Origin of the sequence: Bradyrhizobium sp. CCBAU 45394 (assembly GCF_028128655.1) — a bacterium.
GTDB lineage: Bacteria > Pseudomonadota > Alphaproteobacteria > Rhizobiales > Xanthobacteraceae > Bradyrhizobium > Bradyrhizobium diazoefficiens.
This window is the reverse complement of the sequence record NZ_LBIX01000164.1, coordinates 1-177,596: the sequence shown is the minus strand read 5'-3', so window position 1 is coordinate 177,596 and position 177,596 is coordinate 1. Positions and strand designations below refer to the sequence as shown.

Annotated in this window: 176 protein-coding genes, 2 tRNA genes and 2 pseudogenes; 118 read left to right on the top strand and 62 right to left on the bottom strand. The window is 64.4% G+C overall.

Translation table 11 applies throughout. From position 1 onward, the window contains the following. The first annotated feature begins 148 nt into the window (after positions 1-148). On the top strand, positions 149-589 hold the full coding sequence (locus tag WN73_RS22215; protein ID WP_011087921.1) for a DUF1489 family protein: 441 nt from the start codon (positions 149-151) through the stop codon (positions 587-589). 83 nt (positions 590-672) lie between these two features. Here the strand turns inward: WN73_RS22215 and panC are convergent, their stop codons facing one another. Continuing rightward, on the bottom strand, positions 673-1,524 hold the full coding sequence (gene panC, locus WN73_RS22210; RefSeq protein WP_161534641.1) for a pantoate--beta-alanine ligase: 852 nt from the start codon (positions 1,522-1,524) through the stop codon (positions 673-675). Positions 1,525-1,802: 278 nt separating this feature from the next. On the opposite strand from panC, the gene WN73_RS22205 reads away from it, so the two are divergent. The 3 genes from WN73_RS22205 (at position 1,803) to WN73_RS22195 (ending at position 4,799) form a co-directional block, all read left to right on the top strand. Then, the gene (locus WN73_RS22205) at positions 1,803-2,726 is read left to right on the top strand and encodes a division plane positioning ATPase MipZ (protein ID WP_060912532.1); all 924 of its coding nucleotides are present in this window, start codon (positions 1,803-1,805) and stop codon (positions 2,724-2,726) included. A 343-nt stretch (positions 2,727-3,069) separates the two neighbouring features. Then, the gene (locus tag WN73_RS22200; protein WP_271554763.1) at positions 3,070-3,930 is read left to right on the top strand and encodes an alpha/beta fold hydrolase; all 861 of its coding nucleotides are present in this window, start codon (positions 3,070-3,072) and stop codon (positions 3,928-3,930) included. A gap of 119 nt (positions 3,931-4,049) precedes the next feature. Further along, positions 4,050-4,799, top strand: coding sequence for a hypothetical protein (locus tag WN73_RS22195; protein WP_011087917.1), 750 nt, complete (start codon positions 4,050-4,052; stop codon positions 4,797-4,799). 4 nt (positions 4,800-4,803) lie between these two features. Here the strand turns inward: WN73_RS22195 and tehA are convergent, their stop codons facing one another. Continuing rightward, the gene (gene tehA, locus WN73_RS22190; protein WP_202633172.1) at positions 4,804-5,796 is read right to left on the bottom strand and encodes a dicarboxylate transporter/tellurite-resistance protein TehA; all 993 of its coding nucleotides are present in this window, start codon (positions 5,794-5,796) and stop codon (positions 4,804-4,806) included. 119 nt (positions 5,797-5,915) lie between these two features. Here tehA and WN73_RS22185 point away from each other — a divergent pair, with 119 nt between their 5' ends. Next, the gene (locus WN73_RS22185; RefSeq protein ID WP_011087915.1) at positions 5,916-6,641 is read left to right on the top strand and encodes a DnaJ domain-containing protein; all 726 of its coding nucleotides are present in this window, start codon (positions 5,916-5,918) and stop codon (positions 6,639-6,641) included. Between the two features lie 220 nt (positions 6,642-6,861). On the opposite strand, the gene WN73_RS22180 is transcribed toward WN73_RS22185, so the two are convergent. Then, entirely contained in the window at positions 6,862-8,697 is a 1,836-nt protein-coding gene (locus WN73_RS22180) for a D-alanyl-D-alanine carboxypeptidase (protein ID WP_271554762.1), read from the bottom strand. Between the two features lie 389 nt (positions 8,698-9,086). On the opposite strand from WN73_RS22180, the gene WN73_RS22175 reads away from it, so the two are divergent. From WN73_RS22175 to clpA, 4 genes are all read left to right on the top strand, one after another. Then, complete coding sequence (locus tag WN73_RS22175) at positions 9,087-9,425, top strand: phasin family protein (RefSeq protein ID WP_011087913.1); 339 nt, start codon at positions 9,087-9,089, stop codon at positions 9,423-9,425. A gap of 194 nt (positions 9,426-9,619) precedes the next feature. Next, positions 9,620-9,943, top strand: a complete 324-nt coding sequence (locus WN73_RS22170) for a hypothetical protein (protein ID WP_162603575.1) — start codon at positions 9,620-9,622, stop codon at positions 9,941-9,943. A 286-nt stretch (positions 9,944-10,229) separates the two neighbouring features. Beyond that, entirely contained in the window at positions 10,230-10,562 is a 333-nt protein-coding gene (gene clpS, locus WN73_RS22165; RefSeq protein WP_027548135.1) for an ATP-dependent Clp protease adapter ClpS, read from the top strand. A 289-nt stretch (positions 10,563-10,851) separates the two neighbouring features. Continuing rightward, positions 10,852-13,260 (top strand): ATP-dependent Clp protease ATP-binding subunit ClpA, encoded by a 2,409-nt coding sequence (gene clpA, locus WN73_RS22160; protein ID WP_011087911.1) that lies wholly within the window; start codon positions 10,852-10,854, stop codon positions 13,258-13,260. Positions 13,261-13,330: 70 nt separating this feature from the next. Here clpA and WN73_RS22155 read toward each other — a convergent pair whose 3' ends face one another. From WN73_RS22155 to WN73_RS22125, 7 genes are all read right to left on the bottom strand, one after another. Beyond that, positions 13,331-13,789 carry a PEGA domain-containing protein gene (locus WN73_RS22155; RefSeq protein WP_028171539.1) on the bottom strand — a complete coding sequence of 153 codons (459 nt, stop codon included), beginning with the start codon at positions 13,787-13,789 and terminating at the stop codon, positions 13,331-13,333. A 127-nt stretch (positions 13,790-13,916) separates the two neighbouring features. After that, positions 13,917-15,338, bottom strand: a complete 1,422-nt coding sequence (locus tag WN73_RS22150) for an MFS transporter (protein ID WP_028171540.1) — start codon at positions 15,336-15,338, stop codon at positions 13,917-13,919. A gap of 79 nt (positions 15,339-15,417) precedes the next feature. Further along, positions 15,418-15,756, bottom strand: a complete 339-nt coding sequence (locus WN73_RS22145; protein ID WP_028171541.1) for a c-type cytochrome — start codon at positions 15,754-15,756, stop codon at positions 15,418-15,420. A gap of 251 nt (positions 15,757-16,007) precedes the next feature. Continuing rightward, positions 16,008-17,033 (bottom strand): aldo/keto reductase, encoded by a 1,026-nt coding sequence (locus WN73_RS22140; RefSeq protein ID WP_028171542.1) that lies wholly within the window; start codon positions 17,031-17,033, stop codon positions 16,008-16,010. Positions 17,034-17,148: 115 nt separating this feature from the next. Next, positions 17,149-17,340 carry a hypothetical protein gene (locus tag WN73_RS22135; RefSeq protein WP_244660567.1) on the bottom strand — a complete coding sequence of 64 codons (192 nt, stop codon included), beginning with the start codon at positions 17,338-17,340 and terminating at the stop codon, positions 17,149-17,151. 151 nt (positions 17,341-17,491) lie between these two features. Continuing rightward, positions 17,492-18,130 (bottom strand): HAD family hydrolase, encoded by a 639-nt coding sequence (locus WN73_RS22130; RefSeq protein ID WP_028171544.1) that lies wholly within the window; start codon positions 18,128-18,130, stop codon positions 17,492-17,494. A gap of 70 nt (positions 18,131-18,200) precedes the next feature. Continuing rightward, positions 18,201-18,524 carry a hypothetical protein gene (locus WN73_RS22125; RefSeq protein WP_131234181.1) on the bottom strand — a complete coding sequence of 108 codons (324 nt, stop codon included), beginning with the start codon at positions 18,522-18,524 and terminating at the stop codon, positions 18,201-18,203. A gap of 190 nt (positions 18,525-18,714) precedes the next feature. Here WN73_RS22125 and WN73_RS22120 point away from each other — a divergent pair, with 190 nt between their 5' ends. The 8 genes from WN73_RS22120 to WN73_RS22085 all read left to right on the top strand — a co-directional run bounded on the left by WN73_RS22120 (position 18,715) and on the right by WN73_RS22085 (position 24,760). Beyond that, on the top strand, positions 18,715-18,882 hold the full coding sequence (locus WN73_RS22120) for a hypothetical protein (protein WP_231166499.1): 168 nt from the start codon (positions 18,715-18,717) through the stop codon (positions 18,880-18,882). 87 nt (positions 18,883-18,969) lie between these two features. After that, on the top strand, positions 18,970-19,218 hold the full coding sequence (locus WN73_RS22115; protein ID WP_028171546.1) for a hypothetical protein: 249 nt from the start codon (positions 18,970-18,972) through the stop codon (positions 19,216-19,218). Positions 19,219-19,293: 75 nt separating this feature from the next. After that, positions 19,294-19,665, top strand: coding sequence for a hypothetical protein (locus tag WN73_RS22110; RefSeq protein ID WP_039184670.1), 372 nt, complete (start codon positions 19,294-19,296; stop codon positions 19,663-19,665). Positions 19,666-19,675: 10 nt separating this feature from the next. Beyond that, positions 19,676-20,602 carry a class I mannose-6-phosphate isomerase gene (locus tag WN73_RS22105; protein ID WP_028171548.1) on the top strand — a complete coding sequence of 309 codons (927 nt, stop codon included), beginning with the start codon at positions 19,676-19,678 and terminating at the stop codon, positions 20,600-20,602. After that, positions 20,599-22,884 carry a glycosyltransferase family 4 protein gene (locus WN73_RS22100; protein ID WP_028171549.1) on the top strand — a complete coding sequence of 762 codons (2,286 nt, stop codon included), beginning with the start codon at positions 20,599-20,601 and terminating at the stop codon, positions 22,882-22,884. The genes WN73_RS22105 and WN73_RS22100 overlap by 4 nt, the downstream gene beginning before the upstream one ends. Positions 22,885-22,918: 34 nt before the next feature. Then, positions 22,919-24,217 carry a glycoside hydrolase family 130 protein gene (locus tag WN73_RS22095; protein ID WP_028171550.1) on the top strand — a complete coding sequence of 433 codons (1,299 nt, stop codon included), beginning with the start codon at positions 22,919-22,921 and terminating at the stop codon, positions 24,215-24,217. Between the two features lie 55 nt (positions 24,218-24,272). Then, positions 24,273-24,515, top strand: coding sequence for a hypothetical protein (locus WN73_RS22090; RefSeq protein ID WP_028171551.1), 243 nt, complete (start codon positions 24,273-24,275; stop codon positions 24,513-24,515). A gap of 44 nt (positions 24,516-24,559) precedes the next feature. Next, positions 24,560-24,760: a hypothetical protein gene (locus tag WN73_RS22085; RefSeq protein WP_011087899.1), complete on the top strand. Its 201-nt coding sequence runs from the start codon at positions 24,560-24,562 to the stop codon at positions 24,758-24,760. Between the two features lie 70 nt (positions 24,761-24,830). Here the strand turns inward: WN73_RS22085 and WN73_RS22080 are convergent, their stop codons facing one another. Continuing rightward, complete coding sequence (locus WN73_RS22080) at positions 24,831-25,847, bottom strand: TRAP transporter substrate-binding protein (protein WP_028171552.1); 1,017 nt, start codon at positions 25,845-25,847, stop codon at positions 24,831-24,833. A gap of 39 nt (positions 25,848-25,886) precedes the next feature. On the opposite strand from WN73_RS22080, the gene WN73_RS22075 reads away from it, so the two are divergent. The 4 genes from WN73_RS22075 to tsaA all read left to right on the top strand — a co-directional run bounded on the left by WN73_RS22075 (position 25,887) and on the right by tsaA (position 28,774). Next, positions 25,887-26,909, top strand: coding sequence for a lytic transglycosylase domain-containing protein (locus WN73_RS22075; RefSeq protein WP_231166498.1), 1,023 nt, complete (start codon positions 25,887-25,889; stop codon positions 26,907-26,909). A gap of 255 nt (positions 26,910-27,164) precedes the next feature. After that, positions 27,165-27,905, top strand: a complete 741-nt coding sequence (locus WN73_RS22070) for an AzlC family ABC transporter permease (RefSeq protein ID WP_060912523.1) — start codon at positions 27,165-27,167, stop codon at positions 27,903-27,905. Continuing rightward, on the top strand, positions 27,902-28,252 hold the full coding sequence (locus tag WN73_RS22065) for an AzlD domain-containing protein (RefSeq protein WP_028171555.1): 351 nt from the start codon (positions 27,902-27,904) through the stop codon (positions 28,250-28,252). Before WN73_RS22070 ends, WN73_RS22065 begins: the two co-directional genes overlap by 4 nt. 30 nt (positions 28,253-28,282) lie before the next feature. Continuing rightward, complete coding sequence (tsaA, locus tag WN73_RS22060) at positions 28,283-28,774, top strand: tRNA (N6-threonylcarbamoyladenosine(37)-N6)-methyltransferase TrmO (protein ID WP_271554756.1); 492 nt, start codon at positions 28,283-28,285, stop codon at positions 28,772-28,774. A gap of 122 nt (positions 28,775-28,896) precedes the next feature. On the opposite strand, the gene WN73_RS22055 is transcribed toward tsaA, so the two are convergent. The 4 genes from WN73_RS22055 to WN73_RS22040 form a co-directional block, all read right to left on the bottom strand. Beyond that, positions 28,897-29,325, bottom strand: coding sequence for an HIT domain-containing protein (locus WN73_RS22055; RefSeq protein WP_028171557.1), 429 nt, complete (start codon positions 29,323-29,325; stop codon positions 28,897-28,899). A gap of 60 nt (positions 29,326-29,385) precedes the next feature. Further along, complete coding sequence (locus WN73_RS22050; protein ID WP_028171558.1) at positions 29,386-30,642, bottom strand: GNAT family N-acetyltransferase; 1,257 nt, start codon at positions 30,640-30,642, stop codon at positions 29,386-29,388. 228 nt (positions 30,643-30,870) lie between these two features. Then, the gene (locus WN73_RS22045) at positions 30,871-31,617 is read right to left on the bottom strand and encodes a glycerophosphodiester phosphodiesterase (RefSeq protein WP_028171559.1); all 747 of its coding nucleotides are present in this window, start codon (positions 31,615-31,617) and stop codon (positions 30,871-30,873) included. A 5-nt stretch (positions 31,618-31,622) separates the two neighbouring features. After that, positions 31,623-32,090 carry a RidA family protein gene (locus WN73_RS22040; RefSeq protein ID WP_008130072.1) on the bottom strand — a complete coding sequence of 156 codons (468 nt, stop codon included), beginning with the start codon at positions 32,088-32,090 and terminating at the stop codon, positions 31,623-31,625. A gap of 247 nt (positions 32,091-32,337) precedes the next feature. Between WN73_RS22040 and WN73_RS22035 the strand changes: the two genes are divergently transcribed. The 3 genes from WN73_RS22035 (at position 32,338) to WN73_RS22025 (ending at position 34,440) form a co-directional block, all read left to right on the top strand. Further along, positions 32,338-33,183 carry a cell envelope integrity EipB family protein gene (locus WN73_RS22035; RefSeq protein WP_028171560.1) on the top strand — a complete coding sequence of 282 codons (846 nt, stop codon included), beginning with the start codon at positions 32,338-32,340 and terminating at the stop codon, positions 33,181-33,183. A gap of 294 nt (positions 33,184-33,477) precedes the next feature. Further along, positions 33,478-33,879: a RidA family protein gene (locus tag WN73_RS22030; protein ID WP_028171561.1), complete on the top strand. Its 402-nt coding sequence runs from the start codon at positions 33,478-33,480 to the stop codon at positions 33,877-33,879. Between the two features lie 12 nt (positions 33,880-33,891). Further along, positions 33,892-34,440, top strand: coding sequence for an NUDIX hydrolase (locus WN73_RS22025; RefSeq protein ID WP_333937980.1), 549 nt, complete (start codon positions 33,892-33,894; stop codon positions 34,438-34,440). On the opposite strand, the gene WN73_RS22020 is transcribed toward WN73_RS22025, so the two are convergent. Continuing rightward, positions 34,328-34,735, bottom strand: coding sequence for an ACT domain-containing protein (locus WN73_RS22020; RefSeq protein WP_271554752.1), 408 nt, complete (start codon positions 34,733-34,735; stop codon positions 34,328-34,330). The two genes, WN73_RS22025 and WN73_RS22020, sit on opposite strands and share 113 nt — an antisense overlap. 199 nt (positions 34,736-34,934) lie before the next feature. On the opposite strand from WN73_RS22020, the gene WN73_RS22015 reads away from it, so the two are divergent. After that, positions 34,935-35,090, top strand: a complete 156-nt coding sequence (locus tag WN73_RS22015; protein ID WP_165448163.1) for a hypothetical protein — start codon at positions 34,935-34,937, stop codon at positions 35,088-35,090. Positions 35,091-35,106: 16 nt separating this feature from the next. Here the strand turns inward: WN73_RS22015 and WN73_RS22010 are convergent, their stop codons facing one another. Together WN73_RS22010 and WN73_RS22005 are read right to left on the bottom strand one after the other, a co-directional pair. Then, on the bottom strand, positions 35,107-36,399 hold the full coding sequence (locus WN73_RS22010) for a DNA polymerase IV (protein WP_271554750.1): 1,293 nt from the start codon (positions 36,397-36,399) through the stop codon (positions 35,107-35,109). Continuing rightward, positions 36,396-36,707 carry a DUF3572 domain-containing protein gene (locus WN73_RS22005; protein WP_011087883.1) on the bottom strand — a complete coding sequence of 104 codons (312 nt, stop codon included), beginning with the start codon at positions 36,705-36,707 and terminating at the stop codon, positions 36,396-36,398. The genes WN73_RS22010 and WN73_RS22005 overlap by 4 nt, the downstream gene beginning before the upstream one ends. A 237-nt stretch (positions 36,708-36,944) precedes the next feature. On the opposite strand from WN73_RS22005, the gene WN73_RS22000 reads away from it, so the two are divergent. Then, entirely contained in the window at positions 36,945-37,310 is a 366-nt protein-coding gene (locus tag WN73_RS22000) for a response regulator (RefSeq protein WP_007603272.1), read from the top strand. A gap of 14 nt (positions 37,311-37,324) precedes the next feature. Further along, entirely contained in the window at positions 37,325-38,698 is a 1,374-nt protein-coding gene (locus WN73_RS21995; protein ID WP_028171565.1) for a PleD family two-component system response regulator, read from the top strand. 296 nt (positions 38,699-38,994) lie between these two features. On the opposite strand, the gene WN73_RS21990 is transcribed toward WN73_RS21995, so the two are convergent. After that, a complete protein-coding gene (locus WN73_RS21990; RefSeq protein WP_028171566.1) occupies positions 38,995-39,603 on the bottom strand; it encodes a TetR/AcrR family transcriptional regulator in 609 nt (202 codons plus the stop codon). 131 nt (positions 39,604-39,734) lie between these two features. On the opposite strand from WN73_RS21990, the gene WN73_RS21985 reads away from it, so the two are divergent. Next, the gene (locus WN73_RS21985) at positions 39,735-40,967 is read left to right on the top strand and encodes an MFS transporter (protein WP_011087880.1); all 1,233 of its coding nucleotides are present in this window, start codon (positions 39,735-39,737) and stop codon (positions 40,965-40,967) included. A gap of 111 nt (positions 40,968-41,078) precedes the next feature. Here the strand turns inward: WN73_RS21985 and WN73_RS21980 are convergent, their stop codons facing one another. Next, the gene (locus WN73_RS21980) at positions 41,079-42,026 is read right to left on the bottom strand and encodes a helix-turn-helix transcriptional regulator (protein ID WP_162603570.1); all 948 of its coding nucleotides are present in this window, start codon (positions 42,024-42,026) and stop codon (positions 41,079-41,081) included. Between the two features lie 223 nt (positions 42,027-42,249). Here WN73_RS21980 and WN73_RS21975 point away from each other — a divergent pair, with 223 nt between their 5' ends. After that, the gene (locus tag WN73_RS21975) at positions 42,250-45,102 is read left to right on the top strand and encodes an ATP-binding protein (protein ID WP_271554744.1); all 2,853 of its coding nucleotides are present in this window, start codon (positions 42,250-42,252) and stop codon (positions 45,100-45,102) included. Positions 45,103-46,221: 1,119 nt separating this feature from the next. Here the strand turns inward: WN73_RS21975 and rpmG are convergent. Together rpmG and WN73_RS21965 are read right to left on the bottom strand one after the other, a co-directional pair. Next, positions 46,222-46,389, bottom strand: a complete 168-nt coding sequence (gene rpmG, locus WN73_RS21970) for a 50S ribosomal protein L33 (RefSeq protein ID WP_007603295.1) — start codon at positions 46,387-46,389, stop codon at positions 46,222-46,224. Between the two features lie 124 nt (positions 46,390-46,513). Next, entirely contained in the window at positions 46,514-47,839 is a 1,326-nt protein-coding gene (locus WN73_RS21965; protein ID WP_182871890.1) for an LLM class flavin-dependent oxidoreductase, read from the bottom strand. Between the two features lie 293 nt (positions 47,840-48,132). On the opposite strand from WN73_RS21965, the gene WN73_RS21960 reads away from it, so the two are divergent. Continuing rightward, entirely contained in the window at positions 48,133-48,681 is a 549-nt protein-coding gene (locus WN73_RS21960; RefSeq protein ID WP_271554743.1) for a hypothetical protein, read from the top strand. A gap of 57 nt (positions 48,682-48,738) precedes the next feature. On the opposite strand, the gene WN73_RS21955 is transcribed toward WN73_RS21960, so the two are convergent. Genes WN73_RS21955 through topA form a run of 4 tightly spaced genes read right to left on the bottom strand, consistent with a single transcriptional unit; the run spans position 48,739 to position 55,063 of the window. After that, positions 48,739-49,491, bottom strand: a complete 753-nt coding sequence (locus WN73_RS21955; protein ID WP_028171572.1) for an NUDIX hydrolase — start codon at positions 49,489-49,491, stop codon at positions 48,739-48,741. A 31-nt stretch (positions 49,492-49,522) separates the two neighbouring features. Further along, positions 49,523-49,963 (bottom strand): DUF983 domain-containing protein, encoded by a 441-nt coding sequence (locus tag WN73_RS21950; RefSeq protein ID WP_271554742.1) that lies wholly within the window; start codon positions 49,961-49,963, stop codon positions 49,523-49,525. Then, positions 49,957-52,299, bottom strand: a complete 2,343-nt coding sequence (gene rnr, locus WN73_RS21945; RefSeq protein ID WP_271554741.1) for a ribonuclease R — start codon at positions 52,297-52,299, stop codon at positions 49,957-49,959. The genes WN73_RS21950 and rnr overlap by 7 nt, the downstream gene beginning before the upstream one ends. Before the next feature lie 7 nt (positions 52,300-52,306). Then, positions 52,307-55,063, bottom strand: coding sequence for a type I DNA topoisomerase (gene topA, locus WN73_RS21940; protein WP_028171575.1), 2,757 nt, complete (start codon positions 55,061-55,063; stop codon positions 52,307-52,309). 228 nt (positions 55,064-55,291) lie between these two features. On the opposite strand from topA, the gene WN73_RS21935 reads away from it, so the two are divergent. Continuing rightward, positions 55,292-55,531: a hypothetical protein gene (locus WN73_RS21935; RefSeq protein ID WP_028171576.1), complete on the top strand. Its 240-nt coding sequence runs from the start codon at positions 55,292-55,294 to the stop codon at positions 55,529-55,531. Between the two features lie 161 nt (positions 55,532-55,692). Here the strand turns inward: WN73_RS21935 and WN73_RS21930 are convergent, their stop codons facing one another. Then, entirely contained in the window at positions 55,693-56,163 is a 471-nt protein-coding gene (locus WN73_RS21930; protein ID WP_271554739.1) for a winged helix-turn-helix transcriptional regulator, read from the bottom strand. A gap of 121 nt (positions 56,164-56,284) precedes the next feature. Between WN73_RS21930 and WN73_RS21925 the strand changes: the two genes are divergently transcribed. After that, positions 56,285-57,058 (top strand): SDR family oxidoreductase, encoded by a 774-nt coding sequence (locus tag WN73_RS21925; RefSeq protein WP_271554738.1) that lies wholly within the window; start codon positions 56,285-56,287, stop codon positions 57,056-57,058. 176 nt (positions 57,059-57,234) lie between these two features. Then, complete coding sequence (locus tag WN73_RS21920) at positions 57,235-57,417, top strand: hypothetical protein (RefSeq protein ID WP_011087867.1); 183 nt, start codon at positions 57,235-57,237, stop codon at positions 57,415-57,417. Positions 57,418-57,478: 61 nt separating this feature from the next. Here WN73_RS21920 and WN73_RS21915 read toward each other — a convergent pair whose 3' ends face one another. Next, positions 57,479-58,087 (bottom strand): FMN-dependent NADH-azoreductase, encoded by a 609-nt coding sequence (locus tag WN73_RS21915; protein ID WP_271554737.1) that lies wholly within the window; start codon positions 58,085-58,087, stop codon positions 57,479-57,481. Positions 58,088-58,170: 83 nt separating this feature from the next. Here WN73_RS21915 and WN73_RS21910 point away from each other — a divergent pair, with 83 nt between their 5' ends. Further along, positions 58,171-58,593 carry a winged helix-turn-helix transcriptional regulator gene (locus tag WN73_RS21910; protein ID WP_011087865.1) on the top strand — a complete coding sequence of 141 codons (423 nt, stop codon included), beginning with the start codon at positions 58,171-58,173 and terminating at the stop codon, positions 58,591-58,593. Here the strand turns inward: WN73_RS21910 and dprA are convergent. Next, entirely contained in the window at positions 58,590-59,708 is a 1,119-nt protein-coding gene (gene dprA / locus WN73_RS21905) for a DNA-processing protein DprA (RefSeq protein WP_271554735.1), read from the bottom strand. The two genes, WN73_RS21910 and dprA, sit on opposite strands and share 4 nt — an antisense overlap. Before the next feature lie 115 nt (positions 59,709-59,823). Here dprA and WN73_RS21900 point away from each other — a divergent pair, with 115 nt between their 5' ends. After that, positions 59,824-61,068 (top strand): amidase, encoded by a 1,245-nt coding sequence (locus tag WN73_RS21900; RefSeq protein ID WP_271554733.1) that lies wholly within the window; start codon positions 59,824-59,826, stop codon positions 61,066-61,068. Here the strand turns inward: WN73_RS21900 and WN73_RS21895 are convergent. The 4 genes from WN73_RS21895 to WN73_RS21880 all read right to left on the bottom strand — a co-directional run bounded on the left by WN73_RS21895 (position 61,060) and on the right by WN73_RS21880 (position 65,439). Beyond that, positions 61,060-62,271: a patatin-like phospholipase family protein gene (locus WN73_RS21895; RefSeq protein ID WP_271554731.1), complete on the bottom strand. Its 1,212-nt coding sequence runs from the start codon at positions 62,269-62,271 to the stop codon at positions 61,060-61,062. The two genes, WN73_RS21900 and WN73_RS21895, sit on opposite strands and share 9 nt — an antisense overlap. Positions 62,272-62,483: 212 nt before the next feature. Further along, positions 62,484-63,080, bottom strand: a complete 597-nt coding sequence (plsY, locus tag WN73_RS21890; RefSeq protein WP_271554771.1) for a glycerol-3-phosphate 1-O-acyltransferase PlsY — start codon at positions 63,078-63,080, stop codon at positions 62,484-62,486. Positions 63,081-63,184: 104 nt separating this feature from the next. Continuing rightward, positions 63,185-64,486 (bottom strand): dihydroorotase, encoded by a 1,302-nt coding sequence (locus tag WN73_RS21885; protein ID WP_028171586.1) that lies wholly within the window; start codon positions 64,484-64,486, stop codon positions 63,185-63,187. A gap of 5 nt (positions 64,487-64,491) precedes the next feature. Next, on the bottom strand, positions 64,492-65,439 hold the full coding sequence (locus WN73_RS21880; RefSeq protein WP_271554730.1) for an aspartate carbamoyltransferase catalytic subunit: 948 nt from the start codon (positions 65,437-65,439) through the stop codon (positions 64,492-64,494). Positions 65,440-65,642: 203 nt separating this feature from the next. Between WN73_RS21880 and WN73_RS21875 the strand changes: the two genes are divergently transcribed. The 3 genes from WN73_RS21875 (at position 65,643) to WN73_RS21865 (ending at position 68,981) form a co-directional block, all read left to right on the top strand. Further along, on the top strand, positions 65,643-66,401 hold the full coding sequence (locus tag WN73_RS21875; RefSeq protein ID WP_039185230.1) for a M15 family metallopeptidase: 759 nt from the start codon (positions 65,643-65,645) through the stop codon (positions 66,399-66,401). A 20-nt stretch (positions 66,402-66,421) separates the two neighbouring features. Continuing rightward, positions 66,422-68,065 (top strand): acyl-CoA dehydrogenase family protein, encoded by a 1,644-nt coding sequence (locus WN73_RS21870; protein WP_271554727.1) that lies wholly within the window; start codon positions 66,422-66,424, stop codon positions 68,063-68,065. Positions 68,066-68,210: 145 nt separating this feature from the next. Beyond that, positions 68,211-68,981 (top strand): CPBP family intramembrane glutamic endopeptidase, encoded by a 771-nt coding sequence (locus WN73_RS21865; RefSeq protein ID WP_271554726.1) that lies wholly within the window; start codon positions 68,211-68,213, stop codon positions 68,979-68,981. A gap of 167 nt (positions 68,982-69,148) precedes the next feature. On the opposite strand, the gene WN73_RS21860 is transcribed toward WN73_RS21865, so the two are convergent. Continuing rightward, on the bottom strand, positions 69,149-70,072 hold the full coding sequence (locus tag WN73_RS21860; protein WP_028171590.1) for an AEC family transporter: 924 nt from the start codon (positions 70,070-70,072) through the stop codon (positions 69,149-69,151). A 5-nt stretch (positions 70,073-70,077) separates the two neighbouring features. Then, positions 70,078-70,563 carry a Holliday junction resolvase RuvX gene (gene ruvX / locus WN73_RS21855; RefSeq protein ID WP_028171591.1) on the bottom strand — a complete coding sequence of 162 codons (486 nt, stop codon included), beginning with the start codon at positions 70,561-70,563 and terminating at the stop codon, positions 70,078-70,080. A 46-nt stretch (positions 70,564-70,609) separates the two neighbouring features. Here ruvX and WN73_RS21850 point away from each other — a divergent pair, with 46 nt between their 5' ends. Then, on the top strand, positions 70,610-70,825 hold the full coding sequence (locus WN73_RS21850; protein ID WP_028171592.1) for a hypothetical protein: 216 nt from the start codon (positions 70,610-70,612) through the stop codon (positions 70,823-70,825). Here WN73_RS21850 and WN73_RS21845 read toward each other — a convergent pair. Next, a complete protein-coding gene (locus tag WN73_RS21845; RefSeq protein WP_028171593.1) occupies positions 70,812-71,702 on the bottom strand; it encodes a LysR family transcriptional regulator in 891 nt (296 codons plus the stop codon). The two genes, WN73_RS21850 and WN73_RS21845, sit on opposite strands and share 14 nt — an antisense overlap. Positions 71,703-71,799: 97 nt before the next feature. Here WN73_RS21845 and WN73_RS21840 point away from each other — a divergent pair, with 97 nt between their 5' ends. From WN73_RS21840 to WN73_RS21800, 9 genes are all read left to right on the top strand, one after another. Then, complete coding sequence (locus WN73_RS21840) at positions 71,800-72,780, top strand: NAD(P)H-dependent flavin oxidoreductase (protein WP_028171594.1); 981 nt, start codon at positions 71,800-71,802, stop codon at positions 72,778-72,780. 17 nt (positions 72,781-72,797) lie between these two features. Beyond that, complete coding sequence (locus WN73_RS21835) at positions 72,798-73,874, top strand: NAD(P)H-dependent flavin oxidoreductase (RefSeq protein ID WP_271554721.1); 1,077 nt, start codon at positions 72,798-72,800, stop codon at positions 73,872-73,874. Between the two features lie 77 nt (positions 73,875-73,951). Then, positions 73,952-74,239 carry an Asp-tRNA(Asn)/Glu-tRNA(Gln) amidotransferase subunit GatC gene (gene gatC, locus WN73_RS21830; RefSeq protein WP_011087850.1) on the top strand — a complete coding sequence of 96 codons (288 nt, stop codon included), beginning with the start codon at positions 73,952-73,954 and terminating at the stop codon, positions 74,237-74,239. Between the two features lie 18 nt (positions 74,240-74,257). Next, positions 74,258-74,470 (top strand): hypothetical protein, encoded by a 213-nt coding sequence (locus WN73_RS21825; RefSeq protein WP_027547180.1) that lies wholly within the window; start codon positions 74,258-74,260, stop codon positions 74,468-74,470. Beyond that, a complete protein-coding gene (gatA, locus tag WN73_RS21820) occupies positions 74,467-75,942 on the top strand; it encodes an Asp-tRNA(Asn)/Glu-tRNA(Gln) amidotransferase subunit GatA (protein WP_271554719.1) in 1,476 nt (491 codons plus the stop codon). The genes WN73_RS21825 and gatA overlap by 4 nt, the downstream gene beginning before the upstream one ends. Then, complete coding sequence (locus WN73_RS21815; protein ID WP_271554718.1) at positions 75,933-76,235, top strand: hypothetical protein; 303 nt, start codon at positions 75,933-75,935, stop codon at positions 76,233-76,235. The genes gatA and WN73_RS21815 overlap by 10 nt, the downstream gene beginning before the upstream one ends. Beyond that, positions 76,232-77,710, top strand: a complete 1,479-nt coding sequence (gene gatB, locus WN73_RS21810; RefSeq protein WP_271554717.1) for an Asp-tRNA(Asn)/Glu-tRNA(Gln) amidotransferase subunit GatB — start codon at positions 76,232-76,234, stop codon at positions 77,708-77,710. Before WN73_RS21815 ends, gatB begins: the two co-directional genes overlap by 4 nt. A gap of 1,562 nt (positions 77,711-79,272) precedes the next feature. Then, positions 79,273-79,539, top strand: a complete 267-nt coding sequence (locus WN73_RS21805) for a hypothetical protein (protein WP_028171599.1) — start codon at positions 79,273-79,275, stop codon at positions 79,537-79,539. Between the two features lie 196 nt (positions 79,540-79,735). After that, positions 79,736-79,945: a hypothetical protein gene (locus WN73_RS21800; protein WP_011087842.1), complete on the top strand. Its 210-nt coding sequence runs from the start codon at positions 79,736-79,738 to the stop codon at positions 79,943-79,945. A gap of 133 nt (positions 79,946-80,078) precedes the next feature. Here WN73_RS21800 and WN73_RS21795 read toward each other — a convergent pair. After that, a tRNA-Ser gene (locus WN73_RS21795) sits at positions 80,079-80,171 on the bottom strand. A 496-nt stretch (positions 80,172-80,667) separates the two neighbouring features. On the opposite strand from WN73_RS21795, the gene WN73_RS21790 reads away from it, so the two are divergent. From WN73_RS21790 to WN73_RS21775, 4 genes are all read left to right on the top strand, one after another. After that, entirely contained in the window at positions 80,668-83,283 is a 2,616-nt protein-coding gene (locus WN73_RS21790; protein ID WP_271554715.1) for an O-linked N-acetylglucosamine transferase family protein, read from the top strand. Between the two features lie 836 nt (positions 83,284-84,119). Continuing rightward, positions 84,120-85,727, top strand: a complete 1,608-nt coding sequence (locus tag WN73_RS21785; protein WP_271554713.1) for a porin — start codon at positions 84,120-84,122, stop codon at positions 85,725-85,727. 306 nt (positions 85,728-86,033) lie between these two features. Continuing rightward, a complete protein-coding gene (locus WN73_RS21780) occupies positions 86,034-87,026 on the top strand; it encodes a formylglycine-generating enzyme family protein (RefSeq protein WP_271554712.1) in 993 nt (330 codons plus the stop codon). 29 nt (positions 87,027-87,055) lie between these two features. Then, positions 87,056-88,738: an arylsulfatase gene (locus WN73_RS21775; RefSeq protein ID WP_271554770.1), complete on the top strand. Its 1,683-nt coding sequence runs from the start codon at positions 87,056-87,058 to the stop codon at positions 88,736-88,738. 17 nt (positions 88,739-88,755) lie between these two features. On the opposite strand, the gene WN73_RS21770 is transcribed toward WN73_RS21775, so the two are convergent. Further along, positions 88,756-91,167 carry a lytic transglycosylase domain-containing protein gene (locus WN73_RS21770; RefSeq protein WP_271554768.1) on the bottom strand — a complete coding sequence of 804 codons (2,412 nt, stop codon included), beginning with the start codon at positions 91,165-91,167 and terminating at the stop codon, positions 88,756-88,758. A gap of 281 nt (positions 91,168-91,448) precedes the next feature. Here WN73_RS21770 and dapA point away from each other — a divergent pair, with 281 nt between their 5' ends. The 4 genes from dapA to WN73_RS21750 are packed head-to-tail and all read left to right on the top strand — an operon-like array spanning position 91,449 to position 93,932. Continuing rightward, a complete protein-coding gene (gene dapA, locus WN73_RS21765; protein ID WP_271554710.1) occupies positions 91,449-92,339 on the top strand; it encodes a 4-hydroxy-tetrahydrodipicolinate synthase in 891 nt (296 codons plus the stop codon). Positions 92,340-92,396: 57 nt separating this feature from the next. Beyond that, entirely contained in the window at positions 92,397-92,813 is a 417-nt protein-coding gene (gene mscL, locus WN73_RS21760; RefSeq protein WP_271554767.1) for a large conductance mechanosensitive channel protein MscL, read from the top strand. Between the two features lie 59 nt (positions 92,814-92,872). Next, the gene (gene smpB, locus WN73_RS21755; protein WP_011087830.1) at positions 92,873-93,346 is read left to right on the top strand and encodes an SsrA-binding protein SmpB; all 474 of its coding nucleotides are present in this window, start codon (positions 92,873-92,875) and stop codon (positions 93,344-93,346) included. A 4-nt stretch (positions 93,347-93,350) separates the two neighbouring features. Continuing rightward, complete coding sequence (locus WN73_RS21750; protein ID WP_271554709.1) at positions 93,351-93,932, top strand: peroxiredoxin; 582 nt, start codon at positions 93,351-93,353, stop codon at positions 93,930-93,932. An 8-nt stretch (positions 93,933-93,940) separates the two neighbouring features. Here WN73_RS21750 and WN73_RS21745 read toward each other — a convergent pair whose 3' ends face one another. Together WN73_RS21745 and WN73_RS21740 are read right to left on the bottom strand one after the other, a co-directional pair. Next, positions 93,941-94,615: a uracil-DNA glycosylase gene (locus WN73_RS21745; RefSeq protein WP_028171606.1), complete on the bottom strand. Its 675-nt coding sequence runs from the start codon at positions 94,613-94,615 to the stop codon at positions 93,941-93,943. Then, positions 94,596-95,240, bottom strand: coding sequence for a LabA-like NYN domain-containing protein (locus WN73_RS21740; RefSeq protein WP_011087827.1), 645 nt, complete (start codon positions 95,238-95,240; stop codon positions 94,596-94,598). Before WN73_RS21740 ends, WN73_RS21745 begins: the two co-directional genes overlap by 20 nt. Before the next feature lie 326 nt (positions 95,241-95,566). Here WN73_RS21740 and rpoZ point away from each other — a divergent pair, with 326 nt between their 5' ends. The 15 genes from rpoZ to WN73_RS21665 all read left to right on the top strand — a co-directional run bounded on the left by rpoZ (position 95,567) and on the right by WN73_RS21665 (position 111,808). Next, on the top strand, positions 95,567-95,959 hold the full coding sequence (gene rpoZ, locus WN73_RS21735) for a DNA-directed RNA polymerase subunit omega (RefSeq protein WP_008133017.1): 393 nt from the start codon (positions 95,567-95,569) through the stop codon (positions 95,957-95,959). Between the two features lie 209 nt (positions 95,960-96,168). Further along, positions 96,169-98,457, top strand: coding sequence for a RelA/SpoT family protein (locus tag WN73_RS21730; RefSeq protein WP_060912485.1), 2,289 nt, complete (start codon positions 96,169-96,171; stop codon positions 98,455-98,457). Positions 98,458-98,501: 44 nt separating this feature from the next. Continuing rightward, positions 98,502-99,254 (top strand): pyridoxine 5'-phosphate synthase, encoded by a 753-nt coding sequence (locus WN73_RS21725; protein WP_060912484.1) that lies wholly within the window; start codon positions 98,502-98,504, stop codon positions 99,252-99,254. After that, complete coding sequence (gene acpS / locus WN73_RS21720; RefSeq protein WP_271554704.1) at positions 99,251-99,670, top strand: holo-ACP synthase; 420 nt, start codon at positions 99,251-99,253, stop codon at positions 99,668-99,670. Before WN73_RS21725 ends, acpS begins: the two co-directional genes overlap by 4 nt. A 249-nt stretch (positions 99,671-99,919) precedes the next feature. Next, a complete protein-coding gene (gene lepB, locus WN73_RS21715; RefSeq protein WP_060912483.1) occupies positions 99,920-100,684 on the top strand; it encodes a signal peptidase I in 765 nt (254 codons plus the stop codon). Further along, positions 100,681-101,496, top strand: a complete 816-nt coding sequence (gene rnc / locus WN73_RS21710) for a ribonuclease III (RefSeq protein ID WP_271554700.1) — start codon at positions 100,681-100,683, stop codon at positions 101,494-101,496. Before lepB ends, rnc begins: the two co-directional genes overlap by 4 nt. Continuing rightward, positions 101,486-102,412, top strand: coding sequence for a GTPase Era (gene era, locus WN73_RS21705; RefSeq protein WP_271554698.1), 927 nt, complete (start codon positions 101,486-101,488; stop codon positions 102,410-102,412). The genes rnc and era overlap by 11 nt, the downstream gene beginning before the upstream one ends. Before the next feature lie 21 nt (positions 102,413-102,433). Then, complete coding sequence (locus WN73_RS21700; RefSeq protein WP_011087820.1) at positions 102,434-102,814, top strand: hypothetical protein; 381 nt, start codon at positions 102,434-102,436, stop codon at positions 102,812-102,814. Positions 102,815-102,951: 137 nt separating this feature from the next. Further along, positions 102,952-103,704 (top strand): DNA repair protein RecO, encoded by a 753-nt coding sequence (recO, locus tag WN73_RS21695; protein WP_271554697.1) that lies wholly within the window; start codon positions 102,952-102,954, stop codon positions 103,702-103,704. Positions 103,705-103,804: 100 nt separating this feature from the next. Next, positions 103,805-104,089: a hypothetical protein gene (locus WN73_RS21690; protein ID WP_028171610.1), complete on the top strand. Its 285-nt coding sequence runs from the start codon at positions 103,805-103,807 to the stop codon at positions 104,087-104,089. A 60-nt stretch (positions 104,090-104,149) separates the two neighbouring features. Then, the gene (parC, locus tag WN73_RS21685) at positions 104,150-106,405 is read left to right on the top strand and encodes a DNA topoisomerase IV subunit A (RefSeq protein WP_011087818.1); all 2,256 of its coding nucleotides are present in this window, start codon (positions 104,150-104,152) and stop codon (positions 106,403-106,405) included. Between the two features lie 350 nt (positions 106,406-106,755). Continuing rightward, on the top strand, positions 106,756-108,306 hold the full coding sequence (locus tag WN73_RS21680) for an ABC transporter substrate-binding protein (RefSeq protein ID WP_271554696.1): 1,551 nt from the start codon (positions 106,756-106,758) through the stop codon (positions 108,304-108,306). A 4-nt stretch (positions 108,307-108,310) separates the two neighbouring features. Continuing rightward, positions 108,311-109,855 (top strand): GMC family oxidoreductase, encoded by a 1,545-nt coding sequence (locus WN73_RS21675; RefSeq protein WP_271554695.1) that lies wholly within the window; start codon positions 108,311-108,313, stop codon positions 109,853-109,855. Between the two features lie 990 nt (positions 109,856-110,845). Beyond that, complete coding sequence (locus WN73_RS21670) at positions 110,846-111,394, top strand: 2'-5' RNA ligase family protein (RefSeq protein ID WP_271554694.1); 549 nt, start codon at positions 110,846-110,848, stop codon at positions 111,392-111,394. Between the two features lie 156 nt (positions 111,395-111,550). Then, positions 111,551-111,808, top strand: a complete 258-nt coding sequence (locus WN73_RS21665) for a hypothetical protein (RefSeq protein WP_271554693.1) — start codon at positions 111,551-111,553, stop codon at positions 111,806-111,808. A gap of 128 nt (positions 111,809-111,936) precedes the next feature. On the opposite strand, the gene WN73_RS21660 is transcribed toward WN73_RS21665, so the two are convergent. Further along, complete coding sequence (locus WN73_RS21660; protein ID WP_049832399.1) at positions 111,937-112,758, bottom strand: alpha/beta fold hydrolase; 822 nt, start codon at positions 112,756-112,758, stop codon at positions 111,937-111,939. A 719-nt stretch (positions 112,759-113,477) separates the two neighbouring features. On the opposite strand from WN73_RS21660, the gene WN73_RS21655 reads away from it, so the two are divergent. From WN73_RS21655 to WN73_RS21640, 4 genes are all read left to right on the top strand, one after another. Continuing rightward, entirely contained in the window at positions 113,478-113,699 is a 222-nt protein-coding gene (locus tag WN73_RS21655) for a hypothetical protein (protein WP_271554691.1), read from the top strand. Further along, positions 113,696-114,337, top strand: a complete 642-nt coding sequence (locus WN73_RS21650; protein ID WP_271554690.1) for a hypothetical protein — start codon at positions 113,696-113,698, stop codon at positions 114,335-114,337. Before WN73_RS21655 ends, WN73_RS21650 begins: the two co-directional genes overlap by 4 nt. A gap of 154 nt (positions 114,338-114,491) precedes the next feature. Further along, complete coding sequence (locus WN73_RS21645) at positions 114,492-114,752, top strand: hypothetical protein (protein WP_271554688.1); 261 nt, start codon at positions 114,492-114,494, stop codon at positions 114,750-114,752. A 199-nt stretch (positions 114,753-114,951) separates the two neighbouring features. Beyond that, a complete protein-coding gene (locus WN73_RS21640; RefSeq protein ID WP_271554687.1) occupies positions 114,952-116,022 on the top strand; it encodes a c-type cytochrome in 1,071 nt (356 codons plus the stop codon). Positions 116,023-116,047: 25 nt separating this feature from the next. Here the strand turns inward: WN73_RS21640 and chrA are convergent, their stop codons facing one another. Together chrA and WN73_RS21630 are read right to left on the bottom strand one after the other, a co-directional pair. Further along, positions 116,048-117,433 carry a chromate efflux transporter gene (gene chrA / locus WN73_RS21635; protein ID WP_161534690.1) on the bottom strand — a complete coding sequence of 462 codons (1,386 nt, stop codon included), beginning with the start codon at positions 117,431-117,433 and terminating at the stop codon, positions 116,048-116,050. Beyond that, positions 117,433-118,251: a chromate resistance protein ChrB domain-containing protein gene (locus tag WN73_RS21630; protein WP_271554685.1), complete on the bottom strand. Its 819-nt coding sequence runs from the start codon at positions 118,249-118,251 to the stop codon at positions 117,433-117,435. Before WN73_RS21630 ends, chrA begins: the two co-directional genes overlap by 1 nt. A gap of 206 nt (positions 118,252-118,457) precedes the next feature. On the opposite strand from WN73_RS21630, the gene dmeF reads away from it, so the two are divergent. The 3 genes from dmeF to WN73_RS21615 all read left to right on the top strand — a co-directional run bounded on the left by dmeF (position 118,458) and on the right by WN73_RS21615 (position 120,742). Continuing rightward, positions 118,458-119,417: a CDF family Co(II)/Ni(II) efflux transporter DmeF gene (gene dmeF, locus WN73_RS21625; protein ID WP_028171620.1), complete on the top strand. Its 960-nt coding sequence runs from the start codon at positions 118,458-118,460 to the stop codon at positions 119,415-119,417. Between the two features lie 87 nt (positions 119,418-119,504). Further along, a complete protein-coding gene (locus WN73_RS21620) occupies positions 119,505-120,335 on the top strand; it encodes an N-acyl homoserine lactonase family protein (RefSeq protein ID WP_271554683.1) in 831 nt (276 codons plus the stop codon). A gap of 32 nt (positions 120,336-120,367) precedes the next feature. Continuing rightward, positions 120,368-120,742, top strand: coding sequence for an EamA family transporter (locus WN73_RS21615; RefSeq protein WP_080668050.1), 375 nt, complete (start codon positions 120,368-120,370; stop codon positions 120,740-120,742). On the opposite strand, the gene WN73_RS21610 is transcribed toward WN73_RS21615, so the two are convergent. Together WN73_RS21610 and WN73_RS21605 are read right to left on the bottom strand one after the other, a co-directional pair. Then, complete coding sequence (locus WN73_RS21610) at positions 120,739-120,930, bottom strand: hypothetical protein (RefSeq protein ID WP_028171621.1); 192 nt, start codon at positions 120,928-120,930, stop codon at positions 120,739-120,741. The genes WN73_RS21615 and WN73_RS21610 overlap by 4 nt on opposite strands. 31 nt (positions 120,931-120,961) lie before the next feature. After that, positions 120,962-122,119 (bottom strand): MFS transporter, encoded by a 1,158-nt coding sequence (locus WN73_RS21605; RefSeq protein ID WP_271554681.1) that lies wholly within the window; start codon positions 122,117-122,119, stop codon positions 120,962-120,964. A gap of 175 nt (positions 122,120-122,294) precedes the next feature. Between WN73_RS21605 and WN73_RS21600 the strand changes: the two genes are divergently transcribed. After that, positions 122,295-123,554, top strand: a complete 1,260-nt coding sequence (locus WN73_RS21600; protein WP_028171623.1) for an adenylate/guanylate cyclase domain-containing protein — start codon at positions 122,295-122,297, stop codon at positions 123,552-123,554. A gap of 83 nt (positions 123,555-123,637) precedes the next feature. Here WN73_RS21600 and WN73_RS21595 read toward each other — a convergent pair whose 3' ends face one another. Beyond that, on the bottom strand, positions 123,638-124,882 hold the full coding sequence (locus WN73_RS21595; RefSeq protein ID WP_028171624.1) for an MFS transporter: 1,245 nt from the start codon (positions 124,880-124,882) through the stop codon (positions 123,638-123,640). Between the two features lie 170 nt (positions 124,883-125,052). Here WN73_RS21595 and WN73_RS21590 point away from each other — a divergent pair, with 170 nt between their 5' ends. The 5 genes from WN73_RS21590 (at position 125,053) to WN73_RS21570 (ending at position 134,607) form a co-directional block, all read left to right on the top strand. Further along, positions 125,053-126,405, top strand: coding sequence for an Nramp family divalent metal transporter (locus tag WN73_RS21590; RefSeq protein ID WP_011087805.1), 1,353 nt, complete (start codon positions 125,053-125,055; stop codon positions 126,403-126,405). Between the two features lie 628 nt (positions 126,406-127,033). After that, positions 127,034-130,057 (top strand): ATP-binding protein, encoded by a 3,024-nt coding sequence (locus WN73_RS21585; RefSeq protein ID WP_231166496.1) that lies wholly within the window; start codon positions 127,034-127,036, stop codon positions 130,055-130,057. Further along, a complete protein-coding gene (locus WN73_RS21580) occupies positions 130,054-131,340 on the top strand; it encodes a hypothetical protein (protein WP_011087803.1) in 1,287 nt (428 codons plus the stop codon). The genes WN73_RS21585 and WN73_RS21580 overlap by 4 nt, the downstream gene beginning before the upstream one ends. A 19-nt stretch (positions 131,341-131,359) precedes the next feature. Further along, positions 131,360-133,171 carry a hypothetical protein gene (locus WN73_RS21575; RefSeq protein ID WP_028171626.1) on the top strand — a complete coding sequence of 604 codons (1,812 nt, stop codon included), beginning with the start codon at positions 131,360-131,362 and terminating at the stop codon, positions 133,169-133,171. Next, the gene (locus WN73_RS21570; protein ID WP_271554675.1) at positions 133,168-134,607 is read left to right on the top strand and encodes a Dyp-type peroxidase; all 1,440 of its coding nucleotides are present in this window, start codon (positions 133,168-133,170) and stop codon (positions 134,605-134,607) included. The genes WN73_RS21575 and WN73_RS21570 overlap by 4 nt, the downstream gene beginning before the upstream one ends. Before the next feature lie 20 nt (positions 134,608-134,627). Here the strand turns inward: WN73_RS21570 and WN73_RS21565 are convergent, their stop codons facing one another. The 3 genes from WN73_RS21565 to hemB all read right to left on the bottom strand — a co-directional run bounded on the left by WN73_RS21565 (position 134,628) and on the right by hemB (position 137,439). Continuing rightward, on the bottom strand, positions 134,628-135,404 hold the full coding sequence (locus WN73_RS21565; protein WP_011087800.1) for an arginyltransferase: 777 nt from the start codon (positions 135,402-135,404) through the stop codon (positions 134,628-134,630). Between the two features lie 119 nt (positions 135,405-135,523). Continuing rightward, positions 135,524-136,081: an RDD family protein gene (locus tag WN73_RS21560; RefSeq protein WP_060912472.1), complete on the bottom strand. Its 558-nt coding sequence runs from the start codon at positions 136,079-136,081 to the stop codon at positions 135,524-135,526. 296 nt (positions 136,082-136,377) lie between these two features. Then, the gene (gene hemB / locus WN73_RS21555) at positions 136,378-137,439 is read right to left on the bottom strand and encodes a porphobilinogen synthase (protein ID WP_028171629.1); all 1,062 of its coding nucleotides are present in this window, start codon (positions 137,437-137,439) and stop codon (positions 136,378-136,380) included. Positions 137,440-137,562: 123 nt separating this feature from the next. Here hemB and WN73_RS21550 point away from each other — a divergent pair, with 123 nt between their 5' ends. From WN73_RS21550 to WN73_RS21495, 12 genes are all read left to right on the top strand, one after another. After that, positions 137,563-138,066: a DUF6163 family protein gene (locus tag WN73_RS21550; protein WP_060912471.1), complete on the top strand. Its 504-nt coding sequence runs from the start codon at positions 137,563-137,565 to the stop codon at positions 138,064-138,066. A gap of 479 nt (positions 138,067-138,545) precedes the next feature. Next, positions 138,546-139,064, top strand: coding sequence for a transcriptional regulator LdtR (gene ldtR / locus WN73_RS21545; RefSeq protein ID WP_011087797.1), 519 nt, complete (start codon positions 138,546-138,548; stop codon positions 139,062-139,064). 194 nt (positions 139,065-139,258) lie between these two features. Beyond that, complete coding sequence (locus WN73_RS21540; protein ID WP_028171631.1) at positions 139,259-139,495, top strand: hypothetical protein; 237 nt, start codon at positions 139,259-139,261, stop codon at positions 139,493-139,495. 37 nt (positions 139,496-139,532) lie between these two features. After that, positions 139,533-139,754, top strand: coding sequence for a hypothetical protein (locus WN73_RS21535; protein ID WP_011087795.1), 222 nt, complete (start codon positions 139,533-139,535; stop codon positions 139,752-139,754). 266 nt (positions 139,755-140,020) lie between these two features. After that, a complete protein-coding gene (gene glyA / locus WN73_RS21530) occupies positions 140,021-141,319 on the top strand; it encodes a serine hydroxymethyltransferase (protein ID WP_110116252.1) in 1,299 nt (432 codons plus the stop codon). Positions 141,320-141,334: 15 nt separating this feature from the next. After that, positions 141,335-141,817, top strand: a complete 483-nt coding sequence (gene nrdR, locus WN73_RS21525; RefSeq protein WP_011087793.1) for a transcriptional regulator NrdR — start codon at positions 141,335-141,337, stop codon at positions 141,815-141,817. After that, positions 141,814-142,962, top strand: coding sequence for a bifunctional diaminohydroxyphosphoribosylaminopyrimidine deaminase/5-amino-6-(5-phosphoribosylamino)uracil reductase RibD (gene ribD, locus WN73_RS21520; RefSeq protein ID WP_011087792.1), 1,149 nt, complete (start codon positions 141,814-141,816; stop codon positions 142,960-142,962). Before nrdR ends, ribD begins: the two co-directional genes overlap by 4 nt. A gap of 1 nt (position 142,963) precedes the next feature. Then, entirely contained in the window at positions 142,964-143,572 is a 609-nt protein-coding gene (locus WN73_RS21515) for a riboflavin synthase (RefSeq protein WP_028171634.1), read from the top strand. Between the two features lie 152 nt (positions 143,573-143,724). Next, the gene (gene ribH, locus WN73_RS21510) at positions 143,725-144,216 is read left to right on the top strand and encodes a 6,7-dimethyl-8-ribityllumazine synthase (protein WP_011087790.1); all 492 of its coding nucleotides are present in this window, start codon (positions 143,725-143,727) and stop codon (positions 144,214-144,216) included. Positions 144,217-144,219: 3 nt separating this feature from the next. Next, positions 144,220-144,717 (top strand): transcription antitermination factor NusB, encoded by a 498-nt coding sequence (gene nusB, locus WN73_RS21505; protein WP_011087789.1) that lies wholly within the window; start codon positions 144,220-144,222, stop codon positions 144,715-144,717. Between the two features lie 157 nt (positions 144,718-144,874). After that, positions 144,875-145,873, top strand: coding sequence for a thiamine-phosphate kinase (gene thiL / locus WN73_RS21500; protein ID WP_271554665.1), 999 nt, complete (start codon positions 144,875-144,877; stop codon positions 145,871-145,873). Positions 145,874-146,151: 278 nt separating this feature from the next. Next, a complete protein-coding gene (locus WN73_RS21495; RefSeq protein ID WP_028171636.1) occupies positions 146,152-148,272 on the top strand; it encodes a sodium-translocating pyrophosphatase in 2,121 nt (706 codons plus the stop codon). A 276-nt stretch (positions 148,273-148,548) separates the two neighbouring features. Here WN73_RS21495 and WN73_RS21490 read toward each other — a convergent pair whose 3' ends face one another. Further along, complete coding sequence (locus tag WN73_RS21490) at positions 148,549-149,550, bottom strand: Bug family tripartite tricarboxylate transporter substrate binding protein (protein WP_011087786.1); 1,002 nt, start codon at positions 149,548-149,550, stop codon at positions 148,549-148,551. 117 nt (positions 149,551-149,667) lie between these two features. After that, a complete protein-coding gene (locus WN73_RS21485; RefSeq protein WP_028171637.1) occupies positions 149,668-150,153 on the bottom strand; it encodes an outer membrane protein assembly factor BamE in 486 nt (161 codons plus the stop codon). A 98-nt stretch (positions 150,154-150,251) separates the two neighbouring features. On the opposite strand from WN73_RS21485, the gene WN73_RS21480 reads away from it, so the two are divergent. The 9 genes from WN73_RS21480 (at position 150,252) to WN73_RS21440 (ending at position 156,421) form a co-directional block, all read left to right on the top strand. After that, positions 150,252-150,803, top strand: a complete 552-nt coding sequence (locus WN73_RS21480; protein ID WP_028171638.1) for a ubiquinol-cytochrome C chaperone family protein — start codon at positions 150,252-150,254, stop codon at positions 150,801-150,803. Further along, positions 150,800-151,363, top strand: coding sequence for a YceD family protein (locus WN73_RS21475; protein WP_271554663.1), 564 nt, complete (start codon positions 150,800-150,802; stop codon positions 151,361-151,363). Before WN73_RS21480 ends, WN73_RS21475 begins: the two co-directional genes overlap by 4 nt. Before the next feature lie 298 nt (positions 151,364-151,661). Then, positions 151,662-152,723, top strand: coding sequence for a phosphate acyltransferase PlsX (gene plsX, locus WN73_RS21470; RefSeq protein WP_011087782.1), 1,062 nt, complete (start codon positions 151,662-151,664; stop codon positions 152,721-152,723). Further along, positions 152,720-153,700 (top strand): beta-ketoacyl-ACP synthase III, encoded by a 981-nt coding sequence (locus WN73_RS21465; RefSeq protein ID WP_028171640.1) that lies wholly within the window; start codon positions 152,720-152,722, stop codon positions 153,698-153,700. The genes plsX and WN73_RS21465 overlap by 4 nt, the downstream gene beginning before the upstream one ends. Before the next feature lie 134 nt (positions 153,701-153,834). Beyond that, a complete protein-coding gene (locus WN73_RS21460; protein WP_028171641.1) occupies positions 153,835-154,176 on the top strand; it encodes an integration host factor subunit alpha in 342 nt (113 codons plus the stop codon). Between the two features lie 26 nt (positions 154,177-154,202). Next, positions 154,203-154,781 (top strand): MerR family transcriptional regulator, encoded by a 579-nt coding sequence (locus tag WN73_RS21455; RefSeq protein ID WP_028171642.1) that lies wholly within the window; start codon positions 154,203-154,205, stop codon positions 154,779-154,781. A gap of 126 nt (positions 154,782-154,907) precedes the next feature. Next, a tRNA-Pro gene (locus tag WN73_RS21450) sits at positions 154,908-154,985 on the top strand. A gap of 596 nt (positions 154,986-155,581) precedes the next feature. Beyond that, positions 155,582-155,824 carry a hypothetical protein gene (locus WN73_RS21445; protein WP_161534739.1) on the top strand — a complete coding sequence of 81 codons (243 nt, stop codon included), beginning with the start codon at positions 155,582-155,584 and terminating at the stop codon, positions 155,822-155,824. 195 nt (positions 155,825-156,019) lie between these two features. After that, positions 156,020-156,421: an EF-hand domain-containing protein gene (locus WN73_RS21440; RefSeq protein ID WP_271554659.1), complete on the top strand. Its 402-nt coding sequence runs from the start codon at positions 156,020-156,022 to the stop codon at positions 156,419-156,421. Between the two features lie 272 nt (positions 156,422-156,693). Here WN73_RS21440 and WN73_RS21435 read toward each other — a convergent pair. Beyond that, positions 156,694-156,777: pseudogene (locus WN73_RS21435) on the bottom strand (tyrosine-type recombinase/integrase); the annotation flags it as partial. Between the two features lie 262 nt (positions 156,778-157,039). Between WN73_RS21435 and WN73_RS21430 the strand changes: the two are divergent. The 3 genes from WN73_RS21430 to WN73_RS21420 all read left to right on the top strand — a co-directional run bounded on the left by WN73_RS21430 (position 157,040) and on the right by WN73_RS21420 (position 159,388). Continuing rightward, complete coding sequence (locus WN73_RS21430) at positions 157,040-157,459, top strand: CopG family transcriptional regulator (protein ID WP_271554658.1); 420 nt, start codon at positions 157,040-157,042, stop codon at positions 157,457-157,459. A gap of 3 nt (positions 157,460-157,462) precedes the next feature. Further along, complete coding sequence (locus WN73_RS21425) at positions 157,463-158,653, top strand: extracellular catalytic domain type 1 short-chain-length polyhydroxyalkanoate depolymerase (protein ID WP_271554657.1); 1,191 nt, start codon at positions 157,463-157,465, stop codon at positions 158,651-158,653. Between the two features lie 222 nt (positions 158,654-158,875). Beyond that, complete coding sequence (locus WN73_RS21420) at positions 158,876-159,388, top strand: phasin family protein (RefSeq protein WP_271554656.1); 513 nt, start codon at positions 158,876-158,878, stop codon at positions 159,386-159,388. Positions 159,389-159,628: 240 nt separating this feature from the next. Here the strand turns inward: WN73_RS21420 and WN73_RS44420 are convergent, their stop codons facing one another. From WN73_RS44420 to WN73_RS21405, 4 genes are all read right to left on the bottom strand, one after another. Then, complete coding sequence (locus tag WN73_RS44420; RefSeq protein ID WP_442870122.1) at positions 159,629-159,949, bottom strand: hypothetical protein; 321 nt, start codon at positions 159,947-159,949, stop codon at positions 159,629-159,631. A 148-nt stretch (positions 159,950-160,097) separates the two neighbouring features. Further along, positions 160,098-160,883, bottom strand: coding sequence for an outer membrane protein (locus WN73_RS21415; protein ID WP_028171648.1), 786 nt, complete (start codon positions 160,881-160,883; stop codon positions 160,098-160,100). 140 nt (positions 160,884-161,023) lie between these two features. Further along, a complete protein-coding gene (locus WN73_RS21410) occupies positions 161,024-161,434 on the bottom strand; it encodes an ATP-dependent DNA ligase (RefSeq protein WP_236842071.1) in 411 nt (136 codons plus the stop codon). Further along, positions 161,421-161,705 (bottom strand): hypothetical protein, encoded by a 285-nt coding sequence (locus WN73_RS21405; RefSeq protein WP_236842070.1) that lies wholly within the window; start codon positions 161,703-161,705, stop codon positions 161,421-161,423. Before WN73_RS21405 ends, WN73_RS21410 begins: the two co-directional genes overlap by 14 nt. On the opposite strand from WN73_RS21405, the gene WN73_RS21400 reads away from it, so the two are divergent. Next, positions 161,645-162,391, top strand: a complete 747-nt coding sequence (locus WN73_RS21400; RefSeq protein WP_060912462.1) for a class I SAM-dependent methyltransferase — start codon at positions 161,645-161,647, stop codon at positions 162,389-162,391. The two genes, WN73_RS21405 and WN73_RS21400, sit on opposite strands and share 61 nt — an antisense overlap. Positions 162,392-162,569: 178 nt before the next feature. Then, entirely contained in the window at positions 162,570-163,226 is a 657-nt protein-coding gene (locus WN73_RS21395; protein WP_271554655.1) for a phosphoribosylanthranilate isomerase, read from the top strand. Positions 163,227-164,398: 1,172 nt separating this feature from the next. On the opposite strand, the gene WN73_RS21390 is transcribed toward WN73_RS21395, so the two are convergent. Continuing rightward, positions 164,399-165,022: a TetR/AcrR family transcriptional regulator gene (locus tag WN73_RS21390; protein ID WP_271554654.1), complete on the bottom strand. Its 624-nt coding sequence runs from the start codon at positions 165,020-165,022 to the stop codon at positions 164,399-164,401. Between the two features lie 122 nt (positions 165,023-165,144). On the opposite strand from WN73_RS21390, the gene WN73_RS21385 reads away from it, so the two are divergent. Next, positions 165,145-166,119 (top strand): alpha/beta fold hydrolase, encoded by a 975-nt coding sequence (locus WN73_RS21385; protein ID WP_271554653.1) that lies wholly within the window; start codon positions 165,145-165,147, stop codon positions 166,117-166,119. A 131-nt stretch (positions 166,120-166,250) separates the two neighbouring features. Here the strand turns inward: WN73_RS21385 and WN73_RS21380 are convergent, their stop codons facing one another. After that, positions 166,251-166,490: a hypothetical protein gene (locus WN73_RS21380; RefSeq protein WP_027547402.1), complete on the bottom strand. Its 240-nt coding sequence runs from the start codon at positions 166,488-166,490 to the stop codon at positions 166,251-166,253. A 328-nt stretch (positions 166,491-166,818) separates the two neighbouring features. Between WN73_RS21380 and WN73_RS21375 the strand changes: the two are divergent. From WN73_RS21375 to WN73_RS21365, 3 genes and pseudogenes are all read left to right on the top strand, one after another. After that, a pseudogene (locus tag WN73_RS21375) lies at positions 166,819-167,169 on the top strand (dihydrodipicolinate synthase family protein); the annotation flags it as partial. 294 nt (positions 167,170-167,463) lie between these two features. Next, positions 167,464-168,435: an SDR family NAD(P)-dependent oxidoreductase gene (locus tag WN73_RS21370; RefSeq protein WP_028171656.1), complete on the top strand. Its 972-nt coding sequence runs from the start codon at positions 167,464-167,466 to the stop codon at positions 168,433-168,435. 272 nt (positions 168,436-168,707) lie between these two features. Continuing rightward, positions 168,708-169,823: an alpha/beta hydrolase family protein gene (locus WN73_RS21365; protein WP_028171657.1), complete on the top strand. Its 1,116-nt coding sequence runs from the start codon at positions 168,708-168,710 to the stop codon at positions 169,821-169,823. Positions 169,824-169,838: 15 nt separating this feature from the next. Here WN73_RS21365 and WN73_RS21360 read toward each other — a convergent pair whose 3' ends face one another. Further along, positions 169,839-170,345 (bottom strand): MarR family winged helix-turn-helix transcriptional regulator, encoded by a 507-nt coding sequence (locus WN73_RS21360; protein ID WP_028171658.1) that lies wholly within the window; start codon positions 170,343-170,345, stop codon positions 169,839-169,841. A gap of 407 nt (positions 170,346-170,752) precedes the next feature. On the opposite strand from WN73_RS21360, the gene WN73_RS21355 reads away from it, so the two are divergent. After that, the gene (locus tag WN73_RS21355) at positions 170,753-172,309 is read left to right on the top strand and encodes a porin (RefSeq protein WP_011087746.1); all 1,557 of its coding nucleotides are present in this window, start codon (positions 170,753-170,755) and stop codon (positions 172,307-172,309) included. Between the two features lie 264 nt (positions 172,310-172,573). On the opposite strand, the gene WN73_RS21350 is transcribed toward WN73_RS21355, so the two are convergent. The 3 genes from WN73_RS21350 to WN73_RS21340 all read right to left on the bottom strand — a co-directional run bounded on the left by WN73_RS21350 (position 172,574) and on the right by WN73_RS21340 (position 174,464). Then, positions 172,574-173,050: a GcrA family cell cycle regulator gene (locus tag WN73_RS21350; RefSeq protein WP_028171659.1), complete on the bottom strand. Its 477-nt coding sequence runs from the start codon at positions 173,048-173,050 to the stop codon at positions 172,574-172,576. A gap of 73 nt (positions 173,051-173,123) precedes the next feature. Continuing rightward, complete coding sequence (locus WN73_RS21345; protein WP_007603456.1) at positions 173,124-173,321, bottom strand: hypothetical protein; 198 nt, start codon at positions 173,319-173,321, stop codon at positions 173,124-173,126. Between the two features lie 201 nt (positions 173,322-173,522). Further along, a complete protein-coding gene (locus tag WN73_RS21340) occupies positions 173,523-174,464 on the bottom strand; it encodes an acetamidase/formamidase family protein (protein ID WP_028171660.1) in 942 nt (313 codons plus the stop codon). A gap of 131 nt (positions 174,465-174,595) precedes the next feature. Here WN73_RS21340 and WN73_RS21335 point away from each other — a divergent pair, with 131 nt between their 5' ends. Genes WN73_RS21335 through WN73_RS21325 form a run of 3 tightly spaced genes read left to right on the top strand, consistent with a single transcriptional unit; the run spans position 174,596 to position 177,430 of the window. Continuing rightward, positions 174,596-175,399 carry a YdcF family protein gene (locus tag WN73_RS21335; protein WP_028171661.1) on the top strand — a complete coding sequence of 268 codons (804 nt, stop codon included), beginning with the start codon at positions 174,596-174,598 and terminating at the stop codon, positions 175,397-175,399. Positions 175,400-175,459: 60 nt separating this feature from the next. Beyond that, a complete protein-coding gene (locus WN73_RS21330) occupies positions 175,460-176,242 on the top strand; it encodes a DUF169 domain-containing protein (RefSeq protein ID WP_271554650.1) in 783 nt (260 codons plus the stop codon). 9 nt (positions 176,243-176,251) lie between these two features. Continuing rightward, positions 176,252-177,430, top strand: a complete 1,179-nt coding sequence (locus WN73_RS21325; RefSeq protein WP_028171663.1) for a saccharopine dehydrogenase family protein — start codon at positions 176,252-176,254, stop codon at positions 177,428-177,430. Positions 177,431-177,596: the final 166 nt, after the last annotated feature.

Genomic DNA, 177,596 nt, shown 5'->3' with positions numbered 1-177,596 from the left:
GAAGAAGCCGCCGGCGCCGAAGGCTGCGCGCGCACCGGCAGCTGCACCGGTTCCGCTGGCACCGCCGCCGGCTGCTGCGGCTCCCGCGGCTGCGGATAACGAATAGTTCGGCTTTGAAAACCTGCGGCCGGCCCGCTAATGCTGGGGCATGCCACTCCATCTGATCAAGCTCGCCGTCGGCTGCGACTCCGTCAAGGAATTGAAGGAGTGGGTGGCCGAACGGATGCAGACCGCCAAGAAGAAGGGTCTGCCGCAACATCACATCCACATCACCCGAATGGTGCCCAAGCGCGACGCCGAGATCCTCTCGGGCGGGTCGCTCTATTGGGTCATCAAGGGCGAGATCGCCGCGCGCGAAAAGATCATCGGCATCGAGCCGTTCCGCGACAAGGACGGCATCGGGCGCTGCCGGATCGTGATGCAGCCGAAGGTGATCCCGGTCTCGCCGCGGCCGATGCGCCCGTTCCAGGGCTGGCGCTATCTCGCGGACGATTCCGTACCGCCCGATCTCGGCAAGTCCGCCGCCGGCACGATCGCGGCGATGCCGGAGCCGATGCGGCGCGAGCTGCGCGATCTCGGATTGCTCTGAGCATGATCCGGAAAAGTGTGTAGCGGTTTTCCGGAAAGATCATGCTCAAACAGTAACCTGAAGCGCGATGTCGTCATCGCGCTCTAGACCTCGATATTGTCGATCAGCCGGGTCGTGCCGAGCTTGGCTGCGACCAGGATCCGCAAGGGGCCGTCCTTGCGCGAGGTGACCTGTGCCAGCGTCTCGGCGTGGCGGGCCTCGAAATAGTCGAGCACGAAGCCGGCCGCCTTGATGGTCGCGGCGCCGCGCGCCATCGCCGACGCGATGGCCTCGCCGGCGCGAATGCGGCCGGCGCTGTCCTTCATGGCGCGGTAGAGCGTGGTCGCGGTCTGCCGCTCCTGCGGTGAGAGATAGACGTTGCGCGATGACATCGCGAGCCCGTCGCGCTCGCGCACGGTGCGGGAGCCGATCACCTTGACGCCGAGATCGAGGTCCCGCGCCATCTGCGTCACCACCCGCAGTTGCTGAAAGTCTTTCTCGCCGAAGATCGCAAAGTCCGGCCGGCATTGCGTGAACAGCTTGCCGACGACGATGGCGACGCCACCGAAAAAGTGGGGCCGGAAGCGATCCTCGAGGCCGGCCAGGGCCGGACCCTCCGGCACGATTCGGGTCGCAAAGCCCTCCGGATACATGGCCTCGACGCCCGGGTGCCAGACGATGTCGACGTCCTCGGCCGCGAGCTTGGCGATGTCGGCCTTCCAGGTTCGGGGATAGGCGCCGAAATCCTCGGTCGGGGCGAATTGAGTCGGGTTGACGAAGATCGAGACTACGACGCGGCTGGCGCGCCGCTTGGCGAGGCGCACCAGCGACACATGCCCGTCATGGAGCGCCCCCATGGTCGGGACCAGCGCGATCGTGGCCTTTCGCTTGCGAAGATTGTCGGCGGCGCGTCGGAGCGCAGGGACCGTGCGGGCGATCAGAGGGCTTCGTGACATCAGGACTCAGGGGGCTTGGGGATGGGTGGGGCGCGGCGTGCAGCCGGCTAACCTTAACAAGCAGCGATCGTGGACGCCATGCATCCGGATGCGGCACAGCATCCCGCGCAATGCCGCGCACGACGTCGCGACATTGTGGGCTGAATCACAGACGCGGGGCGGCGACGCAAATCATGATGAAGACTAACGCACTGTGATTTCGCTATCCTGTCACGCATTTCACTTGACCGCAGACGCGGCCAACTTGAAGATATTGCTTAGGGGTGTTGAGGATCACCATGCTTGTGCAGGCTAGCCAAGGCCAATCCGGCTCGGCGCACGTCGTTGTGCTGGGCAACGAGAAGGGCGGCTCCGGCAAATCGACCACTGCCTTGCACATCGCGGTCGCGCTCCTGAAGGCCGGTCAGCGCGTTGCCACCATCGACCTCGACTGCCGCCAGCAAAGCTTCACCCACTACATCAACAACCGCGCCGCCTGGGCCCGTCGCACCAAGCTCGATCTCGAGCTGCCGGTGCATCGCTGCATCAAGCTCGGCGAGACCATGCAGATTGCCGAGAACGAGAACTCCGAGTTCCAGCAGTTCATGGAGGCGGTCTCTGCGGTCGAGAGCAGTTTCGATTTCATCGTCATCGATACGCCCGGCACCGACAGCTACCTGATGCGGCTCGCCCATTCGATGGCCGACACGCTGGTCACGCCGATCAACGACAGCTTCCTCGATTTCGACGTGCTCGGCACCGTCGACCCCGCCAACTATGCGGTCACCGGCGAGAGCCACTATGCCGAGATGGTGCGGGATGTCAGGCGCAAGCGTCGCCAGCTCGACGGCTCGAGCACCGACTGGATCGTGGTGCGCAACCGCCTGTCCATGCTCGGCTCCCGCAACAAGCAGCTTGTCGCCGACGGCTTGAAGGATTTGTCGCTGCGGCTCGGCTTCCGCTACATCGACGGTTTCGCCGAGCGCGTCGTCTACCGCGAATTCTTCCCGCGCGGCCTCACTGCGCTCGACGAGATCGACGAGGCGACGCTCGGCATGCGGCCCAATCTCGGCCATCTCACCGCGCGGGAAGAGGTGACGAGCCTGCTCCGCCAGCTCAAGCTGCCGCTCGACGAGCGCGGCCGCCGCCGCGCGGCCAACCGCGCCGAGTGGTTCAGCCAGGTCGACAAGCCGCTCGAGGTCCACGACATCCTCGGCGCCTGATTTAGCGGTATATCGCTACTGCCAGCGGCCTGATAAGCCGGTCCCCCGCAGGAACTGAGCCCGCCCTCGGCCGTTTTCACTCTACGTTTACTGCGAAATTGAACCCAATCGAGACCGGTTGCATCGGATGGTGATCTGCACCCTGACGTAGCGTATGAGAGGAGGATGCCCAAGAAACGTGTGCGGCGCACAATGAAAGGGCTGCCAGTTCACAATATTTGGCCTTCCTGTCACGCGGCTGTGACATATATTAGCGAATAGGCGACCAGGGGCCGAAGAGCCCCGGAAGAACACGATTTTCAACAGGGATTCAGGCCGCAAGAGCCTGAGGCTGAGGACGAAAATGAAGCGTGGAATTGCCGTTCTGGTTTCGGTCAGTGCCCTCTGCGGCATCGCCTATTTCACGGCGAGCAAGTGGGCCATCAGGCACGAGACCGTCACCTTCTACGACGCTTCGCGCGACAACCGTCCCGTGCCCGTCGATATCGCGATCCGTCGCGACAAGGAAATGCAGGCCAATGCCGGCATGATCACGATGCCTGTCGCCGTGATCAACCATGGCAACACCGTCAAGAACACCGAGTACGGCTTCCTTGCCAACATTTTCGCTGCGCGCGGCTACCTCGTCGTGAGCCCGCAGCATGATTTGCCGACCGATCCTCCGATGGTGACCAAGCCCGGCGAGCTCTATGTCGGCCGGTTGCCGCAGATCCTGCGCGGCGTGGCCAATATCCACCTGGCGATGCAGGAGATGAAGAAGGTTCAGCCCAACGCCGACTACGAGAAGGTGACGATGGTCGGCCACTCCATGGGCGGCGACATCACGATGTACTTCGCCAAGCAGTATCCGGATGAGGTCAAGAAGGTCGTCACGCTGGACAATCTGCGCGTGCCGTTCGTGACCGCCGGCAAGTTCAAGATCCTGTCGTTCCGCTCCACCGATCCGCAGTTCAAGACCGATGCGGGGGTGATCCCGAGCGACGAGGAATGCGAGAAGGCCGGCATCCAGGTCGTGAAGACCGAATTCCAGCACAACGACATGCGCGACACCGGTCCGGATGTGGCCAAGAACTCGATCCAAGGCATGCTCGACAAATTCCTGAGCGCGACTGACAGCGAGGTAGGGCCGGTCGATACGCAATCGTCTCCACCCAAGATTCTCGAGCCCGGTCCGGTCGCTCTGATGGCGCCTGCCAAGAGCTGACGTTTCATCATAGTCAGAAACGACATTCAAAGCCTCCGCCGGCGCTCGCCCGCGGAGGCTTTGCACATTGACCGGGCTGCACGCGCTAACCACATTAGCCGTTCACGAAGGGCCAAGGCATGTCGGGCGAACCCATCAAACCGCGCGGCCGCGATGCCGTCTCGCCGCAAGCAGGCGGCGCGGTGCCGCAGGCCGGGACGTCGACCTCGGACGATATCGCCGCCTTTGTCGCCAAGGCGCGTGCGCTGTCACCGCATGCTCCCGGCGCGAAAGGCCGGCTGATCTTCGCGCTGGATGCGACGATGAGCCGGCAGCCGACCTGGGACATGGCCTGCGCGCTCCAGGCCGACATGTTTCGCGAGACCGCGGCGCTCGGCAGTCTCGACATCCGGCTGGTCTACTATCGCGGCTTCAACGAGTGCCGCGCCACGGGGTGGATCTCCGACAGCGCCAGGCTCGCGACGCTGATGAGCAAGATCGACTGCCGCGGCGGCGACACCCAGATCGGCAAGGTGCTGAGCGAGGCGCGGCGCGAGGCGGTCGCATCGGGCGTGCGGGCCGTGGTCTTCGTCGGCGATGCGATGGAGGAGAAGGTTGACGAGCTCTGCGCCAAGGCCGGCGAACTCGGCATGCTCAAGGTGCCTGTCTTCGTGTTCCAGGAAGGTCATGACCCGGTGGCCGAGCAGGCGTTTCGCGAGATCGCGCGCCTGACCGGCGGCGCTTGGTGCCGTTTCGATCCCGGCGCTGCGGCACAGCTGCGCGAGCTGTTGCGGGCGGCCGCGGCCTATGCCGCCGGCGGGCGCGAGGCGCTGCTGAAATTGGCCAAGAGCGCGAGCGGTGCGGCCCAGTTGATCGGCCAGATGAAGTAGCAGGTTACGCTGGCGCGGCTTGCGTTGGCGGCGGCGCTGCGACCGGCGGCAGCAGGCGTCCCTGCAGGATCAGGCGCAGCGTGCCCAGCCCGATCAATCCGACCACGATGTTGGCGGCTCCGAACAGCCATGGCGCGAGCAGCGCGATCGCACCGGTGTCGCCGTGGCCGGCCATGCGGATCGGTGCGATCGCAAGCGCGGTGGCGCCGAAGGTGAAGCCCCAATACGACACCGAGAACGGCTGCTCCATGATCCACGGCAGCAGGCGAAGCAGCAGCAGCGCCATCATCAGTCCGTAGCCGACGAGGACATGCGCGACCATGTCGGGCACGCCGCCATTGATCGCGAGATAGGCGACGGCACCGACCGCGGGCGGCGCCAGCTGGATGCCGAGCGTCGGCCGCAGTGCGACTGGAAGTGTCGCGACCGTGTAGAGCCGATGTAGCAGCACGGATTCAATTGCGAGCCAGGAAAACAGCGCGATGCCGAAGGCAAGCTGTCCCCAATCGGGGTAGCCGAGCACCGAAGAAACCGCCGCGGTGACGAAGCCGCCGGCAACGGTCGGCAGATACAGGACCGGTGTCGTCGCGGTGTGATCGCGATTGCCGCGCCACAACAACCCCGTCCGCCACAGCGCGAAGCCGAGCGTGAACGCCGCGCCAAGGCCGAACAGGATTTCGGCGGCAAGGTGCGAGTAGGGCTCCGCCGCGATCGCGATCAGCATGGTGGAGACGCCGGCGAGACCAATAAAGCAGCATTGTACCGGATGATGGGCTTCACTGAGCGACTCGGCGCGCGCGAGGATCCAGCGCAGGATGAAGAGAACGAGCAGCAGCGCCCAGACGATGGAGGCGAGCGCGAGCAGGATCTCGCCGACGATCGCCGGCAAATGCCAGACCTGATGCGCGGCGCGCCAGGCATTGCCGAGGCCGGCAAGGCCAAGCACGATGCCGAAGAAGGCGGCCGGCACGATCGGCGGCTTGAATCCGCTACGCATTGTCTCCCTCAATCGTCGCGCCGGACTATCGGGCAAGCCAGCGTTCCATGTCATCTGCCAATTGCCGACGGGCGAAAGGACGCCATGCTTTTTGACAACAGGGCGCCTATATTCCGCCCATGACCCTGATCGCTGGCGCTGTCGCCGTTATCACGCTGTATCTGCTGCTTCAGATGTTCCGCGCCGCCAACCCGGCGGTGCTGGCGCGCACCATCAAGTTCGGCGGCGGCGTGGTCGCGCTGGCGGTCGCAGCCTTCACGGGCTTGCGGGGCGAGCTGGCCGTCGCGATCCCGCTCGGGATTTTCGGCGCCGGGCTGCTCGGCTGGACGCCGTTGACGAACGCCGGCTTCGGCAATATCGGCGGGCTGTTCGGTGGCGGTGCCGCGCCCGCGCCCGGGCAGGCCTCGCGCGTGCGCTCGCAATTCCTCGACATGCGGCTCGACCACGATTCCGGCCGGCTCGGAGGCCAGATCGTTGCCGGGCCTCACGCCGGGCGCGATCTCGACGAGTTCGATCTCGCCGGCCTGCTGGCGATGGTCCCGGCGTTCGACGCCGAGAGCGTGGCCTTACTTGAAAGCTATCTGGACCGCAGGTTTCCCGCCTGGCGTCAGAACGCGCAGGGCGATGCGGCAGGGGGGCAGCGCCGCACGGCGGCGAGCGGCAAAATGACGACGGAGGAGGCCTATCAGATCCTTGGCTTGCAGCCGGGAGCGGGGCGCGACGACATCAGCCGGGCCCACAAGTCCCTGATGAAGAAACTCCATCCCGACCAGGGGGGCTCGACGTATCTCGCTGCCCGGGTAAACGAGGCCAAGGATACTCTGCTTCGCACGCATAACGGCTAACTCCGGCACTACGCTACAAACGCCCGTACCGCGTGATCTCCGTTGGCTCTGTCTGTCGTCGCCCCGATGCCCGCCATTTCGGCGTGGCCGATCTCTTGAGTAAAAATTTAACCGTAAAACGTTGACGAGAGGTTGTCGCGGAACCGACTTTGGCTGGCCGCATGCCGAAAACAAAAATGCCCGCGCAAGGCGCGGGCATTTTTCGGAACGGTGCGGGAGATCAGTTGCGGACGGTGATGCAGGAGATGTCGGCGCGCTTCAGGGCGCGGCAGACGGCTTCGGCCTGATCCCGCTCGAGCCCGGCGAAGCGGGCGCGGTAGAGCTTGCGATTGTCCTTGGCGACGACAGGCTCGGTGAACGGATCGGCCTTGCTGAGCAGGCCGCGGGCCGAGCTGCGCGCTGCGTCGATGCGCTGCTGGGCTTCGTTCTCGCTCTCGAGCGCGCCGACCTGGACGATCCAGCCGCTGTGCGTGACGACCGGCTTGGTGGTGGCGCTCATCTGGATCGGCTGCGGCGCCGGGTCGGCGGAGGCGAGCTTCGGAGCGGCCGGGGCGGGCGCGGCGGCGGTCGAAGCCGGCAGCACGCCGAGGACGCCGTTGCCGGTGCCGAAGCCGGCCGGCTGGCGCGGCAGCTCGGTGCGGGCGACTTCCGCCTTCGGCGCTTCCGGTTGGCTCTGGATCTCGGGCTTGTTGATCAGATCGGCCCGGGCGACGACGGCGCCGGAGGTTTCCGCGACGTCGGAGCGGGAGGCAACCGTGTTGGTAATCTGCGGCGCGACCTGCGACGGGGCGGCGGAGGCGACCTTCACGGTGCCGGCCTTGACCTGCACCGTCTTGACCCGGACCGGCTTCATCGGTTCGGACGAGCCCGGGATGATCGAGAGCGGCTGGCTGGAGATCACGCCATTGGTGAGCGGCGCGGGCTCGATCTTGGATTCAGTCGGCCGAGCTTCAGGCTTGGGCTGAGCGGGCGGCATTGCGGCGGTGGCGGCCGCAAGCGTGGACAGGCGCGAGGCGAGACGCGACGGGGCTGCTTCGGGAGCAGGGGCGGCCGCGGCCTGGACCTGCGGAGCGGTGCGGGCCGGGGTATCCGACGCATCGGCGACCTCGGCAGCGGCGTCAGCGCCGCTACGCTCGGTAACCGCGGCGACGGTGTGGCTGGTCGCGCCCTTCTCGAGGTTCTCCGCGAGGAGGTTGCGCATGATGGCGTCGCGCGAACCGCCGCTGCGGCCGCCCAGCACCACGCCGATCAGGTGGCGGTTGCCGCGGCGCATCGAGGTCACGAGGTTGAAGCCGGAGGCGCGGGTGTAGCCGGTCTTGATGCCGTCCACGCCCTCGACGCTGCCGAGCAGGTGGTTATGGTTCCGGATCGACTGGCCGCGCCAGTTGAACGTCGAGGTCGCGAAATAGCGGTAGTAGCGCGGGAAGCGCTCCTGGATGGCGCGGCCGAGCGTGGCCTGATCGCGCGCGGTCGTGACCTGCTCGTCGTTGGGAAGGCCGTTGGCGTTCCGGTAGACCGTCTTGGACATGCCGAGCGAACGCGCCTTGCGCGTCATCATCTGGGCGAAGTCGTCCTCGTCGCCGGCGATCGCTTCCGCGATCACCACGGCTGCGTCGTTGGCGGAGCGGGTGACGAGACCCTTGATCGCGTCCTCGACACGTATGGTCTGGCCGGCACGCAGGTTCAGCTTGGTCGGATCCTGATCGGCTGCGTGCTGCGACACCGGCATCTCGGTGTCGAGCTTCATCTTGCCGGACTCGAGACGCTCGAACAGCAGATAGAGCGTCATGATCTTGGTCAGCGAGGCCGGATGGCGGATCCCGTCGGGGCTCGTTGCCTGGAGCACGGAGCCGGAATTGCCGTCGACGATGATCGACGCGAATTTCGGGCTGGAGCTCTCGGACACGTCGCGCTGCACCCGGTGGTGCGCGTAGTGGCGGCGGTGACGCCGCGCCTCGGCGGCATCGGTGGTGAAGATGACCGCGGTGGTGACCGTAAGAAGCCCGAAAACCCCGACCCGCGCCAAGCGCGAGGAAGACAAGTTTTTACGAAGCATGAAACCCCGTCCCCGTTTCTGACTTGATCACCGGCCCGTGAGGCGAAATTGTGCCCAATGGACCCGGGATCATTACCTGCCCAGGCTGCCCCTCCGCTGGTGTTCGCCGCGGGGGACGTTGGACCTGAGCCGCTATTCTGGCTAAGGTGATGTTCTCAAACGGCTTTTGACCGCTTGCGGAAGCTGAACACGTCCAGGGAATCAAGGTAGGGGTCCGCGGTTTCCAAAAGCTTAAGGAACCCTTGCGGGAAACCCCGGGAATCTCTTCGGTTTGGATCTAGTTTTTGTGCGACGCACAAGATTCTTGACTTTTTTGTGCGTTGCACTAATTGTGGGCAGAGTCAGGGAGCCGGGGCTTCCCGACGCGAGCCAGGGAAAAGGATTCCGAAATGTTCAAGGTTGAAGACTTTCAGAGCTACGGGAAAGAGCAGTTCGAGCAGTGCGTCGCCTCCGCGACCTCGGTGCAGCACGGCCTCCAGGCAATCGCCAGCGCCTACGGCGACTACACCAAGAAGTCGTTCGAAGACACCAAGTCCTTCGTCGAGAAGCTTTCCGGCGTGAAGTCGCTGGACAAGGCGATGGAAGCGCAGACCGACTTCGCCCGTTCCGCCTACGAGACCTTCGTCGCGGAATCGCAGAAGATCGCCGGCCTCTACAGCGACCTCGCCAAGCAGGCGTTCAAGCCGGTCGAGACCATCGTGTCGAAGTTCACCCCGGCCGCCAACTAACTTTTCCCGGACATCCTGGAAGCAAGAAGCCCGGCTGAACCAGCCGGGCTTTTTTGTTGTCGCGACGGATCCGTCCCAGCGCGCGGTCGGGTCGCCGGCGTGACCAAGCAGAATTTGCCGGTGCTGCTCGCGCGATATTGCAGCACGCTTGGGGGCAGGGCGCTGCCGGTGTTCGCCTGCATGGTGTGGATCGGATGCTCACCCGCTCGATGCGCACAGCACGAATGAACAGCGCGTTGAATTGGGTCCGCGCCTTGCTGCTGATCTGCGAGGTGATGATGGTGCCGGACGCGTCGAGCGATGCGGCTGACACAGGGCAGGGCGGACGAAGCACGGCCGTCCTCGAAATTTGCGATTTTGCCCGATTTCGCGCCAAGCGATTGAACAGCAGGTACCGTAGAAGACCGGAGACGATCCCGCGCGAAACCGTCGTGGTCGCGTTAACGGCTAGGTTCCTGGTCAACCTGTTCTGGACCGGCGCGGCGGAAATTTTTGTCAAACCGGTCCGGATTGATTAACCTTGGTCAGGATCGCCCGGATCGGGAATCGGGCCCGCCATAGCCGGACTTTTGCGCGCTTGCGGCGAGGCGGGGGCAAGCCCATATTCCTGCAATCGATCTGGTTTGGACCGGACCGGTTGGAAGCGGCGATCCAATAACGCGGTGCGCCAGTGCGAAGCTCCGAAAGGCGGGGCCGCGCGGCGGGCCGTCATACGCTTCCGTGGGGAATTTGAACGCCTGAGCCATGTCGCAATTGACTTCCAGCCTTGACCTGTCTGCGGCCGCCGCCGCCCGCGCTCCCCGGATGAGCAACGACGAGAACCGTTCCGGCAGCCCGACGGGTCCGAACACCTCCGTCATCACCAAGGTCAAGCCGAAGACCAAGCGGCCGAACCTGTATCGCGTTCTGATCCTGAACGACGACTACACGCCGATGGAGTTCGTGGTCCACGTGCTGGAGAAGTTCTTCCAGAAGGACGTCGAGGCGGCGACCAAGATCATGCTGCACGTCCATCATCACGGTATCGGCGAGTGTGGCGTGTTCACCTACGAGATCGCCGAAACCAAGGTGACGCAGGTGATGGACTTCGCCCGCAAGCACCAGCATCCGCTGCAATGCGTGATGGAAAAGAAATAAGTCACCCCACGGCGCGTTCGTAGCCGGCTCTTGTGTATGTCGCAGTGTGATCGCCGCGTGATGCCTGCGCGCGATCTCCATCGCAGCCGGCAAAACTACGGAATTCTGCACCGGCGCCGATCCCGCCAAAATCGGAACGGGTTTTGCATCGAAAAATACCGCAGGCGGCTAGCTGCCGAGTCGCGGAACCGGTCTTTCGCCGCGGTCTTGTATAACTATATGTGACAAAGGTTGTTGTTGCCTGACCGGGCGAGGACGATCATGATGGTGGGGGCCATAGAGGACGCGAATGCCGACTTTTTCTCAAAGCCTTGAACAATCCCTGCATCGTGCGCTGGCGATCGCAAACGAGCGTCATCACCAATACGCGACGCTCGAGCATCTCTTGCTCTCCCTGATCGACGACTCCGATGCAGCCGCCGTCATGCGCGCCTGTAGCGTCGATCTCGACAAGCTCCGCACGAGCCTCGTCAACTATCTTGAGACCGAATTCGAGAACCTGGTGACGGATGGCGCCGACGATGCCAAGCCGACCGCCGGTTTCCAGCGCGTGATCCAGCGCGCGGTGATCCACGTGCAATCCTCCGGTCGCGAAGAGGTGACCGGTGCCAACGTGCTGATCGCGATCTTCGCCGAGCGCGAGAGCCACGCCGCGTACTTCCTGCAAGAGCAGGACATGACGCGCTACGACGCCGTCAACTACATCAGCCACGGCATCGCCAAGCGGCCGGGCGTCTCCGAGGCCCGCCCCGTGCGCGGCGTCGACGAGGAGACCGAGACCAAGGGCAGCGACGACGCCAAGAAGAAGGGCGAAGCGCTCGAGACCTATTGCGTCAACCTCAACAAGAAGGCGCGCGACGGCAAGATCGATCCGGTGATCGGACGCAATTCCGAGATCAACCGCGCGATCCAGGTGCTGTGCCGCCGGCAGAAGAACAACCCGCTGTTCGTGGGCGAAGCCGGCGTCGGCAAGACCGCGATCGCGGAGGGCCTCGCCAAGCGCATCGTCGACAGCGAGGTGCCCGAGGTGCTGGCGGCTGCCACCGTGTTTTCGCTGGACATGGGTACGCTGCTTGCGGGCACGCGCTATCGCGGCGACTTCGAGGAGCGCCTGAAGCAGGTGCTGAAGGAGCTCGAGGCGCATCCCAACGCCATCCTGTTCATCGACGAGATCCACACCGTGATCGGTGCGGGCGCGACGTCGGGCGGGGCGATGGATGCCTCGAACCTGCTCAAGCCGGCGCTTGCCTCGGGCACGATCCGTTGCATGGGCTCGACCACCTACAAGGAATACCGCCAGCACTTCGAGAAGGACCGCGCGCTGGTGCGGCGCTTCCAGAAGATCGACATCAACGAGCCGACGGTGGAGGACGCGATCGCGATCCTCAAGGGCCTCAAGCCGTATTTCGAGGACTACCACCGGCTGAAGTACACCAATGAGGCGATCGAGGCTGCGGTGCAGCTCTCCTCGCGCTACATCCACGACCGCAAGCTGCCCGACAAGGCGATCGACGTGATCGACGAATCCGGTGCGGCGCAGATGCTGGTCGCCGAGAACAAGCGCAAGAAGACCATCGGCATCAAGGAGATCGAAACCACGATCGCCTCGATGGCGCGGATCCCGCCCAAGAGCGTGTCGAAGGACGATGCCGAGGTGCTCAAGCATCTCGAGCAGACGCTGAAGCGCACCGTGTTCGGCCAGGACAAGGCGATCGAGTCGCTCGCCGCTTCGATCAAGCTGGCGCGTGCCGGCCTGCGCGAGCCGGAGAAGCCGATCGGCTGCTACCTGTTCTCCGGGCCCACCGGCGTCGGCAAGACCGAGGTCGCAAAGCAGCTCGCGGCGTCGCTCGGCGTCGAGCTGCTGCGCTTCGACATGTCCGAATACATGGAGCGGCACACCGTGTCGCGCCTGATCGGCGCGCCTCCCGGCTATGTCGGTTTCGACCAGGGCGGCCTGCTCACCGACGGCGTCGACCAGCATCCGCATTGCGTGGTGCTGCTCGACGAGATCGAGAAGGCACATCCCGACCTCTACAACGTGCTGCTCCAGATCATGGATCACGGCCGGCTCACCGACCACAACGGCAAGCAGGTCAATTTCCGCAACGTGATCCTGATCATGACCACGAATGCGGGTGCTTCGGATCTGGCCAAGCAGGCGTTTGGCTTCACCCGCTCGAAGCGGGAAGGCGACGACCACGAGGCGATCAACCGGCAGTTCGCGCCGGAATTCCGCAACCGCCTCGATGCCATCGTCTCGTTCAGCCATCTCAGCGTCGAGGTGATCGGCACGGTGGTCGAGAAGTTCGTGCTCCAGCTCGAGGCTCAGCTCGGCGACCGCGACGTCACCATCGAGCTGTCCGAGCCCGCCAAGGCCTGGCTGGTTCAGCACGGCTATGACGAGCAGATGGGCGCGCGGCCGATGGCCCGCGTGATCCAGGAGCACATCAAGAAGCCGCTGGCCGACGAGGTGCTGTTCGGCAAGCTCAAGAGCGGTGGCCACGTCCGCGTCGTCCTGGTCAAGGACGAGGCCGACGAGACCAAGGAGAAGATCGGCTTCGAGTTCGTCGAAGGCCCGGTCACGCCGAAGCAGGAAAAGTTGCCCGGCGCCCGCAAGCGCCCGCCGGGCAAGCCCAAGCCGGGCGGCCCCGGCGGCTCGAAGGGGCCGACCTCCAAGGGGCCGCTGGTCAAGGCTTGATCGGCGCGTGATGAAATCGAAAAGGCCGGCTGTTCAGCCGGCCTTTTTGTTTGTGTCGCAGTGCGGGGCTTTAAGTGCCGGTGTCAGGCGCGGGTGCCGCAGGCGGCCGCGGTTTCTTCGGCGCGGTTGGCCGTGCGCGGGCGGGAGCGGACGGCTGCATCGTGACGATGACCGGATTCGGCTTGTGATCGGTTGCCGCGCCCGTCGCGGCATCGACCCCCATGCCGACGACACCGCCCAGCAAGAGATTGCCGGCAAAGCCGGCGGCGCCGCCGGTCTGTATGTCGCGGCTGAGCGGGACGATCTGCGGCTCGTAGCCGTCCTTCTGGAAGGTGATGGAGATGTCGGCGTTCCGCTTGACGACCACGGAGCAGGGCGTCGTGCAGGTGGTCGGAACCTCCATTCCGCTGACGACGGCTTCAACGCCTGAAGGTGTCGATGAGATGCTGATATTCTCGGTCGTGCCGCGCGTGACAGACGCGCAGCCGCCCAGCATGACGCTGAGCGCCACAATTCCAATTGAACGCATGAAATGCCCCTTGTCCCGTCCGCAGTGAAGCGCAACCAGGGCGGGAGGGCAATACGTCATTGGTCCAGATAGTTAAGCCACGCACCGGTTGTGCGGAGAAGGGGGGCGAACCTGCGCGTGGGCCGGTCTATTCGCCGCGCAGGCGCTGGTCGTCCTGCACGCGGACTTGCTCGGCGCCGCGCGCGCCTGCGGGCGAGAGCCGCAGCATGCTCAGCACCGCGCCGCAGAGCGCAAATCCGACGCCAGCGAGGAGCGCGACTCGGGTTCCGTCAATTGGATAGAGGCCGAGGAACAGCGCCACCAGCGCCGCGCCCGTGGTCTGGCCGAGCAGCCGCGCCGTGCCCAGCATGCCGCTGGCGCCGCCGGCGCGCTCGCGCGGGGCGGCTGCGATCATGGTGCGGTTGTTGGGGGTCTGGAACAGGCCGAAGCCGGCGCCGGCCAGCGCCATCCGCCAGATCACGTCGAGCGGCGTTGGCGCGGCAGGCAGGAGGGCCAGCGCGCCGAGCCCGCAGGCGAACAGCGTGAGGCCGATGCCGCCGAGCAGGCCCGCCGGATAATGCTCGACCAGGCGGCCGGCGAGGGGGGCCGCGAAGGCGATCGCGATCGGCCACGGCGTGATCAAGAGGCCCATATGCACGGCGGAATAGCCGAAGCGGCTCTGGAGATAGAACGGGATCGCGACGAAGGCCAGCATCTGCCCGCAGAACGACGCGATCGAGGTCGCGATCGACAGTGCGAACACCGGGATGCGCAAGAGGTCGACCGGCAGCAGCGGCGAGGCCATGTGTGTCTCGCGGTAGATCAGCAGCGCACCGGCGACGAGAGCGATGGCGAACTGGACGAGGCAGGTGAGCGCGGCCTCGCCATGGCCGACGCTGTCGATCGCGGCAATGCCGACGCCGAAGGTGATCGCGGAGAGACCCGCGCTCTGCCAGTCGAAGGAATGGCTCGCGGGCTTGGTGTGCGGCAGGCTGCGCAGGCCGAGCACCAGCGTCACCGCGCCGAGCGGCACGTTGATGGCAAACAGCCAGGGCCAGCTTCCGACCGCGAGGATGCCGGCCGCGAGCGTCGGGCCGACCGCGGCCGAGCAAGCGACGACAAGAGCATTGAGCCCGATGCCGCGGCCGAGCAGACTGCGCGGATAGGTGAAGCGCACCAGCGCCGCGTTGACGCTCATGATGCCGGCCGCGCCAAAGCCCTGGACGATGCGTGCGACCGTCAGCAGCGGCAGCGTATGCGCCAGCGCGCAGAAGGCGGATGCGAGCGTGAACAGCACGAGCCCGACCAGATAGACGCGGCGATAGCCGACGATCTCGCCGAGCGAAGCCAGAGGCAGCAGCGAGATGGTGATCGCGAGCTGGTAGCCGTTGACGATCCAGATCGAGAAGGCCGGGCTCGCGTCGAGGTCGGCCGCGATCGTCGGCAGCGCGACGTTGGCGATGGCGCTGTCGACCACCGCCATGATGATGCCGAGCGCAATGGTCAGGATCGCCTGGTTGCGCTGGGGCTGCGGCAGGCCGTCGGCATGCACTGTTGGGGCGGACGACATGGTAATCGTGTTCGGTTGAGGCGCAGTTGCTCGTTCGCAACTTGATCCGACCCGGGATGGTTCCAGCCAAAGCCGATGGCTATTTCGGCTTCTGCGGCTCCTGAATCGCTCTGAGGTAGTTTACCACGGCCTCGGCGTCGTCGCGGCCGAATCGAAACGTCGGCATGAAGCGGTGAATGCTGCTGTAGCCGTCCTGAAGGCGCTGCATGAAATCGGGATCGTAGAGCTTGTTCTCGCCGAGGCGGCGAAACGGCGGCGCCACCTTGTTCGGGCTCGTGCCGGTCTTGCCGACCGCGTGGCACCGCGAGCACATCCGCTGCAACAGTGCTTCAGCGTGCCGCTGCTCGAAGTCCGTGGCTTGACTACCGGTGCTCCGTAGCACGGCAACGGCCAGCAGGGCCGGCGCGAACCTCTTCATCGAGCATTCCCCGTCATTCTCAGCGCGAGTTTGCCTTGCTCCAGACGTAGAGTGCGATCAAAACGATCGTTACCACTGTCGAGAAGATCAGAATGCGGCGATCCCAATCGATCCTCTCTCTCTCACCCTTTCTGAAAGTGAGGGCCGTAAACAGGGCCTTCATGGCAAATCGGCGCATCGGAAGCCTCGCGAGGGCCGTACGATGCCACGGCCGACGCGAGCGGGCTTGATGCAGCTCAAGCCCGGGCGCGCTACACCGCCGGCGGATTGCGGTCGGTGAAGGTCGTGCGCTGGTGCCAGTAGGGATAGGGCAGCGTCACCTTGCTCGCAGCATCGAGCTTTGCGATCTGGTCCTTGGTCAACGACCAGCCGACCGCGCCGAGATTTTCGCGCAGCTGCGTCTCGTTGCGCGCGCCGATGATCAGCGTCGAGACCGTCGGACGCTGGAGCAGCCAGTTCAGCGCAATCTGCGAGACGCTCTTTCCCGTCTCCCTGGCGACCTCGTCGATCGCGTCGACCACACGATAGACGTGCTCGTCCGGCACGGGCGGGCCGAAATCGGCAGTCTTGGGCAGGCGGCTGACCTCGGGCTTCGGCTGCCCCCGGCGGATCTTTCCAGTGAGGCGTCCCCATCCGAGCGGCGACCAGACCACGGCGCCGATCCCCTGGTCGAGGCCGAGCGGCATCAGCTCCCACTCATAGTCGCGGCCGATCAATGAATAGTAGGTCTGATTGGCGACGTAGCGCGGGAAGCCGTGCTTGTCGGAGACGGAGAGCGACTTCATCAGGTGCCAGCCTGAAAAGTTCGAAACGCCGACATAGCGGATCTTGCCGGCGCGCACGAGCACGTCGAGGGTGGCGAGCACCTCTTCAGGCGGGGTGAAGGCGTCGAAGCCATGGAGCTGGAACAGGTCGATGTAGTCGGTGCCGAGCCGGGCGAGCGAGCCGTCGATGGCCGCGAGCAGATGCTGCCGTGACGAGCCGATATCGTTGGGCCCGTCGCCGAAGCGGAACGTCGCCTTGGTCGAGACCAAAACCTTGTCGCGGCGGCCCTTGATGGCTTCGCCGAGAACACGCTCGGACTCGCCGAGCGAATAGACGTCGGCGGTGTCGAACATCGACACGCCGGCCTCGAGACAGATATCGAGAAGGCGGCGGGCTTCGCTCGCGTCCGTGGTGCCCCACGCAGCGAGGCGGCCGACGCCGCCGAAGGTGCCGGTTCCAAGACTCAGAGCGGGCACCATGAGGCCTGACCGGCCCAAGCGTCGGTATTCCATCGATATGCTCCTCGGCTGGCCGCTGGTTGATCGATGCGGCCTTGGCGCCGAAGTTAGCGCAAGCGAGCGCCTTGTCCTATCGCGCAGTCACATACCGGCCTTGCTCGGGAACGCTCTAGTCGTGCCGAAGCATGTCGTCGAACGCGGCATCGACGACGCGCGGGCCGACGGTTTCCACTGAAGCCTGCGTCTTGATTGCTGCTGCGACAGAGGGCGTGCAGGCGAGCTCAACGGTGCGCGCCTGCCGCGGCAGGAACGCAAGGCTCCAGCCCACCACGACCAGCGCCGCGAGCCGGATCGCGATCATGCCCAGCAACAGCTCGGATCCGCTTGTCGTGGCGTGAGTCCTCATGCGTGCCAGCCTGATGCAGGCTGCCAACCAAGACAATCTGGAATTGCCGAGCGCTGCCTTCGCTCAGGACGAAGGCTTGCGGTGATGGCGGACCGGGATGGGCGTCCTACGCCAGGCAATGGCCGAGCAAGTCCGGATGCGCGGCACAGATGTGATGCGCGCCGGCGTCCCGCAGCTCGGCCTCGCTGCCATAGCCATAGAGCACGCCGATCGCGGTCATGCCGTTGGTCCGGGCGCCGACCACGTCATGGCTGCGGTCGCCGATCATGATCGCACTGGTGGGATCGACCCTGGCTTCGTCGAGGGCGTAGCGGAGCAGGTCGCGCTTGTCGACGCGTGTGCCGTCGAGCTCGGAGCCGAACACGCGTTCGAAATAGGGCTTCAGGCCGAAATGATCGACGATGCGCGTGGCGTAGACCGCGGGCTTGCTGGTGGCGACGAACATGCGCGGTGTTGTCGCGGCCAGCGTCGCCAAGGTGTCCGTGATGCCGGCATAGGCCTCGTTTTCGAACAGGCCGATATCGGCAAAGCGCTCACGATAGAGCAGCAGCGCCCGGTCGGCGAGCTCGTCGGTGCCCGTCAGCTTTTTCAGGCTGGCATGCAGCGGAGGCCCGATGCACCAGGTCAGCTTGTCCTCGCTCGGCACCGCGAGGTTCAAGCGCTCAAGCGCGTATTGGATCGAGCGGGTGATCCCAGGCTTCGGGTTGGTCAGGGTGCCGTCGAGATCGAAATAGATTGTCATCATCAATGCGGAACCGGCGTGGAGACTGCCGCCCGTTGCTAATTGGATCGGGCCTCAAGTCAAGACCCTTGCATCATGCCGTCGTGCGCATTCGACGATCAGAATGCAGCGCGACCAAGCTGAATAATGCCTGGCGGCGCTGAGCTTGTTCCGGACAATGCAATCTCCCGGTATGCGTCGGTCGGCACAGGCTGCGGAGAGGTTCAGGAAGGCGGCGCTCGCGGACAGATTTGGCGAGGAAACCAGGAGCAATCTCGGATCCGGCGCCGTCAGCCGTCTTGTTGCCGCGGCATTTCAGACAATTCGAAATGGTTGGTCCGTCGAAATCGCGTTCGCTGATGTCGCGCCCCGTTATAAAGCTCGCTATTGGCGGGACGTAAGCGTAGAGTCGCGTCATCACCGCCCTTCCCACGGCTTCCATCGGTGACTGAGGGTCACGAGCGCTCCCGCCGAACGAGGAAGAGCGTGCATGCCTCGATTTCGTCTGGCCGACTGGATCGTGCCGCCAGTGATCGTCCCGATGTTTCTACTGCTTCTGGTGGCTGCGGCGGCTTTTCTGCGTGGATAGGACGCCACTGCAATATCTGGTGAGCGCGCGCGATCAAAGCGGCTACGTCAGCTTGGGTCGCACCACAACGGCTGCTGCTTTGAAGAAGGCGAGGGAGCTGTTGCAGGAAGGCTATCTCGACGTGCGGATATGCACACCGCAAGGCCGGATTCTGCTCTCCGATGAGTTCGACCAGTTCGAGGCATGAGGTGACGCCTGCGGTTCGTCACATGGCGCGCCTGGGTCCATCGCAAGAGAATGCCTCGTGTGAACGCCGCCCCGGAAAGGTATCTGGATGAAAACGCTCCTTGTCGTATTGACGCTCGGCGCATTCGCGCAAGGCGCTATCGCCGGTGAATCTGACTGCCGCGAGATCGAAAGCACGAGCGGACGGCTCGCCTGTTACGACGCCGCGTTTCCTCCAAAGGTGAAGAAGTCCATTGCCGTGGAAATCGACATATCTCGGGCCCCATACAAGGATCCATTCGTTGCGGAAGAGGCCCGAACCGCGGCGAAGCTGAAGAATATCTGTCGCGGTTGTTGAGGCTTGTAACCAGGCAGCGCGGGCGTGGCAGCGGGCTGACGGCGTGAACAAGCGCCATTAACGGGAGGATCTGTCATGTCACTTAAACAATTTGGCGTCGATGACGGGCCACATACCATGGACGGGCTGCGACTGAGCGCGCGGGATGGCGCTAAGCCGGTCGAGGCGTTCATTGGCCGCAAGGTGATGGATATCTGGGTCGCCTCGGTCGCGCATCGTGTCGGCAAACAAAGCCTGTTCCGTGGTCAGTACAATGCGCTCGGCAAACTGAATCTTGCGTCGATCGAGCGCATCGTCAGTGCAAAGTACCAGCTTGGAGTCACGCTCAACCGCCAACACCCGTTTGTCGAGGTTCTGGTCTCGGACATTGAGGAAAGTGGTGAGGCCCTTGATCTGAGCGAGCTCGTGCGCGAGCCGTTGCCGCCGGCATTCCATCGGCTGGCTTGAGCCGGACAGGATGACCATCGAGCATGCCGCCGTCGAGATCGCCCGCAAACCCTGGGGCCGCGTCGATCTGCGTCCCTGGAGCAGCATCGACGCTTCGGCTGATCCGGTCGGTGAGTTGCGGCTTGGGCGTATCGACAAGCGTGCGCCCAGCCCGGCGCTCCTGCTCAAGCTGCTGTTCACCAGCCAGCCCTTGTCGATCCAGGTTCACCCGAATGACGAATTCGCACACGCCATCGGCTTGCCGAACGGGAAGACGGAGGCGTGGTACATCCTGTCGGCGCCGCCGGGCGCGCGGGTTGCGCTGGGGTTGAAGCGGAAACTCACGCCGCAGGCATTGCGCGCGGCAATCAGGGACGGCTCGATTGCGGGCCATGTGCAATGGCGTCCTGCCGCGCCAGGCGACGTCATCTTCGTTCCCGGCGGCACGATCCACGCCATCGGCGCCAATATCGTGCTCGCCGAGATTCAGCAGCAGAGCGATACGACATTCCGTCTGTTCGATTTTGGCCGGCAGCGCGAGTTGCATGAGGACAGTGCCGTGGCCGCCTCCGATGCCTGGCCGCCGCCAACGCAATTGCCTCCGCGGCGTCTCACCGACGGTCGTACGGTTCTCGTCGCGAGCTCGCCTTTCGTGCTCGAGCGGATCGATCTTCAAGCCAATTCGCATTGGGAGCTCGATACCGATCGGGAAGCCTGGCTCCTCGTGATCGACGGGAAGGGGCGCATCGGACGGGCGAACGTGACCGTCGGAGAGGCCATCTTCATTGAGGCCGACAGCGCCGGTATCGACATTGGCCCGAGCGGGATGAGCATGCTGCTCGCCTATCCGGGACCGGATCCCATCGCATCCTTGCTGCAGGATTGTACGGGACTGACGAAAAATTCCACCGCCGCCCAGGCGCCGACATCAAGTGAAATCATCGAGGTACCGACATGACGCCGCTCCACCGTATCGCCGTCATCGGCAACTCGCTGCCTCGCCGATGCGGAATTGCAACCTTCACGACCGACTTGCACAAGGCGATCTCGATGTCGCGTGCGGATCTGGAGACCAGCATCGTGGCGATGACCGATCCCGGTCAGGCCTACGACTATCCTCCGGCGGTCGCTTTTCAGATCAAGGACGGCCATATCGACGACTACATGCGCGCCGCTGATTTCCTCAATGCCGGCCGGTTCGACATCGTGTGCCTCCAGCACGAATTCGGGATTTTCGGCGGCGAGGCCGGCGCCCATATCCTGGTGCTGTTGTCGCGCCTCACCATGCCGGTCGTGACGACGTTCCATACCGTGCTGGCGCGTCCGACGGCCAAGCAACGCGCCGTCGTGGAGCGTATCGTCGACGCGTCGTCGAAGGTCGTGGTGATGGCCAACAAGGGCCGGGAGCTGTTGCGTGACGTCTACCTGGTGCCGGACGACAAGATCGAGGTAATTGCGCACGGCATTCCCGATGTCGCATTCGTCGGGTCCGACGCAGCGAAAGCCAGACTCGGATTTGCGGGAAAGTCGGTCATTCTGACCTTCGGCCTGCTATCGCCCAACAAGGGCATCGAGGTCATGATCGACGCCATGCCGTCGATCATGAAGCGCTGCACGGACGCAGTCTACGTCGTGCTCGGCGCAACGCACCCGAATCTGGTTCGAGACCAGGGCGAGGCCTATCGCGAGGGCCTGATGGCGCGGGTGCGTGAACTTGGCATCCAGGATCACGTGGTGTTCCTCGATCGGTTCGTCGATCTGGCAACGTTGCTCGAATTCATTTCGATGTGCGACGTCTATGTCACGCCCTATCTCAACGAGGCCCAGATGACGTCGGGGACGCTAGCCTACAGCTTTGGGCTGGGGAAGCCGGTGGTCTCGACGCCGTACTGGCACGCCCGCGAGTTGCTCACTGAGGGATGCGGAGTCCTGGTGCCGTTCGGCGATGCCGCCGCGATCGGCGGCGAAATCGCAAACTTGCTCACCGACGACGTGCGACGGCAGGCGATGTCTCGGCGCGCCTATGCCGCGAGCCGAATGATGACGTGGGAATGCACGGCCGAGCGTTACATGTCGGTCTTCGAGACGGCACGGCACGGTCACCGGCCCAGGGTGTTTGCGCGCTCCGACATGGGCTTGCCGGGACTGCGTGGCCCCGCGCCGCCGGATATGCAGATCGGCCACTTCCTGTCGATGTGCGACGATGTCGGCCTGCTCCAGCATGCGGTGCATTCGGTGCCCGATCGCGCGCACGGCTATTGCGTCGACGACAATGCCAGAGCGTTGCTGCTGGCCTGCGCCCTCAACAATCCGGGCGAGCAACCGCTGTCGGAGGTCCTGACGGCCCGCTTTGCCGCCTTTGTGCAGCACGCGTGGAACCCCGACACGGGGCAGTTTCGCAACTTCATGGGCTTCAATCGCACCTGGCTTGAAGACAGGGGCTCCGAGGACAGTCACGGGCGGACCCTCTGGGCCTTGGGTGAGGCGGCGCGCACGGACGCGAGCCCGGCGCGGCGCCGGTGGGCTGCGGCCTTGTTCGCGCAGGCATTGTCGATCGCGGAGAGCTTTCGTTCGCCCCGCGCGTGGGCCTTCATGCTGCTGGGTTTGGACGCCTACTGCGCCGTGGCGCCGGACGATCTCCACGCCAGGGAAGTCCGGCATTCCCTTGCCGACAGGTTGATGTCCTGTCTGGCGTCGGTGGAGACGCCGGACTGGGTGTGGTTCGAGGAGGGGCTGGCCTATGACAACGCGCGATTGCCGCAGGCCCTGATGCTCGCGGGCATGGCGACGCAAACGCCTCAATATATCGATGCGGGATTGCGGTCGTTGCGCTGGCTCATGACGCAACAAACGACCGCGGCAGGTCAATTCCGGCCGGTCGGCACCTCTGGCTTCGGCGAGCAGCGGCAGCATCCCCGTGCCTTCGACCAGCAGCCGGTGGAAGCAACGGCGACGATTGCGGCCTGCCTCACGGCGTGGCGTGCGGATGGCGATGCCGAATGGAAGGCCATGGCAACGCGAGCCTTCGCCTGGTTTCTCGGCAGCAATGATCTCTCGGTGGCGCTGGTCGATCCGCTCACCGGCAGTTGCCGCGATGGCTTGCACCCCGATCGCGCCAACGAAAACCGCGGGGGCGAGTCGGTCGTTTGCTATCTCCTCGGCCTTGCCGAGATGCGTCAGCTTGCGCGCGTCAACGCGAGCCTGACAAGGCCGATCGCGTTGCGCGCCGTGGGCGCCTGAACTTCACCTTCCCACCTAGCGAGCCGAGGATACCGTGTCACAACCTTCCTTCCTGAACCGGCAGGGACTTCATCTGCGCCCCGATCCAGCGCGGGTCATCGTGCGGCCGTTCAAGCCGGCGACCGAACCGCGCGATCTCAATCCGACCGACAAGATGCGCGCAAATCATATCGTCGAGCGGGTTCTCGCACTTAATTCGGAAGCCGTTGCGGCCCAGCTCGCGGACGTCCTCGATAATTTCGAGGGCCGACATCGGAACCTCCTGGAGAGGTTCGAGGCCCGCGCCGACGATATGGAGGATGCTTTCGCAACGCATGGTATCTTCTCGAAAGCCCAGCGCCAGCTGATCGGCGCCTATTTTCTCAGCGAGTATTCGTTCGAGGCCTCAGCCTTGTTCAATCCGAGCATCGTACCGCACCCCGATCAATCCGGTAGCCCGGAGGGCGGCAAACGCTTCATCCTCAGTCTCCGGGCGATCGGCGAAGGGCATGTGTCGTCGCTGACGTTTCGAACCGGAACGATCGCGGCTGAGGGGAGCCTGACCGTCGATCCGACGGCTCGCCTTGCCTCGGTCCCGCGGATCAGCCATCGCGCATCCGGCCCGGACGGCGACCGGGTCGAGCTGACGTTCAGGCCCGAGGAAGATCTCAGCGAGCGTGTCATCTTTCCCGTGACCGAATCCCAATCGAACGGCATCGAGGATGCGCGCTTTGTCCAATTCAGCGACGGCGATCGGAAGACCTATTACGCGACCTACACGGCCTACAGCGGGCGGGCGATCCGGTCCGAATTGATCGAGACCAGCGATTTCATGTCGTTTCGACTGACGCCTTTGCGGGGCGCTGCGGCCCACAACAAGGGCATGGCGCTGTTCCCGCGCAAGATCGGCGGCAGCTATGCCATGATCGCGCGACAGGACAATGAGAACCTGTATCTGGTCTATTCGGACGACCTCTCCACATGGGAAGGCGGCCGGGCCCTTCTGAAACCGCAGTTTCCCTGGGAGTTCGTCCAGATCGGCAATTGTGGGTCGCCGATCGAACTCGACGAAGGCTGGCTGCTGCTGACGCATGGTGTCGGCCCTATCCGGAAATACTCGATCGGAGCGGCGCTGCTCGACAAGCACGATCCATCCAGGGTGCTGGCGCGTTCGAGCGAGCCGCTGTTGCGGCCTGAACCGTCCGAGCGCGAAGGGTATGTCCCCAACGTCGTCTATACCTGCGGCGCGATGAGGCACAATGACCAGATCATCCTGCCATATGCCGTGTCGGACACCTTCTCCAGTTTCGCAACGATCAGGATTTCCGCGCTCATGGATGCGATGCGACGCTGAGCGTTCGCAGTCGTTGACGTCACTTCCGTTTGCCAACAGGGTCAGAGGAGCCGTCATGGTTCGCCAAACAACCTACGTCGTGCAGGCGTTCAATGCCGGCAAGGGCGGGAATCTCAAGGCCGACTCTCCGATCGTCTGCAAATCGGAGAGCGGCGCGCTGCGAACGGCGGAGAGACTGGCCTTGAGCAAGCTCGGTGTCGTTGCGTTCTCGTCCAGCGGCGATGCCGAAATGGGTGACTATGACGATGAGCCGACGGTGTTTTTCCGGAAAGGCGAGATTCCGGCCGGCTTCGACTAAAGTCCCTGGTTGCGATCGAGAAGATACTTTTCAGAGGAGCCTACATGAGCGAGCGACTTGAAACCCTGAAGAAGGCCCGCGATCGCATGATCGAGGACAGAGACGCGCATGCGAAAGTGCTGGCCGCTCCCTTTGTGCGCGACACGGCCGAGCGGGCGCGCAACAAGTTCGTCGAGATTCAGGCGCTGATCGACGCCCTCGACCGCGCCATCAGCGGCGAAAGCCTGGTGCCCGTCAAGAACTGAGGCAGCGCAACGGGAAATCAGCCGACATCTCGTCGCAGGGGAGCGGTCGCATGCCGATGGCTGCGACCCCTTATTGCTGTCTCGCCCATTCGACGATCGCCGCCGCATCCGCGCCGGCCTGGGTCTCCCAGGTGGCGATCGTGTCCGTCGCGGCGTTGCGGAGTGCGGTGACGAGGGACGGCGGTGCGGGCTCGGCGATGTTGACGCCGTTGTCGCGCATGCGCGCATAATTCTCGGTCGTGCGATGGGCCAGCAGCGCGAACTGGCTCTGCTCGGTCTCGGCCGCAGCCGCCATCACCTCGCGCTGCATCGGCTCGGACAGCTCCGCGAACGCCTCGCTGCGGACGAAGGCGATCGAGACCGGCATCGCATAGTTGATGGCCGTGAAATGCGGCAGGAAGTCCCAGAGCTTGCGTCCCGCGCCGCCGTCGCCGGAGGTGAGGAACGCGTTCAGCTGGTGCTCCTTCAATCCGGCGAGCGCTTTGTCCATCGGCAGGAACTGCGCATTGGCCCCGGCCGCGCGCATCACCGCGCTGGAACTGGCGTCATAGGCCCGCAGGTTCAGCTTTGGCAGATCGTCGGCGCCTGCGAGCGCATGATCCGACCAGAGGCCCGTCGCCGGCCAGATCGTCAGATAGAGCAGCTTGAGACCGCGGGCGGCGAACGCCTTTTCGTAGAGTGGGCGTGCCCGCGCATTGGTGGCGCGAGCGACGTCGACCGATTGCACCAGGAAGGGCAGGGTAGAAAGGGCGAGCACCGGGTCGAGGCCGGACAGTGCGCCCGCAAAGGCATCGCCGCCGGCGATCCGGCCGTCCAGCGCCGCGCGCGGCATCTCGCCCGAATTGATCTTGAGCTCGTTGTCGAAGGCGTTGGCCACGGTCACGAAACCGTTGGTGCGCGCCGCGACGCGGTCGGCGAAAGTGGTGAGGCCGATCCCGGAAATGTTGCTTTGCGGATATTCCGTGGTCATCCGCCAGTTGACTTGCGCCATGGCCGGCGCGGCGGACAGGACCAGGGCGGCGAGGGCAAGGATCGCGCGGATCCGTTTGGCGGGGAAACGCATTGGGAGAAGCAGGTCAGGCAGCATATACTGGCAACTCGTCGAACCATGGCACGATGCCACAACATGGCGGATCATCTTCTCGCATGCCGCGCCGGCGTGCGCCACAGCGATGCTTGGGCAGTGTTGGCGCGAATTGCATCACTCGCCGTTGCCGTGCTGCTGACCTCTGCGACAGAGGTCGCGGCAGGGGACAGCTCGCCCGCGGGGACCGACGTCGCGGTGCCGAGCGTCGAGGAGCTGGCGACGCCGCCGCAGAAGCCAGCGGATGCGCGCGAGAGCGACACGCGGGAGTCCATCTGCCTGATCGTCGAGGCGGCCGCGCGGGACGCCAACCTGCCGCTGGAATTCTTCGCCCGCGTGATCTGGCAGGAGAGCCGATTCCAGGCCGATGCGGTGGGGCCCATGACGCGCAGCGGCGAGCATGCGCAGGGGATCGCACAGTTCATGCCGGGCACCGCGAGCGAGCGCGGGCTGCTTGACCCGTTCAACCCGGTTCAGGCCTTGCCGAAATCGGCCGAATTTTTGAACGAGCTGCGCAACCAGTTCGGCAATCTCGGGCTTGCGGCGGCCGCCTACAATGCGGGGCCGCGCCGCGTCCAGGAATGGCTGGCCGGTACCGGCCCGATGCCGGAGCAGACCCGCAATTACGTCTATGCCATCACCGGTGCGACGGTGGATGCCTGGGCGAAGGCCGGCGGTACCGGCAAGGGCCCGCCGAGCGCGCCGCCGACGAGCTGCCGCGATCTCATGGCCCTGTTGAAGCGCGCGCCGAATCCGTTCGTCGCCGAGCTCGAGCAGCATGTAGAGCTGGCCGCCGCGAAGATCTGGGGCGTGCAGCTCGCCGCCGGCTTCGACCGCAACAGGGCATTGGCGATGTATTCCCGCGCGGTCACGCGGCTGAGCGCGGTGATCGGCGAGCGCGACCCGAGCCTGCTGAGTTCGGTGATGCGCAGCCGCGGCACGCGCGCGTTCTACCAGGTGCGCATCGGCGCGGATACGCGCAGCGAGGCGGATGATCTCTGCAACCGCATCCGCAAGGCTGGCGGTGCCTGCTTCGTGCTGAAGAACCGCGGTGTGAGCGGGTAGGGCAACTCTCTCCCGCCGTCATTCCGGGGCGCGCCCCTTGGCGCGAACCCGGAATCCATTGTTCAACAATCTCTGCGGCCTGATGGATTCTCAGATGCGCAATTGCGCATCATAGCTCGCGACTTCGTCGCGCCCCGGAATGACGGCGGCGGGTGTTGGCCGTGCGCATGCCAGCTCCGCCGCGCGGTTCCTTGACGCGGACCGCCGCATTGCCCGTTATGCAGGCACGATTCCGTAACCCCAGCCGGCCGTCCCGTGGCGCTTCCTCCGCTCGATTCACCTCAATGGCAAAGTCCTTGGCGCGCCTTTGCGTGGGGGCTGCGCTCGATCACGCAGACGATCCTCACCATCGTGCTGTTCGTGACCTATCTCGGCATCGGCGCGCTCGCCCACGACACCCATTTCAGCCTGCTCTGGGCGCTCTGCTCGACGCTGTTCGTCTGGGCAGGCCCCGCGCAGATCATCCTGATCACGACGCTCGGCTCGGGCGCGACCGTCATCCAATCGGCGATCGCGGTGACGGTCAGTGCGATCCGCCTCTTTCCGATGGTGGTCTCGGTGCTGCCGCTGATGCGCACGCCGAAGACGAAACGGCGCGAGCTGGTCTTCGCCGCGCATCTCACCGCCGTGACGCTCTGGGTCGAATGCCACCGCTTCCTGCCGCAGGTGCCGCGCGAGCGGCGCATCGCCTTTGTCCACGGGCTCGGCTGTGGCCTGGTCTCGGTGTGCCTCACCGCCAACACGGTCGGCTATTTCCTCGCCGCCAACCTGACGCAGACGCTTGGCGCCGCGATCCTGCTGCTGACGCCGCTGTCCTTCCTGTTCTCGACCGCGCGCAACAGCCGCGAGGTCGCCGACGTGGTCGCGCTGGCGCTCGGGATTCTGCTCTATCCGCTGGCGGCGAAGATGAACTCCGGCCTCGACATCCTCGTCAGCGGCGTGGTGGCCGGGTCGATCGCCTACGGCGTGCATTGGTGGCGGGAGGTGCGCGCATGAGTTTCGCACAGCTCATCGGCGACTGGCATGCGCTCGCAGTCCTGTTCGTCGCCGGCGTCGTGCCCAACCAGATCTGGCGCATGCTGGGCCTGTGGTTCGGCGGCGGTATCGACGAGGGTTCCGAGCTGCTGGTCTGGGTGAGGGCGGTCGCCACCGCGATCCTGGCCGGCGTTATCGCCCAGATTGTGGTCGAGCCGCCGGGCGCATTGGCAAGCGTGTCCGATGTCCTGCGCTACGGCGCGGTCGGCGCCGGCCTCGTTGTCTTCCTGCTGACCCGCCGCTCGATCTTCGCGGGCGTTGTCACGGGCGAAGTCTTCATGCTGGCCGGCACGTGGTGGTTGGGCTAAAACCTTCGCGAACAGCAAGGAACTGGAAATATGGTTCGCGAAAACGAGCTCCGCGAGGGCGAGGTCGCCATCGAGCTGCCGCCCGCAGAGGATGCCGGCCTCGTCTTCATCGGCCGCATCCGCACGCCCTGGACGTCGCGGCGGGAGACGCCGCGGCAGGGGCGGCACGACGGCCCGATCTGCCGCCTCGAGATCTTCGAGCCGTTCGTGCCGGCCATCAAGGGCGTCGACTTCTACAGCAATCTCGAAGTGCTCTACTGGCTCGACAAGTCGCGCCGCGACATCATCCTGCAAAGCCCGAAGAACAACGAGAAGACCCGCGGCACGTTCTCGCTGCGCTCGCCGGTCAGGCCCAACCCGATCGGCACCTCGATCGTCAAGCTGGTCGGCATCGAGGGCAATGCCATTCTGGTGCGCGGGCTCGACTGCATCGACAACACGCCGCTGATCGACATCAAGCCCGACCGCTGCGAGTTCACGCCACTGGCCGCGCCGCAAGCCGGGGATTTCCAGACGGAGTAGTCGTCATTCCGGGGGCGATGCGAAGCGTCGAGCCCGGAATCCATCGGGCCGCAGAGATCGTCGTGAAATGGATTCCGGGCTCGCGCCAAGAGGCGCGCCCCGGAATGACGATGTGGAGAAAGTCAGCCCGCCTTCAGCGCCGCGATCAGCTTGGTCGCGTTCTCTTCCAGCACCTTGACGTCTTCCTTGCGGCTCGCGGGCGGCAGCATCGCCACCCCGTCGTGGCGCGGCAAGACGTGCATGTGCAGGTGAAACACCACCTGTCCGCCGGCCGGCTCGTTGAACTGTTGCACGGTGATGCCGTCGGCCTTGAACGCCTTCATCGCCGCGGCGGCGATCCTGTGCGCGCCGCGAGCGACATGGGCGTAGTCGTCGGGCTTGATGTCGAGGATGTTGCGGGCAGGGGCCGTCGGGATCACCAGCGTATGGCCCGGCACCCGCGGCATGATGTCGAGGAAGGCGAAGACGTGCTCGTCCTCATAGACCTTGTGGCAGGGAAACTCGCCGCGCAGGATCTTTGCGAAGATGTTGTTGGCGTCGTAGGCGGTCATGGCAGCTCCTCGGCGGCTCCTCGGAATTTTGCGCTTACTGTCACCAGCCGCATCGAACCGTCAAGGCGCCTCGTCGGCGCCTTTCCGGAACGGGCCGAGCTCGGCCAGCTCCCGTCCGGCCTCGGCGACATAGGCGCGCTCGCGCTTGAGGTAATCGTCGATGGCGCGGCGCAGGCCCGGATCGGCAATGAAGTGGGCGGAATGGGTCGTCTTCGGCAGGTAGCCGCGCGCGATCTTGTGCTCGCCTTGCGCGCCGGCCTCGACGTGTGTGAGGCCGCGGGTGATCGCGAAATCGATCGCCTGATAGTAGCAGACCTCGAAATGCAGGAACGGATGATGCTCGACCGCGCCCCAGTTGCGGCCGAACAGCGTGTCCGAGCCGATGAAGTTGATCGCGCCCGCGATCCAGCGGCCATTGCGGCGCGCCATCACCAGCAGCACGTCCTCGCTCATGGTCTCGCCGATCAGCGAGAAGAACTCGCGCGTCAGATACGGACGGCCCCATTTGCGCGAGCCGGTCTCCATGTAGAATTCGAAGAAGGCGTCCCAGGCCTCCTCGGTGATGTCTTTTCCGGTGAGCCAGTGGATGGTGATGCCGGACGCGAGCGCGTCGCGGCGTTCGCGCTTGATCGATTTGCGGTGGCGCGAGTTCAGGGTGGCGAGGAAGTCGTCGAAGCTCGCAAAACCCTCGTTGTGCCAGTGGAACTGCTGGTCGGTGCGCTGGAGGAAGCCGTGCCCGGCGAGCAGCTTCCACTCCGCCTCCCGCGCGAAGGTGACGTGCACAGAGGAGGCCTTGCTGACCCCGCACAGCGCCACCAGCCCGCTCGCCAATGCCTCCATGATGCGCTCGCGGTCGACACCGTCGCGGACCAGCAGCCGCGGCCCGGTCGCCGGGGTGAAGGGAACCGAGACCTGGAGCTTGGGATAGTAGCGCCCGCCGGCCCGCTCGTAGGCGTCAGCCCAGCCGCGGTCGAAGACGTATTCGCCCTGCGAATGCGATTTCAGATAGCAGGGCACGACGCCGGCAACGCGGCCGTCGATCTTGGCGACCAGATGCCGGGGTCCCCATCCTGTGCGGATCGTTGCCGAACCCGATTTCTCGACGGCGGAGAGAAACGCGTGCGAGACGAACGGGTTATAGGCAGGCTTTAAGAGACCGGCCGAATCGCCTGGAAGCCCGGATGAGGATCCCTTGCCATGCCCGTTGCAAGCCTTTTCGATAAGAGCCTTGCCGGGATTTGCGCAGGCGTCCCAATCTTCGGGCGACACTTCGCCAATAGACGGTACGGCCTCGAGCGTGATTTCGGTTGATGCCATCGTGCCCAAGATCGTGCATTGCAGCAGCGACTTCAAGAGGGCGGGAACTGAGGTGTAGATGCAAACGCGGTATCAGCGATTGTGCAAAGATCTATCCCGAGTCGTCCTGGCGATAGCCAGGACCCATACCCACAGAATTTGGTTTGGCGATGACTCGGAGTTGCAGCTTCGGGCCACGACTCCTCCCTGGGGTAATGGGTCCTGGCTTTCGCCAGGACGACCCTAGGGCTACGGCACGAACCCCTCGAAGATCATCTGGTCCGCGTATTGTCCGACTCGCGTCCGCTGCTCCGGCGTCCGCACGGTCCAGCCGAGCAGGGCGCAGCCGAACACATTGCGGGCGATCCAGGGGGCGGGTGCCGGGAGGTGGTCGACCTTGAAGGCGACGAAATGCGGCTGGGTCTGGAAGCCGTGGCGCAGGTACAGCATGCTGTCGCGCTGCGCCGCGGTCAGCTTGGCCCAGTACTCGTCCTCATAGCTCCGCTGCGCGACGATGCCGCGCGGGCGAGAGGGCAGCAGTTCGCGCAGCGCCAGCACCTGGTCGGGATCGAAGGACATGCCGACCGCGGGGCCCTGATAGGACGCCAGCACCTCGGCCATCCGCTTCACCAGCTTGCGGTCGCCGCCAAAATGGCTCTTCACCTCAATCACCAGCGGCACCCGGCCGCCAACCATGGCGCAGAGGTCGGACAGCGACATCATCCGCTCGTCCGTGTCCTTGAACCTGATCGCCCTCAGCTCCGCCGCGGTCCTCTCGATCACCTCGCCGGTGGCCTCGGTGAGGCGGCCGAGTGCATGGTCGTGATGGACCATGGCCTCGCCGTCGGCCGAGAGCTGGATGTCGACCTCGATCGAGAAATTGCCTGTGATCGCAGCCTGGACCGCGCCCGGCATGTTCTCGACGATTCCGCGGGAAATGTCGTGCAGGCCGCGATGGGCGACCGGCCGGGCTGTCAGCCAATCAGGGGCGCGCATTCGCGTCAGGCGACCTCGAACACACCCTCGACCTCCACCGCCGCATCCGCGGGCAGCGAGGCGACGCCGACGGTGGTGCGGGCATGGCGGCCCTTGTCACCGAAGGCGGCAACCATCAGGTCGGAGGCACCATTGAGCACCTTCGGCCCGTCGAGGAAGTCCGGCGCCGAGTTGATGAAGCCGCCGAGGCGTACCACGCGGACGACCTTGTCGAGATCACCCAAGGCCGCCTTGACCTGGGCCAGCAGGTTGACGGCGCAGCCGCGCGCGGCCGCGGCGCCTTCTTCGATCGAGACGCCGGCACCCAGCTTCCCCTTGGCGATCAGCTTGCCCGCGGGATCGAAGCAGACTTGGCCGGAGACGAACAGCAGATTGCCGGTGCGCACGAACGGCACGTAGTTGGCCACGGGGGTGGGCGCCTCGTGCAGCTTGATACCCTGTTCCGCCAGTTTCTGCTCGACCGTGCCCGCCATCTTCGACCTCGTTGTCCAAAAATCATCCACCCCGGGCGCGTCCCATCGGCGGCCGGGCGCGCCCTGTTTCGCCCATCGTGCCGCCACATGCAAGCAACCCCGGCGGGCTGCGTTTTGTTGAGGCAGGGCAGGAGGTTCAGGGCGAGGGCCGCAACTTTACGTGAAACGGCCTCAGTTGCGACGCAATGGAACGGTCATTAAAATGGGGAATCTGCGCTTCCCAAGGACGCATCTTCAAGGAACAGACATGATGCACCTTTTCCGGACTTCGCTCGGTGTGATGGCGCTCGCGGCGGCCGCTTGTGGCCCCGGCGGCGGGGCGCTGGCCGCCAACGGTCCGTTCCTCGCGCATCAGGCGCTCTATGACCTCAGCCTCGTCAAGTCGCGCTCCAATTCGGTCAACAGCGCGCGCGGCCGCATCCTCTACAATTTCACCGGAAGCTCCTGCGAGGGCTACACCTCCGAATTCCGCCAGGTCTCCGAGCTCGACAGCGGCGAGGGCAAGATCACGCTCAGCGACCTCCGCTCCAACTCCTGGGAGGACGCCGCGGGAAAAAGCTACCGCTTCAAGATCGAGACGCGGATGAACGAGGCCGACGCCGGACGGGTCGACGGATCGGCAGAGCGCGACGGCGATCACATCAACGTCAAGCTGAAGCTGCCGGCGCCGAAGAGCTTTACGCTCGACGGCAAGATCGTGTTCCCGACCGAGCAGATCCAGCGCATCATCGCCGCCGCCAAGGACGGCAAGTCGCTGCTCGAGCTGTCCGTCTATGACGGCTCCGACGACGGCCAGAAAGTCTACAACACGCTGACCGTGATCGGCCAGCCGATCCCCGCCGACCGTGCCTCCTCGACCGATCCGTCCACCACGGACGAGCACATGAAATCGCTCAAGCGCTGGCCCGTCACCGTCAGCTATTTCGACCGCGACGCCCAGCAGAAGGAGGGCGAGCAGACGCCGATCTATGCAATGGCATTCGAGCTCTATGAGAACGGCGTCTCGCGCCAGCTCGTGCTCGATTACAATGATTTCGTCATCTCGGGCGCGATGGGCAAGTTCGACGTCAAGGACAGTAAGCCCTGTAATTGAGCGTCGATCGTCATTCCGGGGCTCGCGAAGCGAGAACTATGGTGCGCAATTGCGCACCTGAGAATCTCGAGATTCCGGGTTCGGTCCTGCGGACCGCCCCGGAAGGACGGCGAGAGTTGTTTGTCGGCTCTCACTCCGTGTCGTCATTGCGAGCGCAGCGAAGCAATCCAGAATCTCTTAGAGGAACGATTCTGGATTGCTTCGTCGCAAGAGCTCCTCGCAATGACGGGCTGGCCCTCAGCTCCCTCTCCCGCTACGCTCTCTCCCAACCACAAACCTCCGGGAGCCAGCTCCATGCCCAAGCTCGACCATCTCCGCCCCAGCGGCCTGCACCACAATCCGGCCTATTCCCACGTCGTCACCGCCACGGGCGCGCGGACGATCTACATCTCGGGCCAGGTCTCGACCGACGAGGAGGGGCGGATCGTCGGCGAGGGCGATATCGCCGCGCAGACGACGCAGGTGATGCAGAATCTCGGCCTGGCGCTGAAAGCTGCCGGCGCGAGCTACGCCAACATCGTCAAGATCACGACCTTCGTGGTGAACTACAAGCCGGAGCTGCGCCCGATCATCGGCAAGGCCCGCTCCGCCTTCTTCGAAGGCATGGAGCCGCCGGCCTCCACCCTCGTCGGCGTCTCCGCGCTCGCCGCGCCGGAATGGCTGATCGAGATCGAGGCGGTGGCGGTCGCGGATTGAGGTGCGGACGGAATGACTTTGCAGAATTCCATTCGGATCGCTGCTGCCTTGATGAGCAGGAGCGATGGGCGCGTCCTGCTGGTCAGGAAGAAGGCTACCGAAAGCTTCATGCAGCCCGGAGGAAAGATCGAGACCGGCGAGCATCCGCAGGACGCACTGAGGCGCGAATTGTCGGAGGAGCTCGGGATCGATATCGATCCGAGCGAGATGACCTATGTCGGGCGATACACTGCGCCTGCCGCGAATGAGCCGGGCCGGCAGGTCGATGCGGAGGTTTTCCGCATCGTCATTGCGCATCCGGTCGCTCCGGGGAGCCGAGATCGAGGAGATTCTCTGGCTCGATCCGTCCACGCCCGGAGCTGTCAAACTCGCGCCTTTGACGCGGGACAACCTACTTCCGCTGTGTTCGTGAATCCCGTAGCCCGGATTGCGCTTCGCTCCACCCGGGCTACGAGTGCTTCGCTTTGGACATCTCCCGCAGAACGGCCATCGCCTCATCGGCCTGGTCGACAGCCACAAAGAGATGGTCGTGGTGGAAGGCCGAAACGGCATTCACGCTGATGCCGGCTTCGGCCAGTCGCGCCGTGATAGCCGCCAGAAAGCCCACCGCATCGAGTGCGGAGTGAACCGTCAGGGTGATCGGGCGCGATGCAAACGCGTAGCGTAAGCCTGATGCCTCGGCTTCTTCGCGTGGGATCACCAGCGTCGTTCCTTCCTGCTCGCGGAACGTCAGCAGTGGGTTGACCGCTGCGGGAATGGGCTCGTTGGGCGGGATCGTGCAAAACACGAAGGCGCCGGGCTGCATCTCCGGCTTCATGTTTTTCAACAGCACGCTGAGGTCGCGTTCGCCTATCACGGTGCCAGCTCCTGGGCGGGCGGGATCGTTTGAGCCCTTGCGAAGCTATCGGCGCCGGAAGCCGTTGGAGTCACGGTCAACATACCTTTGTATATCTCTTGCAATCCTTCTCATACGCTGACCTTACGCTGGTACAATTGAGCGACGGCGGGAGATTCTTACAATTTGAGTCCACTCGGGTCACTGCGAGGAAGCTCAAATGAACGTCATCATTCGAAAGCTCAACGGCCTGTGGCACCTCGTCGTCGGGTCTTGTCAGATCCGAACTCCGTTCCTGGAGACTCAGGATCGGCAGTTGGTCGTTCAGTATGCCCGGCGCGTCTATCCGGGTGCGCGGATCTTCGAACGCGACTGAATTGAGCAGGACAAGATCACTCCTGCTGTCCTGTTTCGGGACCATCATACGCGATGCCACGAATGACGGCGGAGTTGCCGAACTTCTTGCGCAGACTGTCCACCGCGCGCTCGGCGTGGGCGGCGCGGCGGTCGAGCATGTCGGTGTCGTCGGCGGGCGAGCCTTCGCGCAGCGCGCTGACGCCGGCGCCCATCAGGCGGAAGGCGGTGCCGTCGATTTCCTTGGCCAGCATCTCGCGGCAGATCGAAAAGATCTTTGCGGCGAGCTGCGTTGGCGCTGCGATCGACTGCGAGCGCGTGCGCTGGCGGAAGTCGGCGGTCTTCAGCTTCAGCGTGACGGTCGAGCCGGCAAGCTCGCTGCTCTTCAGCCGCGACGACGTCTTCTCGCAGAGGCGCCAGAGAATCTTCTCCAGCGTCGCGAAATCGCGGATGTCGGTCTCGAAGGTGGTTTCGCTGGAAATCGTCTTGGCGCCCCGATCGGGCTCGACGCGGCGGTCGTCGATGCCGCGGGCAAGCCGCCACAGCCGACGGCCGTCGCTCGGAAATTGCCGCATCATCTCGATCTCGTCGGCCTTCTGAAGGTCGGCGATGATGCGGAAGCCGCGTTGCACCAGGCGTTCCTGCGTCGCAGGACCGACGCCGAAGATGAAGCCGACCGGCCTCGAAGCCAGCATCAAACGCGCTTCCTCCTGATCGAGTGCGGCAAAGCCGCGCGGCTTGTCGAGGTCGGAGGCGATCTTGGCCAGGAACTTGTTGCAGGAGAGGCCGACCGAGACGCTGATGCCGATGTCGCGCTCGATATTGCGCGCAAACCGCGCCAGCACCTTGGCCGGGATCATGCCGTGGACCCGCTCGGTGCCGGAGAGATCGAGGAAGGCCTCGTCGATCGAGAGCGGCTCGACCAGCGGCGTCAGCGCCTGCATGGCCTGGCGTACCTCGCGGCCGACGCGGACGTATTTCGCCATGTCGGGACGGATCACGATCGCGTGCGGGCAGGCCTCCAGCGCCTTGAACATCGGCATCGCCGAGCGCACGCCATAGGTCCGCGCGATGTAGCAGGCGGCCGACACCACGCCGCGCTTGCCTCCGCCGATGATGACGGGCTTGTCGGCGATGTCAGGATTGTCGCGCTTCTCGACTGTCGCATAGAAGGCGTCGCAGTCGATATGGGCGATGGTCAGGCTCGAGAGCGCGCGGTGGCGGACGAGGCGAGGGGAACCGCAAGCCGAGCAGCGCCGCACGCCCATATCCAGATCGACCAGGCAATCCCGGCAGAAGCAGCGGGGCCCGGCCGGGTCGCAGACGGTCACGGCACGTCGCGCTCCCAGGTCCGGTCGCCGAGCGCGTCGCCCAGCACCTGCCGCGCCGCGGCAACGTTGGTCGGATGCAGCTCCGAGGCCGTGGCAAAGGCCTTCACGGTCGCGTCATCGCGCAGCACGAAATCGAGTACGCTGAGGAGGAAATTGGGGTCCGAGGCGGCGTTCCGAAGGGTCTCCGGGCCGACACCTGTCTCGGCCAGGAACAGACCCAGCCGCTCGGGCTCGCCCGCGACAAAGGACAATGCCTGAATCGCAACGATTTCAGCGACTTCGCGGGGGTTGTGAACAGGCTTTTTCAAGGGCCCAGTTTGCCTTTCCGTTAACTTTCAGTGTCTACTTTGGAATATGCCCGAGTCTCGCGCCTGAGTCTTGCGACGCCCGACAAGCAACTGGAAACCACATCGCAGAAAGTGGCCCCTCGGGTTTAACGAAACTAGAGCGAATCTGAGGCTAGTTTGAATCCAGTTTTCGAAGCGCCGGGGAGCGGCGCCTGAGGCGTCACATGTATCGGGCTTCGTGCCAATCAGGAGGACGGGATGGCTAAGACCGTCCTGATCGTGGAAGACAACGAGCTCAACATGAAGCTCTTCCGCGACCTGTTGGAGGCGCACGGTTACCAGACCACGGGCACCAGCAACGGCTACGAGGCGCTGGATCTCGTTCGAAAAATGCGGCCCGACCTCGTGCTGATGGATATCCAATTGCCGCAGGTCTCGGGCCTGGAGGTGACGCGCTGGATCAAGGACGATCCGGAGTTGCGCTCCATTCCCGTCGTCGCGGTCACGGCCTTCGCGATGAAGGGCGACGAAGAGCGCATCCGCGAGGGCGGCTGCGAAGCCTATTTGTCCAAGCCGATCTCGGTCGGCAAGTTCATTGAGACGGTCCGGCGTTTTATCGGATAGGAAGTGAGTTCAAAGTGTCCGCGCGTATCCTGGTTGTCGATGACGTTCCTGCCAACGTCAAACTCCTCGAGGCCCGGCTTTCCGCCGAATATTTCGACGTGATGACCGCCTCGAACGGCACCGAGGCGCTGGCGATCTCCCGCCGCGCCGAATGCGACATCATCCTGCTCGACGTGATGATGCCCGACATGGACGGCTTCGAGGTCTGCCGCCGCCTGAAGACCGATCCGGCGACGCACCACATCCCCGTCGTGATGGTGACGGCGCTCGACAGCCCGTCCGACCGCAACCGCGGGCTGGAAGCGGGCGCCGACGATTTCCTGACCAAACCCGTCTCCGACGTCGTGCTGATCGCGCGCGTGCGCTCGCTGACGCGGCTGAAGATGATGACCGACGAGCTGCGCATGCGCGCCATCACCTCGCTCGAGATCGGCATGCAGGCGCCGGAGCGCACTGCGGTCGCCGACACCGGCAAGGGCGGCCGCATCCTGCTGGTCGACGACCGCCAGTCCTCCTATGAGCGGCTGGCGAGCCTGCTCGCCGCCGAGCACACCGTCGATGTCGAGCCGAACCCGACCGAAGCGCTGTTCCACGCCGCCGAGGGCAATTACGACCTGCTGATCGTCTCGCTCGACCTCAACAATTTCGATGGCCTCAGGCTCTGCAGCCAGGCGCGCTCGCTGGAGCGCACGCGCCATGTGCCGATCCTGGCGATCGCGGACCCCGAGAACTCGACGCGGCTGCTCCGCGGCCTCGAGATCGGCGTCAACGACTATTTGCTGCGACCGATCGACAAGACCGAGCTGCTGGCGCGCGCCCGCACCCAGATCCGTCGCCGCCGCTACACCGATCATCTGCGCGACAACGTGCAGAATTCGATCGAGATGGCGATCACCGACGCGCTCACCGGCCTGCACAATCGCCGCTACATGGAGAGCCATCTGGCGACGCTGGCCGAGCAGGCCGCAACCCGCGGCAAGCCGCTGGCGCTGATGATCCTGGACATCGACTATTTCAAGTCGATCAACGACAATTACGGCCACGATGCCGGCGACGACGTGCTTCGCGAATTCGCGGTGCGCGTGCGCAAGTCGATCCGCGGCATTGACCTCGCCTGCCGCTATGGCGGCGAGGAGTTCGTCATCGTGATGCCGGAGACCGATCTCCACGTTGCCGGCATGGTCGCCGAGCGCCTGCGCCGCTCGATCGCGGGCGAGCCGTTCGCGATCCACAAGGGCACCAAGCGCATCGAGGTCACGATCTCGATCGGCCTCACAACGCTGGAGCAGAAGGGCGAGGCGGTCGCCGACGTCCTCAAGCGCGCCGATACCGCGCTGTACCGCGCCAAGCACGACGGCCGCAACCGGGTGGTGTCGCAGGCGGCGTGAGGGCGGCTCGCACAAAAGTCGCGAAAACAACCCCATGCACAGTAGCCGGCGCTAGTCGGATCAAGGGCTTACGCGGGTAGCAAGACGGCTTGCGCTGGCGATAGCGCCGTTTGGCTCGTCGGGCAAAACAGGGGCATTTTGTTAGGATCGCGGCGGTCCTACAAACTCCGCTGTCATTCCCCGCGAAGGCGGGGAATCCAGTACGCCGCGGCCTCTCGGTTCAATCACAACCGCCTCTGGAATACTGGATCACCCGCTTTCGCGGGTGATGACAGCGAGCGATACGGCGACAATGGTTAGTCTGGCGGGCGCTTGTGCCCCTTCGCGGGCTTCGCCGCACCATCCCCCACATCCACCCCCGCATTCCGCAACAACACCTTCGCCGCTTCCTTCGCGGCGCGCGCCATCGCGGGGTCGTCGCGGACGAGGTCCTGGGCGATGGAGCCGTCGACCAGCAGCACGAGCTGCGTTGCCAGCGCGTCCGCATTCGCAACGCCGAGTTCGTTGAGCCGCTCGCGAAACCAGACGCGGCGGCTTTCCTTGAAGGCGACCGCGATCTTCCTCACCGCGCGGTCCTTTGGGCCGAGCTCGGCCACCGCATTCACGAACGGGCAGCCGCGAAAATCCTTCGCCGCAAAACGGCGCTCCAGCGAATCGAAGGTGGCGAGGATCTGCTCGGCCGGCGGCTTGTCGGAGGGGCGCGGGGCTACGAAACGGCGCTCGAGGTAAGCCGCGATCAGCGCGTCCTTGGAGGGGAAGTGGTTGTACAGCGTGCGCTTGGAGATGCCGATCTCGGCCGCGATGGTGTCGACGCCGATGGCGCGAATGCCTTGCAGATAGAACAGCTTGTCGGCGGTCTCGAGGATCCGCTCCTTCATCGTCTGTGGGGTCGTCGGGGGAGCCATGCAGCAGCGCGCGTCCTGTTCGCTTGACAGCGTGCACCTTTTCATAGCCTAAGTACACAGGTCTGTGTAACCAAAATCAACTGATATTGCAGACGTCGGCGCTCGCGCCGCGCCCACGAGGGAGAAGAAAAATGCCCCTGTTGCAGGTCCTGCGGCCGACCTTGCCCATCCTGATCGGCGCCTCGATCATGCTGACGCTAAGCATGGGGTTGCGGCAGAGCCTCGGCATCTTCATGCAGCCGCTGACTCACGACATCCACATTTCGATCTCGGATTTCACGCTGGCGCTCGCCGTGCAGAACCTCGCCTGGGGCTTTCTCCAGCCGCTCGCCGGCGCGATGACGGTGCGCTACGGCTTCCGCCCGATCATGATCGTCGGCTCGCTGATGTACATCGCAGGCCTCATTCTGATGGCGACCGCGGGCGGGCTCGTCAGCATCATGATCGGCGCCGGCGTGCTGATCGGCACCTCGCTCGCCTGCACCGCGGCGGCGATCGCGATGTCGGTGGCCGCGCGCGCTGTGCCCGAGACCGTTCGGTCCACCGTGCTCGGCATCGTCTCCGGCGCGGGCTCGCTCGGCGCGCTGCTGTCCGCGCCGATCGGGCAGTTGCTCAACGAAGGCTTTGGCTGGCGCATCGGGCTCGCCGGCTTCGTCATCATGTCGGTGCTGATGATCCCTGCGGCCTGGTATGCGGGGCGTGTCGACAAGGTCCCGCTGCCGAAGCCGGCCGCCGACGATATCGGCGACGCCACGGCCGCATCGGTGGCGACGGCCGCGTTCGGCAACGCCTCCTTCGCGGTGATGACCTGCGCCTATCTCGTCTGCGGCATGCAGCTCGTGTTTCTCACGACGCACCTGCCGTCCTACCTCGCGATCTGCGGCCTCGATCCGATGCTGAGCGCGCAGACGCTCGGCATGATCGGCGGCTTCAACGTGCTGGGCTCGCTGTTCTTCGGCTGGGCCGGCCAGCGCTGGAATAAGCTCGCGCTGTTAGGGGGCATCTACATCCTGCGCTCGCTGGCGCTCGCCTGGTACTTCATGCTGCCGGCGACGTCGTTCTCGACGCTGCTGTTCGGCGCCATCATGGGCTTCCTGTGGATGGGTGTAGGGCCGCTGGTGGCAGGCGCGGTCGCCGAGATGTTCGGCCTGCGCTGGCAGGCGATGATCCAGGGCCTCGCCTTCATGAGCCACCAGATCGGCAGCTTCCTCGGCGCCTACGGCGGAGGGGTGCTCTACGACGCGCTCGGCTCCTACACCATGGCCTGGCGCATCGGCGTCGCGCTCGGTCTTGCCGGCGGCATCGTGCAGGTGGCGTTCGCGCTGATCCGGCCGTCGCAGCCGCCGGTGCTGCGGACGGCGTAGCCGGGGCGGGGACTCGTGAGCGGCGGTTTGGGGGGGGCGGATGTCGCAGGATCTCACGGAAATGAGCTGTAGCTGCGCAGCCGATTGCAGCGCCTGCAGGGCGATTGCTGCTTAACGGAGACGTCGCCGCCAGTCGCTCGGTGTCACGCCGGCGAGTTTTCTGAACGCCGCGGCAAAGGCGGTTTGGGAGGCGTACCCGAGCGCCGCTGCGATCGAGACGACCGAATCGTCAGTATCGCGCAGCATGTTCATGGCTTGCTCGAGTCGGTACTGGCGGAGCCAGGCATGCGGCGAGAGCCCTGTGCTTTCCTTGAAGGCACGACAGAAATGGAAGCGTGACAGGCCGGCATCCGAAGCAAGCATCGCGAGAGAGACATCGGAATCGCTCTCCGAGCGCAGGCGATCGATCGCGCGGCGGAGGGCTGTTGGCGACAGCCCGCCGATCAGTGCCTGGATCGCGGTAGGCGAACCGACGTGCGCGGCCAAGATGCGGGTGGCCAGGAGATCTGTCAGTTGATGTCTGAACAAGGCATCCAGGGCCGCATTGCCGTCCAGTGCATCCGCTGCACTCAGCAGCAGGCGGGATGTGATGGGATCGGGATGCCCCGTTCGCTCCATGAGGTCGCCAGGTGCAGCCGCGCGGGCTTCCCGGGCAACACGATCGAGCGTCGTGTGGGGGAGGTAGAGCTGAACGACATTGATGTCCCCGGCAATGTCCCATCGGGCGCTTGAGCCTGCCGGAATGATCGTCACCACGCCGGAACGGGCCGTTCCGATCGCGACCGACTTGCCGGCGCGCCGCTCAAGTCGCTGCACGCCGCACGGGTAAGTCATGACGACATGATTGGCCATGGGTTCAACGACGTCATGCAGGGCGCCATGTTTCCAATGGGCGATGGCGCCGCCCAACGGATCGGAGGCCATACGAATTGGCGCGGTCTTGAGGACCCGCGCCATCTCCACATCGGCCGGGCGGAGCTCGGGAACCGGAACGTCCCTCGGGTGCGCCCCCGGCGAGAACAGAGCCGCCAAGGGATCGTGCAAGATGGTTTTGTTCATGGGCTTGTGCTCGACATTGTCGTGCGCCGTCCTATCCGATGGCGAACAAGCTAGGCCCAACCGTCGCGAATGGCCCGTCATGCGTTGTGAAATGTTGTTAGGAGGCGTCAGTCCTTCGCCCTTGGTAGTGTGAGGACTGCACGGCAATTTCCCGACCGTTGGCCTGACGCGGGACCTTGGCCTAAAATGTGGTCCGGAGCATGGGCACAATGCGACGGTTCCAATGACGACGCACGGCAAGGAAGTCCTGTCGTTCGGGCCGTTTCGCCTGACTGCAAGCGAGCGGTTGCTCACCAAAGACGGAGTTCCCGTCGACCTGGGCGCACGCGCCTACGAAATTCTGACCGCTCTTGTCTCCACGCCGAATGAAGTCATCAGCAAGAAAGACCTTCTGTCGCTGGTCTGGCCCAACGTCACGGTCGAAGAGGGCAGCCTGCGTGGTCAAATGGCCAGCCTGCGCAAGATGCTCGGCGACGGAAAAGACGGCGCGCGATACATAACGACCGTGGCCGGTCGAGGCTACTGCTTCGTAGCGCCAGTCTCACGGTCGCTCGGGGAGCCCGAGGCGGCATCAGCTGCCGCTGAGAGCTTTCGAAACGCCAACCTGCCCGTCCGTCCCGCAGGATTGATCGACCGGGAAGATGATCTGCAAAGGGTCGCCGCCCAGCTGGAAGTGGCGCGCTTCGTCACGGTGGTCGGCCTCGGAGGCGTCGGCAAGACCACGCTCGCGACCGCGCTCGGGCACCACCTGATTGAGGCATTCGGGGGCGCGGTGCTGTTTGTCGATCTGAGCATGTTGAGCGATTCACGGCTGGTGACGAGTACCGTCGCATCCATGCTGGGACTATCGGTGCGATCGGACGACGCTACGCCGAACCTGATCGCCTATCTTCGGGACAAGCGGGTCCTGTTGATCCTCGACACCTGCGAACATCTGATCGAGTCGGTAGCGACCTTCGCGTCGTGCGTCTTCAGAGAGACCCCGCAAGTCCACATACTCGCGACCAGCAGAGAAGCGCTACAGGTTGATGGGGAGCAGATCTATCGACTGGAGCCGTTGGCATGCCCGCCAGACGACGCGATGCCAACGGCGGCAATTGCGCGATCGTTCCCAGCTACGCAGCTGTTCGTCGAACGCGCAGCGGCGAGCGGCGCCCGGTTGGATCTCGACGATGCAGACGCGCCAATCGTGGTCGGTATCTGCCGGAAGCTGGACGGCGTGGCATTGGCCATAGAGCTGGCAGCAAGGCGCGTCGAGGCCTATGGATTGCGCGATACGGCGGCTCTGCTCGACCAGCGCTTGACCTTGTTGTGGCTGGGTTCGCGCACCGCGCCGCCGCGTCATAAGACTTTGCAGGCAACGCTGGACTGGAGCTACCGGTTGCTTTCCAGCGTCGAGCGGCTGGTACTTCGCCGGCTGGCCGTGTTCGTCGGACATTTCACGCTGGACGCAATGCTCGCGGTGGTCACAAGCGTCAACGTCGACCAGACCGCCGTCCTTGGCGCGATCGACAGCCTCATTGCCAAGTCGATGGTTACGACCCGCCCGATCGGAGCCATGATGCGCTATCGGCTGCTTGATACGACGCGCACTTACATTCTCGGGACGGAAATCGCCGATCCGGAGGCTGCCGATCTGGCCGCGCGTCACGCAAACTACTTTCGGCGCTGGTCGGAGCAGGCGGGAAGGGAATGGGCAGCGTTGTCGAGCGGCGCTGAAAGGGAGGCGCACCTTGCCGACCTCAACAATGTCCGGGCGGCGTTGGAATGGTGTTTTGGCGAGGGCGGCGATCCCGAAATCGGGATCAAGCTGGCGGCAGCCGCAGCGCCTGTCCTTTTGGCGATGTCGCTGTTGTCCGAATGCTATCGCTGGTCGCAGCACGCAATCGTCGCGCTGGAAGGCAGGACCCGCGGCGAACCGGAGGAGATGCAGCTCCAGGCAAACCTCGGGGTTGCGTCAATGCACATGAACGGGCCGAGCGACGCAGCGCGTGCGGCGTTGGACCGAAGCCTCGCGATTGCGGAGGCAGGCGGCAACGTGCTCAGCCAAGTTGGAATTCTCGGCACGCTGTCGATGTTCTGCACGCGCGACGGCGAATTCAAGACTGCGCTGGATCATGCAAGGCGCGCGCGGACGGTTGCCGGGGCCGCCGAGGACCCTCACGCGATGGCCCTGGCCCAATCGGCCGTGGGCAGGGCGCTCCACTTCATCGGTGAGCACGGCAGCGCCCGGTCGGAGCTCGAGGCTGCGCTCCAGCATTGGTCGCACGCCCAGCGGGCCTATCTTGGGTTCGATGACCGTATCCTGGTTGGCCTCGGCCTTGCGCGGGGCCTATGGGTGCAGGGGCATCCCACCAAGGCCGCGGTCCGCGCGCGCGAGACAATCAAAGACGCGGAATCCAGCACCAATCCCGCATCGCTTGCTGTCGCTCTTGCCTGGGCTCCGGACGTATTCGTCTGGAACGGCGATCTCGCAAGCGCCGAAGCACATGCTGACCGCCTGGTGGCGCATGCCCGGTCCCATTCCCTGGGCCCCTATCTTCATGTTGGCTACGGGTACAAAGGCATCCTCGCGATCCGTCGTGGCGATGCAAGGGGCGGCGTCGACACACTTCGCGGTTGCCTGAAGCACTGCCACGCGATGCACTACGAGGTGCGCAACACGGAGTTCAACATTCTCCTGGCGCAAGGGCTCCTCGCAATCGAACAGGTCGGCGAAGCCATAAGATTGGTCGATGACACGATCAGCCGGGCCGAGGAGAATGGAGATCTCTTCTTCATGCCAGAAGCGTTGCGTGTCAGGGGACGCGCCGTCCTGGCTATGCCGACCCGGGTTGACGATGCGGAACGCTGGTTCAAGCAGTCGCTCGAATTGAGCCGTCGCCAAGGCGCGCACGCCTGGGAGTTACGCACCGCAATCGATCTGGCTGCGCTGTTGGCAGGTCGAGGGCAACCTGACGATGCCTGCGGGCTGTTAAGGCCCGTGTTCGAGCGATTCACGGAAGGCCTGGAGACGGCAGATCTGGCAGCTGCCGGCCGCCTGTTGGCGTCCCTGGTCGGCAGGACGAACTCGTGATGGAGATGGCCGTTGGCGCCGACTGCTGGCGCCAACGTTGGAATCGGACGGCTTCAACGTGGCGACCCGCGGCAAGCGCGGGCCGACATCCGCGGCTGAGTTCAAGCGGACGGGACTAGCGCGGACGCCCCGACCGCTTGAGTTCTGCGACCTTAAACCTGTTGCCGGCGGCCAGGCTGCTGCAGAACCAGTGGGCTCTGTTTCGATTCTCGCCCAGGAACACCTTCGTCTCGACGCAATTCTCGTAGGACGTATGGGTGATGGTGTCTCGGCACGTTGGCGAGAAAGGTCCATAATCTATGTTGCCACCCGACTCGCTACAGCCAATCCAGGGCTCCTTGCCGTGTGGGAAACTTGATGCACAGCCACCGTTGCAGCTGCTGGCGACTTTCTCCAGGCTGGCAATCCTCCCCATCACTGAACCCGGTGCATACGAAGGCGTCCGCGCGGTTGACGATGACGTTTGAACGGTTGACGCAGTCCGGCGCGATGATGCCCCGGTGTTTGCCGCCCGCTGCGGCGCAGGTGGCTTCGTCAATTGCTTCGGTGCATCGACCGTGACGGGGGGAAGTGTGGCGGCGGAGCCGGTCGGGATTTGCGACGCGGCGGGACCGCACACCAGGACGGTTGACAAGACAGCGACAGTTGAAGGCACGACAAGGCTTGATGACAATCTCATGACCATGTCCTTCCCAAATCCGGGACGGAAATGCCGTTCCGGTAAGTGCACGGTAACATACGTTCCGGATCGGGCAACCGAGGGTTGAACGGATGTCTGCCGGTGGCCCGCGGCCGAGATGGCAGCCATGCAGAACGCGGAATGCTCGCGCCGTCATTGCGAGCCACCGGCCGCGCAAAGCGCGGCGCGATGACAGGCTCCGCGAGGCAATCCAGGGTGCCTCTGCAGAACGACTGGATTGCTCCGCAATTTTGTCGCGAGTTCCTCGCAATGACGGCGTGGAGAAGGAGTAGCGCGTCAGCTTCAGTCTCGCGCTCCGGACCCAGCGCTACAGCGCCCGCGCGTTGCCGCGCGCCCGGGACACGACAGACAAAATAAAAACGGGGCCGTGAGGCCCCGTCAAAAGTCCGTTGCGTATCCCGCGATCTTACTTGATCTTCTTACTTGATCTTGGCTTCGCGGAATTCGACGTGCTTGCGCGCGACCGGGTCGTACTTCTTCTTGACCAGCTTGTCGGTCATGGTGCGCGAATTCTTCTTGGCGACGTAGTAGAAGCCGGTGTCGGCCGAGGACACGAGCTTGACCTTGATGGTGACCGCTTTGGCCATGTTCAGAACCTCAGAAATGAAGGGAATCTGGAGCCGGCCAAACGGCCCGCGTTGGCCGGCAACCTAGCCAGAAACCGCCTAATGTCAAGGTTTTACACCCCGAAAACCACCCAAATCGGGCCCATTACGCCTCGAAGAACCGGTTTTTCGGCCGCGGCAGGCCCAGATTCTCCCTCAAAGTGGCCCCTTCATACTCTTTGCGGAAAATCCCTCGCCGTTGGAGCTCCGGGACGACCTTGTCGACGAAATCGTCAAGGCCGGCCGGCAGGAACGGGAACATGATGTTGAAGCCGTCGGAGCCGCGCCCGACCAGCCATTCCTCCATCTGGTCGGCGATGGTCTTGGCGGTGCCGACAAAGGCCAGCCCGCCATAGCCGCCGACGCGCTGGGCGAGCTGGCGCACCGTGAGCTTTTCGCGGGCGGCGAGGTCCACCATGCGCTGGCGGCCGCTCTTGCTGGCGTTGGTCTCGGGGATCTCCGGCAGAGGCCCGTCCGGGTCGAAGCCCGACGCATCGGTGCCGAGGATGACGGAGAGCGAGGCGATGGCGCTGTCGTAATGCACGCGGCTGTCGAGCAGCGCGCGCTTCTCCTTGGCTTCATCGACGCTGTCGCCGACCACGACGAAGGCGCCGGGGAGGATCTTGAGATGTTCAGGGTCGCGGCCGACTTTCGCCATGCGGCCCTTGATGTCGGCGTAGAGTTTTTGCCCGTCGGCGAGGCTGCCGCCGCCGGTGAACACGGCCTCCGCCGTCTCGGCCGCAAGCTGCCTGCCGTCTTCGGAGGCGCCGGCCTGCACGATCACCGGCCAGCCCTGCACCGGGCGGGCGATGTTGAGGGGGCCGCGCACCTTCAGATATTTGCCGTTGTGGTCGAGCGTGTGCATCTTCGAGGGCTCGAAGAACAGCCCGCTCTCGACATCGCGCACGAAGGCATCGTCGGCGAAGGAATCCCACAGGCCGGTGACGACGTCGTAGAACTCGCGGGCGCGCTTGTAGCGCTCGGCGTGCTCCATGTGATCTTCGAGCCCGAAATTCAGCGCGGCGTCCGGGTTCGAGGTGGTGACGATGTTCCAGCCCGCGCGGCCGCCGCTGAGATGGTCCAGCGAGGCGAAGCGGCGCGCGACGTGATAGGGCTCGTCGAAGGTGGTCGAGCCCGTCGCGATCAGGCCGATCCGCTCGGTGACGGCCGAGAGCGCCGACAGCAGCGTGAACGGCTCGAACGACGTCACGGTGTGGCTGCGCTTGAGCGCGTTGATCGGCATGTTCAGCACGGCGAGGTGATCGGCCATGAAGAAGGCGTCGAACTTGCCGGCCTCGAGCTTCCTGATCAGCGTCTTGATGTGGCCGAAATTGAAATTGGCGTCCGGCCAGGCCCCCGGATAGCGCCAGGCGCCGGTGTGGATGCTGATCGGGCGCATGAACGCGCCAAGCTTGAGTTGTCGTTGTGCCATCGCCCCGTATCCGTTCTGGGTGTCGTTGGGGAAAGACATAGGCATGAGTGGGAACTCCGCCATTGGGGGAGGCGGGAAGAATTTTTCGTATTTCGCGATCCACTCAGCACAATCCCGTCATTCCGGGGCGCCGCGTCAGCGGCGAGCCCGGAATCCATCGGGCCGCAGCGACCGACGCGCGATGGATTCCGGGCTCGCGCCAAGGGGCGCGCCCCGGAATGACGAAGGAGCGCCCATCGAACCAATCCGCTGCTCGCTCCGACCAAAGCCATGACCTCGTGAGGAGACCATCAATGGCAGGCGCGATGACAGTGGATGGCGGCATGGTCCGTATCGACCGGCCGATGCCCTGGGTTGGCCGGCTGCTGTCGTTGCCGCTGCTGGCGGCCAGCGGTTATCTGCTGTGGAATGTCGCGCTCGGCCTGCGCCAGGATTTTTCCAGCTTCGGCCGGCTCGCCGATGACCTCGTGCCGGTGCTGGTGTTCACCGGCCTCGGGCTGCTCGTCGGCATCCCCGGCCTGATCCTGCTCACCTTCCGCTATTTCGTCGTGCTCAACGAGACGCTGCGCCAGATCGTCATCACCAGCCAGTTCGGCCCGCTGAACATTCGCAGGCATCGCAATCTCGCCGACTATCATTTCATCAGCATCACCGACGACTACGATGCGGATCTGACGACCTATGACGTCAATCTCTGCGGCAACAAGGGCACCGAGCCGATCAACCTGATGAGCTTCACCAGGCGCGAGGAGGCGGACAAGCTCGCGGGCGAGATCGGCCGCGTCCTCAAGCTGCCGGCGCGCGACTATGTCGGCACCGAGCCGGATAGCGACGACGCATGATAAGAATACTCGATCGGCTTAGCCCGGTTCACCACTCCCTACGGGAGAGGTGAGCAGTCAGCTCAAAATATCCTTCTGCATCTTGCCGCCGTAGAAATGGAAGAACGGCACCGGCGCGTCGTGGCGGAGCGGGCCGGTGGCAAGGCGCGTGTCGAGCTCGTTGAGCACGTTGCGCGTCATCGGATGCAGATCGGCGAGCGGCTTCGAGCCGAGTTCGACCCAGACCAGCTCGACCAGCTCCGCATCCGCATGGATCACGCCCTCGACGCGATGGGTGATCGCGGAGGCATCCGCGGTGAAGAAGCGCGTGTCGAACCGCTTGACGCGACCGGGCGGGGTGATGGCGCGCGCGATCAGGAACAGGCCTGAGGGGTCGGGCAGCAGGCCCGCATCCGCAAACGGCTTCCAGGCGCTGTCGAGCTTGGGCGCTTTCCCCTCGGCCTTGCGCCCGAGGCAGAGGCCAGTCTCCTCGCAGGCCTCGCGGATCGCGGCGATCGCCAGCGATTTTGCGCGTGAGGCCGGCGTCTTCGGGCTGCCCTTGGCGAGGTTGGCTTCCAGCTCGGAGGTGATGGGGGCCGCACACGGCACGCGGTAGTCGGCCTTGTCGACGCGGCCGCCTGGGAAGACGAATTTTCCGGGCATGAACACCACCTTGTCGTGGCGCTTGCCGACCAGGACTTTCGGAACGGCGCCGCCGCGATCGACCAGGATCAGTGTCGCCGCATCCTTCGGGCGGAAATAGGGATGATGGTCGGCTTCCTTGCCCTCGTGGATCTTTGCCTTCTCGGCTGCCTGCAACGTGTCCGTCATGTCCTCACCCAAACCGCTTCTTGCTTATTGCTTACACCGGCGGAATACCATCCGGAGGGTTGTCGTCAAAGCCGTGCATGCGCAGAGCCCATTGCAATCCGACCACGGCACCCTTGACCGGCTGGAGCAGCGCGAGCGAGACGAAGAACGTGAAGGGCAGATAGGCCGCGAAGCTGAGCCAGACCGGCGTCGTGTAGTTGGTCTCGATCCAGAGGATGCCGGGCACCACGATGTGGCCGACGATGACGATGACGAGATAGGCGGGCAAATCGTCGGCGCGATGCGGCGTGAAGTCGAGGCCGCACGCCGAGCAATGATCAGCGGTCTTCAGGAAGGCGCGGAACAGTTTTCCTTCGCCGCAACGCGGGCAGCGGCCGCGAAAGCCGCGCTTCATTGCCGTCCAGACATCGCGCTTCTCGACGAGGCCGGTCTCGCGCGTCCAGATTTTCGGGGCCGTGCTCATCGTCACCATGCCTTGCCCTTCTGGCCTTTGCCCTTGTTCTTCTTGCCCTTGCCGGGCTTCTTCGGCTTCGCCGGCTTGTGCTTCTTCGCCGGACTGCGTCCGGGATGCGCCTTGAACGAGGGGCGGCGTTGCCGACCGGATGCCCTGCGGCCCTGCGGCGCGGTCTCGCCGCTTGACGACAGCAACTCGAAGCGCAGCGCGCCCGCGATAGGAGCTGCTTCTATCAGACGGACGTCGACCACGTCACCCAGCTGATGCATGGCGCCGCTGCGCGTGCCGACGAGGGCATGGCGGCTCTCGTCATAGTTGAAATATTCCGTGCCAAGGGATCGGATCGGGATCAGGCCGTCGGCGCCGGTCTCGCTCAGCTTGACGAACAGGCCGGCGCGCGTGACGCCGGAAACGCGGCCCTGGAAGCTGGAGCCGATGCGGTCGGCGAGATGGTGCGCGATCAGGCGGTCCACGGTCTCGCGCTCCGCCTTCATCGCGCGCCGCTCGGTCACCGAGATGTGGGCTGCGACCTCGCCGAGCGTTTCCGGTGTCTCGGTGTCGGGCAGCGCACCTTCGCCAAGGCCGAGCGCGCGAACCAGCGCGCGGTGCACGACGAGGTCGGCATAGCGGCGGATCGGCGAGGTGAAATGCGCATAGCGGCGCAGGTTCAGGCCGAAATGACCGTAATTCTCGGCGGAATATTCGGCCTGCGCCTGGGCGCGGAGCACGACTTCGCTCACCAGCGGGAAGTGGTCGTGGCCCTCGAGCTGGGCCAGCACGCGGTTGAACAGGGCCGGGCGCAGCGCGCCTGATTTGGCGAAGGGAACGTCGAGCGTCTCCAGAAACTCCGCGAGCGCGTGAACCTTCTCCAGCGTCGGCTCGTCATGCACGCGGTAGATCAGCGGCAGCGACTTCTTCTCCAGCATCTCGGCCGCCGCGACGTTGGCGAGGATCATGAACTCCTCGATCAGCTTGTGCGCATCGAGACGCTCCGGAACGATGACGCGATCGACCGTGCCATCGCTCTTCAAGAGGATCTTGCGCTCGGGCAGATCGAGATTGAGCGGATCGCGCTCGTCTCTTGCGCGCTTGACGCAGGCATAGGCGGTGTAGAGCGGCCTCAGGATCGGATCGAGCAGGGGGCCGGTGGTGTCGTCAGGCCGGCCGTCGATCGCGGCCTGCGCCTGTGCGTAGTTCAGCTTCGCCGCCGAGCGCATCAGGATGCGGTGGAACGTATGCGAGCGCTTGCGGCCGTCGGGGCCGATCACCATGCGCACCGCCAGCGCGCCGCGCGGCTCGCCCGGCACCAGCGAGCAGAGATTGTTGGAGATGCGCTCCGGCAGCATCGGCACGACGCGGTCGGGGAAATAGACCGAATTGCCGCGGTCGAGCGCGTCGCGGTCGAGCGCGGTGCCCGGCCGCACGTAGAAGCTCACGTCGGCAATGGCGACGTTGACGATGAAACCGCCCTTGTTGTTGGGATCGTCGTCGGCCTGCGCATGCACCGCGTCGTCATGATCTTTCGCATCGGGCGGATCGATGGTGACGAGCGGGACGTCGCGCCAGTCCTCGCGCCCCTTCAGGTTCGCCGGCTCCGCTGCTTCGGCTTCACGCTCTGCCGCGGGGCGGAATTGCAGGGGAATGTCGTGGGCGTAGATCGCGATCAGGCTGATCGCCTTCTCCGACTTGACCGAGCCGAGCTTCTCCTTCACGCGGCCTGAGGCGAGGCCGAAGGCGCGTGAGCGGACGATGTCGACGCTGACGAGGTCGCCGTCCTGGGCGCCCTGCGTGTCGGCCGCGGCAATGTTCAGCTCGCGGTCGGCAGATTTCTTGTCGACGGGGACGAGCCGTCCGCCGCCTTCGGGAAGCTCGCGGAACACGCCGAGGATGCGGCTCTTGGCCTTGTCGAAGACCTTGATGATGTGGCCGCGATAGGCCGGGCCTTCGGTCTCGTCGATGCGCTCGACGCGCAGCAGGGCGCGGTCGCCGACGCCGGCGGCGGTGCCGGGCTTCGGCCGGCGCGGCATGACGATGAGGATTTTTGGCGGTTCGCCGCTTTCGACCTCGTCCCATTCGGTGGGGGAGGCGATCAGCTCGCCATCGGAGTCGCGGCCGGTGATGTCGGCGACCAGCGTCGACGGCAGGGTGTCCGGTTCCGAGACCTTGTGGCGCTTCTTCTTGATGGTCCCGTCGTCGGCGAGCTCGCGCAGCATGCGCTTGAGCTCGACGCGATCGGCGTTCTTCAGGCCGAACTCGCGCGCAATTTCGCGGGTGCCGACGTTTCCTTGATTTGCCTTGATGAAGGCGACGATGGCTTGCCTGTCGGGAAAGCCACGGTCATTCTTGCGTTTCACTTAACCTCTAATTCTTGCCGGCACTCTTCTTGGCCGGAGTGTTTGCAGGATTCTTGGTGGCGGCGGCCTTGGTCGGCGACGTCTTTGCAGTCGACGACACGGCGGCGCGCGCCTTGCTGGTGGATTCGGATTTGGCCGCGGCTTTCTTCGCGGCCGGTTTCTTGGGTTTGGGCGCGGCGTCATCGCCGCCGGCGGCCTTCGCCGCAGCCTTCTTGGCCTTGGCCGGCTTCGCCGCCTTCTTCGCCTTGGTCTTGCCGCCACCCTTGGCCGCGCGCTCGTCGATCAGCGCGATCGCCTGCGGCAGCGTGACGGTGTCCTTTTCGAACTCGGCCGGGATCGTCGCGTTGACGCCGCCGGCGGTGACATAGGCGCCGTAACGGCCGCTCTTCACGGTGACGGTGCCGAGCGTCGGATGATCGCCGATCGCCTTGCCGGGGTCGGCGCCGAAGCGGCGGCTCGGGCCCTTGGCGACCTTTTCCGCGATCAGCGTCACGGCGCGGTTGAGGCCGATGTCGAAGACCTCATCGCCGGCCTCGAGGCTGGCATAGGTCTTCTCGTGCTTCACGAACGGCCCGAAGCGGCCGAGGCCGGCGGTGATCGGCTGACCGGTCTCCGGATGCTTGCCGATTTCGCGCGGCAGCGACAGCAGTTTCAGCGCAAGCTCGAGCTCGACGTCGCCGGGCGAGGTGCCCTTCGGGATGCCCGCGCGCTTCGGCTTCTCGCCTTCCTCATAATCCTTCTGCTCGCCGAGCTGGATGTACGGGCCGAAGCGGCCAGCCTTGACCCAGACGTCGCGACCGGTGTCGGGATCCTGGCCGAGCGAACGGTCGGCCGTCGCCTCGCTGTCGGCGGCGAGCTGGCGGGTGTAGCGGCACTCCGGATAGTTCGAGCAACCGACGAAGGCGCCGAACTTGCCGGCCTTGAGATTGAGCCGGCCGTTGCCGCAGCTCGGGCACTGCCTGATGTCGCCGCCGTCGGCGCGGGGCGGATAGATGTGCTGTCCGAGCATGTCGTCGAGCACGTCCAGCACCTGCGCCACGCGCAAATCCTTGATCTCGTCGACGGCGCCGATGAAGCCGCTCCAGAAATCCTTCAGCACCTGCTGCCAGGAGATCTCGTTGTTGGAGATGCGGTCGAGCTGCTCTTCCAGGTTGGCGGTGAAGTCGTATTCGACGTAGCGGCTGAAGAAGCTTTCGAGGAACGCGACCACGACGCGGCCCTTGTCCTCGCCGTGCAGGCGCTTCTTCTCCAGCTTGACGTAGCCGCGGTCCTTCAGGACCTGGAGGATCGAGGCATAGGTCGAGGGCCGGCCGATGCCGAGCTCCTCCATGCGCTTGACCAGCGAGGCCTCGGAGAAGCGCGGCGGCGGCTCGGTGAAATGCTGGGTGACGGCGAGCGACTGCCGCTTCAGGCCGTCGCCGGCGCTCATCGCGGGCAGGCGGCGGGAATCCTCGTCTTCCTCGTCGTCGCGGCCTTCCTGGTAGAGCGCAAGGAAGCCGTCGAACTTGACGACCTGGCCGGTGGCGCGCAGCTCCAGCGTACGGCCGCCGGCCTTCGCCGTGATGTCGACGGTGGTGCGCTCGAGTTCGGCCGCTTCCATCTGGCTCGCGATGGTGCGCTTCCAGATCAGCTCGTAGAGCCGCGCCTGATCGGAATCGAGCTTGCGGCTCATGCTGTCCGGGCGGCGGGACATGTCGGTCGGGCGGATCGCTTCGTGAGCTTCCTGGGCGTTCTTGGCCTTGGCCTGGTACTGGCGCGGGGCCTCCGGCACGTAGGCGTTGCCGTAATCCTCGCCGATCACCTTGCGCGCCTGGGTGATCGCGGACGGATCGATCTGCACGCCGTCGGTACGCATATAAGTAATGAGTCCGGTGGTCTCGCCGCCGATATCGATGCCTTCATAGAGGCGCTGGGCGATGCGCATCGTGTGCGCCGGCGCAAAGCCGTATTTGCGGCTGGCTTCCTGCTGCAGCGTGGACGTGGTGAAGGGCGCCTGCGGATTGCGCCGGGCGGGCTTCGCATCGACCGCCGTGACCGCGTAGGCGGCGGCTTCCAGCGCCTTCTTGAAGTCTTCGGCTTCCGCGCCGGTGCCGATGTCGAGGCGCTGGATCTTCTTGCCGTCGGCGCCGACGAGACGCGCCTCGAACGCATCGCCGCGCGGGGTGAGCAGGGTCGCGACCAGCGACCAGTATTCGCGGGCGACGAACTTCTCGATCTCGAGCTCGCGGTCGCAGACGAGGCGCAGCGCCACCGACTGCACGCGGCCGGCCGAGCGGGCGCCCGGCAGCTTGCGCCACAGCACGGGGGAGAGGGTGAAGCCGACCAGATAGTCCAGCGCGCGGCGCGCCATATAGGCGTCGACCAGCGCGCCGTCGATCTGGCGCGGATGCTTCATCGCGTCGGTGACGGCCTGCTTGGTGATGGCGTTGAACACCACGCGCTCGATCTTCTGATCCTTGAGAGCGCGCTTTTCCTTCAACACCTCCAGCACGTGCCAGGAGATGGCCTCGCCCTCGCGATCAGGGTCGGTGGCGAGAATCAGGCGGTCGGCGTTCTTCAGAGACTTGGCGATATCGTTGAGCCGGCCGGCCGCCTTGGGGTCGACCTCCCAGATCATCTTGAAATTGGCGTCCGGATCGACGGAACCGTTCTTCGCCGGGAGGTCGCGGACATGGCCGAACGAGGCCAGAACCTCATAGGACGAGCCCAAATACTTGTTGATCGTCTTGGCTTTCGCCGGCGACTCCACAATGACGATATTCATGTAGTTCCAGTAACTTATGGGGAAATTCTAGGCCGAATTCGACGAGATTCGGGTCGGCCGTTTCGAACCGAACATGGGTGGTGAGGCCGTCGCTGTCAAATCGAGGGGTGTAGAAAGCCGCCGCGATGGGAAAAGTTTCATATCGAGAAAGTTGCAAAATACCACCTTGGAGTTGCGGTCGATGTGGGCGTAATGTTCCCGTGGGGCATGGATTCGGGGTGGGGTCTGGTGACTAGGCCAGGAAAGAAACGGGCGCGCGCCGCATCAGGCGCGCGGGAAGGCTCGCGCCACGAGGAACCGGGGGAAGGCGGGGCCGATGAGGCGGTTGCCTTCATCGCCGAGCAGGTGGCGGTGTTGCGCAAGCTCGCCGAGCGCCACAGGCTCGACGTTCTGCATTATCTCTTAGGCATGACGCAGCTGGAGGCCGACGAGCATCTGCGGCTGCGCACCAAGCGCAAGCTGTCGTGAGGTTCTCATGTCGTCCCGGCGAAGGCCGGGACCCATACCGCGAGGTCTATCGATCTGAGCGGGGGGCCAATTCCGAACCACGAGTCTTCGCCTAACCGCTCCCTGTGGTTATGGGTCCCGGCCTTCGCCGGGACGACCATGAGGAGAGATCGTACGCGATGTCATCCTGTTGCGCGCCGCCGCAGCGCCGGTCGCGGCTTCACTGTCGTATCCGCCTGGCTGAGCAGGCGCCCGTCCTCCGCGCGCAGCTCCAGCTTGCGCACCGGGCGGCCCTTCTCGCGATCGACCAGGATGGTCGCGATCTGCTCGGGGTGGTCGTCGAATTCCTCGCTCCATTGCCGGAGCGCGACCAGGATCGGGAAGGTGCCGCGGCCCTTCGGCGTCAGCACGTATTCAGAATAGGCGCTGCCGTCGGAGGCGGGGGCGGTCTCCAGAATGTCGTGATCGACCAGCGCGCGCAGCCGTACGGCCAGAATGTTCTTCGCCATGCCGAGCTTGCTCTGAAACTCGCCGAAGCGGCGCAGGCCGAACAGCGCCTCGCGGATAATCAAGAGCGACCACCAGTCGCCGATCGCCTCCAGCGAGCGTGCGATCGGGCAGGTATCGCCCTCGAAGCTGGTTCGTTTCACCATCGTCCTGGTCCTTTCGCGTTCGCCCGATTCCGGAGGCGATCACGCGCTTGTGTGGTTGCATCATAAAACCAAATGCCCTAGATGGCAACGTAGTTTCATTATGAAACCACTGGAGGCGAACGTGAGACTGAAGAACAAGACGGCATTGATTACGGGCGGCAACGGCGGCATCGGCCTTGCGACTGCAAAGCTGTTCGTGGCCGAGGGTGCCAAGGTGGTGATCACCGGGCGCAACAAGGAGACGCTGGCGGCTGCCGCGAAGGAGCTCGGCCCGAACTCGCTTGCGGTCGTCGCCGATGCCACCGACATCGCGGCCACCGAAGCTGCAATCAGGCAGGGCGCCGAGAAGTTCGGCAAGTTCGACATCGTGTTCGCCAATGCCGGCATTCCCGGCAGCACGCCGCTCGGTGCGGCGACGCTGGAGGTCTTTGAGAAGGTGATCAGCACGAACCTCACCGGCGTGTTCTTCACGGTTCAGTCGGCGCTGCCTCATCTGAACGACAACGCCTCGATCATCCTCAACGGCTCGGTGATCTCGGTGCTCGGCATTCCCGGCTATTCGGCTTACGGCGCGGCGAAGGCCGGCGTGCGGGCGATGGCGCGGATCATGGCCTCGGAGCTGTCGCCGCGCGGCATCCGCGTCAACGTCGTCGCGCCGGGCGCGATCCGCACGCCGATCTGGGGCGCTGCGATCGCAACGCCTGAAGCCGAGAAGGCGTTCGAGAAGCGGATCGCGCTGTCGACGCCGCTCGGCCGCATTGGTGAACCCGATCACATCTCGAAGACGGTGCTGTTCCTCGCCTCCGATGATTCCGCGCATATTCAAGGCCAGGAGATCTTCGTCGATGGCGGCGCAGTCGCCGCTCCGAGCGGTGCGCCGATCTATCGCGGCTGATCAAATCAAGTGCAAATTGAATCGGTCGGCGCGACGAGGTCGGTTGCGCCGACCGGTTCCCTCGTCCTGCGGGATGTATTTTCTGAACCTTGCGTGATGAGGTTGAACCTTGCCGCAAGCTGCCAAGACCCTTTTACGGGCAGGGGGTCATAAGACTCATTTTCAGGGAGCCCGTCATGCCAAAGGCAGCTCGTATTTTTTCGTCGATTTCAACACCGCGCATTTTCACCGAACGCTCCGCCATTCCCGCCAGACGCTCCGACAAATCGGAGCTCATCGGGGTGGCTGTTTTCTCCGGCATTGGCCTGTTCGTTTCGCTCGTGGCCGTCATCCTGGGCATGCAGGGCGCCTGGTTTTAGCCGGTGCGATCTGTCAGCCGCCGCCGGAATCCGGCAGCGGCTGTTGCGGTCGGCGTGAGCCTCACGCCGCCTGAAGGCTGGTGGCCGCCTGAAGTGCGCCGGCCAGCGCTTTCTCACGATGATCCGGCCCGACCTGGATGCCGTCAGCGGAGATGAACTCGGGATCGGTGATGCCGATGAAGCCGAACACCCAGCGCAGATAGGTTTCGAGATGCTCGCCAGCGGCAGTCGGCGTGTCCGCGCCGTAATAGCCGCCGCGTGAGATCGCCACGATCACGCGCTTTGCGCCGGCAAGGCCCTGAGGTCCATTGGCGCCGTATTGGAATGTCTTCCCCGCCACCAGGATGCGGTCGATCCAGGCCTTGAGCTGGCTCGGGATGGTGAAATTGTACATCGGCGCGCCGATCACGACCACGTCGGCAGCGAGGAACTCGTTCAGCACGGCCGCGCTCGCGGCAAGGTCGGGTCCAAGTTCCGCCGGCGCAGGCGCGCCTTGCGCGGCCGCCAGATGCGAGCCGGAGAGGTGGGCGAGCGGGGTCTGGGTCAGGTCGCGATAGACGACGTCGATCGAGGGCGTCGCCTGCCGGAGACGGTCGACGATGGCGGCGGAAACCTGCCGGCTGACGGAGTGGGGGCCGAGCACGCTGGAGTCGATATGGAGGAGTTTCATTGAGGTCACCCATGGTATAGATTTGTAACCCGCACTACATGAGTGACCATCGAAATCCCCGCAAGAACGCACTTTTTTGAGCCATGGACACATCTTTGAAACCTGCGCACATCGATCTGCCTGCTTCGCCAAGGCCGGATCAAAGGCCCGATCCCAACCATGCGGACTGCCGCGGGGTCGCCTCCGTGCTGTCCCGCGTCGGCGACAAATGGAGCGTGTTCGTCATCATGATGCTCGGCGACGGACCGAAGCGCTTCAACGAGCTGAAGCGCATGATCAACGGCATCTCGCAGCGGATGCTGACCTTGACGTTGCGCGGGCTGGAGCGCGACGGCCTCGTCACGCGCACGATCTTCCCGACCATTCCGCCGCGCGTGGACTATGAGCTGACCGATCTCGGCCGCGGCCTGTCGCGGCCCGTGGAGGCGCTCGGCAAGTGGGCGATGGAGCATCTGGCGCAGATCGAGGCCGCACGTACGCGGTTCGACAAGCGCGGCGAGAACTAAAGCAGCGACACCAATCCGCCGCCGTGGCGTTCGAGCCGGCCGGCGAGCTCGAGCTCCAGCAGCACGGTGCGCACGATTGCCGGCGAGGCGCCGGACATCCGCACGAGATCGTCGAGGCCGATCGGCACGGGGCCGAGCAGGCTGACGATCTGGTCGCGGTCGTGCGTCTGCGGATCGCTCTCGAACGGCTCGCTGTCGGGCTCGCGCGCCGGAATCATCGGCGGCCGCTCCATGATCGGTGCGACAGCATTGATGACGTCGGCAGCTTCGGTGACGAGCGTTGCGCCCTGCTTGATCAGATCGTTGGTGCCGGCGGCGCGCGGATCGAGCGGCGAGCCCGGCACCGCGAACACCTCGCGGCCCTGTTCGGCCGCCATGCGCGCGGTGATCAGCGAGCCCGAGCGGTGGGCGGCCTCCACCACGACCACGCCGAGCGAGGCGCCCGAGATCAGCCGGTTGCGGCGGGGGAAGTCGCGGGCGCGCGGCTCGTGGCCGAGCGGCATCTCGGAGATCGCCGCGCCCGCGTGATCGAGGATCGATCCGAGCAGGTCGCCGTGCTCGGGCGGATAGATGCAGTCATGGCCGCCGGCGAGCACGGCGATCGTGCCGCGCTCGACGCTGGCGCGATGCGCGGCCTGGTCGACGCCGCGGGCGAGCCCCGAGATGATGATGAAGCCGGCTTCGCCAAGCTCACGCGCGAGCTGACCAGCAAATTTCAGCCCAGCGCCGGAGGCATTGCGCGAGCCGACGATCGCGATCATCGGCCGCATCAAGGTTGTCGTGTCGCCGCGTACCGCGAGCAGCGGCGGGGCGTCGTCGAGCGTCGAAAGCCGCGCCGGATAGCCGTCCTCGCCGGGCGCGAGCCAGGCGATGCCGAATTTGCGGCTGGCGGCGAGCTCGGCCTTCGCCTCGTCCGCGCTACAGATGCGCCCCGACCGCGCCGCGCCGCCGCGGCGCGCCAGATCCGGCAGCCGCTCCAGGGCCGCACGCGCGCTGCCGAAATGATCGACCAACGAACGGAAGGTGCGCGGCCCGACATTGTCCGAGCGGATCAGCCGCAGGCGGTCGACCCGCTCGGCTTCGGTCAGCTCCACGCTGGGGTTGATGGCGTCCACGGCGTCTCCCTTGCAGGGACAGCATGGAACAACCTGAGGGCGTGGGCAACAGGGGCGTGCGCTTGCGCGACCTCGGCGCAATGCTAAAAGCGATCCCAATAAGAAGGGTTTTGCCATGATCTCACTCGCCGACCTCCAGCGCCGCATCGAAACGGGCGAGCTGTCGCCTGACACCGCCATTGCCCAGTCGCACGCGGCGATCGAGGCGCGGGAGAAGGAGGTCCATGCCTTCGTCCGCCACGACAAATCCGCGAAGGCGCAAGCCTCCGGCCCGCTGCGCGGCATCGCCGTCGGCATCAAGGACATCATCGACACGGCCAATATGCCGACCGAGATGGGCTCGCAGATCTATCGCGGCTGGCAGCCGCGTTCGGACGCGCCGGTTGTGATGATGCTGAAGCGGGCGGGGGCTACCATCATCGGCAAGACCACGACCACGGCGTTCGCCTCGCGCGATCCCACGGCGACGCTCAATCCGCACAATACCGGCCATACGCCGGGCGGCTCGTCCTCGGGCTCGGCGGCGGCGGTCGGTGCCGGCATGATCCCGCTGGCGCTTGGCACCCAGACCGGCGGCTCGGTGATCCGGCCCGCCGCTTATTGCGGGACGGCCGCGATCAAGCCGTCGTTCCGTATGCTGCCGACCGTCGGCGTGAAGTGCTATTCGTGGTCGCTCGACACGGTCGGCCTGTTCGGCGCGCGCGCGGAAGATCTCGCGCGCGGACTGCTCGCGATGACCGGCCGCAGCGAATTCTCCGGCATCGTCCCGGCCAAGGCGCCGCGCATCGGCGTGGTCAGGCAGGAGTTCGCCGGCGCTGTCGAGCCGGCGGCCGAGCAGGGCCTGCAAGCGGCGATCAAGGCGGCCGAGCGGGCCGGGGCCAGTGTTCAGGCCATCGATCTGCCCGAGGCGGTGCATGAGGCCTGGCGCATCCATCCCATCATCCAGGATTTCGAGGCGCACCGCGCGCTCGCCTGGGAGTTTTCCGAGCATCACGACGAGATCGCGCCGATGCTGCGCGCCAGCCTCGATGCGACAGTCGGGCTCACGCCGAAAGAATATGATGAGGCGCGCCGGATCGGCCGCCGTGGCCGCCGCGAGCTTGGCGAAGTGTTCGAGGGCGTCGACGTGCTCTTGACCTATTCGGCGCCGGGCACCGCGCCGGCCAAGGCGCTCGCGAGCACCGGCGACCCCCGCTACAACCGGCTCTGGACGCTGATGGGCAATCCTTGCGTCAACGTGCCGGTGCTGAAGGTCGGTGGCCTGCCGATCGGCGTGCAGGTGATCGCGCGTTTCGGCAACGACGCGCATGCGCTTGCGACGGCGTGGTTCCTGGAGGATGCGCTGGCGAAATCAGGCTAGCGCGGGTTCTGCGGAAGCGGTGCGCTGGTCGGATGCAGGCGGAGCTGCACTGATCGTTGCTCCTTGCCCGAGCCAGCGCTCGGCCGCCTCGCGGCCGCTCCGGTGCAACAGGCGGATGAAGCCGCGGCCGAGATCGGCCGAGCTACGCTGCGCCAGGCCTTCAACGGAGTCTTCCGCCGCGATCCTGGACAGCCGCAGCGAGGATGCGGCGTGCGATTGCGCCCATGCGATCGCCGCAACCTCGGCATTGAGCGCGGCGTTTGCGGTGATCTGGTCGAGCCGGCGGTCGATGGCGGCGAGCGTGATCGGCACGTAGCTGTCGCGGGACGGGGTGAGCTGGACCAGCAGCACGTCGGTCGCCGCCGTCTCCTGCGCCAGCTTCAGCAATGGCGGATTGCCGCCGAAGCCGCCGTCCCAATAGGCTTCGCCCTCGATCTCGACGGCGCAGTGGACCAAAGGCGGGCAGGTCGAGGCCAGCGCGACGTCGGTCGTGATGGCGTCGTTGCGAAAGATCTGCTGCTGCCCGTCGCGGATCCGCGTCGCCGCGATCAGGAGCTTTGGCGACTTCGCCGCGCGCAGCGCCGCGAAATTGATGTCGCGCGACAGCGCCTGCCGCAGCGGATCGAGATCGAACGGATCGAACTGGCCGGAGCGCAGCGTCGGCCCGAACGCGACCGAGCTTCCCACGGGCGAAAAGCCGCCGACCAGCATCAGCGAGCGGAACGAGGCCTCGTGCATCAGGCGGACCCAGAACCGGTTCAGCCGCGCGCGCGCCGCTTCGCGGCCGCCCTCGGCGAGGCCGCAAGCGAGCAGCAGCGCATTGACGGCGCCGGCGCTGGCGCCGCTGATGGTGTCGATCTCGATATCGGGCTCTTCCAGGAGCCGCTCCAGCACGCCCCAGGTGAAGGCGGCAAAGGTGCCGCCGCCCTGAAGCGCCAGCGAGAGTCTTCGCGGTGGCCATTGATCGGGGCGGACCTGATCGCGCACGACAGGTGCAGCCGCGGTCACGGCCTCGATGGGCGCGGCAATTTGTGCCACGGGGGCGGGCGCAGGTGGCGGTGCAACGGGAGCCGGCTCGGGGACAGGAGGCGGCGAGGGCGCATCGGACCAGATGTCCGTCATGGACAGCAGTCGGCTCGCCGCAGTGCGCGCAGCATCTTGCGGACCACCGTCGATATGCGCGCCGACAATCTTCTCGCTCATTCTGAGCAACCGCGTAACGCCTTTTGCGCTGTCAGGATGACAGGCATGGAACTCGTTCGCCACTCTGGCCACGATTGGCTTTCGAGTTGCGAACAGGATTTGGCGTATAATGCGGAAGGAGCGCGGCGGTATCCGTACTTTTTCCCGGCGTTGGATTTTGTTTTGACGCGCTTTCTTGACGCGAACCGGTATCCACTTCGCTCGAAAACGCTCTAGGCCTTCTCGCCGATCCGGCTTTCCTTGCCCGATTGCAGCCGCTTGATGTTCTCGCGATGCGCGTAGAACAGCAACAGCGTCAGCACGGCGAACAGCGCAGACAAAGCGAGGTGGCCGAACCACCACAGGAAGATTGGCGTGATGAACGACGCCACCAGCGCCGAGAGCGAGGAATAGCGGGTGGTGAAGGCGGTAGCCAACCAGAGCAGGCAGAACACCACCGCGGCCGGCCAGAACAGACCGAGCAGGATGCCGATATAGACCGCGACACCCTTGCCGCCCTTGAATTTGAGCCAGACCGGGAAGAGATGGCCGAGGAAGGCGCCGAGGCCCGCCACCATCGCGGCATTGGGGCCGGCGATGTAGCCGGCGATCACGACCGCCACGGTGCCCTTCAGCGCATCGAGCAAGAGGGTGCCCGCAGCAAGGCTCTTGCGTCCGGTGCGCAGCACGTTGGTGGCGCCGATGCTGCCGGAGCCGATCGAGCGGATATCTTGCGTGCCGGCGAGCCTGGTCAGGACCAGCCCGAACGGAATCGAGCCGAGGAGGTAGCCGATGACGAGCGCCACCGGCAAAAATGCTTCAAGACCCATGGCTGCAAATCCCTTGGCCGCATCGCCATGTTGAACTGCGACGCCACGCATGATCCTGTCCCGATCCGCTGTCGCCGTGCAGGGCGACACCCAAAACCGTCACCCTAGACATGCTCGAAGACCGTCCGTCCGCCGACAATGGTGCGCACCACGCGGCCTGTAAAGCGGGCTTCGTCGAACGGGGTGTTCTTGCAGGGCGATTTGAGCTCGGCGGGATCGACCACCCAGGGGACGTCGGGGTCGATCACGATCACATCCGCCGGGCTACCGGCGCGCAGGGTTCCACCGGGCAGGCCCAGAATCTCGGCCGGCCGGGTCGACATCGCCTGGATCAGCGTCTTCAGGTCCAGCTCGCCATTGTGCATCAGCCGCAGGCCGGCGGGCAGCATGGTCTCGAGCCCCACGGCGCCGGGAGCTGCTTCCGCGAACGGCAGGCGCTTGACCTCGACGTCCTGCGGATTGTGGTCGGACATGATGACGTCGATGAGGCCGGAGGCGACGGCTGCGACCAGCGCGCGGCGGTCGTCCTCGGTGCGCAGCGGCGGCGACAGCTTCAGGAACGACCGGTAGGGCCCGATATCGTTCTCGTTCAGCGCAAGATGGTTGATCGAGACCGAGGCGCTGACGGCGAGCCCGGCGTCGCGGGCGCGCTTGAGGATGTCGAGCGAGTCGATGCAGGACAGCGAGGCGGCGTGATAGCGGCCGCCGGTCAGCGCGACGAGGCGCATGTCGCGTTCCAGCATCACGGCTTCCGCTGCGTTCGGAATGCCCATCAGGCCGAGCCGCGAGGCGAACTCGCCCTCGTTCATCACGCCTTCGCCGACGAGATCGGGATCTTCGGTGTGATGCACGATCAGCGCGTCGAAATCGCGCGCGTAGGTCAGGGCCCGGCGCATCACCTGGGCGTTGGTCACGCTTCGGTCGCCGTCGCTGAAAGCGATGGCGCCGGCGGCCTTCAATAGGCCGAACTCGGTCATCTCCTCGCCGCGCATCCCCTTGGTCAGCGCCGCCATCGGCTGGATGTTGACGATCGCGGTGTCGCGGGCGCGGCGCATCACGAAGTCCACCGTCGCCGAATTGTCGATGACGGGCTCCGTATCGGGCTGGCAGATGATGGTGGTGATGCCGCCGGTCGCGGCCGCCTGGCTCGCGGACGCGAAGGTCTCGCGATGGCTGAAGCCGGGTTCGCCGACGAAAGCTTTCATGTCGATCAGGCCCGGGGCCACGATCTTGCCGGCGCAGTTGACGACGTCGGTGCCCTCGGGGACGCCGGCGGCGCCGATGCCGCGGCGGGTCTCGCGGATGATGCCGTCGGCAATCAGGACATCGCCGGGGCCGTCGAAATCCCTTGAGGGATCGACGACGCGGGCGTTGGCGAGCAGGATGGGACGGCGGTCAGTCAGCATGAGCATCACGCGTTCGGCAAGTTGCGGGCGAGCGCTTCGAGCACGGCCATGCGCACCGCCACGCCCATCTCGACCTGTTCGCGGATCAGCGATTGCGCGCCGTCGGCGACCGCTGTGTCGATCTCGACGCCGCGGTTCATCGGGCCGGGATGCATGACGAGAGCGTCTGGCTTGGCATAGCCAAGCTTTTTCTGGTCCAGCCCGAAATAGTTGAAATATTCGGAGGTCGACGGCACGAAGGAGCCGTTCATGCGCTCGCGCTGGAGCCGCAGCATCATGACGATGTCGGCGCCGTTGAGCCCCTCGCGCATGTCGCGCGCAACCTCGACGCCCATCCGCTCGATGCCGGGCGGCAGCAGCGTGGAGGGGCCGACGACGCGGACGCGGGCACCCATGGTGTTGAGCAGGATGATGTTGGAACGGGCCACACGCGAATGCAGCACGTCGCCGCAGATCGCGACGACGAGGCCCTCGATCCGGCTCTTGTTGCGGCGGATGGTCAGGGCGTCGAGCAGCGCCTGCGTCGGATGCTCGTGCGCGCCGTCGCCGGCATTGATCACGGAACCGTCAACCTTGCGGGCCAGCAGTTCCACCGCGCCGGACGCGTGATGCCGGACCACCAGGATGTCCGGGTGCATGGCGTTGAGCGTCATCGCGGTGTCGACCAGCGTCTCGCCCTTCTTGATGGACGAGGAAGACACCGACATGTTCATGACGTCGGCGCCAAGCCGTTTGCCGGCGAGCTCGAACGAGGATTGGGTCCGGGTGGAAGCCTCGAAGAAGAGGTTCACCTGCGTCCGTCCACGCAGGACGGTGCGCTTCTTGTCAACCTGGCGGTTGAGCTCGACATATTCTTCGGACAGGTCGAGGAGGCCGGTGATGTCGGCCGCGGAAAGGCCCTCGATGCCCAGCAAATGCCGGTGGCCGAGGACGAAGGTCGATTTCGATGTCATTAAAACGAGAGCTATAGGCGGGGATGGCTGGGGGGGCAAGGGCCAATGCCGGGGCGGGGAGTTATCCCCTGAGGAGTCTGGTACACCGTCATTCCGGGATGGCGCGCAAGCGCCAGACCCGGAATCTCGAGATTCCGGGTTCGATGCTCCAGGCCGCGCTTCGCGGTCCTGTCGCATCGCCCCGGAATGACAGGGAAGTTTGGATGCGCTCAGCCAAATCAATTTTGATCGCACTTTTAGCGATCGCTTCAATCTCGTCCGCCCACGCCCAATCGCTCCCCGGCGGCTTCGTCTATTTGCGCGACATCGATCCCGGCATCATCCAGGACATCCGCTACGCCACATCGAACAATTTCGTCGGCCGTCCGCTCGCCGGCTACGGCGCCGGCGAGTGCGTGGTGAAGCGGGAGGTGGGGCTGCGGTTGAAGGCGGTCCAGCAGGACCTCGCCGCACAGAACCTGTCGCTCAAGATGTTCGACTGCTACCGGCCGGCGCGGGCCTCGCTCGACATGGTCGCGTGGTCGCAGAACGGCCGCGAGACCGCCGCCGAGCGCCGCTACAATCCCAGGATTGCCAAGACCGAGCTGTTTCGCCTCGGCTACATCGCGAGCCGCTCGCAGCATTCGACGGGGGCGGCGCTCGATCTCACCTTGGTCGATCTCAAGGCCGACAATTCCGGCAAATACGACCCGTCGAAAACCTATGCCGACTGCACGGCGTCGGTCGAGGCGCGGCCGCCGGAGGGCAGCGTGGACATGGGCACCGGCTACGACTGCACGGATACGAAGGGCCATACCGCAGCACCGTCGATTACGCCGGACCAGCGCGCCTGGCGCAAGCGGCTGGTGGCTGCGATGGCCAAGCAAGGCTTTGTGAACTATTCGAAGGAGTGGTGGCATTTTTCGCTGCCGGGGGCAGGCGGGGCGGCCTATGATTTCCCGATCCAGCCGCGGCGGAACTGATTCCGCGCCGGGGAAACAAGATGACTCAGCCCAGCTTCGCAACCCACGAGGTCTTCAACCAGTCGCCGCCGTTTTGGGATGTCGATCTGTTTGCCGTGGACCGGCCGCTGGTCGAGGCGGTCAAGGCCAATGGCGGCGCTAAGGCGGAGCGGGAGCTGTCCGAATTCGGCAAGCATTGGGGCTCGGCCGCGATGGCCGATCGCGGGCGCGTGGCGAACGAGAACACGCCAAAACTGCGCACCTTCGACGCCAAGGGGAATCGCCGCGACCAGATCGAGTTTCATCCGGCCTATCACGAGCTGATGGCGCACAGCGCGCATGCCGGTGTGCACAATTCGACGTGGACGGCGGACGGGAAGCCGGCGGGCGATGCCGCCGAGGTCATCCGCGCCGCAAAATTCTACATCGCTTCGCAGGTCGAGACCGGCCATCTCTGTCCAATCACGATGACGCGTGCCTCCGTCGCCGCGCTGGCGATGCAGCCGGATCTGCTGGCGCGCGTGATGCCGGTGCTGGCGACGAAGAGCTACGACCCGACGTTTGCGCCGTGGTGGCGCAAGCGCGGCATGACGCTCGGCATGGGCATGACCGAGAAGCAGGGCGGCACCGATGTGCGCGCCAACATGACGCGCGCGGTGCGCGACGGCGAGGCCTATCGCATCACCGGCCACAAATGGTTCATGTCGGCGCCGATGTGCGACGCGTTCCTGGTGCTGGCGCAGGCCGACGAGGGACTGACCTGCTTCTTCATGCCGCGCTTTGCGCCCGACGGGTCCGTCAACGCGATCCAGTTCCAGCGCTTGAAGGACAAGCTCGGCAACCGCTCCAATGCCTCGTCCGAGGTCGAATTCGCCGCCGCTTATGCGCAAGCGGTCGGCGAGGCGGGCAAGGGCATCCGCACCATCATCCAGATGGTGCAGCTGACGCGGCAGGATTGCGCGATCGCCTCCACCGGCCTGATGCGCTCGGGGCTCGCGCATGCGCTGCATCATGCGCGTCACCGCAGCGTGTTCCAGAAGCATCTCGCCGATCAGCCCCTGATGCAGGCGGTGCTGTCGGACATGGCGCTGCATGTGGAGGCGAGCGTCGCCCTGGTGATGCGGCTCTGCCGCGCCTTCGACCGCACCCCGCACGATGCGGCGGAGGCCGCCTATATGCGGCTGCTGACGCCCGCGATCAAATACTGGACCTGCAAGAGCGCGCCTAGCTTCCTCTACGAGGCGATGGAGTGCCTCGGCGGCAACGGCTATGTCGAGGACGGCATCCTGGCACGCCACTATCGGGAGTCGCCGGTCAACGCGATCTGGGAAGGCTCGGGCAACGTGATGTGCCTCGACGTGCTGCGCGCACTGTCGCGCGAGCCGGAGGCGGCGATGGCGGTGCTGCAATCGCTTGCCGCCGAGACCAAGGGTTTGCCGGGCGCAGGCGAGGCGGTCGCGTTCATCGACAAGACCTTCCGCCGCGCCGATGGCGAGCGCGTCGCGCGGCTCGCGGTCGAGAAGCTGGCGCTGCTTGCCGCGGCCGCCGCGCTGAACGGCGTGTCGCCGCGTCATGCTGAACTGTTCGCGGCCACGCGCCTCGCCACAACCCACGCCAGCATGTACGGCGCGGTCGAGCTGGAGAGCGGCGACGTGCGCGCGCTGCTGGAGAGGGCGCTGCCGTGAGCTTTTTGCTTCTTTTTTGCCGTCATTCCGGGGCGATGCGAAGCATCGAACTACGGTGCGCCCTTGCGCACCTTGAGAATCTCGAGATTCCGGGTTCGCCCTTCGGGCGCCCCGGAATGACGGCCATCTCAACGAAAGCCTCCTGATGGATTCCCTCAATCCCGAGCATCCGCCACTGACCATGACGCCCGCGGATCACGCGCCGCGCGTCTGGAGGTTCTTCGGTACGGCGCTGTGGGGCCTTCTCATCTTCGTCGCGATGTTCGTCGGCCAGGTCGGGGCGATCCTGCTGCTGGCCGCGCTGCGCGGCCTTCCGATCGACATGGCCTCGATCCAGTCGGTCGGCCGCGAGCCGGCGGCGCTCGCGCTGTCGGTCATCATGGGCCTGCCGGCGACACTCCTCGCGGTGTGGCTCGCCATCCGTATCAAGAAGGCCTCCTTCGTCGACTATCTCGCGCTGCGCTGGCCGTCCTGGATGCAGCTCCTGTTCGGCGCGGTCGGTCTCATCCTGCTGGTGCTGGCCTGGGAGACGGTGTCGCGGAGCCTCGGCCGCGAGGCGACGCCGGGCTTCATGACCGATCTGTTGAAATCGGGCCGTGACAAGGGCGCGGCCCTGTTGCTGCTGATCGCCTTCAGCGTGGCGGCGCCGATGTCGGAAGAGGTGCTGGCGCGCGGCTTTCTCTATCGCGGCTGGTCGGCGAGCTTCCTGCGCGTGCCCGGCGCGATCATCCTGTCGTCGCTGGTGTGGACGGTCGTGCATCTGCAATACGACCTGTACTTCCTCGCCGAGGTCTTCACCATCGGCGTGTGGTTCGGCTACATGCGCTATCGCGCCAATTCGCTCTGGCTCACGATCGTGCTGCACGCGCTGAACAACATGACTGCGGTGGTGCTGACGATGTGGCTGGGGGGCTGACGGAGGTTGCCCCGCATTCCGTCATTGCGAGCGCAAGCGAAGCAATCCAGAATCTCTCCGCGGAGGGATTCTGGATTGCTTCGTCGCATCAGCGCAAAATTGCTTCGCAATTTTGTCGCGAGCCCCTCGCAATGACGAGCAGAGGGAGGCGCCCACAACGACGAGTTTCAGGCCACCAGCGCGATCGCGACCGGCATCGTGATGGCCGCAAGGATCGTCTGCAGCGTGATGATCTGCGCCAGCAGCGGCGCATCGCCACCCATCTGCCGGGCCAGCACATAGGCGCTGGGTGAGGTCGGCACCGCCGCGCAGATCGCGACGATTGCCAGACTGTTGCCTGATAGCCCGAACCAGGCCGCAAGCCCCAGCGCGAGCACGGGCATCAGGACCAGCTTGAAGGCGACGCCGATCGTCGCGCTCAGGCTGGGACGCAGGAGGCCTTCGAGATGCAGGCCCGCACCGGTCACGAGCAGGCCGATCGCCAGCGATGACCGGCTCAGCGCGTCCGCAACCTCATGCCAGATCTTCGGCAGCGGCAGATGGACGACGTTGATGAAGAGCCCGATTGCGCAGGCCCAGATCAGGGGATTTCGGATCACCGTCATGACGATCGCGCGGGCGGACTGTTTCTCCGGCGATGCATAGTGCGCGAGCACGGCGACGCTGAACACGTTGACCAGAGGGATGATCGCGACCATCGCGACCGAAGCCAGCGCCAGCCCGACATCGCCGAACATGTTGGCGGAGACGGAGAGCGCCACATAGGTCTGCCAGCGCGTCGCGCCCTGGAAGATCGAGGTAAAGGCCGGCCCGTCAATATCGAGCCGCGACAGGGCCGGGCGCAGCGCGAGGCACAGCAGCGACATCGCCAGCGCCGACAGCAAGAGCGCGCCGCCGACGCCGGCGACCGGCACCTTGGAAAGGTCGGCCTTCACCAGCGTCTGGATCAGCAGCATCGGAAACAGCACGAAATAGGTCAGCCGCTCCAGCCCGTGCCATTGCGTGTCCAGCCGCATCAGGCTGCGCCTCAGCACGACGCCGAGCACGATGAGGATGAAGACCGGCAGCAGCGCCGCGATTACGACGGCCATGGGGGTCAGCCGTTTCCGGTGCGCAAGTTCGCGAGGCGGTCGAGCGCGCCTTGCAGGATGAAGATCGCGGCGTGCTCGTCGATCACCTCGGCGCGCTTGGCGCGGCTGACATCCATTCCGATCAGCTCGCGTTCGACCGCTGCGGTCGAGAGGCGCTCGTCCCAGAGGCCGATGGGGAGCGTGGTGAGATTGGCGAGGTTGCGGGCGAAGGCGCGGGTCGATTGCGCGCGCGGGCCCTCGCTGCCGTCCATGTTGATGGGCAGGCCAAGCACGAAGCCGACGACCTTGCGCTCAGCAGCGATCGCGAGCAGCCGGGCGGCGTCCTGCTTGAACGCCTTGCGCTGAATGGTCTCGACGCCGGTCGCCAACCGCCGGTCCGGGTTCGACACGGCGACGCCAATCGTCTTGGTGCCCAGATCAAGGCCAACCAGCCCGCCGCGTTCGGGCCAGTGGGTTGCAGCATCGACCAGGGGCAGGATAAGAGCCGGCATGGCATCAGCGCATATCACGCGTCACGCCGTGGAGTGAACCCGGAACATGGATGCGCTGACACTATTCGGCCTGTTTGCCGTCACCGCGATGCTGGTCTGCTATGCGATGGAGGACCGCAGCCACTGGTTCGTGCTGCTGTTCGCGATGTCCTGCGCGCTCGGCTCGGCCTACGGCTTCCTGCAGGGCGCCTGGCCGTTCGGGCTGGTCGAGGCGATCTGGGCCGTGGTGGCGCTCCGGCGCTGGTATCTCAGGCCGCGATGACGTCGTCGTCCTTCTTCAGGCAGGCGGCAAAGCCTTGCAGCGCGCTGTACTGATGTCCGGCACTGCGCTGGATGAAGAGTGTCTCGACGCGCGCGTGCGAGGCGCTCAGCGGGTGGATCGACACGCTGCCGTTCATCGCGCTGCGCTCGACCACGGCGCGCGGGAGCAGCGTCACGCCCATGTCGGCGGCGACGCAGCCGATCATGCCGTCGAGCGTGCCGAGCTCAAACCGTGCGGCCGACGGCCAGCCGAACTCGACGAAGATCTGCTCGAGTCGTTGGCGATAGGTGCAGCCGGTGCGGAACACCAGCGCAGTCGGACCTGACTCCGGCGTGCCGGCACGCAGCTCGGCTAGCGAGCTCCAGCGCCGCGCGCTGACCAGCACCAGCTCTTCGCGGAAGGCGCTCGTCGCCGTGAGGTCGGCATGCGCGATGGGACCTGCGACGAAGGCGCCGTCGAGCGTGCCTTCGAGCACGCCAGCAACAAGGTCGGCCGTTGTTGCCGTGCGCAAGGAGAGGCGCACGGCCGGGAAGCAGCGGTGGAAATCGGCCAGCAGCGGCGGCAGTCGCACGGCGGCTGTCGTTTCCATCGAACCGATCGCCAGAGGTCCCTTCGGCTCGCCATCGTCGCGCGCGGCGAGCACGGCCTCGCGCGATAGCGCGGCCATCCGTTCCGCGTAGGGCAGGAGGCGTTTGCCGGCGCCGGTCAGCGTCATGCCGCGGCTGTGGCGCTCGAACAGCGGCGTGCCGATCTCCGCCTCCAGCGCCTTCACGCGCTGGGTGACGTTTGATTGCACGGTGTTGAGCTCTTCGGCGGCGCGAGTGATGCCGCCGGTACGCGCGACCGCGGCGAAGGTCTGGATATCGCTGAGTTCCATGGCGTCGTTTCGCTTTTGTGATGGCAGCGTTCGCTACAATTCATTTTTCGAGAATGCTAGTCGCGCTTAGTCTCGCTGTCCAGATCGGGGAGAAGCCATGCCCATTGCGACGCCGCTGACGAGCTTGCTGGAGATCAGGCATCCCATCCTGCTGGCGCCGATGGATGTCATCGCGGGCAGCCGTCTGGTGGCGGCTGTCAGCCGCGCGGGAGGCTTCGGCATTCTGGGCGGCGGCTATGGCGAGCGGGCGTGGCTGGAGCGGGAGACCGCAAAGCTCTCCGGTCTGCGTGCGCCGTTCGGGATCGGCTTCATCACCTGGAGCCTCGCCAAGCGGCCCGAGCTGCTCGACATCGCGCTCGCCGCAAAGCCGTCGGCGATCATGCTGTCCTTCGGCGATCCTGCGCCGTTCGCACCGAAGATCAGATCCGCGGGCGCGCGCCTGATCTGCCAGGTGCAGGACGAGGCGATGGCGCGGCAGGCGCTCGACGCCGGCGCCGATATCCTGATCGCGCAGGGCACGGAGGCGGGCGGTCACGGCGCGTCACGGACGACCGTCGATCTCGTGCCCGCCGTGGTCGATCTCGCCGCGGGCCGCGTGCCCGTCGTCGCGGCCGGCGGCATCGCAGACGGGCGCGGTCTCGCCGCCATGATGATGCTCGGCGCGGGCGGCGTGCTGCTCGGCACGCGCTTCTATGCGAGCCAGGAAGCCGACGGCGCCGAGGAGGCCAAGCGGCGCATTTGCGCGGCCAGCAGCGGCTCGACCGTGCGCGGCATCATCTTCGACCTGTCGCGCAACAATGTCTGGCCGGCGCCCTTCACGGGAAGGTGTCTGCTCAACGACCACGCCAGGCGCTGGATCGGCCGCGAGGTCGAGATGATGCAGAATGTCGCCGCAGTCGCGGCGGAGTATGCCGCAGCAAAGGCGGCCGGCAATTTCGATGTCGCCGCCGTGATCGCGGGCGAGGCGGTTGGCCTGATCCATGATATTCCGCCGGCGGCCGAGATCGTCGAGCGTATTGCGATTGAGGCGGAGCACCTGCTTGCCGGCCGGCGCAACTCCATCACGTCCGTCGCCTGAACTGAGAGAGACACACCATGTGGCCTGACCGTCGACTGATCGACCTCTTCAAGACCGAATTCCCGATCGTGCAGGCGCCGATGGCCGGCGTGATGGATGCGGAGCTGGTGATCGCCGCCGCGCAAGGCGGGGCGCTGGGCTCGCTGCCCTGCGCGATGCTGTCGGCGGAGAAGGCGCGCGAACAGGTTGGTCTCATCCGCCAGCGCGTGAAGGCGCCGGTCAACATGAACTTCTTCTGTCACACGCCGGTCGATCTCACGCCGGAGGCCGAAGCGCGCTGGAAGCAGCGGCTCGCCGGTTACTACCGGGAGCACGGCCTCGATCCGGCGGCGCCCATCAACGCCGCGAACCGGGCTCCGTTCGATGCGGCCTTTTGCGAAGTCGTCGAGGAGCTGAAGCCGGAAGTCGTCAGCTTCCATTTCGGCCTGCCGGAGCAGGCGCTGCTCAAGCGCGTCAAGGCGGCCGGCTCTCTCGTCATCTCGTCCGCCACGACGGTGAAGGAAGCCGTCTGGCTCGAGCGGCACGGTGCCGACGCCGTGATCGCGCAAGGCGCCGAGGCCGGCGGCCATCGCGGCATGTTCCTGACCGACAAGATCGCCGAGCAGCCCGGCACCTTCGCGCTGGTGCCGCAGGTCGCCGATGCCGTGAAGGTGCCGGTCATCGCAGCGGGTGGCATCTCCGACGGGCGCGGCATCGCCGCCGCCTTCGCGCTCGGCGCGTCCGGCGTGCAGATCGGCAGCGCCTATCTGCGTTGCCCGGAATCCAAGGTGAGTGCGGCGGGCCGCGCTGCGCTGGCCGAGGGGCGGGACGATTCCACCGTCATCACCAATGTCATGACCGGCCGGCCGGCGCGCGGGGTCCAGAACCGCCTGATGCGCGAGGCCGGTCCGATCTCGCCGGATGCACCTCCGTTTCCCCATGCGGCAACCGCGCTGGGGCCGCTCAAGGCCGCCGCCGAAAAGCAGAGCAGGGTGGATTTCACCAATCTCTGGGCCGGCCAGGCCATCGCCCTCGGCCGTGAGCTCCCTGCCGCCGAATTGACCCGGGATCTGGCCAAATCGGCCCTGGCCCGCATGAAGGCGCTCGCTGGATAGGCGGGAAGCCCCGGTTGCGGCGCAAAACCGGCCTCTGCTATACGGCACATAGGTTTTGCCGTGAGAGGCCTTATATAATGTCCGTCGACGCCGCTACCGTCCGCCGCATCGCGCATCTGGCGCGCATCGCGGTTTCCGAGGGCGAGGTTCCGCATCTGCAGGGCGAGCTCAACGCCATGCTCGCCTTCGTCGAGCAGCTCTCGGAGGTCAATGTCGAGGGCGTGGAGGCCATGACCTCGGTCACCCCGATGCAGATGAAGAAGCGGCAGGACGTGGTCAATGACGGCGAGATCGCGGACGATATCGTTGCCAACGCGCCCGCGACCGAAGGTCACTTCTTCCTGGTGCCGAAGGTCGTCGAGTAATTTTTAGGACGTGGTCCGATGTGCCTGCTTTGCGACGATGAGAAGGCCTACCAGGCCTATATGAACTATCTCGACAAGATGGAGCGGCAGGGCAAGGCTGCCGACCCCAATGTCGCCGTCAATGCCGTGCTCGACGAGATCGAGGCGGCTGCGAAAGCGGCCGCCAAGAAAGACGACCCGGCCAACGACAAGACCCTGTCTCCATTCTTCTGCAGCCCGATCAATAAATGACCGATTTGACATCGCTGACGCTCGCCGAGGCCCGCAAGGGTCTCGCGGCCAAGACTTTCACGTCACTCGAGCTGACCGACGCGCATCTGTCCGCGATCGAAGCCGCGCGCGTGCTCAATGCCTTCGTGATGGAGACGCCGGACCGCGCGCGCGATATGGCGCGCGAGGCGGATGGCAAGATCGCCAAAGGCGATGCCGGTCCGCTCGCCGGCATCCCGCTCGGCATCAAGGACCTGTTCGCGACCAAGGGCGTGCGCACCACGGCCTGCTCGAAGATCCTCGGCAATTTCGTGCCAACCTACGAGTCCACCGTGACCTCGCAGCTCTGGCGCGACGGCGCGGTGATGCTCGGCAAGCTCAACAATGACGAGTTCGCGATGGGCTCGGCGAACGAGACCTCGTGCTTCGGTCCCGTCGGCAATCCCTGGCGACGTGAAGGCTCCAACACCACGCTGGTGCCGGGCGGCTCGTCCGGCGGCTCGGCCTCGGCCGTGGCGGCGCTGCTGTGCATGGGCGCGACCGCGACCGACACCGGCGGCTCGATCCGCCAGCCGGCGGCGTTCACCGCGACCGTCGGCATCAAGCCGACCTATGGCCGCTGCTCGCGCTGGGGCATCGTCGCCTTTGCCTCCTCGCTCGACCAGGCAGGTCCGATCGCGCGCAGCGTGCGCGACAGCGCGATGCTGCTGCGCTCGATGGCCGGCCACGATCCGAAGGACACGACGTCCGTCGATATTCCCGTGCCGGACTATGAGGCCGCGATCGGCAAATCCGTGAAGGGCATCAGGATCGGCATCCCCAAGGAGTACCGTCTCGACGGCATGCCGGCCGAGATCGAGAAGCTGTGGAGCGAGGGCGCGGCGTGGCTCAAGGCCGCCGGCGCCGAGCTCGTCGAGGTGTCGCTGCCGCACACGAAGTACGCGCTGCCGGCCTATTACATCGTGGCGCCGGCGGAGGCGTCCTCCAACCTCGCGCGCTATGACGGCGTGCGCTACGGCCTGCGCGAGCAGGGCAGGAACATCATCGAGCTGTACGAGAACACCCGCGCCGAAGGTTTTGGCGCGGAGGTGCGCCGCCGCGTCATGATCGGCACCTATGTGCTCTCGGCCGGCTATTACGATGCCTATTATCTGCGCGCCCAGAAGGTCCGCACGCTGATCAAGAAGGATTTCGAGGATTGCTTCGCCAAGGGCGTCAACGCGATCCTGACGCCTGCGACGCCGTCGGCGGCCTTCGGCATCGGCGAGAAGGGCGGCGCCGACCCGGTCGAGATGTATCTCAACGACATCTTCACGGTGACGGTGAACATGGCGGGGCTGCCCGGCATCGCCGTGCCCGCCGGCAAGGACGCACAGGGCCTGCCGCTCGGCCTGCAACTGATCGGCCGTCCCTTCGACGAGGAGACGCTGTTCTCGCTCGGCGAAGTGATCGAGCAGGCCGCCGGCCGCTTCACGCCCGCGAGGTGGTGGTGAATGTCGCAGCGTTCATCGCGAGCCTCGACGGCGCGGCGCCGGCGCCGGACCTGAACGCGCCGCTCACAGGTCTCTGGTGGGCCGCCAAGGGCGACTGGGACCGGGCGCACAAGATCGTTCAGGACGAGAGCAGCCGCGAGGCGGCCTGGGTGCACGCCTATCTGCACCGCGTCGAAGGCGATCTCGGCAATGCCGGCTACTGGTATCGCCAGGCCGGACAGGTCGCGGCAGAGGATTCATTGGAAGCGGAGTGGCAGCGGATCGCTGTCACGCTGCTCGGGAGCAAGACATGAGCACGGCCACGCACAAGCTTCTCAAAGGCGCCACCGGCGATTGGGAGATGGTCATCGGCATGGAGATCCACGCCCAGGTGACGTCGAACTCAAAGCTGTTCTCGGGCGCGTCCACCGCGTTCGGCGGCGAGCCGAACAGCCACGTGTCGCTGGTCGATGTTGCGATGCCGGGCATGCTGCCCGTCATCAACGAGGAATGCGTCAGGCAGGCTGTCCGGACCGGGCTTGGTCTCAACGCAAAGATCAATCTGCGTTCGGTGTTCGATCGCAAAAACTATTTCTATCCGGACCTGCCGCAGGGCTACCAGATCAGCCAGTACAAATCGCCCGTCGTGGGCGAAGGTGAGGTGCTGGTCGAGCTCGACGGCGGTCGCAGTGTCACCGTCGGCATCGAGCGCCTGCATATCGAGCAGGATCCCGGCAAAATGCTGCACGACCAGTCGCCGTCGCTGTCCCTCATCGACTTCAACCGCTGTGGCGTGGCGCTGATGGAGATTGTCTCAAAACCGGACATCCGCGACGCCGAGCAGGCCAAGGCCTATGTCACCAAGCTGCGCTCGATCATGCGCTACCTCGGCACCTGTGACGGCGACATGGAGAAGGGAAATCTGCGCGCCGACGTCAACGTTTCCGTGCGCAAGCCCGGCGGGCCGCTCGGCACCCGCTGCGAAATCAAGAACATGAACTCGATCAACTTCATCGGCCAGGCGATCGAGTATGAAGCGCGGCGTCAGATCGATATCCTCGAGGACGGTGGGCAGATCGAGCAGGAGACGCGCCGGTTCGACCCCGACAAGGGCGAGACGCGGTCGATGCGGTCGAAGGAAGAGGCGCACGACTACCGCTACTTCCCCGATCCCGACCTGCTGCCGCTGGAGTTCAGCCAGGAGTTCGTCGACGAGCTGAAGGCGAAGCTGCCCGAGCTGCCGGACCAGAAGAAGACGCGCTTCGTCGCCGATTTCGGCCTGTCAGCTTACGACGCGAGCGTGCTGGTCGCCGAGCGCGAGAGCGCGGTGTTCTACGAGACCGTGCTCGACAAGCTCGGCAACCGCGCGCGCGACGGCAAGATGGCGGCGAACTGGGTGATCAACGAGCTGTTCGGTCGTCTCAACAAGGAAGGCCGGGATATTACGGGCTCTCCCGTCACCGCCGAGCAGCTGGCTGCGATCATCGATCTGATCGGCGAGGGCACGATCTCCGGCAAGATCGCCAAGGATCTGTTCGAGATCGTCTGGCAGGAGGGCGGCGATCCCCGCGCACTGGTCGAAAGCCGCGGCATGAAGCAGGTCACCGACCTCTCGGCGATCGAGAAGGTGGTCGACGACATCATCGCGGCCAATCCCGACAAGGCCGCGCAGGTCAAGGACAAGCCTCAGTCGCTCGGCTGGTTCGTCGGCCAGGTGATGAAGGCGTCCGGCGGCAAGGCCAACCCGCAAAGCGTCAACGAGCTGCTCAAGTCCAAGCTCGGCATCTAGCCTCACGCGTTCGGACGAGGTGACGGACATGCTTCGTCACCTCGCTATGGGTTCGCGATGCGACGCTCGCGCGCGTCCTCGGCGGCAATCTTCGTCCCGACGACTGCGATGCGGCGACCGAATCGCCGTCACGCGATTCGCGCAAAACGGCGGCTTGCACGGGCTCCGACGAGCGCTCGCGCCGTTAAGCATGAAAATATTTTCGTTGCCAAAAACTGCGACTCAGAGTCCGCGAAACGCCTTCGCGGGGCGATCCTGCGCGTCGCGACGCGCGTCATCGCGTCGATCACGCGCAATGCGTGAGTGCAGGAAAATACTTTCTGCATAGTGTTTTCTTGCAATCATTACTCTCGCAAACATCGATGATGCGCCCACTCTCCGCGATCGGACGAACACGTCATGCAGTGTGCTTGCATCGCGCTCGCCAAGCGCACGCGCCTTGCTGCGTCAACACTTCTTTAAGCGAGAAGCTGTTTTTTTCGTCGTGTTGGTGTATTCGGGATGAGTGTGCATTCGATCCCCGACTGCATGCAGCGATTAAAGCCATCTCACACATCGGAGGGCAACATGGCCAAGAAAGCGAAGAAGGCGAAGAAGGCGAAGAGCGCAGTGAAGAAGACTGCGAAGAAGACCCGCAAGGTCGCGAAGAAGAAGAAGTAACTTCGACTTCTGAAGTTGCCGGCTCCCAGAGAGCCGGCACGTCATCAGCGCCTCCCAGAGGTTCTGGTCGACGATAGAGGGTGTCGGCGAGACATCAGGTCAACGGTCGGATCGCTCTTTTCGCGGTCCGGCAGAAGAAACGAGTTTTCTTCGTTCGGTGCGGTGCCGGTTCTCCGGTTCTGCAATTTCACAAGCGGCCTTCGGGTCAACGTGAAATCTGGTCCTGACGTGTTCGCCGACGCCCTCGTTCTCTGAGGCCGGGGTATTGCCGGCATTCCCTTTCCACACATTGCTGATCTGGTCGTGGCGTGACCGCGCTGCCGCTGAGCGCTGCCTCGGGGCAGGCGAGGGCTGCGGCTTTGTCGTTGCGCGACGTCCGTGCGCCGTTTCCCCTATTTGCAGTGCCATCGCCCGGCGGCGACCCGGTGTGCCGCGGCTTCTCGATGGATGGGGCGCCCGCCTGCCGCCTTCGCTGAAGCTTCGGCGTTCCAGGACCGCAAGCCCCGGCAGTGCCTTGGCGTAGCCGGGTCATGGGTGACGACTGGAAGTGGCGGAGTGTACGCCACAGCGCCCCGCCACCGCGCGCGATGGTTATCGTTGTCCGAAAATCGCAGGGTAAACCGAATCTGACGAATCGCAGAAGTGCCCGTCAAATGGGGACTTTTGGCATTCCGTGCGCGGCCGCGGCCAAGGCGCGTTTACGTCTGCTTCATCGCGATACTTAAACTGCCATTCAAATTTGCCCGCCATCATCGCTTCCAACAAGCCGGCAAACGGCCTGGGCAAGAAGACTTGGGGAAGAGTTGAGCAGCGCATGATCCCAGAAGGGATCACGCAAATCAGAGTTGGACGGGAGCCGCGCTCGGGGGAACGAGGCGGCATAAGAAAACAGGGGATGCGTTATGTTTCAGGGTACTTTCGATCTGGAGACCGCAACGCCGATCGACGCGAGCGCGCTGTCGGACGTGCTGTTCGAGCGCGGGATCTATTGGGCGAGCGGCCGCGCCGGCCTCGTCGATCTCGTCGCCGCGCACAAATGGTTCAACCTCGCCGCCCTGAAGGGCCGCAAGGACGCCGTGGCGCTGCGCCAGGAAGTTGCCGGACAGATGTCGGACGCCGAGATCTCGGCCGCACAGCGCGACGCGAGGGCGTGGGTTTCCACCCACTAGAGCCATTTCTGTTCCGATGGCATCGGAACAGGGCTCTGGTGTCTTGTTCTGAGATGTTTTCCCGACGCGAACCGGTATCCGCTTTGCTTGAAAACGCTTCGAGCTGAGGATCGCAGCCGGCCCCGTGTTTCCACGGGCGTGCCTGGTTGCGCTGAATCAAGTTCCTTCGTCGTGACGCCGCCTAGACCCGCGCGGCATGAGCGCTGCCGACACGAATGGACAATGGCTGCCGATTCAGATCGCGCCCGACGATTGCGATCTGGAACTCGGACGGCCGCACAAGACGGGCATCGTGCCCTGGACCTTTCCATGCCGGCGCAGGTCCGGCGTCTGGTTCAACGTCTGGGCCGACGAGCCGGTGCTGATTTCGCCCTCGCATTGGCGAATCTGGCGGTCCGGCCGCTAGGTGCGGACACACATAATATAGGGAGAGCGAGAATCGGGCTGAGCTCAGCCGCGCGGATCCCTGCACCAAGCTCTCTCCGGCGCGGCGATCGCTTTCAGGTGAGAGAACGGCAGGCCTTGATTCTGCTGCTGGGTGGCGGAGAGGGAGGGATTCGAACCCTCGATACAGCTTGAGACCGTATGACGCTTTAGCAAAGCGTTGCCTTCAGCCACTCGGCCACCTCTCCGGTGCGAGCCTTATGCCTCTAATTACTTGGGCCGGTCAATTTGTAAGCGCGTGTTTGCGCTCGAATATTCCCAGCGATTTTCGGAATGGAGCCGGTTCGCTTCCGGGGTGCGAACCGTTACGCGCGAGAACGGACGCGGGGGCTGGAATATCCGGCGTATGCAGCAAGGATGTTCTTGCGTATGGGGGCATTCTTTCTAGCGTAAGTGACTGGATTTACTGCGGAATCAATAGAGTTTGTGGGAGAGAGTCTATCGAGGGGTTCGAATTCCTTCGTCTCCCCAGACTGCCGGTAATGCATTGATTTTACGCGTTTTTGCTGCTGAGTGCCTGCTGCCGCACGTGGAACGAGCTGCTCCCTGATCGTATTCGCTCGGACGGTCCGCCGATTCTGCTAACGATGCGCTCGGCGGAACAGGCGCCCAGCGGCAGAGCCGGATGGGCCTTCGCGGGACCGGTTGCTATGGTCAACGAGTTGAATCGAGGGAGGAATGGGCTTGGCGAATGAGTTGCAGGCCAAATTTCGGCGTGCTGTCGATGCCTTTCAGGCCAGGGACCTGGCGAAAGCGGAGAAGATACTCGAGCAGATCAGGAGATCCTCCCCGAAAATCTTCGACGTCGAGCACTTCCTTGGCGTGATCAAGCTGGTCCAGGGCCGATTTGCCGACGCTGAGATCCATCTCAAAGCGGCGGTCGGCCTGAATGGAAACAGCGATGAAGCGCTCAGCAATTACGGCTACGCGCTCAAGAGCCTGAATCGCCCCCAGGAAGCGCTGGTCTATTTCACCCGCGCCCTGGCGGTGAATCCGCACAATCCTCTCTCGTACCACAACAGAGGTACGATACTCGCCGAATTCTCGAGGAACTATTCGGAGGCGATCGAGCAGTTCGACAAGGCGGCGTTCTACAATCCGAACTTTGCCGATGCATATTCAAGCAAGGGCAATTGCCTCGAAAAGCTCCAGCGCTATGAGGACGCCCTCGTTGCTTACGACAAGGCGTTGTCGGTCAAGCCCGATCTCGAGAATGCGTGGCTTGGTCGAGGGAATGCCTTGAGGAATCTCAAGCGCTACGACGAAGCGTTTGCCACTTACGACAAGGCGCTGTCGCTCAAGCCTGACTTCGAGAATGCGTGGGTTGGTCGAGGTGACGTGCTTGCCGATCTGAAGCGCCATGACGAAGCGCTTGCTGCGTACGACAAGGCACTGTCGATCAAGCCCGATCTCGAGGGTGCGTGGGTTGCCCGTGGCCATGTCTTCTGGATCCTGAAGCGGTATGAGGAGGCGTCGACTGCCTATGACAAGGCGCTGTCGATCAAGTCCGATCTGGAGAATGCGTGGCTTGGTCGGGGCAATGTGTCGTTTGACCTGAAGCGCTATGACGAAGCGTCCGCCGCGTTTAACAGGGCGCTATCGGTCCGGCCTGATCTGGCGGAAGCATGGCTTGGCCAGGGCAATGTTCTCAACGAGCTCAAGCACCATGACGATGCGCTCGCCGCATTCGACCGCGCGCTCTCGATCAAGCCTGACCTCGCGGAGGCATGGCTCGGTCGAGGCAATGTCGCGTGGGCCCTCAAGCGCTATGAGGAGGCTCTCGCCGCCTATGACCGGGCGCTCTCGATCAAGCCTGACCTGGAGGGGGCGTGGATCGGTCGGGGCAATGTCTTCACCGAGCTCAAGCGCTATGAGGAAGCTTTTGCTGCTTATGACAAGGCGGTGTCGATCGAGCCGGACCTGGAAGGCATCGAGGGGCTGCGCCTTTTTGCAAAGATGAACTTGTGCAATTGGGACAATCTGGAGGGAGAGATCGGTCATTTGACGGGGGCGATACGGGCCGGGAAGGCCAATAGCTCTCCTTTTGCGTTGCTGTCGTTGACTGACACTCCCGACGATCATCTGCGATGCGCCAGGGCGTGGGTGAGTGCGAAGCTCCCGCAATTGTCCAAACCGGGTTCAAGGGGTGGGATCCACAAGCACGACAAGATTCGGATCGGATATGTTTCACCCGATCTTCGTCAGCATCCGGTCGGGTACCTGACCGCCGCGATGTTCGAGAACCACGATACCAGCCGATTTGAGACCTACGCCTTTTCGATCGGTCCGAACGACGGCAGCGACCTGCGCAGACGACTGGAAGGGGCCTTCCACCGCTTCATCGATTGCCAGGACAAGAGTGACGGTGAAGTCCTGGAGGCGATCAAGGAGGCAGAGATAGACATTCTCGTCGATCTTGCGGGGCACACACAGAATGCCAGGCTGTCGCTATTCGTTTCCGGTCCCGCTCCGATAGCCGTCAATTTCCTCGGGTTCGCGGGGACGGTGGGCAGCAAGGAGCTGTCGAATTACATCATTGCCGATCACGTCGTCTTGCCGGAGTCAAACAACCAGTTCTTTGCAGAGAAAGTGGTTCGTCTGCCCGGCAGTTTCATGCCCCGCGACAACAAGGGGGAGGCAATCGATGACATAAGGCTCGAGAGGGCTGATCACGGGTTACGGCAGGAATGGATTGTATTTTGTTGTTTCAACCCTGCCTACAAGATCAATCGGTCCGTCTTCGATAGCTGGGTGAATATTCTGGGGAAGGTGGATCATTCGGTCTTGTGGTTGTCCGACATGGGAGAGGCCGCAAAATCGAACCTGCGAAAAGCAGCCAAGGACCGGAGCGTCGATCCGGATCGCCTGGTGTTCGCAAGGCGCCTTTCATCATCCTCCGAGCACCTGGCGCGGCATCGCCTTGCCGACCTCTTCCTGGATACGCTGCCCTACAACGCACATACGACGGCGAGCGATGCGCTGTGGGCCGGCCTGCCGGTCGTGACGCAAATTGGAAACAGTTTCGCAGGCCGCGTCGCGGCGAGCTTGCTCAACGCAGTCGGCTTGCCTGAATTGGTCGCGCGAACACGCGACGAATATGAAGCGCTCGCAATCGAGCTGGCGCTGAACAGGCAAAAGCTTCAGGGGATTCGCGAGAGGCTGCGAGAGAACCGTTTGACGACATCGTTGTTCGATGCGGCGCGCTATACCAGGCACCTGGAAGCGGCCTACGAGGCCATGCATCAACGGCATCAGGCGGGACTTCCGCCGGATCACATCGACATTCGACCGCTCGGATGAGGAAGGCTGCCTGTGCGCGTCTGCTGTTGCTCGTGCAGACCACCAGGCCGCGCTTAACTCCGGCCATGCCGTCTCCAGTCGCCTTATCCCGAATGCCGATATTCCTGTCTTTCGTTGGCCTGACCGATGATCGCGTACCGGCGACCTGTCGTCACGCCCTGCCGTGCGGCGGAGGCGCGCCGGTTAAACTGGGTTTCCTCGCGGGTTCCCGCCGCCCGCCCGGAATGAAGAACCCGGACCCCAGCTGAGGAAGAAGAGGGGCTGGCGAGACTCCGTCGCCGCCGGCCGGGGGCGACCGTTTCGGCCTGCCGCGTGACATCCCGGCGCCGATGTTGCCGTGGTCGCGCTCTTTCCAGATCAGTCGATTCTTGAAGGGGCGGCGGATCCTGCCAAGTCGCTCGCCGATTCTACGATTCGATGGCGCCAGACCGCAGCTTCGCGACGCCCGTCCCCGCGGCGCCCCAGGTGAGGAATTTCGATGGCAGTCGGAACCGTCCTAAAAACCACAGTAAAAACAATATGTTGCGAGGCCGTTCTGATCACATCTGCGTGTTATTTGTGCAACACCCATCGGAAAACGCGCTCCATTGGCCCGTTTCGGAGCGTTCTGTTGTTGTGTGTGCAAGGACGTTCGGTAATTGTGACTGAGCGACGGAGGGGGGCATCCCGAGGTCGTCCCGTTTTAGGTGGTTCGCTTAAGTCCCTCGCGTTCAGCGGGTGTGTCCGAAGGCGCGAAGCGACTAAGCGGTGAGTTAAGGGACAAGGGAACCAACCTTAGGGTGTCTTCACCCAGCGGATCCGGAACCTTCCCTATAGAGCAAACTTGGAGGTTTAACATGAAGTTGGTTAAGAGCCTTTTGCTCGGTTCAGCGGCGGGTCTGATCGCCGTTGGCGGAGCACAGGCAGCCGATCTCCCCGTGAAGGCCAAAGCGGTCGAATACGTGAAGATCTGCTCCCTGTACGGTGCCGGATTCTACTACATCCCGGGCACTGACACCTGCATCAAGCTGGGTGGTTACCTGCGCGCTGAAGTCGCGCTGGGCACCAACTCGGACTTCACCCTGAATCAGAACGTCTCGACCCAGGGCGCCAACGGTGCACGCAACCGTCTGACGAACTACTACACCGCTCGCGCTCGTGAAGACCTCAACATCGACACGCGCACCGCGACCGAATACGGCGTGGTCCGCACCTTCTTCGATGGCGTCTTCTCCTGGACGACCGGCAACTACGTCGGCACCGGCAGCGCGACCGGCACCACCGCCTACAGCGGCGCGCTGGCGACTGCCACGACTCCTGGCGCGACCACCACGTCGCTCTTTGGCTCGGGCGGTGGCTCGGTGAACGGCACCGACGGCAACACCTCGGCCGGTTCGCTCGGCGTGTACTACGCCTTCATCCAGTTCGCTGGCTTCACCATGGGTAAGGCCGTGTCGCAGTTCGACGCGCCCTGGACCAACTATCCCGGCAACAACTTCGACGGTCTCGTCGGCGGCAGCGGCACGGTCACTGGTATCAACCAGTTCTCGTACACCGCTGACTTCGGGCAGGGCATCACGGCGGCGTTCTCGGCGGAAGATCCGACCTCGTACATGCAGGCCGGCAATCTCAACATGACCGGCGCGACCGCGTCCAGCGTGCTCGGTGCCTCCTACGGCTCCAACGCCATCGGCGGTTCGCGTTCGCCGAACCTCGTCGCTATGGTGCGTGTCGACCAGGCCTGGGGCCTGTTCCAGGCATCGGTTGCGGCCAAGGACAACCACGTCGCTTACTACGGCGCCACCGAGCCGACTGGCCACCCCGACGACAAGTGGGGTTGGGCGGTTCAGCTCGCTCTGTCGATCAAGAACATCCCGACTGGTGCGGGTGACGTGATCAACATCTCGGGCGTCTACACCGACGGCGCGACCCGCTACAACTTCCAGAACCTCGCGGGCAGCACCTACGTGATGTTCGGCAGTTCGGGCACCGCCTACCAGAGCCTCGGCTACGCCACGGCTCCGGACACCGTGTTCATCACGGGTAGCTCGCAGGAAACCGTCAAGACCTGGGGCTTCCGCGGTGCTTACACCCATAACTGGGATCCGTACTGGAACACGGCGATCTACGGTGCTTACGCTCAGGCGCAGTTCGGCACCTTGGCCAAGACCACGCTTTGCGGCGCTGGTGGTGCTGGTGGTGGCGTGATCGGTGCTGGGTTCGCCGGCGTGACTGCCTGTAACCCGGACTTCGCGATCGGCCAGGTGGGCATCATCACCCGCTGGACCCCGGTCAAGAACCTGACGTTCTCGGCTGACCTTGCCTGGACCCATCTCGACCAGAAGTATGCTGGTACGGTGACCCCGGCCGCTCTGGTCCCCGTTCCCGCCAAGCCGGTCGCGGCCTACGAGCTGAAGGATCAGAACTCGCTCGTTATGCTCCTCCGCGCTCAGCGCAACTGGTAAGTTCGGTCTAACGACCTGACAGAGAGCCCCGGCGGGAAACCGCCGGGGCTTTTCTTTTGGTGCATGGCTTTGCGCCCCAGCAATGTCGGCCGAGCTGGCGCGTCGCTTCCGTGACCGGTCGCGTGCACGCCTCAGGTCGCGGCCGCTGCTCAAGCCGGACGACGGCGCATGTCCGGCGCTTGCCACCGATGCTCTCGGCAGCGACTCTCTGCGCTGTCTGCTTATGGCCCTGAAACGGACCATTGATCTGGATCAACCCGGAGGAGTGCCACCAGGCCGCTGATGCGATGGCCCCCGGGGGTCGTCATGTATCTGGCTGATACGAAATCGTTGTCTGGCTCCGGACAATCGTTCGAAGATCCAGCAGGTGAGGGGATGCTTTATGTGCCGGGCGGCACGTTTCGCATGGGTTCGGATCGGCATTATCCGGAGGAAGCGCCGGCCCATCTCGTTACCGTTGACGGATTCTGGATGGATCGCACGCCGGTCACCAACCGCCAATTCCGCAAATTCGTGAACGCGACCGGCTACGTCACTTTCGCCGAAATTACACCTGATGCGAAGGACTATCCGGGCGCTCTGCCGCACATGCTCAAGGCCGGGTCACTGGTCTTCACGCCGCCTAAGCGAGCTGTAGACTTGCACAACTGGGGGCAATGGTGGACGTTCAAGTTCGGCGCCAACTGGCGCCGTCCCTATGGTCCGCGCAGCAACATCAGCGGGCTCGACGACCACCCGGTCGTCCACGTCGCCTACCGCGACGTCGAAGCCTATGCCAAATGGGCCGGCAAGGAATTGCCGACCGAGGCCGAATGGGAATTCGCCGCACGCGGCGGACTGGACGGCGCGGAATTCGCCTGGGGTGACGAGCTATTCCCCCGCGGAAGGCATATGGCAAACACCTGGCAGGGCAATTTCCCGCACCAGAATCTTGCGGCTGATGGCTTCGAACGCACTTCGCCCGTCACCGCATTCCCGGCCAACGGTTACGGCCTGCACGACATGATCGGTAATGTCTGGGAATGGACGGCCGATTGGTATTCGCAGAAGCACGAAGCCGACGCCCTGAAAGTCTGCTGCATCCCGCAAAATCCTAGCGGCGGGCCCGAGGGCGCGAGCTACGATTCTTGTCAGCCGAACCTCAGGATTCCACGCAAGGTGCTTAAAGGCGGCTCGCATCTTTGCGCTCCCAGCTACTGCCGCCGCTATCGTCCGGCCGCGCGTCATGCCGAGCCGATCGACACCTCAGCAAGCCATGTCGGCTTCAGGTGCATCGCCAGGAAGAGGATCACGTCATGAGTAACGATCGGATTCCGGAAAAGCCTGAGATGAGCACGGGACCAATCGGCGGAGGATTGAAACGCCGCGATCTCTTGTTGAGTGGTAGTTCTCTCGTCGCCGCTTCGGCGCTCTCGGCCGTCGGATTGACGAGCCCTGCGCAAGCGCAGCAACCAGCTACGGCGCCGGCGCCCGCTACGCCCGGGCAACGGCCGAACATCGTCGTCATCATGGGTGACGATATCGGCATCTGGAATATCGGGGCCTACCACCGCGGGATGATGGCCGGGCGGACGCCAAACCTCGACAAGATTGCCGCCGAAGGCATGCTGTTCACCGATTACTACGCCGAGGCGAGTTGCACGGCGGGTCGCGCCAACTTCATCACCGGCGAGCTGCCGATCCGCACCGGCATGACCACAGTCGGCCAGGCCGGCGCTCCCACCGGCTTGCCGGCGGAGGCCGTGACCATTGCCGCGGCGCTGAAAGGTATGGGCTACGCCACCGGCCAGTTCGGCAAGAACCACCTTGGCGACAAAAACGAGTTTCTGCCGACGGTGCATGGCTTCGACGAGTTCTTCGGCTACCTGTATCACCTCGACGCGATGGAAGATCCGGCCCACCCCGCTTATCCGCAGGAGCTGTTGAACACAGTCGGTCCGCGCAACATGGTTCACTCGTGGGCGACCAACGTGGACGACGCCACCGTGGATCCGCGCTGGGGCAAGGTCGGCAAGCAGAGGATCGAGGACGCCGGAACGCTCTATCCCAAGCGGATGGAAACCGTGGACGATGAAATCCGCGACTTCGCGCTCAATTTCATCGACAGGGCCAGGGCCGACAACAAGCCATTCTTCCTGTGGCTCAATCCGACCCGCATGCACATCGTTACGCACCTGTCGCCGAAGTACCAGGCGATGCGCAACTCCAAGAATGGTTGGTCCATCCATGAAGCCGGCATGGCGCAGCTCGACGACGACATTGGCATCGTGATGCAGAAGCTGAAGGATATGGGCGTCGATGACAACACCATCGTGGTATTCACGACCGACAACGGCACCGAGGTCTTCACCTGGCCCGATGGCGGACAGACGCCATTCGCGCAGAGCAAAGGCACGATCATGGAGGGCGGCTTCCGCGCGCCGGCGATGGTCCGCTGGCCGGGCAAGGTGCCGGCCGGCAAGGTCGAGAACGGCATCATGTCCGGACTGGACTGGTTCCCGACCTTCCTGGCCGCTGCCGGCAACCCCAACATCGTCGACGAGCTCAAAAAGGGTAAGCAGATCGGTGACCGCACCTACAAGTGCCATCTGGACGGCTACAACCAGCTGGACATGATCACTGGCAAGGGGCCGTCAAATCGGCACGAAATCTTTTATTTCGGCGAAAGCGAGCTGGGGGCCGTGCGCATCGACGACTACAAATATCGTTTTATCGACCAGCCCGGAGGCTGGCTGGGTGATAAAAGCAAGGTTGACGTGCCCTATTTGACCAACCTTCGCCTCGATCCTTTCGAGCGCACGGGCTGGCCCGATAGCGGGACCAAATACGGGGCGCAACAATACTTCGACTGGTTCAAATACGAATTCTGGCGCTTCGTGTTTGTTCAGCAGCAGGTGGAAAAGCTGGCGATGACGGCGATCGAGTTTCCGCCGATGCAGAGGGGTGCAAGCTTCAATCTAGACGCTGTGAAGGCCAAGATCGAAGCGGCGCGAGCGGCAGTCGCCAAGTAGCGCAGCTTAAGGCGCCGCTATTCCACGCTGCCGGTGCCGCGGCGCAGGTCGGCCTCGATCTGCAACCGCGTGCCGCCGCCGAAGCGGGCGCGGTAGACCTGAAGGTTCTCCATGATCCGCTGCACGTAATTGCGCGTCTCGGAGAACGGAATGAGCTCGACCCAGTCGACCGCATCGACCTTGGGATCGCGCGGATCGCCGTAGCGGTCGACCCACTTCTTCACGCTGCCGCGGCCGGCATTGTAGGCGGCAAACGTCATGATGTAGGAGCCGCGATAATCCTCGAGCAGCCCACCGAGCTCGGCCGAGCCGAGCGTGGCGTTGTAGGCCGAATCGTTCTTCAGCCGCCCCAGATCGTAGGTCGCGCCATGCCGCTTGCAGACATAGCGTGCGGCATCCGGCGTCACCTGCATCAGCCCGTAGGCCTGCGCCGGCGAGACCACCGAGGGATTGAACGCGCTCTCCTGCCGGGCGATGGCGTAGACGATGCTGCGCTCGACCTCGGGGCCGATCGGCGTGAATTGCGGAATGCCGTTGACGGGATAGGCGTAAAAATCGAACGGAAGGCCGCGGTTGAGCGCTGCCTTGCCGACCAGCAGCATGCCGCGCGCATCGCTGTAGCGCTGGGTCAGCTCGCCGAGGCCGGTCAGCGCCTCGGGATCGCCGTTCTCGCCCATGTCGGCGAGCATGGGCACGGCCATCTCGCGCTCGTCGAGCTCGTAGAGCAGTTGCGCCGCGCGCACGATCTCCAGCCGTTCAGCGCCGCGCCCGCGCGGCTGGCTGTTGAGCTCGATCTGCGGCAGGCCGAGTTTTGCGCGTGCGAGCTGGCCGTAATAGCTCGTGGATTGTTCGGCAGCCCGCGCATAGGCGTTGCGCGCCTCCTGCTGGCGGCCCGCCGCTTCCGCCGCGCGGCCCTGCCAATAGCCGGCGCGCGCCAGCGTGGTCGGATTGACGCTGCCGACGCCGATGCGGGCAAAATGCTGGGTGGCGGTCGCGGGATCGTTGAGAAAGCGCAGCGCGATCCAGCCTGCCGTGAACTCCTGCTCGGTCTTGTAGATGTCGCGCGAGGGCAGCGCCGCGTCGCGCGCGATCAGATAGGCGCTGCGGAACTCCTCGGTGTCGATCATCTTGCGCGCGAGCAGGCGCCGCTCGATCCACCATTCGTCGAGATTGTAGAGCCGGTTCGGATCCTTCGGCGCCGACAGCATGAGCTGGGCGGCCTCGGCAAACTTCTCCTCGCGGCGCAGCAGCTGGATCTTGCTGAAGAGGAAACCGGGGTCATTGTGCAGCTCGCGCGGCACCGCCTCGAGCAATGCGCGGGCGTTCGGCGCCTTCTTGACCGAGGCGATGCGGGCCTTGGCCAGCGCGATATAGCCGGCGCCGAGGCGTTTTGCGGCGCGCAGAGCGGCCTCGTTCTCGCTGCCGTAGAGCAGGGTGTCCATCCGCGCCTTCTGATCGCCCGGCGTCAGCAGGGCGCCGAACTGGTCGAGCGCGTTGTTCTCGGTGTCCTCCGACATCGGATCGCTGCGCCAGGCCTCGCGCACCAGCCGCTCGGCATTGGCGCGGTCGCCGCGCGCCAGCATCGCCTTGGCGAGCGTGAAGCGGCCCTTCGCGGACACCGGGGATTCGTTCTCGAACCACGACCACGCAACTGAATCGTCGCGCCTGTCGTCCCACATCGCAGCCTCGAGGCGGCGGCGCAGGAAGGTCTGCGACGGCCAGCTCGGATTAGCGGAGAGGAAGGCGCGATAGCGCTCGACGGTCGCGCCATTGTCCTCGCTGCGCAGGATGATCCATTCCGCGAGCTTTCGCGCGACGGGATCCGAGATCGTGGCGGCGGCGTTGGTGGCGTCGCCCGCCTTGCGCTTGCGCACGAGTTCGATGACGCTCTCCAGCGTGTCCTTGTCGGCTTGCGACGTCGACGAGGTCGCAGCGATCGCGGCCGGCGTCACCGGCCTGCGAGGTGCCGCGTGCTGGCGGGTCGCGGGCGCCAGCACAGGAGCTGCGATCGGTTTGGCGGCCGGAGGGGCGGCGGGTCTGACGATGGCCGTCGCGGCCGGCGCGGGTTCCGCTTTGGGGGGAGAGCCGGTGGCGGTCGGCTGCGATTTTGGCGCGGGCGCCGCTGCCGAAGGCTTGGGCTTGTTCTTGGCGGGGTCCTTGGCGGGTTCCTTGCCAGCGTCCTTGCCGGCATTCTGGGCTGGTTTCTTCGCGGCATCTTTGGCCGGGGCGCCAGCCGCCCCCTTGCTTGCGCCCTTCGCTGTGTCCTTGCCGGTTCCCTTGGTGGTTTCCTTAGCTGTTTCCTTGGCCGATCCTTTGCCGGATCCCTTCGCGGCGTCCTTGGCGGCTGGCTTCGCAGTGTCCTTGGCCCCTTCCGCAGGTGTCTCATTGGACTTGGCCCAGGCGGCGCAGCCGACCGACAGCCCTGCCATCAGGCACACGACCAGACCGGTGGATCGCCATGTGGCACGAGGAAATGAGGTCACGGCGTTTCGTCGCCCCGAATCAGTCAAGTGGCTCAAGATCTAGCTGAATTTGATTGAATATGCGGACAAAATACCAACAGCCGCTTACCTCGGGCGGGTTTGCACCATCACCGCGGCAAAATCGCGGCCTAAACGGTGCGTCGCACGGGAGCGGCCCTTTTACCGGCGGGATAGACCCGATATGAATGGGGCTTGCTCTCAAAACTCGCCGCGTACGGAGGAAGTCCATGGCAGCCAAGACGAAATTCCGGGGGTCGTTCACCGCCTTGGTCACGCCGTTCAAGAACGGCTCGCTCGACGAGGCAGCGTTCCGCTCCCTGGTCAACTGGCAGATTTCCGAGGGCACCAACGGACTGGTCCCGGTCGGCACGACAGGCGAGAGCCCGACGCTCAGCCATGACGAGCACAAGATGGTCGTCGAGTGGTGCATCGAGGAGGCCAAGGGCCGCGTGCCCGTGGTTGCCGGTGCCGGCTCCAACTCGACCAAGGAGGCGATCGAGCTGGCCCAGCACGCCGAGAAGGCGGGCGCGGACGCCGTGCTGGTGGTGACGCCTTACTACAACAAGCCGACCCAGGAAGGGATGTACCAGCACTTCAAGGCGATCAACGATGCGATCGGGATTCCGATCATCATCTACAACATCCCGCCGCGCTCGGTGATCGACATGTCGGTCGACACCATGAAGCGGCTGTGGGAGCTGAAGAACATCGCCGGCGTCAAGGACGCCACCGCCAGCATGGTCCGCGTGTCGCAGCAGCGCGCGGCGATGGGCGAGGACTTCAACCAGCTCTCGGGCGAGGACGCGACCATCCTCGGCTACATGGCCCATGGCGGCCATGGCTGCATCTCGGTGACCTCGAACGTCGCGCCGCGCCTGTGCTCGGAGTTCCACACCGCCTGGCAGAAGGGCGATCACGCCACCGCGCTGAAGCTGCACGACAAGCTGATGCCGCTGCACAACAACCTCTTCATCGAGAGCAATCCGGCGCCGATCAAGTACGCGATGTCGCTGCTCGGCAAGCTTGACGAGACGCTGCGGCTGCCGATGGTGCCGGTGACCGAGCCGACGCGCGTTGCCGTGCGCAGCGCCATGGTTCACGCTGGCCTGATCAACTGACGCGGTAACCTTTCCGGGGAGCCTTTCATGAGCGGGGTCGATGAAAAGGGCAGGCGGATGCTCAAGGAGTTCCGCGAATTCGCCATGAAGGGCAACGTCGTCGATCTCGCGGTCGGCGTCATCATCGGCGCGGCCTTCGGCGCCATCGTCACTTCGCTGGTCGGCGACGTGATCATGCCGTTGATCGGCGCCGTCACCGGCGGCCTCGACTTCTCGAACTACTTCACCCCCTTGTCGAAGGCGGTCACCGCCACCAACTTAGCGGATGCTAAAAAGCAAGGCGCGGTCTTGGCTTGGGGCAGCTTCCTCACGCTGACGATCAACTTCATCATCATTGCCTTCGTGCTGTTCCTGGTGATCCGCGCCATCAACACCCTGAAGCGCAAGGAAGAGGCGGCACCCTCCGCTCCGCCGAAGCCGTCGGCCGAGGTCGAGCTGCTGACCGAGATCCGCGATCTCCTCAAGAAGTCTTGACGCGTACGCTTCGTCCAAACTGTTAGCGTTCGCGCGTATCTCACTCAGGTTTGTCTGCCATGGCCGATAAGAACGAACGACCGATCAAGGTCATGGCGGAAAATCGCAAGGCCCGCTTCAACTATGCGATCGAGGATACGATCGAGGCGGGCATTGCGCTGACCGGCACCGAGGTCAAGTCGATCCGCAACGGCAAGAGCACGATCGCGGAATCCTACGCCGATTCGAAGAACGGCGAGATCTGGCTGATCAACGCCACCATTCCCGAATACCTCCAGGGCAACCGCTTCAACCACGAGCCCAAACGGCCGCGAAAGCTGCTGCTCCATCGCCGGCAGATCAACAAGCTGATCGGCGCGGTGGACCGCGAAGGCATGACGCTGATCCCGCTCAAGCTCTACTTCAACGAGCGCGGCCGCGCCAAACTGCAGCTGGCGGTTGCAAAGGGCAAGAAGCTGCACGACAAGCGCGAGACCGAGAAGAAGCGCGACTGGAGCCGGGAGAAGGGGCGCCTGCTGCGGGCGAGGGGATAGCGGGATGAATCAGAAGAACCTGCTCGAGGTCGACTGGAGCCAGATTCCGGCGCCGGCCGATGATGGCGGCGCCGCGCATCTGCCGGGCATGACGCTGCCCGCGATCGGTCTGCTCGCGACCGACGACACAGCAGTGATGCTGTCGGCGCTCCCCGGCCGAACCGTGGTGTTCGCCTATCCCCGCACCGGCGAGCCTGGCAAGATCTCGCTGGTCGACGATTGGGACATGATCCCGGGCGCGCGCGGCTGCACGCCGCAGACCTGCGCGTTTCGCGATCTGTTTGCCGAGCTGAAGGCCGCCGGCGCCGCCCACGTGTTCGGCCTCTCGACCCAGAGCAACGAATACCAGACCGAGATGGCCTCGCGCCTGCATCTGCCGTTTCCGGTGCTGTCGGACGAGAAGCTGGCGCTGACGCGCGCCCTCAAACTGCCGACCATGGAGGTCGCAGGGCTGACCCTGATCAAGCGCCTCGCGCTGATCATCGACGACGCCAAGGTCACGCATGTGTTCTATCCGGTGTTTCCGCCCGACCGGAACGCCGGCGATGTCCTGGACTGGCTGAAGGCCAATCCCGTCAAAGACTAGTCCAAGGGCTAATCGAGGTCGGCCTTCACCTTCGCGAACACGGACCGGAACATGTCCGGCGTCAGCACGCCGGTGTTCGTGTTGTAACGCGAGCAGTGATAGCTGTCGTAGAGCCTGAACGCGCCGGCCTGGTGCACCGCGCCGTGGCCGAAAGGGGCTTGCGAGCCCTTCAGATTCAGCGGCTTGAGCACGGTGTCGTGCGCAATCCGCCCGAGCGCGACGATCGCGCGCAGGTTCGGCATCGTCGCCAGATTCGCCGCGAGAAACTGGCGGCAGGTGTTGATCTCGGCGGGCAGCGGCTTGTTCTGCGGCGGAACGCAATGCACCGCATTGGCGATGCGGCAGTCGACCAGCTTCAGCCCGTCGTCGGGCCGCGCCTGATAGGCGCCCTTGGCAAAGCCGTATTCGAGCAGCGTGGCGTAGAGCAGGTCGCCGGCATAGTCGCCGGTGAAGGGACGGCCGGTGCGGTTGGCGCCCTGCATGCCCGGCGCGAGGCCGACGATCAGGAGACGCGCCTTGACGTCCCCGAAGGGGGCGACCGGGGCGTTATGCCACGACGGCTCGCGCGCGCGATTCGCCTCGCGAAAGGCGACCAGGCGCGGACAGAGCGGACAGTCACGGTCGGGGACGAGGGTGGGGGGCTGGCGGCCTGACCGGGCCGCCTCACTCCTCAAAGTCGTCATCGCCCCTCGGGGCCATCGTGGTCGCGCGCTGGAGGAATTGCGGGGCGTGGTGGCGGGCCTCGCGCTCGCCACGATCGCGCGGGGCGGGGCGTTCGGACGGGTCGCGGCCGAGCTTGGATTGCAGCTCGACGAGGTCGGTGAAGACGTCGGCCTGGCGGCGCAGCTCGTCGGCGATCATCGGCGGCTGGCTGGCGATGGTCGAGACCACCGTGACCCGCACGCCGCGGCGCTGGACGGCCTCGACCAGGGAGCGGAAGTCGCCGTCACCGGAGAACAGCACCATCTGGTCGATGTGCTCGGCGAGCTCCATCGCGTCCACGGCGAGCTCGATGTCCATGTTGCCCTTGACCTTGCGGCGGCCGGAGGCGTCGATGAACTCCTTGGTCGCCTTGGTGACAACGGTGTAGCCGTTGTAGTCCAGCCAGTCGATCAGCGGGCGGATCGAGGAGTACTCCTGATCCTCGATGATGGCGGTGTAGTAGAAAGCCCGCAACAGCGTCCCGCGGCTCTGAAACTCCTTCAGCAGGCGCTTGTAGTCGATGTCGAAGCCCAGAGTTTTCGCCGTCGCGTAGAGATTGGCCCCGTCGATGAAGAGCGCGATCTTGTTGGTAGGAGAAGGTGACATTCAGTTTGCTCGCGAAGTGCTCGTGATTGATCGTTTATTGTTGGCGCGGCAGCACGCCGCGCAGTTCTAGAGTGCCGCCGAAACCCGTCGAAACCGCAAATCCGGAGAAGTCGGGGCAATCAAGGTATAGTTATGGCGAACTCTCAAACACCCGGGGCCGCCCTCGGTGGCAGCCCTGGAAATCGCCCATCCCAGCCCCAATGTGGGGGTAGCAGAGCCATTTGGCGAGGCCAAATCACAAATTGGCCTTGCGAAATTGTCTTGGCCCCTATAACTAGCCCCAATCATCCACATATTTCGTCCCACCCACAACGGAGCGACAGTCCATGGCTCGCGTCACCGTAGAAGATTGCATCGACAAGGTCGATAACCGGTTTGACCTGGTCCTGCTGGCCGCCCACCGTGCCCGCATGATTTCGTCGGGTTCACAACTAACGGTTGACCGCGATAACGACAAGAACCCTGTTGTGTCTTTGCGTGAAATTGCCGACACGACCATCTCGCCGGAGGACCTCCGCGAGGAGCTGGTGCACTCGCTCCAGAAGTTCGTCGAGGTCGACGAGCCCGAGCCGGATACGGTGCCGCTGATCGGTTCCGCCGGCGCCAGCGTCGATGCGGACGATACCGAAGTTGCCGTTGAGCGCATGACCGAAGAGGAGCTCCTGAAGGGCCTCGAAGGCCTCGCGCCGCCGGAAGAGCAGCCCGAGGAAGACGAGTAGATCGTCCCGTCGCAATCGCCGAATTCTTGTGATCTTATCAGAGGCCCGAACCTGCGTTCGGGCCTTTGCTTTTGTTGGCGTTTTCGTGGTTACCATAGTGTTGCCGGTTCGCGCCGCGCACCTGTCACCGAATTGATCGGACGCGCGCGGGATCGGAGCTAAGATGTATACAACGGGCCGCCTTGAGGTCCGTTTGAAGGCAGGACGGCATGGTGTATCGACGCCGCAGATCAACGCAGATGCAGGCCGCAACCGAATCGGTTGCCGTGGCCCCGACTGCGCCGGTGGCGCGCCCGGCCAAGCCGCGTGCGCGCATGATGCGTCAATATGACCTCGTCGAGCGCGTCAGGTCCTACAATCCCAACACCAACGAAGATCTGCTGAACCGCGCCTATGTCTACGCCATGAAGGCGCACGGCTCGCAGACGCGGGCCTCGGGCGATCCGTATTTCTCGCATCCGCTCGAAGTGGCGGCGATTCTCACCGACCTGAAGCTCGACGACGCCACCATCGTGGCCGCGCTGCTGCACGACACGATCGAGGACACCGAAGCGACGCGGGCCGAGATCGACCAGATCTTCGGACCCGAGATCGGCGCGCTGGTCGAGGGCCTGACCAAGCTGAAGCGGCTGGAGTTGGTGTCGCGCGAGGCCAAGCAGGCCGAGAACCTGCGCAAATTGTTGCTGGCGATTGCCGACGATGTTCGCGTTCTCCTGGTGAAGCTCGCCGACCGCCTGCACAACATGCGCACGCTGGAATTCGTGCCGCCGGAATCGCGCAGGCGCATTGCCGAGGAGACGCTCGACATCTACGCGCCGCTCGCGGGCCGCATGGGCATGCAGGAAATGCGCGAGGAGCTGGAGGACCTGTCCTTCCGCACGCTCGACCCCGAGGCCTATTCGGTGGTGATGCAGCGACTCGACGCGCTCGCCGAGCGCAACCGCAATCTGATCGGCGAGATCGAGGCCCAGCTCTCCAACAATCTGCGCCACCGCGGCCTTGGCGCGCGGGTTTATGGCCGCCGCAAGAAGCCGTTCTCGATCTGGACCAAGATGGAGCGCAAATCGGTCGGCTTCGAGCAATTGTCCGACATCTTCGGCTTCCGCGTTGTCGTGAACGACATCGAGGCCTGCTACCGCGCGCTCGGCATCGTCCACACCACCTGGCCGGTCGTGCCGGGGCGTTTCAAGGACTACATCTCGACGCCGAAGCAGAACGACTACCGCTCGATCCACACCACCGTGATCGGTCCGGGCAACCAGCGCGCCGAGCTCCAGATCCGCACCGAGGCGATGGACCAGATTGCCGAGCGCGGTATCGCCGCGCACGTGTTCTACAAGGAAGGCGCGGGCTCGCCGACCGAATTCCTCAAGCGCGAATCCAACGCGTTCGCCTGGCTGCGGCACACCGTCGGAATCCTCTCGGAGAGTGCCAACCCCGAGGAATTCCTCGAGCACACCAAGCTCGAGCTGTTCCACGACCAGGTGTTCTGCTTCACCCCGAAGGGCAAGCTGATCGCGCTGCCGCGCCACGCCAACGTCATCGACTTCGCCTATGCGGTGCATACCGACGTCGGCAACAGCGCGGTGGGCTGCAAGATCAACGGCAAGTTTTCGCCGCTGTCCTCGGAGCTCCAGAACGGCGACGAGGTCGAGGTGCTGACCTCAGAGGCGCAATCGGCGCCGCCGTCCGCCTGGGAGACGCTCGCGGTCACCGGCAAGGCGCGCGCCGCGATCCGGCGCGCCACGCGCACCGCCGTGCGCGACCAATATGTCGGTCTCGGCCGGCGCATCGTCGAGCGCCTGTTCGAGCGCGCCAAGATCGAATACGCCGACGACAAGCTCAAGGGTGCGCTGCCGCGGCTTGCGCGCACCTCGATCGAGGACGTCATGGCGGCTGTGGGGCGCGGCGAGATCAAGGCCTCCCACGTCGCGCGCGCGATGTATCCCGACTACAAGGAGGAGCGCGTCGCCCGCTACGGCATCAAGAAGGGGCTCGCCGCCAAGCTCAAGGAGAAGGTGGCCTCCGAGCCGCCGCGAACCCCGGTCGCGATCCCGATCCGCGGCATCAATTCCGACCTGCCGGTGAAGTTCGCGCCGAACGGCGGCGCGGTACCCGGCGACCGCATCGTCGGCATCGTCACGCCGGGCGAGGGCATCACCATCTACCCGATCCAGGCGCCGGCGCTGAAGGATTTCGAGGAGGAGCCCGAGCGCTGGCTCGACGTGCGCTGGGACATCGAGGACACCGCGCCGCAGCGCTTCCCGGCCCGCATCAGGGTCGAGAACGTCAACGAGCCCGGCGCGCTCGCGCAGATCGCGACCGTGATCGCCGAGCACGACGGCAACATCGACAACATCAGCATGCAGCGCCGCTCTCCGGACTTCACGGAGACGACGATCGATCTCGAAGTCTACGACCTGAAGCACCTGAGCGCGATCCTGGCCCAGTTGCGCGCGAAGGCGGTCGTCGCCCGCGTCGAACGTGTTAATGGATAGACGTCTTTCGTATTCGCCTGTCCTTCGAATTTGTGAGCCTTGCAATGCCCGCTTCTCCGCTCCGCCTCGGCGTCAATGTCGACCATGTCGCGACCCTGCGTAACGCGCGCAGCGGCCGCAATCCCGATCCGGTGCGCGCCGCGCTGCTGGCGATCGAGGCCGGCGCCGACGGCATCACCGCGCATCTGCGCGAGGATCGCCGCCACATCCGCGACGAGGACATGGCGCGGCTGAAGGCCGAGATCTCCAAGCCGCTCAATTTCGAGATGGCGGCGACCGACGACATGATGCGCATCTCGCTCGCCACCAAGCCGCACGCGGTGTGCCTCGTGCCGGAGCGCCGGCAGGAGGTGACGACCGAGGGCGGACTGGATGTAGTCGGCCAGCACAATGCGCTCGCGCCCTACATCGCCCGGCTGAACGATGCCGGAATCCGCGTCTCGCTGTTCATCGCCGCGGACCCCGCGCAGATCGAGATGGCGGCGCGGCTGCGCGCGCCCGTGATCGAGATCCACACCGGCGCCTGGTGCGATGCCGTCGTCGACGGCCACACCGAGAAGGCCGACGCAGAGTGGAAGCGGATCGTGGCGGGTGCGAAGCTGGCGAAGGACGCGGGGCTGGAGGTTCACGCCGGCCACGGGCTCGACTATGCGACGGCGGAGACGATCGCAGCTCTGCCCGACATCATGGAGCTCAATATCGGCTACTACATGATCGGCGAAGCCTTGTTCGTCGGTCTCGCCGAGACGGTGCGCAGCATGCGCGCGGCGATGGACCGCGGCCGGAGCCGGGCATGATCATCGGCATCGGCTCCGACCTGATCGACATCACCCGCGTCGGCAAGGTGATCGAGCGCCATGGCGAACGCTTTCTCGACCGCATCTTCACCGCGGCCGAGCGGGCCAAGGCGGAGCGGCGCGCCAAGAACGAGAAGATGGTGATGGCGACCTACGCCAAGCGCTTTGCCGCCAAGGAGGCCTGCTCGAAGGCGCTCGGCACCGGGATCAGGCGCGGCGTCTGGTGGCGCGACATGGGGGTGGTCAACCTGCCGGGTGGACGGCCGACCATGCAGCTGACCGGCGGCGCTCTGGCCCGGCTCCAGGCCCTGACGCCGGATGGCTTCGAGGCGCGGATCGACGTGTCGATCACCGATGACTGGCCGCTCGCACAGGCCTTCGTCATCATTTCGGCCGTTCCGCTGGCCAAGTCCTGACCGTTCCCAGGTCATTTTATAATTCTTGTTAAGAATCAATATCTTATGCAGTTTTGATGCGATCCTTGATTGCGTGGCCTCCGACAACCGTCTAAAAGTCCGCGGACGCAAATCAGGCTGGGCGAATTCGGCTTTACGCCGGAATTGGCCCTCATTATCAGAATCAGGACAATCTCCTTGGGCCGCGAAGCGATGGGCTGTTCGCGGGAGGAGGGCGCTCTGTGACCGCCGGCCGGAATTGAGAGAGCAATGAGCGTGACTTCGGGAACGAAAACTGAAAGCGGCGTCGGCGAAACGATCCGGGTCGTGATCCACGCTCTCCTGATCGCGCTCGTGATCCGCACCTTTCTGTTCCAGCCCTTCAACATCCCGTCCGGCTCGATGAAGGCGACGCTGCTGGTCGGCGACTATCTGTTCGTCTCGAAATATTCCTACGGCTATAGCCACTACTCGATCCCGTTCTCGCCGCCGCTGTTCTCGGGGCGGCTCTGGGGCTCGGACCCGAGCCGCGGCGACATCGTGGTGTTTCGCCTGCCGAAGGACGATTCCACCGACTACATCAAGCGCGTGATCGGGCTTCCCGGCGACCGCGTCCAGATGAAGGACGGGCTGCTCTACATCAACGACACCCCGGTCGAGCGGCAGCGCATGAGCGAATATGTCGGCGAGGATCCGTGCGGCTCCGAAGGCGGCGGCATCTCCCGGGTGAAGCGCTGGAAGGAAACGCTGCCGAACGGCGTGTCCTATGAGACGCTGGACTGCGCCGACAACGGCTACATGGACACCACCAACGTCTACACCGTGCCGGCCGGCCATTTCTTCATGATGGGCGACAATCGCGACAATTCCACCGACAGCCGCTTCCTCGGCCAGGTCGGCTACGTGCCGCAGGAGAATTTGATCGGCCGAGCCCAGATGATCTTCTTCTCCATCGCCGAAGGCGAGCATGCCTGGATGTTCTGGCGCTGGCCGTGGGCTGTGCGCTGGAATCGCTTCTTCAAAATCGTCCGATGAAAGACGAAGCCAAGGACATCGCGACCCAACCGACCGAGGCGCAAGCCGCCCCTGAGGGCGAAGCTGCACCGAAGACGCCTGCCAAGAAGAAGCGGGTACGCAAGGCGAAGGCGACTGACGCGAATGCCGCACTCGAGGCACGCATTGGTTACAGCTTCGCGGATCCGAACCAACTGATCCAGGCGATCACGCATGTCTCGGCGCTGAAATCCGGGCGCAAGCGCGGCGACAGCTATCAGCGGCTGGAATTCCTCGGCGACCACGTGCTCGGGCTCGTCGTGTCCGACATGCTCTACCACGCCTTCCCGAACGCCGACGAAGGCGAGCTGTCCAAGCGCCTTGCCGAACTCGTGCGCAAGGAGAGCTGTGCCGACGTCGCCAAGTCGCTCGGGCTGCTCGACGACATCAAGCTCGGTTCGGTCGGCCCCAGCGCCGACGCCCGCCTGCGCAAGAGCGTGCTCGGCGACATCTGCGAAGCCGTGATCGGCGCCATCTTCCTCGACGGCGGCCATGCGGCGGCGGCCGAATTCGTCAAGCGCAACTGGACCGAGCGCATGCACAAGCCGCGGCGTCCGTTGCGCGATCCCAAGACCGTGCTCCAGGAATGGGCGCAGGGGAAGGGCCTGCCGACGCCTGTTTACCGCGAGGTCGAGCGCACCGGCCCGCATCACGATCCGCAGTTCCGCGTCGCGGTGGACCTGCCGGGACTGGCGCCGGCGGAAGGTATCGGCGGCAGCAAGCGCGCGGCAGAGAAGGTGGCGGCCTCGGTGATGATCGAACGTGAAGGTGTTGGCGGCGGCAATGACGGTTGAAGCAAGCGGCGAGGCGCTCGCCGCGACGCGCTGCGGCTTCGTTGCGCTCATTGGCGCACCGAATGTCGGCAAGTCCACGCTGGTCAACGCGCTGGTCGGCGCCAAGGTCACGATCGTCTCGCGCAAGGTGCAGACCACGCGCGCGCTGATCCGCGGCATCGTCATCGAGAACAACGCGCAGATCATCCTGGTCGACACGCCCGGCATCTTCTCGCCCAAGCGCAGGCTCGACCGCGCCATGGTCTCGACCGCCTGGAGCGGGGCGCATGACGCCGATCTCGTCTGCGTGCTGCTTGACGCCAAGACCGGCATCGACGAGGAGGCCGAGGCGATCCTCGCCAAGGCGGCAAGCGTCAATCACGACAAGATTCTGGTGATCAACAAGGTCGACCTGGTCCAGCGCGAGAAGCTGCTGGCGCTGGCGCAGGCCGCCAACGAGCGCATGCCGTTCGCCAAGACCTTCATGATCGCGGCAATCTCCGGCGACGGCGTCGACGACCTCCGCTCGACGCTTGCCGAGATGGTGCCGCCGGGGCCGTTCCTCTATCCTGAGGACCAGATGTCGGACGCGCCGATGCGGCACTTGGCGGCCGAGATCACGCGCGAAAAGATCTATCGCAAGCTGCACCAGGAATTGCCCTACCAGTCCACGGTCGAGACCGACAAGTGGGAGGAGCGCAAGGACAAGTCGGTGCGCATCGAGCAGACGATCTTCGTCGAGCGCGAAAGCCAGCGCAAGATCGTGCTCGGCAAGGGCGGCGCCACCATCAAGTCGATCGGCGCGGACTCGCGCAAGGAGATTAGTGAGATCCTCGGCGTGCCGGTGCACCTGTTCCTGTTCGTCAAGGTGCGCGAGAACTGGGGCGACGATCCCGATCGCTACCGCGAGATGGGCCTGGAATTTCCCAAAGAATAAGCAAGAACAGATCGGTATCCGATGAGCGTGCCCACGAACGTCCGGCGCTTCGAAGCGCTGCTCTATGCGTCGTTGATGCTGGATGCCCTGTCGGTCGCGGTGCAGGACCGCACGCCCAATGCCGAGATGACCGAGCAGATGATCATGACGGCGACCCTGCTCGCCGGCGGCATGATCCTGCTGCTGGTCTATTTCGTCTGGCTGGCTGCGCATTGGCGCAAGAACTGGCCGCGCTGGGTGCTGGCCGCAGCCCTGGTGCTGTCGGTGATCTCGCTCGGCCAGATCATCGGCGAGAAGGGCATGGAGCTCGACAGCGCCATCGAGATCGTGTCCTGCGTGCTGACCACGATGGGCCTGTATTTCTCCTTCAGCGGCGACGCGCAGGGCTGGTTCAACGCGTGAGGTTTTGCGCGGTGCCGTAGGGTGGGTAAAGGTGCGCCCTTGCGCGCCGTGCCCACCACGATCGCGGTGGATCAAAATTGGTGGGCGCGCTTCGCTTTGGCCACCCGACGGTCGCTCAAAATGCTAGACTTCCTTCAATGGAATGGACCGACGAAGGCATCGTGCTGGGGGTGCGGCGGCATGGCGAGAGCAGCGCCATCGTCGAACTGCTGACGCGCGCGCACGGCCGCCATCTCGGTCTCGTGCGCGGCGGTGCCGGCTCGCGGATGCGGCCCTTGCTGCAACCGGGCAACAGCGTTAGCGCGGTGTGGCGGGCGCGGCTCGACGAGCATCTCGGCTCCTACGCGGTCGAGGGCCTGAAGCTGCGTGCGGCCACGCTGCTGGCCTCGTCCCACGGCGTCTACGGCGTCACCCATCTCGCCTCGATCGCGCGGCTCCTTCCCGAGCGCGATCCGCACGAGGAGATATTCGGGCTGCTCGAACATTCGCTCGACGATTTCGACGACATCGGCAGCGCGGCCGTACACGTGATCCATTTCGAGCTGGCGATGCTCGCCGAGCTCGGCTTCGGGCTCGCGCTGGACAACTGCGCGGTGACCGGGGAGACCACGGACCTTATCTACGTTTCGCCGAAATCCGGCGGCGCGGTGTCGCGCGGCGCGGGCGAGCCATGGCGCGACCGGCTGCTGCGCCTGCCGCCGTTCCTGCGCCACGGCGAAACCGCGACCGAGCTCACCGACCAGGATCTTCAGGACGGTTTTCGGCTGACCGGATTGTTCCTGCTGCGCCACGTGCTGGAGCCGCGCGGGCAGGTCCATTCCGACGCGCGGGCCGGCTTCATCAATGCCTTGACGCGGCAGCAGGCGAGGGCGGCGATCCCGGCGCCATGACGTCAGCGCGCCTCTGTATTGTCTGATCAGATGGCATGTCCCGGAACCAAATCGGGTTTCCTGGATTGGCCCGTGGGGTTCCAACCCGGGGATAAACCTGATGCTGATCAAGGGACTTATTGTGTCGGCAGCGCTGATTGCGCTGGCGCCGGACGCCCTCGCAGGCGAGCAAACAGGACTGGTTCGCCGTGCCTCCTGCACGGTCGTCAGGTTCTATGTAGCCAAATATTCGGCAGCAGCCGCAGAGGCATGGGCCCGGTCCAAGGGCGCGACGGAAGCAGAGATCGAGACTGCCCGGCGCTGCTTGACCAACGCGCCGACCACGACACAGGCCCAAAATCGCCAGGCCACCCAGACCGTGACCGCCGGCTGGGCGGGGCAGTAACCGCCCACAGGGAACCAATCCATCCTTGCCCGATTCGCTTCCACGGTTTAACCGGGCGGCATGGGAAAACGATTGATTCCGCCGGAACCGGCCGAAATCCATGAGGTGCCGCTGCGTGAGGCGCTGGAAGAGCGCTATCTCGCCTATGCGCTCTCCACCATCATGCACCGTGCGCTGCCGGACGCACGCGACGGCCTGAAGCCGGTGCACCGGCGCATCCTCTACGGCATGCGCCTGCTCAGGCTCGACCCCGGCACGGCCTTCAAGAAATCCGCCAAGATCGTCGGCGACGTGATGGGCTCGTTCCATCCGCATGGCGACCAGGCGATCTACGACGCCATGGTGCGGCTCGCGCAGGATTTCTCCTCGCGCTACCCGCTGGTCGACGGCCAGGGCAATTTCGGCAATATCGACGGCGATAACCCCGCCGCCTACCGCTACACCGAAGCGCGCATGACCGATGTCGCGCGGCTTCTGCTCGAGGGCATCGACGAGGACGGCGTTGAATTCCGTCCCAATTACGACGGCCAGTCGAAGGAGCCGATCGTCCTGCCCGGCGGCTTCCCGAACCTGCTCGCCAACGGCGCGCAGGGCATCGCGGTCGGCATGGCGACCTCGATCCCGCCGCACAATGCCGCCGAGCTCTGCGACGCGGCGCTGCATCTGATCGAGAAGCCCGACGCGAAATCCAAGGCGTTGCTGAAGTGGGTGAAGGGCCCGGACTTTCCGACCGGCGGCATCTGCGTCGATTCCAAGCAGGCGATCGCCGAAGCCTACACGACCGGCCGCGGCTCGTTCCGCGTCCGCGCCAGGTGGGAGCAGGAAGAGGGCGCACGCGGTACCTGGGTCGTCGTCGTCACCGAGATCCCCTTTCTGGTGCAGAAGTCGCGCCTGATCGAGAAGATCGCCGAGCTTCAGGATCAGAAGAAGCTGCCGCTGGTCGGCGATGTCAGGGACGAGTCGGCCGAAGACGTCCGCATCGTGATCGAGCCGAAGTCGAAGAACGTCGATCCGGCGCTGATGATGGAATCGCTGTTCCGGCTGACCGAGCTCGAAAACAAGATTCCGCTGAACCTCAACGTGCTGATCAAGGGCCGCATCCCCAAGGTCGTGGGGCTCGCGGAGTGCCTGCGCGAATGGCTCGACCATCTGCGCGACGTCCTGATCCGGCGCAGCAACTACCGCAAGGCGCAGATCGAGCATCGGCTGGAAGTCCTCGGCGGCTTCCTGATCGCCTATCTGAACATCGACAAGGTGATCAAGATCATCCGCACCGAGGATGAGCCGAAGCCGGCCTTGATGAAGGCGTTCAAGCTCACCGAGGTGCAGGCCGAAGCCATCCTCAACATGCGGCTCCGCTCGTTGCGCAAGCTCGAGGAAATGGAGATCCGCACCGAGGACAAGAACCTCCGCAACGAGCTCAAGGGCATCAATGCGGTGCTCGCCTCGGAAGCCGAGCAGTGGAAGAAGGTCGGCGAGCAGGTCGGCAAGGTCCGCGACATGTTCGGGCCGAAGACGCCGCTCGGCAAGCGCCGCACCACCTTTGCAGATGCGCCCGAGCACGATCTCGCCGCGATCGAGGAGGCCTTCGTCGAGCGCGAGCCGGTGACGGTCGTCGTGTCCGACAAGGGCTGGATCCGCACCATGAAGGGGCATGTCGAGGATCTCTCGGGCCTTGCCTTCAAGCAGGACGACAGGCTCGGCTTCGCGTTCTTCGCGGAGACGACCTCGAAGCTGCTGCTGTTCGCCACCAACGGCAAGTTCTACTCGCTCGATGTCGCGAAACTTCCGGGCGGCCGCGGTCACGGCGAGCCGATCCGCCTGTTCATCGACCTCGAGCAGGAGGCGGCGCCCGTCGCGCTGTTCGTCAACAAGGGTGGGCGCAAATTCCTGGTCGCGAGCCACGAGGGCCAGGGCTTTGTCGTCAACGAGGACGATTGCGTCGGCACCACCAAGAAGGGCAAGCAGGTTCTCAACGTCGACATGCCGAACGAGGCACGCACGGTCACCGAGGTGGTCGGCGACACCGTCGCGGTCATCGGCGAGAACCGCAAGATGCTGGTGTTCCCGCTCGACCAGATCCCGGAGATGGCCCGCGGCCGCGGCGTCCGCTTGCAGAAATACAAGGACGGCGGTCTCTCCGACGTCGTCGTGTTCGACGCCAAGGCCGGCCTGACCTGGAAGGACTCCGCGGGCCGCGAATTCTCCGCGACCATGAAGGAGCTCGCGGAGTGGCAGGGCACCCGCGCCGACGCCGGCCGCCTGCCGCCGAAGGGTTTCCCGAAGTCGAACAAGTTCGGCCGGGGGATCGAGTAGGGGACGGGGCGGACTCCTGCGCCGTCTCGGGGGGTACGCAACATCGTAACCACGCTTTCAGTGTCGTCCTGGCGAAAGCCAGGACCCATTATCACCGGCCGCAATTATTGCGACGACTCGTGGCTGCCAGCCGCGCTCAACACTTCTCCCTGGGGTAATGGGTCCTGGCTTTCGCCAGGATGACGGGAAGGAGGCTGCTTGCGCAACGACGAGAGACGACAGCGTCGCTCTCCGCACCCGCAAACGCGTGGCTGATAGTCGCGAGCGCATACGTGACGCCGCCGTATGGGCACGAACATTGCTTTTTCTTGACGACTGCAAACGACAAGTCAAAAGGCAAATAAGCAACAATGTTCAAGCCAAAGTCATTCATTCCGGCGCTGTTCGCCCTCGCGCTGGTTGCCGGGCCCGCACATGCAGCGGGCAATCTCGTCGCGGTGCTCGAGGCGGAGATCGTCACGCTCGATCCGCATTTTTCCACGGCCTATATTTCGCGCACGTTCGGCTACATGGTGTTCGACACGCTGTTTGCGAAGGATTCCAAGGGTGAGATCAAACCGCAGATGGTGCAGGACTGGAAGGTCTCGCCCGATGGCTTGACCTACAGCTTCACGCTGCGCGACGGCTTGAAGTGGCATGACGGCCAGCCGGTCACGGCGGCCGACTGCGTCGCATCGCTGCGCCGTTGGGGCTCCCGTAGTGCGCTCGGCCGCCGCATCTTCGCGATCACGGCCTCGCTCGAGCCGACGGACGCCAAGACGTTCGTGCTGACGCTGAAGGAGCCGTCCGGCCTCGTCATCGACGCGCTCGGCAACCCCGTTAGCCCCGTCGCCTTCATGATGCCCGAGCGCATTGCCAAGACGCCGGGCGACCAGCGCATCACCGAGATCGTCGGCTCCGGCCCGTTCGTCTACAGCAAGGCCGATCACCGCACCGGCGACCGCATGATCCTGAAGAAGTTCGCGGACTATGTGCCGCGCCCCGAGCCTGCCGACTTCCTCGCCGGCGGCAAGCGCGTCAATGTCGACACGCTCGAGATCCGCGTCATTCCGGACGGTGCGACCGCGGCTTCCGCGCTCCAGGCCGGCGAAGTCGATTTCATGCAGTACGCGCCGTTCGATCTGCTGCCGACGCTGGAGAAGAACTCCCGCGTGAAGCTGCTCAATTTCACCGGCGGCAACATGTTCGCCGGCGCCTATCGCCTCAACGCCGCGTCGAAACCGTTCGACGATCCGGCGATCCGGCGCGTGCTGTGGAAGCTGGTCGACCAGCGCGAAGTGCTGGATGCGCTCGGCCTCGACGCCAAATACGCCACGCCCTGCGCGACCTTCTTCACCTGCGGCACCACCTATGACAGCAACGCCGGCACGGAAGCCGCTGCAATGCCGTCGATCGAAGCGGCGCGCGCCGCGCTGAAGGCGACGAAATATGCCGGCGAGCCCGTGATCGTCATGGAGGCCAACGACCTCGAAGCCCCGCGCGTCTCGGCGCAGGTGCTGGCCGAGCGGCTGAAGCAGGCCGGCTTCAACGTCGATCTCCAGGTGATGGACTGGGCGAGCGTGCTGGCGCGCCGTGCCAAGAAGGAGGGCTGGAGCGTCTATGGCGTTCACGCCGGCGGCTTCGATCTCGGCTCGCCGCTGACCAACGTCATGGTGGCGTTCAACTGTGCCGACTTCACCGGCTGGCAATGCGATGCGCGCATCACGCCACTCATGGAAGCCTTCGCCAAGGCGCCTGCCGAGGAGGATCGCAAGACAATCGCGGCCGAGATTCAGACGGTGATGTACGATCAGGCGCCCGGGATTCCCTGGGGCCAGTTCGCCCAGCCGGCGCTTTATCGCGCGACGCTGCGCAATCTGATACCGTCCGCCATCCCGGTGTTCTGGAACGTTGAGAAATAGCGCGATGTACGATGTCATTGTTGTCGGCGGCGGCTCCGCCGGCGCCGCTGTTGCGGCGCGGCTCTCCGAGGATCCCGCAAGGCGCGTGCTGCTGCTCGAAGCGGGTCTCGACTGGCGCGCTGATGAAGCGCCGTGGGAAGTGAAGACGCCCAATCCGATCCCGATCATCCACAAGCGCGAGTACCAGGAAAAATGGCAGTGGCCTGATCTGCTGACGCGCCGCGTGGCGGGGCAGGAGCCGCGCTTCTATTGGCGCGGCAAGGGGCTGGGCGGCTCGTCGATGATGAACGGCCAGATCGCGATCCGCGGCGTTGCTGACGCCTTCGACGAATGGGCGGCCAATGGTTGCACCGGCTGGTCGGCGAAAGAGGTGATGCCGCTGTTCTCGGTGATCGAGGACGACATGGAATTCGGCCACACCGAGGGACATGGACGCGGCGGCCCGCTGCCGGTCTATCGCGCGCCACCTGAGAAATGGGGCCCGATCGATCGCGGCTTGCGCGATGCGGCGCTGGCCAGCGGCTATCCCTGGTGCGCCGACGTCAACGGCCCTGACGGCGAGGGTGTCGCCTGTTATCCCATCAACAGCCGCGACAGCCGCCGCATCACGACCAATGAGGGGTATCTCGAGCCCGCGCGCGGCCGAGCCAATCTGGAGATCCGCGGTCATGCGCTGGTCGATCGTGTGCTGATCAGCGACGGCCGCGCGACCGGCGTCCGCGTCCGCATCGAGGGGCAGGGCACGAGCGACATCGGTGCGCGCCAGATCGTGCTGTGCGCCGGCGCGATCCACAGTCCGGCGATCCTGCTGCGCTCGGGCATCGGCCCGGCCGAGGAACTGAAGGCGATGGGGATCGCCGTCGCGCGCGATCTGCCGGTCGGCCGCCACTTCTTCGACCACCCGCTGTTTCGCGCCACGATCCAGCTCCGCGAAAACCTGCGGCCGACCGATCCGGACACTCGCCACACCAATTGCTGCGTGACCTATTCCTCGGGCCTCGCCAATGGCGGCAAGCGCGACATGATCCTGATTGCGTTCAACCATCGCGGCATCGGCGTGCCCGGGGCGATCGGCGCCGGGCTGTTCAACGCCTATTCTCGCGGAACGCTCAAGCTCGCCTCGACCGACCCCAGTATCGATCCCGTTGTCGAGGAGAACATGCTGGCCGATCCCCGGGACATGCTGCGCATGATGGATGCGGTGAAGCGGCTCGCGGTGATTACGTCCCAGCCGGCGCTTTCCGGCATCGCCGACTGGATCCGGTTGACCGACACGGATCTGACCTTGCCGCAAGCCGCGGCCTTGCCGGATCAGGAACTCGACGCGCTGCTGCGCCGTGAGACCGGCGACATCCAGCACGCCGCCGGCAGCTGCCGCATGAGCGGCGTCAACGACGCCGATGGCGTCGTCAACCCTGATGGCACGGTGAAGGGCATCGCGGGCTTGCGCGTCGCCGATGCATCGATCATGCCGTCGGACTGCCGGGCCAACACCCACTTCACGACGGTGGTGATCGGGGAAGCGATCGCGCGGATGATGATGCGGTAAAGCTACTGCGTAAAATCTACTCATCTCGTCATTGCGAGCGGAGCGAAGCAATCCAGAGTCTTTCCGCAGAGACAGTCTGGATTGCTTCGCTCCGCTCGCAATGACGGAGCAAGCGGGGAGGCCCTCGCTCTCCAATTCACACTTCAAACAGCAGACACGCCATCGCCTTCTCGCGGCGGATATCACCCGAGTTTTGCTTCTCGCGCGCCCTCGTAGAGACAAGGGCGCAGGGAAGGCCGGGCGCCGGCTGGCACCCGCAAGTCCGTGCGCCACAAAAAATGCACACGGGGTGGACTACAGGTCTCGCCGGATCGCCCGGCCTTCCCTGCGCGAATGGTTTTAACGGTGTCCTTCGTGCTCTCCCCGGGGAGCGATGCACTATTGCCCCCGTCGCCTCACGGATGGCTGATGCGCGCGTCCGGTCGGACCGCAACATCACCGCAAGACTTGACGCACAGACCCCGGGCGTCAGGACCACACGACTTCTCCGTCCGCGCACGTCTTCGCTGAGAATCCGAGAGGTGGCGTGTGCTCGCTCCCGAAGCCATGCGAAGACGCTGTCAGCGCCAGGTCGTATGCGCAAGAGCCATTGCTCACGGTGTCCCGCCCTGCAATGCCGATCGCGCCCGACGCCGTCGCGTCCATCGCTGCCCGGCCTGCGGTTCGTGACGATCGCGATCCGCCCCTTGTCTCAGGCCAGGGTGTTTCGCATGTACGACAAATCCGAATTTCGGTAAAGTGGAATATTTTCGGGCCGGGGCTTGACACGTCGTGAGGTCGCGCGGCGCGGCTGTATTGCCCGACAGGCAATCGTCGACGGGGGCGTAGGTGACGAGCTTTCGGCCAGAGGGCGTGTGATCATCAAAGCCAGCTTCTGGAGGCTAAGCGGAAGTCGGCCCGCCTCGTCATCATCGACGGCTTGCGATCCGTTGCGGATCTTCGAGGGGCGGTCCAAGATGACGGACTTCACCGGCTTGAGCAGGGCGTTGGATGGCAGTCGCAATCAATATACGAGCCGATAACGATTCCGCGGACGAGATCGAACAGCTATGGGACCAAGTTGCTGCGTTGGAGGACGGGCCGTCGATGCGCACTCTGGCGTACCGACCACATCTGACATTCGCGATCTATGATGCGCCCGAGATTGACGAAGAGACGGCGTGGAAAGCAATGCTGTCTGCAAGCGCAGGCGAAACACAATTGCCCGTCACATTCAGGCGATTGAGGTGGTTCGCGGGCCCGCCACTTGTATTGTGGGCTGAGCCCGAACCGAGCGAGACCCTCAGAAGGTGGCACGCTTCAATCAGCGCTGCCATCGACCCGGGCCAATGTCGGCCACATTATCGGCCCGGTGCGTGGACGCCCCACTGCACACTTGGCACACGCATCGCCGATAGAAACAGCAAAGACGCCATTGCGTTTGCGCAGTCGTTCGACCGGCGCATTCAAGTCAATTTCGACGTCGTGGATTGCGTCGTGTTTCCACCTGTGCGGGTCGTTGCGCAGCGGGAACTGCCGAAGGGGCGTTCCGTTGCGTAGCGATGCTGATCCACCCGCGAAGTTGCTTCCTGCTGCTTACAGGTCTGCTCAACGGAGGCTAGCAGCCGGGATTGCTCAGGTCGAATGTTTCGCATTCTGACCGATAGCGGTTCTACGGCCAGCATTTAGATTTAGACCGAAGAGGGAGCCGACAGGATGGCGGTCTATTTCTGGGTCTTTGGTGTAGCGGTCTTCGCCGGGCTTGAGATTTATCTTGGAATGCACGCCCTGCGAAACTTAGCTCCCGGCGTTGAACGCAAAGACATAACGTTCTTCCGTAAATTTTCGGGGCAGGTGGACAAGAACTTCTTCAACGATGAGGGACAAAAATACCGCGCGTGGATGATGAGAAATGAAGTGGCATACGGTCTTTGGATTTTTGCAATAGGACCGTTTGCAATCTCAGTCAGATGAGTAAGGCCACCGCTGTTTTTCCGCGCGTTATTCCGCTCCTGGCCCTTAGCGGAGCCTTCGCGATACAGTGCTCTACGGCAGCTTTTGACCCAAGGCGGACATACTGCATATCGCCGAGACGTGGGGACTCACGCGGCTTGCAGTATCAACTCGCTCACGCGCTCTGGTGCATCGAGCATGGCCATGTGCCCCACGTCCGGCAGTTCGAATGTGGCCCAAGACTTGTCGCTCTTGCAGTCTGCCAGAGCCTTGTCGAAGGCCGGCTGTGGAAATCTAGGGAGGCGGATGTATGTTTTCTTTGCTACCTTTTGAAGCGCCCCGGAAACCTTGACCTGCTGGAGATAGGTGCCGACTGGATGCGGAGTAGCTTTAGCTTCGGCGAATGCTCGATCGGGTTCGGCAACAATTGCGGCGGTCGTAATCTTGGTTAATCCACGAACGCCTGCCTCGCCCTTGTCCATGGTCGTTTGAATGGCTTTGCGAACGCCCTCGGCTGCGAAGTCCGCCACCCTTTGTCCGTCGACCGGAATGTAAGCATCAAGCCATACAACCGATGAGACTTTATCGCCGATGGTTTCGAGTGCGCCCGAGCATACGAAGCCTGCATAGGACCATGCCACGAGACAGACGTTCTCGAGACTTTCCCATTTAATCAGGTTGACGACGTCGGCGATGTGAGTGTCCAGATTGACATCCTTACTCAGCAAATGCGAGCGGTCGGCCAAACCTGTGAGTGACTCAGCGAACACCTTGTGGCCGCCCTGTTCGAGCCGGTCAGTGACCCGGCGCCATATCCAGCCGCCGCAAAAGGCCCCGCTGACAAAGACGAAGGTCTTTCGCGCCGATTGGGCGCGGGCGGCACCGATCACGCCGGAGGCCGCTGCTGCCGCGAGACTGCCGGCTGCAGCACTGCGAAGCACGCGGCGGCGGGTAATTCCGCTATTTGTCATGACAAAATCCTTTGTTTAAGGAGGATCGGGACTGAAGCGGATTGCAACCTGGAGGATATCTGCGCGTCGGTTCGCGGCCAAGGTCTGTAATTGGCCCTTAGCCGAAGGTCGATTGAGCACGTGTCATGTCGGCTGTCAGGGGCAAACCGGACGCCGATCGAACTTGGCATCCACCTCTGCTTTTGATCCGAAGCGGACTCGCTTGTTTTCTACCGGCAAATCGACGAGCCGACTTGTTGCAAGCTCTTTCGTAGGCAGAGAGTTGCCTGATACCATCCACAACGCGTTGGGCTGTCTGGATGCGATAAGAGAACTCCCGCTTTACTACTAGCCGCTTTGCGCTCCGACAGATTGACGCATATCAAGACTGGCTTCCGGCTTAGGCTTGTGAAGGCTCTGGGAGTGGCATGCTTTCGCCGGCTGATCGGACTTAAGAGCCCGCGCCCTAGAGTGATGCCGTGCTCGCCGATCTCGCGCTGCTCTGCTACCACCCGCATGGTCTGGGCGCGTCCGCCGTTCGGTCGCTATCGGGGATAGATCGGACATGGAGCGGATAACCCATGTCGGTCGCAAATGACCCGTAGCGGACTCGCTTGTTTTCTACCGGCAAATCGACGAGCCGACTTGTTGCAAGCTCTTTCGTAGGCAGAGAGTTGCCTGATACCATCCGCAACGCGTTGGGCTGTGTGGATGCGATAAGAAAACTCAGGGGTCGCCGCATGAAAGACGTCGAAATCGTTTCGGAAGACCAATGGCACGCTGATTGGCGGCAGGAACGCCGGTTGACGCTGCTGTTTGAACCGTCGATCAAGGAGGATGCCTGGTGTGGACCGCTCGTCGAAGAGTTCTGGTTGCCCCATTGGCAGAATCGGCTCGATTTCGTCACACAGGCCGCTGATTTCTGTGCTGACAAAGACGAGTATAGCGGGGTCGCCGCATGAAAGACGTCGAAATCGTTTCGGAAGACCAATGGCACGCTGATTGGCGGCAGGAACGCCGGTTGACGCTGCTGTTTGAACCGTCGATCAAGGAGGATGCCTGGTGTGGACCGCTCGTCGAAGAGTTCTGGTTGCCCCATTGGCAGAATCGGCTCGATTTCGTCACACAGGCCGCTGATTTCTGTGCTGACGAAGACGAGCATAAATTGAGGGACCTGGACAATATCGTAATCCAGCGACGTGGGGGGAATGCCGAGTTGGAAGGCAGCGCCTTCGATCTCCGCGAGCTCAACGAGGCCCGAGAGCTTGGACTGCAGCACTATTCGAGCCATAGCCCGATCTTCGCCGATATCCGCCTCACCGCAATCACATTCGATCATCTCAGGGAACAGTTGCAAGCCGCTGTAATCGACAAACCCGAAGCGGATCGCGTGCTCTTGGCGTGCGGTTTTTTGGCCGGCGACGTAGCCATTCCGCGTCCGCGGCCGGTCAAGCCACATCAGAAGCTTTCCAACACGATCTCTATCGCCCGGAAGACGCCGCGCATCTGGTTCGAAATCGCTCGCGCCAGTGAGACGAAATCGCGCTGGGTTCCGCTTGAAATGAAAACCCTCGGACGCTGGATGGCGATTGAGCGGTAAGGAGCGATTGAACGGTCCACGAAACCACCCGCCTCGGATGATCCCAAACGGGTCGGAGAGGCAGGTCCGTTGTTGGCCCAACGCGGAAGTCCTGCGACGTCCGCTTTCGCGCCGCTATCGGGGGCATAGCGGACGTCTAACGGCGTCCCGATTAATGAGTACGCAGTTGCAAGCCGCTGTAATCGACAAACCCGAAGCGGATCGCGTGCTCTTGGCGTGCGGTTTCATGGCCGGCGACGTAGCCATTCCGCGTCCGCGGCCCGTCAAGCCACATCAGAAGCTTTCCAACACGATCTCTATCGCCCGGAAGACGCCGCGCATCTGGTTCGAAATCGCTCGCGCCTGTGAGACGAAATCGCGCTGGGTTCCGCTTGAAATGAAAACCCTCGGACGCTGGATGGCGATTGAGCGGTAAGGAGCGCTTGAGCGGTCCACGAAACCACCCGCCTCGGATGATCCGAAACGGGTCGGAGAGGCAGGTCCGCTGTTGGCCCTTAGCGACCCTTCGAGGCGCCCCGTGTCGAAGTCTGCTTTTGATCCAGACCGGACCAGGCACCCAAATCCCCAATTGACGCCAGCTTATCCCGGCCCTTGAATGCTTCCCGGAACGCCTGATGGAGGAACGCCTGCCCGCAGACTTCTGCGGCACTGCCTCGCGAGCGGCCGATCTTCACGCTGTCGGCTTCGAAGGTCCAGGTCCGCCGATGCGCATGGAGGTCTTGGCCATGAGGATTTCTTCAGCGCTTTTCGCCCTTTCGCTGACGTCGCTTGCTTCAGCGGGTGCGCCTGCACAAAGCCAGGACGGCCCGCCCGCATGGGCCTACCCGGTAAACCCGCCGAATTTTCAACGGGCCCCCGACGACGGCACGATCCGGCGAGTCCCTGACAGCGCCGCCGGTTTTACGCTCACGCAACTGCGCGATCTGTTCGCCGCACCCGACTGGCATCCGGAAGACCATCCGGCGATGCCTGAGATCGTCGCAAAGGGGAGAACGCCTGACGTGTTCGCGTGCGGCGTCTGCCACAGGGCAGACGGACCGGGCGGCCCTGAGAATGCCAGCCTGTTTGGCTTCTCCGCGGAATACATCATCCGGCAAACGGTGGAGTTCAAGACGGGCCTGCGCAAGAATTCAGTGCCCCGCGTCGCCACCGACCTGATGATCAAGACGTCCAAGGCCATCACCGATCAGGAACTCAAGGAGGCTGCGAACTATTTTGCGTCAATCAAGCCGAGATCCAACATTGCGGTCGTAGAGACCGAGACCGTGCCGAAGACACATGTCAGGGACTTGTTCCTGGCGCCGATGGACGGCGGCGAGAAAGAGCCCATCGGCCAGCGCATCATCGAGATTCCGGAAAACGTTGAGCACTTTGTCAGCCGGGACTCGCGCGCTCGCTTCATCGCCTATGTCCCGGTTGGCAGCATTGAGAAAGGGCGGACGTTGGCGGCGAGCAGCGACCTCCGCGTCCAGTGCGCCGCCTGTCATGGTGCCGACCTCAAAGGGACTGCCGTGGCGCCAGGGATTGCGGCCCGTTCGCCCACGTACATGTTCCGTCAGCTTTACGACTTCAAGTCGGGCGCGCGGAAGGGCGCCAATAGCGACGTCATGAAACCGGCTGTTGAAAACCTCGGCATCGACGACATGATCGCGCTGGTCGCCTACACGGCGTCGCTCATGCCTTAACGTTTCCAGGCTGCTCGTACACGCCCTAGATCACCCCCACCAGCCGCAGCGCCACGCCTGCGGCGCAACTGCCCGCCAGCACTGTGAGCATGCCGAGCTTGAAGCGGAAGATCGCGGTTGCGGCTGCGACCGACAGCACGAGCGCTGGAATGTCGACGCTGGTCAGCACCGGCATGTCGAAGTTCAGCGGGAAGGCGTGCACCGGTACGGTCTCGCGGAACAGCGTGTGCAGCGCGAACCAGATCGAGAGGTTGAGGATCACGCCGACGACGGCGGCAGTAATCGCGCTGAGCGCGCCGGCAAGGCCGGTGTTGCCGCGCAGGCGCTCGATATAGGGGGCGCCGACGAAGATCCAGAGGAAGCAGGGCGTGAACGTGACCCAGGTCGCGAGCAGGCCGCCAAGCGTTGCCGCCAGCATCGGCGACAGGCCGCTTGGATCGCGATAGGCCGCCATGAAGCCCACGAACTGGAGCACCATGATCAGCGGACCCGGCGTGGTCTCGGCCATGCCGAGGCCGTCGAGCATCTCGTGCGGCTTCAGCCAGTGATAATGCTCGACCGCCTGCTGGGCGACATAGGCCAGCACCGCGTAGGCGCCGCCGAAGGTGACCAGCGCCATCTTCGAGAAGAACAGGGCGATCTGGCTGAAGACGTTGGCCTGGCCGAGCGCGGCGAGCAGGGCAACTACCGGCACCAGCCACAGCGCAAGCCACAGCGCGCCCACGCGGATCGCGCGGCCGGTGTCGGGTTTGATGTGATCGGGCACGGCGTCGCCGAGCATGCTGTCGATCACGGCGCTGCTGCCGCCATGACCGTGACCGGCCGGAGCAAATTCCGGACGGCCCTGTCTGGCGCCGATATATCCGATCAGGCCGGCGGCGATGATGATGATCGGGAAGGGGACTGCAAAGAAGAAGATCGCGACGAAGGCGATAGCCGCGAGCGCGATCATGATGCGGTTCTTCAGCGCGCGCTTGCCGACGCGCACCACGGCCTCGACGACGACGGCGAGCACGGCGGCCTTCAGGCCGAAGAACAGCGCCTCGACGAAGCTGACATTGCCGAAAGCCGCGTAGATGTAGCTGAGGGCCATGATGGCGATGATGCCGGGCAGGATGAAGAGCCCGCCCGCCATCAGCCCGCCGGCGGTGCGATGCATTAGCCAGCCGACATAGGTCGCAAGCTGCTGCGCCTCCGGCCCCGGCAGCAGCATGCAGTAGTTCAGCGCATGCAGGAAGCGGCCTTCGGAGATCCACTTCTTTTCTTCGACCAGGATGCGATGCATCACCGCGATCTGGCCCGCGGGCCCGCCAAAGCTCAGGCAGGCGACGCGCAGCCAGACGCGGAAAGCTTCATTGAAGCTAATGCCGTGACCGGCATCAGCTCCTGATTGAACGTTACGGGTATCCATTACGCCTTCACTTTGTTGGTCGGCCAGTTGTGGGTCTCAGCCGTGGCGTCGCGGCACCAGCGGTAAAAGGCGTCGTATAGCAGCATGCCGGCCTCGAGCTGTTCGAGGTCGTCGTCATACATCCGCGACAGCCCGAGCGACGCCGCGAGCAGTCCGGGGGCCTCCGGCGCCAGATCAGGCCGCGCGGTGTCGGCGCCGCGCACCAGCGTTGCGAGCCGGAGCAGGGCCGGGGTGGCGATCCCGAACTCCTCGATCATGACGTCGAAGGTGCAGAACTCGCCGCGGTGGCTCCAGAACACGTTCTCGATGTCGAACGGGGCTGCATTGAACCGCTCGCCGACCGCGACCACTTCGGACGGCGCCACATACAGGAACACCGCGTTGGGATCGACGAAGCGGCGGATCAGCCAGGGGCAGGCGATACGGTCGACCTTCGGCCGCGCCCGGGTTACCCAGACGGTGCGTCCCTTGGCGTCGCGGGGCGGCAGCTTGCGGGTGTCGAGGAGCGGCAGCTTGGCCTCCTTCCAGCCCTCGAAACCGCCGTCGAGCGTCTCGGCCTGAACGCCAAGCTGGCGGAGCCAGGCCGCGGTGCCCTGCGCAAGCTTGGCGCCGCGCAGGCAGGAGACGATGACGGAGCGGCCCGCGAAGGCGGCGCCCCAGTCGGGAACGTTCTCGTGGCTGAGCCTGATGGAGCCGGGGATCAGCCGCCGGTCGGCGGCAAAGTCCTCCTCGGTCCGCACGTCGATCAGGACAGGAGCGTTGGCCGTGCCGATCAGGCGCGCCAATTTATCGGATGATATGGTCGTGAATGTAGACATGATGCGTCCTCGCATAAACCAAACGGGACGCGATACTTGGGCATGTCGCCTCGTGGGGAGATCGCTCAAATCCCCATGAGCCGCATTACAACGAAACCGCGCCAAGCTGTCAACCGCCGGTTTTGCCGCTAATGAGCGTTAGAAAGATGTGCTGCCGGGGCCTATATTGGCCCCTTGCGGATTCTGTTTTCCGGAGAGTTGAGCCGATGCATTCCCATTCCATCGAGCAATGGACCCATGACCACGCTTTCCTGGGCGAGAAGCACGACGAGAACGAGCGGCGCACCTGGCTCGTGGTGGTCCTGACGCTGGTCATGATGGTCGGCGAGATCGTCGCCGGCTCGCTGTTCGGCTCGATGGCGCTGCTCGCCGACGGCTGGCACATGGGCACGCACGCAGCCGCGCTCGGCATTGCCGCGTTCGCCTACCGCTTCGCGCGCCGGCACCTGGGCAATGCGCATTTCACCTTCGGCACCGGCAAGTTCGGCGATCTCGCCGCCTTCTCCAGCGCGATCATCCTCGGCCTGATCGCGGTCGAGATCGCCTATGAGAGCGTGCTGCGGCTCTTCACGCCGGTGCCGATCGTCTATGGCGAGGCGATCGCGGTCGCTGCGCTCGGCCTTTGCGTTAACCTCGCCAGCGCGTGGCTGCTGCGCGGCAGCCACGATCATCACCATCACGGCCATGACCACGGCCATGCGCATGATGAACACGACGATCATGACCATCACCACCATCGTCATCACGACAACAATCTCCGCGCCGCCTATGTCCACGTCATGGCGGATGCCGCGACCTCGTTACTCGCGATCGGCGCGCTCGCGGTGGCGATGTATTCGGGATGGGTCTGGGCCGATCCGGCCGTCGGCCTGATCGGCAGCGTCGTGATCGCGAGCTGGGCGTTCGGCCTGATCAAGAGCTCTGGCGCGGTGCTGCTCGACGTGCGCGCCGACGAGAAGCTGGAGCGGGTGATCCGGGCACGCATGGAGGTCGGCGAGGATCGCGTCACCGACCTGCATCTCTGGCAGGTCGGCCCCGGCCATTGTGCCGTGCTGGTGTCCGTGGTGTCGGACAAGCCGAAGCAGCCGGCCGTCTACAAGAAGCGGCTCGCCGGGCTGAAGGGCCTCAGCCACGTCACGGTCGAGGTCGAGACCTGCCCGCACTGACGTGATCGGCGGGAGCGGAATTCTGCGGCGCGGCCGGGGTTGATCCTCGGTTGTAGCTTCCCAAACGCTTGCCAAGGAGGACCAAGGATGACGTCCAGGATCAAGCTTGCTTTTGCCGCCGCCGCTCTCGCCTTGTTCAGTCATGCAGCGATGGCCCAATCGGAAAAGCCCGGCGTCGAAAGGCTCTACGTCCTCAATTGCGGTGAGGGAACCGCCGGCGACATCTCGCGCTGGACGCCCGGTCTGAACGAAGGCAAGTCGATGGACTTCGTCGACAGCTGCTATCTCGTCAAGCATGCCAAGGGCTGGTTCCTGTGGGACACCGGCATCGCCGATTCCGTCGCCGCCATGCCCAATGGCCTGGTGCCCGCCGATCCCAAGGCCGTGACCTGGCGGCGGCCGAGGACGCTTGCCGCCCAGCTCGAGCAGCTCGGCGTCAAGCCCGACGACGTCAAGGCGATGGCCGTTTCCCACACCCACCCCGACCACTCCGGCAATGTCGAGCTGTTCCCGCAGGCCGTGCTCTACGTGCAGAAGGCCGAATATGACTGGCCCGGCGCCAACAACGAGCCGCGCTTCAAGCCTTCGCATCCCGTCGAGCAGCTCGCGGGCGACAAGGACGTGTTCGGTGACGGCAGCGTGACCATCCTGTCGACGCCCGGCCATACTCCGGGACACCAGTCGCTGCTGGTGAAGTTGCCGAAGACCGGTGCGGTGATCCTGTCCGGCGATGCCGTGCACTTCAGGGATAATTGGGATAACCGCCGCGTGCCCAGCATGAACGTCAACAAGGACCAGAGCGCGGCCTCGATGCAGAAGATCGCCGATACGCTCTCCAGGGAGAAGGCGCAGCTCTGGATCAATCACGACAAGGCCCAGCGCGACAGCCAGAAGATGGCTCCGGAGTTCTACGACTAGCTTCTCCTACCCGCTTGTTGCCACACTACAACGTGTTGTCGCGCCCGCTGATGCAGCGATCGAGCGCGCTCGGCTTTCTCACGGTCGGCATGGGCGCGGGCGCCGTCGTGCTGGTGCTGGCGGGGCTCGTGAAAGGCAGCTTTGCGGCGCTCGATCACTTCACGACGGCGCAGTGGATCGCCGGCATCTATCTCGGTGCCGGCGGCGGCGCGCTCGCCTTCATCCTCTGGGTCATGGCGCGGGCGACGCCGACCCGGGTCGCCAATACCATGACGGTCAATCCGATCGCCGCGACCTTGCTGGCAGCGCTGCTGATCGGCGGGCCGATCACGGCAAATCTCCTGGTCGGGCTGCTCGCCGTCTTCGCCGGAATCTGGATTGCGACCAGCGAGGCGAAGCCGGCCTAGCTGTGTGGCGCAGTCGCTGCGGGCGGACTTGCCTCCGGCGTCTTCTTCGGCTTCAGCGTGCCGGCATAGAACGACAGCAGCCACACCAGCATGACGGCAAGGAGATAGACGACCCAGGCCTGCGGCGGCGTGGTCGCCCAGCGCAGGAGGCCCTTGAATGTGCGGGGCGGGCTGTTGTCTTCGGTCATGGCCCGCTTGTGCGCGAAAGCGGCGGTGCGGTCAATCGGGCCGGCGCTCGGCGCGGATCAGGAACAGCGCCGCCAGCGCCGAGAGGCTCAGCGCGGAGGAGACGATCAGCACCTTGGCGCCCATGACGTCGATGAGCAGGCCGAACGCCAGTGGCGCCACCGCCTGTGCCATCCGCGCCGGCGCGCCGATGATGCCGAGGCGGTAGCCGAAATCTTTCGGCCCGAAGATCGACAGCGGCAGCGTGCCGCGGGCGATCGTCAGGATGCCGTTGCCCGAGCCGTGGAGCAACGCGAACGCGCTCGCCGCGGCGCCGCCGAAGATGGCGACGACGGCAGCTCCAATCGGATGGGTCACGCAGGCGAGCCGGGTCGACCACAGCGGATGAAAGCGGCTCAGAACGCTCGCTTCGAGGATGCGCGCGAGCACTTGCGCCGGACCGATCAGCGCGCCGGCCGCGATCGCCTCGACATGGGTCGCGCCGGTTGCCTCCACGATGCGCGGGAAATGCACCGCCATCGCGCCGGTGACGGTCCAGGCCGCGGCGAAGACGAAGGCGAGCAGGATCATGGTGCGGTCGAGCGGCACATGCGGCTTCGCGGCCGTCGCCGCCGCCTGCTTGGCGCCCTTGATCGCCGGCAGCATGAAGAAGTTGAGGGGCAGGCCGATCAGGATGTTGGCGGCGGCCCAGGCAAAGCAGGTCTCGCGCCAGCCGATATGGGCGAGGCCCCAGGCGGTGAGCGGCCAGCCGACGGTGGAGGCGAAGCCCGCCATCAGCGTGATGCCGGTGATGGGCCTGCGCGCCTCGGTGCCGTAGATGCGGCCGAGCGCGGCGAAGGCGGCGTCATAGAGCCCCATCGCCATGCCGATGCCGAGCACGAGCCAGGCGACCGCCATCACCAGAACGGATTGCGACAACCCAAGGAGCACGAGGCCGGCGGCAATGGTCAGGTTCGAGGCCGACAGCACCTGCTGGCCGCCGACGAGATCGATCTGCCGCCCGATCCGCGGGCCGAGCATCGCGGAGATCACCAGCGAGACCGAGAACGCGCCGAAGATCCAGTTGGAGGAGACGCCAAGGTCGTGCGCCATGGGATCGGCGAGCAGGGCCGGCAGATAGTAGCTGGAAGCCCAGGCCAGGGTCTGCGTGGTGCCGAGCGCCAGGATGATCGGGAGCTGGCGCTGGCTCATCCGCGCGTGCTTCCGATTCTGGCCGACAAAGTCATCATCGCCGGCATTTGCCGCCGGCGCAGCGAGTGCGTCAACCGCGATCGCGGCATATTCGACCTGCAGGGGACGGGAGCCTTGTACGGCTCGCGCGAGGCTTGCGCCTTCCACTCGTCACGAATGCACGGCATAATGGCGCATGCAATTGACCTCGCGCCTCGCGCTGATGAACTGGCTGACCGGCCAGGGGCTCACGGGCCTGCCCGAAAACGAACTGCTCCGCGGCTTCTGCGAGCGCTGCCGCGCCGAGGGCCTGGAACTCTCGCGCGCCCTCGTCGTCATCGACACGCTGCATCCGATCTATGAGGGCCGCGGTTTCCGCTGGAGCGACCGGGCGAGCAACGAGAGCGACGCGTTCGAATACGGCTCGACCGCCGAGGGCGACGCGGCCCAGCACTGGCGCCGCTCGGTGTTCTTCCACATGCTCGAGCACGGCCACGACGAGATGGTGATCGATCTCGCCGACGCGCCGTCGCTGGATTTTTCGCAGATCGGCGAACTCGCCGAGAAGGGCCATAAGCATTATCTCGCCTTCGTGCACCGCTTCGGCGAGAACGGCGCGCTCGGCCTGATGGATTGCCTCTATTCCTGCTGGACCACGCGCCGCGACAGCGGCTTCAGCGAAGCCGAGTTGGAGTCCCTGCGCGATCTCGTGCCGGTGCTGGGGCTCGCGATCAAGTCGGCGCAGCAGGTCGATATCGCGCGCACGCTCGGGCGCGTCTATCTCGGCCGCGGCGCCTCCGAGCAGGTGCTGGGCGGCCGCATCTCGCGCGGCGTCACCGAGCGCATCAAGGCAGTGCTGTGGTACTCGGATTTGCGCGGCTCGACCGGGATCAGCGAGAGCATCGGTCCCGACGAGATCATCCCGTTTCTCAACGACTATGCGCAGGCCGTGATCGATGCGATCCACGATGCCGGCGGCGACGTGCTGAAGCTGATCGGTGACGGTGTGCTCGCGATGTTCATCGGCGAGGACATGGCGCATGCGCGACGTGCTGCGCTCCGCGCCGAGCATCTGTTCCGCCAGAACGTCGCAGCGCTGAACAAGCGGCGGGAGGCGGACGGCCGTCCCACCACGTCGGCTTATATCGGGCTGCATGTCGGCGAGGTCTTCTACGGCAATATCGGCAGCGAGGATCGGCTCGATTTCACGGTGGTGGGTCCGACGGTGAACGAGGTCAGCCGCATCGCCTCGATGAGCCGCTCGGTCGATCGCGAGCTGTTGGCGTCGGCGGAGTTCTACAAGGGGCTCGATGCCGCCGGCCGCCGCTATCTCGTCTCCACCGGCCGCTACGCGCTGCGCGGCATCGGCCGCGCGCAGGACCTCTACACGCTCGATCCGGAGGTTGACGCCAGCGAGCCGGTGACGGGGAGCTATGAGCGGTATCTGGCGAGTTAGGCATCACTCCTCGCCTACGTCGTCCTGGCGAAAGCCAGGACGACGAGGAGGATGCTGCGCCACTTTCCGCAATCGCGACGCAGCTAACACCTCACCGCCACTTCGTCCCCCACCATGTCCGGCTGCCGGTCGAGTGACGCGGCCGGTGACAGCAGGATCACGAGCGCCTGCATGCCGAACACCGCCGCCGCGAGATAAAGGCACGCCTCCGCGCTCCAGAGCCCGCCGACGATTGCCCCCAGCGCCGAGCCGAGCGGGCGGGCGCCGTAGCTCATGATGTTGATGGCGGAGACGCGGCCGAGCAGGCGCGGCGGCGTCACGGACTGGCGCAGAGTGGTGGTCGAGATCACCCACAGGATCGGCCCGACGCCGAGCAGAAAGAAGCTTAAGGCCGCAAGCCAGGGCGAGGGGACCAGCACCGTCAGCGCCATCACCAAAGAGGCGGCGAAGCCGGTGACCGGGCCGAGGCCGACAACCGTGCCGAAGGCGACGCGCTGCATCACGCGCGTCGCGAGCAGCGCGCCGATCACCATGCCGACGCCGTACATCGTCAGCACCGTGCCGACGCCGGCGGCGGTCAGCCCGAGATGGCGCACGGCATAAGGCACGAACACGGCGATCTGCAAGAACCAGCCGGTGTTGAAGATGAACTGGGTGATGAAGACCGGCCGGAGCAGTGGATGGTGAAACACGAAGGCTGCGCCTTCGCGGATGTCCTGGAACGGATGGCGCCGCGGCGCCGGCGTGCGGGCGGGCTCGTAGATGCCGGAGAGCAGCACCACGGCAATGGCCGAGAGCGCCGCGGCAAAGCCGAAAGCCAGGCTCGCGCCCCACCAGCCGACCAGCGCGCCACCAAGCGCAGGCCCGCTGGCAAAGGCGATGGTGCGCGCGAGCTCGATCCGGGCATTGGCGGCTGGCAACAGGTCCGAGCTCACCAGCGAGGGCACCAGGGCCGGTGCGGCCACGCTGTAGACGACGGTGCCGCACACGGCAGCGAAGCCGAGCAGGGCCAGCAGCGGCAGATTGAGGGCGCCGAGCGCGAGCAGCAGCACGATCGCCGCGAGGGCTGCGGCCCGCAGCGCCTCGGCGCCCGCCATCAGCGCGCGGCGGGAGATGCGGTCGGCGAGCAGGCCGGCCGGGATGGCGAAGAGCACGAACGGAAGTGTCAGCGCCATCTGCAATAGACCGGTCTGGCCTTCAGCGACCCCGAGCGTCAGCACGGCGACGATGGGGGCTGCGGCCAGCGCGATCTGCTCGGCCGATTGCGCCGCGAGATTGGACCAGGCGAGGCGGCTGAAGGTGTCGGGGAGGCGAGGCGGATTTGACATGGCTCATTTCCTGCAGAGTCGGATTGGCGCCAGTATCCGCGCCGGAGACCGGCCAAACCCACCCGCTTCCCGACAGGCCCGGGGCAAAACAGGTCCGTGCCGGGAACCGATGCGGCCAGATGCAGTTGCAAATGAGTTGCAATAAGCTTCGACTTCGGTATTCTGATCACATGGATGCCCGATCGCCCGATTTAACCACCGACGCCGCCGGCTGGCGCACCGACGTGCCGACCACAAAAAGCCTGGCCGAGGTGAATGCCTCCGTCGCCCTCCCCACGGCGGGGGTGTGGTGGCGGCGGCTGCTCGCCTTCGTCGGTCCGGGCTATCTCGTCTCGGTCGGCTACATGGATCCCGGCAACTGGGCGACCGACCTCGCTGGCGGATCGAAGTTCGGCTACACGCTGCTCTCGGTCATCCTGCTCTCCAACCTTATGGCGATCCTGCTCCAGTCGCTGGCGGCGCGGCTCGGCATCGTCACGGACCGCGACCTCGCGCAGGCCTGCCGCGCGACCTATTCGCCGGCGGTGAACTTCCTGCTCTGGCTCGCCTGCGAGGCGGCGATCATCGCCTGCGATCTCGCCGAGGTCATCGGCACGGCGATCGCGCTCAAGCTCCTGTTCGGCATCCCCCTGATCGGCGGCGCGCTGATCGCCGCGCTCGATGCCTTCCTGCTGCTGCTATTGATGAACCGCGGCTTCCGTTTCCTGGAAGCCTTCGTCATCGCGCTGCTCGCGGTGATCGCGGTTTGCTTCGCGGTCCAGATCGTGGCCGCGGCGCCGCCGGTCGCGGAGGTCCTGCATGGCTTCATGCCGAAGAGCGAGATCTTCACCAATCCGGAGATGCTCTACATCGCGATCGGTATCATCGGTGCCACCGTGATGCCGCATAATCTCTATCTGCACTCCTCGATCGTGCAGACGCGCGCCTATGAGCGCAACGAGACCGGCCGGCGCGAGGCGATCAAATGGGCGACGACGGACTCGACCATCGCCCTGATGCTGGCGCTGTTCATCAACGCCGCGATCCTCGTGGTCGCCGCGGCAACCTTCCACAAGAGCGGCCATTCCGATGTCGCCGAGATCGGCCAGGCTTTCGAGCTCTTGTCACCGCTGCTCGGCCTCGGTATCGCCTCGACGCTGTTTGCCATCGCGCTGCTGGCCTCGGGCCTCAACTCGACGGTGACCGCGACACTTGCCGGCCAGATCGTGATGGAGGGTTTTCTCGATCTGCGCCTGCCAAGCTGGGCGCGCCGCCTGCTCACGCGCGGCATCGCGATCATTCCGGTGATCATCGTCACGGCGATCTACGGCGAGCGCGGCACGGCCGATCTCTTGGTGTTCAGTCAGGTCGTGCTGTCGATGCAGCTGCCCTTCGCCGTCATCCCGCTGGTCCGCTTCGTCTCCGATCGCCGCAAGATGGGCAAGTTCGCGATTTCCCCGTACGTCGCTGCGATCGCGTGGATCGTCGCGGGCGTCATCGTGGTTTTGAATCTGAAGCTGCTGGCGGATACGCTGTTGGGGTGAGCCGAGGCGGCCGCTTGCTCCGCCTGGCCACAACAGCCGCGCCCGGTGGCATTTTGGGCTAGCGGCCTGATTTTCCCAAGAGCACGAAAGGGCGGATGGGCACACGCCTGAACCTCGATTTTGTGAACTGCCTCACTTTTCAATTTATGCGGGGCGCGTATACTGCCCACCAATTGCTACTAGGACGAGTGTTGTAGGGCGTAGTGTCATGTTGTTTGTTTCAGGATTGATTTTACTCCCCGCGGGATGATCGGCGGCCCGCGCCGGATAAAGTGCGCCGACCGCATTTTCTCCGGATACATCTATCGGTTCTGCGCGAGCCCGGTCGGCACGCGAATGGTTGGTTAGATTCATTGCTTTGATTGACGGCTTGTTTTTTCGCTGCGCGGGTTCACGTCCGGGAGGGGACGATGATCAGGCCAGGAAGCATCGGTTGTTTCGGTAAATTCATTGATGAATGGGGGCTGCCGTGACCAGGTGTCCCACGTGTTCAACGCGTGTTGCCCGCGAAGATCGGTTCTGCTCGCAATGCGGCGCGGATCTCAAGCGTCGCGTGGTGGAGCCCGGTACCCAGGATCGGGGCGCACAGGTCGTCCAGCTGCGTGATCATCCGCCGTTACGATCAAAGATGCTGACCGAGAATAAGCACGTCAGCGTGCTTTTCGCCGATGTCTGCGACTCGACCGCATTGCTGCAGCATTCCGACCCCGAAGAAGCCCGCAACTACCTCGGCAAGGCGCTGAACCAACTGGCCGAGGCGGTCGAGACCTATGGCGGCACGGTCAGCCAGTTGCTCGGCGATGGGCTCGTCGCCTTGTTCGGTGCGCCCCTGGCGCAGGAGGATCACGCCTTACGTGCGTGCCTTGCCGCCCTCAAGATGCAGAGAGCAACCGTTCCCGGCCATGATGTGCAAGGCGTTGCAAGTCCGACGCTGCGCATCGGCATCAATTCGGGAGAGGTGCTGGTCGGGGTTGTCGGACAATACGATTGGTCGCACTACGGAGCAGATGGCAAGACGATTCACCTTGCGTCCCGGCTCGAAAAGATGGCACCGCCCGGCGGCATTCTGGTCAGTGCCGCGACGCAGCGGCTTGTCGCCCAGCAGATCGAGACGCGGTCGGTAGGGACCCGGCAAATACGGGGATTGGACGAGCCGATCGAACTCCACGAGGTCGTGGTCGAGACCGAAAGTTCGGCAGCGGCGCCGCTGACGCGCAAGCAACGCTGGGCGCCTCTGGTCGGACGCGAAGATTCCTTACGGATTCTGGCAGGGGACCTTGAGGTCGTCCGAAAGGGTGGAATGCGAACGATCGGGCTGTGCGGCGATGCCGGGATCGGAAAGTCCCGCTTGGTTGCCGACTGGACGGCCGCCCTCGCAAGCGAGGGCATGGACGTCTGCGTTTCGCAGGCGAGAGGCTATGCAAGCACGCGCGCCTACAGCGCCGCCGCGGACCTGATCGCGAGCCTGGTTGGGCTGGTGCAAATGAACGTGACGGACGTACGGCAGTCCGCCAGGCAGGCCTTGATCGAGGGATGGCCAGCCGAGGGCGCCGAACATCTCGCGGCGGCCAGCGACCTGTTGGGGCTGGCGGCGCCCGATCAGGCCTGGCTGGCGCTGAACCCGGTACAACGACGGCGCCGCATTGGCGAAGCACTGCTGTGGCTGGTGCGCAGGCGCGCGCGGTCTGGCCCGTTCGTGCTGGTGCTCGAGGACGTTTTCCTGGCCGATCGCGAGAGCCGGAGGTTGTTCGAGGCCTTGCTTCCGAAGCTTCAGGAGCTGCCGGTTCTGGTCTGCGTTAGCTATCGGCCCGATTTCGAGCACCAGTGGCGGCAGGCGCCGTGGTTCGTAGAGCGCATGATCGAGCCTCTACACGACGGCCAGATGCTCAGGCTCGCGCGTGCCCTGCTGGGGGACGATCCATCCGTGCTCGGCGTCATGAACGAGCTGGTCGCCCGCGCCGACGGTAATCCCTTCTTCCTCGAGCAACTGGTCATCACCCTCATCGATGACGGATCGCTCGAGGGAACGCCGGGAGCGTACCGCCTCCAGAGGCCTCTCGGAGAGCTGCGCGTGCCGGGCTCGATCGCCGCGGTCATCGGCGCGCGGACCGACAGGCTGCCCGAAGCCGCCAAGTCTGCGCTCGAGGCTGCGGCCGTTCTTGGCGATCCCATCACGCGCGACCTGATCGCCACGATGCAGGCGGTGGACATCGCGCGCGCCGAAGAATTGCTCGCTCTTTGCGTCGCGTCCGGCCTCCTGTCGTGTCCGGAGCAGACGAGCCTATCGCTCGAGTCGCAGGCGTTCGCGTTCCGCCACGCGCTGGTGCGCGACGTCGTGCTCGGGGTGCTTACGCGCAGCAGGCTCAAGGCGCTGCATCGACAGGCCTTCCTGGCGCTCCACGCGCAGCCGGGAGCCGCGGATGCCGATGCCGCGCCGGTGTTGGCGCATCATTCCTTCAAAGGCGAGGAATGGGAGCAGGCGGCGAAGTTCGCCATCAAGTCGATGGCACGAGCCATCTCGCATTCGGCCAATCAGGAGGCCCTCCAATTGTTCGAGAAGGGGATCCAGGCTGCACGGCGTGTCGACGGCGCCCCGACTGCGCAAGCCCTGGAGCTTGCGCTTCGTCTGGAAGCCATCGGGGCAATGATGGCCCTTGGGCAGATCGACGACATCTTCAGCAACATGGAAAGGGCTGAAGCCATTGCCGTGCAACTGAACGATCAGCGCGCACGGGCGGCGGTTTCGACCGAGACAGCGGTGTTTCTGTGGATGCGCGGTCGTTTCGAGCAAGGCTTGCGCTACGCCTCGCAGGGCCTGGAAGCGGCCCGCCTTGCACAGCGTCGCCACATGACGATGGCGGCGCATCAGACGCGCCTGATGCATCTGCATGCCCTCGGGCGATACGCGGAAGCGGCCATCGAAGGCAACGTCCTGCTGTCCGAATACGGCCCGGAACTGTCGGCGCACTACGTTCAGCCCGGATGGGCCGCCATTCCCATCATCAACCTGTATGCGTTTCACGCCAGCACGCTCTGGCGCCTCGGGGACAGCGAAGCCGGTAGCGCCTTCTGCGCCAAGGCCTACGAGATCTTGTCGAACATCGACCACCCATACTCCCGTCTGCTGATCGATACCGTCCAATCGCAGATGTGGATCGAGAACGACGAGCTCGACCGGGCGGAACGCATGATGCGCATGGACCTGCAGCAGTGCCGGACGCACAACGTGCCGACCATGCTTTCCGTTTGCATGGGCGTTCTCGGCAGCGCGCTTGCACGCAACGGCAAGGCTGCCGAAGCGGTGCCCATGCTGGAGAGAGGGTTCGCCGATCGCATCTACGAGGCGGCCGGCCCCTACGGCCGGACGTTCATGCGTGTGAGCCTCGGTGTCGCCTATCGCAAGCTCCGACGGCTGGACGATGCGATCGCGGTCGGACGCAAGGCGGTCGAGCAGGCCGCTGAAGAATACGGGCACCAGACCGAAGCTCTGTACGAGCTCGCTGAAACGTTGCGGCACGCTGGCGATCAGGCCGGGGCCGAAGCGCATTTCAAGCGAGTCGCCCTGGCGGCGGAACGCCTGGGCATGCCCCACTATCAAAGGCGGGCCGCAGCGGCCCTCGCGGATTGGCGGAAGGATGGGCATGCAGCATGAAACTCTCCACTTATGAACCCGACGCCTTGCAGCCGGGAGCACGCAGTCTCTCCTATGGTGTCTTTTGCTGGCTCAACCGCCACATCACCGTCTTGCGTGCGCTCGGCGCACTGCTGCGGCGCTGGCCCTCGGTGGGGGGCTTGTTCGGCATGGTGGCGCGCGCCAGTGCCGTCAAGGACGTGCTGACGCGCACGCGCAGCTTTTCCAACACGGCGCATGCGGCCAACATGGTCTCCGGAGACTATCTCATCGGGATGGATCCCGGCCCGACCTATTCGGCCGATCGGGATCTCGTCCATGCGCGGTTGGCGGCTCTGGACGTTCCAGCCGATTCCGATGCCGAGGCACAGCGCCGGATCAAGGACCTGAGCAAGCCCGGAGCGGCCGAATTCGATCTGATCGATGATTACCTGATGTGGGTCGTATTCCACGCCATGAGACCCCTGTTTGGAGATGCGATAGGCGCCGTGGTTGCGGGGTCGGCGACCAACGCTGCGCAAGGCGATGTCGATGAAGGCTTGCAACGACAGTACATGCTTGAGATCCGATACGTCGCGGGGCAGCTGCTGGCCGGCAACCTGGCGACACTCGACCTCCGGCGGCGGGCGGAATCGTGTGGGGATGCGCTACAGGCGCGCATCGATCGCGTCACCGGCCCCATCGGCGCTGCGTGGGGCGTCAAAAGCTCCTCCGAGGACATTGAACGAAACGCGGTAGGCCTTGCCTGGATCTCACATCCGGTCACCGTCCAGTCGGGAGCCCTTGTCATGCAAGAGCTGCTGGGACGCCAAAAGGTCTATGAACAGCTGCGATCGCGGGCCAGGGCTCTCGGCGAGTCCCGCGTCTGGACCGACCCCGATTTTCGCAAGGCCGTGCGCAACCATGTACTCGAGCTCATGCGCTTCCGGCCGATTTTTCCGCTGCTGGCGCGCGACGTGCCGCGGGATACGGAAATGGAGACGGGCGCGCGAAGCAACGCTGGATGTCCGGGCGGCGGCAAGGTCTCGCTGTTGTCGATCGCTGCCCTGTTCGATCCCAGCGCGGTGCCCCAAAGCGGTCGCTTCTGCCCGAACCGCGATTGGGGCAGCGAAGATGCCTTGCGGTATCTCATGTTCGGCTATGGCTACCGCCAATGTCCCGCCCGGGACTACGCGGTGGATATCCTGACAAGCGCGCTGATCGGCTTGCTCACCTTGCCCCGGCTGCAACTGGCGCGCGGTGAAGGCAAGGCCATTGCGTATGACGGACCGCTGATGTTGTGCATGCGCATGCGTATCACCTGAGCACGCGGAGAAGACAGCCATGCTCGAGATTGTCCGGCAGCAGATGATCTGCATCGTTGCGCCCGGCTGGCCCGGCGGAGGCGGTCTCCCGCAATCACTCCAGGATGCGCTGGACAGCCTCTTGCGCGATGTCGCGGTGGTTCACTTCGCTTCGATCGGGCTCCTGCCGGCGGTGGCCGATGCCGCGGAGCAAAGGCCCTCGCTGATGCTCGAGCTTGCGGTCGAGGAGGGCCTGCGCCCGTACGACCTGCTGTATCGCCTCATCCACCATCCCGGCGGCGCGATGTGGTCGCTGTTCGGCGCCATGGTCGCTCCCGGCGTTGCGGTCCCCACGGCGCAGCACGAGCAGCAATTGCTGGACAAGCTGATGCAGTGGCACAGCATCGCCGATGGCGCCTTCGTCGGCGCCCGCGACCGGTCGGTCCGGCAGATCAAGATGGAGCAGGACCTGCTCGAGCGCACGCGAGCCGAGGCGCGGACGCTGAAATCCAAATACGGCAATGATCGCACTGCGTTCGCGCTGGCGCTGGCGCGATGGGCATACGCAGACCCACGCTTCGAGTGGGCGGCCACGCCTGCACCGCGTTCCTACTGGCGCGGGAAGGGGGCCGGCATCGGCGCGAAGCTCGCCTATCCGGTAGCGGCGATCGTCCTGTGGTTTGTCGCGCTCTGGCTCATCTCGGCACTTCCGCGCGCCTACAATTGGTTCTTCGGCGAACCGGGTCCCATCGTGCAGGCCGTGGAGGACGCTGTCAGCAAGACGAGCAAATGTCTGCTGGCGATAAGTGGACACGGTTTGCTGGCGTTCGCGGTGATTGCATTTCTCGTGTGGCTGTTCCTGGTCCCGCTGCCTGCGCAATTCGTGTCATGGAGGCGCTGGTTGAACAGCGTTCAGCAAGAGCTCGACCGGCCGACTGAGACGTTCTCATCGCTGTCGACCTATGTCGGTGGCTGGGTCATCGGCGTGCCGCTGCTGCTGGCCATAGCCGCGTGCGCCATAGCCTACACTTTCGCGCCGCTGGCCTATGCGCTCGCTCCGGACTATATGGCGCGTATCGTCGAACCAAAGATACCAAAGCTGACCGGATTGGAGATCATCGGGATCGCCGTCGCTGTGATCGCCGTGGTGCTTTGCATCGGTGCGCTGTTCTATTGGCTCAATCGCCGCTTCACGAAGCTGAGCGAGCAGTTCTTCCATCCGCTCGAAGACGACGTTCCGCGTGCCCAGCAGATCCATCCGTCGGTCGAGAGATGCGAGGCGGAGCTGGTCCGCAAGACCCAGCACATGTTCAGCCTTACGGATGTGCGTCGTCCGAACGGGTGGAGCGCGTGGTGCATCCGGACGGCCCTGCGTATCGTGACATTCGCCGGACGGGTGTTTTTCACGCAAGGGTGGCTCGGAAATGCGCCGGGCATCCATTTCGGTCACTGGCACATCATCGACAACGGTCGCCGCTTTCTGTTCTGCTCGAACTATGACGGCAATTTCGGCGGCTATCTCGACGATTTCATCAACGGTGCTTCTACCGGAACCACGCTGGCCTGGCGGTGGACGGAGCTCAGTCCACGCGCGCCGGCGGTGGACGGTCAGCCTGGCATTGCCGCGCCGCGCAGCTTCCCGCCGACGCGCTTTGTCATCTTCCGTGGTGTGAAGTGCGAGCTGAAATTCAAGTCCTACGCGCGCGACAGCATGCTCCCGCACATCTACCATTTCGACGCGTGCAACAGGACGATCGAGCAGATCAATCTTGCGACCGGACTGCGCGACGCCCTGTTCGGCGAGCGCAACGAGAAGAACGACGACCTGATCATGAGGGCGATCGAGACATGAAGCACGCACCGCTTCTCTCCGAGCAAAGCGACGACATCCAGGGCATGCTGAAGAGCGGCTTCGGCTGGCTCAAGAGCAGCCGCTTCTGGTTGCTCACGATCCGCGAAGGCCGCGTGGATCAGGCCCGGGCCTGGCTCGCGAAACTCGTCGACAGCGGTTTGGTCGTCAGCGCCAAGCGTGTCGGGACGGGCAGGAAGAAATCGGAAGAGTCGATCAGCGAGGCCGTGGCGGTCGCCTTCAGTTTTTCAGGGCTGAAGAAGCTTGGCTGTACCGAGGCGGAAACGCATCCGTTTCCGACTGCTTTCAGCAGTGGCATGGGAAGCGCATTGCGCAAAGAGCTGTTGAGGGACGCTGGGCGTGATCAATGGCGCTGGTCGGATGTTGAAGACCCCGACGGCCGCCAAACCGTTCACATCCTCGTTGCGCAATGGTGGGTGCTCGACGAAAAATCGCGAATGGAGGATCCCGATCCGGATGCGTTCATCATCAGGACCGTTGAAAACAATCCTTGCTCGTTCAAGAAAGAGGAAGATGGCAAACTGCGCGAGCCGTTCGGGTTCCGCGACGGCCTCGCTCAACCCGTGATCCGCGGCCTCAGGGAAGAGGGGGGGGCCGCGCTGAAGCAGGCCAAACTGGATGCAGGCCAATTCTATGAGGATCGCGTCGTCGAGCCCGGAGAATTCATTCTTGGCTATCGCAACGAATATGACGAACTCACCTACTGTCCCAACGTGAAGGAGTGGCCGCAGTCCAGTGCCCGCTTCACGCTGAACGGAAGCTACCTGGCCGTGCGGCAGATCGCGCAGGATGTCGATGCGTTCGAGCGGTTCAAGACGGCTAATGGCCAGCACATCTGCGAAAAAATGATGGGGCGTCGGATGGACGGCATGCCGCTCGGATGGCAGGGACCTCTGGGGTCGGATTCGGCGGCGGACGCCTTCCGCTATCGAGTCCAGGACGCAAACGGCTTCGTTTGCCCCCAGGGAGCTCATGTCCGCCGGTCCAATCCGCGCGATTCCCTTGGCATCGATGTGCCATCGAGCATCAAATCATCCAAGCTGCACAGGTTGCTCCGCCGTGGACGGCCCTATCGTGAGACGACCGAAAGCGGCACGTCGTGCGATGGCTTGTTCTTTATCGCGTGCAATGCCGATATCGAGCGCCAGTTCGAGTTCATCCACCAGCGCTGGGTGCAAAACCCCCGGTTCGGGACTCTTGAAGGCCAGGACGATCCTGTCGTGGGTTCGTCGCCTGTCCCGAAGACGTTCACCATTCCGGGATTGCCGAGCGGCAGCGAAGTGACGCTGGCCTCGTTCACGCAGGCGCTCGGAGGCGGTTACTACTTCTTGCCGGGGATCGCGGCGCTTCAGTTCATCGCCGGAGGTCGCGCCGGTGCAAAGCCTGCCCCGTCGCGTCAGGTTGAAGCGGCCTCCTGAGAGGGAAGACGGCGGAGGGCTTAGTCCTGCGGCTCTGACGCCGCATCCCCTTGCGCGTCGATGCGCAGCCAGCCCGACGGAGCGAGGCGCTGCTGCGGCAGGAAGCGGGCCTTGTAGTCCATCTTCTTCGAGCCCTCGATCCAGTAGCCGAGATAGACATAGGGCAACCCTTGCCGACGGGCGCGGGCGATGTGGTCGAGGATCATGAAGGTGCCCATCGAGCGGCTGACCTGGCTCGGCTCGAAGAAGGAATAGACCATCGACAGGCCGTCGCTGAGCACGTCGGTGAGCGCAACCGCGATCAGCTCCTCGCCGCGGCCGGTGATACCGCTGTCGGGGCCGCGCTTGCGGTACTCGATGATGCGGGTCTCGACATGGCTGTCCTCGACCATCATGGCGTAGTCGAGCACGGTCATGTCGGCCATGCCGCCGTGGCGGTGGCGAGCGTCGAGATAGGCACGGAATACCGAATATTGCTCGGAGGTCGGGACCGCACTGCGCTGCTCGCCGATGATGTCGGCGTTACGCGCTATCACCTTGCGGAAGTTGCGGGACGGGCGGAACTCGTTGGCGATGACCCGGACCGACACGCAGGCGCGGCACTGGTCGCAGGCGGGCCGATAGGCGATCGACTGGCTGCGGCGGAAGCCGCCATGGGTCAGGAGGTCGTTGAGGTCGCCCGCGCGGTCACCCACGAGGTGCGTGAACACCTTGCGCTCATGCCGGCCCGGCAGATACGGGCAGGGAGAAGGCGCCGTAAGGTAAAATTGGGGGGTGTCGCGCGAGTGCTGGGTCAAGGGACGTCGTGGGCCTCCAAAACGGGTGTCAGCATCGCGCTACGGAAGCCCTCGGTCAATTGGTCTGCTCGGCAGGTCAGATCAGTCAGCTTAGCTGGCCCTGGTTGATAGGTTCTTGATCAGTAGGTTCTGGCGCCCTGGGGCAGGGGTGCGCGGACCGAGTTGTTGATCACGACCGTTCCGAGCACGAAGTCATGCAAAAGGCGCCGCCGGCCGTTGAACAGGCCGACCAGGACCACGAAGGGCGACAGGAACGAAACCGTCACCCAGAACAGGACGGCATGGGTGGCGCCGAGCACGAAATAGCCAGGAGCGCCGTACCAGGTGCGCAACTCCAGGTCCATCACCCGCATGCCGATCGTGGCCGACGACGGACCGCCGATGCAGGCGCCGTAATAGACGATGGCCCAGATCACGGAGGCCGGCCAGGCCAGCCAGAACAGCGCCCAGCCGATGCCGAGCGTGACCACGCCGAACAAGGCGATGAAGAGGTAGCCGAGGATGACCGGCACCGAGATCACGACCATGTCGATCAGGAAGGCGAACACCCGCCGCGTCGCGACGCCGCGGAACAGTTCCGGGTGCAGATATGGATCGTAAGCGTGCGGTTGCACCCCGCCGTCATTGCGCCAGGCGCCTGCCTGGGGTCCCGAATTGCCCGAGTCCGAATACGACATGGTCCATCCTCCAGATGGGAAACTTCCGTGGCAGGACATGGGAACAGGCCGTCCGCGTGCCAAGGGCGTCGGGATTAACAAGCCGAAATATTCCGGCGATTCGGGGGCGAGGGGGCGGGAGGAGGGACGGGCTGCAACCGCGAACCCAAGCGTCGTCCTGGCGAAAGCCAGGACCCATTACCCCAGGAAGAGTTTGGCGAAGACCAGAAGTTTGATTCCTTCGCTGGTACGAATACCGCCCGCCATCGATGGATCACGCGGTATGGGTCCTGGCTTTTGCCAGGACGACAATGACCTTACCCCTGCGCCCGCAGCTTCTCCGCCGCCTTCGGGGCAAAGTAGCTCAGCACGCCATCCGCGCCGGCGCGCTTGAAGGCGAGCAGGCTCTCCATCATCGCGCGGTCGCCGTCGAGCCAGCCGTTGCCCGCGGCCGCCGCGATCATCGCGTACTCACCGGACACCTGGTAGGCGAAGGTCGGCATCGCAAAGGTGTCCTTCACGCGGCGGACCACGTCGAGATAGGGCATGCCCGGCTTCACCATCACCATGTCGGCGCCCTCGGAGATGTCGAGCTCGACCTCGCGCAGCGCCTCGTCGGTGTTGGCGCTGTCCATCTGGTAGGTGCGCTTGTCGCCGGTCAGCGTCTTGGCCGAGCCGATGGCGTCCCGGAACGGGCCGTAGAAGGCGGAGGCGTATTTGGCCGCATAGGCCATGATCTGCACGTCGATGAGCCCTGCCTGGTCCAGTCCCTCGCGGATCGCGGCGACGCGGCCGTCCATCATGTCGGAGGGCGCGATGATGTCGCAGCCGGCTTCGGCCTGCACCAGGGCCTGGCGCACCAGCACGGCGACCGTCTCGTCGTTCAGGATCGCGCCGTCCGCGATCAGGCCGTCATGGCCGTGGCTGGTGAAGGGATCGAGCGCGACGTCGCAGAGGACCCCGATCTCCGGAAATTCCTTCTTGATCGCGCGTACCGCCTGGCAGACCAGATTATTCGGGTTGCAGGCCTCCGAGCCTTCCTCGTCGCGCAGGGACGGGTCGGTGTAGGGAAACAGCGCGATGCAAGGGATCGTAAGCTTCATCGCGCGCTCGGCCTCGCGCACGGCCTGGTCGACGCTGAGGCGCTCGACGCCCGGCATCGAGGCGATCTGCTCGCGCTTGTTGTTGCCGTCGATCAGGAACAGCGGCCAGATCAGATCGTCGGTGGTGAGCACGTTCTCGCGCACCATCCGCCGGGCCCACTCGGCCTTGCGGTTGCGGCGCGGACGGATGGCCAGATCGAGGGCTGGGGAGGCGGCTGCGCCATCCCGGCGCGAAACCTCGCGCAATTCGATCGGACGCCCGTATTTGATCGCCATCACTCTTCCTCCGGCTGGAATTATTCTTATACCAGCTCGCATGGTTCCCGTCACCGCGGCTTGACCTGCCGCAAGGGATGGCAGCCGATTGATTTTGCGGGGCGAAACAGCCAGAAGGGAGCCATGTCCGAGATCTCCACCCGCGATGCGGCCCGCGACAGCGCCAACGCCAGGGACGCCGCCAGAGACAATGCCAGAGACAATGCAATGTCGGTGGCGGCGATCTCGTCGGAGCGCCCGGAGTCCGACGACAATGTCTGGACGCGCCGGCTCGTGCTGTTCCTGCGGGTGATGGCGGTGCTCTCGATCCTCAAGGGCCTCTATCACTGGGCGCAGGTGACCGGCTTCGTCGGCGGCGAGGACGAGGCGTTCGAGAACCAGTCGATGGCCTGGCAGGCCGCGACCGTCTACTTCGCCGTGATCGAGCTCGTCGCCGCCGTCGGGCTGTGGCTCGCAACGCCCTGGGGCGCGGTGGTGTGGCTGACGACCGTGGTGTCGATGGCGGTGATCGAGCTGATGTTCCCGGGAATCTACGGCGGCAGCCTGGTCGTGGTCGGCGTCGAGGTCTTCATGCTCGCCGCTTATCTGGCGCTCGCCTGGATGGCCGCGCGCGAACGGCCGCCGTAGGGCACGCGCAGGACTCTTGTAGGATGGGTAGAGCGCAGCGAAACCCATCACCGACGTGCGCCCGCATCGATCGGTTTCGCTGCGCTCTACCCATCCAACGATCTGTTCAGCTCCGGGACACGAGAGCAGAGTTCGGCGCTTGGTTGACCGCTGGTTGCCTAAAATTCGAAGTAAGTTTTCGCTAACCTAGCCTGGTCCGCCACAGCTCTTACGCGCGCGTTTCGAAACGGGGCGGGGCTGTTCTGGAATGCGACAACCGGGGCGGACGGAGGGTGAACAGGACCTTGCGAGGGTCAACAGAGGGTTGCGAAAAGCCCTTGTGGCACAGGCTTAATCCGCAATTCACTGTCTTAAATTCATGATCTCTTTATTCTCTTATTTAAGCCGATCTTCAAACGAGCCCCTTAAGTTGCACCTATCAGACGGGACACAAGTTTCGTCGAATAAGTGTCGATAAAAACGACAACAGGGGAAGTGTCATGATGAAAGCCGTCGCAACTGCGGCAGATACCGCAGAGCGCGTCTCCGGCCAGCAGGGTTCGGTGCAGTCGCTCTATCTGGAAGCTTTGACTCTGGTGGAGCGGCTGCATCGCCGGCTCCTCGACGTCATCAAGGACGAGTTCGATCGCCGCGGTCGCGCCGACATCAACTCGGTGCAGGCGCTCCTGCTCTACAACATCGGCGACAAGGAGCTGACCGCGGGCGAGCTGCGCACGCGCGGCTACTATCTCGGCTCCAACGTCTCCTACAATCTGAAGAAGCTTGTCGAGCTCGGCTTCCTCGATCACCAGCGCTCGCGCGTCGATCGCCGCTCGGTGCGCATCCGCCTGACGCCGCAGGGCCAGGAAGTCCGCCGTATCGTCGACTCGCTCTACCAGAAGCACGTCAAGACGGTCGAGCAGGTCGGCGGCATCTCGGGCGAGGAATTCTCGACCCTCAACAAGTCGCTGCACCGTCTCGAGCGGTTCTGGACTGATCAGATCCTGTATCGGCTCTGAGTTTCCAAGGGATGGCCAAGCCGGCCCGCAACAAGACCGGCAAGCCTCCCGAACGTGCCTGACTTCCCCAAGCGCACCGGCCCGGTTTCTCCCGGACCGGTGCGTTTTGTCATTTTGCAGCTGCGAGAAAATTCGTCGATCGGGTGGAACCGGAGCCCGGTATCGCCGTTAGTTCTCTGGATTCGGAGGATGCGATGCTGGTCGGGCGCGGGCTGCAGGTCATGAACGTCCAACTCGTGAGTGATGCCTATGCCATCGCCGCGAATTACCTCCGCCGCTCCGGTGCGATTCCCGACACGCTCGTCACCAACGAACACCTGCTCGAGATCATCATCAAGCTGCTCCAGCACGGCGAATTCAACAAGATCAGGCTCGCCAACAAGGCGATCGCCAGGTTCGAGACGCAGTCCGAGGCCCGCGCGGTTGCCTGATCAAAACTCCCGACATTCCAGAGAACCAGAGGGTGCCATGGACGCTGCCATCGACCGCATCATGCAGACCTATGACCTGCTCGCCAATCGCACGGCGGCGGCCAGCGAGGAGGCACGCGCCAAGGTGACGAACTACCTCAACACGCTGATTGAAGCGGGTGAGAAGGACCCGCACAGGTTGACGGTCTGCGGCCTGACCTATTTGCGCCAGCTCGACGGCAGCGTGGACCCCGTGAAGGCCGGGTATACGGGGCTCTAAGGGGGAGGGGCGGCTCTCATCGGCCGGCAGGACTTTAAGGTCCAAAACGGCCCCTTCAGGCATCATCGGAACGGGGCGGTTCCAGCGAACCGCTCCAGCGTCCGGATCCTTCAATCCCCACCATATCTTGCATAAATATCAGGCCCGACCCGCAACTACTTGGCCGGGGGCGGGCGATGTGGTAGATCGCGCTCGCCGCTTCCGATCGCCACACCAGACCCGCCCGTAGCCCGCCAAAAGGCTGCGGCGGTGGAGATATTCGCAAGATGACCTCAGCCAAAACCGCCTCCGCGCCCGATTCGTTTTTCACCGCCTCGCTCGACCAGGCCGACCCGGAAATCGCAGCCGCCATCAAGGGCGAGCTCGGCCGGCAGCGCCATGAGGTCGAGCTGATCGCCTCCGAGAACATCGTCAGCCGTGCCGTGCTGGAAGCGCAGGGTTCGGTGATGACCAACAAATATGCGGAAGGTTATCCGGGCGCGCGTTACTATGGCGGTTGCGAGTGGGTCGACGTCGCCGAGAACCTCGCGATCGACCGCGCCAAGAAGCTGTTTGGCGCTGGCTTCGCCAACGTCCAGCCGAACTCCGGCAGCCAGATGAACCAGGCGGTGTTCCTGGCGCTGCTCCAGCCCGGCGACACCTTCATGGGCCTCGACCTCGCGGCCGGCGGCCATCTCACCCATGGCTCGCCCGTCAACATGAGCGGCAAGTGGTTCAAGGCCGCGCACTATACCGTGCGCCGCGAGGACCAGATCATCGACATGGACGCGGTCCAGAAGCAGGCCGAGGAGGTCAAGCCGAAGCTGATCGTGGCCGGCGGCTCGGCCTATTCGCGCGCCTGGGACTTCAAGCGCTTCCGCGAGATCGCGGACAGCGTCGGCGCGTATCTGCTGGTCGACATGGCGCACTTCGCCGGCCTCGTCGCCGGCGGCGTGCATGCCTCGCCGGTGCCGTATGCGCACGTCACCACCACGACGACGCACAAGTCGCTGCGCGGTCCGCGCGGCGGCCTGATCCTCTCTAACGACGAGACACTCGCCAAGAAGCTCAACTCGGCGATCTTCCCGGGCCTGCAGGGCGGCCCCCTGATGCATGTGATTGCGGCGAAGGCGGTCGCCTTCGGCGAGGCGCTGCGTCCGGACTTCAAGGTCTATGCGAAGAACGTCGTCGAGAACGCCAAGGCGCTGGCCGAGGCGATGAAGAGCCACGGGTTCGATATTGTGTCCGGCGGCACCGACAACCATCTGATGCTGGTCGACCTCAGGCCGAAGGGCCTGAAGGGCAACGTCTCGGAGAAGGCGCTGGTCCGCGCAGCCATCACCTGCAACAAGAACGGCATTCCCTTCGACCCCGAAAAGCCCTTCGTGACCTCGGGTCTGCGTCTCGGCACCCCGGCGGCTACGACCCGCGGTTTCGGCGTCGCTGAATTCCAGCAGGTCGGCGGCATGATCGCCGAGGTTCTCAACGCGATCGCGCAGTCCGACGACGGCAAGGCGCCGCTGGTGGAAGCCGCGATCAAGGAACGGGTCAAGGCGCTCACCGACCGGTTCCCGATCTATCAGTAAGGCTAGGCCAAGCGGATGCGCTGCCCGAACTGCAACAGTCTCGATACGCAGGTAAAGGACTCGCGTCCGACCGAGGACTCGTCCGTGATCCGCAGGCGGCGCGTGTGCGTCGCCTGCAATTTCCGCTTCACCACCTTCGAGCGCGTGCAGCTGCGCGAACTCACGGTGATCAAGCGCAACGGCCGCCGTGTGCCGTTCGACCGCGACAAGCTGATGCGCTCGGTGCAGATCTCGCTTCGCAAGCGGCAGGTCGAGCCGGAGCGGGTGGAGAAGATGGTCTCCACCATCGTGCGCGAGCTCGAGACCGGGGGCGAAGCCGAGATCTCCTCCGAGGTGATCGGCGAGACCGTGATGGAGCATCTGCGCACGCTCGACGACGTCGCCTATGTGCGCTTCGCCTCGGTCTACCGCAATTTCCGTGAGGCCAAGGATTTCGCCGACGTGCTCGGCGAGCTCTCCGGTGAGGAGGAAGCGCGGCTCGCCGCGATCCGCAAATGATCTTCCGCATCCTGGAGGATCAGTTCGCGCAGAAGATCCGCGAATCCAAGGACGCCGATCGCCGCTTCATGCAGCTTGCGCTGGCGCTCGGCCGGCGCGGGCAGGGGCGGACCTGGCCCAATCCGGCCGTCGGCGCCGTCATCGTGAAAGACGGCGTCATCGTCGGCCGCGGCTGGACGCAGCCCGGCGGACGTCCGCATGGCGAGCCCGAGGCCTTGCGGCGTGCCGGTGAGGCGGCGCGCGGGGCCACGCTCTACGTCACGCTGGAGCCGTGCTCGCATTTCGGCAAATCGCCGCCTTGTGCCGATGCGGTGATTGCGGCCGGCATCAAGCGCGTGGTGGCGGCGATCGAGGATCCCAATCCTGAAGTCGCAGGCCAGGGCCATGCCCGTCTGCGTGCTGCCGGCATCACCGTTGACGTGGGTCTCTGCGCGGCGGAGGCTGCGTTCGACCACGCCGGGCATTTCCGCCGCATCCGCGACAGGCGCCCACATGTGATCCTGAAGCTCGCAGTCTCGCCCGACGGCAAGATCGGCGCCGCCGGCGGCAAGCCGGTCGCGATCACGGGCGAAGCTGTGCGCAATCGCGTCCATCTGCTCCGCGCGCAGAGCGATGCCATCCTGGTCGGCATCGGCACGGTGCTGGCGGATGATCCGCTTCTCACCTGCCGCCTGCCGGGCATGGCGGCGCGTTCGCCGGTGCGCGTGGTGCTCGACCAGAGCCTGCGCATGTCCGCAGCGAGCCAGCTCGTGCGCTCCGCGCGCGAGACGCCGCTGTGGGTGGTGGGCTCTGAACTTGCCGAGGCTGCGGCCGCCACGCGGCTTGGAGCAGCCGGCGCGCAGATCATCCGCGTACCGCCGGGAAACGCCTCCGGGCTCGATCTGCCGGCAGTGCTGCATGTGCTGGCCGAGAAGGGCATTTCGCGGCTGATGGTCGAGGGCGGCAGCCGCGTTGCGGCTTCGTTCGTGGCGGCCGATCTCGTCGACGAGATCTGGCTGTTCCGCGGCGCGGAAGAGGTCGGCAGCAGCGGCGTCGATGCGCTCGATGCATTGCCCCTGTCGAAAATCACGCAGTCGCAGGCCTACAAGGTTCATGCTAGCGAGACATTCGACAAGGATACTCTCACCATCTACGAGCGCGCCTAAAATGTTCACCGGCATTGTCACCGATCTCGGCGAGATCGTCAGCTTCACGCCAACGGCGCAGGGCCAGTTGCACCGGCTGCGCATCGCCTGCAGCTACGATCAGACCACCATTGCCGATGGCGCCTCGATCGCCTGCAACGGCGTCTGCCTGACGGTCGTCGCTTCAGGTGTCGCGGGCGGCAAGACCTGGTTCGACGTCGACGCGGCCGCCGAGACGCTGGCGCTCACGACGGCAAAGCACTGGAGGGTGGGCACCAGGCTCAACCTCGAACGCGCGCTCAAGATCGGCGATGAGCTCGGCGGCCATATCGTCGCCGGTCACGCCGACGGGATTGCGACCATCGTCAGCCGCGAGGACCTGCCCGACATGGCGCGGTTCGTGCTCTCCACGACGCGCGAGCTGGCGCGGTTCATCGCCACCAAGGGATCGATTACGCTCGACGGCGTCTCGCTGACGGTCAATACGGTTGCGGACGTGACCTTTTCGGTGCTGATTATCCCGCACACGCTGACCGTCACGACGATCGGCGGCTGGAAGGCGGGGGCCGAGGTCAATATCGAGGTCGACCTGATGGCCCGCTACGCGGCGCGGCTGACGGAAATGAAGTGACGGCAAAGCCGTCATTCCGGGGCGGTCTGTAGGACCGAACCCGGAATCTCGAGATTCCGGGTTCGCTTCGCGCCCCGGAATGACAGTTTAAAACTTGGCTTACATGCGTTCGGCGACTACATAGCGCCGACCCCTGTGAAACGGATTGAACGATGGCAGACGCGCGGCGCGCACCCTTGAAGGACCAGACCGACATTTCCGGCGCGCGTGCGCTGATTGTCGAGGCGCGGTTCTATGACGATCTCCAGGATGCGTTACTGGACGGCGCAGTGGCCGAGCTGAAGGCCGCCGGCCTGACGCATGACGTCATCACGGTTCCCGGCGCGCTGGAGATCCCGGCGGCGGTGGCCATTGCGGTCGATGCCGCGGCGGCCAACGGCAAGCCCTACGATGCGGTGATCGCGCTCGGCTGCGTGATCCGCGGCGACACCATCCATTTCGAGATCGTCTCGCAGGAATCCTCCCGAGCGCTGATGGACCTTGCGGTTTCGCGAAAGCTCCCGCTCGGCAACGGCATTCTCACCGTCAACACCGAGGCGCAGGCCTGGGCGCGGGCGCGCGCCAGCGAGCTCAACAAGGGCGGCGATGCCGCGCGCGCTGCGCTTGCGATGCTGCGCATCAAGCGCCGCCTGGCGCGGGCCTGAGCCATGGCCGACAACAACAAGAAGCCGGCGGGGCTTACGGAGAAGAAGGCGAACCGGCGCGGTGCGGCGCGGCTCGCGGCCGTCCAGGCGCTGTACCAGATGGATATCGCCGGCGCCGGCATCAACGACATCTTCGCCGAGTTCGAGAGCCACTGGCTCGGCAACGAGGTCGAGGGCGACACCTACCTGCCGGCCGAAGCCGCGTTCTTCCGCGACGTCGTCTCCGGCGTCGTGCGCGACCAGAAGAAGCTCGACCCCCTGATCGACGAGGCGCTGTCGAAGGGCTGGCCATTGAAGCGGATCGAGGCGATCCTGCGCGCGGTGCTGCGGGCCGGGGCCTATGAGCTCCAGCATCGCAAGGACGTGCCGGGCCGCGTCGTGGTCTCCGAATATGTCGACGTTGCCAATGCCTTCGTCGATCGCGAGGAGACCGGCATGGTGAATGCGGTGCTCGACCAGATCGGCCGTCAGTTTCGCGGTGACGAGTTCGGGCGAGGGTAAACACATATTCCGCTGTCATCCCCCGCCTTGTGCGCAGTTGCGCACTGGGGCGGGTGATCCAGTACGCCGCGGCAGCGGTTATTGAAATCGGGCGTCTCGGCGTACTGGATCGCCCGGTCAAGCCGGGCGATGACAGTGGAGTTTGGGGCTAGCGCCGATGACCAACGCACCGGAAAACTCCGCCGAAGACTCCCTCATCGCGCGCTATTTCAAGCCGCTGGCGACCGATCCCGGTGCGTTCGGGCTGGTCGACGATGCCGCGGTCCTGTCCTCGTCCGGCGACGACATCGTCGTCACCACCGATGCCGTGATCGAGGGTGTGCACTATCTTGCCACCGACCCACCCGACACCATCGCGCGCAAGGCGCTGCGGGTGAACCTGTCCGATCTCGCCGCCAAGGGCGCCGTGCCGGCCGGCTTCGTGCTGACGCTGGCGCTGCGGAGCAAGGAGGACGCCTGGCTCGGGCCGTTCGCGGATGCGCTGGGCGAGGATGCGAAAACCTTCGCGTGCCCGCTGCTCGGCGGCGACACGGTGTCGACGCCGGGGCCGCAAATGATCTCGATCACCGCCTTCGGCCGCGTGCCACGGGGTCGGATGGTCGGCCGCACCGGGGCGCGGCCAGGCGACCGTATCCTGGTGACAGGCACGATCGGCGATGCCGCGCTCGGACTTGACGTGCTCACGGGCGGCGCTGCGGCTGCGGCGCTGGCGTCCGATCCTGCCGCAAGGGAAGCTCTGGTTTCGCGCTATCGCATTCCGCAGCCACGCAACATGCTGGCGCGTGCGGTGAGGGACCATGCGTCGGCTGCGATGGACGTCTCCGACGGGCTCGCCGGCGACCTGACAAAACTCTGCGCGGCGTCGGGCGTCTCGGCCTCTGTGGACGTGGCGAACGTGCCGCTCTCGGCCGCCGCGGCGGGCCTGATCGTGCGCAACGCCGTTTGCGTCGAGACGCTGCTTGCCGGGGGCGACGATTACGAGGTGCTGTGCACGGTGCCGCCGGCGCAAAGCGATGCGCTGATTGCCGCGGGGCGGGCCGCTGGCGTTGCGGTCACGGCGATCGGCACGATCGTCGCAGGGAGCGCGCGGCCGCGCTTCCTGGACGGGCAGGGCCAGGAATTGGCTTTGAAGCGGCTGTCCTACAGCCACTTCTAGGAATTGCTCCAAATCGCGGCGTCCGGGCGATGGGCTGAGGACTTGGAGCTCAGGACTTGCTCAGGACTTGCTCAGGACTTGGCCTAAATACTTGCCGAGATCGGCTTTTTCGGCCGCTTCCGGCGTTGCACCATCAAGTTGATTTTGGCAAGCTCGCGACCGACTGAGGCCGCCCCTTCGGGAAAGGGGGCGGCCTTGTTCGAAATCAAGGCGCCGCACCGCACGACGGACAATAAAAGGCGCCGGGGACACATCAAGGATCTGAGGCAAAAAATCACATGACAGCATTATGGTTGATAGTGCTCTGCGGAGTGCTTTCCGTCGTCTACGCGATTTGGGCGACGTCTTCGGTGTTGAGCGCGGATGCGGGGTCGCCGCGCATGCAGGAGATCGCAGCTGCGGTACGCGAAGGCGCACAGGCCTATCTGCGGCGCCAGTACACCACGATCGGTATCGTCGGCATCGTCATCTTCGTGCTGCTTGTCTATTTCCTCGGGCTCTATGTCGCGATCGGATTTGCCATCGGTGCCATCCTGTCGGGGGCGGCCGGCTTCATCGGCATGAACGTCTCGGTTCGCGCCAATGTGCGCACCGCCCAGGCGGCGACCACGTCGCTCGCCGGCGGCCTCGAGCTCGCCTTCAAGGCGGGCGCGATCACCGGCATGCTGGTGGCGGGTCTCGCGCTGCTCGGCGTGACCCTCTATTTCGGCTTCCTGGTCTATTCGCTGAAGCTCGCGCCTGACAGCCGCGTCGTCGTCGACGCCATGGTGGCGCTTGGCTTCGGCGCCTCGCTGATCTCGATCTTCGCCCGTCTCGGCGGCGGCATCTTCACCAAGGGTGCGGACGTCGGCGGCGACCTCGTCGGCAAGGTCGAGGCCGGCATTCCCGAGGACGATCCGCGCAACCCGGCGACCATTGCCGACAACGTCGGCGACAACGTGGGCGACTGCGCCGGCATGGCCGCCGACCTGTTCGAGACCTATGCGGTGACCGCGGTCGCCACCATGGTGCTCGCGGCGATCTTCTTCGCCAAGACGCCGATCCTCATGAGCATGATGACGCTGCCGCTCGCCATTGGCGGCATCTGCATCATCACCTCGATCATCGGCACCTTCTTCGTCAAGCTCGGGCCGAGCCAGTCGATCATGGGCGCGCTCTACAAGGGCCTGATCGCAACCGGCGTGCTGTCGCTGATCGGCATTGCCGTGGTGATCTACACGCTGATCGGCTTCGGCAAGCTCGATGGTGTCGATTATACCGGCATGTCGCTGTTTGAATGCGGCGTCGTCGGCCTGATCGTCACCGCGCTGATCATCTGGATCACCGAATACTACACCGGCACCGACTATCGTCCGGTGAAGTCGATTGCGGCTGCGTCGGTGACCGGCCACGGCACCAACGTGATCCAGGGCCTTGCGATCTCGATGGAGGCGACCGCGCTGCCCGCGATCGTCATCATCGCCGGCATCCTCGTCACCTACAGCCTTGCCGGCCTGTTCGGCATCGCGATCGCGACGGCCACCATGCTGGCGCTGGCCGGCATGATCGTCGCGCTCGACGCCTTCGGTCCGGTGACGGACAACGCTGGCGGCATCGCCGAGATGGCGGGCCTGCCGAAGGAGGTGCGCAAGTCGACCGACGCGCTCGACGCCGTCGGCAACACCACCAAGGCGGTCACCAAGGGCTACGCGATCGGTTCGGCCGGTCTCGGCGCGCTCGTGCTGTTCGCGGCCTACAACCAGGACCTCAAGTTCTTCGTTGCGGACTCCGCGCATCACACCTACTTCGCCGGCGTCAATCCGGACTTCTCGCTGAACAATCCCTATGTGGTGGTGGGCCTCCTGTTCGGTGGTCTGCTGCCGTATCTGTTCGGCGCGATGGGCATGACGGCCGTGGGCCGCGCGGCGAGCGCGATCGTCGAGGAGGTGCGGCGTCAGTTCCGCGAGAAGCCCGGCATCATGCAGGGCACCGACAAGCCGGACTACGGCAAGGCGGTCGACCTGCTGACCAAGGCGGCGATCAAGGAGATGATCATCCCCTCGCTGCTGCCGGTGTTGTCGCCGATCGTCGTCTACTTCCTGATCTACGCGATCGCCGGAGGCGGTGCGACCGGCAAGTCGGCGGCGTTCTCGGCGGTCGGCGCGATGCTGCTCGGCGTGATCGTGACGGGCCTGTTCGTCGCGATCTCCATGACCTCCGGCGGCGGCGCCTGGGACAACGCCAAGAAGTACATCGAGGACGGTCACTACGGCGGCAAGGGCAGTGATGCCCACAAGTCAGCGGTGACCGGCGACACCGTCGGCGATCCCTACAAGGACACGGCGGGACCGGCGGTGAACCCGATGATCAAGATCACGAACATCGTGGCTTTGCTGCTGCTGGCGATCCTGGCGCACTGAACCTGTCGCGCGCTACAAACGACAAACCCGCGGTGCAAACCGCGGGTTTTTTGTTGTCCGCTTTACGGGGGACCGTCGCCATGAAGGTCGAGACGACCAAGTGTATCCGGTGCGGCTGCGACATGCTGATGGCCGACACGGTCTGTCCGACTTGCGGCAGGGTGCAAGCCGGTGGCCGGCAATCCGGTGCGCGTACAATGCTGGCGGTCGCGCTGGCGGCGGCCGTCCTCATCGCCTTCAACTGGTTCAAATCTCCTGCGCCGCAAGCGAGCCCGCCTACTGCACATCCATCTGCAAACCTTCCTTCTGGATGATGCCGGCGAACTTCTTCGTCTCGGCGTCCACGAAGTCGGCGAACTGCTGCGGCGTGCCGTAGTCGGCGCGGGCGCCCATGGCGGCGATGTTCTTCTTGATGTCGTCGCGCTCCAGCATCGCCTTCACCTGGAGATTGAGCGCTTCGAGCACCCCGGCGGGGACGCCTTTCGGCAGGAACACCGAGAACCACGACGAGACGTCGAAATTGGCCAGCTCCGGTGCGCTCTCGCGCATGGTCGGCAGGTTCGGCGCGAGGTCGCTGCGCTCGGCGGTCGTCACGCAGAGGCCGGTGAGCGTGCCGTTCTGGACCTGCGGCAGGCTCGGATAGAGGTTGTCGAACAGGATCTGGATGTCGCCGGCGAGCGCGGCCTGGAGCGCGGGCCCGGCGCCGCGGAACGGGATGTGCGTCATCTTCAGCCCGGTGAGCTGCAAGAACCAGGCGCCGGTGAGGTGAGGGCTCTGGCCGACGCCGGAGGAGGCATAGCTGAGCTTGTCCGGATTGGCCTTGAGATAGGCGATCAGCTCGGCGACCGACTTGATGCCGGTCTTCGGATGCGCCGACACGATGTTCGGGATCCGGATCATGTTGGAGACCGGCTGGAGCTGGTCCGGCTTGTAGGTGAGGTTCTTGAAGATGCTGTAGGCGATCGCGTTCGGCCCGGGGTTGCCAATCAGGATGGTGTGGCCGTCCGGCTTGGCGCGAACCACCTCGGCGGTGCCGATCGTGCCGCCGCCGCCGGAGCGGTTTTCCACGACGGCCGACTGGCCCCAGGCGGTTTGCAGATGGGCGGCCAGGAGCCGGCCCATGACATCAGTCGAGCCGCCGGCCGCAGCCGGCACGACGAGGCGGACGTTTTCGGTGGGTTTCCAGTCCGCCAGGCTCGATCGCGGCAGGATCGCTGCAGCCGACAGGCCGGCAGCGCCGGTGAGCACGCGGCGGCGGGACAACAAGGTTTTCGGCACGAATCCACTCCCAGCTTCTTGTTTTGCAGGGAGCGTATGGAACCCGGCGCGCGACGGCAAGTCGCACGCGCCGGTAAGTGCCGCGCGGAGGGCGGCACGACGCCGCAGGCTGAAGGCTCAGTTAAAGCTGAGCAGCTTGAACAGCGGCGTGAGGTAGCTCATCTCCTGGCCCGATGTCGGCGTGGTGCGGCTGATGAAGTCGAAGATCTTGCCGTCCTGGAGGCCGTAATTCGCCAGCCGGCGCACGCGCCGATTCTTGTCGAAATAGATCGCGATCACGCGTTGATCGACCACCCTCTGGTTCATGAAGGCGACCATCCGCTCCGAGCGCTGCGAGATGTAGTAGAAGACCTCGCCGTCGAGGGTCGCGACCGTGGAGGGCGTGCCCATCACGATCAGCACCTGGTCCTGGCTCGCGCCGATCGGAATCTGCTCCAGCGCGCCGGGCGGCAGGATGTAGCCCTTCTGGAACTGCTCGCCGGTGCAGCCCGCGAGCGCCACGCCGACCAAGGCCGCAGCGGCAGCCATGCGCAGGCCGCGCCAGCGTGCATGAAGGCCGCGCCGCGTGTCTGCGCGCGGGCTCGTCTGGTTCGTTATCGTCATAGCGGAACTGATTCCGTCCCCTTGCGTCGCGCGAGGCGCTGAAGTACCGGGCTGAGGCTCTGAATGCAATACGCGCGCGCCCGCTTGCGGAAACCACAATGCTTTGGCCGTTCAATCACTTCAGGAAACCCCGGCTAGCCCCGCCGGGCACCATTGAAGCCATCTATGGCATGATCGTGACGCAGGCGCGAGAACCCATATTTTACCGCGACTTGGGCGTGCCCGATACGGTTAACGGGCGTTTCGACCTGTTGCTGCTCCATCTCTGGCTGCTGCTGCGGCGCCTGCGCACGGTGCAGGGCGCCACGGAGCTGTCGCAGGCGCTGTTCGACCGCTTCTGCGAGGACATGGACGACAATCTGCGCGAGATGGGGGTGGGCGACCAGACCGTGCCGAAGCGGATGCGGGCCTTCGGCGAGGCCTTTTACGGCCGGGTGCAGGCCTACGATCATGCGGTCGAAGGCGGCGGTGGGGCGCTGGCGGCGGCGATCTGCAAGAATATCTTGAATGGGTCCGGCATGGACCAGGCGGAGCGGCTCGCGGCCTACACGCGGGCCACGGACGCCGATCTCGGCCGGACCGGCGAGGCCGCGCTGCTGCGCGCGGCCTTCAACTTTCCCCCGGCGCTTCCCGAGGATGTCACGCCATGAGCCGACCGAATACTGGACCCGATCCCTGGCGGTCCCCCGTCATCGTTGCGCAGATTCCCGACACCGGCCTGCACCGCGAGATCGAGGCGTCGGCCGCCGAACGGCAGGTCATGGCCGAGGTCGCGGGCGTGCGGGAGATCCTGTCCGCTAACGCCAGCTTCGACGTCGTGCCGAAAAGCGGCGGCCGGGTCCAGGTCACGGGCCACGTCCGCGCCCGGGTCGGCCAGACCTGCGTGGTCTCGCTCGATCCGATCGAGAACGAGATCGAGGAGGAGGTGGACCTGACGTTTGCCCCCGAGGCCGAGGCACGCCGCCTGTCCGACCTGATCGAGGAGGGCCAGGACGACGAGGAGCCACCGGAGGTCATCGACCCGCCGGAGGCCATCATCAATGGCATCATCGACCTCGGCCGGCTCGCCACCGATGCCCTGTTCCTGGCGATCGAGCCCTATCCGCGCAAGCCGGGGGCTGTGTTCGAGGCGGAGGTCGTTGAGCTCGACCCGGCGGACCATCCCTTCGCAGCGCTGAAGGCGCTTCAGGACAAGAAGAAGGGCCAATAGCTGCCGATTCCCCGTAAGACCGCTCTGCCAGGCAGCGCGAGGCCTTTGCGGGAGTGGTTTGAAAACCTGATTTATCTATCTGATTTCCATATATTTCTTGCGAATCTTCTGGTTTGCCGCCGGATCGCCCCGAATGCAAAAGGCTGGGGGCAAGAGGTTGTTTCGGGATAACAAAACGCTATTGTCGCGCCCCGGTCCGGGCGCGGCGTGGCGCTTGGCCGCCGCCACGTCCGTGGCGAACCCATTTCGCGGCCCCCGCTCGTTGAAGACCGCACCAGACCAGGTTTCCAGGACTTTTATGCTAAGCAAGGTTCGCATCGCGCTTGACGCCATGGGAGGCGATGTCGGCCCCGCCGTGGTCATTCCAGGCGCCGCCATCTCGCTTCAGAGGCATAGCGCGACCGAATTCCTGCTGGTCGGCGACCGCGCCAGGATCGAGCCCGAGCTCGAGAAGCACCCCGCGCTCAAGGCTGCTTCCAGGATCGTCCATACCGACGTCGCCGTCAGTGGCTCGGACAAGCCGAGCCAGGCGCTGCGCCGTGGCCGCAGGACCTCCTCGATGTGGCTTGCCATCGATGCGGTGAAGAAGGGCGAGGCGGATGTTGCGGTCTCCGCGGGCAATACCGGCGCGCTGATGGCAATGTCGCGCTTCCACCTGCGCACGCTGCCGGGCATCGACCGCCCGGCGATCACGGGGATATGGCCGACCAAGCGCGGCGAGTCCGTCGTGCTCGACCTCGGCGCCACCATCGGCGGCGATGCGCACCACCTGGTGTCGCTGGCCGTCATGGGGGCGGCGATGGCAAGCGTCCTGTTCAACAAGCCGCGCCCCACGGTCGGCCTGCTCAACATCGGGGCCGAGGAGATCAAGGGGCACGAGGAGATCCGCGAAGCCAGTGAAATCCTGCGGGCGAGGAACCTGCCGGAACTCGACTATATCGGCTTCGTCGAGGGCGACGGCATCGGCAAGGGGCTGGCCGACGTGATCGTCGCCGAGGGTTTCAGCGGCAACATCGCGCTTAAGGCTGCCGAGGGAACCGCGCGGCAGATGGCGGAATTACTCCGCAACGAGATGCAGCGGAGCTGGCTGTCCAAGCTCGGCTATCTCTTTGCGCGCAGCGCCTTCCAGGCCCTGCGGGACAAGATGGACCCCAACAAGTCCAATGGCGGCGTGTTCCTGGGGCTCAACGGACTGGTGGTTAAAAGCCACGGCGGAACCAGCGCCGAAGGCTTTGCCTATGCGATCGATGTTGGCTATGAGATGGCTCACTACGATCTCCTGAACAAGATCAATCAGATGCTCAACCGCGAGGGTGGTGCACTCAATTCCGTGCAGGCCGCGCAGGAGGCTGTTTCGTGACCAAAATTCGTTCGGTCGTGCTGGGCTGCGGCTCTTACCTGCCGGAGCAGGTGGTGACCAACGCCCAATTGGCGGCGCGTATCGACACGTCCGACGAGTGGATCGTCCAGCGTACCGGCATTCGCGAGCGGCACATTGCGGCCGAGGGCGAGTTCACCTCGCACTTGGCGATCAAGGCCGCGCAGGCCGCGCTCACCGATGCCGGCGTGGACGCGCAGTCGATCGACCTGATCGTGCTGGCGACCTCGACGCCTGACAACACCTTCCCCGCGACGGCGGTCGCCGTGCAGCACGGGCTCGGCATCAACCACGGCGCGGCCTTCGACCTGCAGGCGGTGTGCTCGGGCTTCGTGTTCGCGCTCGCCACTGCCGACAATTTCCTGCGCACCGGCGCCTTCAAGCGCGCGCTGGTGATCGGCGCCGAGACCTTCTCGCGCATCCTCGACTGGAACGACCGCGGCACCTGCGTGCTGTTCGGCGACGGCGCCGGCGCGGTCGTGCTGGAGGCCCAGGAGCAGCCGGGCAGTGCCGCGACCGACCGCGGTGTCGTCACCACGCATCTGCGCTCCGACGGCCGCCACAAGGCAAAGCTGTTCGTCGACGGCGGCCCGTCCTCGACCCAGACCGTCGGCCGTCTGCGCATGGAGGGCCGCGAGGTCTTCAAGCACGCGGTCGGCATGATCACCGACGTGATCGTCGATGCCTTCGAGGCGACCGGGCTCAATGCCGACAGCATCGACTGGTTCGTGCCGCACCAGGCCAACAAGCGAATCATCGACGCCTCCGCGCACAAGCTGCATATCGCGCCGGAGAAGGTGGTGCTGACGGTGGACCGTCACGGCAACACGTCGGCGGCCTCGATCCCGCTGGCGCTGGCGGTGGCGCGCAAGGACGGCCGCATCAAGCGCGGCGACCTGATTCTGCTCGAGGCCATGGGCGGCGGCTTCACCTGGGGCTCGGCGCTGGTGCGCTGGTAGAGCCACAGTCGATAAAATTTTGCCGGAATCAGCGGCGATTATCGATGCTTCTGCATTGATGAGCGCTGTTGACCGGCGTATCGTAACCTCATAATTTCAGACAACAATTGTTCGCCGTGATGTGGGGCAGGGCGATGACCGATACAAGTAAAACCGTAACGCGTGTTGATCTGTGCGAAGCCGTCTACCAGAAGGTCGGCCTGTCGCGCACGGAATCGTCCGCCTTCGTGGAACTCGTGCTGAAGGAGATCACCGACTGCCTTGAGAAGGGCGAGACGGTGAAGCTGTCGTCGTTCGGGTCCTTCATGGTCCGCAAGAAGGGGCAGCGCATCGGCCGCAACCCGAAGACCGGCACCGAGGTGCCGATCTCGCCGCGCCGGGTCATGGTGTTCAAGCCGTCGGCGATCCTGAAGCAGCGGATTAACGCCCAGCACCGTACTAACGGCGACGGCAGCAAGGTTCAACCCGAGGCGTAATCGCCTTTCGGATAAGGATTTGGCATTTGGACAAGGCGCCGGATGCGTTCCGAACCATCAGCGAAGTAGCGCAGGAACTCGACATTCCGCAGCACGTGCTGCGGTTCTGGGAGACCCGGTTCTCCCAGATCAAGCCGATGAAGCGCAGCGGCGGCCGCCGCTACTACCGCCCCGACGACGTCGACCTGCTCAAGGGCATCCGCCGGCTGCTCTACGGGGAGGGCTACACCATCCGCGGGGTGCAGCGGATCCTGAAGGAGCACGGCGTCAAATCGGTACAGGGCCTCGCCGACGGCGCGGCCGCGGTCTCGTTCGGAGCCATCGAGGACGCCATCGGCGCGAGCCTGATGGAGCCGGACGACGAGGCACCGATCAAGGGCGTCGCCGACGCCGACGATGATGACTACCAGGGCGACGAAGAGGACGGCATCGACTTCCGCTTCACGGAGGTCGACGACGAGGAAATCCTCACCACCTTCCGCAAGGGCGGCACCCCCGCCGCGCCCGCCGGCCCCAGCGCGCTGGATCGGGAGCGGCTAGGGCGGGTGCTAGCCGACCTCGTCGCCTGCCGGGAGATGCTGGATCAGGCGCTGAAGGACGGCTAGGGCGGCATCGGCCGGCTTTGCGGGCAGTTCCGGGGCTCTGGGCTCAGAGCCAATCAGATCGCGATACCCAAAATGCTGCGACCTCGCCTTGCGCAAAGCGGCGATCCTAGCTAATGGAACGACGTTCGGAGCGTGGCGCAGCCCGGTTAGCGCACTAGTCTGGGAGACTAGGGGTCGGAGGTTCAAATCCTCTCGCTCCGACCATTTTTTCCAACTCATCTGTCGGGTGGATTGAGGGGCGGCGTGGAGCCGGCTCCCGCCGGTGACGCATGCGCGTCGATCGGCAGAGGGGCGCTGCTTCGATGGTCGGCAGATTAAAATGCCAAAAACAACCCCATGCACAGTAGCGAAGCTGTTGGCGAATCATGTTTTTCCGAATCGGTTTGACCCGTCGGGCAAAACAAGGGCATGATGTCATCGTGGCAGCCCGCGGGATGGAGGAGTATCTACGACAGCTGCTTCATGCGTTGCGTCGCAGGGGTCTGGGCGCGCGACTTCGGGAGCGGAGTTGTCTTCTCCCTGGCGCAGATCTTCGCCGCCGAGCGCGAGAACGTCGAACGACGGAGCGGACTTTCAACCAAATTCTGCGGAAGCTATCGCGCGGCGGCTGTAACACAAATGAGATTGGCACGCGATCAAGCAGGATGATCTGTCGATGCGGTCTTCTCTTGCGCACTTGGAACGACATAGGACCGATTGGCGCATCTCAAACAGCGCCGCTGACCTATTGATCTGCATCATGGCGCTTTACGGCTTTAGTGGTCCGCTTCCTCTGCTGTCAGCTAAGCTGGGAGAAGATCATGACAATCAAATACGTTCTCGCAGTAGCGCTCGTCATGCCACTCCTGATGGTGTCCAGCATTGCGCAAACCGTGGATCGGCACACCTATCAGGGCGGCCCAAAAACAAACATTCCTCATGCCACACGTATGACAACCGCGAGCAGCGCATTCGCAATGGCACCTTCCGCAGTCGCACCAAAGCCCAAGCGTCAGCATTTTTATAGCGGCGGGCCACAAACGGTCGTGCCGCATTCCTATTGAGATAAAGATAAAATACCCGGCAGTGGTCGAGAGCAGCTTTCTTCTGGTTGCACCGCGTGGGATCGCCGTCACGTTATCTAGTCACATGGGCGTGAGAGTGTAAGCGACACAGTCCGGCCGAGTAGCAATTGACGGCGCGAAGCGCCTTCGATTTGGCTCTTTGGGGTGACCGCAGCTTTTCGGAGGAGGTTCGAAATGTATACGCGCGTTCTACAACTCACGATATCCGCTCTCATTCTAACGTATGGCACGTTCGGTGCCTTTGCACAGAGCCAAATGACACCGCAACCAGATCAGCAACAAATGCAATCGCATCCCATGGGCCAGGAAGGCGTGGGTACGATGGGACACGGAAGCATGCCGGGCGGCGGCATGATGGGACATATGATGGGGCGCAGCATGATGGGTGGAGGCGCGATGGGACCACCTTTTATGATGCGTATGATGTTCGCTCTGATGGACGCCGACGGCGAGGGGACCATCTCACTGCAGGAGTTTCAGGCAGCTCACGAACGAATTTTCAAGGCGATGGACAGCAATAAAGATGGCAAGCTTACGTTAGAGGAGATGCAAACGTTCATCCACGGAACCAGGTGATCGGCTGCCCGCGGATGGCGCGTCATCCCGTGTGCCATCTGCTCCTACAATGGATCTTTCCTGCTGATGAAACGAAGCCTTAAGCCTTCAGGTCCGCGATCCGCATAATCGCGACCACGTTCGCGTCGTTGTACGCTTGTTCTTTTGTCTCCTTGTTTACGTCACCTGACGCGTCCACGCAGACATTGCAGCCTCGTTAGGAATGGCCGCAGTTGGCCCGAAGCCGGCTGCCAATGAGGGGCAGAGCATGTCCGCTCTGCCCAGTTAGTTCGGACGTCGACCTGCTCTGCTATTGCGAGTGCATCGTCGACTTCAATTCCCAGGTACCGGACGGTGCTCTCGATTTTGGTTTGCCCTCGGCGTGGGAGCACGTCGAACCTGTTTCCGTTTGAAGCCTTTGAACGAGCTGGCCATTGGGCTTGCGATGATCGGAGAGGCGCGTTTCGCCAGGAATTTGTCTGGCCTCCACGATGCGGCGACCGCCCTCGACGTGAGACGGCCCGCCTGCGCGAGCGGCTCATGCAGGTCATTGGATGGCTCCATCCCTTGAAAGGCGCCCGCGAGCATCTAGATAACATCCATAAGCCATCCAAAGGGATGGTATATGGATGTTTTGCTATGGCCGCTAATGTGCACGAGCTGCGACCCAAGGCCCCCGACACCGAGAAGATCACGATCAACCTTGGCTATGTCGACCTCGGTCATGTCGATCTTATGGTGCAGGAAGGGTTCTATTCGAACCGGACCGATTTCATCCGGACAGCAATTCGGAACCAGCTCGAGCGACACGTAGAGGTCGTCAGACAGTCCACGGCCCGGAAGAAGTTGGACCTCGGGCTGCGCAACTACACTCGCGAGGATCTCGAAGCGGCGCGGCGCGCCGGCGAGATGCTGCAAATCAATGTTTTGGGCTTAGCCACCATCGCCCAGGACGTCACTCCCGAGTTGGCTCGCGCCACAATCGCGTCGGTCTCGGTGCTGGGGGCCCTTCACGCCACTCCCGCGGTCAAGGCCGCACTCGCCGACAGAACGAGGTGAACGATGCTGAATCAAGACATAGTCCGCGAAGCAACCCGCCTCACGCGTGCCGGCCAACTGGTCGAGGCCACCGCGCTGTTGCAGCGCATGCTCCAGGGCGGTCGCGCTCCAACACCGGAGTCTCGCAGCGCCTCTCAGGCTCGGCTCCCGCGGCTCGATCCGCTTACCATCGACGCCACGGCCGACGACGTCGAGGAGCGGGAAGCTCCGCAGATTGCGCCGGCCCGCTCTGCTCAGGGACGCAGACGCGCCTTACCGCTCGACGGCTTGCGGGATTTTTCCGGGCTCGGCCTGCGAAGTCCGACCACGCGCGCTCCTCTGTCCCCATCGGACATCGTGCCAGAGGGCAGGCGGTTTATCGACGGTACCTTCAGTAACGCCGCGGGAAGCCGGACCTACAAGCTGTTCATCCCAAGCCGCTGTCAGGGACAACGGCTTCCCCTGATCATCATGCTTCACGGCTGCACCCAGTCGCCGGACGATTTCGCGGCCGGCACCCGGATGAACTTCCTGGCGGAAGAGCAGAATTGCTTCGTGGTCTATCCGGAGCAGCCGAGCGGATCCAACCAGTCGAAGTGCTGGAACTGGTTTCGCACGAGCGACCAGCGCCGCGGCGGGGGCGAGCCCTCGATGATCGCCGGCATTACCCGGCAGGTCATGCGCGACCATGTGATCGATCCGAAGCGCGTATACGTCGCGGGTCTGTCGGCCGGCGGGGCCGCCGCCGCCATCATGGGCGCAACGTATAGCGACCTGTACGCGGCCGTCGGTATTCATTCAGGCCTCGCGTGTGGAGCCGCGAGCGATCTCCCCTCCGCGTTCGTGGCCATGCGGCAGGGAGGCGGCTCCAGGGCAATTGCGGACGGCAAAACTTCTGTGCCGACCATCGTGTTCCATGGCGATCGCGACACTACGGTGCATCCAAAGAATGGCGATCAGATTATCGAGCAGTCCGCCAGGGCAAGGAGGCCGACGACGAAGGTACTTCGCGGACGCGTACCCCACGGCCATGCCTATACTCGCACCGTCCTGATCGACGGGGCCGGTCGGGCGATATCCGAACACTGGAGCATCGATGGCGCCGGACACGCGTGGTCAGGCGGCAGCCCCGCCGGGTCCTACACTGATCCGCAAGGACCGGATGCGACGAGGGAAATGCTGCGCTTCTTCCTCGAGCATTCGCTCGGTGGATAGTCTGGCTTGTTCTCAGACTGACGCCGTTGAGCATGGGTCAGGAAGATCGCCAGTTAGACGTTTGTTGGTTGGAGTTGCTACCTAAAATCATCGTCGACCTCGTAGAACGTGCGATTGATGCGGGACTCCAACGATGCACGGGTTTGGAACGCTACGTCACAAAGCCTGTTGTCCTTTCAGAAATGACCGTTTTGGTCGCCCCCCATTTTCGTGGAGCGTCAGATGAGCAAACGCAAACCGGCGACAGCGCCAAAGCGCGCCCGCAATCCGAAAATGGCCGCGCGGGCCCAACGGAACAAGCAGGCCATTGTTAGAAGCCCGAAAGAGAATTTACTTCACTCTGCTGCGGCAGTCTCGGTCGAACCGCCTCCCGAGCTTCATGATGATCCTAAACACGAGGTTTCTATCATTGAGCCTCGGGTGGATACCTTACCAGGTGACCTCAGTCAGAGAATGACGGATAGCGATCCAACGAACGGCTTTGCTTTAGCGACGGCAAACATGCAGGCGTATCAAGCGAAGCTTCTTGAGATAGCCGGGGCCAACGCGCAATTTGCTTTTGAATTCGGCCTGAGACTTGCGACGATCAGGTCACCAACTGAATTTTTCGGCGTCATTACGGAATTTACAAGCAGACGGGTCGATATGTTCGCGCAGCATTCGAAAGAACTGGCGGCATATCCGTTCTGGCGCATCAAGCCACCCCGTGAGCTCACGGCTCTGCCGGGACGATAACTGCAAGCCGTACCCGCTGCGGCAAAGCTTGTCGTTCTGATCCTCGGCGGCGACAAGGCGCTGCCCCAGGAACGCCGGCCTCTCCATCGTCGCGCAATGACCGCGCGCTGCGCATCATGTTCCCGATGATCTCGGAGGTCGCCGAATTCAACAGGAGGCCCGCCGGTTCACGCTGGCGGGCCTTGGTGACTAAACCCGGCAAGGTGTATCCTTCCAAAGGGGCGGGCGGAGCTTGATTCGTCATGCTGGAAGCCATTCTCCTATTGCTGGGAATTGGGGCCGCAGCTCTCCTGCTGATCGCGTTTTGGGGACTGCATCGCCACGTATAGGCACAAAAAAAGCTTGGAGGCGTATCTGGCGGATCAGAAGCTCGCATGCCCGCCGCGTTTGGGGGCTACCTTCAGCTGCAAGCCAGCCGTGAGTACCCCCCAGGACGGTAGAAAAATTCGGAAGCTGTTCGTTGCCGGAAGCACGATAAATGCTCGTACGCTGTAGCTCGGCCTTTTTCGAGATTTCTGAAATGTTGAAATCTTTGAGGGCCTGTCCGATCGCCCTGGAGATTGTGTGAGGTTCGGCCGAGGCGAATGCTTGGTTCAGCTCATCGGCGAGCTGCGAAAGGTGTGACTGGTCGGTAGGTCTTCGTTACTCGAGCCTCCCAACGCACAAGGCCGGCTCAAAGAGCCGGCCTTGTTCGTTTGCATAATGCTAATCAGTACCTCGCGACGAGAGGGCCGCCGAACCGATAGTTCAGGCGCACGAGACCCATATCGACATCTTGGCTGATGCGATTAGTCTGAAATAACAACCCGGTCCCAGGGACCGTGAGGTCTCTCGTTTGATGGCCGAGGAAGATGTGATCGTACTCAACACCGACCGACCAGTTCGGCGCAAAGCCAAACTCAAGGCCGGCGCCAACTGTGGCCCCCCAGCGCGTGTCGCGACCTGAGGCTAGCAATGTGCCAGCACCGGGAGTGCCGGGAGCAGCGTAGATGTCAAACTTATCGCCGACCACAGCCGCGCCACCCTTCACGTAGAGCAGAACGCTGTTCCAGGCGTAGCCCACCTGACCCGTGATGAGACCGAAGGAATCGATCCGTGACCGATTGCGGTCGCCCGTGACCAGAGCGCTACCCGGGAACAGGAGGCTGATGTTGTCGCCGGAGAAGTCGGCCCAGTTGCCTTGGCCTTCGAGACCGAACACCCAACTTGCTGACTGCCAGCGATAGCCGACCTGACCACCGACCGTGCCGCCAGTCGCGTTGTGACAGCCTTCACCGACGAGGGTGCCGGTAACTGGCGTGACAAAGTCCCAGCAGCTGTGCGCGGAGCCGCCGCCACCGTTGATACCAATGTAGAAGCCGCTCCAGTCGTAGATGGCGGCGACCATCGGCGCCGGGGCCTTGGTGTACGGCCGGGCGGCCAGATCCGCCGCACCGGCGGGAGCCGCCAGAGCGAGAGCCAATGTTCCGGCCGCAGCCGCAAGAACCTTCTTCATGCGAGTATCTCCCCAGAGTAACGAGTTCAATGAATTGGCGCGTTCGCCCACCTGCCTGACAAAGAGTAAGTCGATGGTTGATAATTGCTGTAGCCCGCGTGCCACACTCGTTGCCAAAGGTTGGCCGAAATTCTCAACGTTTACAGATGGTTGAGTGGAACTAAACGCACGTTAGCGTGCGTATGATGTCGAGAGTGCCAAGAGTATCCGGGCCCGTGGAATATGTGAGACCACATTGCCTTGCGCAGACTCGGCGGCAGCTGGCGCAAATCTTCGCCGCCGAGCGCGAGAACGTCGAATGCGTAGAGCTGCACCTCGTTGTCGTGCCAGCGCGAATGCTGCGCGTTGAAGTCGGACACGCCGTCGACGCCGTGCACCACAGCCCCGCCGTCGATGACGAATTGCTGCTCGCGGTTCTTCAACGCGGCTTGGACGATCCAGAAGAAGCGCGTGGTCCGGTCGTGGCCGTTGCGGGTGAATAGCCGGGCGGTCTTGCCGTTGCGCTCGACGCGCAAGCGGTAGGCGTCATCTTTGATTTCAGTCGGGGCCATCAGGCACCGCCTTGGCGGCGGTGGCCAGGCAGAACTCGAACGCGCGGTGCATGCGAACGGGATAGTCACGCGGCTGCGAATATGCGAATCTCGCTAGCGTTTCAGCATCGGAATTCGTCAGTGAGGAACCGATGACAATTGCATTGCCGTACCTTGGAATTGCGCTCTGCTGCTCGATCGCGCTCTGGTTGGTGAGCCAGGTGCTGTAGGGTGTGGAACATCGCGACAGCGGCAGCGACGCTACTTGTGGCGTTTGCTGCAACTCGCGCATATGCCGCTGACATAGGTTATCTGGCTCCCCCCGGAGTCGCTGCAAACGAGTTTCCCTCACCGCAGCGCCCTGTTGCACGGATTGTCAGCCCACGCCGCGCCTCCGAAGAGCACCGCGACGCTCTCAATGAGGCCGGCCAGATCGCACGTGTTCTTGAACTGAAACCTGGCATGACAGTCGGCGACATTGGTGCGGGCAGTGGCTACCACACGGTTAGACTCTCGTACCTCGTCGCACCCGCCGGCTCTGTCGTTGCACAGGACGTCACGCGGGATTACCTCATAGAACTCGCCAGGCGAACAAAACTCCTGAAGTTGACGAACGTGCAATTCGCGCTCGGCGAACCACACGACCCGCGTCTGCCCGCTTCCTCGCTGGATGCCGCAATCCTCGTGCACATGTATCACGAGATAGCCCAACCCTATGCCTTCCTCTACAATCTCGCGCCCGCCTTGAAGCAGGGTGCACGGGTCGGAATTGTCGACCTTGAGCTTCCGACGTCGAAGCATGGCACGCCAATTGAGCTCCTGCGCTGCGAATTGACCGCCGTCGGCTATCGCGAGGTCGCCACATATAAGCTCGAAGGGGACGGAGGGTACCTCGCAGTATTCTCTCCGCCGGAGGTCGCGAGTCGAAAATCTCCCCGCGACATCGTTGCTTGCAGGGATCCCGTCGGCACTCGCTGACACCGCGCCCGCCGCCCGGCCTATTCTTTTCGCGCCAGGGAGCGCGTCGCCAGCAACGACGACCTCGATCGGAAGCGGTTAGCCGAGCGCCCGACCGACGCGATTGCCCCAAAACGGCCGTTGACCCAGGACCAGCCCATCCTGTCTACTCAACCGAGTGGTGGCAGTGTGTAAGACAATGCTGACACAAATTTACGAAGTCGCGACACCTGCGGAAGCCGAGGCGATATCGGCAATCGGCGTGGATCATGTCGGCGTGCTCGTCGGCGATGGAGCCTTCCCCCGGGAGCTTCCGGCTCAGAAGGCGTTAGCGGTTATGAAGATGGTGCGGGCGCCGTCCGTACTTTCCGCGCTGTTCCTTTCGGCGGATGTCGCTCTTATCGAACGGATGGCGAGAGAGCTTGATCCGCCCATTGTTCATCTTGGCGCATCAAGCGAATTGCTTACGCCTGATCTTGTCGTGGCGCTGCGAAAGTCCCTGCCGAAGACCAAATTCATGCGCAGCGTACCTGTCACGGGACCTGAGGCAGTAGGCGTGGCGCAAGCTTATGATGGGGTTGTCGATTGGATCCTGCTCGACAGTCATCGGACAGGTGATGCGCAAATCGGCGCGCAAGGGGTGACGCACGACTGGAGCATCAGTCGAACGATCGTGGAGAGTGTTCGCACCCCAGTCATACTTGCTGGTGGCCTCGGACCAGACAATGTCAAGGAAGCTATTCGGTCGGTGCGACCTGCCGGCGTTGATTCGAAAACAAGAACGGATCGAGAGGGCACTCACTCAAAAGACCTGAGGAAGGTAGAAGCCTTCTATCGCGCTGCGACGAGCGGTTAGATCGCACCTCTCTTCTTGGCCCATCGCGTCAGATCTGACCCGGAACACCAATCGCAATGCGCCCAATGCGCCAACGCCCACCTTCCTCGCGGCAAACGCGGGCTCTGCGTCTGGCACGTTTTTAGCTTGTTTTGGTGCGGGGCTGGCGCGGCAGCTCCCCGCTCGACGGCCTAGACCACCAGACAGGGGCGGGGAGCTTGCCGAGGTTGCTTTCAATCTTCCCGCCAACCGAGGCGGCCTTACGGGGTTACCAATTGTTGCTCCAAGCACCTGTCTGCGACGCTGTCTAATTCTCGAATTACGAAATACTCTTGAAACAATGAGTCGCCATAGTCACCGGTATTTTTGAGGAACTTTGCCACCACTCTGTTTCATTTCGATCGGTCTCTTTGCGAGGCGCAACCATGGATTTGAGAACAAATAGGATTGAAGTCGGCGCGCGTTTTAAGCTCAGCGAAATCGGAAAAATTCGTTGCCCAGACCTGGCTGACAAGGTTGGCGTCGTCGTCGCCCTAGGCCAACGTACAACCGGCATCACCGTTCTGTTCGATGGTGCCCAACGACCAACCGTTTTGCATAGGGATTACATCAGACCCAGCTCTGATGAGGATTAACGGATCGCTCCGTTCTGGCACTCGGGCCATCCTGATGAGGTACCCAAAAGGGGTCGTCAGGATAGCCGGCGCGTCTTGATTCGCTTCCTGGACAGTCGCAAACTGCCCGTAGGGGCTCGTTACGCAGTTCTTCTACTTTCCCTGCTTCAGTCAGTTTGCAATCTCCACCAGGTCACCTCAGACGGGGGCGCGACTCATGGAAATATTCCGTGCTGAGAAGATTTGCGTTGTCGAGGACAACTCAACGAGAACGTGCCGCATCTGCGGCAAGAAAATGAAGCTTGTCCGAGCGGTGGTGGACTCTGAGAGCGGAGCCATCACTCGCATGTTCGAATGCGGCTGCGGCAAGCGCGTCTGGGACGACTGAGGCGCGCGACCGGTAGTGGCTGATGACGCATGCCGCCGGTTGATGCGGTGGAGTGGTACAGGGCGGTCTTCGCGTCCTTTTTTAATTCCCCAAGCTTCGCGGAGCGAAAGTTTGGAGCGGAGTTCTCTCCTATGCTCAGTCCTAGCTTTCCAACGTTCTTGTAGGCGTCCACTCTCCAGACGTCGTTCCACCTACCTCAAATACCCCACCACCATCCTCGTCGTCTCGTCCACCAGCGTCCGCACCGTCTTCTCCGACAGCATCTCGGCGTGGTTCAGCACCGTGTTGTGCGCGACCGCCTCGATGGCGCTGACGGAGATGAAGGTGGCAAGGGCCGGGTCGATCTTGCGCATCTCATTGCGGCGGCTTTCGAGATAGGCGCGGACGAGGGTGTGGACCTCGCGGTTGAAGGCTTCGACGTCCTTGAGCTGGCCGGTGCGCGGGATCTGCTCGGCGAGCACCCGATGGAGTTTCGGATCGATGCGGTGGGCCTCGATCGCGACGCTCACGAGTTTTCGCACCGCCTTCTCGATCGGCATGTCGGCGACCTCGGTCAGCGCTGAGCGGACGATGCCCATGATCTCCTCGTTGTGGCGGTCGATCACGGCGGCGACGAGGGCCTCCTTGCCCGGAAAATATTGGTAGAGCGAGCCGACGCTGACGCCGGCGACTTCGGCGATCCGGTTGGTGCTCGCCTTCTCAAAACCTTCGCGGACCAGAATGCGAGCGGTTGCCTCGACCAGTGCGTCGACGGTGGCGCGGGACCTTTTCTGGGAGGCGTTTTTCCGGGGTTTTGTCGGTGGTTTGCGCGCCATGGGCCAGCGGTCCGAATGCGAGTAGGAAAAGCGAGTGAATGCTCGCATTATATCCGCAAGTGGCGACGGGTCGGCAAGCGCCTTTGCCGCCGCGTCGGGAGAGCCCGGAGGGGAGGTGGCCAATGAGCGTTGCGAAGATCGTGTCGGCGTTGCAGTTTTGCCCCGGCGGCCGCGCGCTGGATGCGCCGCCGCAGCACGATGCCGCGCCGAGCTTGCAGAGCCGTTGCTTCAACGTGCTGCTCAGGCTGCTTCCGTTCAGGAAGCAGCTCGCATCCGCCGAGGCGGTGCAGGCGCATGTGCACAAGCGCGCCTTGCAGCCGGCCTCGCATGAGCCGACGGGGCTCGGCCGAGGTGTCGAGGTGACGCTGACCAGGATGGGCGGATGGCCGGTCTATTACACCGCGCCGTCTTCCGGCCATGAGGGCTGCAACTACGTCATGTTCCTGCATGGCGGCGGCTTCATCAACGAGATCGTGCCGGCGCATTGGCGGCTCATTGGTCAGATGACGCGCGAGGCGCGCGTCGTTTGCGTCGTGCCGATCTATCCGCTCGCGCCGCGCGTCACCGCGAAGGACGTCGTGCCGGCGACGGCCGAGCTGTTGCGGATGCTGCTGGAAGATGCCGGGCCCGCAAAGGTCACGGTGGTCGGCAATTCGGCCGGCGCGGGCCTGGCGCTCGCCGCCTGCCAGTGGCTGCGCGATCGCGGACATCGGCAGCCGAACCTGATGGTGCTGATCTCGCCCGCCGCGGATGCGTCGGTCAGCCGTCCGGAGCAGGTCGAGATCGCGGCGCGCGATCCGATGCAGGACATTCCGGGGATCCTCGAGGCGGGGCGCCTCTATGCCGGCGAGCTCGATGTCGGCCATCCCTTCGTCAGCCCGCTCAACGGCGCGTTCCGTTCGCTGCCGCCAATGACGATCTTCGCAGGGACTCGCGATCTGCTCTACCCCGACAGCGTCGATCTTGCGGAGCGGGCGAGGGCGGTTGGTGTGCCGGTCGAGCTGCATCTGCTCCGCAACCAGCCGCACAATTATGCGCTGATGCCGACGCCGGAGGGGCGAAAGGCGCGTGCGATCATCTTGCGTGCGATTGCTTGAGGGAAGAGCGTGACGATTGTCACAAAGCGCGCCGCCGCGATGGGTCTGGCGCCGCGGTGCCCGCGCGGAGGAGAAAGGCGGCCCCCGGGGCGTTTCCTCAGTCGTCTTGATATCAGTAGTTTTGCGGGGCCTTAGGCGTGGCCCTTGATCTCGTAGTGACCCGGCACGCATTTGTAGCGCTCGAGGCGCCAGTTGGCGTGATAGATCGGATGCTCGCCCATCCACTTCGCCAAGGGTGCCTGTGCGCCGATTGCACACTGCATCATCGACATTTCGGGCGTCATGTTGCTGTCGGTCACGATTTCCTCGACGCAAGCGCCCGAGGCAGATGCACCAAGCCGGCAGAGCACGGCAACGACGGTCACGAACATTCCTGTCACCTCATCGGTAGTTTCTGACCACGAAGAGGATGCAAGCGGAGTGCCAGAGCCTGTGACACAAACAACACGCTGACCTGGCCGACTCGACCCAGCGTCCACCCCCATTTGATGATTCGGATTGTAAAAAAATTGCCCCTAACCCGAAGCCGGACAAATACGGGAACCGGAGGGGGTGATCACAGGAATGTTGGATTCTGCGGGGCTGCGCCGCGCGGGCGGCCCTTCACTGGGCTTGCACAGCCAATAGGCTTCGAAGCGGGCGGATACTCGTCAAAAGAGCGGGACCGCCACAAGGGTTATGGAAACGCGAGGGCAGAACATGAAGGTACGTCCGACCGGCGTGATCCCGCCGATGACGACGCCGTTCCGGAAAGACGGCGAGATCGATTTTGGGCACGTGGCGCCCCAGGTCGACTGGATGATCGGCGCCGGCGCGCACGGCGGCTCGACCGGCGAGGGGCACACGCTCGATCACGAGGAATATCGCGACCTGATGGCCGCAACGGTGGAGGCGGTGAAGGGGCGCATTCCCGTGATCGCCGGCATCATCGTGGACTCCACGCGCGATGCGATCCGCCGCGGCAAGCTGGTTCGCGACATGAATGTCGCCGCGCTCCAGGTCACGCCGGTGCACTATTTGTTCAAGCCGGACGAGGAGGCGCTCGGTGCGTTGAACGGGCCGTGCGTCGAAGCGGCCGAATAGTCCGTCCGCCGAAATAACGATGGCGAAGATGGCAGCGCCGATCCGCTTTTACCTGCGGATGCGGCGCTGCTACATTTTGCGCGCGCTGCGATGAGCGGCGCTAAAGCGCGATGAGATTGGGATGAATCGTCATCGCGCTTTAGGTTATTGTTTGAGCATGATCTCTTCGGAAAACCGCTTCACACTTTGCGCTAACGCGGCCCTCCGGGTCCGGATCATGCTCTGAAGAAACATACCGACAAGGGAGGGGCCGAAAGTCCCATGAAGGATTTTGCAGGAAAGATCGCGGTCATCACCGGCGGCGGCACGGGAATGGGACGCGAGCTCGCGCGACAGCTCGTGGCCGAAGGCTGCAATGTCGCAATGTGCGACGTCTCGGAGGCCGCAATGGCCGAGACCAAGCGGCTCTGCGAGGTCGAGAAGCTGCCGCAGGGCCTGCGCGTCACGACGCATGTTGCCGATGTCGCGATCGAGGATCACCTGAAGCGCTTTCGCGACGAGCTCGCCGAGCAGCAGAAGACCGACAAGATTCATCTGCTGTTCAACAATGCCGGCATCGGCGGCGGCGGCAGCCTGTTCACCAACACGCGCGAGCAGTGGGAGCGCACCTTCAACATCTGCTGGGGCGGGGTCTATCTCGGCGTGCGCACCTTCCTGCCGATGCTGGTGGCGGCGGACGAGGCCCACATCGTCAACACCGCGAGCGTCAACGGCTTCTGGGCCTCGATCGGCATGGGACAGGCGCACACCGCCTACAGCTCCGCCAAGTTTGCGGTGAAGGGATTTACCGAAGCGCTGATCAACGACCTCCGCCTGCATGCCCCGCACGTCAAATGCTCGGTGGTGATGCCCGGCCATATCGGCACCTCGATCGTCTCCAATTCGCGCAAGGTGCAGAGCACGGACGGGTCGGAGCGGCTCAACGCCGACGAGGTCGCGCTGACCCGCAAGCGCATGGTCGCGGCCGGCGTGCCGGATGCCGACAAGATGTCGGACGAGGACATCCAGGCGGCGTTCGCCGAGCGGGCCCGCAGCTTCCTGGAGGATGCTCCGACGACGGCTGCGCAGGCCGCGAAGATCATCCTCGACGGGGTCAAGGCGGAGCGCTGGCGCATCCTCGTGGGCGAGGACGCCAAACGCCTCGACGAGCGCGTGCGCGCGACGCCCGAGCAGGCCTATGACCGCGCCTTCTACGAGAGCTTTACGCAGGAGGTCGGCTGGCGGCTCGGCTGAGTCTACCTCGCTGTTGTGACCAGCGAGGCGCGGATATGGGTATGATGATCATCATGGCAAGAGGTGCGCAGGTCATTTGACGTGCCAGCTCTTGCCAATATTCGCGGCCTCATGACGAATTGGAATGTCACGCATGCGGCGCGGCGCATCGTTCAATCATCGTTCAAGCGATGGTGATCTCAAACACCTGTAATGGCGCGCACGGCGGCTTGGTTGGCGAACCAAAATAGTTTAGTGAATCAGGGGTAACGCGATGATAGAGCGTAGCTCCGATGATACCCGCATGCCTCTCCGACGACTGGTCCCTTTGCCCGGAGAGAGAGGACATCTCCGCTGAATTCACGCGGCTCCTGACCGCAGCCCAGGAGGGCGGCGCCACGATCGCGGAATGCCTGATGATCGCGCGGCAGCTCAAGCGGGGCGACGAGCAATCCTGGCACCGCGAGTGGAAGCGGCTTGCGCAGGCCAACCGGCACCGCGCCGAGGCTGCGTTCGCGGAGGGCCACATGGCGACCGCGCAGCGCAACTGGCTGCGGGCGTTGAACTACTACGGTGCAGCGGCAATGCCGCTCGATCAGGCCGATGAGCGGCGCTGGGTTGCGGTGCTGGCGATGCAGGAATGCGCCCGCCGCTACCTCACGGCGCGCGCACCGGCCGGCGAGGTCGTGACGATTCCCTGGGTCGACGATCATGCGTTGCAGGGCTACTTCCTGCCCGCGGCGTCGGCGAGCGGACGGGCGCCGACCGTGATCTGCATCGGCGAGCCGGGACACCGCAAGGAGGAATTCCTGTTCAAGCTCGCACCGCATGCGCGCGAGCGCGGACTGTCGATGCTCGCGCTCGACCTGCTCGGCGACCAGCGCGACGATTATACCGATACGCTCCTGCAGCGCCGCGATCTCGAGAGCTCGATCGCGAGCGTCATGGATTATCTGGAAACGCGCGGCGACGTCGATTTCGATCGCGTCGCCATCGTGGCGGACGGGTGGGGATCCTCATTCGTGGCGCGCGCGGTGTTGCAGGAGCCGCGGCTCGCCGCCGCCGTCTGCGATGGCGGCCTGTGGGATCTGCACGAACGATCGTTCTTCGCCAGCCGCTTCGCGATGAGCGACCTCAGCATCGTCCCGGTGCCGCATGCGCCGCTGATGGCCTCCAGTGCCGACTGTCCGGTGCTGATCACGCTCGGCGAGGATGGCTGGCTCAAGGCCGACCGGGCGCGTCAGATCGTCCAGAAATCCCGGCTCGGCAGCTCCGATATCGTGTTGAAGGTGTTCACCGCGGCGGAGACCGGCGCGGCGCAGGCCCATGCGGACAATCCGAGTCTCGCCAACGAATACATCTTCGACTGGCTGGAATCGCGGCTCGGCGCCGCCGGTCGGCGGAGCTGAGCGCGGCCTCGCGTCTCAGAAGTCGAGCGATATCCTGACGCAGGCCTTTTCGAGCCGGTTCTTGAGCGTCGCGAGCTTGGTGGTGAATTCCGTCAGCTCGTTCTCGTCGAACTCCTGGAAGACGAACTCGCGAATCGTCTTGTACTGCTCGTTGAGGCTCGCAATGTGCTTCTGGGTCTTGTCGACCAGTGACAGCCGCACGACCCGGGCGTCGGTCGGCGAGGGCCGCCGGCGGAGCAGGCCCTTCTTCTCGAGCAGCTTGGACTGGGTGGTGACGAACGAGGGATCGACGTGGAGCAGCTTGGAGACCACGTTGACCGGTACGCCGTCGTCCTTGTCGAGGTCGGAGATCGCCATCAGGATCAGCCATTGCGGGCCGCTGATGCCGAGCGTCCTCGCCCAGAACTGACGCAGCTCCTCGAGATACATGTTGATCGACGATATCTCCCAGGTGAAACGCCTGATGAGATCCAGGTTACCGATGGGGCGCAGGCGCGCTCCTTCTTTCCTCGTCGCGGACACAGCGTCACTCCCGTGAACTGATTCTTCAGGCCAGTGTTCGTGGAAGGCCATAGTCCACGCAAGCCTGCTCTGACGCAAGTGCAGAGCATGGTAATTTTGTCACTAAAATTACAAAGATGAGCAGGTCAGCATATTTGGTCCGCCCGGGTGTGGCGCCCGGGGCACAGGTTTAGTGAAACTACAAAGCTTACCAAATAAACTATTTTAATTAGCGTAATGGCGCAGGCATAGTGGTGCGCGACGGTGGGGGGTACTCGATCGTCCCGTTGCAGGTGGTTCGCTCACGTCCCTCGCGTCGAATGCGGGTGTGTCCGAAAGCGCAAAGCGGCCGAGCGGATTTGAAAAGACGGGGATCTGGGGGGCCTCACGGTCCGGTCTCCGTAAAATGAGCAACTTGGAGGTTTTATATGAAAGTGGTGAAGAGCCTTTTGCTCGGCACTGCGGCGGGTCTGATCGCCGTCGGTGGAGCCCAGGCGGCCGATCTTCCGGTCAAGGCCAAGGCGGTCGAGTACGTCAAGATCTGCACGCTCTATGGCGCGGGCTTCTACTACATCCCGGGCAGCGACACCTGCATCAAGCTCGGCGGCTATCTGCGTGCCGAAGTGGCGCTCAATGCCGGCGGTAACTACAGTGCCCAGTACAACGGCGTGTTCGCGGCCAACAACCGGCTGACCAACTACTACTCGATGCGCGCTCGTGAAGATCTCAACATCGACACGCGCACCGCAACGGAATACGGCGTCGTCCGCACCTATTTCGATGCGGTCTTCACCTGGACGACCGGCAACTATGGCGGCACCGGTTCGGGCACGGGCGCGACCCAGTACAGCGGCACGATCGGCCTCAATGCCGCGGGGACCGGTCTCACGGGCTCGGGCGGCGGCAACGTCAACGGCACCGACGGCAACCTCTCGGGCGGCGCGCTCGGCGTCTACTACGCGTTCATCCAGTTCGCCGGCTTCACCATGGGTAAGGCGGTGTCGCAGTTCGACGCGCCCTGGATCAACTATCCCGGCAACAACTTCGACCAACTGGTCGGCGGTAGCGGCACCACCAACGGTGTTACCCAGTTCACCTACACGGCCGATTTCGGCCAGGGTGTGACGGCCGCGTTCTCGGCGCAGGACCAGACCCAGGTCTTCCAGACCAACATCTGGAACACCGCCGGCATGTCCACGACCGGCGTCCTCGGCGGAGCCTACGGCTCGAACGATCTCGGCGGCACCCGGGCTCCCGACCTCGTGGGCATGGTCCGCGTCGATCAGGCCTGGGGCCTGTTCCAGGCGTCGGTTGCCGCGCACGACAACCATGTCGGCTACTACGGCGCGAGCGAAGTCACCGGCCATCCGGAAGACAAGTGGGGCTGGGCCGTTCAGCTCGCTCTCCAGATCAAGAACATCCCGACCGGCGCCGGCGACGTGATCAACCTCTCGGGCGTCTATACCGACGGTGCGAGCCGCTACAACTTCCAGGAGCTGGCCGCGACCAGCTACTCGATGTTCGGCAGCTCCAACGCGGCGTATCAGAGCATCGGCTTTGCCGGCGTGTCTGACGCGGTGTTCGGTCCGGGCGGCGGCCTCGAGCTGACCAAGACCTACGGCTTCCGTGGTGCCTATACCCACAACTGGAGCCCGTACTGGAACACGGCGCTCTACGGCGCGTGGGCTGCGGTCAACTACAGCGGCACGGCCAAGGGCCTGATCTGCGGCAGCGCCGCGTTCGCCACCCTGACCGGCACTTGCAATCCGGACTTCAACATCGGCCAGGTCGGCGTCATCACCCGCTGGACGCCGGTGAAGAACCTGACCTTCTCGGCTGACTTCACCTACAGCCATCTCGACCAGAAGTACTCGGGCGTGATCACGACCCCGGCGCTCACGGGCGTTGCCAAGCCTGCGGCAACCTATGAGCTGAAGGATCAGGACACCTACAGCCTGCTGCTGCGCGCCCAGCGCAACTGGTAAGCTTCAGGGCTTTCGGATCTGACGCAGCCCCGGCGGGACACCGCCGGGGCTTTCTGCTGGGCCTTCGGAAAATCCGGCAGCCTGTGCAGGCGACGAAGACGAGCCATGCGATTCGATCGCCTCAAACTTATTTACTTACCTGAGTTACTAAGCTATATAGCTTTCAGCCAAATACGAAAGTTGCGGCTCTTAGCTTCACGCTAAGCCTCCAGAAACCTCCGGTGATGCCCCGCCGGAGGTTTTTCGTTTTTGGGACGTGCGGCCTCAGCCTCGCATCATGCGGGCGCGCGAGTTCGGCCGGTAGGCGAGGCGGCTGTGGCCGGCGCAATACGACTGGCCGTCGGGCGCAGTATTGCCGCAGAAGCAGAAATCGTCTTCACCCGGCGTCGAGATCGGCCAGCGGCAGCGGTTCTCGGACAGCTCCAGCAGCGAGCAGCGATTGGCGTCGTCGATTGGACCGGCGACCACGGGCGCGTCGGTCTCGCCGTAGATGGTGGCGAGCATCTCGTATTGCAGCCGCGGCACGGCCCTCCTCGTACGCGGCGGCGCAAGGCTCCGCTCGAGCCTGCGGTCTTCGACCGCGCGGCTGCGCGTCAGATTGAGCCGGGACAGCTTGCCGATCACCGCGTTGCGGCTGACGCCGATGTCGGCGGCGATCTCGCGGCAGGAGAGACCGGCCTCGAAATGTTGCTTCAGAAGTTCAATTCGTTCGTCAGTCCAGGTTGGTGAGAGAACAGGCATTTGTAACGGTCCCAGGTTGCAGATGTCGGCCATCCGCCTCTCGAGATCCGTCCGCCTCACGTCCGGCGCGCGCTCACGTCCTGCCATTGTCGCGAATCGACAAAAGCCCGTCCTTGATGGCGAGACGGATGCCTTCCTCGATCAATGTCCGTGCGACGCCGGGAACGCTGGTGCCGTGGGTGCCCTGTCTCACCAATTTCTCCAGATAGGTGATGGTCGAGAGCGCCAAGGTTACGGGAATGCGGTCAGTCTCGGCTTTTTCGGTGGCCATGGCCCGAACGCTAGCCTCTTACTCGGGTACATAAAAGTAACGATTAAGACTCTATTTAGGTTCGGGGCCGGAAGTCAAATCCGGACTGAATCGGCGTTTCAGCTCATTGGAATCGCTTGAGAAATTGGGCACGGCGCGGCGCGCCGCGCGGCAGACCGGGCGGCGGCGTGGCGTCAACGGGTCAGGAAAGGCGCCGGCGGCTCAGCCGTGCACGATCGCCTTTTCGATCATGCAATGGATGCCCTTGGAGCCGTTGACGGTCTGGGTCACCCGTAGATCGGCCGCCAGGCTGCACAGCGTGTAGGCGTCCTCGCGCGACAGGTTACGCGTCTCGCCGAGCAGCGCGATCATGTCGCGCAGCGCGCGCACCACGCACTGGTCGAGATCGGGGTCCATCGCCATGGTCATGTAGTGCGTCGGCGTCTCGGCACGGGGATAGTCGAGCCTGAGGTCCTTGCGCAGCGTCAGGCGGAAGCGGCCCTGGAGCGCGGTCTCGATCGCGGTGACGCAGACCTCGCCGTCGCCCTGCACGCCATGGCCGTCGCCGCAGGAGAACAGCGCCCCCGGGACGATCACCGGCAGGTACAGTGTCGCACCGGCGCCGAGCTCCTTGTTGTCGAGATTGCCGCCCATGGCGCGCGGGACCAGCGAGGAGATACGGCCCCAGGCCGGCGGCGGCGAAACGCCCATCACGCCGAAGAACGGCTTCAGCGGCAGGTCGAGGCCCCAGGGCATGCGGCCGACCATTCGCGTCCGATCCAGCGGGATGTTGAGGATGCGCGTCTCGTGGAAATCGTCGGGCAGGGTGCCGGACAGCGGCCTGATCAGATTCCAGCCCCAGTCCTGCCGGAGCTGGACGTCGAGGATCTCGACCGCGAGCACGTCGCCGGGTTCGGCCCCCTCGATCGCGATCGGTCCGGTGAGGATGTGGCCGGGCAGCATGCGCTCACTCTTCGCGTGGACCTCGTGCATCTCCGGCGGAATGTGAAATTTGTCGCGGTCGGGCAGCACGTCCGGGCTGCCGCTGATGGTGTCGACCGTCACCTCGTCGCCGCTCTTGACCGTGAGGACGGGCTCGAGCGCGGCTTCGAAGAAGCCCCAATGGCAGGTTTCGGGGCTTGAATGCAGGTGATGATGGGTCATTTGCGGCCGTCCGTTCGGTTTGACTTGCTGTGCCCGGGCTTGACCGGGCGATCGATCCTCTTTCAAGAAGATTTAAGATGGACGGGCCGGTCAAGCCCGCGCATGACCCGATCATTCCAGCGAGGCTCCCCCTGTATTTCGTTCTTTCCAAGACCCTCGGCACGGCGCTGCTGCCGACCAATCTTCTGGTTGAGCTCGGAATCCTGTCGCTGGTGTTGATGCTGACGCGCTTTGCGGCGCTCGGCCGCAAGCTTGCGGTGACCACGCTGGTCCTGCTGGCGCTCGCCGCGTTCTCGCCGCTGGGCAACCTCCTGCTTTATCCGCTGGAGTCGCGCTTTCCGAAGTGGGACCCGTCGCGGGGCGCGCCCGACGGAATCATCGTGCTCGGCGGTTCCGTCGACACCGATCTGTCGGCCGCGCATCGCACGCCGGTGGTCGCGTCCGCAGCCGATCGCATGCTGGCACCGGCCGAGCTCGCGCGCCGCTATCCGAATGCGCGCATCGTCTTCACCGGCGGCTCGGCGAACCTCGTCTCCACCGATGCGAAGGAGGCCGACTACTCCGCGCCGATCCTGGAAAGCCTCGGGATCCCGAAGGAGCGCCTGATCGTCGAGCGGGACTCGCGCAACACCTGGGAGAATGCGGTCTTCACCAAGCAATTGGTGTCGCCGAAGCCGGGCGAGCGCTGGCTCCTGGTGACGTCGGCTTTCCACATGCCGCGCGCGATGGGGATCTTTCACAAGGCCGGATTTGACGTCGAGGCCTATCCGGTGGACTGGCGAATGGGCGGGCGTGACGATCTCTTCGCGTTCACCCATATCGGCAAGGAGGGGCTCGGCAGGACCGACGTCGCCATGCGCGAATGGATCGGCCTGTTGACTTACCGCGTCATGGGCCGGACCGGCGAGTTGCTTCCGGGGCCGGGCAAGGACTAGAACGAGAGGCGCAAAACAAGAACACAGCACCGGCGCACGATCGCCGGCCCGGAGGACGCCATGCAGCAGCAGAGCGCTGAGAACATCGATCTTGCCGGCCTCGTCGCCGATCTCAACAGCCTGTTGCGGCTGAAGACCACGGTGATCGGCATGAAGCTGTTCGCACGCGCCGCGGACATGGAAGCGATCCCGAAAATCCGGCGGCCGAACGCGATCCACACCACCGACCAGATCGTCAGCATGGCCGCGCGTCTGGGGTGGACCGTCGGCATCACCGCCGACGATCTCGTAGGTAGCCAGTGCCGCGCGGTGATCGGCCTTGCGCCGCAGGACGACAAATGGCTCGCCGGCGAAAATTACGTCGGGGTCTGGCACGGCACGGCGGAGGACGCGCGCAAGCGCCAGGAGGCGCTGGACGTGGTGCCGTTCGGGCACTATCAGGCGCTCGCGGTCAGCCCGCTCGCCAGCGGCCGGCTCGATCCGCCCGACATCTGCCTCGTCTATGCGACGCCCGGGCAGATGATCATCCTGATCAACGGGCTGCAATATACCGGCTACAAGAAGTTCGAATGGGGCGTGGTCGGGGAGACCGCTTGCGCGGATTCGTGGGGGCGGGCGCTCAAGACCGGGGAGCCCAGCCTGTCCTTGCCATGCTATGCCGAACGGCGCTATGGCGGCGTGCCGGACGAGGAGATGCTGATGGCCCTGAAGCCCTCGAATCTCGCCAAGGCGATCCTGGGCATGAAGGCGCTGGCGAAGAACGGCCTGCGCTATCCGATTCCGCCCTATGGCATTCAAAGCGACGTCCGTGCCGGCATGGGCGTGAGTTACGCGAAAAAGTAAAGGCCAGTCATGAGCTCTGCGAAATTCGACATCGTCGTCTACGGTGCGACCGGTTTCACCGGCCAGCTCGTCGCCGAATATCTGGCGGCGCATTACAAAGACGACAAGGCGCTGAAATGGGCGATGGCGGGCCGCAGCCTCGACAAGCTGAAATCGGTGCGCGAGGCGATCGGCGCGCCCGCGGATACGCCGCTGATCGTAGCAGATGCGTCCGATGCCGCCTCGCTGAAGGCAATGGTCGCGCAGACCAAGTCGGTGATCACGACGGTCGGTCCGTATCAACTCTATGGCGAAGAGCTGCTCGCGGCCTGCGTCGCTGGCGGCACGGATTATTTCGACCTCTGCGGCGAGCCCGTCTGGATGCGGCAGATGATCGACAAGTACGAGGCGGCGGCCAAGGCGAGCGGCGCGCGCATCGTGTTTTCCTGCGGCTATGATTCCGTGCCGTTCGAGCTCGGTACGTTCTTCGTCCAGGAGGAAGCCAAGCGCGTGTTCGGCGCAGCGGCTGCGCGCGTGAAGGGCCGCGTGCGCGACATGCGCGGGACGTTGTCGGGTGGCACCGCGGCGAGCGCGAAAGCGACCTTCGATGCTGTCGCGAAAGATCTCAGCCTTGTCGCCATTCTCAACGACCACTTCGCGCTGACGCCCGGGTTCACCGGACCAAAGCAGCCGAAGGGCAACAAGGCGGCGTTCGAGGAGGATCTGCAATCCTGGGCCGCGCCGTTCATGATGGCGCTGATCAACACGCGCAACGTCCATCGCTCCAACATGCTGATGGGATTCCCTTACGGCCAGGAGTTCGTCTACGACGAGATGGTCTTGACCGGTCCCGGCGAGAAGGGCGAGGCCAATGCGAAGCGCGTGATGGCCGTCAACGCCGAAAAGACCGGTCCGAAGGCGCCGAAACCGGGTGAGGGGCCGTCGAAGGAAGAGCGGGAGAACGGTCTCTTCAATCTGCTCTATGTCGCGATCGCGCCTGACGGCCGCCAGGTCCGTGCCGGCGTCACCGGCGACCGCGATCCCGGCTACGGCTCGACCTCGAAGATGATCTCGGAATGCGCGATCTGCCTGCTGCGCGACACGCCGGACGTCGCTGCGGGCTTCTGGACGCCGGGCGCAGCGATGCAGCACAAGCTGATCAAGCGGCTGCAGGATCATGCGGGGCTGACGTTCGAGGTGGAGGGGTAGGGCCGCATCACGGACGCTGTCATGCCCCGCGAAGGCGGGGCATCCAGTACGCCGCGACTTCTCCGTATCCCATCGCTGTCTCTGGAATACTGGATCGCCCGCCTTCTGTTCAGCCCGGGCACATAGCTTACACCTGTTCGGGGAGATGGTTGACACTTTTGGGGTT

Bases quoted from the DNA above. Each gene is read 5' to 3' on its own strand.
- WN73_RS21605 (WP_271554681.1), bottom strand. From the start codon at position 122,119: ATGAGCCAGCGCCAGCTCCCGATCATCCTGGCGCTCGGCACCACGCAG.
- WN73_RS22000 (WP_007603272.1), top strand. From the start codon at position 36,945: ATGGCTAAGACCGTCCTGATCGTGGAAGACAACGAGCTCAACATGAAG.
- WN73_RS21655 (WP_271554691.1), top strand. From the start codon at position 113,478: ATGAAAGACGTCGAAATCGTTTCGGAAGACCAATGGCACGCTGATTGG.
- panC (WP_161534641.1), bottom strand. From the start codon at position 1,524: ATGTCACGAAGCCCTCTGATCGCCCGCACGGTCCCTGCGCTCCGACGC.
- lepB (WP_060912483.1), top strand. From the start codon at position 99,920: ATGAGCGTGACTTCGGGAACGAAAACTGAAAGCGGCGTCGGCGAAACG.
- WN73_RS21345 (WP_007603456.1), bottom strand. From the start codon at position 173,321: ATGGCCACCGAAAAAGCCGAGACTGACCGCATTCCCGTAACCTTGGCG.
- WN73_RS22110 (WP_039184670.1), top strand. From the start codon at position 19,294: ATGTCACTTAAACAATTTGGCGTCGATGACGGGCCACATACCATGGAC.
- WN73_RS21880 (WP_271554730.1), bottom strand. From the start codon at position 65,439: ATGACATCGAAATCGACCTTCGTCCTCGGCCACCGGCATTTGCTGGGC.
- WN73_RS21540 (WP_028171631.1), top strand. From the start codon at position 139,259: ATGCTGGTCGGGCGCGGGCTGCAGGTCATGAACGTCCAACTCGTGAGT.
- WN73_RS21560 (WP_060912472.1), bottom strand. From the start codon at position 136,081: ATGTCGTATTCGGACTCGGGCAATTCGGGACCCCAGGCAGGCGCCTGG.
- gatC (WP_011087850.1), top strand. From the start codon at position 73,952: ATGTCCGTCGACGCCGCTACCGTCCGCCGCATCGCGCATCTGGCGCGC.
- WN73_RS21430 (WP_271554658.1), top strand. From the start codon at position 157,040: ATGGCCGCTAATGTGCACGAGCTGCGACCCAAGGCCCCCGACACCGAG.
- WN73_RS21915 (WP_271554737.1), bottom strand. From the start codon at position 58,087: ATGAAACTCCTCCATATCGACTCCAGCGTGCTCGGCCCCCACTCCGTC.
- WN73_RS22055 (WP_028171557.1), bottom strand. From the start codon at position 29,325: ATGACCGCCTACGACGCCAACAACATCTTCGCAAAGATCCTGCGCGGC.
- WN73_RS21445 (WP_161534739.1), top strand. From the start codon at position 155,582: ATGACAATCAAATACGTTCTCGCAGTAGCGCTCGTCATGCCACTCCTG.
- WN73_RS22150 (WP_028171540.1), bottom strand. From the start codon at position 15,338: ATGTCGTCCGCCCCAACAGTGCATGCCGACGGCCTGCCGCAGCCCCAG.
- WN73_RS21385 (WP_271554653.1), top strand. From the start codon at position 165,145: ATGAGCGTTGCGAAGATCGTGTCGGCGTTGCAGTTTTGCCCCGGCGGC.
- WN73_RS22075 (WP_231166498.1), top strand. From the start codon at position 25,887: ATGGCGGATCATCTTCTCGCATGCCGCGCCGGCGTGCGCCACAGCGAT.
- WN73_RS21785 (WP_271554713.1), top strand. From the start codon at position 84,120: ATGAAGTTGGTTAAGAGCCTTTTGCTCGGTTCAGCGGCGGGTCTGATC.
- WN73_RS22205 (WP_060912532.1), top strand. From the start codon at position 1,803: ATGCTTGTGCAGGCTAGCCAAGGCCAATCCGGCTCGGCGCACGTCGTT.
- WN73_RS21990 (WP_028171566.1), bottom strand. From the start codon at position 39,603: ATGGCTCCCCCGACGACCCCACAGACGATGAAGGAGCGGATCCTCGAG.
- WN73_RS22030 (WP_028171561.1), top strand. From the start codon at position 33,478: ATGCCCAAGCTCGACCATCTCCGCCCCAGCGGCCTGCACCACAATCCG.
- WN73_RS22105 (WP_028171548.1), top strand. From the start codon at position 19,676: ATGACCATCGAGCATGCCGCCGTCGAGATCGCCCGCAAACCCTGGGGC.
- era (WP_271554698.1), top strand. From the start codon at position 101,486: ATGACGGTTGAAGCAAGCGGCGAGGCGCTCGCCGCGACGCGCTGCGGC.
- WN73_RS21835 (WP_271554721.1), top strand. From the start codon at position 72,798: ATGTGGCCTGACCGTCGACTGATCGACCTCTTCAAGACCGAATTCCCG.
- WN73_RS21535 (WP_011087795.1), top strand. From the start codon at position 139,533: ATGGACGCTGCCATCGACCGCATCATGCAGACCTATGACCTGCTCGCC.
- WN73_RS21985 (WP_011087880.1), top strand. From the start codon at position 39,735: ATGCCCCTGTTGCAGGTCCTGCGGCCGACCTTGCCCATCCTGATCGGC.
- WN73_RS21485 (WP_028171637.1), bottom strand. From the start codon at position 150,153: ATGACGATAACGAACCAGACGAGCCCGCGCGCAGACACGCGGCGCGGC.
- WN73_RS21845 (WP_028171593.1), bottom strand. From the start codon at position 71,702: ATGGAACTCAGCGATATCCAGACCTTCGCCGCGGTCGCGCGTACCGGC.
- WN73_RS21955 (WP_028171572.1), bottom strand. From the start codon at position 49,491: ATGACGGACACGTTGCAGGCAGCCGAGAAGGCAAAGATCCACGAGGGC.
- ribH (WP_011087790.1), top strand. From the start codon at position 143,725: ATGGCAGACGCGCGGCGCGCACCCTTGAAGGACCAGACCGACATTTCC.
- tsaA (WP_271554756.1), top strand. From the start codon at position 28,283: ATGGTTCGCGAAAACGAGCTCCGCGAGGGCGAGGTCGCCATCGAGCTG.
- WN73_RS21610 (WP_028171621.1), bottom strand. From the start codon at position 120,930: ATGACCGAAGACAACAGCCCGCCCCGCACATTCAAGGGCCTCCTGCGC.
- WN73_RS21840 (WP_028171594.1), top strand. From the start codon at position 71,800: ATGCCCATTGCGACGCCGCTGACGAGCTTGCTGGAGATCAGGCATCCC.
- WN73_RS22025 (WP_333937980.1), top strand. From the start codon at position 33,892: ATGACTTTGCAGAATTCCATTCGGATCGCTGCTGCCTTGATGAGCAGG.
- WN73_RS21920 (WP_011087867.1), top strand. From the start codon at position 57,235: ATGCCAAAGGCAGCTCGTATTTTTTCGTCGATTTCAACACCGCGCATT.
- hemB (WP_028171629.1), bottom strand. From the start codon at position 137,439: ATGGCGATCAAATACGGGCGTCCGATCGAATTGCGCGAGGTTTCGCGC.
- WN73_RS21980 (WP_162603570.1), bottom strand. From the start codon at position 42,026: ATGAACAAAACCATCTTGCACGATCCCTTGGCGGCTCTGTTCTCGCCG.
- WN73_RS21355 (WP_011087746.1), top strand. From the start codon at position 170,753: ATGAAAGTGGTGAAGAGCCTTTTGCTCGGCACTGCGGCGGGTCTGATC.
- chrA (WP_161534690.1), bottom strand. From the start codon at position 117,433: ATGGATACCCGTAACGTTCAATCAGGAGCTGATGCCGGTCACGGCATT.
- WN73_RS21690 (WP_028171610.1), top strand. From the start codon at position 103,805: ATGCTGATCAAGGGACTTATTGTGTCGGCAGCGCTGATTGCGCTGGCG.
- WN73_RS21645 (WP_271554688.1), top strand. From the start codon at position 114,492: ATGAGTACGCAGTTGCAAGCCGCTGTAATCGACAAACCCGAAGCGGAT.
- WN73_RS21875 (WP_039185230.1), top strand. From the start codon at position 65,643: ATGCGCTCAGCCAAATCAATTTTGATCGCACTTTTAGCGATCGCTTCA.
- WN73_RS21495 (WP_028171636.1), top strand. From the start codon at position 146,152: ATGACAGCATTATGGTTGATAGTGCTCTGCGGAGTGCTTTCCGTCGTC.
- WN73_RS21480 (WP_028171638.1), top strand. From the start codon at position 150,252: ATGCTTTGGCCGTTCAATCACTTCAGGAAACCCCGGCTAGCCCCGCCG.
- WN73_RS21975 (WP_271554744.1), top strand. From the start codon at position 42,250: ATGACGACGCACGGCAAGGAAGTCCTGTCGTTCGGGCCGTTTCGCCTG.
- WN73_RS21825 (WP_027547180.1), top strand. From the start codon at position 74,258: ATGTGCCTGCTTTGCGACGATGAGAAGGCCTACCAGGCCTATATGAAC.
- WN73_RS21420 (WP_271554656.1), top strand. From the start codon at position 158,876: ATGAGCAAACGCAAACCGGCGACAGCGCCAAAGCGCGCCCGCAATCCG.
- WN73_RS21885 (WP_028171586.1), bottom strand. From the start codon at position 64,486: ATGCTGACTGACCGCCGTCCCATCCTGCTCGCCAACGCCCGCGTCGTC.
- WN73_RS21590 (WP_011087805.1), top strand. From the start codon at position 125,053: ATGGATGCCCGATCGCCCGATTTAACCACCGACGCCGCCGGCTGGCGC.
- WN73_RS21630 (WP_271554685.1), bottom strand. From the start codon at position 118,251: ATGTCTACATTCACGACCATATCATCCGATAAATTGGCGCGCCTGATC.
- WN73_RS22015 (WP_165448163.1), top strand. From the start codon at position 34,935: ATGAACGTCATCATTCGAAAGCTCAACGGCCTGTGGCACCTCGTCGTC.
- WN73_RS21550 (WP_060912471.1), top strand. From the start codon at position 137,563: ATGTCCGAGATCTCCACCCGCGATGCGGCCCGCGACAGCGCCAACGCC.
- WN73_RS22035 (WP_028171560.1), top strand. From the start codon at position 32,338: ATGATGCACCTTTTCCGGACTTCGCTCGGTGTGATGGCGCTCGCGGCG.
- plsX (WP_011087782.1), top strand. From the start codon at position 151,662: ATGCTAAGCAAGGTTCGCATCGCGCTTGACGCCATGGGAGGCGATGTC.
- WN73_RS21395 (WP_271554655.1), top strand. From the start codon at position 162,570: ATGCTGACACAAATTTACGAAGTCGCGACACCTGCGGAAGCCGAGGCG.
- mscL (WP_271554767.1), top strand. From the start codon at position 92,397: ATGCTCAAGGAGTTCCGCGAATTCGCCATGAAGGGCAACGTCGTCGAT.
- WN73_RS22185 (WP_011087915.1), top strand. From the start codon at position 5,916: ATGACCCTGATCGCTGGCGCTGTCGCCGTTATCACGCTGTATCTGCTG.
- WN73_RS21325 (WP_028171663.1), top strand. From the start codon at position 176,252: ATGAGCTCTGCGAAATTCGACATCGTCGTCTACGGTGCGACCGGTTTC.
- WN73_RS21380 (WP_027547402.1), bottom strand. From the start codon at position 166,490: ATGTTCGTGACCGTCGTTGCCGTGCTCTGCCGGCTTGGTGCATCTGCC.
- WN73_RS21340 (WP_028171660.1), bottom strand. From the start codon at position 174,464: ATGACCCATCATCACCTGCATTCAAGCCCCGAAACCTGCCATTGGGGC.
- WN73_RS21650 (WP_271554690.1), top strand. From the start codon at position 113,696: ATGAAAGACGTCGAAATCGTTTCGGAAGACCAATGGCACGCTGATTGG.
- WN73_RS21585 (WP_231166496.1), top strand. From the start codon at position 127,034: ATGCTGACCGAGAATAAGCACGTCAGCGTGCTTTTCGCCGATGTCTGC.
- WN73_RS21770 (WP_271554768.1), bottom strand. From the start codon at position 91,167: ATGGCAGGGCTGTCGGTCGGCTGCGCCGCCTGGGCCAAGTCCAATGAG.
- WN73_RS21460 (WP_028171641.1), top strand. From the start codon at position 153,835: ATGACCGATACAAGTAAAACCGTAACGCGTGTTGATCTGTGCGAAGCC.
- tehA (WP_202633172.1), bottom strand. From the start codon at position 5,796: ATGCGTAGCGGATTCAAGCCGCCGATCGTGCCGGCCGCCTTCTTCGGC.
- WN73_RS21680 (WP_271554696.1), top strand. From the start codon at position 106,756: ATGTTCAAGCCAAAGTCATTCATTCCGGCGCTGTTCGCCCTCGCGCTG.
- WN73_RS22140 (WP_028171542.1), bottom strand. From the start codon at position 17,033: ATGGAATACCGACGCTTGGGCCGGTCAGGCCTCATGGTGCCCGCTCTG.
- WN73_RS21665 (WP_271554693.1), top strand. From the start codon at position 111,551: ATGGCGGTCTATTTCTGGGTCTTTGGTGTAGCGGTCTTCGCCGGGCTT.
- WN73_RS21960 (WP_271554743.1), top strand. From the start codon at position 48,133: ATGGCAGGCGCGATGACAGTGGATGGCGGCATGGTCCGTATCGACCGG.
- WN73_RS22125 (WP_131234181.1), bottom strand. From the start codon at position 18,524: ATGACGCGACTCTACGCTTACGTCCCGCCAATAGCGAGCTTTATAACG.
- gatA (WP_271554719.1), top strand. From the start codon at position 74,467: ATGACCGATTTGACATCGCTGACGCTCGCCGAGGCCCGCAAGGGTCTC.
- WN73_RS21350 (WP_028171659.1), bottom strand. From the start codon at position 173,050: ATGCCTGTTCTCTCACCAACCTGGACTGACGAACGAATTGAACTTCTG.
- WN73_RS22080 (WP_028171552.1), bottom strand. From the start codon at position 25,847: ATGCTGCCTGACCTGCTTCTCCCAATGCGTTTCCCCGCCAAACGGATC.
- rnc (WP_271554700.1), top strand. From the start codon at position 100,681: ATGAAAGACGAAGCCAAGGACATCGCGACCCAACCGACCGAGGCGCAA.
- WN73_RS21415 (WP_028171648.1), bottom strand. From the start codon at position 160,883: ATGAAGAAGGTTCTTGCGGCTGCGGCCGGAACATTGGCTCTCGCTCTG.
- WN73_RS22195 (WP_011087917.1), top strand. From the start codon at position 4,050: ATGTCGGGCGAACCCATCAAACCGCGCGGCCGCGATGCCGTCTCGCCG.
- WN73_RS22135 (WP_244660567.1), bottom strand. From the start codon at position 17,340: ATGATCGCGATCCGGCTCGCGGCGCTGGTCGTGGTGGGCTGGAGCCTT.
- WN73_RS21870 (WP_271554727.1), top strand. From the start codon at position 66,422: ATGACTCAGCCCAGCTTCGCAACCCACGAGGTCTTCAACCAGTCGCCG.
- gatB (WP_271554717.1), top strand. From the start codon at position 76,232: ATGAGCACGGCCACGCACAAGCTTCTCAAAGGCGCCACCGGCGATTGG.
- acpS (WP_271554704.1), top strand. From the start codon at position 99,251: ATGATCATCGGCATCGGCTCCGACCTGATCGACATCACCCGCGTCGGC.
- WN73_RS22180 (WP_271554762.1), bottom strand. From the start codon at position 8,697: ATGCTTCGTAAAAACTTGTCTTCCTCGCGCTTGGCGCGGGTCGGGGTT.
- clpA (WP_011087911.1), top strand. From the start codon at position 10,852: ATGCCGACTTTTTCTCAAAGCCTTGAACAATCCCTGCATCGTGCGCTG.
- WN73_RS21600 (WP_028171623.1), top strand. From the start codon at position 122,295: ATGCAATTGACCTCGCGCCTCGCGCTGATGAACTGGCTGACCGGCCAG.
- clpS (WP_027548135.1), top strand. From the start codon at position 10,230: ATGAGCAACGACGAGAACCGTTCCGGCAGCCCGACGGGTCCGAACACC.
- WN73_RS22045 (WP_028171559.1), bottom strand. From the start codon at position 31,617: ATGCGCGCCCCTGATTGGCTGACAGCCCGGCCGGTCGCCCATCGCGGC.
- WN73_RS21405 (WP_236842070.1), bottom strand. From the start codon at position 161,705: ATGCGCGAGTTGCAGCAAACGCCACAAGTAGCGTCGCTGCCGCTGTCG.
- WN73_RS21775 (WP_271554770.1), top strand. From the start codon at position 87,056: ATGAGCACGGGACCAATCGGCGGAGGATTGAAACGCCGCGATCTCTTG.
- plsY (WP_271554771.1), bottom strand. From the start codon at position 63,080: ATGGGTCTTGAAGCATTTTTGCCGGTGGCGCTCGTCATCGGCTACCTC.
- WN73_RS21570 (WP_271554675.1), top strand. From the start codon at position 133,168: ATGAAGCACGCACCGCTTCTCTCCGAGCAAAGCGACGACATCCAGGGC.
- WN73_RS21410 (WP_236842071.1), bottom strand. From the start codon at position 161,434: ATGGCCCCGACTGAAATCAAAGATGACGCCTACCGCTTGCGCGTCGAG.
- WN73_RS22145 (WP_028171541.1), bottom strand. From the start codon at position 15,756: ATGAAGAGGTTCGCGCCGGCCCTGCTGGCCGTTGCCGTGCTACGGAGC.
- WN73_RS22115 (WP_028171546.1), top strand. From the start codon at position 18,970: ATGAAAACGCTCCTTGTCGTATTGACGCTCGGCGCATTCGCGCAAGGC.
- WN73_RS21895 (WP_271554731.1), bottom strand. From the start codon at position 62,271: ATGAGCGAGAAGATTGTCGGCGCGCATATCGACGGTGGTCCGCAAGAT.
- WN73_RS21730 (WP_060912485.1), top strand. From the start codon at position 96,169: ATGGTGTATCGACGCCGCAGATCAACGCAGATGCAGGCCGCAACCGAA.
- WN73_RS22040 (WP_008130072.1), bottom strand. From the start codon at position 32,090: ATGGCGGGCACGGTCGAGCAGAAACTGGCGGAACAGGGTATCAAGCTG.
- WN73_RS22065 (WP_028171555.1), top strand. From the start codon at position 27,902: ATGAGTTTCGCACAGCTCATCGGCGACTGGCATGCGCTCGCAGTCCTG.
- smpB (WP_011087830.1), top strand. From the start codon at position 92,873: ATGGCCGATAAGAACGAACGACCGATCAAGGTCATGGCGGAAAATCGC.
- WN73_RS21780 (WP_271554712.1), top strand. From the start codon at position 86,034: ATGTATCTGGCTGATACGAAATCGTTGTCTGGCTCCGGACAATCGTTC.
- ribD (WP_011087792.1), top strand. From the start codon at position 141,814: ATGATCTTCCGCATCCTGGAGGATCAGTTCGCGCAGAAGATCCGCGAA.
- WN73_RS21595 (WP_028171624.1), bottom strand. From the start codon at position 124,882: ATGTCAAATCCGCCTCGCCTCCCCGACACCTTCAGCCGCCTCGCCTGG.
- WN73_RS22200 (WP_271554763.1), top strand. From the start codon at position 3,070: ATGAAGCGTGGAATTGCCGTTCTGGTTTCGGTCAGTGCCCTCTGCGGC.
- WN73_RS21900 (WP_271554733.1), top strand. From the start codon at position 59,824: ATGATCTCACTCGCCGACCTCCAGCGCCGCATCGAAACGGGCGAGCTG.
- topA (WP_028171575.1), bottom strand. From the start codon at position 55,063: ATGAATATCGTCATTGTGGAGTCGCCGGCGAAAGCCAAGACGATCAAC.
- ruvX (WP_028171591.1), bottom strand. From the start codon at position 70,563: ATGCCGGCTCTTATCCTGCCCCTGGTCGATGCTGCAACCCACTGGCCC.
- glyA (WP_110116252.1), top strand. From the start codon at position 140,021: ATGACCTCAGCCAAAACCGCCTCCGCGCCCGATTCGTTTTTCACCGCC.
- WN73_RS22170 (WP_162603575.1), top strand. From the start codon at position 9,620: ATGCTCACCCGCTCGATGCGCACAGCACGAATGAACAGCGCGTTGAAT.
- dapA (WP_271554710.1), top strand. From the start codon at position 91,449: ATGGCAGCCAAGACGAAATTCCGGGGGTCGTTCACCGCCTTGGTCACG.
- WN73_RS21725 (WP_060912484.1), top strand. From the start codon at position 98,502: ATGCCCGCTTCTCCGCTCCGCCTCGGCGTCAATGTCGACCATGTCGCG.
- WN73_RS21575 (WP_028171626.1), top strand. From the start codon at position 131,360: ATGCTCGAGATTGTCCGGCAGCAGATGATCTGCATCGTTGCGCCCGGC.
- WN73_RS21670 (WP_271554694.1), top strand. From the start codon at position 110,846: ATGGCAGTCGCAATCAATATACGAGCCGATAACGATTCCGCGGACGAG.
- WN73_RS21930 (WP_271554739.1), bottom strand. From the start codon at position 56,163: ATGGTGAAACGAACCAGCTTCGAGGGCGATACCTGCCCGATCGCACGC.
- nusB (WP_011087789.1), top strand. From the start codon at position 144,220: ATGGCCGACAACAACAAGAAGCCGGCGGGGCTTACGGAGAAGAAGGCG.
- WN73_RS22100 (WP_028171549.1), top strand. From the start codon at position 20,599: ATGACGCCGCTCCACCGTATCGCCGTCATCGGCAACTCGCTGCCTCGC.
- WN73_RS22050 (WP_028171558.1), bottom strand. From the start codon at position 30,642: ATGGCATCAACCGAAATCACGCTCGAGGCCGTACCGTCTATTGGCGAA.
- WN73_RS21640 (WP_271554687.1), top strand. From the start codon at position 114,952: ATGGAGGAACGCCTGCCCGCAGACTTCTGCGGCACTGCCTCGCGAGCG.
- WN73_RS21370 (WP_028171656.1), top strand. From the start codon at position 167,464: ATGAAGGATTTTGCAGGAAAGATCGCGGTCATCACCGGCGGCGGCACG.
- WN73_RS22155 (WP_028171539.1), bottom strand. From the start codon at position 13,789: ATGCGTTCAATTGGAATTGTGGCGCTCAGCGTCATGCTGGGCGGCTGC.
- thiL (WP_271554665.1), top strand. From the start codon at position 144,875: ATGACCAACGCACCGGAAAACTCCGCCGAAGACTCCCTCATCGCGCGC.
- WN73_RS21620 (WP_271554683.1), top strand. From the start codon at position 119,505: ATGACGTCCAGGATCAAGCTTGCTTTTGCCGCCGCCGCTCTCGCCTTG.
- WN73_RS22175 (WP_011087913.1), top strand. From the start codon at position 9,087: ATGTTCAAGGTTGAAGACTTTCAGAGCTACGGGAAAGAGCAGTTCGAG.
- WN73_RS21660 (WP_049832399.1), bottom strand. From the start codon at position 112,758: ATGACAAATAGCGGAATTACCCGCCGCCGCGTGCTTCGCAGTGCTGCA.
- WN73_RS21675 (WP_271554695.1), top strand. From the start codon at position 108,311: ATGTACGATGTCATTGTTGTCGGCGGCGGCTCCGCCGGCGCCGCTGTT.
- WN73_RS22085 (WP_011087899.1), top strand. From the start codon at position 24,560: ATGAGCGAGCGACTTGAAACCCTGAAGAAGGCCCGCGATCGCATGATC.
- WN73_RS21950 (WP_271554742.1), bottom strand. From the start codon at position 49,963: ATGGTGACGATGAGCACGGCCCCGAAAATCTGGACGCGCGAGACCGGC.
- WN73_RS21580 (WP_011087803.1), top strand. From the start codon at position 130,054: ATGAAACTCTCCACTTATGAACCCGACGCCTTGCAGCCGGGAGCACGC.
- rpmG (WP_007603295.1), bottom strand. From the start codon at position 46,389: ATGGCCAAAGCGGTCACCATCAAGGTCAAGCTCGTGTCCTCGGCCGAC.
- WN73_RS21475 (WP_271554663.1), top strand. From the start codon at position 150,800: ATGAGCCGACCGAATACTGGACCCGATCCCTGGCGGTCCCCCGTCATC.
- WN73_RS21805 (WP_028171599.1), top strand. From the start codon at position 79,273: ATGTTTCAGGGTACTTTCGATCTGGAGACCGCAACGCCGATCGACGCG.
- WN73_RS21800 (WP_011087842.1), top strand. From the start codon at position 79,736: ATGAGCGCTGCCGACACGAATGGACAATGGCTGCCGATTCAGATCGCG.
- WN73_RS21750 (WP_271554709.1), top strand. From the start codon at position 93,351: ATGAATCAGAAGAACCTGCTCGAGGTCGACTGGAGCCAGATTCCGGCG.
- rpoZ (WP_008133017.1), top strand. From the start codon at position 95,567: ATGGCTCGCGTCACCGTAGAAGATTGCATCGACAAGGTCGATAACCGG.
- WN73_RS21965 (WP_182871890.1), bottom strand. From the start codon at position 47,839: ATGGCACAACGACAACTCAAGCTTGGCGCGTTCATGCGCCCGATCAGC.
- WN73_RS21365 (WP_028171657.1), top strand. From the start codon at position 168,708: ATGATACCCGCATGCCTCTCCGACGACTGGTCCCTTTGCCCGGAGAGA.
- WN73_RS21330 (WP_271554650.1), top strand. From the start codon at position 175,460: ATGCAGCAGCAGAGCGCTGAGAACATCGATCTTGCCGGCCTCGTCGCC.
- WN73_RS22215 (WP_011087921.1), top strand. From the start codon at position 149: ATGCCACTCCATCTGATCAAGCTCGCCGTCGGCTGCGACTCCGTCAAG.
- WN73_RS21860 (WP_028171590.1), bottom strand. From the start codon at position 70,072: ATGGCCGTCGTAATCGCGGCGCTGCTGCCGGTCTTCATCCTCATCGTG.
- WN73_RS21910 (WP_011087865.1), top strand. From the start codon at position 58,171: ATGGACACATCTTTGAAACCTGCGCACATCGATCTGCCTGCTTCGCCA.
- WN73_RS21700 (WP_011087820.1), top strand. From the start codon at position 102,434: ATGAGCGTGCCCACGAACGTCCGGCGCTTCGAAGCGCTGCTCTATGCG.
- recO (WP_271554697.1), top strand. From the start codon at position 102,952: ATGGAATGGACCGACGAAGGCATCGTGCTGGGGGTGCGGCGGCATGGC.
- WN73_RS21515 (WP_028171634.1), top strand. From the start codon at position 142,964: ATGTTCACCGGCATTGTCACCGATCTCGGCGAGATCGTCAGCTTCACG.
- dmeF (WP_028171620.1), top strand. From the start codon at position 118,458: ATGCATTCCCATTCCATCGAGCAATGGACCCATGACCACGCTTTCCTG.
- WN73_RS21440 (WP_271554659.1), top strand. From the start codon at position 156,020: ATGTATACGCGCGTTCTACAACTCACGATATCCGCTCTCATTCTAACG.
- ldtR (WP_011087797.1), top strand. From the start codon at position 138,546: ATGATGAAAGCCGTCGCAACTGCGGCAGATACCGCAGAGCGCGTCTCC.
- parC (WP_011087818.1), top strand. From the start codon at position 104,150: ATGGGAAAACGATTGATTCCGCCGGAACCGGCCGAAATCCATGAGGTG.
- WN73_RS21745 (WP_028171606.1), bottom strand. From the start codon at position 94,615: ATGACGACTTTGAGGAGTGAGGCGGCCCGGTCAGGCCGCCAGCCCCCC.
- WN73_RS21740 (WP_011087827.1), bottom strand. From the start codon at position 95,240: ATGTCACCTTCTCCTACCAACAAGATCGCGCTCTTCATCGACGGGGCC.
- WN73_RS22090 (WP_028171551.1), top strand. From the start codon at position 24,273: ATGGTTCGCCAAACAACCTACGTCGTGCAGGCGTTCAATGCCGGCAAG.
- WN73_RS21865 (WP_271554726.1), top strand. From the start codon at position 68,211: ATGGATTCCCTCAATCCCGAGCATCCGCCACTGACCATGACGCCCGCG.
- WN73_RS22130 (WP_028171544.1), bottom strand. From the start codon at position 18,130: ATGATGACAATCTATTTCGATCTCGACGGCACCCTGACCAACCCGAAG.
- WN73_RS21850 (WP_028171592.1), top strand. From the start codon at position 70,610: ATGGATGCGCTGACACTATTCGGCCTGTTTGCCGTCACCGCGATGCTG.
- nrdR (WP_011087793.1), top strand. From the start codon at position 141,335: ATGCGCTGCCCGAACTGCAACAGTCTCGATACGCAGGTAAAGGACTCG.
- WN73_RS21425 (WP_271554657.1), top strand. From the start codon at position 157,463: ATGCTGAATCAAGACATAGTCCGCGAAGCAACCCGCCTCACGCGTGCC.
- WN73_RS21390 (WP_271554654.1), bottom strand. From the start codon at position 165,022: ATGGCGCGCAAACCACCGACAAAACCCCGGAAAAACGCCTCCCAGAAA.